This window comes from Nostoc sp. DSM 114159 (genome assembly GCF_053470285.1).
Genome location: NZ_JBPFEH010000001.1, coordinates 925,243 through 1,155,928, shown reverse-complemented (window position 1 = coordinate 1,155,928; position 230,686 = coordinate 925,243). Strand labels below are relative to the sequence as shown.

Genomic DNA, 230,686 nt, shown 5'->3' with positions numbered 1-230,686 from the left:
GCAGTTTTAGGTATTTGAAGCATGACTCATCAAACTTGTTTTTCCTTTAAAGTTGCTGCACTTGTTGTTTCTCCAGAAGTGAATGATCTGATGTTGCAGGTGCTTCTAAGCCAATAACGGTATCCACAGAAGCGTTCCGAAGTTCGTGCAGGGCGTCTTTTACAAAACCAGCCAAGGGAACTGAAACAATGAGTCCTAACCATCCAAATAGTTTTGTGCCAATGAATAGCGCAATTAAAATCCAAGCCGATCTTAGTCCTGTAAAGCGACCCAGTAGCCGGGGAGCGATCGCCTGATCAATGATTTGGTCAATTAAAAGCGCCAAAGCAAACGTCTTCAAACCCAGGACAGGATCTTGGATAGTAATAATCAGACCTGTTAAGCATATGCCCAAAAAACCGCCCAATGGAATCAAGGTTAAAACGCCAATACCCAATCCAAACAGGAGAGCAAATGGAATCTTCAACAGCAGAAATAACACCATCATGGAACTTCCCATCAGAGAAGCTAACGTGATTTGTCCAATGATGTAGTTCTGAAAATTTTGCTCAAGGGATTGTTCACACAACGTAGTGACGTAGTTAGGCATCCATTGAAAAATACCCTTCCAAATGCTTTCCCCATCCAGTAGAAAATAGAAGGTTAGAACGATCGTGAAAACAATATCGGTGGCGCTCCCAACCGTACTCATGGTTAAGGATAAAAGGGGATTGGCGATAGATTGTAAGCCATTCGAGGATAATTTTGTAATCGGAGTATCAAGCCGGCTCAAGCTCACGGGTAAATGTCGCTGTTCTGCCCAAGCTTGCAAATTCTCAAGCCGTTGGTTGCTGGCTTCAATCCAATCTGGAATTGTTACCACGATCTGGCTGAGTTCCTCAATTAAACGAGGTATTAATGTAATCCCCAACCCCATCAGGATCAATAAGGTAAGGAGAAAGACGACAACCACTGCAACACTGTGTCTATTACCATGTTGCTGAAGAAATTGAACGGGATAGTTCAGGATGAATGCTAGAAGTGCTGCCAGAATCACGATCGCCACCAGAGGTTGAAAGTACTGGAGCGTTTTGATCGCTAGCCAAGCATTTAGAATGAGGATTGGAAATATCATAACCATCAACCATTTTGGGTTGATGTGTTTTTGTAGGGTGTTAAACACAGGTTTGGAAATTAGTTTTGCTGCGATCATTCATTCACCCATCTACTTCCTTTAACCTGGAATTTTATTTGTGCATTGATTCCTTATGTGTTAGATGCAACAGTTGTTTGTTACATCTAAAAAAGAAATCTTGTCACCTGGCATCCACCAAGTCACTGGATGAGTTGCTGAAACAATTTCACACTGCTTGAATATGGATACTCTTACACCTTAGAAAAAGAACCTAAGAGCTTTCTGAAGAAATCATAGTGATTTGCCAATGAAATTATTCATAGAACTTTACATATTCTGAAGCTTTAGAGGGATGAGGAATTGATAGCAACCGGATAAAACGAAAGGTGCCTCAGTTACCTCTGAAATCTCTAAGAGTTTGTCAAGAAATAACTTTTACAATTTTTTATCTATAAAGCTCACTGAAAAAGTATTACTACCTTAAAAAAGGCAAGGTTGTTAGTTGACAAGCCCTAACCTGGCGTATTCCTTTAGCTTAGGGATTTGCAAGATACAATCTGCAAGGTTCTATAGCCATCTTAAATAGGAGATGAACAGTAGCCATACATAAACGCTTTAGCAAAAACAAAGGTTTGACAATGCGTGACTAATTGAAACAGAAACTTGACCGACCCGAATCTTCTACACAGTCGTGCATACTTACGAATAAACTGCTTCGCTTATAACCAAACATCCTCAACTGGATTCTGCTCAGGTGCATTGGGAGCTAACCGAATACAGGTAATCTTCCACGCCTGAGCCGATAAGCCACTATTGGTCTGCCCCAGAAATTCCTGCATGACCTTTGAGCGGTGGTAGCTCACCCCATCCCAAACAATGACCAAGCGCGTGTCCTCAGTGTACAAAGACTGGAGATACTGCAAGAAGGCAACCGTATTGTCTTCTGGGAGACTTTCCTTTAACTTGAGGTAGGAGCCAGCCAGAGGGCTAAGTTTCGCACATAGGCTTTAATATGTTCAAGGGCTTGTGGGTTTTGCTTCATCCCATTTCCAGGGGGTTCGGTTACAAAGTTAGGTGCGCCCATCTCAACATCCCAATTGTAGTCGGCGAAATGGTGGAAGCTTGATTCAGCGATCGCACGTCCTAAAATATTTCCTTGTTCATCCTGGGTACTTTCAAAAGCAACCACTAAGTTGAAGTTCCGACCGGAGACTGAGCTTGTACCCAAGGCAATTACTCGTGCATTCTTCTCGTTTGCAGGCACACCTACGGCTCCTTCATGGGGATGAGCCGGAAAGAATTCAATCTCCTCAGAAGGTGATGTAGGATTCTTGAGTAAGTCATGAATAGGTTCTATGAAAGTAATTTTCTCGTAGTCACCATTTAACCCAGAATGGAAGTTGGGCCAGGAAATGTACTTAGTGTAGATGTCGTCAGGGCAGTGGTGCGAGGGATCGGGATCGGGATTCTTACTGTGAAAGTAATGGGCTGCGCCGATACCGCCAAGATTACAAACTGAACAACCTACATCCTGATGGTCACGGCTGACCAATAAACCGCCGCCGCGCTGACGGAAGGCACTGATGCTCTGACACTCTTTTGGAGTTATGCCATCCCCTACATCCACAGCAAACAGCCACAGTTCATCAAAATCTGAATTATCCAGCGTACTTAAAACTGGATCGTTTTTTTCAGAAGTATTTTCTCGATCCCTTGCTGTTACCTGGTACAGGGGTTCCCCAGTGTCACTTTTCAACGAAGCTAAATAGTCCTTTAGCAAAGAAAATCGCCCAATATACCAATCATCTTCATTGGTGGGAATTGTTGTCTGTAACAGAATTTGAATCGGTTTAGTCATGATCTCACTCCCTAGGGTTCCTCTTGCAGCATGAGCTAATTACTAGATCAACGTGGCAATTGTAGCGAGATAATCTAAGCAAAAAATGAGGACGTTTAAAGAGCAATGCTTTTGTGAAAGCAGAGATAAGTGTTTTTAAACGCAATTTAGTATCAGTATCTGCTCAGATTTTCCTTAGATTTGCCAACTAACGTTAGGGCAGATTCGTTAAGAAGATAAGGAAATGGGAAAAATTGGACAAATCCTAGATTCAGGCTTGGTTAACTGATTCGTCTTTGTAGAGAGGTATAAGACCTATGGTTAACAAAATTGTAACTACATTTGAACAAGACCATAACCGACCAGAATCAAAAGAATTTTATTGGAAACATTTTCTCTATACTCTAGTTTGGCTGACGGTGCTAATGCTGGGATATGGAGGATTGGGATGGACTCTCTGGCTCGATCGCCATTTCTCGACGATTGCAATACCGATGTTCATTTTGGCAATTGCCGCAGTCCGTGCCTGCATACTCACTGGCTTTCCCGTCTGGGCGGGATTGTTATCTTTCACATTCGGTTCTGCATGGATTCTAACTGGAGCATCGATATCAAGCGGATTATTGGGCTGGGCAATAGCGATCGCTCTATCCTGGATTGGCATTTTTACCCTGGATATGGCATTAGACCAGTCCGTCGAACATTTGTTGCTAATAGAGTTTAGCCGAACTGAAGTTTTTTCAATTTTAACAGCCGTCTGCGCTACTGGCGCTATTGCGGGATGGATAATCCTAATTTTTCTCACTTGAATACAGGGCATGTTATGGAACTGGGAATGATAGGACTAGGACGAATGGGAGCTAACATGGCACACCGTCTAACCCAGGCTGGACATACCGTCATTGGCTACACTCGTCAGCCACAAAAAGCAGAGGTGCTGGTTCAGGAAGGAGCGATCGCTCGTGGCGTGACCTCATTTGTTGAGCTAGTCGATGCACTTACAAAACCCCGCATCATTTGGCTGATGCTGCCAGCAGCGACAGTGGATGCTACCTTGCATACCCTCGTGCCGTTTTTAGCTGCTGACGATATTATCATTGATGGCGGCAATTCTTACTACGTTGATGATATCCGTCGTGCCGATCAGTTAAAACTTAAAGAAATTGAATATATTGATTGTGGAACCAGCGGCGGTATTTGGGGGGCAGAACGTGGTTACTGTCTGATGATTGGCGGCAGAGCGGCAGCTGTGAAATATCTTGACCCGATCTTTGCAGACCTGGCTCCTGGTGTAGCAGCTGCACCCCGCACACCCGATCGTGAGTTAATGGGGGGAACGGCTGAACAGGGCTATTTGCATTGTGGCTCTCACGGTGCAGGGCACTTTGTCAAAATGGTTCACAACGGCATTGAATACGGCATCATGGCAGCCTATGCCGAAGGGCTGAACATTCTTCACCATGCTAATATTGGGAAACAATTGCATCAAATCGATGCTGAAACTGCTCCCTTACGAAATCCTGAATTTTACCAATACGACTTTAATCTTGCAGATATAGCAGAGGTATGGCGCAGGGGCAGCGTAATTAGCTCTTGGTTACTCGATTTAATAGCTATGGCACTCGTCAAAGACCCCGACTTAACCGACTTTGGGGGACGCGTATCCGACTCTGGAGAAGGTCGATGGACACTAATGGCAGCCATTGAAGAAGCAGTTCCAACTCCCGTCCTTAGTACAGCTCTTTACACACGATTTAGCTCTCGCGGTCAATCAGAATTTGCAAATAAACTCATCTCTGCGTTGCGCTACGAGTTTGGTGGGCATTTGGAAAAATGACACGGGGACACGGGGATTTTAATCAGCTTTCTTCCTCTGTGCCCCTCTACCCCCCTGCTCCCCTGCTTCCTCTGTCCGCGTCGATATGGAGGTTAATCATGGCAGCTTTACTCTCCGATGCCCTGGTATTTTTTGGGATCACAAGTGATTTAGGTTACAAAAAAATCTTTCCTGCCTTACAGGCGATGATTCAGCGCGGTCATTTTGACATCCCGATTATTGGAGTGGGTAGGCGAGATTGGAGCATCGAACAATTACGATCTTATGTGCGTAAGAGCCTGGAGGAACAGGTAGGCGTTGATGAGGCAGCTTTCCAGAAACTGTGTTCATTACTTTACTATATTTTTGGTGATTATAGCGATCGCGCCACCTATGATAAATTATGCCAGGTACTCCAAATAGCTGAAGCTCCTCTGTATTACTTAGCCATTCCTCCCAGTTTGTTTGCGACGGTTGTCGAAGGGTTAGGTCAATCAAGTTGTGTAAAGAATGGTCGCGTTATGGTCGAAAAACCCTTTGGACGCGATCTAGAATCGGCTAGAATACTGAACTGCATTCTGCACTCTATCTTTCCCGAAAGTCATATTTTTCGGATTGACCATTACTTGGGAAAAGAACCAGTCCAAAACCTTCTCTACACTCGCTTCGCCAATTCATTACTCGAACCGATTTGGCATCGCGTCAGTATTGCCAGCATCCAAATCACGATGGCTGAAAAATTTGGCATCGATGGACGGGGACAGTTTTATGAAGAGACAGGCGCTATTCGGGATGTGGTGCAAAATCATCTACTTCAGGTGACGGCGTGTTTAATGATGGATCCGCCCATCAACGAGCAGCATGAAGCCATCCGAGATGAAAGAGCGCGATTGCTCAAATCCATAGATCCGATCGAACCCTCAAATGTAGTGCGCGGGCAGTACAAGGGCTATCGCCAGGAACCTGGTGTAGCTCCTGATTCCAAGGTCGAAACCTTCGCGGCGGTTAAGCTCAACATTGATACTTGGCGCTGGGCTAGCGTTCCGATTTACATTCGTGCAGGCAAATGTTTACCGAGTACAACTACTGAAGTTGTGGTCAGGCTCAAGCGTCCGCCGCAGGATGTTTTTGGCGAGCGTGCCTTTGGATTAGCAAATTATTTCTACTTTCGTCTTAGTCCAAATGTGCTGACTGCGATCGGCATTCGCTCTAAAACCCCAGGCGACGGAATGGTGGGTAGCGAAGTCGGACTAGTCGCTCAAGTCGAGCATGGCAATGAGATAAATCCCTACGAGCGGCTTTTTGAAGATGCCATGAAAGGCGACTCCATGTTATTTGCTCGCCAAGATGAAGTAGAAGCACAGTGGCAAATTGTTGCTCCTATCCTAGATCGAGCAACCCCTGTTTACGAATACGTACCTCATACCTGGGGGCCTCCTTTAGCGGATCACATGATTCCCCCAGATGGCGGTTGGCATAATCCTAATGAGACGTGATATCTTCCTATACCTGATAAAATTTATCGGTTTTCATTTCTACTGACCTATCAGTAGTAAAAGATGCTCTGCTTCCTGATTGTGTACTTAATCATTAGGTGAGCGTCCGGTTCACTATCTGTTGTACATTTCTGAAAAAACGGTATCATAAACTACTATTTTTTAGCGATGGCTACGCCCGCCGCAGGCATCGCCAAACTTTTCGGTCTACTGACAATTGTCTATGTCATTTTTGAATCTTCTTTAGTTTTTATTAGGAAATAAGATGCGTTTCCCCTGCACTACCTCCTACCTTCTGCCTCCCAGCATCTCCTCAGATTTTCCTTAGATTTACCAACTAGCGTTAGTGTTCAAGTTCAGCAAACAATGTCTATGTTATGGAACTGGGTGGGAGCCAACATGCCACTCTAATGTAGGTTGGGTCATACATCGGCGCACCGCAAGGTTCTACCTATGTCCGTCCCGGTGATGTTTTAATCTTATATGATCGCTTTGCTGCGTTCAGTGAGCTTGATTCACGACAAGCGGGAATTTTGGGAGAATATGCTCACAAAGATGCGATGGGCTATGCCCCGCCGTAGGCGATCGCAAATCAGCAGAGACTCCTTTGAGAACACGATCGTCAAGATTCATAAATACCAGTTTCCACCTATCAGTCTGCCAAAAAAAGTTGAAAGTCAAACGTCAAGTGTGAGTTCATAAAGCACCGAAAAGTCAAATCATGACTACACAGAACATAACAACTTTGTCATCATCTCCAGCCCAGACCGAATTAAAAACCCCAGGTTATCAAGGCTGTCAATCAAGGAGTCTGCACGACTCGGAAATACCCGAAGTGGATTTGTTTACTCCACTAATAATTCGAGATATCACCTTGCCAAGTCGCGTGGCGATGTCACCAATGTGTCAATACTCAGCAGAGAATGGATTTGCTAACGATTGGCACTTCGTCCACTTAGGGAGTCGGGCTGTGGGAGGAACTGGTCTGATTATGGTTGAAGCGACAGCCGTAACACCCCAAGGACGGATTACACTTGGCGACCTTGGGCTTTGGGACGACAAGCAAATCGAGCCACTAACTCGCATTGTGCGCTTCCTTCGCCAACAGGGATCTGTTACAGGGATTCAATTAGCCCATGCTGGAAGGAAGGCAAGTTGCAATGTTCCTTGGTTGGGCGGTACGCCACTGACACCTGAACAAGGAGGTTGGCAGCCTGTCGCACCTAGCCCAATTCCTTTTCAAGAGAACGCTCCTGTACCGATATCCCTCGATGAGCGTGGTATTCAAGAAGCGATCTTCGCGTTCGTTGCAGCAGCGCAGCGTGCCCTGCAAGTAGGTTTTCAAATTATTGAAATCCACGCAGCACATGGATACTTATTGCATTCTTTTCTTTCACCACTCAGTAATCGCCGAACAGATCGTTACGGCGGTTCGTTGGAGAACCGAATGCATTTATTACTGGAGGTAGTAAGGCGAGTACGAAATGTTTTGCCCAACGGGATGCCACTTTTTGTACGCATCTCCGCTACCGACTGGGTAGAAGGAGGTTGGGATCTCCAGCAATCAATCATATTGTCCCGTGAACTAAAGACTCTAGGCGTTGAATTGATCGATGTTTCAACAGGAGGTTTAGTACCCCATGCCAGAATTCCTGTGGAGAAAGGCTATCAAGTACCTTTTGCTGCCAAAATCCGAGAAGAGGCTGGGATCATGACAGGAGCTGTGGGGCTGATAAATGAGGCTGAGTATGCCGACCAAATAATTACTCGTGGGTGTGCAGATTTGGTTCTCATCGGTCGAGAATTACTCCGCAATCCATACTGGTCGATTTATGCCCGTTGTAGCTTGGATGAAGAACCTAATTGGCCTGTGCCTTACGGTTATGCAGTTAAACGACAGAGAAGGTGAAAAATTTGGCGTTGCACAACAGTGGGATCAACTAGAGGCGTAAGTCCTAAAACAGCTTAACGCTTGCTTTCAATGGCGATCGCAGTTTCCAGGAAGGCATATTTAGGCGCTTAACCATTGTTAATCTTGGTATTTGACAAAAAAGCGGAAGTAGCCCCCGCCCATTTTTCGATGCCGTTCCATCTATTTACTGAGTCTACAGCAGCAAGTCAAAAATGCTAAAGGCGCGTTCCCACTGCATCGTCTGGGGGTTCTTGAGAGCATGATCGATGATCTTGAAGGTGTGGGCAAGTGCCACACTAAGTCCACCCACGATGTCTGGAAGCCGTGCCTCGGTCTCTTTACTGTAGTCCAGGTCGACTGAGCAGTACCAATCAATATTTTTGACAAAAAAGGTAGGAGACATACTGCGGGGTACAGAAGAAAGATGACAAAAACTTTAGTTGTGGGTTTAAAGCCCACTCACTAATGTACCTACTGCCTCCTGCCCTCTCAAATAGCCTATGGCAGCCGTATCGCTGAGTATTTCGACAGTAAAACCATTGGGCGATGTCTACGACGGGCTACGCCTACGCATCTTTATTAAGGTCGCGCAAGCGAAAGAAAAAACTGCTGGGGGAATTTTATTGCCCGACACCGCCAAAGAAAAGCCACAGATTGGAGAAGTGGTGCAAGTCGGCCCGGGGAAGCGTAATGAGGATGGATCTCGTCAGCCAATGGAAGTGAAAATTGGCGAGCGAGTTCTCTATTCCAGATATGCCGGAACCGACATTAAACTCGGTAGCGAAGAATACGTGTTGTTGTCTGAAAAAGATGTCCTGGCGATCGTGGAGGATGTGGCATCCAAGACTTGAACTTCCTCACCAAGTGGAGCAACTTCGGAGGGTTTCCCCGTTGAGCGAACTGGCGTAACTGAGAAAGGTTAAAGGGAAGTTATTTATTTTTCCCCTTACAATCTTGCCTTGTCCCAATCCCCAATCATCATAATTTCCTCAGAAAGCCCTTAGATTGCTTTTTTATAGTGTCAACAGAGTTCAGCACAGGCATATATAGCAACGCTGTTTCAGCGACTGACAAAACCCAGTCTAATGCAGAATTCTAAACACTCAAGTATAGATGATCAGGAGACTTAAAATTATGGCACTCGTTCGTTGGGAACCTTTCCGAGAAGTTGAAAGTTTGCAGCGGCAGTTCAACCGCTTGTTTGATGAAATAGCACCGACAGGTCGTAGAGGAGAGGAAGGCATTGCCTTTATTCCCTCTGCTGAGATAGAAGAAACCCGTGATGCAGTTCATCTCAAGGTAGAAGTTCCTGGTGTAGACGCTGAAGACCTAGATGTGCAGGTATCACCAGAGGCAGTATCTATTTCCGGTGAGCGCAAGTCAGAAATCAAAACAGAAGAAAGAGGCATCACCCGCACCGAATTCCGCTATGGCAGGTTTCAGCGCGTAATTCCGTTGCCTACCCGTGTCCAGCACGATCAGGTGCAAGCAGAATATAAAGATGGCATTCTCAAGCTGAGGCTGCCCAAGGCTGAAGAAGATAGGAACAAGGTTGTGAAAGTAAACTTAGGTGACGGGCACAGGGGCAACGGGCAAGGGCAGTGACGCAATGTTTTCCAAAGCAATCCCTTAAGAGCAGGAGGTGACAACATGATCACAACAGCAACGGGCGAACTTAGCCTCCCAGTTAGCGATCGCGACCATATCCGAGGGACAAAAAACGCACCCGTCACCCTCGTGGAATACGGCGACTATGAGTGCCCCTATTGCGGTCGTGCCCATTTCATGGTCAAAGAACTACAGCAGTTGACCGGGGATCTCATGCGCTTTGTCTACCGCCACTTCCCATTAATCAGTATGCATCCCCACGCCGAGCAGGCAGCAGAAGCAGCAGAGGCAGCTGGGGCGCAAGGTAAGTTCTGGGAGATGCACAACCATCTCTTTGAACATCAACAGGCGCTCGATCGCAAACATCTAATAGAATATGCCGCTAACCTCGGTCTTGATGTGCCTCGGTTTAGTCACGAACTCGCCGAGCACGCCCACATAGCCAGGATACGCGAAGACTTACTCAGCGGAATTCAGAGCGGGGTCAACGGCACGCCGACTTTTTTCATCAACGGTGTGCGCCACGATGGCTCTTACGACCTCCGCTCATTGTTAGCCGCGATTCAAAATGCAGCCGAATCCTGAGTGCTAAGGAGCCAGAGGGCAGAAGGTTCAAGGATAGATTCGTCCCTCTGCCTTCTTAATACCATTTATTCAACTTGTCCTGAATCCAAACTCTCAATTTTTTATCTCAATCTTTTCAATTTTTTATCCCAATCTTTGAAGGAGGTTGTTAACGATGGCAAAAATCGTTGGTATTGATTTAGGAACTACCAACTCCTGTATAGCTGTAATAGAGGGCGGACAACCCATCGTTATTCCGAACTCAGAAGGCGGTCGCACAACTCCGTCTGTAGTTGCCTACACCAAGAAGGGCGAAAAACTTGTCGGGCAAATTGCCAGGCGCCAGGGTGTAATGAACTCAGAAAACACTTTTTATTCCGTTAAGCGGTTCATCGGGCGCAGGTATGATGAAGTCACCCAAGAGGCAAAACAAGTTACTTACAAAGTGGTACGTGACAGTAATGGCAACGTCAAGCTATACTGTCCCGCTCTGAACAAGGAATTTTCACCGGAAGAAATCTCGGCTGAGGTAGTCCGCAAGCTGATAGATGATGCCAGTACATATCTGGGAGAACCGGTGAGGCAAGCGGTAATTACCACCCCTGCCTATTTCAATGACTCTCAGAGGCAGGCTACCAAAGATGCCGGTAGAATTGCCGGGATTGAAGTTCTGCGAATTATCAACGAGCCAACGGCGGCTGCCCTCGCTTACGGACTTGACAAGAAAACTAACGAAACCATCCTAGTCTTTGACTTAGGTGGTGGAACGTTTGATGTGTCTATCCTAGAAGTGGGTGATGGTGTGTTTGAAGTGAAAGCTACCAGTGGCGACACCCACTTAGGCGGTGATGACTTTGATAAGAGAATCGTAGACTGGCTAGCAACCGAATTCCAGCGCAACGAAGGCATCGACCTCCGTAAAGATAAACAAGCCCTGCAACGCCTCACCGAAGCAGCAGAAAAAGCCAAAATTGAACTCTCAAGCGCAACACAGACGAACATTAACTTACCTTTTATTACCGCAACCCCGGAAGGTCCGAAACATCTGGATATGACCTTAACGCGGGTACAGTTCGAGCAAATGTGCGCCGACTTGTTTGATCGCAGCCGCATTCCTGTCGAACAAGCTCTGCGCGATGCTAAACTGAGTCCCGCAGATATTGACGAAGTAATCCTAGTGGGTGGTGCAACTCGAATGCCGGCTGTCCAGCAACTTGTACGGCAGATAATAGGCAAAGACCCACACCAGGGTGTCAACCCGGATGAAGTCGTAGCAGTGGGTGCAGCGATTCAGGCGGGTGTGCTTGGGGGTGAGGTAAAAGACGTACTGCTCCTAGATGTCACGCCGTTGTCGCTGGGTGTTGAAACTCTAGGTGGTGTAACGACCAAGATTATTCCGCGCAATACCACTGTCCCAGTGAAGAAGTCTGAGGTGTTCTCAACGGCGGCTGACGCACAAACAAATGTAGAAATCCATGTTCTGCAAGGTGAACGCGAAATGGCATCCGACAACAAGAGCCTGGGAACCTTCCGACTAGATGGGATTCCTCCAGCTCCCAGAGGTATGCCACAGATCGAAGTTACCTTTGACATTGATGCTAACGGGATTCTGTCAGCAACTGCCAGAGAAAAAGCCACAGGTAAAGAACAGTCTATTAGCATCACAGGTGCGTCCACCCTCGATAAATCTGAAGTCGAGCGGATGGTGAAAGAAGCCGAGCGCAATGCGGAAGAAGACCGTAGGCGGCGTGAACAAATTGATACCAAAAATATGGCCGATTCTGTCGCCTATCAAGCCGAGAAACAGCTTCAAGATTTGGGCGACAAAGTGCCACCAGCAGACAAGTCTCGTGCGGAAGGCTTAATTCGAGACTTGCGTCAGGCAATTGAGCAGAACAACATCGATCGCATGAAGTCCCTCACCAACGAAATTCAACAAGCCCTGATGCAAATCGGCACTGCGGTCTACTCACAAGCAGGTGCATCTCCAAACGGTGGTACTTCTTATGACCGTCAAGGCGGCGGTGAAGATGTCATCGATGCAGACTTTGTGGAACAAAAGTAACAAGACGCAGCGAACAGTCCGTTGCTCTTCCAGAGTTAAAGGAACTGCTTTAGCGAGCCTGTGTGCGTCATCCTCTGGGTGACGCAGTGAAATTGTCAAATACTCTCTTCCTATCCCCGCTTCCTTAAATCTGCATCACATTTCGTGATGTTATCTAATTTTTTAATTTGGAGTAATTTTTATGACTTCTACATCTGAAAAAAACGCCCTCAAAAGTGTCTCTGCTATCTTCAAAGATGAGAAGAAGATGCAAGAAGTGGTTGAGCGTATAATCGATCACGGCGTTCCCAAAGATCACATTTCGATTATTGGTCGCGACTTCCACGCCGAAACTCGCATCTCCGGATTTGTGACTAAACAAGATGTGATCTTAGATGGACTCGCCACCGGAGCGATTTTTGGATCGCTGTTTGGTTCTCTGTTGGCTTTACTTACGGGCGTGGGCGTGTTGTTCATTCCCTTTTTAGGAACCGTAGTAGCAGCAGGCCCTTTGGGAGCAGCATTATTAGGAGCAGCAGGCGGTGCTTTATATGGTTCCTTGGGAGCAGGCATTGGATCTGCCTTAATCGCAATGGGAATGCCGGAGGACAAAGCTACTATTTACGAAACACGCCTGAAAGCGGGTGAGTTTTTACTGGTCGTGGAAGTGCCACAAGAACAAGCAGACGAAGTTGTCTCACTGTTAGAAAGTGCGGGTGCGGAAGAAGTCGCTATCACTGACATGAAGATTCCCCGTCAACCAAAAGGTGAACTGGCAGATAATGAGCAGATTTCACCAGAAATTAGAGCAAATCTGTCGGACGACGCGCAAAAAACTTTTGTTGATACCCACAATCGGTCGTTCAGAGAAGCCAATGGAAAAGATAATGCCTTGACGAAGGCTTGGGATCGGGTCAAACAGATGTTCGATCGCGACGAACAAGGCACTTATTCCAAGTCTAAAGTCATATCGTAAATTTCCAGAGTTGCGATCGCTTCCAGCGGGCGCTCTGCGCCATCGCCTACGGTGGGGCGTAGCCCATCGCGACGAAAAAGGATCAATCCAGCTTAATAAAGGCAGAAGCCAGGAGTTAGTTATTCTTACTCTTTCCCCGTCTCTAGTCTCCCTCATCTCCCTTGTCCCATACTTCAATCGAGGCGCAAAACAAGTTAACAAATCAGGAGAATAATTATGAACGCCCAAACATCGAATCCACAAGATAATCGCGATCGGCAAGAAGATGCTCGTAATCAGCAAGAGATTGACAACGAGAGACAAAAGGCAACAGATGAAGCTCAAAGATGCATAGATCAAGAAGCAGTTTCCGCGCTCAAAGAAACTCGAAATGCAATTAATGCCATTGACCAGGGAAATACTCAAGAAGCACTTCAAGCTTTAGAACGAGCAACAGGAAAACTTGAAATTCTAGTAGCACGATACCCTGAACTGGGTTTTGTTCCTGTGTCAGCTCAAGTAAATATAATCGATCTTGCCCCTGACAATTCTAATGAGATTGAGCGAATTCGTAATCGAATTAAGAGTACTGTGAATGGGGATGATTTTCGTACTGCTCGTCAACTGTTGAACAGCCTGGTGAGTGAGATTCGCACAACAATCTTTAATCTGCCACTAGAAACGTATCCTGATGCCATGAAGGAAGCAGCCCGGTTGTTGAACGAAGGTAAAACCGATGAAGCCAAAACAGTGCTGCAACTTGCCCTCTCAACCCTGGTGGTGACAGAAGTTGCTCGACCCCTACCGCTGCTTAGAGCCGATATTGACATAATGAGTGCAATTGCCATAGCAGACAGCGATCGCGAAAGAACGCTGAGGTTGCTGGAAGATGCTCGCAACCATCTCAGGTTGACTCAACAACTGGGCTATGCCAAAGGCGATCCTGAGTATGCAGAACTTGAGCAGGCAATCCAAGATATTGAGCGGCAAGTTAGGGCAAACGAGAGAACCGCAGACCCATTGAGTCGGCTCCTGGAAAAATTCTCTAGTTTCTTCAAACGTATATCCGGAACCGCCCCCGCCCAACCAGCTTGATGAAGGTAGAAGGTGAGAAGAGGATAGGGGGATAGGGGGCAGAGGAGATAGGGAGAATCAAGGGTAATTTTAGTCTTTTCTCCTCCGCCCCCTCTGCTCCCCTGCTCCTCCGCCCCCTACCTTCTTCAATCCAGGTGCAAAACAAGTTTATAAACCAGGAGAACGATCGTGAACCAATATCACAGATTCTTTAGAAGGCTGCAAGTGCTGTTCGTGGGTATTCTTTTTTCCTCGCTTTTATTCATCGCTCCCGTTCATGCAGTTAGCTCTGCTGCGGTATCTCCTGAAAGATTGAATCAGCTTGATACTAGTCTTCAGCAGGAGATTGAAAAGGAGAGACAACAGGCAACTGCTGAGGCTGAAAGTAAACTGGATCGAGAAGCGATCGCCGCAATCGAAGAAACTAAAAAAGCGATCGCTGCCATTGGGCGGGGAAAGACGACTGAAGCAATTGCTGCCCTAGAACGAGCAACTGGAAAAATTGACATTTTAGTAGCACAATACCCTAAACTAGCTCTAATTCCGGTGGCGGCTCAGGTAGAGATAATCGATTTTGCCCCTCAGGATTTTAATTTGGTTGACCGAATTAGCAAACAAGTGAAGGGTGTTGCAATTGCAGAAGATTTTCCGGCGGCTCGCGAACTGTTGAACAACCTGATAAGCGAGATTCGCACAGCAATCGTCAATCTGCCATTAGAGAGATATCCAGATGCTACCAAGCAGGCAGCTCGGTTGTTGAACGAAGGCAAAATTGATGAAGCCAAAGGCTTGCTGCAACTTGCGCTCTCAACTTTAGTGGTGACAGAACAAGCTCGACCCCTGCCGCTAGTCAAAGCCCATACCGATCTAGTGACTGCGGTTACTTTAGCACAGAAGGATCGTGACGCAGCACAGAGGTTGCTAGAAGATGCTCGTGCCCAACTCAAGTTAGCTCAAGAACTAGGATATGCCAGAGGCGATCGCGAGTATGCAGCATTTGACAAAGCAATTAAAAATCTAGAGCGGCAAGTTAAGGCACGTGAGAACACAGCAGGCGCATTTGCCAAGCTTCAAGAACAATTCTCTAGTTTCTTCAACCGCGTATCCGAAGTCGTTAAACCAGATGATTCCTCAAATAGGGCATAAGCCACCAGACGCGACGCCAGTCGCTACAACGGGGAGACAGCCGCGTGGGCGGGTTTCCCGACTTGAGCGGACTGTCGTGGGAACCCCCCGAAGTTCTGATCGGAGGAAGCCTCCGCTCAGACTTCTCTCCGCAACGCGCTGACTCATTAACCCAAGTCTTTCCAAGAATTAAAAGTAGAGACGCAATTCATCGCGTCTCTATAAGAGTGAGGAGTTTTATCTCCCCCTGCCCCTCTGCCCACCCGTCCCATCGCGTTAATCTCAAGAGGTGCTGATGGTTGCAGCAACCGATTTCAAAGATTATTACGAAATTCTGGGTGTCAGTAAGAACGCCACTCCGGAGGATATCAAAAAAGCCTACCGGAAATTGGCACGGAAACATCACCCAGACTTAAATCCTAACGATAAGCAAGCCGAAGCGCGGTTCAAAGAAATTAACGAAGCTAATGAAGTGCTGTCCGACCCGGAAAAACGCCAGAAGTATGACCAGTATGGTCAGTACTGGCAACAGGCAGCAACAGGTGCACCTCCACCTAGAGGGGCGGGTACACAAGGTTATGACTTTAGCCAGTATGGCAACTTTAATGATTTCATTGATGAGTTGCTGGGAGGGTTAGGTCGCAGTGGCGGTCGTACAAGGCAGCGCACAGCTAATTATCGCACTACAAGAAGACCAGAAGGATTCCGGGAATACGCCGACTTTGGCTATGGAGAAGACCCTTTCGGCCGCTTCACTGATGTTCCCGCACAGGATACAGAAGCAGCGATCGCTCTCACTTTTTCTGAAGCGTTTCACGGTACACAGAAGCGGCTACAAATTGATGGAGAAACTATCACTGTTCGCATTCCGCCGGGAGTAAAATCGGGAAGCCGCATTCGAGTCAAAGGCAAAGGACAGATGAGTCCTTTTAGTCAGCAACGCGGCGATTTGTATCTGACAATTGAATTATTACCCCATCCTTTCTTCAAATTTGAGGGCGACAATCTTGCTTGCGAAGTACCTGTCAGCCCAGAGGAAGCTGTACTTGGCGCACAAATAGATGTTCCTACGCCCGATGGCAAGGTAACGATGAAGATTCCGGCTGGTGTGGATTCCGGCCAAGCACTCCGACTACGTGGCAAGGGCTGGCGCGATCCAAAAGGCAATCGTACCGCTTTGATTGTGCGGTTAAAAATTGTGACACCCAAAGATTTGAGTCCCCAAGAAAGAGAGTGCTATGAAAAATTGCGACAAGTTAGCAGTTTTAATCCCCGTCAAGGCTTGGTGGAGGTGCGGTTGTAAGCATACCCCGGTCTAAAGACGCGGGGCTTTAGCCTCAGATTTGAATCATCGGGAACAGAGACACTTGCCCCTGTAATTGACAACTCATCCCCGGACTTTCAGGAAGGCTTACAGACTTCCCCAAAGCAGCAATATTAATAGCCGCATTTATATCAGCATCATGTTCAAAACCACAATGCCCACACTTGAAACTCTTGCCGTTGCGAAAAGATTTGCCCTTAATCGGGTGAATGTGTCTGCATCGGGAACAAGTTTGCGATGTGTAAGCGGGTGGAACAAAAACAACAGGTACACCAGCAATATTCGCCTTGTACCCAACAAACAAACGCAGCTGATAGAACGCCCAATTATTAGTTCTCCGGCGTTCAGTTTTACTTCTTGGCAAATGATTCAGGGATTCTCGAATATTGGTCAAATCCTCAAAAGCCAGTGCCGCATTCAGTTGTTTAGCATCCTGAACAAGTTGCTTGCTGATATTGTGATTCAACCATTCTTGAAAGCGGCGTTCTCTACCGGAGAGCCTTCTAAGAAGTCTTCTAGAGTTCCTAGTGCGTTTGCTTTGAACGTTCGCCCTCACCTTACTGTAACGGTCACGAACCGATTGAATCTGTTTGCCACTCCACGATTTACCTTTGGAAGTAGTAGCGATATCGCGCCTACCCAAATCAACCCCAATCACTTTGGGAGTTTTACCTGTGGGTTGAGTTGGGATGTCTACAACAAAGTTGATAAAGTAATCGCCGCGTTTGGTTTTATTCAATGTTGCACTAGTTGGAGTTTGACCTCTAAGCAAGGCAATTTGATAACCACCAATGGACAACTTAAATTCAACTCGTCCAGACATCAAAGTCACCCCTACAGATTGAGTTTCTTCCTTATAAGTAAAGGTGCGAATATCCAAACTGATAGAGGTGGGCTTGAATTTGTGGATTTGTTTAACAGCCTTAGCGTTACCGATAACTCGTCTAATAGCCTGACAAACATGGTTAGCTTTCAACTTGGTCGATTCACGCACAGGTTTGTAGACCTTGTGGTGAAGCTTGGTAGTATTCCAGCAATTCTCACGCTTGGCTACCTCCAATATCTGATTGCAAGCATCGGCAAACCCCTCCAGTGTGCGGTCAATTTCGCTGACCAAACTAGAGGGGACTATAAGCTTACATTTAATAGATATGGGTTGAGTCATACATATATCATAACTCATCCACAGAGATATTTGACAGCGACTAAAGTCGCCGTGTCCGTTTTCCTCTCAGGGCTAAAGCCACTGAGTTTCCAACGTCCCGCGAGGTACTTATGATTTCTAACCTGAGCTTGTCTTGCGTGGTGTGGTCACAAACAGGCGATCGCCTCTATAGTTTCGAACAAGTCGCCTACCTCACCCAAACCTCGGTTTTATTACTAGAACGATTTGCCCGCCTGGGACTAATTGAACCTGTAGGAATCATGCTGCGCCGACAGGATATCTTTCGCGTTGTGCAGATTCAAAGGTTGCACCGCGATCTGAACTTAAATTGGGTCGGAGCAGCAATGGTGCTAGATATGGTAACTGAAATTGACCAACTCAAGGCGCAACTGCGTGCCTACCGTGCTGAATTACAAATTCGTAATTAAGAGCGTTAAACAAAATAATTTATTTCTCAGCTAAGGGGCACGATTATGCAACCAACCAATCCTGAGCAATTTACCGAAAAAGCCTGGGAAGCCCTTGTTCGTACTCCCGAAATTGCCAAGCAGTTTCAGCATCAGCAGATTGAGAGCGAACATTTGATGCTAGCGCTACTGGAACAGGAAGGACTCGCCAGTTCTATTTTCAACAAAGCCGGGGTAAATGTTCAAAAACTACACGAGCGCACTATCGACTTCATCAACCGTCACCCCAAAGTATCGGGGGCTAGCAGTGGTTCGGTATACATCGGACACAGTTTAGAGACGCTGCTCGATCGCGCCGAACAATACCGCAAAGAGTTTGGTGATGAATATATTTCTATTGAACATTTAATACTTGCCTTTGCCAAAGACGATCGCTTTGGTAAAGGGTTGTTTCAAGAATTTGGACTGGATGAAAAAAAACTCCGCAACATCATTCAACAGATTCGAGGGAGTCAAAAAGTGACAGATCAAAACCCGGAAGTTAAATATGAAGCGCTAGAAAAATACGGACGCGATTTAACCCAATTGGCACATGAGGGCATACTCGACCCAGTGATTGGACGAGATGAAGAAATTCGTCGCACGATTCAAATCCTTTCTCGTCGGACTAAAAATAACCCCGTGCTGATTGGTGAACCCGGTGTCGGTAAAACGGCAATTGTAGAAGGATTAGCGCAGCGCATTGTCAGTGGTGATGTCCCGGAATCATTGCGCGATCGCAAACTAATAGCTTTAGACATGGGTGCGTTAATTGCCGGAGCCAAATACCGGGGAGAATTTGAAGAACGCCTGAAAGCTGTCTTAAAAGAAATCCAAGAAGCACAGGGACAAATCGTCTTGTTCATTGACGAAATTCACACTGTAGTTGGTGCGGGTGCAACGCAAGGATCGATGGATGCTAGCAACTTGCTCAAGCCGATGCTCGCTCGCGGCGAATTGCGCTGTATTGGTGCCACCACGCTAGATGAATACCGCAAGTACATTGAAAAAGATGCGGCTTTGGAACGTCGTTTTCAGCAGGTGTATGTCGATCAGCCCAGTGTGGAAGATACCATCTCAATTCTGCGCGGTTTGAAAGAGCGCTACGAGTTACACCACGGCGTGAAGATTTCTGATAGTGCGTTAGTTGCGGCAGCTACTCTGTCTGCGAGATATATTAGCGATCGCTTCCTACCCGACAAAGCTATTGATTTGGTGGATGAAGCTGCGGCTAAACTAAAAATGGAAATTACTTCCAAACCAGAAGAATTAGACGAAATTGATCGCAAAATTCTGCAACTGGAAATGGAGCGGCTGTCACTGCAAAAAGAAACAGACAGTGCTTCCAGAGAGCGTTTAGAACGGCTAGAGAGAGAACTTGCAGAGTTAAAAGAACGGCAAGTTGCTCTCAATGCTCAATGGCAGGCAGAGAAGCAAATTATCGATCGCATTCGCCAAATTAGACAAGAGATTGAGCGTGTCAATGTAGAAATTCAGCAAGCCGAACGCGATTACGACCTCAACCGGGCAGCAGAACTGAAATACAGCAAACTCACTGAGCTGCAACGACAACTAGAAGAAGCCGAAGCGCGACTAGCTCAAATCCAGACTAGCGGTAAATCTCTGTTGCGCGAAGAAGTCACCGAAGCTGACATTGCCGAAATTATCTCCAAGTGGACGGGTATTCCGTTGAGCAGACTGGTTGAATCGGAAATGCAAAAACTCTTGCATCTGGAAGAAGAGCTACATAAACGTGTGATTGGTCAGGAAGAAGCTGTAAGAGCTGTTGCTGATGCAATTCAACGTTCCCGTGCTGGGTTGGCAGACCCAAATCGTCCCATTGCTAGCTTTATTTTCTTAGGCCCGACCGGGGTGGGAAAAACAGAACTGGCAAAAGCTTTAGCGGTATATCTGTTTGATACCGAAGATGCACTGGTGCGGATCGATATGTCCGAATACATGGAGAAACACGCTGTTGCCCGTCTCATTGGTGCGCCTCCAGGTTACGTGGGCTATGAAGAAGGCGGACAACTCACCGAAGCGATTCGCCGCCGACCTTATTCTGTAATTCTGTTTGACGAAATTGAGAAAGCTCATCCTGATGTATTCAACGTCCTGCTGCAAATCCTGGATGATGGTCGCCTAACTGATTCTCAGGGACGCACAGTAGATTTTAGAAATACGATCGCGATTATGACCAGCAATATTGGTTCAATATACATTTTGGATGTGGCAGGAGACGATAGCAAGTACGAACAAATGCGCGATCGCGTCATGGAAGCAGTGCGAGAAAGTTTCCGCCCCGAATTCCTCAACCGCATTGATGAAATCATTATTTTCCACAGCTTGCGGAAGGACGAGTTGCGCGAAATTGTCAAACTACAAGTGCAGCGTTTAGAGGAGCGACTGCGCGAGCGTAAACTCTCGCTCAAAATCTCCGACCAGGCTTTCGATTGGATTGTTCAGGTCGGTTATGACCCAGTTTACGGTGCTCGTCCCCTGAAGCGGGCGATTCAGCGAGAACTAGAAACTCCGATTGCCAAAGCGATTCTACGCGGCGAGTTCCACGAAGGCGACACAATCTACGTCCATGTGGAACACGAACGACTGGTGTTGAAGCGCTTATCACCTGAACTGGTCAATGCTTAGAGGGGGCAGAGGAACACAAGGGAGAGACAACTCTTGGAAAGACTTGGGTTAATCGCGTCTCTCTTTCAAGATTTAACAACATATCAAAACATTTTTGGAAAAGCTATGACTTCTGAAGATTTTAGAGAAACCAGAACAAATTCAGCATTGGCAATTGTCTTAGGTGTTTTGATGGTTCTGCTGGGAATTGCAGCGATCGCAGAACCATTTATTGCCACTATTGCCATCACAATCGTATTTTCTTGGACTTTAATTATTGCTGGCATCGTCCGAATTGTTCATGCATTTCAATCACGTCACAAACGAGGCTTCTGGACAACACTAGTAGTTGGTATTCTATACGTAATTGGTGGAATTTTGTTGCTAAGCAACATCTTTGGTGCTGCACTCTCCCTAACCTTAGCTTTTGGAATTGTGATTTTGATTGAGGGTATATTGGAGGCGATCGCTGCATTTCAAATGCGTCGAGATCCAAACTGGGGTTGGGTACTATTTAGCGGTATCATGGCTATTATTCTAGGGATTTTGATTCTGTATCAATGGCCTGTCAGCGCAGTTTGGGTATTGGGAGTATTTGTAGGGATTAATTTTTTGTTTACGGGTGTTTGGATGATTATGCTTCCATTAGCTTCTCGTAGCCGTACTGACCATAGGGCAAGAGTTTAAAGCAGTTGTCAGTTATCAAAGTTTGAGTTGGGGTCTAAATCTCCAACTCAAACGTAGCACGCAAGGTGGCGCTCCCAACCGTACTCATGGTTAAGGATAAAAGGGGATTGGCGATAGATTGTAAGCCATTCGAGGATAATTTGGTAATCGGAGTATCAAGCCGGCTCAAGCTCACGGGTAAATGTCGCTGTTCTGCCCAAACTTGCAAATTCTCAAGCCGTTGGTTGCTGGCTTCAATCCAATCTGGAATTGTTACCACGATCTGGCTGAGTTCTTCAATCAAACGAGGTATTAATGTAATCCCCAACCCCATCAGGATCAATAAGGTAAGGAGAAAGACAACAACCACTGCAACACTGTGTCTGTTACCATGCTGCTGAAGAAATTGAACGGGATAGTTCAGGATGAATGCTAGAAGTGCTGCCAGAATCACGATCGCCACCAGAGGTTGAAAGTACTGGAGCGTTTTGATTGCTAGCCAAGCATTTAGAATGAGGATTGGAAATATCATAACCATCAACCATCTTGGGCTGATGTGTTTTTGTAGGGTGTTAAACACAGGTTTGGAAATTAGTTTTGCTGCGATCATTCATTCACCCATCTACTCCCTTTAGCCTGGAATTTTATTTATACGTTAATCCCTCATGTGTTAGATGCAACAGTTATTTGTTACATATAAAAAAGAAGGATCTTGTTACTTAGCATCCACCAAGTAGCTGGATGAGTTGCTGAAACAATTCCACACTGCTTGAATATGGATACTTCTACACCTTAGAAAGAGAACCTAAGGGCTTTCTGAGGAAATCATAGTCATTTGCCAATGAAATTATTCATAGCTGGAGCGTGAGTATCAATGGATACTGCTGGCGAAATATTGCTTAACCTACCAACTGAGCCATTGACAAGAACTTATAAGTTGTCAGACTTGATTACAAGGCGTAAGTTGTCAAAATCGGACAAATTACGGCTAAAGTCACACCAAAGGACCACGTGAATACGATTTCTAATGCTTTAGAAGGATGAGGAATTGATAGCAACCTGATAAAACGAAAGGTACCTCAGTTACCTCTGAAATCTCTAACCTGGCGTATTCCTTCATATTAGGGATTTGCAAGACACAATCTGCAAGGTTCTATGTATGAGACTTCTGATTATTGAAGATGATCGAGATACGGTAGCCGCCCTAGTCAACTTTTTGTCAGCCCAACTGTTTACGCTCGATGCAGCTCATAATGCCAAATCAGCAGTGGCATTAGTTGAGACGAGCCAGTATGACCTGATTGTGCTGGATGTAATGCTGCCAGGATTGGATGGCATTAGCCTCTGTCGGCAACTGAGAACGCAGAATCAGCGTGTCCCCATTTTGCTACTGACCGCGAAGAACGATCCGGCAGACCGTGTGGCAGGCTTTGAGGCAGGAGCCGATGATTATGTCACCAAACCCTACGAGCGATCGGAACTACTTGCCCGAATTCGCGCGTTGTTACGACGAGGCGACACTGAGTTAACGGAGGTACTCTGCTGGGGCGAGTTGCAGCTTGACCCAAATCATTGTCAGGTAACTTACCAGAGTAAACCTCTACACCTCACGCCTAAGGAATACAAACTGTTGGAGTTATTTTTACGACGCCCACGTCGAATTTTTGATCGACAAACGCTGCTCGATCGCATTTGGTCGCTTGATGAATGTCCGGGCGAAGAGGCAGTCACTACCCAGATTCGTGGATTGCGGCGAAAGCTCCAAATGGCAGGGCTAACGTCTAATCCGATCGAAACCTTATATGGTTTGGGATATCGATTGAGATCATTGCCTGAGGAGCGGCAGGACGATGAAGAGATGAGAAAAAAAGGGAATGGCACTCTTCATTCCCAGTCTGACCATTCCCAGTGTGATAGTACTAGTGGTTCGCCAAGTGAACTTGGCGGGGTAAAGGGGAAAGGGGAAAGGGGAAAGGTTTTAAATCCCTTACCCTTTACCCCTTCCCCTTTCCCCAGCCCTCACCCAGTATTTTTAGGTTGGCAGACTACTAGCGGTATGGATGCTGACTATACCGCAGCAATAGCAACAATTCAGCAGATGTGGCAAGAGTTTCAGGAGCGATTGCAGGAACAACTCGCAATGCTGGAGCAGGCGATCGCCCACCTCACAACAAACTCTCTCGACCCCAACCAGCGGCAGCACGCCCAAACCATTGCTCATCGGCTCATCGGCTCTTTGGGAGCATTTGGCATTCCACACGCAGCAGAGCTTGCCCGTCAGATCGAACGTGTTTTAAACTCCTCAACAGCTGTGTTGCAATCTGAGTCAGCGGCTCAACTCGAAACGCTGCTTCAGCAACTCCGATGCATTACCCAGCGATCGCCTGTGTTTGCTGTGCCAAGTAGCGAAGACGCAGGGACACCGGAACTAGCAGACATGGGAGAAAAGAATTTATCCATCTCTCCCTCCCTCTCCGCGTCTTCTATAGTCTTTATAATCGACGACGACCCAAACATGCTTGAGCTAATGCAGGCAGAGGCTCCTAACTGGGCTGTTTATCTGGAAACTGCTAGCGACCTGATCAGTGCCCGTGAGCGGCTGCAATCCTGTACGCCGAATGCGATCGTGCTGGATCTTACCTTTTCTAACACCACGGAAAGCGGGTTAACCCTACTGGCACAGCTTAAGCGTCAGTTCCCGACGATTCCAGTAGTGGTGCTGAGCGGGCAGGGTGATTTGAGCAAACGCGTGGAAGTGGCTCGTCTGGGAGCGAATGCCTTTTTGCAAAAACCCGCGATGCCCTCTGAAGTGTTCCAGGTCGTCACTCAGCTTCTCAACCCGATCGAGGCGATCGCTGCCAAACTGCTGATTGTGGATGACGATTCAGTCTTATTAACACGGCTGCAAGCCAACCTGGAACCGAGAGGGTTTCAAGTAACGGCTTTAGCAGACCCAACTCTGTTCTGGCAATTCCTGGAAGTGACCTGCCCGGATCTACTGCTGCTGGATGTCTCGATGCCAGGATTCAATGGTATTGAACTATGCCAGGTGGTCAAGAGCGATCCGCACTGGAGCCAGTTACCTGTGTTGTTCCTTTCCGCGCATTCCGATGCTAATACCCTACATCAGGCATTAGCCGTAGGAGCAGATGATTATGTCTTGAAGCCAATTGTAGAAGCCGATTTGATTCAAAGAATTTTGAAACGACTGGGACAACTATCTGATTCATTCACCGTTGTAAAGAGCAGACCCTAAGGAGAAAACAAGTGAACTGAGAACGGCTGTATTTAGAAGAGGAGCCATGCCATGACTAATGACCAGGCTGTGTTAGACCAACTGTTTGCAGGCGGCGGTGAAATGGGTGCGCTGATGCGATCGCGCTTCGCGTGTACCGAAGGTAATGCCGACTGGTCGCAAACCTCGTTAGGTTTACCAGAGCATTGGTCACAAAGCTTAAAGACTGCTCTTCGCATTGTGCTGACATCGCGCCAGCCTATGTTTATCTGGTGGGGCGAAGACTTGATTAACCTCTATAATGACGCCTACAGTTCTTTCCTCCAAAACAAACATCCGGCAGCCCTGGGGCTTCCCGCTTCCCGCGTCTGGCCTGAGCTTTGGGATCAACTTGAACCTCGGATAGAATCGGCGATCTGCAAAAATGAGGGAACGTTTGACGAAGCGCTGTTGTTCATCATGTTGCGGAAAGGCTATCTAGAGGAAACCTATGTGACGTTCTCCTACAGCCCCATCCCTGATGATGGCGGCACAGGCGGTATTTTTTGCGCCTGTACGGACGATACCCAGCGCATTGTCGGGGAGCGTCAGTTAGCACTGTTGCAGGAACTGGCAGCCAGAACGGCAGATGCCCGTACTTTCGATGAAGTCTGCACTCTCAGTGCAAGCTGCCTGGAAACCAATCCTTACGATCTTCCCTTTGCGATGATTTATCTCATCGAGCCGGAGCAACAACAGATTGTTCTGGCAGGGACATCTAGTATCGATCGAGACCACCCTGCCGTTCCTCAAGCCGTTGCGTTTGACAATGATTCGGTTTGGCAGCTTGCAGACGTTGTCAGAACCCAAAAAGCCTGCTTGATTACGGACTTGGAAGCATCGTTTGACAACTTACCCACGGGTGTCTGGCAGCAAATGCCGCATCAAGCAGTTTCCATACCCATTGCTGCATTAGGTCAGACCGGGAAAGCTGGCATTTTGGTGGTTGGTTTAAATCCGTTCAGGCTGTTTGACGGCAACTATCGAGGATTCATCGATTTGGTTGCAGGGCAAATCTCAGCCAGTATTGCTAATGCGGAGGCTTACGAAGCAGAACGGAAACGGGCAGAAGCATTGGCGGAGCTAGACCGCGCTAAAACCGTTTTCTTCAGTAATGTCAGTCATGAATTTCGCACACCCCTGACACTCATGCTCGGCCCTTTGGAAGATGCACTGGCGAGTTTAGAGGAGCAGAGGAGTAGGAGGATAGATGAAACTCCATCGCCCTACCTACCCGTCTACTCATCGACTCTAAAATACCAACTCCAGGTTGCCCATCGTAACGCTCAACGCTTGCTGAAACTGGTCAATACACTGCTAGATTTCGCGCGGATTGAGGCAGGGCGGATTGAAGCAGTATACGAACCAACAGACCTGGTGATGTTAACAACTGATTTGGCAGGGGTATTCCGCTCTGCGATCGAGCGTGCAGGTTTACGGTTACGGGTAGACTGCCCCCCCCTGCCTCAGCTTGTGTATGTCGATCGCCAAATGTGGGAAAAGATTGTCCTCAACTTGCTTTCCAACGCCTTCAAGTTCACCTTTGAGGGTGAAATTGTCGTCAGTCTACGATGGGAAGAGAGGAAAACGCTTCAAACGTCGAGTCATGTCATTCTAGAAGTGCGAGATACGGGTACGGGCATTCCCGCCGAAGAACTGCCTCATATCTTTCAGCGATTCCATCGGGTAAAGGGGGCAGCAGGACGGAGCTATGAAGGGTCAGGAATTGGATTGTCCTTAGTGCAGGAGTTGGTGAAACTGCATGGTGGCAGCATTCGGGTCAATAGCGTGGTGGGTCAAGGAACCTGTTTCACGGTGTCAATTCCGAGTGGATACAGTCATTTGCTAGGCGATCGTCTACAACTACAACACGGCGAAGCCCAACTCATTAATGCAGAGCGTTCATTTCCCTCAATAGAGACAAGAGCTACCCCTTATATCGCGGAAGCGTTGCGCTGGCTACCAGACGAAAGGAGTGAACGGGGCGATGAGTGGATGAGTGAAGCGGAACACCACCCATCTACCCGTCCATCCATCTACCCGTCCACCCACTCACCCGCCCTCCCTGCTCGCATCCTCCTCGCTGACGATAATGCCGATATGCGCCACTATATGAGGCGTTTATTGAATCAACAGTATGAGGTAGAAGTCGTGTCAGATGGAGTCACCGCATTAGCCGCCATTCGGCAGCAGATGCCCGATTTGGTTTTAACCGATGTGATGATGCCTCGCCTCGATGGCTTTGGATTGTTGCAATCGCTCCGGGCGAACCCAGACACTCAACAGATTCCAATCATTCTGCTGTCTGCCCGGGCTGGAGAAGAGGCGCGGATTGAAGGACTGGCAGCCGGAGCGGATGATTACCTGATCAAGCCCTTTTCGGCGCGGGAACTGTTGGCGCGAGTTGAGGCAACGCTCAAGATGGCTCGGATGCGTCAAGAAGCGGCGCAGAAAGAGCGGGAACTGCGGCTGATCGGTGAGGCGGCTCAACAGCAGGCTGAGGATGCCTACAACCGCATTAATCGGTTGCTGGAAAGCATGACGGATGCGTTTACTGCTCTCGATCGCGACTGGCGGATTATCCACCAAAACGCGGCAGCGCAACGAATCAACGGTAAACCACTTACAGAAGTGCTGGGAAAAACACATTGGGAGGAATGGCCCGCATCAGTTGGTAGCCAACTAGAGCATCAGTACCGACGGGCAATGGCGGAGCAGATTCCGGTTCACTTTGAGCATCACTACTACTTGCCGCCCAGCTTTGATATCTGGCTGGAGATTCACGCCTACCCTTCTGAGGAGGGGCTTGGCATTTTCTATCGAGATATCACGGCTCGCAAGCAGTCTGAAGAGGCACTGCGTGTCGCTCACCAACGCCTGACGTATCACGTCATGAACTCTCCACTCGCTGTGATGGAGTTTGATTCTGAATTGCGTGTGATGCAGTGGTCACCGCAGGCGGAAAACGTTTTTGGGTGGAAAAGTCAGGAGGTGCTTGGCAAACGCCTGATCGATATAGGATTTGTCCATGCTGAAGATGAAGCAACCGCTCGCCGAGAGGTCATTGCACCCCTGGTGAATGGGGATACACAATCCAAAACGATGTATAACCGCAACTATACCAAAGATGGCTCAATCGTTTACTGCGAGTGGTATAACTCTGTCTTGAGGAATGAGGCAGGTGAGTTGATATCTATCCTGTCACTTGCCTTAGATGTCACCGAACGCAAACAAGCAGAGGAGACACTGCACGAGAGCGAAGAGCGGTTCCGGGCGATCGTCAATCAGGCAACCGCAGGCATTGCCCAATGCAATATGTCGGGTCAATTCATCCTGGTCAACCAGAAATATTGCGAGATCGCAGGGTATTCCAGGGAAGAGCTATTACACAAGCGGATACAGAATATTACCCACCCTGATGATTTACCCCACAACCTTGATTTATACCAGCGTCTTGTCACCCAGAAAACTGACTTTGCCGTCGAAAAGCGTTACATCCGCAGTGATGGCTCTGAAGTTTGGGTCAACAACAGTGTGTCACCCGTTCGTGATGCCTTCGGACACATTCAATCCATAGTTGCGATTGTGCTGGATATCAGCGATCGCAAACGAGCAGAAATTGCCCTCCAGGAAAGCGAAGCCAAATTCCGAGCTGTTTTCGACCAAATGTACCAGTTTCTCGGCTTGCTCACCCCCGATGGAATGTTGCTGGAAACCAATCAAAATCCACTCACCTTCGCGAACGTTGAGCGTGAGGCTGTCATTGGCAAACCGTTTTGGGAATTCCCTTCCTGGAATGCCACCGCCGAACTTCAGGAAATTGCCAAAACGTTAGTTGCTCAGGCTGCCGCCGGACAGCTTTTCCATCAAGAAGTCAACCTTTTCGATGCCAGTAACAACCTCCACACCTTTGATGTATCCGCAAAACCCATCTATGCGATCGAGACCCATCAAATCCTCTGGGTGATCGTTGAGGGGCGTGACATTTCTGCCCAGGTGCGTTTGCAAAATGCCCTGCGCCAAGAACAGGAGCGATCGCTCCAGCTAATTACCAGCAGCCTAGACGGCATTGTTGCCTTTGATGCTGACGGCTGTTGCACCCTCTGGAACCCTGCAATGGAACAGATGACCGGACTGCGGCAGGAAGATGTCATGGGCAGACGTGGAGTAGACGTGTTTTCCGTTCTCCTGGACGCTAAAACATTGCAAGGCTTTCATCCCGGCATAGAAAAAACCGTCACGACCTTCGACTTTCACTTTACCCACCCCAAAACCAGACAGCACCAGTGGATTGAAGCCCGCTATTCGCCGCTCAACGGCGGCAGTGAGACGCATAACGGCGGGCTGCTGACGGTGCGGGATGTCACTCAACAGCGTGAGTTAGAACAGATGAAGCGTGAATTCATTTCCATCATCAGCCACGAAATTCGCACACCGCTTTCCTCAATCCGGGGGGCGCTGGGACTTGTGGCAACCGGAGTTTTGGATGACGATCCCGAAACAGCGAAAGAGATGCTGGGCATTGCCAACAACAACATCGAGCGATTGGTGCGACTGGTTAATGATGTTCTGGCACTGAACCGATTGGAGTCAGGACAGGTGGAACTGAAAAAGCAATGGTGTGAGGCGGCGACGCTTGTGCAACAGGCATTCTCCAGCGTGCAAAACTTGGCAGAAGCGAACCAGGTTGATTTGCGATCGTCCACTGGAAACATTCAGGTTTGGGCAGACCCGGATTGGCTAGTGCAAGTGCTGGTGAATTTAATTAACAATGCCGTCAAATTTTCTCCTGCCGGAACCACCGTCTCCGTTAATGTAGAACCACAACCTCAGCAGGTTTTATTTCGAGTGACCGACCAGGGACGGGGCATTCCAAGTGAGAAGCTAGAAACCATCTTTGGGCAGTTTCAACAGGTTAATATGTCTGATTCTCGCCAAAAGGGGGGGACAGGATTAGGGCTGTCAATCTGTCGTCTGATTGTACAACGGCATGGCGGACACATCTGGGCAGAGAGTGAATTAGGGAGGGGCAGCAAATTTTACTTCACGCTGCCAATACCAGACTAAATTTCCACGATCAAACTTGTTCCAACTAGATGGAGTAACCCTAAATGTAATGTCCTATTCTTATGGCGATCGATGCATTCTTGTCGTTGACGACGAACCTGAACTAAGCCGCATTGTTAAAGTTACGCTAGAACGACTAAAGGGTTGGACGGTCATAACATCTGAGTCTGTACAAGCGGGACTAGAGCAAGCAAAAGGGCAGCATCCTGATGTGATTTTGCTGGATCTCAATTTGGATGGGGAGGGTCTGGCTCTGCTGCAAACTTTAAAGACCAACCCAATCACGCAGTCGATCCCAGTGATTTTGTTCACTGCAACCGACCCGTCAGACGATCGGCTAGAATTGTCCCCTTTCGACCTTGCTGGAGTCATCTTCAAGCCGTTCAATGTTTTGCATCTTGCCGATGAAATCATTAAGCAGTTGGGGTGGTAATTCCCCGATTTGAAGGTGAATCTTACTAATTGACGGAAGAGGGATTACACGAAGGCTTTCTTGTATCAAAGTAAAAATTTTCTATTCAGAATTTCCTTATAAACCGCCTCAGAATTTCCTCATCAAATGCTTATCTTTCAGCGTTAGCGTGGCAATTAGAGTTCCTAAAGCAGATCCTGCTTGGGTGGCTTTAATAAACATTTCAGACTCAGTTTTTAGGAGAATCACGAATGCGAATTGCTCAAGTTGCTCCTTTAGGAGAGCGCGTTCCTCCCTTAACCTATGGTGGCACTGAACTTGTTGTTGGACTGTTGACGAATGAGTTAGTCCAGCGAGGACATGACGTTACACTGTTCGCCACAGCAGATTCAATGACTCTTGCCGAACTGGAACCCAGCATTTCAAAATCTTTCCGGCAGTTAGGAATATCGCCTCACGAGGCGCAGATCTACAACATGATGCAACTCAGCAAAGTCTACGATCGGGCAAACGAATTTGACATCATCCATTCTCACATCGATTTTCAAGCCCTGCCCTATGCCAATCTGGTAAAAACCCCGACAGTTCACACCCTTCATGGGATTTTTGCCCCACTGATAGAGCAAATGTATGTGAACCATAAACACCAAAATTTCATCAGTATCTCTAACTCTCAACGCCGCATGGATCTGGAACTAAATTATGTCGCTACGGTTTACAACGGAGTTGACCCAACCACCTTCATCTTTCATCCAAAACCCGACGATCCACCATACCTGGCTTTCCTGGGACGAATCTCACCTGAGAAAGGAACCCATTTGGCAATTGAGATTGCTAAACGAACAGGTTGGCACTTAAAGATCGCAGGTAAGATCGATCGCGTCGATACGGATTATTACGAGCAGGATATTAAACCTCATATTGACGGTAAGCAAATTGAATTTTTGGGGGAAGCAAACCATGTTCAAAAGAATGCCTTGATGGGGGGTGCCGTCGCAACTCTCTTTCCCATCGCTTGGCAAGAACCCTTTGGACTGGTGATGACCGAATCAATGGTCAGTGGAACGCCCGTGATTGCGATCGCGATGGGTTCTGCACCAGAAATCATTACTCATGGCAAGACTGGTTTCCTTTGTCATACCGTTGAGGAGTGCATCGAAGCGTTGGCGAAGGTTGCCGAAATCGATCGCCATGCATGTCGCCAACATGTAGAACAGTGCTTCAGCTTAAATTCTATGGTGGATGGCTATGAAGCAGTCTATCAGAACGTGTTGGCAGACCAATTCAGCCGCAACGGTTGGCTCCAATTCAGCTCTGTTGTACGAATGGCACTAAGTTAAGCGCGACCACTACTTTCATCCGCTAGAAGAAAAAAGCCTCTAAGGGAGGTAAAATAGGTTTTGATCCCTCAGAGGTTCATAACCCTGTTATGTCACTTCTGGAAAACAATAATCGAAGCGAAATTCTCAACCTTTGATTGAATCAAGCTTTGAGCTTTTATTTACTAACAGAAACTAGAATTTATAGCCAAAACCCAGAAATTAAAGCTCCAGAAGGCTTACAGCGATTGGCTTCTACTAAAGTGACACAAGAGGGATAATGTCTATCCTCAATATCCTTAATCGGGTGCAGATTCTCAAGCAGAAATTTACCAACAGCCTGGGACTGCCCTTTCAAGACTTATTGCCAGAGTCCACCCACTATCAGAGAAATTTTGCAGGAGTTGAAGATTAAATACCGCCGACGATTGCAGGGAAAACGCACCTTATTTCTTAACCAAAACCAAAAGCATCTCAAAATTATCTAGATAATTGTAAAAGTTGCTAATATATAAACAAAAAAAATTACCGAATTCTTGAAATTACAAATCAGCTTATATTAAATCAGATAAATCTTTGTAAACCAGAGATAATTTCCGGTTTTTTGGTAGATACAAATCTATTGCCACCCAGGGCAAACGCATCTAAATATAGTACATATATACTAAAAAGAGCGATCGCGTCTGACAAGGGGTTAAGCAATCAGGTTTTGATGGTAAAGTCATTGTAAAAGTAGCAATATTGCCCCAGAAAGGCATGAGACTCAAGCCTAAAATTACAATTGCTGACCACTTTGCTGTGATGTCAGATCCACGAATAGATCGCACAAAGCGACACAATTTAATTGATATTTTGACTATTGCCATTTGTGCAGTAATCTGTGGAGCAGATAGCTGGGTAGCAATTGAACTGTATGGCTGTGCAAAGTCTGAATGGTTGAAAACGTTTTTAGAGCTACCAAATGGCATTCCTTCACACGATACTTTTGCAAGAGTATTTGCTCTGCTTGATCCGCAGCAATTCCAAGAATGTTTTTTAAATTGGATGAAATCGATACAAAAAATAACTGTTGGAGAGGTAGTTGCAATTGATGGAAAAACTTTATGTGGTTCTTATGATAAGAGTAGCAATAAAAGTGCTATACAGATGGTGAGTGCATGGGCAACTTCAAATAAATTAGTTTTAGGACAAGTAAAGGTAGATTCTGAATCGAATGAGATCGCGGCAATTCCCGAATTATTAAAGGTATTAGAACTATCAGGATGTATCGTAACAATTGATGCAATCGGTTGCCAGAAAGAAATTGTGAAGTTGATTACAGAGCAATCAGCAGATTATGTAATTACCTTAAAAAAGAATCAAGGTAATCTTTATGAGTCAGTTGAAGAACTATTTAAAACAGGGATAAGTACGGGTTTTGAAGGGATTAAATATAGCACATATAAGACAGAAGAGACAGGGCATGGTCGTCATGAAATCCGCAATTACGTCATGTTATCTGGAATTGGGCCTCTGCTTAACCCAGATTCAGTTTGGTCAAACTTTAATAGTGTTGGCATGGTAGAATCTGTCCGCTTATTAGATGGTAAAACAACAGTTGAAACTCGTTATTTCATTAGCAGCCTTGAAGATAATGCTGAACAGTTTGGTAATTCTATTCGTAGTCATTGGAGAGTTGAGAATTCATTACATTGGCTATTGGATGTTGCCTTAAGAGAAGATGACTGTCGGATTAGAAAAGATAATGCTCCACAGAATTTTGCAATTCTCAGACATATTGCAGTCAATCTTTTAACTCAAGAGAAGCGTGTTAAACGTGGAATTAAAAATAAACAGTTCCTCGCGGTCATGGATAACAACTATTTACTAAGAATTTTAGCATTAGCTTAAAATAGTATATTAAAATTTGAGTTGAATATTTCAGATAAAAGATTTATTTTCTAGATAAATACATTCTTATGTACACCATAATTTAATTATTTTATTATTCATGAATAGTCATTTAGATGAAGATAACCTAATTCATATTTTGAGAATATATTTGATTTAGTTTACTTATCGTTCCATCAATTTTTGCAATTATCTATATTATTTTGCAATCTTTCTTCGTTTTTATTAGTAAATAAGATGCGTTCGCCCTGCCACTCTGCCACTTTATGATAATTTTAACATTCAGCTATCTGGCAAGGATTTGGCACAGTTAAAGCTGCTTTGGCAGGAGTACGGAGCCAAAAATTACCCGATTAGTTCCTACTTAGTTACTCCTGGTTTACTCAAAGCAGGAATGTTGAGAAAAAATGTCTACATTAAACCACCTGAATATGAATTTAGTGATTTGGGTAAAATTCCTGTTGGAGCGCTAGAGTTAATGCTATTCAACGATGCACAGGAGCCGCTATTACTTAAAAAGCTGCTGAAACTGGAGCTAGCTTTGAAACACGCCGAGTACAAAAACGCTCCAGATTTAGCATATCGGCTCACTGATTTAAAACTCTACCGCGCTCAACTTCAACGTATTCTATCCTGTACACTATATTTTTTAGAGATTGAAACGAATATTGAAATTATCTACAAAATAGGAGTAACCCAAAGACCCGTTCTCAAGCGAGTAGCAGAAGTAAAAATTGATTTACTTGCTCATTATTCGAGTGCTGCTATTAAAGTATTAGGAACTTGGGAGCATAGAGGTAATGTTGAACTGTATTTCAAACACCGCTATCAGGGCTTTAATTATCCCATCGGCAGTTTAACTGAGTACTATAAATTTAATACTGAGGAATTCAAAATGGTGCTACATGATTTACAACAAATGCTACCCAAAATACTTTCTCAAGTGGAAATAGATATTCTTGAGGAGAATACTAACTGGGAGCAAGTTGCTGTGTAGTATTTCACGCGATCGCGGAATGCAGAATAAAGGTTAAATGCCTCAAAGCATTGCTCTATCTTGGTTATGGAAAATAGCCAGATTTTCAAATCACCTGCAGAATGTGGGTTAGATACCAATGCTTGTATTATTTTTCTGAATCGTCCTATGTCTGCTGTGAGGCAGAGGTTAGAATCGCTATCACCAGCAGATATTGTTGTTTGTTTGATAGTGAAAGCCGAACTGTTTTATGGTGCAATGCGAAGTAACAATCCTGCACGCACCCTAGCATTACAAGAAGCATTCTTAAATAATTTTGTATCTTTGCCTTTTGATGATCGGGCGGCTCGGATTTTTGGCGCAATTCGGGCAGACTTAGGGAAGGTTGGTACACCAATTGGGCCAAATGAATTGCAAATTGCGGCAATTGCTCTAGTGAATAACTTAACATTAGTTACGCATAACACAAGAGAATTCAGTCGTGTTAATGGGCTGGTGATTGAAGATTGGGAACTTGAGTAATGACATGTTTTGTCTGTTTAAAGCCTTAGCAAATCCCGAACTTAGAGGAAAAGGCCGGGGAAGAGGTGATTGTCAGTGCAGTGAAAGTTTATCTATCCAATTGAGGTGGCTGCTCAAAAGGGAATAGAGTAGGAGGCTGTTTCACATCTGAATCACTATTAATATCTTCATCATCATCTTCTTTACTTGGTCGCTGAGGTTCTTGCTGAACAGTATCTGCCTTCTTCTGTGCGACACTTGCTGCTTTTTGGGCGTTTATCAGTGCCTGCCCCACAGCCGCAGCCACAGCTGGATCTTGGGCTTGCGGATCGTAGGTTTCTAGAATAAGCGATCGCAGATCAATTGTCTTCTCCAGTGCAAGTTTGACCTGCTTGTTCAATACTTTAGTTGCCTGCTGGGTCATCGTATTCCCCCACTGTTGAGAAGGGCGCTGTTCAACCGTGTTTTCCAAATCCTGAATGCGCTGTCTAAGCTGCTGATTCTCAGTTTCTAACTGCCGTAGCGATTCCATCTCGTCTAAGCGTTGCTGCAACTGAATATTCTGCTCCTTCTGTTGCTTGTACAGGTTTTGGAGGGATTGGATTTGCTCTTGTACCTGCGCTTCGGCTCTAGCTGATGCTTCTGTTAACAAGCCAACCTTCAACTCTTGCTCCAAGCGCTCTAACTCGTGCCTATGCTGTTCTTTAATTTGAGCGATCGCTTCCCAGCTTACAATGCCATGATTGCCACTCAACTCATCCCCAGCGATCGCAAGATTACCTCAACCCAAGTAATGGAGATTGCTGCACAATCACCAGTCGGTCGAGCAGTTTATTACGGCGGCATCAATGAATGGATACCAATAGCCTCTGTTAAAGAATTTCTCTGGCTATGACCGGGATACCAAAAACTTTATTGACTCTGCACCAAGTAATAAGCAAACCTCTCAAGCTGAAACTAAGGAGTCAGGCACACCAACAACCCAAGCTCAACTCTTATTGGCACTTTTGGAAAAAACGAAAGCCAATTCAATTGATGAGTTTATCCAAACCGAGTTGAAATTAGACGGAGTTCCACCAGATTTAATCCGCTTAGGAATCGAAATATTACTCCAAAATTCTCATATAAAGTACAAATTCGACAGTTGGAATAGTAATCAAAATTAAAATTTGGAGAAAATATGCAATCAGTTCTTAACTTTTCATCATCACTGCGGCATACCTTGCTTGCTTGTCGGTGCGCCCTGCTTGCTCTGGTAAAGATGTTTTTGCCAGCCACGCTATTCGTTCCAGAAGGAAATGGTGAAAACAAATGATTGGAAGCGATCGTTGACGTGTTTTGGGCTGAGTGGTTAGGGGCGATCGGAGGCGATATCAAGATAACCAGTCAATGCAGCAGATTGACCCATCTCCCTTGTGCTAAATTCAATATCATCTGCAACCACTGATTTTGGTTGCCCCAACTGTAATGCATCCTTAGTTCGAGCAGATGAATCGGAGGATGATTTTGATTTTGATGACCAAGTTAGCCGACCAATAGCTTGCATCGGTTGCACTAACTATCATGGAGTTGAGTATGGGGACAACGTGCTAGTCTGCGGAATACACCCGAATGGATGGGATAGCGAGAATTGCCCAGATTATCATTCATAAGATTGCTCCTGATCTAGGACTCATGTGATACTTAAGATTGTAAAAAATTGACCTGCTCTCTAGCCCTTCTCGAAAAGCCACTACTCAGATAGGCATTAGGCATTGTTATTGCCACCATTAACTAGTATGTCGAAATGCAACACGTCTTCGCGATCGCCTAGCTTTGTATAAAGTTTAATGGCTGGCTCGTCACCGATATCTGCCTGGACGAAAATGACATAAGCTCCACATGCTGCTGCTACTTCCTTCAGTTTGTGAATTAATGCCGTTGCGATCCCCTGCCGTCGGTGTGCAGCGGCAACAGCTAGATCGTAGATGTAAATCTCACTGCGCTCCTGCTCGAACTTTTTAAGCTCGTATGCAGTAAGACCGCCAACGACCTCACCTTCTTTCAATGCAGCGATCGCAATGAAGTAGTCACTATCGAGCAGTTGCCGCAGATAGTCTGCACTAGGTGGATTTGCATAGGTCTCTACCCGATCGAACGCCTCACCAAAGGTCGCTAATAGAGCTTCCATTAATGCAACGTCCTCTGGCACGATCTGTTGAATGCTTAAGCTCATTAGTATTTCCTAAGCTATATTCCTACTGAACGGCTAAATCCTGCTCGTTCATACAATAACTGAATTCTGGCTCCTGACTCCTGAATTCTGTTTTGATAAACCAATTATGACCCTTGGTGGAAAGCAGAAGTGGTAACGCTTTATCAACCAGGACTTTGAACGGATAGCTTAACGTGTATAAAAACAACAGGAACAGTAAATAATAATCATGCCTTAGAATCTAAAGCAATTATCCCAGTAATGCAAATCCAAAAGTCTACTTTTCTTATTTCAGTAAATTTACTGCAACAGTATTTCTCTAGAAAGGTACATAAAAGTAGAAGTTAACTTTCAGGAAAATTACGATGAATTTTACAGAATCTATCAAAAATGAGCTAATTTCTTCAGGTATAATTGACCAAACTTTAAAGGTAGGAGATATTATTCCTAATTTCATTCTACTTAATGCTTTCGGTCAAGCAGTAGAATTACAAAAATTACTAGTTAGTGGGCCTGTAGTTATTTCCTTTTATCGAGGTTCTTGGTGTCCTTTCTGTAACTTAGAACTAGCAGGACTCCAGCAAGCATTACCTGCAATTAAAACATTAGGAGCATCACTAATTGCTATTTCACCTCAAACTACTCGTCATACCATATCAACTGTAGAAAAACATGAACTAACCTATGAAGTATTGAGCGATCGCAGCAATATGATTGCTCGTCAATTTGGGATTGTGTTTCAAATCCCGGAGTATCTAAGACCTATATTAGAGTCAAAGGGTCATGTGTTACCTAGATACAATGGAGATGAGTCTTTTGAACTACCTATTCCAGCTACATTTGTAGTCGATCGAGACGGAAAAATCGTTTATGCTTTTGTTGATGCAGATTATACTAAACGGTTAGACCCAATTGAAATAGTGAGTATTCTAAGAAATATTCCTATAGTTAGCAAAAGCTAGTACCGCTTGGCGTAATTCGGAATTCGTAATACAACTCTTGGAGACGCTACGCTCAGTACAAGTTCGTAATTCGGATACTGCAAGCTTTTCATTGATTTGGAATGGGTGTTTTATTTACGCCGTACTGTAGTAGCATATTAATTTTAGATTTAACTATTTTTTCCAATTCTTAGATAATATTCAGCTTTATATCATACTCGTATCAGGATAATCTGTAATTCTAATAATTAAAATAAATCAGGCAGAATTTATAAAATATTTACTTATAAAGTATCTGTTTGATTTGATGAGTTTCATTTAAAATTATTACAAAAGAGTTGTCAAAGATATGCAAAATACTAATCTACAAAAAGCGACATTTGGAGCAGGCTGTTTCTGGGGAGTTGAAGCAGCATTTCGTCAAGTAAAGGGAGTAACTTCTACAGCAGTTGGTTACAGTGGCGGACACTTTGAGAATCCAACCTACGAAGATGTCTGTAGAGGCAAAACTGGACACGCTGAAGCAGTGGAAGTGGAATAAAATCCAGCAATAGTATCTTATGATGAACTGCTAAATGTGTTTTGGAATAAGCACAATCCCACAGCATCAAACCATCAGGAGCTAGATGTTGGTTATCAATATCGGTCAGTGATATTTTTCCACACTCCAGAGCAGAAATTATTAGCAAGAGCCTCCAAGGAGCAGCTTGAAAATAGTTCTCGTTATCACAAAAATCCAATTGTGACGGAGATTGTACCTGCATCACAATTCTATAGAGCAGAAGAGTATCATCAGCAATATCGAAAGAAGCATGGACGAGCATCTTACAGGATAGGCTAATCTTTCACCGGATTGAGGGGATGTTGAGAGTCGAATGCTGCAAATCCCCTTACTTGCTATACATATCAGGAAACTTTGCTTGAAGTTTAGCCCAACGCGGCAAGTCATTCACTATCATATAGCGCTCGTTTATACACGGATGTGCTATCAACTGAAGCGCTTTTAATTATCTAATTCGCTGCCATAAAACACTGATAAATAACACTGCAAATACTGAATGTACAATGATTACAAGTGTATTAATCATGCTGCTAAGAAAACTGTAAATTTGGGCGATCGCTACCAGACTATGAAAAATAGACAAAGCGATTAATCCCGGTTTTAGTTCTTTTTTATCAGTCAAATCGAGCATTAAAAAACTCAAAGTCCCCAAAGACAAAGCACCGCATCCAATTACCCGCAGTAAAGAAATAGACAGTTGGCTATCCAGGGTAAGCAAAGTTGGAAACAAGAAAAATACGCAACCAATTCCTATTTCAAAAATAGTATTGGCTATTAATAGCATTCGCATTTAGGAAAACGCACTTCAGACTCGCACACACATTAACATAACTTTATACGCGAAACTCATATACAGGCGATGCGGCTGCTGTCATTGTTAGAAAAGAGCGATCGCCCACAGCCGAATGTCCAGTACTTCACTAAAGTTTACGCCCGTAACCTGGGTGTTCACTTAGCACCTGTCAAGCTTTCAGAGCAAAAGTCAGTTTAGGGAACTTATGGAAAAGATAGAGTTGTCAGAGATACAGTTAATTTCCAGTAGTCGCGTTGAGTTCATCCCTTTTCCCTTTTCCCCTTGATGTTCCCACTTTCGGAACTTTATTCTTGAGGAAATGGCAAACTTGTAACTTAGCTTTCAAATTACATTTGTCAAATTTGAATAGTGATTAAATTATTGAATAATACACAGTTTTGATATTTATGTACAAAAATTTCTATTTTTCTAAGTATTTGTCCCTGAGCTTAATCCTAATGACTCTGACTGTTACCTCTAACTCACTTCAAGTAGAAGCAAAAAGTATACCTAGAGAAAAAATTTTGCGAGGCGAGAATTATGGAAAACTAAGAAACCAAGAAAAATTACGTACATACTATATGTATACGCCAAAATCTTACAATCCTAAGCATCCAATATCGTTAGTTTTAGTGTTTCATGGAGATAATGGTAGTGGCAAATCTATAGAGAAAGTTTCTCGCTTCAATAATTTAGCAGAGGCATTTGGATTTATTGCAGTTTATCCAAATGGACTTGACCATCAATGGAGCTTTACAGGTCATGTCAGACAAAAAGTGGATGATATTTCATTTGTTGCAGCTTTGATTGGGCATATAGAGCAAATTAGAAATATCAACCGAGGTAAAATCTATGCCACTGGTTTTTCTCAAGGTGGGATACTCACTCAAGCTTTGGCCTGTAAGCTGCCGAATAAAATTGCTGCTTTCGCATCAGTAGCCGGCTCTCTAACTACTCGATTTGCCCGTAGCTGCCATCCGACGGTTTCGATATCAATGATGATGATTAATGGTACGAAGGATTCGAGTGTACATTATCATGGCGATCCCATTACTCAAAAAGAGGCTCTTGTTTCTATCCCAGAAACCATAAATTTTTGGCGAAGGCATGACCGATGCACTTCATCATCTCAATTTCAACACTTAACTCCAATTAAATCTCTTAATCACTTGCAAGTCAAAGCTTTTGGTTATTCGGGTTGTAGAAACGGTTCAGAAGTATTGCAGTTCACTGTAGTCAATGGTGGGCATTTCTGGCCCGGTGGCACTTCAACCGATCCTAAATTAAATCAAGTCAATATTCAGCTTGGTTTTAATGCAAGTAAAGCAATTTGGAGCTTTTTTCAACGCCACATTTTGAGTAGTTTCAAAACGTCAACCATTAGAAAAGCTAAAAGATAATTTCCCAAAAATCTGACACTATACTCAAACCACGGTATTAGGGATAACATTATATAGAAATTGAAAACTCTTTTTAAATGCATTACATGAACCTATCCCACTAATACCAGCAATATGATAATCTACTGTTGATGACGGTAAGTTGTATCAGGGTATGGCTGGGCGATTTGAAGGCTTTTCTAATTCAATATATGCAGTGGGTAAGATACATGAAAAAAGCGTGGAGTAAAAAATGCTTAACGTTAGTCGCACCGTTCATGTGCATCTTAGGGGTCGCCACTCCTGCTGCTAGTGCTGTAATTCGGGTCGAGCCGGATGATTTCCGAACATTCACACCTCTAACCAACGCGGTTCCAGGCGTTACACTGTCTATAGATAGTAGACCCGAACTCTCTATCATCTCATACGATCTTTTCGGAATTCCCAGCACAGGAACCCGTTTGTTTGGGATTATTGGGCCTGGTGGGGATGGGGCACAATTCTTCTTAAATAGCCAGTTCCGCGCTGACTTCAATCAACTTGCGGACTCTGTATCGATTGATTTCATAGGTGATGACTTCGTATTTAACACACTTGGGCAACTACTTGCGTTCGACTCTAATGGAAAGCTTTTAGACAGCTTTTTCACCGATCCTCTTGCAAAAGGGCAAAGCCAGACAGGTGTCGTCACATCAACTGGATTTGAGATTGCATATGTGATAGCAAGCAGCACAGAATCCGGAGGTGCCACGGATCTAGACAACTTTGTCGCCAATGTAGCCTCTGTCCCCGAACCCTCCTCTACGCTAGGTATACTGTCTATCGGTACTTTGGGTGCAGGTTTAGCTTTGAAACCTCACCGTTCGCGCAATCGAGGATGAGTTTGGTGAAATAGATGAAATAAGGGAGAGTATTTAAGCAGGCGTTGGCACAGCCTCTCGTAGAGATGGCGTTCCGCCCACCGTAGGCGATCGTTTTCGGCATCCCTTGTGCCAGAAAGAAATTTGTGTAGGGTGTAACGGTTTAATGGTAAGTGTGAAAAATGGCACATTTACCCCAACAAATAATAAGCTAATCGGCATTTAAGCTGCAATATAACTGACATTACCTTTGTTTTTGATTTTCCGATGCCACTTAATGACTAACTCGCCTTGATTCAACAACTTATCTAGTAGTGATTTTAACTCATCTACTGATTTAAATAACCGATGAGCAATATATTCCTTACATGAGTGCCAGACTAACTCGATAATGTTGTAATCAGGGCTGTAAGATGGCAAGAACTCTAAAACAAAATTCGGAAACTGTTCAGATATTTTAGCTAGAACATCTTTGCGTTTATGAAAACTAGCATTATCTAAAATCAAAATAATTTTTGGCCCATACTTAGCAAAATTTTCAGAACAGTTACCTTGATTTACCCACTCCTGTTTGATTAATTCATTTAATTGTTCTAATTGCTCGTAAAAAATATCTGCATTACCTTTTTTGACGAAGAAGCATACCCGTTTTCGGTCTAATTCTCGGATTGCTCCCATCACATTGACACCTCCACAACGTCGTTGCCCTGGAACATTCTTGCGCTTTCCTTTTTTACCCCAATTCTTGCGTCGAATCACACGTAGACTAAAACCACTCTCGTCCCAAAACCATACCTGTAAACGCTCTGGCTGCTCTCGTGCGATTGATAGATATTGAGCAAGTTTCTCCTTGAACTTGGCTCTTTCGATTGGGTTTTGTTTATCTTCCAGGTCATATTTAGACCAGATATAACTATACTTTTTTCTCTTTAATATCCTCCTAACTTGAGAACTACTTAAATCAATTCCTGTTTTTTCGGTTAAATATGTAGCTAGTCGCTCTGCCGTCCATTTCCCAAATTCATACCCTAACGTCGATGGTTCTGTATCAACAGTTTTTAATAACAGTTCAACATATTCAGGGGTGGCTTTTCGATAATGTTCGTATTCTCTTTTATTATGTAAAGTTTCTAAATCATCGGGATCTCCATGCATACACCAATATGCTACTGTTCTGTGCGAACAACCTAAAAATTTAGCAATCTCGTGTTGTGGTTTTCCATCATTCTGTAGCAGTATAATTAAAATTCTTTCTCTAACGTGTGGTAAGTCACTTTCTTTTAGAGCTTCCTGTAGCTTGGTGATTTGTTCTGGCGTTAAAAAGTTTTTGGCTGCTGGTGGCATACTTGCTTTTGAACGGCTTCATCTTCTTATTATGCAACTTACGTGCCGATTAGCTTAGTTTAGATGAGTTACCACAAACTCATATTGCACGACGCAATTTTAAAAATATAGCAATCCGGAATCATTCGTGAGAAAATACGTAAAAAGATGTAAGTAGTTTTAATGACTAGGGTTAGGGTGCGGCAATGTGGATGCGATCGCGCTTAAGAGTTTATTGAAAATAGCCAAGATAAGCGTGAAGTTCAACGAGCGATAGCAGTGAAGATGTTGTTGTATGGATACAAGCATGAAGAGATAATACCGATCCTGGGGGTGTCGAGCGGTTTTATCAGCAAGTGGAAAAAAGCATTTTTCAAAAATGGAGTAGAAGGTTTAAAAGCTGTCCATCAAGGAAGTGTTGGGCTATTAAGCCCAGAGCAACGTTCGTCCATAATAGAGTGGCTGTTAACAAAAAATAGATGGACTTTGAACGAGCTAGAGTATGAGATCAGCCGCAAATACGGCGTTACTTTCTCTTCAAAACAAAGCTATTATGATTTATTTAATGAAGCACGTATCAGTTGGAAGAAAACTCAAGCTCACAACCCAAAATATGATCAGGAGTTAGTCGCGTCAAAAAAAAAGATATTTGTACACTGTTGGCAGGGCGACGTGAGGAAATAGAATCTGGAGAACTAGTCGTATTCATGGTCGATGAATGTCATTTGTTAGTTAACTTGGTGCTACTATTTTGTCGCAACTGATAATCGTCATACACTAACATTGACTAAATCAACATCAGCAAGCCATATTGTTCTGCTTTGGGCAGACACTTCTTCTAAAATTGGAGAGCACCACTCTACTCCATAAAGCCAATTATCTTTGAGGCTAAAAATTCCTTGAATAATACGGCGTGTCGGCTGTTCACCGAAATCAACCTCAACTATATCCCCCAATTTAAAGGCTGGAGTAGAAACAGTGGACTTTTCTAGTAGATTTGTTCTATGAAATTCTTGTTCAGCTAAGTAGAGAGTTTCACTCTGGCAAACAATTGCATAAATCCATTGCTGTCTTTCCCACTGAACACCACAGCAGTAGCCTGACAAATCTGAGATTGACAACAAAACTTTTTCTAACATTTTCACTGCTAAGGGAGGCATGGACTGACCCCATTCAGGAGAAATATGCCAACAGGATTCTAAGGCGGTAATTTGGTTAATCATCTGGGAATGTAGTTCTCTTTTTTATACATACACTCACTTGCATCAGTCCGATCCGGAATATAATTCAAAATAAATATAGAAGTGATTGGCTGGTATCTGATGTTTATTAGCATCTGTCCCTAATAGAGATGATCTATCCCTAACCTCTAACTATTGAAAAACAAAGAAAAAAATGACTGAATATTTAACTGGTAAAAAAACAAGTATAGAGCAACTCAATGAATGGATTGATTTTTTTCATACTCATGGTTTTATTGTAATTGACAATGTGTTGACACCTGAACAATGTGAGCTTCTCAAGAATGATTTAGATGAAACTCTCAAAAAAATTGAAGGTGAAAATTATCACGAATCAAAAAAAATGATGATGAAGCGAATGTTCGAGCATTCAAAGCAAAATCTAAATCTTTTTGCTTTAGAACCTATAGTTACATTTGCAGAACATTTAATTGGTGGAGCAAATGGAATAGGTTACTCAATACAGGATGGTGTTCCCAACGCTAATATAATTCATGTTATCCACAATAACTCATTTAAGATTCCTCCAAACACTGATGGGTTGGCTAAAAATGCTTGGCATCAAGACGATACACCGCACGTAATTTCCCTTGATGGGGAACCCTTAACCAACATTCGCCTGAATGTTCTAGCATTCACAGTAAATTATTACTTGACAGATGTACTATCTGAAAAAAATGGACCAACTCAGGTGATTCCAGGATCTCATCTATTTGGGAAATTCTGCAATGGTGATATTTCTGGATATGAAGACCGGGTTTATAACTGCTTGGGAGCAATGGGTTCTGCTGTTTGTTTTAACAATCAGGTATGGCATAGAGGGTCTAGAAATTCGTCCTCTATAACTCGCTACATTACGCAGATTACCTATGCAAAAAGACTGGTTGGGCATAAGTACGAACCCTTTATGAATTATCAAATGCCTAGTCACTGCTATGAAGAAGCAGACCAGAGATTGAAACAACTCTTAGGATTTCTTCCCAACGGTGCTTATGGTTAATCTGATGATTATGAGGCTACTTTTCAAAGTAAAGCTTACCTTAAATTTAGAGATAAAAGGGCAAAAGACGCTAGTTATTGGTTGTAGCTTAGGAGATAATGCCGAAGCTTTAGCTCCGAAGAGGGTTTGAAGTAACCGCCTTTGATTGTCTGACGACAAGCTGCTTCTCTTCTCTACGAGAGGCTGTAGCTATGCCGCAGGCTTTACGAGACGCTACGCGAACGCATATACGCCTGGTGTCAGCAGCGATTTCCCGATTCGACCGTTAACTATGTCGTTGCAGATTTGTTAGCAATTCCTCACAATGGGATCAAGCCTTTGACAAAGTTTTTGAATGTCGCAATATTCAAGCTTTGCCCTTGAATGTGCGACTTCTGCTGCTGTTATTAATAGATCAAGCAATTTGCAACTTCTTTTTGAACCCAAGTCATATATAGCTATCATCGATGAAATTATTCAAATACCCAATTAAGCTTGCTTCCTCTTGCTTTGCCATCTGTGTTATCGCTTCTACGGCTGCGGTAATTGCTCAATCCAAATCTCCACAAACCAATTCAGTAATAAAATTAACACCGACTCAACTAAAAGTTTTACGTTCACTAGGCTTAAAAATAGCATTACCAAGTTACGTACCTACAAATTTTCATGCCGACAAGGTAATAGTCTCGGCTGGGCGCGAAAATGTTGACAGTTTGCGTTACTTAATTGTTTACCAAAATTTAAGTGCAGAGAAATGCTTTGCGATTGAGTCAGTATCTGGGGGTATTGGAGACTTACCTGCTGGGTCGCGCAGTTACCCGATAAATTCTCCGATATTTGGAAAAAGCACTTTGGAGCAAGGATTATACGGTAATGCCAAACAACCAACATTGCTATCGCAGTGGTGGGGAGAGCAAAATGGCCCCTTTTACAGATTTGTTGGTACGGGAGTAATGCCAGAATTGTCTAATTGCAGTAACGTTACTCCTCAAGAAGCAGTCAAAGTTTCACAGTCGATTCGATACTCGAATTAATCGATTATGGCTTTGCAGTGATTGGAATGACAGTAGTAAAACGACTAACAATCAAGCAGCATACGAAAATTTACAATAGCTCTCTCGATATTTCTCAGTGCGATGAATTGAGTTATTGGCTGCGGGATTGGGGTAAATTACGATGCGCTCTAGGGTGTTGAAAGCGATCGCACTCTGGCGCAATGCCTCCTAAAGATTGCACTCAGAAATTATTGGGGGAAGCTCATGAACAACCAACCGAATCACGAAAACCTTAGCCCACAAGAAACGCCATGTCCTATCTGCGGCTCACAAAATTTTGTGAAGGGGTCGTACCGTTGGAGAATCAGTAAGTCAGTGGGTGTATTTCCGTGCTGATGGGGCTGGGTGGGGGGAAGGCGAAAAGCTACGTGCGCGTAAATGTAGAGATTGTAGCAATGTTCAACTGTTTTCGTATGATTAGCTCATCAGTAGCCACTAGTGAATAAATTGTAGGCAAATACTTGGCATTACCTACCCATCAGAGGAGAAATATTACGCTACATTTTACCTCCTTCCCCAGTCCGAACCCAGTAATCAATTTTGGCGGAGCAGACTAATAGTATAGTTAAGTAGCATTTTGGGCATACTCAAGTACAAAACTATACCTTTTGCAACTTTGATAACATCCTTTAAGTAATAGTTAATTAGATGGTTTATTTTTTGAGAAATTTACGGTAGTTAGTTCACAAACATACTGTCCATTATCGTCAGCCTGTACGTTAATTGTAATTGTTCCGTTGATTGAAGTCATGCTCAAGTTACATTAACACTGTATTATTTTAAACAAAACGAAAAAATTAGGGTTTCAAAGCCTCTCGAAGAGTGGGGGAGAGGAATGGAAGTGGGGTTTTTAGAGCCGTCGAACTCACGTTTATTTACAATTGGCTTGGCAGGAATAATAATCAATTGCAGCAATTTAATCCACTAGAATGGTTGTAGAAAATTAGTTTGGAGTGAATAGTAATGTTGACTAATTTTCTGCCATCACAAGTTAATCAGCTAACAGACCCAAAAGCGATCGCTTTTGTCCAAATGGGATAGGTTCCTCGTAGTTTACGCTAAAATAACCATTCTCCGCAGCCGCTCAGGAAAGCAGAATATAACAAATGGCTAACCTCAACCTGATTTCAGAATATAAAAGCTTTGGTGGCAAACTCGGTTTCTACAGTCATCACTCCTCCATCTGTAACGCCCAAATGCGCTTCAGCATCTATCAACCACCACAAGCAACTCAAAATCCTGTACCGATTCTCTATTTCCTCTCTGGATTAACTTGCACGGAAGAGAATTTTATGGCGAAGGCGGGAGGAGTGCAGCGCTTTGCTGCTGAGTACGGTTTGATATTGGTTGCACCAGATACCAGTCCGCGTAATACTGGCATTGCAGGTGAGGATGATGACTGGGACTTTGGCACTGGTGCAGGTTTTTATGTTGATGCTACAGAAGAACCGTGGCGTCAAAACTACCAGATGTATAGTTATATCGTCCAGGAATTACCTGCTTTAATTACTGCAAATTTCCCCACCCAACCTGATAAACAAGGCATTTTCGGTCATTCGATGGGGGGACATGGGGCACTTGTCTGTGCGATGAGAAACCCAGAACTCTACAAATCAGTATCAGCCTTTGCACCAATCACTGCACCTATGCGTTGTCCTTGGGGTCAAAAGGCTTTTGGTGGTTATCTTGGCAGCAATCAAGAAAATTGGCGTGCTTATGATGCTAGTGAATTAGTCAAGCAAGTAGGTTATCACAGTTCAATTCTTATCGATCAAGGGACTTGCGATCAATTTTTAGCTAAACAATTACTGCCAGAGGTGTTTAAGCAAGTTTGTACAGATGTTAACCAGCCGCTAAACTTGCCCTGCCAAGAAGGCTATGACCACAGTTATTATTTCATCGCCAGTTTTATTGAAGATCATATCCGTCACCATGCGATTGCTTTAAAAAACTAGACCGGAAGACAGGAATTCGGATTTGACACTTTTCTTAAGTTTTACATTGTAGTTAAACAATGGAGTTATTTAATTTGCCAAATATGTATAGTGCTATCCTCATTGCTACTAGCAAGGGTTTTACCATCTCGGCTCAGAGCAAGCCCTAAAACAGAACTGGAACCATCTTCAAAGGTATGCAACGGTTTTAAAGTCTCTAAGCTCCACAGTTTAATAGTGCCATCATAATTGCCGCAAATCAGAATTTTTCCATCGGGGCTGATGGCAAGAGATTCAACTGAACTAAAATTATCAGTAAAATCATGCAGCAGTTTTCCAGTTTGAAGATTCCATAATTTCAGGGTACTAATTGCACGATTTCGAGAAACTAGCTGACCAAAGCTACCAGTAACAAGCTTTTTGCTATCTGGAGTAATGGCAATAGCATCAACTCCGGTTTTGTGCCCTTTGAGAATATGGCGTGTTTTTTTAGTTTGCAAATCAATCAGCCTAATTGTATTATCATCGCCACCCCCAGCACTTACAAGGGTTTGCATATCAGGGCTAAATGCAACTTTACTCACAAATCCTGAGTGTGCAGCAATAGTATCAAGCAACTTAAGCGTGTGTAAATCCCAAAGCTTGATTGTACGATCGTCACTGCCACTAGCAATCAATTTACCATCTGAACTAATCGCAACGGTTTCTACCGCTTGGGTATGTCCACTATCACTGTTAAGCATAAGGAAAGTGCGTAAATCCCAAACCTTCATTGTTGGGGTGCTTATCCCACCAGTTACAATCCTATTGCCATCTGGACTAATAGCTATTGAAGTAATACCATCTGAGTGAGCGTCTAAACTACGCAACAATTTTCCAGTACGTAAATTCCAGACTTTAATTGTATCATCTCTACCTGCACTAATTAGGGTTTGCCCCGAAGAGCTAATCGCAACTGCTCGAACACCAAAAGTCACTTTTTTATGCCCAGTCAGTGTGTGAACAAGTTGAATCTGTGGTTGGAACTGAGTAATTGTACTCTTGTCCATAGGAAAATTTGAACTAGAAGAATGTACATCAATGACAGTGATGTTTACTGCAATTGCTAAAACTATTAATAAAATCTATCAATGTAGGTTGGGTTGAACGGCAGTGAAACCCAACATGAACAAGGATCAAATGTTGGGTTTCGTTCCTCAACCCAACCTACAGATATTATTATAAGTGTTTAACCGAACCTGATATAAGATAAATTTTCAGTGAATTTGTACTAGTATTTTTGAAAAAGAATTATAGTATTAAATAAGACAAAAAACTACTGAGTATAAAAGCTTATTTATGATGGCAGGCGCACCTTTTAATGGAAAAGGCGATTCAACTCATAGCCGAGAGAATCAGCAATACGCCTCCTTGGTAGAGCAACTCGATTTGATGATTCGGGCGCGGTATCCCTTAGTGTATGTGATTTCCGTGGAAGAAGAACCTGTGGAAGAAGTGCTGTTCCAAGTTGCATCGCGTTCTGTGCCACAACGACAAATTTTATTTTGGGATATTGTGCGGGGTTGGAGTGACAATGGTGCAGATAAAGGTTCGGTGATGGCTGCATTAGCACGTGTCGGCAAAGCTGACTCCCAAACAGCGGCGATGTTTGTACTGCGAGATTTGCATCCATTTGTGAAAAACCCTACCACGGAGAAGAATGCACCCATTGTTAGGGAGTTGCGAAACTTGACGCGGGAGTTAAAGCGATCGCGTAAAACCATCGTTACCACTAGCCATACTTTAGAACTGCCTGACGAGTTACTGCAAGAGGTAACAGTCGTTGATTTTCCCTTACCTAGCGTCAGTGAAATCGATTATTTAATTCAACAGTTAGTAGTACCAGAGAAATTAAATGTTTCCGGTTTGGCGCGGGAACAGTTAGTCAAAGCTTGCCAAGGTTTAAGCCGCACTCGGATTTCTAGAGTTTTGGCAAAAGCCTTAGCAGCTAAACAGCAGGTAAACGAATCTGACATCGATGGTGTATTGTCAGAAAAAAAGCAAGCAGTTCGCCAAACTGGGATTTTAGAGTTTTTCACACCGCAAGAATCACTCAAACGAATGGGGGGATTAGATCAACTCAAACAATGGGTATTGATGCGCCAAGATGCTTTTACTGAAGAAGCCAGACGCTACGGTATTCCTAATCCCAAAGGTATGCTTTTGGTAGGGATACAGGGAACGGGTAAATCTCTCTCTGCTAAAACCATCGCCCATGAATGGCGTTTACCCTTACTTCGATTAGATTCCGGCCGTTTATTTGGCGGAATCGTTGGTGAAAGCGAAAGCCGCGTCCGCCAAATGATACAGCTAACCGAAGCGATGGCACCTTGCGTTTTGTGGATTGATGAAATTGACAAAGCCTTCGGTAATATTACCAGTGGCATTGATGGGGATTCGGGAACATCGCGCCGGGTTTTTGGCAGTTTAATTACCTGGATGCAAGAGAAAACCAGCCCTGTATTTATTGTTGCCACTGCAAATAACGTGCAAATATTACCAGCCGAGTTGTTACGCAAAGGACGATTTGATGAGATTTTCTTTTTGAATTTACCTACGCAAGCCGAACGTCAAGAGATTTTTAAAGTGCATTTGCAACGGTTACGTCCCAACCGCCTGCAAGAATTTAATTTAGCTGTGTTAGCCAAACAAACTGCGAACTTCAGCGGTGCAGAAATTGAACAAGTAATTATTGATGCCATGCACCAAGCATTTTCCACAAGAGTTGAGGGACAGCGGCGAGACTTCAATACAGAAGATATTTTACAGGCTGTAGCGCAGACAGTTCCCTTAGCTGCGATCGCCCGCAATCAAATTGAAGCCTTAAAGCAATGGGCAGCAGAAGCAGGCGCAAGGCCAGCTTCCAATGATATTCAGTTAGTGGAGGAATTAAAGCACTACTCAACCCAACAAGGAATCGGGCCTTTAGAAGTTGATTAGAATAGAATAAATCTGCGTTTTGGCGGTTTATTTTTTCATCCAAAATCTCAAACACAAAATCAATTATGTCTCATTTCACAACTATTAAAGTTCAAATCAAACGCGGTGAAATTCTCCATGAAGTGTTGCAAGAATTAGGTTATCAAGTGGAGTCTAACACCAATGTACGCGGATATCGAGGCGATACAACTCAAGCCGAGTATGTAATTCGTCAAAAAAACGGTTATGACTTGGGTTTTCGCCGCAATGGAGAGAGTTACGAAATAGTTGCAGATTTTTGGGGAGCGAAAATTAATCAAAAGCAATTTGTTAATTCCATAAGTCAAAAATATGCTCATAAAACCTTGATGGCAACAGTCCAAGAACAAGGCTTTAATGTTGAGGACGAAGAAGTATTAGCAGATGGAACTGTGCGAGTAGTTGTAGGGCGTTGGGTGTAATTATATCGTGAGAAACGAGATCCCCGACTTCTTTAAGAAGTCGGGGATCTGAACTACTTCCGATTCTTACAAATCTGAACGATAAATTAGCGTAATGTCATAGTATATTCCACCTCTTATATCTTGACCAGTAATCCTTGGTAAAGAACCTATAGGCGCTGTCTTAACAGTAAATTGAGATTTATTTAATACTGATAAAACCCATCCTAATTGCTTGTAAGCATTAAAAAAATCATCTCTAATATAGCCAGCATTATCTTTATAAAAACAGGTAATATAATCCCCATCTTGATAAAAATGCCAACCTTTATTTAGTAATATGCTTTTTCGTACACTAAAACCAAAATGATTATTGCTAAACTTGACCCAGAGTTGATCGATGGTTCGCAGATCCGTTTGTGATAGATGATTCACATCAACAATATGGAAATACGGTTGAGATTTCTTTCCTACAGCTTCCTGAATTTTTTCATTAGTTTCTAAGTTAGCTTGCAGCCATTCTCCAGATGCCAATAAGTTACGTAAATTGCTGTAGTCTACTCCTGCTTGTGACTGTAAAGGAATATGTTGTAGTAAATTTTGTTTTTCATCTTCTGTAGAAGACTGAAACAGTAAATCGTAAGCCACCCACTGTAATAATCCCGTTTCAGTTAAAACAATCTCCTGCAAAAGCTCTTGACCTTCTTTACCGTATTTGAGAGCATCTGATAAAGCTGCAATTCTAGTTTCCTGCGAATTGCTATCAAGACGACGCTTCACACCTTCGATTCCGCCTAGAACTAACCCATCTACAGGAGGTCGTGCTTGTGCGCCAAGTACGGCATCATATTCTCTGGGTTGATTGGTATTATCTGGCATCGCTTTTTACCTGTGGCTAATACCAGTGTTCCCAAACTTAGGCTATTTTGCAGTTGGCTAATTTCTCTGCAAGCGCAGACAGGGTTCTGCAACCCGTCCAAAAGTCGCCTAACCCCCAACCAATAAATGCACCGCCACGGGGTAAGTTTCCCACTGGCGCACTCAAGTCGAATTTCAAATCATTCCAATAGCACCAAGTACCTTGAGAAAACCATCCCACACCTTTACCAAAGCGACACCATGCTTCCCAGTCGGGATTTGAGGTACCGCCAACGATTTGCCAGATATGGGTTTGGACAACAAAGCCAAAGCGTCCGTTGCTATATTTTTGCCAGAGAGTTTCAATCGTGTTTAAGTCTGGACAAGGGAATTTTTCGATGTCTGATGGATCTAAAAATCCTTGTGGTTGGCGATCGCATACCCGCAGCATTATACTAGCAGTCTCTTGGTCTGCATCTTTCCACTTTCCGGAAGCAAGTAAATTTTGCAAACGACTGTAGTTTAAATCAACCGCAGAGATTAATGGTATTTCACTGTCTAGATGGGACTGCACTTTTGCTAATGCTTGTTGTCCCAGCAGTGACGATACTGTAAATTGCAACTTTTCAGAGTCAGTATTTACAATCTCAAACACCAACTTGATACCAGCTTCGCCATACTTTAGGGCTTCTGCAACGGCGAGAATTTGTTGTTGTGGAGATGTGGCGCTGCTTAAACGTCGTTTAACACCTTCAATACCTCCTAAAACTACGCCATCAACAGGAGGTGGTAGTTGTCCGCCAAGCACAGCATCATATTCTCTTGGTTGATTGAGATTTTCTGACATTGCTGTTTTTATTTAGAAAATGCTTGCAATTTATCAATACAGCCTTGGTTTACTGCTTCTTTTAAAATCTTTTTTGCTCCGCGTCGTTTAAAATAAAGTGCTGCATAATTACGTTGTATCTGCGTACCATTGAACAGGTAATGTCGAATTCGGTCTTGACCTTGAGGGGTATCAACTAAGCCCAGTGTAAAGTCAACTAACTTGCAAGTGGCGCTAGTGCGGTCATTTTCTAGATTCTCCATTAGTGTATCGATATCGGACACTCCGCCAGCACGCGCCATCGCTACGAAAGCATCATATCTGTCAATTTTATGACTATAGTCCTGAAGTATTTCTTGTACTATAGGTTCTGGTCGAGAAGCTAGTAGTGAATAAGCTGCTTGGCGTACTTTCCATAATTTATCGTCTAACGCCCAGATTACCAATTCCAAACCTGCTTCGCCATACTTGAGTGCTTCTTCTAGTGCTGCGATTCTTTGTTCAATTACCGGATTTGCCAAGCGTCTTTTAACACCTTCTAGTCCTCCTAATACTACAGCACCAGGAGGCGCTTTTTCTTGACCGCCAAGAACAGCATCATAAACTCTTGGGCGATTGGTATTTTCTTTCATCAGGTTTTTAATGTTGAGCCTACTACTTAGTATTCCCAATCACTAAGGTGAGGCGATCGCATTTATTTTTGACTTTACAGTACTCCCCAAATCTTGATAGTTCCATCACTGCTGCCACTTGTCATAAATTGTCCATCAGGGCTAATGGCTATACAGTTAACACATTTTAAATGTCCGTGAAGCGTTTTCTTTAGAGTTCCAGTATTTAAATTCCATATTTTGATAGTCATATCACGACTGGTGCTAACTAAGTTTTTTCCATCAGAACTGATAGCTAAAGATGTAATGTAGTCTGAATGCCCTGTGAGCGTATATACAATATTGCCTGTATCTACATCCCATATTTTGATAGTTTTATCTATACAAGCACCAATAATATTTTTTGCATTAGGGCTAATAGCAATTTTGTCAACCTCCGAACGGGATTGTAAAGTCTTTTTTAGCCTTCTTGTCTCTACATCCCAAAGATTAATAATATGCATACCTGTCACAATAGTTTGTTTATCGTGGCTAATAGCATAAGCTCTTGCTGCCCATTTATCTCCTTCAAAACCTTGCCGTATTCCAGTCTTTAAATTCCATATCTTAGTGCTATGATATGGCGTTCCACTAAATAGAGTTTCTCCATCAGCGCTCAAAGCAACAAAAATTACGCTGACTCCACCTTCATGTTTAAGAAGTTGTTTGTGTCTAATTTTATCTGATTTGACATTCCACAGTTTTATTTTGACAAAGTTACTGCCATCTACCAAAGTTTTTCCATCAAGGCTAATATCTAGGGAAATAATAGAACCAGATTTAGCTAATTGAGTATATTTTAATGTCCCTAAATTTAAATCCCAAGCTTTTATTGTACTGTTACTTCCTCCAGTAAACAGAGTTTGGCAATCGGGGCTAATAACCATACTCTGAGCTAAATGTGATTCCCCTTCCAACGTACCGATATTATCAAACAGTTGCCAATAATCGTAGTTATGGAAAATATTTTTTACTTTTGTGTCTGGTCGATTACGCAATAATAAATAAACAGCTTTTTTTACTTCTGGTCATTTATCATTGTTAAAGAAATCTAGTAATAAATCTAAGCCTACATCTCCATATTTAATCACTTCTGTACAAGCAGCGATTTTGACTTTTACATCATTATTATTTAAATAAAGCTTGGCTCCTTCTAGTCCACCCAAAACTATACCATTTACTGGAGGTAAAGCTTGTCCGCCAAGGACAGCATCATATTCTCTAGGTTGATTCTGATTATCTGCCATTGCATTTTTACCACTCGACTATTAGTAGTATTCCCATCTTTTTTAAACGAACCGCCAAGATGCAGAGGGCGCAGAGAGGAGATTATTTGAGTTTGGCGATCGCACTTTTCATTCAACTTTTTTTCCTGGAAAAGCACTAATTTTATCAAACGCTACTACTTGATTCTAAAATTCCTACCAAAATCTTCATTAAATCTGGCAAATCATCGGGAATTCGATACAGCGAAATATCCTGAAAAATCTGCTGCCTGGTTTTTTCTAAGCGACCAAAACGCCAAGCATCACCAATTGTTACCGCACCATAAAAAATCTCACCTTCTTCTACTTCAGAAATAGCAATTAATTCTACTGCCATCTGCGTAAAGCCTCTTGTTAAGTCATCATTTTTCGCTTCAACTACCAATAAACTTAGATTGCTTTTCAAGAAATAATCTAAATTACCCTTTAACCAGTTGTTTACTGTCAATGGATACTCAATCCGGATTTGACATTGACAATAACGAGCAACTTCCAGCAATGTAGGTGCTACGAGTGTTTCACGTCGTGCTGTCTCGCTGCTCAAGCTAACTAGTGGTAAAGATTCATCAATTCGCTGTTGTAATTCCGGCAAACGTTCTAAATTGCGATCGCTACGTGGTAACTCCATTCGTGTTTTTAGCAAACCATAACCCAATTCCGCTAAAATTTCGTCTGCTTCATAAGGCATTTCAAAATAGGAGCGAAATGTGTAAGATTGCCCTTCTTGCAAAAGATGACGACGAGTCATGATTTTTTTGTTTGCAGCTACACATTTAAAAATTACTATTCAATTTTAGCGTTTTAAGTAGCTAGTACAAAAAGCCTGAAGTCTATAGACATTTTTCTCGACTCGCTTTTTCTAGGACTTAATACCCCAGATTTTGATAGTTTTATCTCTACTGCTGCTAACAAGAGTTTTTCCATCTGGACTGATAGCTACACAATAAACCCAATCAGTATGTTCTTTGATAATCCGTAGGCATTCCCCAGTTTGCAAGTCCCAAATTCTGATAGTTTTGTCTCTACCACAACTAACAAGAGTGCTTCCGTCTGGGCTGATAACTACACAATAAACCCACCCAGAATGTCCTTCAAGTGTGAACTGAAGCTGTTTTGTCTGTAAATTCCATACTTTAATTGTTTTGTCTTTACTACCACTAACAATTGTCTGTCCGTCTGGGCTAATAGCTACAGATTCAACACCATTTGAATGTTTTTTAAAAGTGTGTATAAGTTCTCCAGTTTCAAAATTCCACGCTTTAATAGTTGCGTCATTACTACCACTAACAAGAGTTTTTCCATCTCCACTAATAGCTAACGCTTGAACTAAGTAGTGTGAATGTCCATTCATGGTACGTATAATTTGTTCTGTCTGCAAATCCCAAACATTAATTCCGCTATTCTCACTACCGCAGGCAAACATCTTTCCATCTGGACTAATAACTAGAGAAAAAACTCTGTAAGTAAATTCTTCTAAAGTTTGTTTACGCTTTCCACTTGGGAAATCCCAGATTTTGATTTTATGGTCACCGTCATAAGTTCCTCCTCTACTAACTAAAGTTTTTCCATCTTGGCTAATAACTAAAGAATTAACATCAAAATTATTTATAGAAAAAGCTTGGAGTTGTCCGGTATGCAGATCCCAAGCAGTGATGCCTCTTCCAGAACTGAGAAGAGTTTTCCCATCTCGACTAATGGCAACATCTGTGACCAGTATCTTCTGCTGTAAAGTGCGGAGGCAAGTGATTTTTAACCAGGGATTATGTTCTTGTAACGACTGTTTGACTTTTGCTTCTTCTCGGTGGCGAAGTAACGAATAAGCAGCCCACTTTAACTTTCCTGATTCATATTGCCAAGCCTGAATTACTAAGTCTAAACCTGCTTCTCCATAATTTAATGCCTCTTTTAGGGCGGTAGTTTGCGCTTCTATATCTACACTTTTCAAGCGGCTTTTAACACCTTCCAGTCCCCCTAAAATCACACTACCAACTGGGGCAGAATTTTGAGATCCTAAAACGGCATCATATTGTTTAGGTTGATTCTGTTTCTTTGCCATTGTATTTTTACCATTTTACTATTATAAGAATCCTGTTTTTGAATACGGTTATTTTTAATAAACCGCCAAGATGCGAATAACGCGAAGATAAGATTATTTTAATTTGGCGATCGCCCCTCTCTCCACTAACATCTTCCCCGTCAATAAATCTTTTACCGTTACTACTAATACTCGTTGTTCGTTGACTTCAAATTGTGCTTGGATTCTGTCTACTCCTGTTTGTCCAGGCGGTTCGATATGAGCGACGCATACTTGTTGATGATGAGTTTCTAAAGAACGATAGCTATCTTGTTTTATTAAGTGGCTACTCGTCATTCTGCCTTGAGAATCGTAATAAACTTCTGCTTGGGAAACTTCTGCAACTTCGCCAATATCAAGGCGAATTTCTCGCTGTCCTTCGGTGGCTACTTGCAAAGTTAAAGGTTCAGAACGCGCCCCTGGATACTTTGCTCCTTTTTCAATTAAAGTAAAATAAGAATAAGTTTTGCTGTGGGGTTCCCAAAGCCGGATAGCATAACTGTGGCGCAGGTAATCATCAACTGCTGTCATTTCACTTAATGCTAATGCGCCATGTGCCACAGCTTCAAAGGGTTTATCTAATTTAACTTTTTGTCTGCCGAAATAGGAAATTACTAGTTGTTGAATCGCCGGAATTTGGCAAGTACCGCCGACTAATAAAACTTGTTCGATGGTAGATTTAGCGATACCTTTGGAAAGTGCGATCGCTAATACTTCATCTATTGCTTGTCTTAACTGTTCTAATAATTGTTGATTTTCTAAAATTTCGCCCAACTCGTCCCGATGTAACTGCAATTCATGGGACATAAAATTTTCATCATCAAACCAAGCTTCTTTGGCTTCATCTGTTGTTGAAAGTTGTATTTTTACCCTTTCTGCTACTTCCAATAAATTCATAAAACCGATTTCTCCTACTTCAGCGCGGGAGGAATTGATTTTTTGCAGATAATGTTCGACAATCCAAGTATCGATATCTACACCGCCAATAAAAGCATCAGATTTAGCAAGAACTTCAGCCCGTACTGCTTGCTGTTCGGAAGCGACGCTGACAGTCCGTACTAAACTTAAATCCAACGTTCCGCCACCAAAATCCACTACCAAAACCACAGTGCCAGGACGCTTGATAGCATAACCAAGGGCGGCTGCTGTTGATTCATCGACAATTTGCACTGCGGGAATATTCAGCTTGTCGCCCAAATTGCGAAACCAGTCAAGATATCGCTCAAACGCACCTACAGGAACCGTAAAGATAACACTATCAGGTTGTAATTGCTGTTCAACCTGTTGCCAAATTTCTAACAAAAACAGTTCTGAAATAATCTCAGCACTATAACTATTACCATCCAAAAGTCGGGGAGGTGGCACAAAATCCGCTGCTAAATCGCGTTTAAAAGCTCGAAAACAGCGTTCAGGCTGGGCAAACCCCAAGCGTTTGGCACGTACAGATTCACCAAACAAAATGCTATTTTGCCCTTCCACAAACACCAAACTCGGCACCACGCTAACTTGTTCGCCCCCAACCTCAAACCGCCGCGACATCGAATCAAATCGCAACGTCCGTGGTTTTTGCGTAATCAAATCCGTAGTACAAACAACAGTATTGCTAGTACCAAAATCAATTATTACTGTAGTCATTTGTCATTTGTCATTTGTCATTTGTCATTGGGCATGGGGCATTGGGCATTGTTACAGACTTAGCTTCCTTGTCTCCCTTGTCCACCTTGTCCCCCTTGTCCCCCTCATCCCCCTCATCTCCCTCATCTCCCTCCCGGTAAACTCCGGCTAACCTTGGCAGGGCAAAGAATTCTTCCTTGATGCTGATAACCAACAAATCGAATGTAAACTAATTCACCTTCAGTAATATCAGCATTGTCTGGTTGATGAAGTTGAGAATTATAAGGCACTTGTTTCCAAGGTTTGCCTATCTGTTCGTAACCCCATTTACTAAGAAGATTATCTAGAGGAGTAAACATCGAAAGCAGATTTTTGACGGGCAATTCTGGTTTAACACTCACCATTTGGTGGATGCTGGGGTAGTTCGTCAGTAATGTCTGCAATTGCTCAAATGTGGAAGTGCGAAATTCTTCTGTTAGTTGTAGACGTTGCTGTTGCAACTCTTCATGGAGTCGCACGCCTTCTTGATGCAGTGCGGCTTTTTCAGAAATAAGTTGCTGTATTTTTTGCTCTAATTCTAAGTATTCTTGACGGGATGCTTGGAGTTCATCTTCTAGTAATTTGATTTGAGATTGCGCTAACCCTAACTTATCAATTCGCTTGTTTGGTTGAGAAGCGATCGCCGCGTTAATTGCTGGAATAATCAAAAGTAACGCCAAAAATCCGATTGCGATCGCTAAAATACTTTCCAGAGAAAACATTCCGCTTCCCTCGATGTCTGAAATGATGTCTGCAAGCATCTGTATCTCTCCTATTGTTGTTTGAGAGACTGTTGTTCTGTTCCTGTGACGTTTTCTTCTCCCTCGTAATATTCAGTCAGCAGTTGTTGAGTTTCTACGTCTCCCAAAGCATCTTCAATTCCAGATGTTGTGCTGGTACAACTTGCGCCAGAAGCACCAATCACTGTTTCCGTAATTTTTCCATCTTTACCGATGCGATACTCAATTTTTTGATACTCAGCCATAAGTAAAATATCTATATTTTCAAGGTTTTCAAGCAATACGCAGTTATTCCGTTGTATCACTTTTGCCAGTTAACTGCAATTACCATCTGGCACTAGCACAAACAAATAAATGTGTCAGGGCTTTACTAATTTACTAAAACAAATGTACTATTTTTGATGAGATTACACAAGCCTCAAAGAAACTGAGTCAAAACTATGAGTGTGTCATTTGTTACAATTTGTGGGCGATCGCTGCAATTTAACCCATATTAAATATCAAGAATCCAATATCAATGTATGTAGCATTCATCCCCTGTTAAAAGCCTATCCTAATTTAGAATTACTTCACATACGCGGGCGTATGCTTGAGAGGATGTTTGGAAAGTATTAAAGGAATCTATTAAGCGAGTCTTCTCAGCATTAACCGAATCATTGCAATTTGTACAAATGTTTCATGCGTTTGCGGTAAAATTTCGTAGTCTTTACTTAAACGACGATACCAATTAAACCCTCCCATTGCTACGTTCAACAACCCAGCGTTTGGGTAGTAGGACAAAACCCTTCGCATCAGCTGGACGACGTACAACCTCTAAAATCCAACGGTAAGTGTCTATAACCCATTTCATAAATCCCTGACCCTGATACCCCGCATCAACCCAAATACAAACCAGGCGATTTAAGCGATCGCTAATTCTCTGCTTCGCTTGCGCGAATAATTTCTTTGCACCGGCTTGGTCAGATTCGTAAGTAAAAGTGACTACGACCATCAATACCAATCCGAGAGTGTCAACAAGCAAATGCCGTTTACGTCCTTTCACCAGTTTGCCGGAATCAAAACCAACTTCAAGTGATACCATCCCCGTGTGATTGGTGAACGCGACCCGAATAATCCCTTTCATTGGCGATGGGCATTCAATTGGAAAGAGAAGATAGACAGGGCATGGAAAAGCAAAAGTATAGGCTCAATTCCCCCTGGTGCTGTCCCTATGATTCGTCTAATGCAACAACAGGGGGCAATTAGGGAAGATATTATCGCCTTTATCAAAAAAGCGAAAACCAAAAAGCCATCACTAAAATTGGATGTCTGCAAAAATTTTGATAACACAAAAATAAAACCAGTTCTTCCAGATGATGCGGCGATCGCTGTAGTACTTTTCGCTGGTGGCGGCGGGATTGAAGCGGGGATGGTTCAAGCCGGGATTCGCCCAGCCATTGCAGTGGAGTTCGACCCCACAAAACCAGATTTGAGCAGGGCGATCGCTCTCAACCATCACCGTAACTTTCATGAATATGGCTGCAAAATCATTCAGCTAACAGTTCAAGAAGTAGCACGGTTAGGATTTCTAGGTTTTAAGAGCCGCCCCGATTACCTCCACGCATCCCCGGTGTGTGCCAACTTCAGTCAAGCTCACACTGCAAAAGCGGGTATTGCGCTTGAAACGGCTGACGATTTGAGTGCAGCGATCGCAGTTGCAGAAGCCATCCGACAGTTGCAGCCACGGGTGTTCACTCTCGAAAATGTTCCGCGTTATCAGAACAGTCAGAGTTTCAGTATCATCCTGTCAGCTTTGGAGCAAGAGGGGTACTCGGTCGATTACAGCGTGGTCAACATGGACAAATTTGGACTACCCCAGGCGCGGCGGCGGTTAGTCCTGGTTGCAAGCAAGGGTTTTCACGTTGCCCTACCTTTGGGGACTACACCTTGTGGTTGGTATGGGGCGATCGCTCATCTCATTCCCATGATGACCGATTCTCAACTACTCCCTAAAAAACGGCAAGCGGTAGAACAATTTCTGACGGCTAACGAACCAACACCACTGCTGATACAAAGAGTTGGGGGGCGTGCAGAGTCCAAGTATAAACCTGCACACTTGCCCTGTAACACTATCTTGCGATGCCTGCGGCGGGCTGCGCCTACGCACTTCACAGATCGCAAAGGCTGCAACCGTAGTAAGTTCGCTGATATCTGGTTGCCAAATGGTACTGTCAAGTCTTTGTCAATCCAAGGAGCGGCGAAGTTACAAGGTTTTCCCGATTGGTACGAATTTCCCAGCGAGGCAGCAACGGCGGGGTCAATCATTGACTACTCTGTACCACCCAGTTTTGCCGCGCAGTTATTTACTCACATACAGAAAAATGAGTTATCTCAAAAAGATTAAGGGTAAGTAATTCGGATTAACTACCAACAGTTTTGAAATCATTTTAGTTAAAATGCCCTAATTAAAGTGCCTAGAGTTGGCGTACCTAAAACTGAAGAAGCTAAATTCCCTGGGATATTCCCATCAATTATCCAGCAGTCAATCCCTAAACTAGAAATAGTCAAAAACTCCTCAACTTTCTTAGCCATCCCGCCAGTAACATCTACTGATTTGCTCTTGCCCAAGAAAGGTTTAATCCGAGAATAGTTAGCTTGAGTAATATTGGAAACTACTTGCCCATCTCGATCGTATACACCTGCATAATTTCCAACATTTATGAGTCGAATTTTAAACTTACCTTGAAGATAGAAGTATTTCGCTAGTTCTGCAAGCATTGCATCTGTCGAGAGGACAGTACCACCAATAGCTCGATCTAGAACGACATCACCAAAAACTAAAGGAATCAAACCTGTTTTTAGACTACTTTCTATTACATTAAAGTCACTCTTCAATAGTTTCTTATTATGAGTAATTATCATAGTAATAGGTGGCAAACTTATTACTGGTAAACCTGCTTGTAAAAAACTTTTAGCTAGGAGGGAATTTAAATCTAAAGCATCTTGGTGAACTAAGCAAAACCCTAATTTTTCTTCATCACATGAAAAACCATTAATTGTATTATATTTATTCGCTGATTGGTGGGCAAAAGAACCAGCACCGTTACCAATAATCAGTTTCAGATTAGGATTTTCATGTTTGATTAGGCTCACTTGCTCAACCAGTTGTGTTATAACTTCTCTTCGAGCAGTATAAGGTTTATCCTTATCAGTAATTAAGGAACCTCCTAGCTTCACTAATACTAATTCCATAATCAAATATTAAATGAGGAAAGACATAAAATTATATGAAACTAATTGTAAACAAAAAAATCAAAATTACTAGTAATTTCAACGCAATTTAACAAAACGCATGAAAGTCAACAGTAAATTTTGGTTACAAAATAATGCAGCAAATGTTGTTACATCTACGTTGCCAATGGATAGCTGGAAGTTGGGATAATTTTTGCGATTCTATCTTTAACTCTTTTATTAAACCTCAAACTGATAAATTTGATACTTTAATTTTCAGGTTCAGCTATTATTCGCTGTTTAACCTTTACTCTAAACCCAATGCCGAGTTAAAAATGCACAAAGCGAGTAGTATTGCGGTCAAGCCTGTCGTGAAGCACCGCAAACTACTACAATGGCGGCGATCGCCTTGTTAGTTGGAGCTAAAAGTTTTCAATGACTACAGGCTCAACTGGTTGGGCAATTTCAAAATTGAAAATTCGTGAATAAAAGTAAAGTTCTGCTGACAAAGAACGCTTGATGTTTGCGGCTTTGCGGAAACCATGTTGTTCACCCTCAAAAGCAACATAAGCCACAGGCACACCTTTTGTTCTTAGCGCTGTAACCATTGCTTCAGTTTGATTGGGCGGAACTACTCGATCTTCTAATCCCTGGAAAAAAATCATTGGGCAGTCTAGACGCTCACTAAAGTTAATTGGCGATCGCTGTTGATAAATCTGACGCTGTTGTGGATAAGGGCCAATCAGACCATCCAAGTACCGTGATTCAAACTTATGTGTATCCCGAACTAAAGCTTCCAAGTCACTGACACCAAAATAGCTGGCTCCTGCTTTAAAAGTATCTCGGAAAGTTAAGGCACAAAGCGTTGTGTAACCACCTGCACTCCCGCCGGAAATGCTTAGACGAGCGCCGTCTACATCTCCCCGTGACACTAAGTAACGCGCACCAAAAACACAATCATCCACATCTACAATTCCCCAGTTTCCAGAAAGCCGTTGCCGATACTCCCGCCCGTACCCTGTACTGCCACCATAATTTACATCCAAAACCGCTATTCCTCGGCTAGTCCAATACTGAATGTTAAAATTGAGACTACTAGAAGTTGCTGCGGTGGGGCCACCGTGACTTTTGACAATCAAGGGCGGTTTTTCAGTCTCAGGAGCCGTATAGTCACGGTTTCGAGGTGAGTAGAAAAGGGCGTATGCTGTTTTGCCATCAGATGTTTCGTACTCAATGGCTTCAGCTAAAGAAAGATAACCAGCATCAATAGTTACATCACTAGAATACCGTAGTACTTCTAGCTCTTTAGTTGTCAGATCCAAACGGACAATTGCTGTTGATTGAGTTGGCGAGCTGGCGCGAAAAACTACCTGTTTAGAGGTGGCGTGCAGAGAGCTAATATCTGTGTAGGGCGTATTTATTAGTTCTAAGTTACGTGTTAGTGTATCAAGGCTTGCTAAATACCAAATGCCTTGCTGGGTATAAGTACAAATAATCTGGTTGGCAGACCCAAAAGCATAAGTGGACATCCCAAAATTCCATTGCGGCTGACCAAATTCTGCTTCCATTTGAGTTAGCGCTTCTACATTTTCATCTTGCCAACGATATATATTCCACCAACCTGTACGGTCAGAAACAAAATACAACTGACCATCTGGCGACCACTGGGGCTGAAAAATAGACTCATCTAAATCCCCAGCAATTTTTTGAGTATTTCCCAAAGAACCATCTGCCTTTAATTCCCCAACCCATAGTTCAGTCCCATCCCAAGGCATATTAGGATGGTTCCAAGTCAGCCAAGCTAAACGTGAACCATCCGGGCTCAGGCGAGGCGAAGCATAAAAGTCATTTCCAGATACTAATAGTTGGATTTTACGATCTTTGTCTAGTTCCACGCCGACTAAACTATTACTCGCCTCCTTTGTCACATCTGTATGATCTTCATACACACAAATAATTCGGTTGTTTTGACGATCGAAAACACCGTCTGCATAGCGTGTGGCAGCTATTGGGGTGATGGCTTGCGGTTCTCGATCGCTCTGTTGATAATATAGGCGTTGATCGCTAAAGTTGGAAAAGTAAACAGTGCCATTCACCACAAGAAAGGAACTGCCACCATATTCATGCACACGAGTACGCACATTGAAGCCACTAGGCGTGAGGGACTGGATTTCACCATTTGCACCCCGCCGCACTATGACATTTCTACCTGACTCTGATGGTCGTAACTCACTCCAGTAAATCTCTTCGCCACAGAGGGCAATTTGTCCCAACCCAATTATACTTGCGGTAATTAAGTCTGTTGTGATCGGCGATCGCCAACATCCGTAAGACGCTACTTCTGCTTTCATCACGCTCTATTCTGCTCCCTGTTCCCAAGAATCATACATTGTCTGTAGAGGCAAAACTCTGGCACACCCACTTATACTAATCCGTAATTCGTAATCCTAGCCTCTAGCTAGCAGCAAGCTACGTAATTGAAAGTTCTTTGATATAAATATTTTAGGCAACCAGATCGTTGGCGTCAGCTCTCACTGCCGGCCAACGGGTGCAAGACTCAAAGGAGGCCACTTGTATAAGAAAAACTGCTCTGAGCAAGGAGTTCAGGGCAGCACTTGAAAAGCGAAATAAAATAGGGGACTTTTAAAGCGTTGTCTCTTGGTTTATACATAATTCCTTTGGTATGTAATATTCTTCTTCTTTTGTTTTGTGTTTTTATGCAAAACTAACCAAAAATCTTGAAACTGCCGTCACACAAGAGTTAAGTGCCAGCATCAACACCATCCCTTCGGTAAGCAAGTCAGATGCGTGTAGACCATTGGTTTAGATTTGCCACTGAAGCGGTATACAATCATCACCCCTTCAACTCCATACAGGGGCGATCTGCGCTCTCACCCAACCGCGACTGCAATTCATACAGCGATCGCATAAAGCACTGCATGAGGTTAATCACTCCAAAATCTACTCTCATCACTACCGCTATCTCCTAATAAGTCTTAATTAACCTGGCAGATAGTGCTGTTGACTGCTACTAACTTGACGATTAAGAGAGACAGAATCAGCCGCAGATATACCAGAGAAATATCCGTCTTTTGAACCACACGATGGTAACGCCATTTGTTTAACTTTCACATTCTTTAGATATGCTTCTAACTCAGATTCTAGTTTTTCATAGAGCGCTTGCACGATAATGGCGGGTACTGCAACTGATTCAGTAGTTCCAGCAATCCCTTGATTTTTCTGTCGATCGCGATTCTCAAGAATCCTACTTACAAGTCTATTAGCAGCACCTAACTTAAAAGCATTTCTAAAAGTGCGATTGCCTTGGGCTTGTTTTGCTAATCGTTCAATGGTTTGTTCAAGATACTCAAACTGAATCCGAGTAGAGACGATATTCACTTTTCGCCCTAAGATAATCATTTTAGACCCGCTATGGTAGTGTCTAGCGATCGCACAGCAGTAATTCCCCCAACAAACACCACTTAGTAAAATAAATTTCCATGAGGTCATGCGTTTGAACTGGCGAATGACTTCTTCTTCTAGTGGTTGAGGTGTCCAATCTTGAAGTGAGGCGATCGATAAATTGTGCCGGGTTAGGATTTCTTGGGCTTTAGCTGCGGCGGCGCTTGCCTCTGCCTCGTTGGGAGATTGACTAAGTGCGAGTAGTTTTCTAATTTTGTCAGCGATTTTTTCTAGTTCTAACATCTGTGTCTGCATTCGTATCACTCAAGCAAGTTTTGAAAGTAAACATCCTTTTTAATATACTTGTGTAAAATGAAAAATGTAGCTAATTTTTATTCATACATAGCAAGCTTTGTAGCAATTATTCCTGCTAAAAACGGATATTCGCGATCGAGCCATGATTACTGAAAATGATGATTCAGTCGATGCAGTGAATAAACTAGTGAGAAAAATCTCTATTAAAGAAACCCAGCTAAAAATAGCCCAAGAATCGAATCTTATTCAGACTGCTGAAGCGTTAGAAAACCACCTATCCCAATTACAACAAGAATTGGGAGATAGTTAAGACACACAATTGCAATCATTGATGAGCTTTTGAAATGCTTACGACGGTAATTGAAATTCGCGGGAGAACGGCTGCGGTCAGAGATTGCTACAAACTCGAACTCAGCACAAGCGGCTTTCTTCAATCTGCTGCACTACAATTGTTAGATATCAGAAATGAACAAACTAACACTTTTACTATCTTTAGATAGTTTAATCATTCGCTCAAAGCTTAGTCCTAATTTTTTAAGCAGCTTTGCTGAATCATAATTGTCCGGTGTAGTGATAGCGACAATACGAGTTAAGCCGAAGGTTCTTCTCCCATACATCATGACAGCAGAAGCAGATTCATAGGCGTATCCTTTTCCCCGGAACTTAGGAAGAAAGGCAAACCCAACATCCACATCCTCCAAGGAATCTCTTTTTATCAAACCGCAAATTCCAATCGAGACGCTCTTCCCCTTTAGCTCAACCAAATACAGCCCGAAGCCGAAACGTTCATACATAGCAACCGGATTATTCAAAATATATTCACGAGCATCATTAAGAGTTCTTACACCTTTATCACCAATAAAGCGCAACCACAAAGGGTCATTCAATATCTCAAGAATGAACTCGCTATCTTCAACTGTTAGCCGACGAAGAACTAAACGCTCTGTTTCAAGAATTTTCATAGTCGAACACCTTGTTATTGATGTCTAACTATTTATTATATGAGCACGGGATAGGACATAATTTACAGCACTTTGCAAGTAAATGAAGTACACATTTTAATATGATAAATCTTGTGGGGTGGGCATCCTGTCCGCCCTTCTGTACTTCATTCAGATGAAATGTGCTGTATAATTACAAGAAATAAAATATCAGTTTACCAAAGTATAAAATCCATTTATCCCAATACTGATGCCAAGCATAGCAATTCAAAACAGCGATCGGATTTACTGGTAGCTGACAAATGCTTAAAAAATCAAAACCTCATTTTGGCCCGACTCCTGCTCGAAACTCGATTTTTCGTCATGATTCTGATTATTGTTGAGTGGTTTTACTAAACTCCAATCGATTGTTTATAACCTTACTTCTCCAATTTTTAGATTCCTGCTCAACCTTGATTTTTATTTTTCCTCTGCCTAAAGTGACAAAAGCGGTTGATGGACGATATGTCCGCGATGGATGAAAGAAACGGAATAAAAAGTAGGGAAAAAGTTTATACTCGCATTGTGTCTTGACAGTTAAGACCGTTCCCTCAATGGTGCATCTTCGCCCGTACAAAAGCGTGGTTCTAGGTTGTGACGGCGATGGCATTGGTGAAGCGTTGAGACGCTATCCCGTTTAGAAGACTGTATAATTCCGTCAACCTGGGTCAAGGCACACTCTCAACTTTGATATTGCTTGAGACTAGGGGAACTAAAATGAAGAAAAAACAGAAGTCTTCAGTTCCGAATCGCCAATCTCTAGGTGGCGCATCCAAGCTTAATCCGATTCATCCTCATGCTGCTGGTATTGACATTGGTTCCCAGCATCATTGGGTTTGCGTACCGCCAGGGTGTGCTAACGAATGCGTCCGGCGTTTTGGTTGTTACACTGCTGATTTATACGCTATTGCTGATTGGTTGGCTCTTTGTGGAGTTGAGACAGTGGCAATGGAATCAACAGGTGTTTATTGGATTCCATTATTTCAAATTCTAGAGACTCGGGGCTTTGAAGTCAAACTTGTGAATGCTCACCATGTAAAAACGTTGCCTGGACGCAAAACAGACGTTTTAGACTGTCAATGGTTGCAACAGTTGCATAGTTATGGGTTATTATCAGGTTCTTTTCGCCCAGAAGACGAAATCTGTGTTTTACGTAGCTATATCCGTCAACGTGATAGTCTCATCAGAACTGCCAGTGTTCATATTCAACGGATGCAGAAAGCTTTAACTCAAATGAACATACAACTGCATCAAGCAGTCAGTGATATTACAGGCACTACAGGTATGGCAATCATACGAGCTATCGTTGCTGGGGAACATGATCCAAAAGTTCTTGCAGCCAAAAAACATCACCGTGTTAAACGTAGTGAAGCAGAAATTGCTGCTGCGCTTGAGGGTGATTACCGAAAAGAACATTTGTTCGTCTTGCAACAGGAGCTACATCTGTATGATGTCTACCAATCCCAAATTGCCGAATGTGACCGTCAGATTGAGGAATGCTTAAGTCAATTTAACGACAAAATTGATATTTCCCAGTCGCCCCTTTCTCCACCCAAGCATATTCGCCACAAACCTCAAGGTAATGAACCTAACTTTGATTTGCGTACTCACCTTTACCGCATGAGTGGAGTAGATTTTACTCGTGTTGATGGTCTTGGTGTACTCACTGTGCAAATTATTCTTTCTGAGGTTGGTTTAGACCCCAGCCGATTCCCCACAGTTAAGCACTTTACCTCCTGGCTTGGCCTTTGCCCTGGTAGTCGCATTACTGGTGGCAAGATTAAAAGTTCTCAAACTCGCCCAGTAGTCAACCGCGCTGCCAACGCTTTCCGTATGGCAGCACAAACTGCTGGAAAAAGTAATTCGGCTTTGGGTGCTTTTTACCGTCGTTTACGTTCTCGCCTTGGCTCTCCTAAAGCTATCACTGCTACTGCTCATAAGATTGCGCGGCTTTTTTACAAACTTTGGACATCTGGAGGAGATTACACCGATCCTGGTATGGATTATTATGAGCAGCGTTATCGTGAGCGTATGGTTAATAATCTCCACAAAAGAGCCCAGGCTTTTGGTTTTGAGCTTATTCCTCAGCCCTCAGAAAATCTGGTTTCTTAGAAGAGGGATAATTAGATAACTAGCCCACTTACTTAATTTCAAGGGTGATGGTTAAGTTTGAGGAGGTTTGCCCTGATGAGTTTGCTCAAGTTTACAAATAAAATCTAGTATGAATGATGTAAATTTCTCAGGATACCAGAGTCCCCATTCGTGAAATCCTTCTTTTACAATAACTAATTTAGAGCCGGGAATAATTGCCGCCATTTCTTGGGCGTTACTTAATGTCGTAGTTAAGTCTTTTTCTGACCATACTAGCAAACAAGGAGCTTGGATTTTTGGTAGTAGATGGCTGATATCTTCGTATAAAGAAATTAGCAATCCTTGAATGACATTTTTTGTATTAAATAACAAGTTATAGGAGAAAACCAAAGGAATATCAACTAATTTTAACCTGAGTCTTGGCAGAAACAGTTGAGCGGTCATTTCGATTGCCCTTCGCGGGATCATCTCCGGTATAGATGGTGTAGGAATTCCAGTACTATCTATCAGAATTACACTTCTGACTTTTTGTGGAACAAGTGTACATAAAGTAATAGCAATACCGCCACCGAATGAGTGTCCTACTAGATGAAATTCTTGTAAATCTAAAACTTCCAAAAATGAAAGGAGAAATTTGCTATAGCTAACGTAATCAGAAATTAGACCAGAGTAAGTCGATCTTGCAAAACTGGGCAAGTCAGGAGCAATTATAGTATAGTGCTGTGCTAGTAGTTCCAGCACTTCTTGATAAGGCTCAGTAGAGATTCCCCAGCCGTGTAGCAATAGGATGGGGGTTGAACTCGAATCCAACTTACTTTGCTGATAAAAAATAGTGCAATCTTGTAAATCGACCTGATGATTAGTTAATTGAGAGTTCAAAACCACAACCTCATTTACCATAACTCGGTAATTTATTTCTACTGTTATATAACAGTAGCAAGCCCACAGGGTTGACGAAACTTTCTCAAGGCTTATATAAAATCGAATTCGGAATTAATAAACTTAAATTAGTAGCACTTTCAAGAGAAAGATCTGTTGCCTAATGAAAGAAGAATTGGTATTACTGATCGCGGGGAAACCGCCGCATCATCTTCTGCAATGGCACAGCCTAGTCATCTGGCACATACACAACCTCGCCCGACATTGCCATCTGGCCATTGCACTGGAACCATCGGCAGTACCTTCGGATCTTCCGGGAAACGCTGGGTCAACGTTCCGTAATCATCGGAGAATTTTAACGACAGCGGCATTGTAAAAACCAAATGGCAGTTGAGCTTTGTCAAAAACTCCCCCTGAACCACAAACAAGTATACCTGTTGCGGACGACCCCACGGCTTAATCCGGTTATCTATGCGCTCTAGGAGTTCACGATTAATCGCCTCCAGTAGTCTGGTCTTCTGTGGCCCCAGGTATTGGTTGAGTTTCCCCCGCAGTTGAGGATCGCTTTTGGTTTTAGTTGTGATTTCACTAATTCCCAATGCTAAGGAGAATTTCTCTTTTTCTGCTGAGAAACAAACATCGCCTACTGGTGTTTTTACCCTTAGCCCTGTCATACCAATTCACTAAAAGTGTGATACAGATAAAATAGGAATAAATATGAACGGGTGAAAATGGCTGGAATCACCAAAGTTGAAATCAAAGAATCAGTCCAAGAGTTGCATGAACTGCTCTTAAACCAGAAAACAGCATCAAGCCGCGAACGAATTCAAGCTTTGTATTTGCTGAAAATGGGCCAGGTGAGAACGGTACAGGATGCAGCTGTAGTTGTGGGCAGAGAAAGGGTGACGGTGCAAAGATGGCTCTCAATTTATACAAAGTCAGGAATAAATGGTCTGTTGTCAGTAAACAAGAGTACAGGGCGACCGCCAATTATTAATGGTTTGGCTAAAGAACAACTTTTAAAAGAACTTGAACAGCCAGAAGGATTTAAAAGTTATGAGGAAATCCGAACATGGTTGAAAGCGGTGGAAGGAGTAGAAGCGTCATACAAAGTAGTACACGATACAGTACGTTATCGAATGAAAGCGAAGTTAAAAGTACCAAGAGCAGTAGGGATAAAACACAATGAAGAAGCAGAATTAGAATTTAAAAAAAACTGCCACAATACCTAGAAGTCATTAGAAAACACGCTATAGAGCCAAAAGATAAACACAAAAGAATTAGATATTGGTGTGGTGATGAAAGCCGTGTAGGATTAAAAACAGAATTGGGGAGGCTGATTACGCTTTGTGGCATAAAACCTATCGGCATCATGCAATGGAAGAGAGAAAACTTCTATTTATACGGGTTAGTAGAACCCTTAACTGGCGAGTATTATATTTGGGAATTCTCTCATCTCAACACAGCTTGTTTTAACATTTTTTTAGAACAGTTTGCTGCTACATATTCGCAAGATATACATATTATTCAATTAGATAACGGTGCTTTTCATTTAAGCCAGACTCTTAAAATTCCCGAAAATATTATTTTCTTATTTCAACCTCCACATACTCCCCAAGTCAATCCAATTGAACGTTTATGGGAAGAAGTCAAAAGAAATCTAAGTTGGGAATGCTTTGCTAGTTTGGACGAGTTAAGAACAGTTATCTGGCAACGTCTTGAGGAATTAAACACATCAATTGTTGCTTCTATTACAGGTTGGGGTTTTATTCTGGATGCTTTATTTGTATCAGGCTTTTCGTGAATTGGTATGACTTAATAAAAATTAATATATTCTGCTAAATTACCTTCAAAAAAGCCATACAACCCTTACTAGATAAGAGAAATAAACATTATTTACTAGTTATTTATGGGTTTAGAACTGATTCGGGCTTTTGAGTTTTATTTTCGAGCTTAGTTTTGATATCTAACTAATAATTTGGCATAACAGATACTGAAGAACCAAAACTATTAAACCTTAATGCTCCTAGAAAGTTTTCTAGAGGCATTAAGGTAAGGTTTCGTTAAATTATAGAGTTAAATATAGTGCTTGAATGAAAGTCTACATCCAGAGTAGTTAGTCAATTTCACCTTTGGGTAAAGAGCAAATGAATATTAGATGCAATTGTATGAAGACAAGGTTTAGTAAATTCAATTGGCAATACTTGCTGATTATACACCTCTTGCTTGGCTCACTTTGATTGCGCTTTGCTTAACAATATATACAAAAAATCCAAGCTCCTTTCAAATGTTCTAAACCATAAGTTTTCTCTCAAGACAGTTTTAGAATTACTTGTACCAACTATAGAGGTTTCCTCTAAAAAACTGGCAAAGGATTTGGGCAAACCCAACCTACAAAAATCGATAAACTTGTTGAATCTACGATACGAAAAAATTTTCTTATTTTGAGAAAATTCTAGAGGTAAATATGATTAAACGCTTAAAAGTATTGTTTTTGACTGCAATTGTGACTGTTTCCTTTATTGGAGTAACTGCTACTCATGCAAAAGCGAATACTTACCTTGCTGGAGAATTTACAGTTACTTTGGATGATGGAGAAAATGGCAAAACCTACAGAGGTTGTGATGCTCAGGGGAAATGTATAAATTTAGAAAATGGAACATCTTGGCGTGATAATGGTTATCGGGGTATTACTTGGGAAAATAGCGATTATACTTATTCAGTTTCCTGGCGTGAAAATGCCAATGAAGGAATGTATTTGAATATTTACAACAAAGATAAGCAGATATTACGCTGTCAACTAGTAGAGACAACTGAAAATGTGGGAACTCTCAAGGGTGTCACTTATTGTGATGTAGTGAATATTACATCTGGGCAACTGGCACTTCGTGATAGCCCGAATGGACAATCTAGGGCAGGTCTTGATAATGGCAATAATGTTTTGTTGAAGAAACAAGAGGGTATCTGGGCTTATGTAAGTGTCGTTCAAGGGCCCAATACTAGAGTTAATGGTTTGTCAAGATGGGTTAATTCAAATTATCTACATTTTAACCATTGTTCTTGAAACTGGTTTGGACAACTTTTATACCCAAAGGTTTGCTGCATAACCTTACTATTATACATCGTACAACCATTCCCCCAAACACCGTGAATAATTGTATTAATTCCTTGAGAGCGATAGTAACGAACTCTTTCACGAATCGTTTGTTCATCAGCATTATTGGTAACTTGATAGCGAGTTAAATAAATTCCTCTAATTACTTTCTTTTCCCAAGGCGTTTGAGGCAATTGGATTTTTTCTTTTCCTGAACTCTCTGAATATCCCGTCTTATGCCTGCATTCGTGCCAACTTCTGCAAGTCAAGTTTTGAGATGAATAATACTTATCCAGTCACCTCCTTCAGAACCATTTCCACTAAACCGCTCAGGAACACCAGGCCAAATATTGTTACCATCCAATGCTTGAATTTTGCTAACTATTAATTTATTGTTATCTAGTTTAAGAATGTAAATTTGATATGCATCGACTAAGCGCCATTTTAAATTTTCTTTTTCCGTAAACAAAATAATATTTGGGGAAAGGGAAATTCCTTTTTGTTGAAATTGCTGACGTAATCCATCAGGAATCATTCCTTTATTTAAATCTCCTTGTATAAAATTTTCGATCTCAAACAATGGTTCCTCATTCATAATCCAGTCGCCATGCAATGAGACAGTAAACTGATAGATATTATTTTGGTGAAAGACAGCTTTTTGCGACCAATCATCAGGTGTAATTAATCTAACAGCTTCTGTATAAGCATTATTTTCACTTGTCAAAGGTTCAACTTCTGTAATTAGATTCATATTACTATCCAATATATCATTGCCCATTGCCCAACGGATAGATTTTATTTCAGTTTTTGTAACTTGAACTGGCTCAATTTTCATTGGCAATATATAAAATACTTCACCTTTCAACACATTATCCGTATGAGCTAAAACAGATATACTACTCTTATGTAAACTATCAATTCTTACTGGCTTTTGAAATTGAATTACTAAACCTAGTTTAGTAAATAAATTTCTCAAATCCTGAGATTTTAAATTAAATAATTCATCCTCTGGGACATTGTTATAATTTTCCTGTGCTTCTGCAATAGTAGCTTCTAAAACTTGATCGTGATGCCAACTAGCATTGATTATGCGATTGAATTCTGTTATGGCTTCTGTAGTGGTTTCTTTCTGATTAATAGGTGTTGCAGGATTTTCTTGATAATTCGCTAGTACAGGATTATTATTTTTATTATTTATAGGTGATATAGTGCTTTCTTGACTACCAATCTTTCTTCGGCAATCATAAACTGTTACATTATTAGGATTACCTAAAAATACTGCCAGAGGTGCATAATAATGCGCTATACCATGCGGTAGTTGAGGTTGAGGCTCTAATTTTCCTTCTTTGTTTTTTTGTTTAGGCCATTCTACATTGCCAGTAGCTGTTCGGACAGGAATTAACCAATAATCACCTACCTGATAAAAGTTATTCTGAGTATCTGCTTGAAATTGAATCTCAATTCCATCTTCAAGGGGGAACCATTTATTACTCCCTTCAGATAAATTTACTTCGACTTCTTTAGAGTCCCAACGGCGTAATAGAGGGTGCTTTTCTGGAAGCAATGTGTTGCTCTTGCTATCTCCTGAGAGAATTACTTGATTCTCAATGCGATCCACTTGCTCAACTTTTAGTAGTTGGCGATCGCTATCTCCAAGTATATAATCATCATTGATGATTTCAACCCAATCACCTGCTGATAAACTAGAATTTTTGTCCTTTCCTAAATGTTCTAACTTGAATACAATTACTGAAGAATTTTTCTCAGGAGATGTCACAATAGGAAAAACAATTGAGCTATTTTCGCGTGACCAAACAAATGATAGTTGATTAGTAGTAGAAACTCTAAAAATTTCCGCACGATAAAGATGGTTTTCAGCACCACGAAATTTGGAATTAAACGGAATAACACATGGATCGTTTATTCCTGTAGAACTAGGCTTTGTAATTCTGGCAATAATTTCGCCTTTTCCCGGCTTCAATAATTCTTGACCTAGTACACTCTGAAAATAGTTACGATCCTTACTAACTTGCTTCGCAACCGTTTCAATATCTTGATTATCTTTTAATTGTTTGAGCTTAACTTGCCAAACTAACTTAGAGCGAATTGCTGTATCTGCTCCCCCTAAAGCAACTTCACGAATATTAATTTTGAAGTCGTCACGATCTTCAATCGGGGTTATCTGTCGTTCCCAAACATCAAGATAAGCAAGATATGTTGCTCCATTTAATTGAACTTTACAAGTATCTGTGGCTTCCGGCGTAAAATCTGGCTGCTGAAGATAAGATACAAATTCCTCATTTTCACAAAGTATACCATCTACATAATAGTTGCCTTTGCCAATTAAATACTTTTCAGATTGGAGTAATTGCTTTAGTTCTTGTTTTTCTTCCTCACTAAGATTGTTAATATTATTAATTTGCTCCTCCGTGGCGATAAATTCAAAGCCACAATTCTGCTCTGGGCCACCTTGTAGTCCAAATATATCTTTGGCCAAAGTTTGCAAGCGATTTAGTAAAATTGATGTCTGTTCGTTGAAGTCTGCATCTAATTGCACTCTACCTTGTTGCATCAATACTCGAAGAAAGTGCTTACTTTTGTCGTAGGTATCACGAGTAAAATCGCCTCTAAATTCTCCTTGCATAAAATCCTCTTTAGCTAGCGTAAATAATGCCAATTTCAGTATTAGCGGGTGTATATTCATCTAAACGGATGCGTAGGTTAGCCTCTTTTTGAGGCTGATATAGATTGTGAAAAGCACCCATTTCTGATTCATCATCAGCGCCACGTTTGATTTCTTCAGCACAGGTTGACGCTAACTGACAATAAGTAGGTGTGCCATAACGTATACTGTTGAATTGAGGTTGTAAGTGATGTCTGGTAACAAGCAGGTTTGCATCTAACTGTTCTGCCTCTAGTTCAGTTTCTTGTCTAATCTTTTGCTCCCCTAAATCGGGTTGACAATTATACCGACGTGGTGTGCGTGAGTTGGGCATCACGTAGCAGAAACGGATACAACCTTGTTGACGACGAGCAACAAATATAATGCCGTTAAAAATACTGTTTTCTGCTAAATCAATTGTATGTGCTTGAATCTGACCAATGACTGTGCAACGTGCAATAGTCAACCGTACATGGGCTATGGAGTAACCTGCTGCACCGATCGCTTCACCTTCTATACTGATAGCATCTATAATGCTATCGCTAATATTTATGGGTAAAGGGTCAGTCTCTACCTCATCTTGGTTAACCTGAATAGAGCCAATAATACTGTGTGCGATCGTTACGCACGCATTGATATTAAATAACTCCAAACTTGGCTCGCTAGAACGTCGGGGTTCGCAGTCACAATGTAATGACCAACCCGGCACTAATGTAGAATGACGGATAATAATCGCAGCTGGTTTTTGCATAATAGAGGTAGAATAATCTCCAAATTGAGTAGGATTACCTTCTATATGCACTCCCCGACCAGTAATCAATAAACCATCGAGAACAAAGCAACTTCCTGACTCTACTGTAACATTTAAAGCATCACCTAAAGAAGTTCTCCAATCGAGAATGCGTATCACCGGACGCTTGTGGTTAGCTGCACGTAATTGCAGACTTTGATTGTTTTCCAGTTCAATATTAATTCGTTCTACATAAACACCACTATCAATAATTTCAATCACAGCATTATGGGGTTTATCTCGCTGCCACTGTGAGATTGCTTCAGTAATAGTTTGATAATACCCTCGTGAAGTTTGACTGACGCTGTAATGAGCATAATGCTTTCTGATTTGAGATGGAAAAGCTTCTTCTAATAGCAAACGATTACAGCGAATCAGTTCTTTACCTTGGAGATTTTGCTGAACCAAACGTTTAGTTTTGGCACTCAAGGTGATAGATGCAAAACGTTGTTCATCATAAAGGCTTTTACCTAAAAGTAGTTGATTTAGCTCTGGAAGCAAAGCTGCAATTAAAGCTGGTTCGGGAGGAGGACTGGTGTAGGCATCCAAAAGCCTTTGGGTATCACTGGACAATTGCGATCGCAAAAACTCGGATAATGCAGAAGCATCTTGTTGTGAGCTAAAAATTGCTGGCTCTTGAATATCACCAACATCAAGTAAGAAATGTGCTGTAGAATCTAATAAAGTTCGGTCATATTCGCCACCACCAATATCAGCACTGAAACCATAATGATAAGAAACCCAAACACCATTTTTTGGTAACTGGCGGATCGGAAAAATCATTCGGCCTAATTCTGGATCAACTGCTATATAGTCTTGCTCTAGTTGATAATTCCAATCGCCCAGATCGGCAATAATAATTTGCTCTGGAGAGATTAGATGCAGTTTTGAGCCAACACCTTTCCAGACTTGCAAACTTTTGGTAAATTCTTCTGGATTTGGGTTTGAATCAAAATAATCGCTTTTGTGAGATTGCAAAACTTGCCGTTGAATGGGAACAGGTAAATTTAATTCGCAATCAATTTGGATTGCATCTTTTGCTAATTGGGGACGAGTGTAAAGCGGAGTATCGTTACCCGTTATACTAAATGTGTAGCAGTTAGAGCTAACTTCTTCCAAACAAAAAGCTGGTGTGAGAGTCATGGAATAAGCTTTTAATCGCCAAACAAAAATACCAATATTCGGAGTATTATACTTTCCAGGTTGCTCTTGTGAAGAAATATGGTGGATATCTACTGTATGAGCTAATTCATCGAATGGGCTATTTAACTTTGTGATTCCATCCACCTGACGCAGATTTAATGTTGTTGAGGTTGACGAACGCAGGTGATTGAGATGCTGTGTTTTGCTCACTAGCCGATCAAATTCTACAACTCGTATCGGCCAACCAGCTATTTTATCAGCCAGCAATTCCAACAAAGCTAGCGTCCCCTTGCGCCGTCGATAGCGAATAGTATTTGCTACTTCCCGACGAGGATTTAAAATCTTGTTATCTTGCTGTTTTGTACCAGAACTATGAACGCTTTGATAACCAATTAAATCACCAATGTATGGTACTACCCAATCTTGGCAAGTTTCAATAAACCAGTTCTCATAGAGTTGAGTAATATCTGCTTCAACAATATCTACTTGTTCAGCAATGACACGTAATAAATCCCGTAGAGGATAGCCAAGTTCTGCATCACGTATGCGGTAAACGGCTGGCAACAGTTCATAAAGACGGTCTGGGGAATTGCTCATGATTTCAACTCCTTCAGAATGAGTGTGTCTGGTACTTTCGGGCTAAGAATAGCTAATTGAGCCGGGAAAAGTTGGTTTGTTGTTGAATCAAAAACAGCCAAGTTTACAGGAATCCATTGTTTTGGTTGTCCATTTCCACGAGTGCTGCCTACTTTTGCCAGTTCTTGAAGTTTTTTATTTAAAATGTCTGGATTTTGAGCTTCAGTTTCGGAAACGCTATCTAAAATATCCACATCCACGTAGTCCACCCCAGGTACTTGTTGAATCGTGCTGATAACTCCACTGAGGACAATATCTTCTCCTAGTTCCTGATTTTCAAAGCTAAATTTATTAAACAAAGCAGTGCGAATTTTTAATGCTACAGATGACCATTGATAATTTGCTAAAATTCGCACATTGGCGCTGATAATTAACAGTATTAGTTCCCGCATATCTATTTGTAGTGACTGATAGGGGTCGCCAAACTGGTATAATGCTTGCACGAAACTACGATATAAATCTGAATTTCTATCAATATAAATATCATCAGCCCCAGCAATGGTAATATGCAGAATTTGATCCGAACCATTTGAAAGACGTTGAGCATTTGATTTGCCAATTCCAGTAAAAGTACGCGCAAAATTGGCATAGTCCTGCACGGAAACTGCACGGTTGAGAGATGTTATGCCAACGGGTGCATTGCGGCGTATTTCATAATCGCTTTCTGGGTCTGCGCCTCCTGTTGCTGCTATGGGGTTGAGTACGCCACTCAAACCTAGAGGTTGCATTGCCAGTTGCGTAATTTTTTCTGCTGCAACATTACCACTTTTGCCAGTGCCAGCGCGGTAGACTGCTTTGACATTTTCAATCCCACTAGGCAACCTAGCTCCATGTTTACCATTGCCAAAGATAATAGTTGTATTGCCATCACTATCAGTTTGGGTGACATAAGCGCGGTCTGTTGGACTTAACTCAATCAAATTTTCTACTTCTTGCCAACGGACATCATTAACATATACTTCTAAAGTGCTAGCAACACCACTAGGGATAGGTGCTGGTAGATAGCTAAGGGGCGGTAGTGATAGAGTAAATTGTTGATTTGCTTTAGTACCATCACCACTGCCCAGTATTTCAGTATGAGTCTCGCCATGAGTGGCTTTGACTACGTTGCCATAGATAGTAACAGTCTCTCGTTTGTAAGAATAAGCTAAAGGTCTAGCAAATTTCAGGAATGTATGGGGTTTGTCATTGGATAAATTCGCACATATATCTTGTCTCACCCCAGCTAACATAACAACTTCGCTAGCCCAGACACCGTTGACATCAGATATATCACTGCGTTCGCCGGAGATAATTAACCAACGTCCAGGTTGGAGATTTTCGTAAAGATTGTCTAGTTCAATTTCCATCCGATCGGATATATAATTTTGAGCGCTTGGTACATCTTTCAGGTCAATTGGTTTTTCCACCAAATTCAAATCTTCACTCTTGAGATACACTGTGGTTTTACGCATGACATCTAAAGATATATCCTGTTCTTTTAACCAAGGCTTATCTAAAGTGAGTTGGGTAATTCTTCCTACTATGTTATAGGCAATTTTAGAGATATTTTCAACTTTTATTACTTGATAAATCTCAATTTCATTAATATCTACACGTTCAATCGCTAGGTAACTTCCAGGTGTAATTCCATCATATTGAGCATCTAAAGCTAAGATATTTCGTAATTCTGATGGTAGTGTGCTAGAGGAGCTTGATATTGACTCATTTATATCTGCAATTTGCCATTCCTCATATTTTTCAATTCGCCCTTGCTGGTTAAAAATCGGCTTCAAAGCTACGTCATGTCCGAAAGGTGCAGCTTTGATTCCTAAAAACTCAATTCGGTTTAACTGATTAGCAGAATTAATTTTATTGTTGGTTAAAATTTGATATATTGCTGTGTTTGAAGCGGGATTTAAAGTATTATTAATTAACCGAAAATTAATATCAATGTTTTCGGGAGCGAAGATTTGTTGTTTTGTCCGCTCCAGTTCTAAAGCATTCGCAGGTTGTATGGATGGCAGTTTGATTAATTGTTTTATTCTTTGTTCTCTTGTATTTTCTGAATCTTCAAGAGCATTGGCAGTTTGTATGGATGGCAGTTTTATTCTTTGTTCTCTTGTATTTCCTGAATCTTCATTAGTTAACTTTTGTGTAACTTTTGGTGGTAATTGTAATGTAAGTTTTGTCCGGTTTTCCTCTGGTTGAGGCTCAATAATTTGAATTTTACGAATGAATTGTTTAGCATCACCAAAGATCAATAAAAGTGGATCGTTAGGTTTGAGATTCGCATTTATACCATCTAAATAAATCTTATCAATTTCGGTAACGGTTGTTGAATTAACTTGTTGTGGTTGACTTATCCGGGGCTTGAGTTGATTCAACTGGGCATAAGCTCGCAGTTTTTCGGATGTTTCAAAAAATTCCGGCGATTCGTCAGAATCAGGTATACTCTGGCTACTCAAACCAACAGGAATTTCCAAATTGTAACCATCTTCTAGGGTAAAAGCTAAATAAACGCTAGCGCTGACACCGGGACTATGTGCATAGTCTACTAATCGAGCTAATTCTACTAAGGAACGTCGCTCAATCGCAGTACGTAAGTAACCTTCATTGGCTATGCGTTCCTGATAAAATGTTAGAACGTCTGCGACAGTAGCCCAAGCATCTAGTAGAGCTAAAGACGTGTCTTGAGGATCGCGGGTTTTTAGATGTTTGAGTGAGGGAAACTTGCTCTCACCCAGACGCGCTTTCATTGTCTCGAAAAAGCTTGCATGGGTTCCAACTCGATAAGCTAGGGTAGAAAAACCAGGTTGATTTGCTACCGATGTGGGAGTGAGAATTTCAACACCTTCACAGCAACCACAACTAGAGCGATCGCTTGGTTTATAGTTATGACAGTTACAGCTACAACTCAATTTCATCTGCCACCTCGCAAATCGAGTGTAAATTTACCGTTTTCGGGAAAGTTGGGGTTGTTGTCGAGTCGGGCAATTTCCGAAGAACCAATGGGTAAAAAACCTGCTTCAATCTCGTGATTGTCACCTGCAAAAAGACGTTCTAATTTAGTTATAGAGACGCTTTCAACGCCTGGAACACTATAAGCTTGAGCTACAATCTGACTTAATGCAATTCCTTGCCCAAAAGTCAAGTTATCGGGATGGAAAAAACCACGCCGACCATCAGCTAAAATCCGGTTACTGAAAATATCCAGTAAAGCAGCTTTGACATGACCGCGCAAATAGTCAAATTTGACATCAACTCTCATCGCTATATCTAAACAGACGTATGCTGCTCGTTGAACGATGACATCATGACCAATGCGACGATATTTTTCTAGGTCTGTGGTAATATTTTGCAGTAATTTACGATCTACCGTTTCTTTGTTGAAGGGATCTACTGTCACCCAGACTTCATACCCACTGCCCGTCCAGCGTAAGGTGGCTGTTGCTTGTTGAACTTTTGTTGGGAAATGTTGCATTACTAATTGTGCGTAGTCATCAGCAGTAATGGCACGCTCTAATTTTTTGTGAGATAGGTGCGGTGCATATAATTTCACCTGAGATAGAGGTTCGGGTGCTGTCCCACCTTGAGCGGGGAAGGGCTGGTGTGGCTGCAATGTCGAACCACTAATTAGTTCATTGTGAAGTTCATTCTGAAGTTCATTGTGAAAAACAATATAAGAAATCGCTTCAGCACTAATATTACCTGCAAGTCCATTACCTACCCGGTAAGTTGCTTGAAAGTGAGTATTGGCTGCTGGTTTGATTCCTAATTCACCGTCTCCAAAACGCAAGTGAGCTTGTCCATCGTTGTCCATTTCCACAACAAAATGTCGATCTTCGTTGTTGCTGTCTATGAGGTCGTATTGGGGAGTCCAAGTAGAGTGATTTCCAGTATTCGTAAGTTGGATTTGGGGTAATGCTTGCTGGGGGTCTTGAATTAAGAGACTTTTAGCATCTTGGGTGAGGTTTTTTCTGGACAGAGGTTGGCTGAAAGTTAAAGGCGTTTTTTGTAAAGTAGGACGGAAGCGATCGCCAACTACTAAAATTTCTATAGGTTCGCCTTCTTCTTGGCATCCCTGGATTATCTCTTTTCCTGGTACAGTTCCTAAATCTTCCAGTTTAATAGTACGTCCATGATCGACTAGAATTACATTGCCTCTGGCAACACTAATATCAACTAACTGACAGTCTGGTGGTACTATTGCCGAAATGCAAAGGGGAAAAGGTAATGCGTCCTCTTCTGCCCATTCAATTTCTATAATTGGCTGATTGTAAAGTTCATCTACACTTGGCTTGACATTTGTCAGGCGGACTGCATGGCGATGCTTCATATCTGCATCTTCTGGGATACCTGTTTTCGGACTTCTAATTTCTTCAAAAATTAGGATGTCACCAATTTTTAGATGCAATTTTCGCTGCTGTTCGGGCGATTGAGTATTGGCGGAATTAGGCTTCTCTGGTTGTGTATGTTGTATAAATTCATCCAATAATGTAGCGGTTGTGGAACCAGGAGGAAGACAACAGGAGCGATCGCCCCAAGTATAAAATAGGATTTTGTTATGAGCCTTGTAGAGATGAATCAGTAAGGGCGTTAGCGGTTCAAATACTTCATAACTACTAGGAGAAATATGATTTAGGTGAAGACTATCTTTCAAGACAGTCCCAAGGGAAGGCGCATTATTATAACTAGTAATAAAGTAGAAATTTTTTGTTTCCAGGGGAATATCATCACTTGTTTCTAGCCACAACCAAGTACGTGAATTGCAGCCTTCATGCATCGGATAATCGATCAGACGGGCATGACGGCGAACAGAAATGCGTTGACGGGCAGTTTCTAGATAAGCTTCGGTGGCTACAGCATCCTGATAGTAGCTGAGATAATCGCCAACATAAGCGAGGATTTCCACTAAAGTAATACCTAAATCCGGGACGTGACGTTCTTCCCAATCCGGCATTATCAGGGAGAGGCGGTCTAAAATTAACTGGCGAAAACTAGCATAATCTTTGGCCAAATAGTTGATAGCTGGTTCAACTAATTGTGGTGGCGGACAAGTTTGCTCTTGCTTGCAATCCATGTCAGTGTTACAGATGCCATCTCGGAATTTAAATTCTACTTGGGAGTAGCGCGGGTCAAAATTGGGATATGGTTGATCTGTAGGTTTGCCCTGTTCATCTAATGACACCAAGCACAAAGTATACACAGAGAAATCACCTGGTTGGTCAAGATTAACTCTTAAGTAACTCTCACAATTTTGAGGACTTTCTATCTGTATATTAGTCACATGAAGATGGCGGATGCGCTGGCCGCCTTTAATCTGGAGATTCTCTTTTTTTAAGTCTTCTGGTACCGAACCTAAAAAATAGACATATAGCGATGCTCCGAAGGAGCCGCTACGCGATCGCAAATCATCGCTAACTTCTACATAATCTAGCCCGTTTTTTCTTTGCCTACGGATTTCTTGGCGGCGCTGTTCGTTTTGGTAAGTTAAGGTGTGGCTATTCATGGCACTGTTGTCCTAAAAGTAGCTGTTTGTGTCTCCCCAGAACTTTGCACCAAATACTCCACCACTATGTAAAGACTGGAATCAACGCTTGTTACTTCCAAAGTTTGCAAATCGATTAAATCACCCAACCATTGCTCAATAGATGCTTGAATAGTAATTTCCATAGCTTTTGCTAGTTCCGGGCTATTGGGTGCAAAAATTAAAGACAATACACCACTGCCGAAATCTGGGCGGTTGACTCGTTCGCCGGGAGTAGTAAACAGTAGTTGTTCAATTAAGTCGCGGATGTGTTGATTTTCATCGCTGGTGCTGGCGGTGTGATAGTTTATATCGAAATGGAAGGGAAAATCGATGTTGATGACATTCCTCTGTCTGGGTAGATTTACGAGATATTCTGGCATTAAGTTACCTCCAAATCAAAGTTGTTAATCGATACCTTATTACCATTTAGCTTCACGGTCGCACTCTTTCCGTTATTGATTTCAATTCCTGAATTATTCATCACTATTTTCATAGTTTGCTTCCCGATTTTGGCTTCGATAGTTATGCTTTGCTTACCTTGTTTATCATTAATTTCAATCTTGCCAATATCGGTTTTAAGTACCTTAGTTTCTGGGTCATAAGGATTAGCTGGTACTATGTTTGGAACCTTTTCATCTGCCCAAAAGCAGCCACTCCAAATGGGGTAGTCAGGATCTCCGTTTTCAAACTCAATCCACACTAAAGCACCTTTGGGTGGAATCAAGAATAACCCAACTCCTTGACCTGCATAGGGAACGCAAGGTAATGCCCAACCGCTAGGATCGTTGCCAAAAATTTCTTCCACTTTTGCCTGTACGCGACCAATCTTCCACGGGTCATCATTGTTAAATACTACGCCTCGGTATTTGCCGTAAAAAGAAGGTCTTTGTTGATTTATACTTCCATAAGTATCAAGTTTTGATTGGTTCATACTTTTAACATCTGAATTGTTGCACCTTGTCCCTCGCGTTTCAAGGTGAAACTTTGTTTATATTCGCCACGCTTGATGCGATGTGTTACTTGTTTGACGTAGTAATAACCGCCGTAAGTTTTTCCCACACCCCTCACTCCCACCAATTGACGCACTTCTAAGACATAACCATAGCGAACAGTATCTACTTCCCCACTAGCAGTTACGGCATTCTCCTGCGAACGGCTGGCCAATAATTCGGTTTCCTTTTGAGCGAGGATTTTTTCGAGTTTATTGGTGCTACGTAGCACTTCTGTTCGTAATGATTTAGCAGGCTTATTAGCTAAAGCTTGGCCGGGCGATTTAGGAACCTGAATCGAAATTGATGTTCCAGTTTTTTCATCACTAATTGATGCTTGAGGTTTAATAGATTCTAGAGCATTAAAATTGAAGTTTATAGATGAATCTACATTGGTAAACGCCCCCATATTCATTGACAATGCTGGTTGATAAGGAGTAACTTTCTTTTTTTCCTCACCCCAGTAAGCAATGTTTTTACCAGGAATTTTATCGGGCTTGATTTCAAAAATAAAACTATTACGTAGAGCTAGTTTCTGAATAAACTGTAAGTCTGAACTTTGCTGAGTTGTAATTTGTTCTTCTTTTTTGGGTGCAAAATCTTTAGTAGTATCTTGTACATCTAATGTCAGCCCATATTTAACTTTATATTTTTGTAAAATTTGCTTAACTATTCTAGAATCAGATAAGTTTAGGTAAGTTTCATTTTTATCTTCCAGATCGAGCATAAGACTAATATCTTCACCAGTAACTATTAGCCTTGATTCCCCTGGTTGATTACTGGGTGCAATTTGATGATCGGTAATAATGCCGTCAATTAATATAGGGCTTTGAAGACTACGGCTTACACCGACTTTTACATTAACTATGATTTGAATAACAACTCGATTGAGAGGATTCAAAATATCTTTTTGAAGTAACCAATAATCTGAAAAGTTTTTTAATTCTTTACTCAGACTAAAGGTCATTTGAAAGGCACTGCGATCGCGGTCTTGCTGAGTCACTTCTAAGTCTATCAGCGCATCTATTACTTCATAAGGTGCAGGTGTTGGTATGGTGCTACCAATCATAAGTTTTAGGCGAATATCTGAGTCAGGCATAAGTTAACCTTTTTAGATCGGGGGAATACGTAGTCGCCGACCAATTTGGGCAGTCAATTCATCAGGGTGCATAGCGTTGTTAGCATCGCATAGATGCCAGAAAACTTCCGGGTCATGTAGATAATTTGCAGTGATATTATCTAGGCGATCGCCTTCGCTGACTTGATGTTCTTGAAAAATTTCAAACCTCTGTGATGACGGTAAAAATCTCCGCCGGAGGTAAACGATAGTTTTATTTGATGTTGTTTGCCACTTGGCAATTTCTATATCGTAGTAACGACTGCTTTCAGTAAACATTTTACTCTTTTTATTTTACAACTAAAAATCTATATTTACCGAGATATTTTTGAGAAACTTACAGATGAAATAACTCATGGTTGAAACTAGCCAAATTTATAATAAAGAAGCAACAGTCTTGATAACAGTCGCAGCCGTGTTTACCTTAGCTAATTTCTCTTTTTGCTTGTGATAGACTCTGAACAAGCTGCTGCCTTTATGGTCAAATCTCAAATCATTTGTGCTTAATACTTGCATACCTAAACTGACTTTGGCACGAATGGGATTTAGTTTAGAATCGAATGCTTCTTCGGTAATGCTGAACTCAGAGAGGCGTACTGGCATTACACGATTTAAGCTCCATATAAATACACTTAAATCCGCCTCATTTGGTAAGATTTCTAAAACACCTGTACGGGCGAGTTGATTGTTTGTCTGAATTTGGCTACTTTTAGGATAGATCAGGGTTTCTAGGGCTGCTAATTGGGGGTATATGCCAAATAACACTGTATCTGGATTTTTTGCAGGAAACTCCAGTTGATCTGTAGCATCAATTTCTGCCTCTAGTTGAATTGTTTCCATAGGTGGTGCAACTAGACGCAAAGCTTCTAGGCGATCGCTTCCTTCAGAACCCGCACTCCGTACTTGTAAAGTGCGTCTGAGTGTTTCGGGATTGTATTGCAATACGATTATTCCTTTGGGCAAAAAGCTAACAGCATCAAGGATGGCGATCGTTGCTTTTAATGTCTTTGGCGTACCAGGAAAGTGAGACATAAAATTATTCCTAAATTATTTGTGATTTCTGGTACTAATTTGGGTAATTGCATAGATTAATGTAAACGAGAAAATTGGCGATCGCACCCTTAAAAGCCGTAACTCTTAATTGTGGTAATGGCTATCTAAGCTATAATTTGCGTTTCTTGTAAGAGCGATCGCATTCTTTTAAGACCGTCGCTACATGATTAGATATCCCACTGTCTAAAATTTTAAATTGTTTGATGACATCATCTTTGGTTCCATGCAACATTGGTAATCAATTACTGTCTGTATGCATCAACTTTTTTGATTTTCATCTTTACTCCAAGTAATTATACTATCTATTCCACCACCAAAGATGAGGCAAAGAAAACCGTAGGCTCCTATATAACTTAGAAGTTCTTTCTCGTTTCCTCCAAAAACATCTCTAATGTTGGTACACATTGCTATGAAAGTCAGAATGGTAAATAAAAGAATCACTCCAAACTTTGTCCATTTATTTGAATAAAACAAACTACAATATACCCCAACTCCAGCAGAACCAATAAATAACATAGGATAATACAATTTACCTGAAAAACTACTACTTACAAACCATGTTATTAGTCCTATTAAGCAGCCAATCAAAAAGCCTTTTATAGCTTTTAAGGGAAAGTTTTTAGCAATTGTAAATATATCTGCAAAATTCATTTCATTACCTCATATACTATTATTAATCAGCACTCTCTTTCTAGCTTATTTTTCCTTTGTTCAGATACTCTCTAGTTCTGATTTATAAATTTATAATGCGTGAAATCGCATTTGCTCAATTTCTTTTTACCTGTGCGATCGCATTTCTTTTACACAGTCCCTACAATAGCTTGGAAAATGAGGCGATCGCTTCCTTCAGCACCCGCACCTCGTACCTGTAAAGTGCGTCTGAGTGTTTCGGGATTGTATTGCAATACGATTATTCCTGTGGGCAAAAAGCTAACAGCATCAAGGATGGCAATGGTTGCTTTTAATAAGCATGGCGCACGGGGAAAGTGAGACATAAAAATATTCCTAATTTATTTGTGTTTTCTGGTAATAATTTGGGGAATTGCATAGATTAATGTAAACAATAAGATTGGCGATCGCAGTCTAAATAGGAGTACAATACGCTGCATATATACTAAGCTTTGTCAAGTTGCTTTGGCTCTAAAATTAGTAGTCATAAAGGTTCCCGTGCCGGAATATTGGAGAGTGGTGTCTGGTTCTGGTGGTATTGTTGGTTGGGTAGCTGGAACCATTACCTGAAATTTTGCTTTGAATGTATTACCTTTGAGTAATACTACTTTTCCCTTAGATTTAACTTTTTTGGATTTTTGATTAGCGGCTAAGGATTGAATAGAAAGTATTCCCATACCTGGGATGACAAAGGGCGGACTTGTATAAGGACAAGCAGGAACAATGACTTTTTTCTCGTCGCCATCGATACAAATAGTCTTTTTGTTAACTGTAGCTCTCCCAGTACCAGTTAAGAACCCAGGACGTACTACAACTATTGCTTTGCCAAAGATGGGGTTGAATATGGCGCGATCGCCAGTGATGAGAATAAAGTCTAACATCAGCTTTTTGGTGAGAAAATAAAAGATTAATTTGCTATGTGGCGATCGCACGTTCATCAACTTTCATATATGGGCGATCGCTTTGAGGTCAGGTTGAACCAGTAAATAATGGCGCGATCGCAAGCTCATCAACCTTCATACATGAGCGATCGCTTTGAAGTCAGGTTGAACCAGCAAATAATGGTGCGAGCGCACGCTGATCAACCTTCATACATGGGCAATCGCATTACCTTTTTACAGTCTCCCTATAAGAGTTTGGAAGATGGGGCGATCGCACTCTTCAATTGCCGTAACTGTTAATTATGAAAGTGGGGGTTAAGATATCATTTGCGTTCCTTACAAGAGCGATCGCCGTAATTTGCCAGCTTTGTTCATCACTCATCTCTCGGTATCAATTAGTAGCGATCGCCCCCTCGTCTCCCGTACCACTAACACACTTTACAATATCAGCGATCACAACGTTTGCGGTTGGTGCGTTACTTGCCTACGGCACGCTACGCGAACGTTAACGCACCCTACAAGATCAGGCGATCGCACTTGAATACTTTTTATATGAAAGCTTTATTTAGAAGCTATCCCAGATAAATTTTGTACAACTTATTTTTACATGATTCCTTTCACCGCATTTTTCAGATCATTGTTTCCCTCTTTTCTGCCCTGTTTTTGGTATGCTTTTGACGTATCGGTGTATGTCCATCCATGCTTCATGCTGATGAGCGCGTTTACCCCGAACTGATCAGGGTCTTGGTCAAAGTGCTTAAACTTCGAGGTCTCCGTGCTAGGGTAGTCGAACGAGTAGTATACAGCCGCGTCGCTAGGCAGAATATTGTGTAAAAACGGCGCACACGCCCCACATGGCTTCCTTTCCGTGTAGACTGGATTGATAGCCACACCCATATTATTTCTCACTGTGTCTGCGTTTTGCTGTCCACCGAAGGAACCTTGTTCCCAGCCGGTTTTGATATTTTGTAACGCTGGATTTTGTGACGCGACAGCCAGCCAGCACTGTTTTTCCGAATGATATTGGTTACTGTGTTGCGTGTTATTGTTGCCATTGACCCAGAAGGTCGCGTAGTTAACACCAGTGAAGTCATTGTTGCCTTGTCTCGCCGTGCGGGATGGCAAGGAAAAAGGAGATGTCTCGTATGGCACTTGGGTCAAGTTATAGGCTTGCACGACCGTAGGATTTTGACCCTGCACCGCCCCCCCATTCTGCTGCACGACATGAGTCAACTCATGGGCAATCAACTCCTGTCCGCCGCGACTCCCAGGGTTATATTCCCCCTGCCGAAAGAACACATCCTGCCCTGTCGTAAACGCCTTCGCTTGTATCGATTGATTCAACTGGTCTGCCTGAGAATCTGTATGTACCTTCACGCCACTAAAATCCGCCCCCATCGCCCGCGCCATTGACCGTTGCAGACCTGCATCTAAAGCCTGTCCACTTCCCCTGGCACTATTGATGGCAGATTCGACATCCGTTGAAGCTTCCCCAGCTCCTCTGGCATCTCGACCCTGTAGGATTGACTTAGCTTGTAGTTTTTCATCTTCCGGCACGGCTTCTGGCTGTATCTGGGTTAGTAAGGGCGACCTCTGGAGGACAGAAATACTCGGTTTTGTCTGGATTTCCTCTTCTGCTGCATCCTGACGCTGTACCGACTTTCCTTGAGTTGACTGTGCCGCAGATGGTGTATTTATCTGTTGTACCACCTGGGATGCTACCCGATCTGCCTCCTGTTCATACTTGTCCCCTGGCTCCCGAATTGTCAACTTTGCCTGTATTGGCTGTGGTTGAGTCGTGCTTATAGGCACTCGGCTAAAGTCTTTGGAAAAAGCCGAATTACTTAATGCCAGTGCTTCTTGTTCTTCAAATTGTACCCCTGCGTCCGCAAGCGAACGAACGGCAGCACGCTGTAAAATGCCACTCGCCTGGGGTGTCTCACTCTTTTGCTGCTGATTAGTTTGGGCAATTCTTTGACTAGTCATGGTTTCATTCCTCGGTATTCAATATGCCATTCATTGTGCTGCTCAGTCGCTTAAGAAATGTCTCGTCAAGTTTCAGGCTATTGTCTCTTTAAACTTTTCAAACGATGCTTCATCAGGCCAAATCCATTTAGGACAATCAGTTCCGCCAGCCATTGTATCTACTGTACGGTGCGTATGCATGTGAGATTTCTGAATTTTGTATTTATCCACCAAATATCCAATCAGGTTTAACGAACACTGTTGTTGCTCTTGTGTCATACCTAAATTATTTTTGTCAGCAACGTGTTCGATTCCGATAGAACGATGATTCATAGCTCTGTCACCTGCGTGCCAAGCGGTATGATCTTCTAACACCATTTGGATGCACGTACCGTCACGAGCAACAATGTAGTGTGCAGAAACTTGCTCTTCAGGGTTTTGGAATCGGGCTATAGCAGCTTGCAATGAACTCTCGGTGTTGTGACACACAATAGAATCAATTGTCGATTCCCGGTAATCAGTCTGATTTTTAGAGCTTGCAGGAATCCATTTTACGTCTGGTCTACTCATCATTTTTCTCCTAACATTTTGATAACTATTTCTTGTGCAATTTGTTGCCCCATTTGGGTAGAGTTAATTCCAGGCTTTACTTGAATTGCACCACCAGGCACTACCCCACCTGAGAGCAAGTTGTTTGGTATACCTTTATTAGCCAACAACTTCGCCAATTCAATCTCTACCTCAGCTTGCAACAACCGCGCCTGACTAGGAGAAATCGGCATTCCCTCTAAAATCAGCTTCTCTATATCAATATTGATATTCATACCGTTACACCCGTAAGTACTGAAACCCGAAAATCTGTCTCATTCACTGGTCGATCCAATTTGCGAAACTCAGCCCGCGCCGCGGTTAACACCAACTGCATCGTCACCGACGTACCAGCCCCAGCAGCCAGAAACGCCGCATTCAAAGCAATATTATGAATACTGCCCCCCGTCATATTCAAACGTGCCAAACGGTTAAAATCTAAATCCTGTATTGGTGTCTCTGGTGGAAACACCTTTTGCCACATCACCTGACGTTCAGCCACACCCGGAAAAGGAAAATTCACAATAAACCGCAAGCGACGCATAAAGGCATGATCTAACGAACTCTTGAGATTCGTTGCTAGAATTGCCAAACCGCGATAAGCCTCCAATCGCTGCAACAGGTAATTCACCTCAATATTGGCGTAGCGGTCATGGCTATCTTTCACTTCAGAACGTTTGCCAAACAATGCATCCGCTTCATCAAAAAACAGAATCGCCCCGCCATCTTCCGCTGCATCAAACAAACGCCGCAGATTTTTCTCCGTTTCTCCAATATATTTGTTGACCACAGATGAAAGGTCAATCCGGTAAAGATTTAGCTGCAAATCATTGGCTATTACCTCCGCCGCCATCGTCTTCCCTGTGCCGCTTTCCCCTGCAAACAAGGCACTAATCCCCATACCCCGATTCATCCGGTTGTGAAAACCCCACTCTTGATAAACTAAGCTGCGCTGCCTGATTTGGTCAGCTATTTGATGCAGCAAGTTTGTCTCTTCTGCTGGTAGGACGATATTATCCCAAGTTGCTTTCGGGTCGAGGCGTTGAGCTAAAGTATCCAACTGCGGACGAGTACTAGCAAGACAAGCCGACCAAAGCTTACCACGCAAGGTTTTTCTCCAAGCCGATTCGTTGAACCTCTCCCCCAACCCCTCTCCTTGTAGGAGAGGGGAGTCCTCTTCCTCCCCCCTTCCCTTGTAGGGAAGGGGGGCTGGGGGGGTTAGGTCTTCTTCCTGCGATGGCATTTCCCCCAACACTTGCTGGGCTATCTGCTCAATCTTGACTAAATTGAGGTTAAACTGAGTCGCCAGAACCTGCGGACTACTATCTGCCACTCCTCCTAATACCTCAGTCCAAGTAGCTTTTTGTTCCGTGAGTGTTGGCTTTTCAACATCTACGACAATTGTCGGCAGACCCAATTGCCTAACTTCACGAGTGCTAAGGAAAAGTAGACCACCACTGCGGGTAAGAAACCGATGCAAGGGAAGTGCTTGTCCTTCTGTAGTCGGTTTAGTGTCAATTTCTTGGGCATCTAAATACAGCGCCAGCGGCAAAAGCAAGCTTTCCCGATGCCACAAACGAGCAATCGTCTCCAATTCTCCCGCCTGAGTGGGCAATAATTCCACTGACAAACGATAGACATATTTATCTAGTTGGGCTGCTATATGTTGGGCTATTAGTTGCTTGCTGAGGGAATCTGCCCCCACTAGCTGAATAATAGGTAAACGCTGCTCTCTGTGCGTTTGGTGCAGTTGCTGAATAATTGTTTCGACAACAGCGTTTTGAGATGGGGGTAATTTTACACTCCATTCTGCTGTTTCCATCGGCATCAGTAATGATACCAAGCGATCGTCTAGAGAATTTAATCCTTTGATATAACTTAATATACGTTCATCTAGCCGTAAACCACTCGTAGTCAGAGGTTGAACTCCTGACTGATGAATTTCAATTAATCGCCAGTAACGTAAAGGGCGTTCCCAACAAAGGGCATCCCAAGCAGGTTGCTCGAATAGTGATAAAGCCAACGCAAAGGTAGGGTAAGGCTGGTGAGCATTATCCTGTGCTTTGGCACAAAGACGAGCCATACCCGGATCTAATTCCATTGCCACACATAACAATAAAACCTGTTGTTCAAAGTCAGATAAATCTAATTTTTGACTTAAGAGAAGCAGGGCTGGGGGTGGATTCATCCCTTCCGCCATTGCCATTTCTATTACTTTAGGCTTCTCAATATCAGGTAACTGTGCAAGCTCACATAAACGCCAGCGTAACCAAGCCAGTGCATTTGCTAGGTATTCTTCATTGTTTGCTATCCACAAATCGAGGTTGTTCATAAAATCACCACCTTCTGATTCTGGTCGAAAACAGGCGGTGTCACTGTACGATCCACCAGCAAACTATCTACACCATCAATCCGCACCCGCACAAAATACTCACCCGGTGTAACATCTGCAATCCGAAACTCCAGCCTATCTGTTTGATTTGGATGTGGTTGAGCTAGTATTTCGCGATCGCCTAACAATAACGCCACCCTTTGTCTTGGTCGCACTTGGGGGCTTAAAATCAGAGTGAGCGTTACTTCGCCATTAGCATCTGCTGTTGCCTCTCGTGGTATAATATCCAAGATTTTTGGTGCTAAGGCAAAAGATAATTCATTAGTAGTCCGACTTGGTTCGCCAGTTCGCGTTACTTTGGTTACCACGGTATATAAACCTGCTGCCCAGTTTTCAGGCTCATCAGGTAATTGAACTCTAATATCCGTTGCCGTCCTCTCTACTAAAGGTGATAAGTCCAGAGAAATTTCTAAACGAATATTTGTCAAAGATATAACTACATTTTCAGCATCTAAGTGAAAACCATTAAGAGTTAGAATATCGCCCAATCTGGCGCTAGCTTGCTGATTAGGCAATTGCAGAGAAACCAGTGTGGGCAAGGGAGACAATAGGTTTGATTGCAGAATTGGCCCGCGATCGCTAGACTGACGTTTAATAATTGGTAGCGGAGTTTTTGCAGACAAGCTACTCTCAATCAGCACTACTGACACCTCATAAGCAGCAGAAACTCGATAAGGTACTTGAAAAGTTGACCAGAGATTAAACACCTCTTCCACAGATAGCGGTTGATAATCAATTCGCAACTGTTCTTCTTGTAAGTCAAGGTCGTACTCGGTCGGATCATTAGTAGGCAAGGCTGCCCTAATATCCGCAGAAGTAATCATAGGATGGTCATTAAAAACACTCATAGCCACACCTAATAACCGATGACTCGTAGGTTCTGGAAAGTCATCATTTTGGGCGTAAGCAGTCAGTAGGTAGTAGAGGTTCAACGGCAAAAGCTGGTGTCCTGTCTCACCAGGCTTCACTTGAGAAGGAATATCCATATTCCGCCAAGCTGGGTTTATTTGAGTATCGTAGAGAAATAAATTAACTTGATCGCCACTACTAACAGTATTATCTCGTACTTTATCCAATGGTCGTGTCGTCACAGTGATTCCCCCCGAACTCTCAACATCAAACCTTTGCTGGAGCAAGTGACGCAATGTAATTGTGACAGCCGCAATAGCTAAAGCGTTGCTCATCGCTTACCTCCTTCTGGCACGTCGCTGCAAGTATTCATTCAAACTCATCACAGATGGTGCTGGACGGGGCTTTGGTCGAGGCGGAGGTGGTGCTGGGGCTGCGGCGCTGCGAATTTCTAGCCGACCAATTGTGACTTGAATAGGAGGTGGTGTGTCCAAATCTACCGAGGATCGCTTTTGGACTTTTTTGTTACTAGCTGCGATAACTGACAAATTTTTCACAGTTAGGTCATTGATAGTCCCAGATAGCGGTCTGAAATCAGATTCCTCTAGTTGCCTAAAGTACGAAGACCCTACCCCATCTTTGCCTCTATCCGCAGACATAGATACGTTGGGGGATGCGTTCTGGGGTAATATTAAGTTTTCAACTGGGCTGGTCAATATATCTTGATTACGATTAATTTGCTGGCGTTGTATATTTACGGGATGATGGGTGTGATTAACGTTTATCTCTCCCCCAACTTGCCCTAATTCATCCCACTGTTCGACAACGCCAATTTTCTGGATATCAATATGTTGGCGCTTTTTAAATCTATCCGCAGACATAGATAAATTAGGGGATGGGTTCTGAGGTAATATTAAGTTTTCAACTGGGCTGGTCAATATATCTTGATTACGATTAATTTGCTGGCGTTGCATATTTGCGGGATGATCCACGTAATTAACGTTCATGTCTTCCCCAACTTGCCCTAATTCATCCCACTGTTCGACAACGCCAATTTTCTGGATAGCAATATGTTTGCGATCGCTCTTATTATAGTTTTGTAAGCCGACTTCCTGAGCAGAAGCTTTTTCTCTACGGAAATCAGACAAGTGAGAGTCAGAAAAGTTGACTTGTGATTGTATGTCAATCCCTGGGGTTGAAGGATGTAAAGCAGGAGTTGGTATTATATTTGAATTAATAGCAGTTAGCTGAGTTATCAGTTGTGAAGCGACAGATGATGATAAATTATTTACGAATGGTGCAGTAGAACTGTTTGCCTCAAGCGAACATAGTTTAGCAGAAGCATCTGCGACAAATGGGTGTATTGATGAAACATTTTTGTGGACAAACCTCTGCTGATTTTCTGGCACATTAGACGTAAGTTTTTCCTGGGGTTCGGCAATTGTTTCTATAGCAATTGTATGTGTTAAGCTCTGTTTGTGTGAATTCGCTAACGTACTATCAATAGTAGATGCGTTAGCGGAGCTTACCTTACCCCTACGGGGAAGCAAGCTAGGCGTAGTGTCTCGTAGAGAAGGTATCGCTTCATGTTCTACTTGTGGTTGAATTACAGGACTTAAGGCGGAAATGCTAGTGTCCATAGTTGGCACAGGTGTTAAAGATAGTACCCGCTCACTTGCAGATGTGTAGGCGTTGGCGTAGTCTCTCCAAGAGTTACCCGTTGTAGACATCGCCACAGGTTCTTCTAAAAACTGGTTGGAATGTAGTTGTGGATTAATGAGCTTTTTTACTTGCAAAGATAAAACATTTTCATTCCCAATTATTTGCGGTAATTGCTGTTGTACTAATTCACTTGCAGACTGTTTTTGGTGTTGAATTACATGACTGAAGTTGGGAGTACTAGTTTCTAGCGTCAACCCAGGTGTTAATGATTTTTGATTTGTGGGCAATATTTGATTAGCAACAGGTGCGCTGTCTACAGATTTTTCTGGAATAGATGACTGTAAACTTATCAGCTTTTGCACTTGAGTAGATGAAACATTTCCACTTCTTTGTAGCGATTGCGTTGATAACAATTCAGTTACAGCTTTTTTCTGGTGTTGAATTACAGAACTTGAGGCGGGAGTGCTAGTTTCCGCTGCTAGCATAGGTGTTAAAGGCAAAACTTGAGAAATAGCAGGTGCATAAGCGTTGGTGTCGCCTCTCCAAGAGTTTCCCGTTGTAGACATCGCTGTTGATTTTGATTGAAGTTGAGGAGGAAAGTCCTCAGAACTTTCGACCTGTGGTAACTGAGAATGGGTAAAGACTGGATTAATTTCTGTAGGTTGCTTATGTAAGTTTTCAGTTGCAGATTTTCCCTGTTGTAGAACGCTAGGAATTGATAGAATAGTGCTGGCTTCTGCTTGTATTTGCGGGAGAGATCGCTTCAAAGACAATAGCTTTGGTAAGAAATTAGGAGAAACTTCTTGATTAATTTCAATTGATTGGTTATTTAATGATTGAGTTGTAAGCGCACCTGATTTTTTACCAAATAACTTTGAGACAGGAGTATTATTTTCCTTTGCGATCGCAGTCCTTGAAATTGCGGGATTTAGATTTTGTAAAGAAAATATTTTTTCTTGAGCAGTAAAGGAAAACATTACTGTCTTTGTTGGGTTTTCGGAGAAATATGTTTGCAAATCTGACTTTAAAGGTGATTGCAAAGATAAACCCAGACGATTGATTGTAATTAGTTGCTGGGGGAAAGATTTAAGTGGAATCTGCCTCTGTTCAAAGATGGGGTTAGAGAGAGAAGTATTTGATTCTGTGTTGTGTACAGAAACGAGATGATTCGATAGGGAAGTCTTTGTTTGTGGCACAAGTGCAGACTTCAATAGCTCTGTGTTAGAATTAGGTACTATTTGATTTGTAGTCGATGAAAATCTTTCTAATTCTACAAAACGTTGAGTTATCAATCGTTCCCAGTTTACTATATTTGAAGTTTGGACAGAAGAAACAACAGGATTAATTTTACTTACTTGTTTCTGTGATAATTGAGCAGTAGCAAAAGTTGGTGGAGTACTACTTTTTTTTTGCTCTGGGTTTGAAGTCAATTGCTGATTATCAGTACTGATTTGAGTCAGAACTGAATTTGAAAAATTCCAATTGGAGGATAATTCTAAGTCAGGCTTTTGTGTCAAATTAGGAATTGACTTTAGTATTGGTTGGGAAAATTGAACAGGTATTGAAGTTAAATTAGTTAACAGGGGGTTAGTTATCTCTTCAGATATTTGCCCTATTGTTGCAGGCGTTAGCGTTCGCGGAGCGTCTCGTAGAGAAGCTCGCCGCAGGCATCGCTTCTCCAACAACTGCACAATGTTAAAATTGGGAAATTTTTCCGCTTCTGATGTTGTTTCTAACTCAGTTGAGTCTGTGGTAATCGATGACTCCCAGTCAAGGGTAGGCTCTGGTAACGGTTCAAAGACTGATAAGACAAGAGGCTGAACTGTATCGATTAAGTTAAAGCTTTTAGCTACCAAATGAAAGAGATAATTGCTCATCAGTCCGTCACCATCTCTAAGTACAATTGTCGCCGTCTGGGACTCATCGCCAAAATATCAGCTTCACGCCAACTGTAAGCGGCAGCCAAAGTATGTACCTCTCGCAACACTCGAAATCCCCAAGCGTTAATCTCAGCCCAGAAGAACGACACAATGTCAAATAACGATCGCCATTGGTGGTTGCAAGCGGAACAGGAAATATCAATTGGCACATTTGCTTGAGGATCGGCTTCAGCCATTTGGGTAATAATTGCATCTCTGGCATGAGATGGTAATTGCTGGAACGGCAGATATTCACCGTCACACACTGCTTGCAAAATACAGCGTTCTAATAAAATCTCTTGAGCAATCTCTGGCTGTTTGTGTTCAGCGATCGCTATCATATCTAAACTGTTTGGTAGACGAAAACTCACCTGATAATCACCAAGCTCAAGACAATATTTCTCAACTGGGTCAAGTGACAGTGACGCTATACGCATATCTGCAATATCAAAATTGAGTTCCAAGACTTCACCACAGCTTGGACAGGTGACTTGACTAACCAGTTGTGAACCAAATGTCCACTCCCGCAATGTCAGCAGCATAGCATCACGCTGACCGAGGCTGAGTTGAGTCAGCATATCTATGGAGGTTTCAGGACAAGCACTAGCTAGTAGCTTGATTGCTTTAGACCAAGATGGCTGATTAAGTCCCCACTCCCAGATATTTAACAGTTCCGAGGCTGATAGCGATCGCATATAGGAGTCCCGTAGTTAATTTCCTACTGGTTGAACAATTAAATCTTGATTAACTAAGCCGAGTTAATCATCAAGCACGTTCCCAACCTTCGTTCTCTATTTTTATGTACTCGATAGCGACAGCATTAGCACTAGCATCCAAGTCTGGTAAAGCTTGATATTCCGAAACCCAGCAACCAAAAACGTTATATGAAGTCGCTTTCTGACCAGCTTCATCACGAACCTCAATAGTGATATCTTTACGAAAATCTGCCAGAGACACTTCTGGACTACCACCAAGCGCCCAGACTTTGTTTGCCCATTGTTCAAAATCAGGATCTTTGCTAACACCTCGTTCTAAGGTGATGGCATCGTACTTGCTTTGTCCCGGAGACTTATAGACAGTGCTAGGGTCGCCACCTGTACGGTGTTCTATGACCTCAGTGGTTCGCTTCAGACCACTGACTTTACTTACCCCAGCCACATCCTTACCAGCGAATTTCACAACAAACTTAAAGTTTTTGTAGAGGTCTAAACGTTTACCTGAAATAGAAGGCATATATTTCTCCTTAAACTGCTATTTGTCCGGCTATTTGCTGAATCTTGAGAACGACAAATTCAGCAGGTTTGAGAGGAGCAAAACCAACAATGATATTGACAATTCCTAAGTTAATATCATTTTGGATTGTTGTTTCTTTATCACACTTCACAAAGTAAGCATCTTCCGGCTTACGACCTTGAAAGGCTCCTTGAAGGAAGAGAGTGTGCATAAAAGCTCCAAGATTCAAGCGAATTTGCGCCCACAACGGCTCGTCATTTGGCTCAAAGACAACCCATTGCGTACCGCGATAAAGACTTTCTTCCAAGAAAAGTGCGAAACGGCGAACCGGAATATACTTCCATTCATCCGTCAGACGGTCATCTCCGTTGCGCGTCCGCGATCCCCAAATCACACGACCATAAGCTGGTAGAGTTCGTAAACAATTAATTCCCAAAGGATTCAATTCCCCATTGTCTGGATCTGTTAGAGGTACACTCAATTGTGGTACACCTGTCAATGTTGCTTCTGTACCTGCTGGAGCCTTCCACACACCGCGTTGAACATCAGTTCGAGCAAATACACCCGCGATCGCACCACAAGGAACAAATTCTTCTATTTGATTTTCCCGTAAAGGATTTGGTTGCTTGATTCGAGGAAAGAAAACAGCAGCATAACTAGTTGGTTCACCAAGATCGTTCTGAATACCAGCTTTGGCCTTATCCTTATTAGTCCAAGTACTGGGCGGATCGATGATGAAAAACGCGCGACGCTCTTTACAAAATTCTGCTGCTCGATCGACTAAAGAGTCATAATCTATATTGCCATCATTTTTATAAGGCGGAATACAAAGCATATTAAACAGGTCGGCTTTATTTAAAGCGTAAAGACCCTGTTTATTTGCTTCCTTATTTGACCCTGTGAAGTCGTTCACATCTAGATAGTCACCATCCGCACCGCTGTTTGGTTCCGCTTTGGTATTTGTATCGTTATCACCCCACAATTTTTTATCAGGTGTTGGATCGGCATGAGCAGATGGTCTTTCTGTTGGCAGAGATTCATCTCTAAATCGAACTAAATAAGACTCATTCAATAAGACTTTATCTACTTGTCTGGGATGATTTGGTAGCACCGACACATTGCGAAATATTTCTAGTTGTCCTGTCTTTTGATCCAGAACTGTAATGTTGAATAGTTTTTCTGACTCTGCGTCACCTCTTACTTTAATATCTATATCTATCCGCACTTTTAAAGCATTTCCCCAACTGCCTTCATTTGCTGCTTCTAAGTTGAGACCATTAACATTTAGTTGTGCCTTCTTAGCAGTGGCTTCAGTTTCCCCTGGAGTTTGACCTTCCGGTGGAGCTTGCCCTTCTGCTTGTTTCAGCTTAGAGTGAGTGAGTCGGACAATAATTGCTTGGCTACCACCGTTGAGGTAAAAATCTCGTACAGCATAGCCAAGGGTACTATTCAGCCACAATTCGCCAAAAATGCGTTCAAAGTCGCCATAACTGTTAATAGTAATCGGCTCGTCTACAGGGCCTCGTAAGGCGCGACCAATAAAGGCAGTAATAGAGGTAGATACGCCTGTAATCGTGCGTACTCCACTCGGAATTTCTTCTACGTAAACGCCTGGATAAGTTGGTTGTATGGGCATTGTTCGTTCTCTGATTAAGAATTAAAACCTACAAATTGACAAAATAGTCAACTTTTAAATAAAAAAATTAAGATAGATTGTAAATTTTAATATCAGTAATAAGTTATTTGAGCAAGTAAGCCAAATTCGTATTTAGATATAACATTGCAGCGAATTACTTTTAATATTAGTTGTCTCATCGGCTCTGAAACTCATAAAACTCATCCCCTAACTCATAGTAAAACTCATGAAAAATAACATTTTTAAATAGGAATGTTACTAAAATAACTTGTAACTAAGTACCTTGACTCTCAACAATTGCATAGGGTCAGAAATAGAAGTGAGTTCTAAACCAAAAGCTTGAGCTTTTTTCTTCAGGTTATTAAGTAGGCGCTCTCAATACTGTTACTCATAAAAATTTGTTTACTTTCTAAAAACTTCTTGTCACTCTTTAGGAACAGACCAGAGTTTGATGGTTTTGTCGGCACCGCTGCTGGCTATCATGTTTCCATACGGTCTGAAAACTACTGACCGCACGCCTCGCTGATGCCCGATCAAATTCTCTAAGAGTTTGCCTTCAGGCAACCCCCATAACTTGATAGTGCTGTCATTGCTACTACTAGCTAATCTCTTGCCATCGGGACTGAAAGCCACTGACCACACAACTCCTTCATGTCCAATTAGGGAGTGCAACAATTTACCAGTGGGCATTTGCCAGAGTTTGACTGTCCTATCAGCACTGCCACTCGCGATCTGCCGTCCATCAGGGCTAAAAGCCACTGAGCGCACGGCTTGTGAATGAGCATTCAAGCTTTTTAGAACAGCACCATCCATGAGCCGCCAAATTTTGACTGTACCACCCTCATTGCCACTAGCTAAGGTCTGCCCATCTGGACTAAAAGCAACAGTTCTTACCCACAATCCATCCGATAACTGATGAACTTGTACGCCAGTCTGCACGTTCCAAATGCGGATGGTTGTGTCAGCACTAGCACTAGCTAACCACTTTCCGTTGGGGCTGATGGCAACGGCTTCTACATCATCTGTATGGCCATCTAAGGTACGAAGCAGTTGCCCCGTCTCTAAATTCCAGAGTTTAATCCGGTTATCCCAACTACCACTAGCGAGCAGCTTACTGTCTGGACTGATGGCAAGGCTTACCACTGCATCGCCGTGTCCTTCTAAAGTATGGAGTAAGGTGTTAGTAGGCAGATCCCAAATTTTAATTTTTTTATCGTAACTGCCACTGGCGAGGAAGCGTCCATCAGGGCTAATTGCAAGAGCGTAAACCCAAGTTGAATTTCCTTGGATAGAACGTAAGGGTTGAGTGGCTGCAACAGAGCTAGTAGCAACACTAGCGTTTCGGAAGTGGAAGAATAGGCTAGCACAACTGCTACTACCAACCAAAATCGTTAGGGTACTGATTGCCAATGCTGCTGAAGATTTCCAGGTAATTTTTTTCGATCTCATAACAGGACATTCCTTGTGCGAGTGGGAGAATAATCTAACTTGCACCCACTGCGTAACGGTGTCGGAGACTAGCGGTACTATAGAGTAATTTTGTCTGGAATTTGAGATGAGAACGCTTTTCCTTTCGCTTTTTGTTGTTTATTCCGATGTTCAATCCAACGTCGCATCAGAAATAAAAAGGTTGTCATGACAATCCCTACTAGCGCAATCGGGGTTAAATAGCTCCAATGCTCTGACATTTTGTCCCAAATGTGCCAAGTGAGCAGGAACATAGCTAAGTAAGTCAGGGTATGTAATCGCTTCCAATTTTTTTTCAGTCTTTTGACACTTCAGTCATTAGAAGTAATTGCCAATAGGGTAAAAATTATGAAGGTAGATATACCTTGGATATAAATCAAATAGGTATTGGGATCTAAAAAATCAAGGTCTCTCTTTTTCATTAAGAGGAAAGCGTGAAGCAAAGCCAAGCAGAAAGCCAGAATACCGATAAGTCGTCGATATTTTAACAGCCATTTGGGAAGCTTCGCTTGTTTAGTTTGAGGAAAAATTATTCTGAGATTCGTGGGCATTAAGGTAAGAATATAAGCTCCTAAAGCTAGAAATCCCAGGCTGTTTTCTAAGGGTGCTGTATCGATTGCTGCCATGACTAATCCTCGTTAATTTTTCAAGAAAAGCCACTTTTTTAGAAGTGAAATATTTCCTACACCCAAAGGAGCGAACCAGGTCAAAGCTTGCAGCGTCAGACTGGTATATTTATCTAACTCCACTTCTTAAACCTTTCAGTGATAAAGTTTCTAAATTTTACATAGCCTCTTCAGTAAATTCTTGCTTGATTTTATCTATAGCTTTATTCATTTCTTTTGTATGAATCCAACCTACGTAGCCTCCAAATATTATCTTGTTATTGTCATCTGCTAAGAATATGTGTTTTACCTGTACTGGATTTATAAAAATTTTAACTACCGTTTTATCTTTCAGTATAAAAAAAGGTGTTGCTCTTTGAAAATTTCTACTATGAGCCATAGTCATACCAGCTACATTCACCAACATTTCAACAACCTTTTGGGCTGTTTGAGAAATACTTTAAGCAATTTCCGCTTCAGTATTCCATTCTTTTAAATAATCAATTGCTTTTTGAGATAAGCGGAAACCTTCTTCAAATACACCAAGTGAATTAAACATTTAAGATTCTCCTGTTTTACTTATTTAAAAAAGCTAAATTCGTATTAGATATAACATTGCAGTGAATTACTTTTAATATTAGTTATCTTATAGACTCTGAAACTCATAAAACTCATTCCATAACTCATAGTAAAACTCATGAGAAATAACATCCCAAAGAGGAATGGTACTAAAATAACTTGTAACTAAGCACCTGTATTCTCAACAATTGCGTAGGGTCAGAAATAGGAGTGAGTTCTAAACCAAAGGCTTGAGCTTTTTTCTTTAGGTTATTAAGTAGAGGCTCTCAATACTGTTACTCATAAATCAATACTTCAATTAAGCCTAAAAGTCAGGTAAAGTAAAGTATTATTCCCAAGCATGAAAATTAACTGTGGTACATCTCAAGGATTTATCACTATTATGTCCAACGATACAAAATAGCGATTTTGTTTACTATTTTTGCAAATGCGGGTTAATGCACATCTTGGACATTCCATAGCGATCGCACTAGTTCATATTTTTATTCTGCAACACCAAATGCTGCTCTTTTTTCGTAAAAAATCGCCGATACAATTCACAACTTGCGATCGCTTCAGATCCAGAAAGTTTAATCAACCCCATACTGCTTAACTTGTGAGTAAAGATGGGATCTAAGAGAATAGCTTCATTGGCATTCAGAACGTTATCAAAAGCTTGTGCTAACTCAGGCTGTTTTTGCAAGGTTGCCCAATGACGCTGCAAGTGATAAGAATAAATGTTGCTAGCAGTGGGAGCAGTTTCTAGTAGTTGCGGCAGAGTTACCTCGTTTCGACTCAGATGATAGAGAGCTAAATTTACTAGTGCCGGATGTCCCCCGATCATTGCCATTAATTGTCTAGCTTCTTCTCCATCTGTCCAATTGAGTCCATAGCGTTGGGCTAACTGCTGTACCTCTTCTTGGCTAAAGCTGTCTAACTGAATCGGTAACCCTATATTGAAAGGAGACTGATTAAGTTCAAGAGGAACATAAATATCTGTTGAGTGAACCACGAGTAGACGAAGCTTTTGCCAAATGGGCAGTCTTTTCGCTTCTTCGTACCAAGAACGCAACAGAGGTAGAAAATCCTTCGCTACTTGGGGATGCTCGAAAATATGGTTTACTTCATCCAACGCCAAGATCACAGGAGTATTAATTGACTCTAGTAGATATTCTTGAAAGTAGACGGTGCAGCTAACTTTACTTCCCAAATCTTCATCCCAATACTTGTCTAACATTGGTTGAAGCTGAAGCTGGCGGGCGATATTGGCACACAACCAGCGCAAAAGTTGATTCAAGTCGCTTAGAATTGTCTGCTCGACTTGTTCTAGATTCAAGCTGATAGTGCAGTAACCCTGGTACTTTGCATAGTCAAGAATCCTCAGCAGCAGTGAAGTTTTGCCCATTTCTCTGGGAGCTTTGATCCTGATTAACGCTCCTGGTTTCTTAATTTCTTGATAGATTTGCTCCTCAAGGTAAGAACGTTTGAGGTAAAAGGGAGAGGCGAGAGGAACTGAGCCGCTGGGGTAGCAAGGTAACGTATCCTGATTAACTGTGGGGGGAAATAGCGTCAGGTCTTGTTTCAAAAGTTTTGTATTTGGAGCTGCTTCAACGATGGCATAAGACTCCAGCAGCACCTGACAGTTTTTCTTGGTCACGCGCTGGCCAATGGCCTCGGAGAGTCGCCCAAACAATTCTGGGGCAACAACATTGGTAAAGTAACCAGGACTATAACCTGCCTCTATAGCTATTTGGTTATAAGTTTTATACTGCCAAATCCCACGCAAAACCAGATTTTCTGTGGAATTAAGGGGGCGATTGTGGCTCTCAATTAGCAGGCGATCGACAATCTCAAACAGACTATCAAGGTTCATAGAGATTACAGACAAATGCTACTAATAAAGATAACAGTAAAGACAACAGGAGTTACGCAAGTAACACAATATCTGCCATTTATTAGTACAATAGTATTATTTAGACAAATTAAATTATCCAGAAGGATAGACCTCTTCTTTCACTTTCCAGATTAAACAAAAGTTTCGTAAATCAAACAAAAATAGATTCATAAATACGGTTCTGAACTCTCAATTTTCCCTGTTGCTTGACTACTAGCCCTGACAAAAGCAATTCTCTTTCCTCTGAACTATCAACTGCAATAATCTCTCCTTGATGCAAAATTTGACGGTAGAGTTCTAGTAGCCGAACGGATTGTTTACTTTTGAGAAGGCGATCGCGGATGGTTCTAAAATGCTCTGGTTCATCCTGTGATTCCCAATTCTCTATTACCTGAGTTTGCACCAAATTTTCAATCCATTCGGTTTCTCTATTGATAGGGATAGGAGATAAAGAATTGCGGATAAATTTACAGAGCTTTTGAGTCAAAAATGGCTGGCCATTAGTCCAGGCTAACACTTCTTTTAAAACTGTTTGAGGATTGCTCACTTTCTCGGTCAATCCTTGAAGTAGAGGTTGCGCTTCATGCTCTTTAAACCCTGACAATTGAATGGTCTGACCGATGTTAAACGGCGTTCTTTGGTGGTCAGTAATTAAGTCACCAGGGGTAGCTACTCCAAAAAGAGCAAAGGTTAAACGTCGATACTCTGGATTAATGCTACGCTGATTATAGCAAGATCGAATTAGCGCAAAAAAGTCATTAACTGGGAATTTTAAACTTAGGAAAGTATCAATTTCATCAATAAAAATTATCAGGTTTTTAGAGATAGTGTCATCATTTTGAGCAACTTCAACTAGCAGAACTTCTTCAATAAATTGACTCAACCTCTGAACCGGAGAAATATCTCCTTGCTCTTGCCACCAAGTTTTTAGATTAACCTTTCTTAACAAACCAAAACTTCGCCATAGCTCTACTGTTAAGCCTTTGTACCATTGGTCAGGCGTGACGTTTTCGCTACCAATCCGGGTCAAATCGATCGCCCCGCAGCTAAATCCCTCATGCTGGAGATGGTGTATCATACGTACCATCAGGCTTGACTTCCCCATCTGGCGAGGATTGAGAATGTAACAAAACTCCCCGCGCTTCAACGCCTTGTAGAGATAACGGTCTGCTGAACGTACAACATAAGTAGGAGCATCCATCGGCAAACTTCCTCCCACTTGATAGTCAAAAGTGGAGGGTTGTTCAGCACTCTTGAGTAACTCGTTTTCAAACAGCAGTTCGGCTTGGGTGGCTTTGAGAATTTCTAGGGTTTGTGAGAGTTCTTGAGTGCGTTCTGCTACTCTCAGCTCTAGATTTCGGTTATAATCTTCTAACTGTCCGTAGAGACGGGCATTTTCAATGGAGATAGCAGCTTGAGCCGAAAGAATTTTTAAAACCTCAATGCGATCGCTAGTAAATGCATCTGTGGTTAAATTGTTTTCTAGATATAAAATACCGCTTAGTTTGCCTTGATTTAACAAAGGAGTACAGAGAATCGATTTTGGTTGAGTGGCAACGATATAGGGATCGCGGATAAACTGTTCTTCTTCGGCAGCGTTATTAAGAACTACATTTTTCTGAGTACGCGCAACATAGTTAACGATCGCAACTGGTAGGATAGGTGTCTGGCGATCGCCATCTACAGAGTCAATGGGAAGCGATCGGAGTAAAGTAACGTCATCAGAATCTACTGTACTTTCAGCTGCGATCGCCCATTTACGATCTTTTTTCAGTATCAGAAAGCCTTTTTGGGCACCGCCATTTTCAATTACAGTTTTCATTAACTTAGCCAGCAGTTGGTCTAGTTTTATTTCGCTAGCTAATACTTGAGAGGCTTTGGTAACTGTCATCAGATCGAGTACTTGGGGATTTGTACCACCAGTAGATTCAGTTGTATTAATGCTTTGGTTTTCTTTTCGGTTGTTTATATCCATTAGAAACTGTGGGTACTCCGATTCTAAAGCTTGAACTTTGGCTTTTGCACCCCAGCGAGCATAACAGTGATAGGCATTTCTGAGATATAACTGACCAATTTCTTCCCGTCCCAGGTATAAATAAAATTCTGCTGCTCGTTCATAAGCTAATGCTTCTTCTTGGATAAATTCATATTTTTTAGCACCTTGAATAGCTCGTTCATAAAGGTCTTCTGCTTGCCAATGTTGTCTCAGAACTCGCGCTTTTTCAGCAGCCACTAAATCATATTTATGTTGAAAATTTGCTATACAGTGGTTAGCCCATATTTTCATATTCTCCTGATTTTTTTCTACTTGCTCAATTAATTCTTTTTGTTCCTTTAGATCACAATTGTTATAATGAGCAAGATAAGAAAGAGACGAATAAAAATTATACTGTGGAGCGGTTAAAAATGAGCTAGAACTTTTTAGATATTTTTCTGCCTTAATCCCGTTAATATAAGCATGAATATAATCTTTAAAAAAATAAAATCTAACTGTTTTAGCAAAATATACAAGAAATATTAACCATTCATTATTAATTTTTTTCCAACTTTTTAAATATTCTTCTTCTTCCTCTATAGAATTACCAATAATCAAGACATTGTCGTTATTTCTTTTTAATAAATTTATTACTATTTTATGAAGTATTTCTATGCAATATATAGAAAATTGTTGTCTTAAGTTTTTGATAAATCGAGAATATTTTTGGTAATCTCCATCAACCTCTTCCAAACTGTGACCACAGCAAAACTTTATCAAGCAATAATCTATAGCTGCATAAGTAGCAAACTCATTTTGTCCTGTATTTATACCTATTGTAAACGCATGTATTAATTTGTTTAGTGCTACTAGATTCATAATATGCTCTTTCCAGTGCCAGATAAATCCATGATATATCTGTACAACAAAAGCTTCTAATCTAGGAATATTAAATTTATTTAGTAGGTTAAGAGCTAATTTACCAAACTCATATCCATGATTAACATCTCCTTTTATGCTACACAGATGCATTCCATAATTACCATATATATAAGCTGCATGAGGTGGATTACCATATTTCATACAAAGATTAAGTTGGGTTAATGTTACCTCAACAGATAAGGGAACATTTGTTATATTTGTAGCTGTAATCATCTGCTGTAGTATTAGCATCACTGCTATTTGAGTCTGGTCGGTCATCACAGGTAAGTTAGCTAGATCCTCAATTTTTTTATCTTTTAAAAAGGATTGGATCAAGTTTTGTTGTTGAGCTATTTTCTTTTCTATATCTATAGATTCCCGAGAGATATTTATCCCAAATCCTAGTAAAGCTTTCAAAGCAGTATCTATTGCCTTGTTGGGTTTAAATGTCGTGAAGTAGTATAAGATTTTTAACTGATTAACATTAGCTTGCTCTAGGAGTTCTTTCGATTGTTTGATAATCGTTTCAGATAGCTCTTCAAATTGCTCAAATTTATTATTTAAGTAAAGCAGTTCTAAGGTTTCTATATACAATTCCCATGTCAATTGATAATGATAATCCCAGCTATTTGAACCTAAAAGTCCTAATCCAATTTCTAAATATTTAAGAGAAGCTTCATAAGCAGTGGATGCTTTAGATTTTTTACCAGCTTTAAGATTCAATTTTGCTAACTCATCTCTTTCTAATTGTTCAGTGAGTAATTCTGCTCCTTCGTTCATTTGATTCACAATACTAAAAATGTTTTCTTCTAACTGATATTCTTGAGTATTATTCAGTAGTAGACGACCAATTTGCAGATGAACTGCTTTTTTATCTTCTTCTGGAATTAGAATATAAGCGGCTTGCTGAACTCGGTCATGTAAAAATTTATAAGGAATAGATTTGGGATATTTGGGAATGAAAACAGAGGATATTTCAGATGTATCACTTGACATTTCCTCTTGACTCCATAGCAAAGGGAGTTTATAGTCATTACTTAAGGGAAAAATCAATCCTTCTTTAAGTGCTTGCTGTAGTTCTTGAGAAGTAACTGTTTGGGATTTTCTATTAACAACAGAAAGAATTTCTAGATTAAATTGGTTTCCTATACACGCAGCTAATTTTAAAACATTCTGGGTGGCTTCATCTAGTTTTTCAATCTTCTTAGTCATTAACTCAACTACATTATCAGTTATCTCTACTCTTTGAATTTGTTCAATATCCCACTGCCAAATACCCCTTTTACTTTCTTCTTTGGTACGGAAAATGTGAGAATTATTAAATACCAGTAGCTTTTCTTTGTACAATGTTTCTAGTAATTGAGTTAGGAAAAAAGAATTACCACCAGTTTTTTTATTCATTAACTCTGCTAAAAGTTTTACATCTTCTATTGAGGAATTTAGGGTATCAGCAATTAACTGGTTAATATCGTTGATTCCTAAAGATGGAAGCATGATTTGATGAACTGTTGCTTCTGCTTTTTTAATTTGCTCTAACGTTTGTGTTAAAGGATGAGTAAGACTAACTTCATTACTTCGATATGCCCCTATTATTAATAAATATTTGCTGTCAACATTGGTTATTAATCGCTCAATTAAATTTAAAGATGATAAATCTGCCCATTGTAAATCGTCAAGAAAGATAACTAAGGGATGTTCTTTTTGGCTAAAAATGCTAATAAATATTTCAAAGAAGAAGTTAAAACGATTTTGAGCTTCACTTGCTGCTAGTTGTTCAATAGGTGGCTGTTTACCGATAATTTTTTCCAAATCAGGAATTACATCAATAATAATTTGACCATTATTTACCAAAGCTGCTAAAATCTTTTGTTTCCATGTTTGTAGTTTTCTTTCATGTTCACTTAGGAGTTGACGTATTAAGTCACTAAAAGCCTGCGTAATTGCTGCGTAGGGAATATCTCGCTTCAACTGGTCAAATTTGCCATGAATGAAATATCCTCGTTGGTGTGTAATGGGTTTGTGAATTTCATTGATTAAAGCAGATTTGCCAATGCCTGAGTAACCAGAAACTAGTATTATTTCATTAGTACCTTGACTGACTCGCTCAAAGGTGGTTAAGAGTTGAGTGATTTCCTGTTCACGACCATAGAGTTTTTGGGGAATATGAAACTTCTCAGAAATATCTTGGCTTCCTAAAGAAAACTGAGAAATTTGCCCCAGAGTCTTTAATTGCTGAAGACAGGTTTCTAAATCTGCTTTGATTCCCCAAGCACTTTTGTATCGTTCTTCTGGGGTTTTAGCTAATAACTTGATGACGATATTAGATATTGCTAAGGGAATAGAGGAGATTAGTTCATGAGGTGGTTTAGGATGTTGTGCAATATGACAATGGACTAATTCCATCGGGTCAGTAGTTACAAAGGGGAGTTTATGCGTCAAGACTTCATAGAAAGTAACACCAAGAGAATAAAAATCACTGCGGTAATCTATTCCTCGGTTCATTCTACCAGTTTGCTCTGGAGCAATATAAGCTAAGGTTCCTTCTAATTGATTGATGTTGTAAATCGTCTGATTTTCTTGGGATAAACGGCTAGAAATTCCAAAGTCAATAATTTTGAGTTTTCTAGTTTCTCGGTTATAGACAATGTTGGCAGGGTTAATGTCTTTGTGTATGATACTAGCCGTGTGAATGGCTGCTAAACTTTTAGTAATCTTGATGGCAATGGTGAGAAACTCTTCTAAGCTAAATTGATACTTGGATATTAACAGGTTTAAAGATTGACCTCCAAAGTCTTCTAATAGCATTACTAAACTATTTTTATATCGCTGTAAATCGTAAGCCTTGATAATCCCATCTTCGTTTAAGGAACGAGTAATTTCATATTCTTGTTTATATCGGGTTAGTTCGGAATTAACAGGGTAATCTTCTTTGAGGATTTTCAAAATAATAGGTTTGTTATTGGGTTTAATAATGCCTCGATAAACTAAAGAATTAGCACTTTCATATATTTTTTCAATTGGGTGGTAGTTTATTGTAGTAACCATAATCTCTATCAAAAATATTTGTGATTTAATTAAGTGGGAGTATCATATCTTTGTAAATATAGTAGTTCAATGTCAACTACAGCGGATTTCGCTGTTAGGAGGTACAATAACAACAATAGGTAAACCAGTTTTGAAAGTGTTGAGGAAAGCTGATCTTGCACCTTTGCCTATAAGTCTGGGTTTACTCAAGAGCAATGGAATAAAGCTACAGTCTTTTTCTTTGCTTTTATAGGTAAAACAAGGGTTTTAGGATTGTTATTGTGTGTCAAAACAAGATCAATTTTTCTTGGTGCAAGATGTGAGCGCCCAAGGGGCGCGACTACACGCCCCCAACGAATGAAAGAAACACCATTTCCCTGTTCCCTGTGTTTCTTAGGAGTTATATCGTTTTACAGTGAGGCTGCATAAAATAGGAAATCACTCACATCATGAATACACTCAATTTATTCGGGTATTAAAGTTTTAACATTCTTTGCAAGCTCAATGTAATTTGATATTACGATTTTTCTAACAACAGCTTAGTGGTATATAAGGATAAGGAGGTGAAAAATATTTTACATTTACTAAATACTCTTCTTCGTTCTTTTTTACATAAAAGGGAAATTCTTCATTCTTATCAGGATCGGGATTTTCCTGACTTTCATATGAAACATCATCTATAGCATTAGCCCATTTTTTAATGTTTTCGGGATCTAAATTTTCTTTAGAAGGTATTGGAGGATAGGGAGCAATAACTTTTATGGAACTAGAATTATTGTTTGGATTTACGACCAACTCATTTTGAATACCTTTAAACTCATTCCAAGATACCTCTACTGCATACTTAATAACTATTTCACCCGTACTTAAAATGGGTTGAGAAATTTGGTGGTAGTGTGTTTCTCCGTTTTCTGTTACTTCATAATATGCATGACCTGTCAATAATAAGCTTAAAGCAATTCCTTGCCAAGCATTACTATCAGGATAAATCAAAAACTTTTTTTTCCCATTTTGTGTATCTGTTGGCGTTGTTGATATACTGTGTAGTGGGTAGTAAATATTGAAATTCTCCGACGGTTTGAGATAGTCAGGAGCAGATCCAGAATTAAGAAGAAAAATTTCTCTGGCTATAAGACCATCTAAGATATTAATGTTGGATAACTTCTTGAGATTTTCATTCCATCTACCTTCAGTGAATTGCTTCCACAGTGTATCTTCACCCATTACTGAGTTCTTTGCATCTAAATAAGTCCACCAAGTTTTGGCAATGAGCTGTGATATTTTACGGCTACACAGTAAAATTCGGATTGGGTCATAAAAATTATTTAGCCCAATGATAGCAGGATCGGGACAATCTTTATTAGATGAACTTGAAAATTCATCTTTAACTAAGGAGTCTACAAATCCCTTTGGAAAAATCACTCCAGATGAAGGTAAATAAGAGCCTATATAATCTTCATGCCCTTTTCGCGGATAGTTTTCTAGATTTTTTTTGGTCTCCTCGTCAATTTTATACTTAGAATCAGAAAAGGTCTCCTGATCAAGAGAATTTGTTGCAGCTATAGGTGATGGTCCTCTTTTTAGAGTTAGTATTGTTGTTTCTATATATTTTCCTGGAGTTTTATTAGAAGGTTTAACTAATAGTACCTGATAATAAGTATCTGGTTCATACCACTCTTCTTGTTCGAAGCTTATATTCACGAATTGGAAGAAGGGGCGGATTGAAAAGGGAGTGATTGTCATATTTCATCCTGTTTAGTGTTAACAAACTGTGTAACTTTTCAAACCAAGCTGTAAAAATTGTTAGGATTATCCCAAACAATCTTTTGCACTATTTCTTGAGATAATTGTGCCTCAAGCTCTAGAACTGTTTTCACAATATTCGGCTGATGATCCATGTGAGGGTAATCAGAGCCGAAGATTAAGTTATCAGCACCGATGTATTCGATAATTTGAGGTAAGTAAGGTTCAGTAGGTGCGATCGCAATAAAGCACTGACGGCGAAAATACTCTGAGGGCTTCATTTTGACATTATCTTTAACCTCCCAATATAAATTTTCGTACTCTTCATCTAGTCGCCATAGCCAGTAAGGAAGCCAACCACAACCAGACTCTAAAAAACCTACTTTCAAGCGAGGATGACGCTCTAAGACACCCCCTTCAATCAGGGCTAAAAGTGCCATCATCTGTTCCATCGGATGAGAACAGGCGTGCAGGGCAAAACGAGTATTAAAACGTTTTGCTCCTGTGGTTGCTAACCGACTATGAGTTCCTTCATGAATTCCCACCGCTATACCCATCTCTTCGCATTCTGTCCAAAAAGGCTCGTAAGCAGAGTCGCTCAATAGTCTTCCTTTGATAGGGTTAGGGCGTAAAAACACCGCTTTCCAGCCAAAATCGACAATTCTATGCAATTCATCCACCATTGACTCTGGTGCGTGCAGATTAATTGCTCCTACCCCCTTCAATTTATCTGGAGCGTAACTGCAAAAGTCTTTTAACCAATTGTTATAGGCACGGGTAAAAGCGCCAGCAACTTCCGGTTGCATAGTATCGATCGCCCAAAGCCACAATCCATAAGTTGGATAAAGGAATGCCAGATCGATCCCCATCTGCACCATCTCTTGAACGTGAGACTCGACATTATAGTTTTGAAAATAAGCATTAGGATGAGCTGACATCATCTGCTTATTCCCCTTATCTCGAACTTGTCTAGAGACTTTTTTTACAATGTCTTCCCCTTGAATTTTCATGTCTGCTGAGGGAGCAAACTGTTTAAATTCTGGTTCGAGATATTCAGCCCACATACTGGGAGGTTCAATTACATGGCAATCAGCATCAATAATCGAATATCCGTTTAACATCATCTGCGATCAATCTGGCTCGGAATTGGGAGTTGGTGCGTAACGCTACAAGTCTGATTACTACGCTGAAATTTTTTCGTAACTTCACACAGCTTACAGCTTTTCGTGTCCGTTGCGTAAGCCCTATTTTTATCAAACAATCGGTAAAATAGCCTTCATGGTACTGCTAACAATTTTTAAAGCGCTATTTATCTCTGAGAAAAAATTATTAAGATCCTCAATTTTCCCAGCAGACTTATTCAGACGATTTGTAGCTTGCTCAATCTGGGAACGAAGACTATTAGGATCATTTTTGAGAATCTTATTAAGTTGTTCATCAGAAATCATCCCACTTATATAACTTTCTATTGTTTCCCATTTTCCCCATTCATCTTTTGCTTTTTGTAATTTTGAATCATCAATTATTCCAGATTCAAAAGCATTGTTAGCCTTTTTTTTAGCAGTATTAATTGCTTCAGTTAGAGTTTGACGAATTTTTTCTAAGTTTTGATTATTAGCCATAATTTATCTTTTCTTATTTTTCAAACAGTTAGATTGTTGATTAATATTGAATGTCTTGAAGTAGAGGGGAAACTTTGTCAATATATTTCTTGGTTGCTTTCTTAGCTTGCTTTAACTCTGAGATAGTAATTTCTTGATTCCAGGAATCATTCTGTCTATCAGTGTTTTGAACATTTTGGCTTTCAGAATTGGAGCGATACTTCTGACATACTTGAATTTTTTGGGGTGAAATTTCCTTCTGATTTCCATTGAAAATATATTTCAATTCGCTGTGAAAATCTGCGGTAGAACGAATAGTTGCTATATATGCTGCACCATCTTTTTTACGTTCAATAACTTTGTTAATTTCTGCTCGCTCTTGTTCTTCTAATAAAGTCTGTCGTTCTTGAAGTGTGTTGAAATCTTGTGGATTATCTTTTGAGCCAGATAATCCCGTTAATCGTCGATTCACCTGACCTATATAGAAACCAAAATGTTCATTAATCTGCTCGATTTCTTTATTAAGTAAATAGTTGGTATAGGATGAATTAATAAAATTGGACAGGTTTGCAGAATATTCCTGAATAGCTGGATCTGTGCAGACAATAGCGAGTTTTAAATTACGCCGCCGAAAATCATTAACTAGAAGATTAGTAATAAAGTCAACAATCTGAAACCCTGCTTGACGAGCATTTTCATTAATTTTCTGCCCATTGATGTCAATATTGCCTAAAGTTTCTGAAATCTGCTCGATCTTAGGAGTAAAGCCATTTTCATTGTTTGTCGCTAAATTTCCAACTGCTGCAACATAATTAACTAAAACGTTCCCAGCAATTTCGGTATTTTGTGAATTTTGGCGGTACAATTTATCGCACACATCCAATTGTTTTTGCATATTTTCTCGACTCTCGCTTGTTCCGAGAGCTTCCCAACTTGCAGATCGAGCGCAGGAAGCATAAATATCAGCCGATATTTGCTTGTTGGCATTTGCTAGGTCTTCGGATAAAGTAGCAAATGACTTAGCTGCCTCTAAATCGTCATTTTTGCAACTACTAAGAAGAAAGTAAATAGGAATTAAAGCCAGTATTACTTTAGGTCGCATAATTTTTCAATTGATAAACTACCCCATGATGAATTGGGAATGCATCTTTAAAATGCCGAACCGTATATCAGCAGTGAATTACCTTTGATATTAGTTTTTCTCTTAGCTATGAAACTCATAAAACTCATCCCAAAACTCATAGAAAAACTCATTAAAAATAACATCATTCAGTAGACATATCCAAAAATGAATGTAGAGACGTAGCAATGCTATGTCTCTACAAGGTCGGGTAACGCAGAATTAATTTCACCAGATGTCTAGCAAGGAAAACCTCACATCCACATGGGAAAAGAGTTGAGTCGCTCTTCTGTCAGAGGTTCTGACAACCAACCCATTTTCACCGGAACTTCATAAAGCCGTCCGGGTGCTAACCTTTTCCACATATGGCGCATTCCCGGAACGATGACTTTGGCAACTCTCAGTCCAATATCGGGACGAGTCTGATCTAAAACCAGCATTTCTAAACCATTGTTCTCAACGATTTGTTGACAGAGCTTGACATCTTCAAGTAAATCGTCACTTGCTATTTCGCGATAATCGCCACTGACTTTAGCAGCAATGCTCTTGCTTGGAACTAAATAAGGTTGATTGCTTAAAGTTGCGCTTTTCCACCAATCTACCGCCAAGCCATCTGCTGACGGGGGATATTCAGTACTTCCATCAGCTTTGGCAAATAAAACATTAGGTAAAATTTGGTTAACTTCAGTCAAGGCTCGACTAATAGCAATCTTGGCATCGAAATGAGCGCCATAACCCAAAACAATATCTTCTACAGAGCGATCGCTTCTTCGAGTCACAGCAGCAAAAACTGGAATATTCAGATCGCTGGTAATATCTAAAACCCAAATTTCTCGATTAATAGTTTGATAATATTGCTTCAGGTTTTGAAAATAAGGCTCGTCGAAACTATCTAAATCCACTTGCGGCTTTTGTAGAGAGTTATACCACCATAACGCGACAGCATCCCGCTCTACTAACTCCATAAACCCTTGCAGAATAGCTTCTTCAAGAGTATTACCCGCCGCACATCCATTAGAATCAGCCCAACAGTCGGGTTTATAGGATGGTTGATAGCCATAATAACAGTAAGCCGTTGGCAGATACTTAAATTCCTGATGGGTTAAAGACCAAACAGGAGTCCAGTCAATTTCTCTTTGTTCATCAAAAGGTTCGGGGACTTTTTGAAACCAGCCTTGACACTCAACATTCCATTGCTCTCTATTCTGATATTGCTGTTGGCTGAAGTTCATACAAACATTGGGATGGATCGCTTTGTCCCCCATTTGTTGGTAACTGCCTTTTTCTCGAATTTCATACCCTTGAAACACCCCAGAATATCGCTCGATCGCTTCGCAAAAACCACTAGCCATCGCTTGAGAGTCAGTCCTACCTTTCCCCGCACTTCTACCCCCCAAATTTTGGCGCAAACTAGCTACATCGTCGAAAACACTAAGAAAATGATGTTTAGCGATGTAATTATGAGTTAATCCATTCCCAGGAATTTTATTTAGTTCTCGCACAACACCAGTAATGGGGCTAATATGATGTTGATATTTCCTGAGAGTTTCTTGTGGCGAACAAATACGGTGTCCTCCATCGACAGTAAAGGTTTTCTGGCGGTGTTCTAAAACAACAGGTAGGGGATTGTTGGTTAACCCATTTACCATCTCTCCACAACTAGAACATTGAGGACGCTTCACCCAGCAATGATTTTGAGTTTGCAGTGCGATCGCATCGTAAGCAATCAAATTGCTTTCTAATTGTTGATTTTCTCCTTGGACAATCCACTTAAACACCTCTGTGGCTATCATTCCTAAAGCGGTTTGTACTGTAGATGGCAAAAATCCCAAAGGAGGAGTTAAAGGGGAATAAATTTGCTTCTGTCTCTCAATAAACCCTTCAATCGGTCTATTATCTCGCAAACGCTGGGCTAAACAGTTCCAACAACCTGTTTTCTGAGGATTAAATAAAGGGCCTATCCAGACTATTGTCCCTGATGGCTTAACCAGTATCCAGGGAGTTTGGGATTTTAAGGCTTGTTGATTGAACTTTTCTAGCTCAACATTGAGATAATCATCGGTTAAAACTACTGTCAAATTACCTTCATCTGCTACTTGAATTTGGAGAGACTCAAGCACAGCAATCAAGTCAGATGCAGCAACTGAACCTAATGCTTTTACTGCTACTTTAGTCGAGCGCAATCTTTGATGAGCTACTGCGGGAGCAATATTAAGATGATGGCAGAAGATTTCTAAGTGCGATGGGAGAGAATTATCTTCTTGAATAAGATAGCCCTTTTGTTGCATTTGTAATAAAGCATATTGGGCTTTAATACTCACATTGAGAACTTCTTGGAAAAAAGTGGTAGCTGACTGTAAAGATTTTGGATCTTGCAGTAGCGACTGTTGAATGGTATCAATAATTTCGTCAATATTGCGATTACCATCGATGAAAGCAACTAAAGTATGAGAAAGATGATCGTTTAACCAGACTTTTCCTCTTTCTGACAAAAAAAAGATATTGTCTGCTTCTATAGTTTGAACAGAATAACAAGGATTAAATTGGATTTTAAGTTCCATTGAGCTTTATTAATTGTTTATTTACTAATTAAAGTGTCATTTTAGTAGAGTTAACTTGTAGTTAATTGTTTTTGATTTTATTCTTTGTTGAAAACATGTTTAGATGTATTTAGTAAATTTAGAAATCAAATTTTGGTACAATCAATGATAGTTGAGAAGCAAAATAGATTTCCGCCCATTGTATTTTAACGGAATTTATAATGAATCTCAGGTAGCTTTTAAATTATTGTTACACAATTTTTCTTAAATCATTTCAAAAGGTAATATAAAAGCTCATATAAAAACTCATAACTTTTTATAAAAAGCAATGGAATAACTCAGAGGTTATTTATAAAGTAAATCTAAAAGCGAGGAGAAAAGAGTTCTGATAACGATAAGATACCTTAAACATAGTGTATTTACATAGTTAACCTGAGTTCGGGTTAAAGATAAGGAGGTAAAAGCCACTCCAGTTGAAGGCTAGGTTTCTTAGGTTGATGACAATAAGCGATTAATCCGCAAAGAACGTTAACGCAAAAATTAACGGGGCTTCGGTGTCGAGAATGTTCAATCTGAGAAATGTTTTTGAGTTGATCATTAATCGTTTCAATAATTGAGCGTTTACGGGACAAAAGTTTGTCATGAAGACGCATCAGCCTATTCTTCATATTGCGACGGGGTAAGCGCGAAAAATTGGATTCCGAACTCTTCCAAAAGCTGAGAAGCAAGTTTTTCAGAAACATAGCCGCGATCGCCCGTCGTGTGAGCCAAAGCCTGGAGAAAATCATGCTCTCGGAACCGAACAAATTCTATGAATTGCTGCAAGGCGTGTTGAGAGTGCTAGATTCGGAAGTGATACCAATTCACGAAAAGCCTGATACAAATAAAGCATCCAGAATAAAACCCCAACCTGTAATAGAAGCAACAATTGATGTGTTTAATTCCTCAAGACGTTGCCAGATAACTGTTCTTAACTCGTCCAAACTAGCAAAGCATTCCCAACTTAGATTTCTTTTGACTTCTTCCCATAAACGTTCAATTGGATTGACTTGGGGAGTATGTGGAGGTTGAAATAAGAAAATAATATTTTCGGGAATTTTAAGAGTCTGGCTTAAATGAAAAGCACCGTTATCTAATTGAATAATATGTATATCTTGCGAATATGTAGCAGCAAACTGTTCTAAAAAAATGTTAAAACAAGCTGTGTTGAGATGAGAGAATTCCCAAATATAATACTCGCCAGTTAAGGGTTCTACTAACCCGTATAAATAGAAGTTTTCTCTCTTCCATTGCATGATGCCGATAGGTTTTATGCCACAAAGCGTAATCAGCCTCCCCAATTCTGTTTTTAATCCTACACGGCTTTCATCACCACACCAATATCTAATTCTTTTGTGTTTATCTTTTGGCTCTATAGCGTGTTTTCTAATGACTTCTAGGTATTGTGGCAGTTTTTTTTAAATTCTAATTCTGCTTCTTCATTGTGTTTTATCCCTACTGCTCTTGGTACTTTTAACTTCGCTTTCATTCGATAACGTACTGTATCGTGTACTACTTTGTATGACGCTTCTACTCCTTCCACCGCTTTCAACCATGTTCGGATTTCCTCATAACTTTTAAATCCTTCTGGCTGTTCAAGTTCTTTTAAAAGTTGTTCTTTAGCCAAACCATTAATAATTGGCGGTCGCCCTGTACTCTTGTTTACTGACAACAGACCATTTATTCCTGACTTTGTATAAATTGAGAGCCATCTTTGCACCGTCACCCTTTCTCTGCCCACAACTACAGCTGCATCCTGTACCGTTCTCACCTGGCCCATTTTCAGCAAATACAAAGCTTGAATTCGTTCGCGGCTTGATGCTGTTTTCTGGTTTAAGAGCAGTTCATGCAACTCTTGGACTGATTCTTTGATTTCAACTTTGGTGATTCCAGCCATTTTCACCCGTTCATATTTATTCCTATTTTATCTGTATCACACTTTTAGTGAATTGGTATGACCTTTTAGCGATCATAGAAACCCTCCAAGTAAAGATTCGCGATCGCGCCGTATTTCGACGTTGATTATACTGTTTTGTAATTGCGTAGTTATTTATGCTTTTTGACTTAGTAAAGGAATTTCAATACAAAATTCTGTGCCTTGCCTCGGCTCAGAGACAAAAGAGAGAGTCCCACCATGTTTCTCCTCAATAATTTGCCGACTTATAGATAAACCCAACCCTGTGCCCTTCCCTACAGGTTTGGTAGTAAACATTGGTTCAGATAACCGTTGTTTGACTTCTTCTGTCATACCGATGCCATTATCGGCAATTTTAATTACTACAACTGAGCTTTGTTGATGTAGAGCAGTACGAATCGTGATTTGTCCTTTGTTTTCTACCGATAACAAATGAATGTTACTTGCTGCAATTTCGGGAAAATTTGCAATAGAATTGCTCCTAGTCACAAATGACTCCTCTATAGCATCTATTGCATTAGCAAAGAGATTCATGAAAACTTGATTCAGTGGACCTGGAAAACATTCTACAGGTGGCAAAGTTCCATAATCTTTAATAATCTGAATTTCGGAACGTTCTGAGTTAGCTTTTAAGCGATATTGTAAAATCAATAGTGTGCTATCAATACCTTCATGAATATCTATAAGTTGTACTGCTGAATCATCCCGACGTGAAAAATGTCTAAGAGAATGAATCATCTGTGCTAGACGCTTTGTTCCTTTGTACATAGACGACATAATTTGCGGAGAATCTTGCATTAAAAAATCAATATCAATCTCATCTATTTTTTGCTGAATTTTTACTTCAGGATTGGGATAATATTTTTGATAAAGTTGAAGCAGATCAATAAAATTTTGGGTGTATTCAGAGGCATGATTAAGATTTCCTAAAATGAAGTTGACTGGATTGTTAATTTCATGGGCAATTCCAGCGACCAACTCACCAAGGGTAGACATCTTTTCTTGTTGTACCAGCCGAACTTGAGCTTGCTGAAAATTATCAAGTGCTTGAGATAGTTGCAAAGTACGTTCTTCTACCCTTTGCTCTAACTCCTGAGTCAGCTTTTGTAACTTGGTTTCGACTGCAAGACGGTCGGCTATTTCCTGTTTAAGTTGCTGATTATGACTTTGGAGTTGCTTAGTTAGATTACGAATTTGTAGATGTGTCTTGATACGAGCCAGTACTTCTTCATGCTCAAAGGGTTTAGTAATGTAATCTACTGCTCCCAAGCTCAAACCCTTTACTTTATCGACAGTTTCAGAGAGAGCTGTCATAAAAATTATGGGGATATCACAGGTTATAGGATTTAACTTTAAACGCTGGCAGGCTGTAAATCCGTCAATTCCAGGCATCATTACATCTAAAAGTATGATATCAGGACAAGCGTATTCAGCTTGAGCGATCGCTCCTTCACCATTCACAGCAATCAATATCTCCCAACCTGTATCCATTAATGTTTCAGATAGTACTTCCAAATTATTGGGATTATCATCCACAATCAAAATTACCCCTGTCTCCATAACAGGTATATTCATTGTTGTTCTCCTCGATATGGTTGGATAAATTCCCTAATTTTTTCAATTTGAAAGCTTTTAGCAAGTTGCTCTAATTGTTCGGCAAATAGTATAAACTTCTCATCCAAAAGTTTCAATTTTTGGGCTTGTTCTCGAATGCCTTTGATATTACCTCTCATCGCCAACTCAAATAGTTTCTCGATTTCTTCAGATGGTGGAGAAATTAGGCCAGTGTCTGATAGCGAGGAATCAGCAGAGGTACCTTTTAGATTTTGGGTTTCGTTGACTTCTTGACTCTGGGGCAAATCATAAATCCACTCAAATTTTAAGTGCTTCTGTAACTTCTGAAACAATTCATCGGCTTGCACTGGTTTAGGCAGAAAATCGTTGCCACCAACCTCTAAACTCTCATGCTGGTCAGATTCAAATACACTCGCAGATGAAACAATTATTGGTAAATCATCAAATGGCAACATACGCAAGTGACGGATCATTTCTAAGCCATTTATGACTGGCATTGACAAGTCAGTGATAATTAAATCAGGTTTTAACTTGACTGCTTTATCTAAGCCGTCTTGACCATTAATTGCCTCCGTTATTTGAAAACCAATATCACTTAATAAATTGACAATAATAGAACGGTTTTCCCCATTATCATCTACGAGCAAAATTTTTCGTTTATTGCCAGTAATCCCAACAATTATGCTTTCAGGAGTTACGACAGAACTATTTTGGTTATGGATAGTGCTTAGTGTTCCATTTCCAGATTTTTCTGGTACAGTTTCATAAACCCATTCAATTTGTAAATATTTTTCTAACTTTTGAAGTAAATCATCAGCGTGTACAGGTTTCGGTAGAAAATCGTCTGCACCAACTCCTAAACTTTTGTGTTGATCAGATTCAAACACGCTAGCAGATGAAACTATGATGGTCAACTCCTGAAACTCCTTTTGCTGGCGGAGGCGACGTGTTAATTCAAAGCCATCCATGACGGGCATTGTCAGGTCTGTAATAATTAAGTCTGGCAGAAATTGCATAGCTTTATCTAAACCTTCCTGACCGTCACTTGCCTCTATAATTTCAAATTCAATCTCTTCTAATAGATTTATAACAACAGAACGGTTTTCCCACTTATCATCTACAATTAGGATTCTCCTCTTTCCAGTGGCGATTCCGACAATTTTACCAGCAGACACCACTCTACCTGATTGCATCCAATCCACTGATTCTTGTAAATCTAAGTCAATCCAAAAAGTGCTGCCCTGACCTATTTCACTTTTTACTTGGATTGTACTATTCATTAATTGCACAATTCGCTGACTAATGTTGGTACGACATATCCAGATGTCGATAACTTGGTGACAAAAGCAAATCGCTTACCCTTTAAATCCTTGAGGGTTTTAATCCCACTTGCCTTGTTGGCAATAATCACAGCTGTGTACCAAGGTCGCTTTGTTTCTTTATTAATCTGAGCAACCAATGGCTCAACTTTCGGATCGCGGCGATGAGCTTCGATATAACTGGTAGGTGCAAGGTAGGCAATGTCCACCTTTTTTTTAACCAATAAATCAATTGCTGTTTCGTAGTCCTTAGTAATTTCAAATTTAAAGGGTCGTTTTAGTGCTTTAGACAAATAGTCAGCCAAAGGTTGGAGTCTCTTTTCTTGTTCGGCTGAAACCTGCCAGGGAATCACCGCCATTGTAATGGTTCCTTGTTCTTCTCCGGCTTGATTGGTCGTGCTAGTAGGCGACTGATCTGTGTTTGGCTGAGTTGCAGATGAACTTTCACGAGTTGGAGTACAGGCCATGCCAAATATGGCAATCGCTAATACTGAGGTAAAAAAAGCAGTCTTTCTACCAAGAATATTGGTTACAACTTTACAAAAAAGTTGCTGGTGCATGGTTTTTATCCTTTTGGAGCCTGTTCTCTTCAGAGAGGTTTCATATTTATTAATCCCAAAATGGTGTACATTCTCCCACTTGAAAAATAAATAGCCATCATGAACTACATACACCAGAACACATCAAAAAGGGATTGAGGATTATAGACTAGTATTTTTTACTTAGCACCTAAATTAAATTAGCGATCGCTCAGTGTTTTTCACACTACTGGTAAATGGGGAAGCATTATATGATTCGGTTGGAAAATCATCTTAATTCCTTTCCTCTGAAAGCGTTAATTATTCTTGCCATCTCAAAACAAACGTAAAGTCAAGATTGCTAAATTTTGGCTTCTGAATTCTTCTTCAGTAAAATTGAGATTGCCTAATAGGAATTACTTCTGTTAAGCTAATACAATGTATATTACAATACAATTTTTAAAAAAGATAAGCCAACTTGAAACCCTTATTAAAGAAACCAGCATGATTGAAACTACAGTTCGCAAACAGTACAACCAATTAGCTGCCGTTTACGATCTACGCTGGAGAGATTATATAGTTAACACACTGTCTTTCCTTAAAACCTGGGTAGAAATATCACCAACAGATACTATACTTGATATTGCGTGTGGTACTGGTGAGTTTGAACGTTTACTATTAACTGAGTATTCATGTCAACAAATTATCGGTATAGACATTTCAGAGGAAATGCTGGCGATTGCTAAACTCAAATGTAGTGCTTATCCTCAAGTATCATTTCAGACGGCAAGTGCATCAAGATTGCCATTTGACAGTAATAGTTTTGATGTGATTGTGTCTGCTAATTCATTTCATTATTTTGATGAGCCACTTGCTGCATTAAAAGAGATAAGACGTGTCTTAAAGCCTGATGGAAAAGTCATTATTCTAGATTGGTGTAAAGATTATTTAGTTTGTAAAATATGGGATTTAGTACTTAAGATGTTTGATCCGGCTTATAAGCAGTGTTATACCCAAAATGAGTTTCATAGCTTGCTTAATAATGAAAAGTTTGTGGTTTGTCGTGCAGCCAAAAATCGCTTTGGTGTTGTATGGGGATTGATGGTAGCTACAGCTAAAATCAAAACTTAAACCAATTGTCTATGACAATCTAAGACTAATAATTGATTTCTGAAAAAGACCGATACAGATCGAAAAGCTTAATTCTTTATTCTTTACTTCCTACTCTCCGCCCAGGTAGATAATTTAAAAAATCAAATACGATTCCTATCGTTGACTATAAAGTTTAGGTTTTGTTCCTAAAATGGCTAGAAAATATGATTCAGCTTGACCACTTAAGTGTGACTTATAAAGGTGGAGTAGTAGGGATTAAACCTATTTCTCTTAGCTTTACTAAAGGGCAATTCACTGTTATTTTGGGAGCATCTGGTTCTGGTAAATCAACTTTACTGCGTTGCCTGAACTATCTTAATCGCCCCACAACTGGTACTGTGATAGTTGAAGGATTGGGAAATCTACATAGTCGTAAGGTGTTGTATGAACATCGCAAGCGCACAGGGATGATTTTTCAGCAGCATCAACTTATTGGTCGGCAAACGGCTCTTGGGAATGTATTGGTGGGTCGTTTAGCGTACCATTCAACACTACGAAGTTTCTTTCCTTTGCCCAAAGCAGATCAGTATATTGCTTTAGAATGTTTAGACCGGGTTGGACTTTTGCATAAAGCTCTAACACGAGTAGATATTCTTAGCGGAGGTCAACAGCAACGGGTTGGTATTGCACGCGCCTTAGCACAAAAACCACAATTAATTTTGGCGGATGAGCCTGTTGCTAGTCTCGATCCGAACAGCGCTCATAAAGTCCTCTCATTTCTGCGTCAGACTTGTCAAGAAGATGGAATTTCCGCAATCCTCAGTCTGCACCAGATCGATCTCGCAAGAATTTACGCGGATCGAATTATTGGGTTATCTCAGGGAAAAGTTGTCTTAGATGGTAAGCCAGCAGATATCAGTAGCTATGAATTAAAGCAACTTTATAGTGACAAAGATAGTCCTCACGATCAAGGCTTTCAGGAAACCATTAATTCCTAATAGCTAAATTTCCTGTACTGTTTTTATATTAATTTAGGATAACCTCAATGACTGTTTTACTAAACAAGCGATCGCTTGTCTCAATGACACTAATCATGGCTACCTTAATTGGTTGTCAAAGTCCCAGCAACCAATCTGCAAATAAGCAATCAGGTTCTGGTAATAGTCCAGTAATAGCATCAGATTCGGCTGACCCTCAAACCCTAAAAGTAGCTTTATTACCTGATGAATCTCCTTCAAGTTTGATTAAAAAAAATGAAGGATTTAAAAAGTATCTTGAGACAAAGCTACAAAAACATATTGAACTTGTCGTTACAACTGACTACTCCTCGATGATTGAGGCAACAAGCAACAAGCGTATTGATTTAGCTTATTTTGGGCCACTCTCTTACGTTTTGGCAAAAACAAAGAGTGATATTGAGCCATTTGCAGCTTTGAAGAAAAACGGTAAAACTACTTATCAGTCTGTGATCATTGCTAACACAGCTAGCGGTGTCAAGTCACTGGCAGAAGTCAAAGGTAAAACGGTAGCTTTTGGAGATCAAGCATCAACTTCCAGCCATTTGATTCCTAAATCAATGCTGGCAAATAGCGGATTGCAACCCGGCAAAAAAGACTACCAAGAGGCGTTTACAGGTTCACATGATGCTGTAGCATTGGCAGTTCAAAATGGTAATGCTCAAGTTGGTGGCTTAAGTAAACCCATCTTTGAATCCTTAATTGAACGCAAAGTAATTGATTCTAGTAAAGTCAAGGTAATTGCAGAGTCCAAAGAGTATCCTGAATATCCCTGGACAATGCGTTCTGATTTAGCACCGCCACTAAAAGAAAAAATTCGTGCAGCCTTTCTTGCATTGAATGATAAAGAGGTTCTTAAACCCTTCAAAGCTGATGGTTTTGGAGCCGCGAAAGATAAAGATTATGATAGCATCAGAGACTTAGCAAAAATTCTTAATCTTGATATCGCCAAGTTGCAGAAGTAATTTATAAGAAGAATTCAGGAATCAGAATTCAGTATGAATTCTGTTTTTACTCAGTACTTTGCTATAAATAGTTTTCTTGATTGAAACTCTATCCTTTTATGAGTAGAGTATTCTGAATTATGAATTCTGACTCCTGATATTTTGAATTTGGAGCGAAGCGACGTGACACTTCCTAATCCTCAACCAGCTTTCGATCGACTACTGAAACAACAACGGTGGCAATGGTATCGAACGATAGTAACCTGGGCGATCGCACTTTTGGCTGTAGCTATATGTTGCTTTTTAGTTGGACTTGGGAACGAGAAACGCCTTTTTGATGGGATTCCCAGTATCTTAAACTTGCTGCATCAAATGCTGCCTCCAGATTTTAGTGATGCTCGAAACTGGGTCAAACCTTTATTTGATACGCTGGCGATGAGTATTGCAGGCACTGCGATCGCTATTGTTTTCTCGATGCCTTTATCTTTATTAGCGGCTCGGAATACAACTCCCCACCCGTTGCTATTTCAAATTTCACGGCTGATTCTCAACGGCTTGCGCTCTGTGCCAGAGCTAATTATGGGCATCATCTTTGTGGCAGCTGTTGGCTTTGGGGCATTACCCGGAACCTTGGCGGTGGGATTTCACTCGATTGGCATGGTCGGCAAATTCTTTGCAGAATATATCGAACTGGTCAACGAAGCACCGCTAGAAGCAGCAAGAGCTGCTGGAGCCAACAAGGTGCAAGTGATCTATCACGGAATTTTGCCGCAGGTATTACCACAAATGATGGATCTGACCCTTTATCGATGGGAATATAACTTTCGTGCCTCCACGGTTATGGGAGCGGTCGGGGCTGGTGGCATTGGATTTGAGCTAATTGGCGCACTTCGCCTGATCAATTATCGGGAAGTTTTAGCAGTGTTGCTAGTAATTTTGCTTATGGTAATTCTGGTTGATGGTTTTAGTAGTTATCTTAGAAAACGTTTAGTTTAGTACAGCACAGCATAAATAAACCACCCATTCCCAATCAACAAAACGCTTAAGCTGTATTCATTTTTAATTTTTAATTTTTAATTCCGCCTTGCGGTACTAGGAGGTTGCTGATGAAACCCAAAGTTGTAATTACCCACTGGGTTCACCTGGAAATTATTACAAACTTAAGTGAGCATTGTGAGGTAGTTGCAAATCCAACTAGAGAGACTTTACCGCGTGAAGAAATTCTCAAGTTGGCGCAGGATGCTGAAGCTTTGATGGTTTTTATGCCAGATCGAATCGATGAGGCGTTTCTAAAAGCTTGTCCAAAATTAAAGATTATTGCAGGAGCATTGAAGGGTTACGATAATTTTGATGTTGATGCCTGTACCCGTCAAGGTATTTGGTTCACAATCGTACCTAGCTTATTAGCTGTGCCAACAGCTGAGTTGACCATTGGATTGATTATCGGGTTAGCCCGCCAGATGTTGCCAGGCGATCGCTTGATTCGTCAAGGCACGTTTGCAGGTTGGCGACCGCATCTATACGGTATGGGATTAGCAAACCGAACACTGGGAATTGTTGGTATGGGGAGTCTGGGGCAAGCTCTGGCTCAACGGCTTTCCAGTTTTGAAATGAACTTGATTTACACCGATGCGATGCCTTTAGCCAAGGAAAAAGCAGCAACTTGGTGCTTGTCACAGGTTTCCCTAGATACGCTATTGGCAACCAGTGATTTTGTTGTGCTAATGGTTCCTCTGCAACCAGAAACATTTCATTTGATGAATGAGACATCTTTAGCACGTATGAAACCAGGGAGTTTCTTAATCAATCCGTGTCGCGGCTCAGTAGTTGATGAACAAGCGGTCAGTGATGCTTTAGCCTCTGGACATTTAGCAGGTTATGCAGCTGATGTGTTTGAACTAGAAGATTGGGCCCGTAGCGATCGCCCATCGAAAATTCCTCCATCTCTGTTAGAGAAACAAGACCAAACCTTTTTTACTCCCCATTTAGGATCTGCGGTGGATGATTTACGATATGACATCGCTATAGAAGCATCTCAAAATATTTTACAAGCCTTACAAGGTCATTCTCCTCAAGGAGCAATCAATTGTCCAAGTTAAAAGTAAATTGGAGAATCCTTAAGCAATAAAGACTACCAATCCTCTTTCCAGAGAAACCAAATCCAAAAGATTCACCGCAATGTTATAGACATCTTGCAAAAGTAACAAATGCCAAGATGTTGGGGTGCATGTTTGCATGTTAAAGGGGAAGGGAAAATTCCATACCTTTCCCCATTCCCCTTTTCCCCACTTCTGCAAGAAGTCTTATGGAGTGCGATAGCGTAACCGCCGACTTGATAGCGATCGCCGTTACAATCCAACTTCTTACCCCATCCACTCAGTCCATTTCGGCGCATCTGTCACCAGTTGAGCAAATTTGTCAGGTCTTGCATCCTCAAACTCCAGCATCACGCCGCGACCTCATCAATCGTTACCCAAAGGAATAATTGTATTGTCCATCTCTTCTTTTGAGGATGGCGCTGTTTCGCCCGCCTTCTTGCGATCGCCAGTCGCAAGCAGAGGCTAAAAATGCTTTTAAAAACCTCAGAGATTGCAAGACACATCAAAACTGCAATTTTCCAGTCAACTCAGTTGACAGCGACTGCGGGTGTGTCAATTAACAAGTTTCTTGCAAAAATGGCATCAGGGCAGAATAAGCCCAATGGATTAACGGTGATTTTACCCCAGGATGCGATGTCTACGACAAGCCGCAAGCGTCTACGCCTTTGTAGAACAGCTAGCGATTGAAAAATTCCACGGCATTGGAGAAGTTACGGCGGCGAAGATGCACTCACTCGGCATTCATAGTGGTGCAGATTTGAAAAGGCGATCGCTCTTGGAGCTAACACACCACTTTGGTAAAGCTGGTCATTATTACTACAAGATTGCCAGAGCAGAAGATGACCGACCAGTTGAGGCGAATCGGGTTCGTAAGTCGATTGGTGCAGAAACCTCGTTTGCTAGAGATTTAAGTGACCATAGTGAAATGTTGCAAGAACTCAAACAGATTGCCCAAATTGTCGAGCAACGATTAGAACAGCATGAAACGCGAGGTCGTACATTAACAATGAAAGTCAAGTTTTCTGACTATCATCAGATAACCCGTAGTAAGACAATGTTTGTTTCAATTGGTGAGCTAGATACGATTTTTGAATTAGCCAAAGCACTGTTTGAATCGATTGACTTGGAGAATCGTAGTATTAGATTGCTGGGGATTTTCTTGTCTAATCTGAATAATGCCAAACAGACCCAAGTGATTCAATTGCCACTATTCCAAAATGCAGATATCACTTGGGAGTGATTGACCTAATCTACTACTCATGGAATCGACTATTTAATATTTTTATTTGGCGTTGCTGAATAAAGGGATGAATCGATTTATGTAGGTATAGTTTGATACTTTAAGTAATGGAGTAATAATTTAACTGAGCATCTCAGCATTTCTTCTGTCTTGGAATAGCATAAAGTTTTTCGGCGAAGACGTGCCAGATAATGTCTAAGCCTTGTGTTTTCATTTTCAACTCGTGTCATGTATGTTTTACTAACAATTTGGTCTCCATTTGGAATAAAACTTGGGTATACTTTCCAGCCGTCTGTCACATAAAAATAGCTTTTCCACTGTTTAGCAATTTCCCACAATGGCTCAAAAGTTTCGGCACTATGATCTCCCAAAACCCAGGCTAAAATACCTTGAGTAAAGTGATTTACTGCTGTCCATAACCAAATTTTGTTTTTTTTGAGCCAACAAATGTCTCTAATTCATCAAGTTCTCCAACTTCTGGAATTACATCTTCTTTGGGTGCATCTGGAAGTTTATCACCCAATTGTTTGACCCAATAAATAATAGTAGTATGATGCACTCCTTTAACTCGTTCAATACCACGAAAACCCATACCATTAAGGTACATTTTTAAGCATTCTTGCTTCAATTCCTCAGAATATCCTTTCGGCGGCTCGTACAAATCAATAAATTGGCGAAAGCGTTGCGGGGCGGAACGCACGTCGCACGATACACAAATGTGATGCAAGTTTACCTCTCCGCTTTCCGTTCTTACGAATTTCCGTAGAGCCGCAGTATGGACATTGCACAGTAGATGACCTCAATTCATCCCTCTATTATGCAACGCCTTTTATTTTAATTGCGGCACGTAACTTTGGCGACTAACTACCTCTAAAAATAATACTAAAAAAGTTAAAATTCCAGCTATATATAAAGGATAGTCATAGGTTATGGGATGCGATTGATGAATGAATGAGTGTTCCAGCAATTATAGGTTCAATACCATTAGAGATACTTAAGTAAGATGCGTTCAAACCTAAAGCAGTTCCCTGCTCTTGTGCTTTAGCGACCGTACAGGTTGGTGGAATATACAGCACTTTCGAGGTAAATGAGGTACACATAATATTGGTGTATCAAGACTTAAAATGAAAGCATACTCAATCGATTTACGAGAAAAAATAGTAAATACTTACGAAAAGGGTGGTACTTCAATAAGAAAGGTTGCTGTGCAATTTGGTGTAGCAAAAAGCTATGTGCAAAAGCTAATCCAACTTCATAGAGTGCAAGGACATCTAGAACCTAAAAAGCAAGGTAGAGCCATGAAGGGTAGGTTAGATGATTTCGTGAGCGAATTAGCCGAAATGGTTCAAATTTACCCAGACGCAACTTTATTGGAATATTGCGAATATTTTGGAGAAAAATACAACGTTTGGGTGTGTGCAAGTGTGATGTGTTGTGCATTACAAAAACAAAAATTAACGCGAAAAAAAAGTGAAAGTGCAGCCAAGGAAAAACAGAAAGAGTCCAAAAACTGAGAATAGAGTATTGGGAGAAAGTAAAGCAAGTAGACCCAGAAGACCTTGTATTTATAGATGAAATGGGTGTTTTACTTGGCTTAACTAGAACTCATCAAAGAAGCGAGCGCGGTACTAGAACGTATAATTTTAAACCATATTACCGGGGAGCAAAAATAAGTGTAATCGGAGGAATTAGCTTAAAGAAGGTTTTAGCCGTGATGACTTTAAACGGCTCAATGGATGGAGATGCATATAAAGTTTTTGTAGAACATTTTTTACTTCCGCAATTATGGGTTGGTGCAGTCGTTGTAATGGATAATCTACCTGCTCATAAAGTCGAAGAGATTAAGCTTTTGATTGAAGGAGTGGGAGCAAGTGTTCTTTATCTATCTCCTTATTCTCCTGAATTCAATCCAATTGAACATTGGTGGTCACAATTAAAAGCTTTTCTGAAACAATTTTCTCCCAAGAGTGCATCCGTCGTTGATGGTTTAATTAAAATTGCGCTGAAACTAGTTGATCCAAAGCATCTAAAAAATTGGTTTACTAATTGCTGCTACTGTACCTCATGAACCTCAAATTTGCTGTAATTATTGAAGTTATTCCCGAATTAGAAAAAATCATTGGTCAACAAACACCTGCTACAGAATTATCAGGAACTGCGGCACAAAATCGATTTAATTTATTATTCCAGAAATTTACCCAAGTCTTTACCAGTGACAAACATCCATTAGTGATGTTTTTAGATGATTTGCAGTGGGCTGATTCGGCATCTCTGATGTTAATACAGTTATTAATGGCTGATACAAAGCATTTTTTATTAATTGGTGCTTACCGTGATAACGAAGTCAAACCAGCACACCCGTTAATGTTGACTTTAAATGATATCCAAAAAACAGCAGCCACGATTAATACGATTACTTTAGCACCACTGAGCCAAGAGCAGGTAAATCAATTAGTTGCTGACACACTGAAATGCTCAGAAAGTTTGGCATGGACTCTTTCTCGCTTGGTATTTCAGAAAACTCAGGGTAATCCGTTTTTTGCTACACAGTTCCTCAAAGCATTACATCAAGATGGATTAATTGAATTTTACTTCGAGTCGGGGTGTTGGCAAGGTGATATCACCCACATAAATCAGCGATCGCTCACAAATGATATCGTTGAATTTATGGCATTGCAATTACAAAAGTTGCCAGAATCAACTCAAGTGATTTTAAAATTAGCTGCATGTATTGGGAATCAGTTTGATTTAGAAACATTAGCAATTGTTTCTAAACAATCAAAAATAGAAACGGCTGTTTCTTTGTGGAATGCTTTACAGGAGGGTTTGATTTTACCTCAAAGTGAAGTTTATAAGTTTTTTGTAGGATCAGAAAATCAAGCTGTTACTCTAAAAAATTCCGAAATTATTGTCTATAAATTTCTTCACGATCGCATCCAACAAGCAGCTTATTCCTTAATTCCGTTAGAGCAAAAACAAAAAACGCATTTCATGATTGGTCAATTGTTATTGCAAGGATTATCCGAGCAGGAACAACAAGAACGGATTTTTGATCTAGTAAACCAACTGAATTTAGGACAAGGTGCGATCGCTGAAGATGTTTCCCTTTCTAGCATCGCCACCGATGAGCAGAAAAAAGAACAAGCTCGCTTAAACCTACAAGCAGGACAAAAGGCAAAACTATCGGCAGCTTATCAAGCATCCCTGATTTATTGTACTACTGGGATTGATTTATTACCTACAACCGCTTGGCAAACTGACTATAAACTAATGTACAGTTTGCACCGCAAGGGTTCAGAAGCAGCTTATCTGTGTGGTGATTTTGACCGAGCCGAAGTCCTTTATGGGGAAGCACTTAGCCATGCTCAAACACCCCTGGACAAAGCGGTGATTTATCGCGTGCAGATGACTCAATATCAGCTTCAAGGACGCAATGCGGAAGCGATCGCCATGCAACGCCAAAGTTTACAATTACTTGACTGGGAACTACCAAAAGAACAAGAACTGATTCAAGCGAGTCTGGACAAAGAAATTGCCATAGTTAATAGATTTTTAGAGCAGCAGACTGTTGAATCTATTCTCAATCTTCCCAAAATGTCAGATGCCAATATTGCAGAAATGTTGCGAATTTTACAAATTCTCTTCTATGCTGCATGGCTTAATGGTCAACCGACTTTAGGATTGCTGGTACTCGCCAAGATGACGACTTTATCTTTGCAGTATGGTAATAGCGATATGTCCCCCTTTAGCTATGCTGGCTATGCCTTAATTGCCAATGCCATCCTTAAGGACTTGGGAACAGCTTATCAGTTCAAGGGGCGACAATCGCCTCTAAACCCTGCAAGCTAAAGGTTTGGGAGGCACAGACCCCTGGAAACATTTGTGTGCTTATTGAGAATGAACTGTACAGTTATTAAGCTACTATCTGTAGGGTACAGTTTAATGGTAAAAAAGAACGGTCTCGTAATTTGATTAAGACCGTCATAATAATGCTGGCATCATTCTACCAAAATTTTTTAGAAAAATACCTAAATAAAGCACAGTTAATCACCCTAAAGATGTTGGTGTGGTTACTACAAAATCAAAAACAAGTGAAGATAGAAAGACTGGCAGCGACACTACCATTACCAATACAACAAAATAGTCGTAGACGGCATATACAAAGGTTTTTAACGCTAAATGCCTTAAGTGTAGTATTGTTGTGGTTTCCGATTATTGAAGCCCTAATTAACCAACATTTTCAACTGGGGTCACAATTAACCATTGCAATGGATAGAACACAGTGGAAGGAAAATAATGTGTTGATGGTGAGTGTGATTTACCAAAAAAGAGCTTGGCCAATATATTGGTGTCTGCTAGGAAAAGATGGTAGTAGCAACCTAGAAGAACAACAAAAAGTATTACGTCCAGTAATTCGACTATTAAAAAAGTACAAACTAGTAATTATTGGGGACAGAGAATTCCATAGTGTCGAACTAGCACAGTGGCTCCACAAGCAGAACCTCAGTTTTATATTTCGTCAAAAAAAGGATACTACTTTTCGTCAAAAAAGACAGAAATTTCAACCTTTAAGTAGCATTGAGATTTATCCTGGTATTCGCTCCTTTTATCCTGATGTTAAAGTTACTCAAAAAAAAGGTTTTGGTTGCTTCAATTTAGCTGTTTATTGGAAAAGGAAGTATAGGGGGAAGCAAGATAAGGAAGCTTGGTATTTATTAACTAATTTACCTGATTTAAACACTGCCCTCAAAATATATGCTCAACGTTTTGGCATTGAAGCGATGTTCAAAGATTGTAAAACTGGTGGGTACAATCTAGAAGCTTCTCAAGCCAATCCTGATAGACTTGTACGTTTAATTTTTTTAATAGCTTTAGCAATGACTAGTGCTTGGATACAAGGTCAAAAAATTAAATTACAACGACAATAATCTTATGTCTGCCGTTCCCAAGAGCAAGGTAAAACTGAAAAAAGGCATAGTAATTTTTGGATAGGTTTATATGGTTTCAATTGGATAGAAGCTTTGCATGAGTGTCAAGCATGGGTCGAAGAAATGGTCGGTTATATTCGCAATAAGCAAGCATATTATCAGCGAGGTTTAAAGGCTATGGAGCTTATACAGCAAGCACTTTAACTCGCTTGTCGCCCCTTGAACAAATATACGCTACTTGGATTTTCTACGCCGTCCTCAACGACTTGTGTGCTGATGTAGCAATCGCTTTACAACAACCTTTGGAACGCATTTCTGTGGAAATGGTGTTTCGCAGTTTATATTTTTTTCACCGCGCACTTTTGCTTAACCCTGAGTTAAAACTTATTCCTTGGCTTGTCGAACATTATCGTTCGATGGGCTTGGTTAAAGCCGTCCGTCAACGCCACCGACGAACGGCTGCTCGCTCTCTTGACATCTGGGCTGATGCCTTAACTTGACACCAATGGCTACTTGCAGTGCCTGCGGCAGCAGTGATAATTACGCTAATTGATGAGTTTACTCCGTCAGAAAACCTGATAGAGTCAGTTGGAGTTGAAGCTGGAATAGATGTTCAATCGAACGATTGAATATCTATTCAGTTTCGGCTCGGCACTACTATCATACTTTTGACAAAAGTTGCTTGGTAAGCGGCAAAAGGAATCCGTTCATCCCTATAAATATCATTAATCACAACAGGCTGACCATTTTGCATCGTATACCCACCAATGCAAATACTCATTAACACACCTTGAAAGGGCTAGACTTAGATAGTCCGAGATAGTGCGATAAGTACTACTTGCAAGCCAATCAAAGGGGGAATCTTCAAAGAAAAATTCGTAACCCTCAAGGGTGACATGAACGGATGTCGAAATGTCAAGATTCGGCGAATTTTTGTGCCCGAAAACAGCACTAACAGCAACTTGAGAACTGAATTTACTCCAAAAATCAATTCAGGTAGGAAAAAATAATGGCAAATATCATTGGAACTAATGGTAACGATACGCTACTGGGTACTAACAGCGCGGATACGATTAAGGGTCTTGCAGGTAACGATACTATCACAGCTAATCAGGGCAACGACACCCTGACTGGTGGCGGTGGCAAGGATAAATTTGTTTACAAAAGTGAAATATACGATTTCGATTTCGGCTTCACCGATGGTACTGATACTATCACCGATTTCGGTGGGGTAGGTAAAGGAATAAGCCCAACAGCAGCAGTAATTGCCGAAGTGGATACCATTAAATTCCAAGGGTATGGATTGACTGCTCGAAATCTGCTGCTGACCCAGAATGGCAAGAATTTAGAAATCACCTTTGAAGAGGCGCCTGCTGCTTCTTTTGCAAGCGTGCCCGATCTCAAAGTTATCCTCCAAAACTTCAAATTAGAAAACTTCCAGAATCTGAAAGCAACTGGTGCAAAACCAGCTGTTGGTAATATCCTATTTGATGGGCAAACTAGCATCACCGACAGCTTTAATGTCCTGGATGCCAACTCCGCTGAAACGAGCATCAGCATCAAGAACACGGTGACTTTCCTCAATGACCTTGACAATAACATTACAGGTTTAAACAACTCAGATGATGTGGTGAATGGTCAGGGGGGTAATGACAAAATCAACGGCTTAAGTGGCAACGACTTTTTGAGAGGTGGTGAGGGGAATGATACCCTCGTTGGTGGTGCGGGGAATGATACCCTCGTTGGTGGTGCGGGGAATAACACCCTCGTTGGTGACGCTGGTGATGATATTCTCAATGTTGACTTTTCAACAGGCAATAACTTACTCTCTGGAGGCGTTGGTGACGATCGCTTGGATGCTATAGCTTCAACAGGCGATAACCTACTTAATGGTGGCGATGGCAATGATTATCTTTCGACCTCTGGCAACGATACGTTCTACATCCCAAACCCTCTTCTATCTGGCCGCACCGATCCCTCTTTAGGCAATAATACCCTCAACGGTGGTGCTGGTGACGATAACTTGGATGCTAGGTATTCATCAGGCGATAACCTACTCTTAGGGGGCGATGGCAATGATACTCTTTTGGCCATTGGCTTTGACGGCAGATACGATACACCCACTTCTGGCAATAATACCCTCAACGGTTGTGCTGGTGATGATCGCTTGGATGTTAACTCCTCAACAGGCAATAATCTGCTCTCTGGAGGCGATGGCAACGATACGATCAATGCAAGCACTACTGGCAATGATACAATAGATGGGGGAACAGGTAACGATTTATTGTCCTATTTTGGCGATTCTCGCAATTATACCAAGGGAATCACTTCAACATTCAATGCTACTACTAACTCTGGCTTAATTACGGATGGCACGCATCGGGTTAGCTACAAAAATATCGAACAATTAAATATCTTAGGTACAGAATACGATGACAACATTGTGGGGAGCAATGGCAACGATACGATAGGTGGGAGCCTTGGCAATGATACGATCGATGGAGGTAAAGGTGACGATTTATTATCCATCAATTATGCCTATTATGATTTTGCCAATTATTATACCAAGGGAATCACTTCGACATTTAATGCTACCACTAATACTGGCTCAATTACAGATGGCACGGATCGGGTTAGCTACAAAAATATTGAGCGATTAGATATCTTAGGTACAAAATACGATGACTTGATTGTGGGGAGCAATGGCAACGATACGCTCTCCGGGGGCTATGGTGGCAATGATACAATGGATGGGGGAATAGGTGACGATTTATTGTCGTTCGGCAACTTTTATAAGTCTACCAAGAGAATCACTTCGACATTCAATGCTACTACTAACTCTGGCTCAATTACGGATGGCACGAATGGGATTAGCTACAAAAATATCGAACAATTAGATATCTCAGGTACAAATTTCGATGACTTAATTGTGGGCAGCAATGGGGATGATACTCTCGACGGTAGTAATGGCAATGATATCCTCATAGGCGGCAAGGGTAATGATAGCCTAATTGGAGGATCTGGTACTGATACCTTTGCTTTCAATAGTTTCAATCAAGGCATTGATAGACTTGATGACTTCAAGGCGACTAATGAACTCATTCAAGTAACGGCTGAAGGTTTTGGTGGCGGGTTATCAATCGGTTCACTTAAAACAAGTCAGTTTACCCTCGGAGCATCTGCAACCACTAGCCAAGAGCGATTTATTTACAACAATATTACAGGTGCATTGTTCTTTGACCAAGATGGCAGTGCGAATGCCTTTACTCAAGTACAATTTGCACAATTATCGGCTGGGTTGTCACTAACCAAAAACAATTTTGCGGTTGTTTAATCGGAGTTAGCGTGATTCAAGTCGCCAAGGACTCAAAGACAGCCCCCATAGTTAATAATCCTTGGATGCTGGATAAGAGTTAGTTCTTTTTACTTGGGAGGAACCGCTCTTAAGGCATTAATGCCTGTAATCATTATGGAGTATAGGTTATATTAGAGCTTTTCTTAGTGCCATTCCATCCTAGACCATTTTGTCCCTCCGCAAGATTGCAGACAATTGAAGAAGAAGTCAGAAGTCAAAAGTCAGAAGACAGAAGTCAGAATCACTTTTGTTGGGGATTCAAACCCCTTTACTCATCTGCTGTTTTGTTCAGGAGTCATTCTGGCTCCTGACTCCTGACTCCTGAGTTTTTTAAATTAAAATACATTATCACACCCACAACAGCAGTAAATGTCCCAAGTGAAAGTTTACACGGTACTCTGTGTCAACAGCAGTATCCTAATGGTTTTTTACACGCCAGGGCATTGCTGGGAATTCCGTATCATTAGCCGCATGGGTAGGATATTCGGGGAACAAAAGATTTATTACACGGCAGAGGCGGCATTGGGAACTGGGTTGAGTTGGCTCAGAGATGAGTTATGATGACGAATGTTATTGCTCGTCAGTAGCAACAACCCTTGAACTTAAACGCTTTTAACTATAAGTCGCTAATGGGAGCATACGCAAAAACCTGAAGCCAACTTATCGGAAGCGATCGCACATATACTTGTGGCTGCCAAAGAAAACTGTAGATAAACAGTGGCATTTTCGTAAAGCTCTTTTTTAAATGCTGTTCTGGACTTCATGCCCAGGGCAGTTTTTTCTTGCACTCTTAACTATCCTGGCATGGTGTGTATTAGAGTGAACATCAATGTGGAACTTGATTTCAAAAGCGTTCAGCTACGCTGGGTCATTGCTTTTCGCCACCATCAATTACAGAAATCATCCACCCGAATATCCCGCCAGACATCAGAAACCTGCCAGCCGGAATTGCCCACCGATTGTACAGGAGGATTGTCAAGGAATGGAACATAGTCAGGAACTCTAGGTTCAGGAGTGATTACTAGTTTCTCCTCAACCTCAACTACAGGGGTTGATGAATTGACAGTATCGGTTTGAAGAAGTTGGTCTTCTGCCTCCTCGATTAATTTCATCTCTCTCAGCGTGAGCTTGTCAGATTTTTTGATGATTTTCTTTGTCTGTATCTCATTAGAAGTATTCATTGGCTGTTCCCTCGAAGGCATTGGCTTAAAATTTGTCTGAGTAAACTTGGGAGAAAATGAGTATTAATAATTGCACGGAATAAACACTCTACTGCAAAAGTATGGAAAATACCAGTCTTTTACTGAAGAATTTATTAATTGGATATAAATCTCTTTTTCGGGCAGATGCCTTAAAGCGATCGCAGTAGGATCATTGTCTAGAAGTCAAAATTCTTTTGGGTTTTTGACATTGAAGCCAACGAATCAGTGACTGGTTTTTGGGTGTTGGGAAGGAAGAAGATGTTGTTCTATTGATTCACTAAAATTCAAAATTCCGAAACACACGAAGCTGCAACCCTACCCCCAACAACAGAGCCCTGACGCTTGTTTGACATGAATCTTCGTGCCATTCGGATATAAAGAAGATTGGTCTTGTCACGGAATTTATAGTCGTAAAGCGATGGCGCAGAGATTGAGACTCTTCATTAGGTATATTTAAACAGACGAAATATCTGCAATTTGAATGAGGAAAGCTGTGGTGGCTTGAGACAAAGTTTGTAAATACGCTAAAAATAGCTTCTTGGAGATTAATCAAGATGAAAACAACAGTGAAACGAGAAATACAAATGAAATACAGACAATTAGGAAACAGCGAGTTGAGCGTTTCCGAAATTAGTCTCGGTTCCTGGCTGACTTATGGGGGTGGTGTAGAGCAGCAAAATGCAGAGGCTTGTATACATAAAGCTTTAGAAGTTGGAATTAACTTTCTTGACACTGCAAATGTTTACGCTCAGGGAGGGGCTGAATCATTTTTGGGAGAAGTATTGCAAGGTACTGAGCGCGAAAGTTATGTCTTAGCGACCAAAGTTTTCTTTCCCATGTCAGCCACTGAGCGAGGACTCTCAGCAGCCCAAATCAGAAAACAAATTGATGCTTCCTTAAAGCGACTGCGTACCGATTACGTTGACCTGTACCAATGCCATCGCTACGATCCAAATACGCCTTTAGAAGAAACGATGACGGCACTCACTGAGGTCGTGCGTCAGGGAAAAGCTCGTTACATCGGCTTTAGCGAATGGAGTCCGCAGCAGATCCAAGCAGCACTGAATTTGGCTGATGTTGAACGCTTTGTTTCCAGCCAGCCCCAGTATTCCATGCTGTGGCGCAAACCGGAAGCACAGGTGTTTCCATTATGTGCAGCTAATGGCATCAGTCAAATTGTTTGGTCGCCGTTAGCTCAAGGTGTACTCACAGGTAAATACCAGCCAGGACAAGCTGCACCTCCAGATTCTCGTGCCGCTAACGAAAAGATGAATTCGTTTTTGATGGAGGAGTTGTTTAACGATCGCACACTAACAGCAGTACAAAAGCTCAAACCGATTGCCCAAGATTTGGGGTTGAGTATGCCACAATTAGCTCTGGCTTGGGTACTACGAGATGAGCGTGTGTCTTCAGCAATTATTGGTGCTAGCCGTCCAGAACAAATTGTTGATAACGCTGCTGCATCAGGAGTACAGCTAGATACGGATGTACTGGCAGTGATTGACCAAATACTGGCATCGGTTGTTCAAAGGTAAGGAAAGAACTAGTTCTCGGAGCGAACCCAAAAGTTTTGTTGTCTTGCTGTCAAGGATATACCTTGAGATGAGCAGCATTGTGCATAGCTCGTTTCCACACTAACAATAGACTACATTATGGCGATCGCTTATTTGAGGGATCTGAATCTGGGGATAGCTAAAAAATCAAATACCCAAGATCGAGGTGAAAGTACTTTTCTTTTGAGTAAGTGCCTGACATTAGTAGCCTAGCAAGCAAACTCATCGATAAACAGAAGAAATTAGTTTTAGCTCTCTAAAAGCATTTTGAGCTATTTATCTATTGGTGAGAATTTTGCGTGTAACACAGTTAAGGTGATTTAAGCAGCATACTCTTCCTTACCCGTATTTTAGTGAGTAGCCCTGCTCAGACCAAAATAATTTTACTCATTTATTAGTGATTTGTATATCTCAATAATGACTGTAATTATTGAGATATACTTCACCCTGACTATGAAAGATAATTTTGTTAAGCCGAATCATCCTCTAGACATTTAATAGAGTAGTCTTTTAGTAGATGTTTACACTTAGTATTAGCTATAAATTTAAAGTAAGTAAATATTATTTACTTTTTGGCTAAAAAAGGAGTTTTTTATGATATCAACTGTGATTTTTTTTGTTGGCTATACTGTAATATCTGCGTTTTTCATTTCTCATGTTGAGTAATCAGCTCCACTAACTATAGGACTAGTATTTGATTTCTGAAAAAACTCCGTACATCTGGAGAGACAGAAAATCAAAGGTAGTATTTCTAATGAACCACTCAAACATCCACTTTAAATGAGAGAATGTTGGAATTAAAGCACAAAAACGGCGAACCCAAGTTTTTGCTTGCAACCAAATATCTTCAATAGGATTTTGTGATGGGCAATTGGCAGCAAAGCGGATGCAATGAATTTTCCACTGCTCTTGAGGTAAACCTTGATTTACCTCGCCTAAAAAGTTCTGAACCAGATGTGAACGATGATAAGAAGCACCATCCCAAAGAAGAAGTAATCGCTGGTTGGGAGATTGTTCTAATAAATAACGTAAATAATCAATTGTATTATTAGAATTACCAGCATTGTAAGCTTTAAGGAATAAGTTTCCGTCGAGATAATCAACCGCACCATAATATGTCTGTTTATCTCGTTCGTTAACAACTTTAATTGCTATTTCTTGGTCAGTTCTTCCCCAAACGTAACCATTTACGTCTCCCCATAATAAATGACACTCATCTATTAATAATACTCTCAGCCTTCGGGCTTCTATCTCCTCTCTGTTACTTGCCAGCAATGTTTCAATTTGTTTTTTTTGCAGCCACCACCTCCTTATCAGCCTTTGGATTCAAGCCAGTAGTCTTTTTCCAACTAATTCCTGCTGCCTCAAATAAATCATAATAGCTTCGTTTTGATTCGTAGATTACATCATATTCAAAGGCTAATTTATACTCAAGTTCACCAAGCTCCCAAATCTCTTTTGTTTGCAACCAACTTAATACTTCTTCTCTTTGTTTATCATTCAGATAACCTTTTTTCCCTTTATGATTTAAGCGCAGTCCCACAATTGCATGTTCTTGGTAAGCTTGTTTCCAGCTTGTTATTGAACCAACTGAGACATCTAAAATTGTTTGAATTTCTTCATACTTGTAACCTTGATAAACCAGTTTTACGGCTAAGGCTTTTCTTAGTTCACGGGCATCAGGGCGACTATCGATAAATTCCTGTAATTCTGCGATCGCCATTTCTAGATGCTGGTTCATCATTGTTTGTTATTAGACAGATAGCACTATCCGTATTATCTCGCACTCTTTTTCATAAATCAAATATGATTCCTATATGTGGAGGCGAATTAATGGAAAAGAAAAGTTGGCAATCGCTACAATCAATATTTCCAGTACTTATACAGAGGTATAGATACCTAGTATTGTATAAACTAAATTTTAATGAAAGGAAATAAATGTAATTTTATATACTCTTTGAGATGAATAACTCAGTAGAGTATTTTCGTGAGAGTCACTGCCCTTGAGAAATCGTCTTGTCTTGTTGCAATCCAACAAAACCTCTTTTAACAACCATAAATTCAAAACTGCGGCTGCCGTCTCAAGAAATGTAATCGTACTTTTTGAAACATCTATAAGTTGTGCTTCTCTCAATTGCGGTCATTGCCATTAGGAGCCGACAGTTGAATCATCTCAGTAAAACGTGAATACTTAACCGCATAAAAAGTTATCAATAGTCAACTCTCTACGATTTTTGAGTTGAGATAGCCAAAGCACAGTTTGAGTCCACGCTTGCTGGAGAACCGCAGCATCAAGCTACTGGGCATTTCCTTGTCCAACGGTTGCTGCTTGTGTGGTGTGCCAATTAGAAGCCAGAGAGCGGATTTTTTGAAGTTCCGATGGAGAGAGGCGCTCCAAGTTACGCAGTATTTGAGTCATACGTGGCTGGTCTTTTAACAAGTCGTAATGACGAGCCAGGAAGTCCCAATAAAAAAAGTTGAAAGGACAAGCATTATCCGTACTGCGCTGGCGATGATTATAAGCACAATTTTTACAATAGTCGCTCATGTTGTTGATGTAGTTAGCAGAAGCAGCATAGGGCTTAGACGCAATCATTCCACCATCAGCTTCAAGGGGCGACAAGCGAGTTAAAGTGCTTGCTGTATAAGCTCCATAGCCTTTAAACCTCGCTGATAATATGCTTGCTTATTGCGAATATAACCGACCATTTCTTCGACCCATGCTTGACACTCATGCAAAGCTTCTATCCAATTGAAACCATATAAACCTATCCAAAAATTACTATGCCTTTTTTCAGTTTTACCTTGCTCTTGGGAACGGCAGACATAAGATTGTTGTCGTTGTAATTTAATTTTTTGACCTTGTATCCAAGCACTAGTCATTGCTAAAGCTATTAAAAAAATTAAACGTACAAGTCTATCAGGATTGGCTTGAGAAGCTTCTAGATTGTACCCACCAGTTTTACAATCTTTGAACATCGCTTCAATGCCAAAACGTTGAGCATATATTTTGAGGGCAGTGTTTAAATCAGGTAAATTAGTTAATAAATACCAAGCTTCCTTATCTTGCTTCCCCCTATACTTCCTTTTCCAATAAACAGCTAAATTGAAGCAACCAAAACCTTTTTTTTGAGTAACTTTAACATCAGGATAAAAGGAGCGAATACCAGGATAAATCTCAATGCTACTTAAAGGTTGAAATTTCTGTCTTTTTTGACGAAAAGTAGTATCCTTTTTTTGACGAAATATAAAACTGAGGTTCTGCTTGTGGAGCCACTGTGCTAGTTCGACACTATGGAATTCTCTGTCCCCAATAATTACTAGTTTGTACTTTTTTAATAGTCGAATTACTGGACGTAATACTTTTTGTTGTTCTTCTAGGTTGCTACTACCATCTTTTCCTAGCAGACACCAATATATTGGCCAAGCTCTTTTTTGGTAAATCACACTCACCATCAACACATTATTTTCCTTCCACTGTGTTCTATCCATTGCAATGGTTAATTGTGACCCCAGTTGAAAATGTTGGTTAATTAGGGCTTCAATAATCGGAAACCACAACAATACTACACTTAAGGCATTTAGCGTTAAAAACCTTTGTATATGCCGTCTACGACTATTTTGTTGTATTGATAATGGTAGTGTCGCTGCCAGTCTTTCTATCTTCACTTGTTTTTGATTTTGTAGTAACCACACCAACATCTTTAGGGTGATTAACTGTGCTTTATTTAGGTATTTTTCTAAAAAATTTTGGTAGAATGATGCCAGCATTATTATGACGGTCTTAATCAAATTACGAGACCGTTCTTTTTTACCATTAAACTGTACCCTACAGATAGTAGCTTAATAACTGTACAGTTCATTCTCAATAAGCACACAAATGTTTCCAGGGGTCTGTGCCTCCCAAACCTTTAGCTTGCAGGGTTTAGAGGCGATTGTCGCCCCTTGAAGTTTTGTACCTGCTACTTGATGATATAACTGGGAGACTCTATCCCTAAATTATCTCCGCGATTTTAAAGTAGCTACATATTCCCTTTGCCGGATCACACCTCTTTTTTTACCAACTTTTTGATGGTCTTTACTCCAGAAAATTACACCAACTTTTGCTTCTTTATATCCTTGTTTTTGATTCAAGGGAGTCATGACTCCATCAACTCCCACATATAATAAATCTGGTGGCTCATCCTCTAAATTAGGGACTTCAAACTCTGAAGAAGCGTCTGGCAAACATTCTCCATCGAACTCTTGTGTTTGTAGTTCATTTCCGATCTTTTCTACTTGATTAGCTAAAGTTTTTTCTGCTAACTCTAACGTTGTCCATTTTTGAAACAAGGAGTGAGAGTTAGGAAACTCACTACTGATTCCCAAAGCGCAGGCTAATTCTAATACCATTGGTAGCCATTTATCTTTTGGTAGCCCTAACTCTTCATCAACCTTGACCTTAATACCATCTCTTGTAACGTAAGCTCTACGTACAAGAACCATTTCACCTAATGGAGTGTAATATCTTTTTTCTCGTTTAGTTCTCGGATGTGAGTATTGGGCTTCTTTTTCTTCTATTTTGGCTTGAAATAAGCTTTGTTGCACCTCGTTCCCTAATTTTAGCCACATACTGTAGAATTCGCGCACAAATTCTTCTAAATGGCTCCACTCCGGTAAGGAATTGAGTGTGTCATGAATGTGAGACAGAATTGATTGGAGGTTGTTCATGGGTAGTTTGGTTGCATCGCATCAAGAGCTATGTTAGCGTACCAAATCCGCTAACTACTCTCCCACACCTTTTTTCGTTCACCCGCCCGATAGTGTCCGATAGCTGCCACAATACCTCTGTAGTCGGCAATCAGTTCGTCGAGTAAATTATTCCGCATGGAGCCAAATAAGCGGTGTGTGAAGTAGTGAGTACATTCATGTTCCAGCCGAATTTTTAGGGAAAGACGCCGCCATTCTACTTTTGAAAGTCCGATGTCCTTGTCTGAAACATTGCTATAGAAACCGTCACTCAAAATAATCAACCGATCTTGATAAAGCTGCTTTTGCGGGATTAGTCGCCCAAATTCTTCTAACCAACTACTTTCGGAGCAGTTACCAAAATTTTTCACTGACCATTGTTGGCGATATTGGCGAACCCGATCCCAGTTGTTGAAACCAGTAACCATGCAAGCTCCCATAGAAGCAGGGACTGGTAGTGGTTCATTCCGCATCGTTAACGCCTGTACCAAAGAAACAAAATCTTCTCGGTTCTTGGTGAGCAAAACCGGGATGACTCCAGCCAAGCTTTGATGTAGGATCAACTGGAGTTGTTCGGGTTGCTGCAAAATCAAACCAGTCGCCTCGACCATACCATCCACTGGAACACCCTTACGAGTAGCAAAGCGGTATGCCTCTGTTTGGCTGATGCCTTCAAGTATGGGGAACTGTAACTGTACCAACTTGCTTGATAAAGCTTGAAAAACTCCCACCTCTTGAGCAAAAGTGGCGTATTCTTCCCAAGCGGCTACATGGGGTTCGGGTGGAAGCGGAAACTTGGCGCTTAGTGTTGAAAAACTGCGATTGAAGATGTTTTGATTGTAGGCAAGCAATTCTTCTGTCTGTTGGGCAGTAGCACCATAGTCAGCAAGTACATTAGTACGAAGTTGGTGTTGATTGCTCAAAAGCGATCGCCTCCCACTAACACCTTTCTATCCTAACTCTCGCTCGGCAGCATAGTGACCTCCGTATCCGCCACAACTGTTTGTGCAATGAATCTGCGTTTGACTGTCCCTTTTAATTGCTGTGCGGTTTCCTTCAGCAACGTTATGAGCCAAGGAGTTAATTGTATGGACACCTTTTTCTATCCAAAATCGAATCATTAAAGAATTTACTACAAAAAGGGGGAAGGGAGAGCCTGCCTGCGGCAGGCTCTCCCTTCCCCCTCGGAATGATTATCGAAACAATCAGGTCTAAAACCTCGCCTTTTAAGGCGAAAAATTTTTTGAGCGGGGTATAAATCCCTGTTACAAAAACGGCCTCCTGCCTCCTGCCTTCGTTAACATTCTTATACATTGTATATTTTATTTTCTGGAAGTCCCTTAATTAGAGAAAAAGATAGTACCACTGTTGAAAGCAAGTTTAATATGATTTAGGTAAAATTTTGATTACGTTCAGTCTATATGGCATTTCAGACCGATATTTTTTCCCCTACAATGCTCTGCACTTCGCGCAGAGTGTGTTTCGGCGGGCTTGTTACCCGGTCAGGTATAAAATAAACAATAAAGTTGGGAAATTTCTGCGAATTGGCGTTGAGATAAATAGTTATAAGCGTAGAAATAGAAAATACTAAGATGAGGGAATGACTAATAATTTGAATTATAGTAATTCTGAAACTATTGTTAAAGGCAATAATCCTCTAAAGTTGGCTCGTTCTGATACTGCATGGTTGGTATTATCAGGGACAATGGCTTTGTTTGCTGTCGGAACAGCAAACGGTATAGAGCAAGGATCGCGTCGTTACTTATTCGATATCAATCCAGGGGATGTTATATTCGGAATTCCTATAAATCTAGAAGGGAATTCTTACTCGCTGATTGCTATTGGTTACGAAGAAACTCTCTTGCAAGCAGTAGATATAACAAACTGGGAACAATACAGCCTAGAGGGGAATGAAAGGTTATCTCCAATTCCCGATCGCCTGCGTCAATGGAGCGATCGCTTAGTTGCAGTTTTTGACGATACTGATATTGTTTTAGATGGAATTAAGCCAGAAGAAATTAGTAGCACAACTGCAACCTTAGAACGCTTGCAGCAATTTCACAGCGATTTTTGGCGCTGTTTGCACGAACTAGAACAGCAGGAAGAAAAAACCCGTTTTCAGCAGTTTAACGCCCGTCTGCAACTTAATCAACAAGCTAGCGAACGGGCGTTAGGGGAATTGACGAGTATTTTTCGCCCTCAAGAAGCAGAATTTCTGCAAGAAGGAACAGAATTACTAATTGCTGTGGGTGCGGTTGGTCGGACGTTGGGAATTGAAATTCGTCCGCCCGCTAGATCGGAAGATCCCAAGCGAGTAAAAGATCCCTTAGAAGCGATCGCTCGCGCTTCGCGGATTCGCACAAGGCGGGTTATTTTAAGCGGTAAGTGGTGGGAGTCTGATAGCGGCCCGTTGTTAGCATACACCGCAGAAGGCGATCGCCCAGTGGCTTTATTACCTGTAGGTAGCGATCGCTATGAAGTTTTCAGTCCTCACGAACGCCGTCGCATCCGCGTTAATATTGACACAGCCAGGTTAATTTCTCCAATTGCTTATATGCTTTATCGCCCGTTTCCCGAACGGGTACTAAAAACAGTAGATATTATCAAGTTTGCGTTGCGCGGACGCGATCGAGAAATTTTGACCGTGCTAGTGTTAGGGGTTATTTCTGCTTTGCTAGGAATGCTTACCCCCCAAGCAACAGGGATTTTGATTGATAAAGCAATTCCAGATGCCAATCGGGGAATTTTATTACAAATTGGTTTGGGTTTATTAGCAGTTAGTTTTGGGAATGCAGTTTTTAATTTAGTTCAAAATATTGCGATCGCTCGAATTGAAACTGTATTAGAGGTGCAAAACCAAGCCGCAGTTTGGGATCGGTTATTAAAATTACGAGTATCTTTCTTTCGTAAATATTCGACTGGCGACTTGCAATCTCGCGTTTCGGCGATCGCCCAAATTCACAAACTTCTCAGCAGTAACATTATCGGCACAATATTTTCTAGCTTTTTTGCGCTGCTGAATTTGGGATTGTTATTTGTTTATAGCAGTCAATTAGCATTGGTAGCTTTAGCGATCGCCTTTATTAACTTGTTAGCCACAGCAATTTCTAGCATTTTTTCCCGCAGAATTATTAAGCCGATGCAAGAGTTAGAAGGCGAGATTTTCGGGCTAACAGTAGAACTTCTCAACGGCGTATCTAAATTGCGGGTAGCGGCGGCAGAAGAAAGGGCATTTGCTTACTGGTCAAAAGGATTTAGCCAGCAACTAAAATTCATGCTCAAAAGTACAGCGATCGCCGATACAGTAACAGTTATCAATCAGATTTTGCCAACTATTAGTTCGATGCTAATTTTTTCCTTGACTGTCGGGATTATCATGCATCAGTTAGGAGGAGGCGCAAAATTTTCGACTGGAACTTTTTTGGCATTTAATAGTGCTTTTGGGCTATTTATTGGCGGTGCAACTAAATTGAGCAATGCGATTGTTAGCGTCTTAGAAGTCGCCGTACTTTGGGAACGCGCTCAACCGATTTTAACAGAATTGCCAGAAGTGGATTTAAATAAAAGCGATCCTGGTCGATTAGAAGGCGGTGTCAAATTCGATCGCGTTAATTTTCGCTACCGAGAAGACGGCCCTTTAACTTTAGATAAAGTATCAATTGAAGCCAAACCAGGAGAGTTTATTGCTTTAGTCGGGCCTTCTGGTAGCGGTAAATCTACAATCGTGCGTTTGCTATTGGGCTTTGAACAACCAGAAGACGGCACGATTTATTATGATGGTCAGGATCTATCGGGGTTGGATATTTCAGCGATCAGGCGGCAATTAGGAGTAGTGCTGCAAAACGGTCGTATTAATAGCGCCTCTATTTTTGAGAATATTTCTAGCGGTGCGTTAGTAACAATAGATGAAGCTTGGGAAGCAGCAAGAATGGCGGGTTTTGCTGCTGATATCGAACAAATGCCGATGGGAATGCACACAGTAATTTCTGAAGGTGGATCGAATTTATCGGGAGGACAGCGCCAGCGTTTATTAATTGCTCGTTCTTTGGTATTAAAGCCGAGAATTTTGATTTTTGATGAGGCGACTAGTGCTTTGGATAATCGCACGCAAGCAATTGTCGGTCAAAGTTTAGAACAGTTAAAAGTAACTCGGATTGCGATCGCTCATCGCCTTAGTACAATTCGCAATGCCGATCGCATTTATGTAATTGCAGCAGGACAAGTGATACAGCAAGGCACGTTTGATGAGTTAATGGCTCAACCTGGAATTTTTGCCGATTTGATGGCTAGGCAAGTTGCTTAAGAGCTGATTCGTAAAGAAATTCTTAAGGATACTCAACTCATTACTAGGTCTAAGTTTCAGCGAATAAGTGCTGTATTGACTTAAATTACTGAAACCCCTATTAGACAAGTACTTTACTTGAGTTTACAAATTAGCTCTAATACTATTGTCAATTGTTGATTATGAAACTATCATTGCAGCTTAGACCGGGTATCTATAATTCAACAATTGGATTTAAAAGGTATAAATATGGCTGCCATTCCCGTTTTTATCATGGAAGAACATCACGAAGCATTTTGGATTTGGCATTATGCTATTAGCCAAAATATCATACCAAAATCAAAAAATATCTTGCTCCATATTGACGAACATTCAGATTTGGCAACACCTAGATTTACTCGTTCTCTCAGTTCTCTAAATGGTAATTTTCCAGAAATTTATGATTTTACTTATCGTCAGTTAAATATTGCCAGTTTTATTATTCCCGCAGTTTATCAGAGAGTATTTAATCAAGTTTTTTGGCTGCGGCCAAGGCTAAAAGAGCCATCCTCTGAGTTTATGTGTGTTTATGCTTGCGATCCAGAAGAAACGATATTTCTAATCAAAAATGTCAAGAATATCGGGGCAATTTTACTCGATCCTAAATATAAAACTGCTAACTATACTTGTTTAACAGTTAAAGATGAGTTTCCTGAAAATCAAACTGTAGTTTTAGATATCGATCTAGATTACTTTTCTTGTAACAACAGATATTATAATGATCAAGGGAAAATAGAAATTACTAAAGACCAATATCAAAGTTTTCAGAGAGATAATTATCAATTTTTGCGAATAACTTATGGTAGCTCAATCAGAGCCGAGATTGAAGACGGCAAATATTATCTATTGTTTAACGAATTTACCGAAACAGAATTGTTTCCCAATATCCTTAAACTTTCTGAAGACAAAATTCTGGAGAGAATTGACCAATTAATAGAGTTTTTAGTTGAGAAAAAAGTGCAGGTGAGTATGATTGATATTTGTCGCTCCCGCATTAGTGGTTATACTCCTGCCGATCAATGCCAGTTTATCGAAGATAATTTATTAAAAAGATTGGGGGAATTGTACGAACTCAGTTTTGTCAGTTTAGAGCAAATTAAACCTCAGCCTTTAAATGTCGGCGCAGCATTAAGCCAAATTTGATTAAAATATGCCATCAGAATTTTTAGTTTCATTGAGAAAAGACATTACTGCGATCGCGCCACCAGAAGACAGTTCTATAATTCTTCAGTTTGAGGATCGGCGGCTAACATTTAAAAATCCCAAACCTGGACTGAGAACAGCTTTAAAAACTCTAACGACTGTTCCAACTTTACCTTCGCAACTCAACAAGATTATTTGGGAAAGTGACGGTTTTGAGGGATGGCAAAAATTTAATTTATATCTCAAAAAGCTGGCCAATCTGGGATGGCTTTGCTACTCAATTGTAGTGGATGATGTGGCGATCGCTACTGCCGTACCCATCAGCCCAGATTTGCAAATTTCCCCCGAACCAATATCAACTACAAGCAAGTATGTTCTCTCGCGCTTCGCTTATACTCACCAAATAGCAGGGGAAACTATATTAGAATCGCCTTTATCTTTTTGCCAAATTCGGCTCGATTGGCGAGGCGCAGCTTTAATTGCACTCCTTAGCATCCCTCAGAATATTTCTGAACTTTCCTCGCAAATTCCAGGTATTTCTGTAGACATAGCCGAGCAATTTATCAGTTTGCTTTTCACCAGTCAAATGCTCTCAACAGTAGATGAAAACGGCGTAATTGCTGAGAATGAAAACTTAACCCTGGCTCAATGGGAGTTTCACGATTTGTTGTTTCATACCCGCAGCCGTGTAGGAAGACACGCGAATCCCTTGGGTGGAACCTATCGTTTTGTCGGCAAAATTGAGCCGCTACCAGCCCTAAAACCTCTAATATCTAATAATTTAATCGACCTTTATAAACCTGACTTAACCGCTTTAGCAGAAACAGATATTCCCTTAACACAAGTTTTAGAAGCAAGAAAATCAATTCGTCAGTGGGGACAACCAATTAATGTAGAACAATTAGGAGAATTTCTTTATCGAGCCGCCAGAGTTAAAAATATTATTAAACATGACTTACTAGAACTTAGCCAACGTGTCTATCCTGGTGGTGGAGCAATTTATGAATTAGAAATTTATCCAGTTATTAATCGTTGTCAAAATTTAGCATCTGGTTTATATCATTATCAACCGCTATCGCATCAACTAAGCCATCTTACTGATAAAAACGAACTGGTAGAAGCCTTACTACAAAGTGCTGCTAGTTCAATGGGAGTTGAAGAAATGCCGCAAATTTTACTGGTGATTTCGGCTCGCTTTCAACGCTTAACTTGGAAGTATCAATCTATGGCTTATGCACTTATTCTCAAGCACGTAGGCGTTTTGTACCAAAATTTGTACTTAGTAGCAACAGCAATGAATTTAGCACCCTGCGCGATCGGGGCTGGAAATGCTGATTTATTTGCTAAAGCAGTGGGATGTGATTATTATGCTGAAAGTTCTGTAGGTGAATTTGTTCTCGGTAGCCGTCCCGTTAATTCTTAAACTTAGAATCCTTAATAAGTAAGGATTCAGTGGACTTTGTAACTCTAATTCACCTTTAGATAATACTTTCGTAACTTTGAAACTAACCTGATTGGTGAAGACAGTACCTCAAGAACTCTCCGACCTAAAGGTAGAGGAAGTGTAAAATTAATTCTATAGCAATCCTAGATGAGTTACAAACATCTCTCCCTTGTCTCCCTAGTCTTCCTTGTCTTCCTTGTCCCCTTTGTTCGGATATCAAATAGGATTGCTATAGTTAGATAAACATTGGTATCGGGTTAAGTTCTTCTTCTTTTAAAGGTGCTGATAACCAACCTAACTTAACTGGAACATCGTAAAGGCGACCTGGAGCAAACCTAGTCCAAAAGTGGCGCAATCCAGGGATAATAACTTTGACTACGTTCAAGCCGATATCGGGGCGAGTTTGGTCTAGAACTAGCATTTCTAGACCTAATTTTTTGACAATTTCTCCGCAGATTTCTATATCTTCGCGCAAATCGCACTTGCTACCCAAATAATTATAGTCTGCATAAACTTTAGCAGGAGTGCGATCGCAAGGTACTAGATAAGGCTGATTTTCGACAGTAGCATTAGCATACCAGTAGGCCATATCAAGATTTTTAGAATCGAACTCAATTTCATTATCCGAATCGTAAGTCAAACTTTGATTTACTTCTGTTACTGCCCGTAAAATAGCAATAGTCGGATCGAAATGCGTTCCAAATCCGATTAAAATATTTTCTTTCTCTCCCTGAGTGTGGCGAGAAATTGCAGCAAAGCTGGGAATATTTAAATCGCTGGTGATATCCAGCACCCACAATTGGCGGTTGAATTTTGTTTGGTAATAATCTTGCAAGTTGAGCAAATAAGGTTCGTTGAAACTCGCTAAATCAACTTGCGGTCTTTTTACGCGGTTATACCACCACAGTGCCACGCTATCCCGTTCAACTAATTCCATAAACCCTTGCAGAATAGCTTCTTCGAGAGTATTACCTGCTGCATTCCCGTTGGAATCTCCAAGGCAGAATTTATGTCCTTCGGGTAGCGAATAATCAAAATAGCAGAAAGCGGTAGGTAAATATTTTTGCGTTTGGTTAGTCAGCGACCAAACTTGTGTCCACTCAATCTCTTGAGTTAAATCGTAAGGGTCAGGAACCTGTGCAAAACTTCCGTGCTGAGGGTTCCATTCGTGACGATTTTGATATTGTTTATCGCTATATAAAAGACATTTATGAGGGTGAATGGCTGCATCTCCAAGTTGAGCAAAAGTAGCTTTGATGCGATATTCCTCACCTGTAAAAATTCCCGAATAGCGTTCTAGAGCTTCACAAAGTGCGCTAGCTTTAGATTGGCTATCTGTCTTGCCTTTACCCGCACTCATAGAATAATCTAAACTCTTTCGCAGGCGATCGTAATTATCGAGATTCTCAGCACTTTTGTAAGTTGCAACGTAAGTATGAATTACATTTTCTGCTGTATTTAGTTTCACCAATTCTTTAACAATACCTGTTACCAAACTAACTTGATTGCTGTATTTCTCTACAGTTTGTTCTGGTCTAACTGTACGGTGTCCCCCATCATCAGTAAAATTTTTCGGACGACTTTGCAACTCAATTGGCTGTAATTGTTGCTTTTGCCAAAACTCTGGATTGCCGCAAACAGAACATTGAGGACGTTTAATTAAAGTGTGGTTTTGAGTTGATAAAGTTTCTGCATCAAAAGTGATTATTTTACCTTCTAGCTGTGGGCTTTTTTGCAGTACGATCCATTTAGCAACTTCTTGAGCAGCAAGATTTAAACTTATTTGCCAGCTAGAAGGGAGTAAAGCAGTTGAAGTAATTAGAGAAGTATCAATACTTTTTTGCTGTTTAATAGAAGTTTCTACGGAGAAATTTCTCTGCAATCTATGAGCGAGACATTGCCAACAAGCTGTTTGTCCTGGAATCAAAATTGGCCCAATCCACGAAAACATTCCTATAGGCTTAATTAGCAACCAAGGTTTTTGGCTTTGGCGATTAAATTCTACTAATTCTGGTTGCAAATAATCGTCAGTTAAAACAACAGTAAAGTCTGCTTCATTACTGATATTAATATGCAGACTTTTTAAAGCTTCGATAAATGGTGCTGATTGAATATTGCCGAAAGTTTGCACGGCAACGCGAGTAGTTTGCAATCTGCTGAGAGCAGTTTCACTATCAACCCCTAAGTAACTCCAAAAAGCTTGAACAGCATCAGGAAGGCGATCGCTTGCTTCAGTAATGTAACCTTTATCCGCTAATTTAGTTAAGATGCGATCGATCTGTGCGCGGTTGGTTGTCCATTTCAGTCTATTAGTAATTTGCTCTACAGTGTAGTTGCCATCAAGCAAAGGTGCTAAGAGTACATAAAGATTACCTGTTAAAGCAAAGCTTTGGCGCTCGCTTAATAGGTAAACTTTTTTAGGCTGGACAATTTCAACTCGAAATTCTGGTTTAAATCTAGGTTTATTAAGCATCGGGTTTTAATTAGGTATTTTAGAGGATGTTTGTCAAGTAGCTTCATTAGACTTCTTACAGAAGTCGGTAAAAGGGAAAGGGGGAAAGGGGGAAAGGTATGTTATTTTCGCTTTCCCCTTTAACATGCATCCCTTTTCCCACCTCTTGCAAAAGTGTTTTTTGCAAGAGGTCTATTAGATCGATATCCACTCTATCCCCACTTCAAGAAGGGGTAATATTCTTCTTAAATTCCGCCTTGATAAGGGGATGCAAGGGAAGCGAGAAACTTTTGATATATACAAAACTAGCTTTTAAAACATCCTCAACAGTTTATTGAGCCGCCACAGAAAAACAGGAATTTCGTCCTATTTTTATCCCTCCCGCCACTCGTTCCAATGTGACGATGCTTCGCCTATCTATATCCACTACAACATACAACACAACCAGATGACCTTCTCCCTCCCGCCACCTGTTCCAATACCTCATCATCAAGTTCCCCTTCTGCTTGGGCCGTAACTTCTTGATACTTTTGGATAGCTTCGGCGGCGGTAAATTCATATCCATGCTTTGCCCCAAGCAATACAAAGGCATTAGCTGCTTCTTCAATCTGCTCTTTGCCTTCTAAAACGCTAGTTGTTTCTTGTTGCAAAGCCGTATCGCTATTGATTTTGCCTAAAAATTCTGTACAAGCTGCTAGACTCATTGGTTCTCTCCCTCTAGAAAGATGATTTTTATTGCCACTTATTGTATGCGATTAATGATGTTTCGGCTATGTACTATAAACAGAACCAGATACCCTTCTCCCTCCCGCCACCTGTTCTAATACCTCGTCATCAAGTTCCCCTTCTGCTTGGGCCATAACTTCTTGATACTTTTGGATAGCTTCTGCGGTTGTAAATTCATATCCATACTTTGCCCCAAGCAAGACAAAGGCATTAGCTGCTTCTTCAATCTCCTCTTTGCCTTCTAAGACGCTAGTTGTTTCTTGTTGCAAAGTAGTATCGCTATTGATTTTGTCTAAAAATTCTGTACAAGCTGCTAGACTCATTGGTTCTTTGCCTACTAGTAAATACTAAAAAAAGTGTTGCACAGGGTTTCTGGAGAAGTTTATCAGACCGCCGCCGGAAAATAAGAATTTCGTCCTATTCTTCTCCTGCCGCCACCTGTGCCAATGTGGCGATGCTTCAGCTATGCAGAGTTATAACAACCACGAACCCTCAATCTCCCTCCTGCCACCTGTTCTAATACCTCGTCATCAAGTTCCCCTTCTGCTTGGGTTATAACTTCTTGATACTTTTGGATAGCTTCTGGAGCAGTAAATTCATATCCATGCTTTGCTCCCAGCAAGACAAAGGCATTAGCTGCTTCTTCAATGTCCTTTTTGCCTTCTAAGACGGTAGTTGTTTCTTGTTGCAAAGCGGCATCGCTATTGATTTTGTCTAAAAATTCTGTACAAGCTGCTAGACTCATTGGATCTCTCCCTCTAGAAGGATGATTTTTTTCGCTCCTCATTATATTAAGTTTTTTATTTTGCAGCTATTTTTAGGTTCGCGGTACAAGAATATTTAAATAAGAACAAGTGAGATAAGCTTTGGCTTCAAAGGGTAGTCTGGGCTGATAGACCATTTTAATTTGACCGAAATTTCTCTCCATGACGTTGAGCAGTCGATTTTCTTGGAGCGCCGCAGCATTCTCTATTATCTGGTGGAAACTTGGCGAACTTCCTTTGATTTGTGTATAACCAGGCCACTTTCGTAATGCTTCCCGTTTTTCTGGGCTACATAACTGATGTTTGACGAGGATTTCTAAAAATTCCTGCCAAGGCGGAGCGTCTTTGGTAGCGCAGGAATAAAAATACTTTAATCCAATTCTCTGATATACTTGTTCGTCTACATCAAAAGTTAGTGTGAAAGGGCTAAAATTAACAGGAGCGATCGCCATCATTTGAGCTAAACGGTCTGATTCTCCTTGCCAACCAATCTTTTCTAAATATGGAATGGTTTGTTCTTTTGTAAATCCTGATAACTGAAGTCTGGTAGTTTGCACGGGACGAGCAAACATCATGCCAACCATATTAATGTCAGTATTGGCAGGCATCAAATCGAAGCATTGTTCGAGTTTTCGCTCGACAGCAGGGGGTATATTTTCTTGTTTCACTAATCCCCAAACTTGAGTCAGAATTTCTTTAGCATTATCCAGCGTTTTCAGCGTTACCTGTTCAGTGATGTTGCCGCTTGTATCCTGAAATTCTTGAGTCAATTCTTTGTATAAGCCAAAAAAAAACTAGGAATAGGCGGATCTGTTAAAACGTCCTCAAGATCGAACTCTAGACCAGCTATTGAAATATCGTGTAATGGAGAAGCCGGATCTAACCACTGTTGGTAGAAGTTTTGAATGCGTTGCCAAAGCGGGTGTTTAAAAATGTCTGTGCGAACAGGTAATTTCTGTTGCATATATGTAGAAAAATCTACTTGAGGATTATCATCCACTAAACGGCACTCTAAAATAAATTTAGAAAATTGCGGTAACTTGGAAACTAACTGTTCAATTTTTTGCCAAGCTTCTGAAGAAATTAGTTCTTCAGAGGTGTATTGTTTAACTAAATCTAGTTCGCTTTGTTGGCATAAATTCATATTAACAATTTCCTTCACTAGCTTTTTTGGGTAAAAATTATTGGCAAGTAATACCAATAAAACTTATGCAAGACTTACACCATAATTCCTTCTCCCTCCTGCCACCTGTTCCAATACCTCATCATCAAGTTCCCCTTCTCCTTGGGCTATAACTTCTTGATACTTTTGGATAGCTTCGGCGGCTGTAAATTCATATCCATGCTTTGCCCCAAGCAATACAAAGGCATTAGCTGCTTCTTCAATCTGCTCTTTGTCTTCTAAGGCGGTAGTTGCTTCTTGTTGCAAAGCGGCATCGCTATTGATTTTGCCTAAAAATTCTGTACAAACTGCTAGACTCACTGCATCTCTCCCTCTGGATAGGTGATTTTTATCGCTTCTTATTATATGTAGCTTTTCCTTTTGACGCTACTTCTAGGTTCGAGATGCAAAAATATTTAAACAGGAACAAGCATATTTTCAGGTTTTGCGAGTGTTATTAGGCTTTAGGAACACTTATAAGTAAGTGGACACAATTATTTAGAAGACGCATTTCGACTGCGCTCAATGCTCGATCCTTGAGAAGACGAGGGTTGAGTTTCGACTTCGCTCAACTTCCGCGAAGTCGAAACCCGGCAACCTCAAGTTAGGTTTAATTTAGTCCTTCTACTTATTTAGTTAATAAAAAATCTGAAATCCTGACTTTATAACAGTTTGGCAACAGTTCCAACAGATGCGTTCAAAAGTGCAAGAGAAAAAGAAACCAACAAGTAAAAAGTTTCATTGGAGAAACAAGTTAATCGTTGGTTTTTCTGCTGCTTCGCTGCCTAAGTAGCAAATACTAAAAGAAGACTATTTATAGTCCCTCATTCCATCTTCGCAAGCGTACCCCGCCTGCCACCTGTTCCAATGCGCGATCGTCAAGTTCCCCTTCTCCTTGGGCAGTAATTTCTTGATACTTTTGGGTAGCTTCGGCGGCTGTAAATTCATATCCATGCTTTGCTCCTAGCGAGACAAAAGCGTTAGCTGCTTCTTCAACTCCCGCTTTATCTTCTAAGGCTGTAATTGCTTCTTGTTGCAAAGCAGCATCGCTATTGATTTTGTCTAAAAATTCTGTACAAGCTGTTAGACTCATTTTACCTTTCCCTCAAGAAAGTGATTTTTATCGCTCCCATTATAGTTACCTTTCTCATTTTTCAGATATTTCTAGGTTCGAGGTACAAAAATATTTAAACAAGAACAACGGAGATAAGCTTTGGCTTCAAAGGGTAGCCCAGGCTGATAGACCATTTTAATTTGACCGAAATTTCTCTCCATGACGTTCAGCAGCCGATTTTCTCGAAATGCCGCAGCATTCTCTATTATGTCAACCCAAGTTGGCGAACTTCCTTTGATTTGTGTATAACCAGGCCACTTTTGCAATGCTTCCCGTTTTTCTGGACTGCATAACTGATTTCTCATTAAGATTTCTAAAAATTCTTGCCAAGGCGGAGCGTCTTTGGCAGTGCAGGAAGAAACATACTTTAACCCAATTCTCGGATATACTTGCTCGTCTACATCAAAAGTCAGTATGAAAGGGCTAAAATTAGCAGGAGCGATCGCCATCATTTGAGCTAAACGGTCTGATTCCCCTTGCCAACCAATCTTTTCTAAATATGGAATGGTTTGTTCTTTGGTAAATCCTGCTAACTGGAGTCTGGTAGTTTGCACGGGACGAGCAAACATCATACCAACTATATTAATGTCAGTATTGGCAGGCATCAAATCGAAGCATTGTTCGAGTTTTCGCTCGACAGCAGGGGATATATTTTCTTGTTTCATTAATCCCCAAACTTGAGTCAGAATTTCTTTAGCATTATCCAGCGTTTTCAGCTTTACCTGTTCAGTTATGTTGCCGCTTGTATCCTGAAATTCTTGGGTTAATTCTTTGTATAAGGTAAAAAAAAACTAGGAATAGGTGGATCTGGTAAAACGCCCTCAAGGTCAAACTCTGGGCCAGCTATTAGAATATCGTGTAATGGAGAAGTTGGATTTAACCACTGTTCGTAGAAGTTTTGAATGCGTTGCCAAAGTGGGTGGTTAAAAATGTCTGTGCGATCGGGTAATTTCTGTTGCATACACATAGAAAAATCTACTTGAGGATTATCATCCACTAAACGGCACTCTAAAATAAAGGTAGAAAATGGTGGTAACTTGGGAACTAACTGTTGAATTTTTTGCCAAGCTTCTAAAGAAATTAATTCTTCGGAGGTGCATCGTTTAACTAAATCTATATCGCTCTGTTGCCATGAATTCATATTAACAATTGCCTTCAGTAACTTTTTTGGTTTTGGTAATTTTTATTCAGCTTTAATTAATCGAGCATAAGCACCATCAACATCTTTCATTTCTTCGTGAGTACCTCTTTGCACTACTTTCCCTCGTTCTAAAACAATAATCTCATCGCAATCCCGAATTGTACTCAAGCGGTGAGCGATAATAATGCAAGTACAACCTCGCCGTCGAATGTGGCGATCGATAATTTTTTCTGTCTCTGCATCTAAAGCACTGGTTGCTTCATCCATCACTAAAATTGCCGGATTATTAACTAAAGAACGGGCAATTTCTAAGCGTTGACGCTGACCTCCGCTTAAATTAACACCCCCTTGCAATAATTTGCCATCTAAACCCCCAGGAATTGCCATTACTACATCTAAAATTGCGGCATCTTGACAGGCTTTTAGTAATTGGGAATTAGGAATTGTTTCATCCCACAGCGTCAAATTATCTCGTACTGTACCGCCAAATAGAAAAATATCTTGTTCAACCATTGAAAGGGAATTAGCTAACACTGCGCGGGGAATTTGTTGTCGAGTAATGCCATCAAATATAACTTCTCCTTCCCAAGGTTCGTACAGTCCCGTAACAATTTTAGAAAGAGTAGATTTACCAGAACCGCTAGTACCTACAAATGCTACTCTTTGTCCTGGTTTGAGTTGACAGCTAAAGTTTTGAATTAATGGTTCTTCTATCCGACTGTAACCAAAGGTAATGTTTTGCAGTTCGACATATCCTTGCAAACGACAAGGCTCTGAAAATTTAGCATATTCAATTGGAGTTTTATTGCTCTGTGATTCTGAGTTTAAATTTGGATCGATCGCGTTATCTAAAGCATCATCTAACCGCTTCAAATCGCCATCAAGTGCTTGAATTGTACTGCCCAAACCAACTAAACTATTAACTGGTTGCTGTAATCTGGTCATTAAAGTTTGAAAAGCCACTAACATCCCAATACTGATATAGCCATCTATCACTCGCAAACCACCAACAACTAGCAACAGCATGGAAGTTAAAGCTGTTAGTAAAGGTGGTAAAGCTTCCAAAATTAAATCGGTTTGTAGCAATTCTTGTTGTGAGTTAGTAGCTTTAGCATAATATCCTGCCCAGCGACTAAAAAAATCTGATTCTAATGCTGCTGATTTAATGGTTTCAATACTTTCTAAAGCCCCAATTTCTACGCCAGCAATTTTGCCATAATCTACACTTAGGCGCGTATTTGTATCAATTCGTTTTCGCGCTACCCATTGCAAAAACCCAATATTAATTGCTACTGCTACTAAACCGATCGCTGTTAGCATCCAATCGTAAGCTAACATCACCGCCGCATAAAAAACTAACATTACTGCATCTATAGTCGTTCGCGCTAACTGACCGGAAAGTATTTTCGCTACCTTATAATTAAGAGCGGCGCGATTGCTAATTTCTCCCGCAAATCTCTGAGCATAAAAACCAATTGGCAAACGGAGAACGTGCCATAAAAAATTTCCTGTCATACCGATTGACAATCTAATTTGTAAATACCGCAGCTTTCGGGTTTGCAGAATTGTTAATATTGCTTGCAACAATACTGCAAATCCCATTCCTAACACTAAAGGCTTTAACCAATCAAAGCGATTTTCAATCAAGATATTATCAACAAAAACTTGGCTGAGGGAAGCAATAGCTAATTCGGGAATAACTAAAAAAAATCCAGCCAGAATGCAGAAAAAAAGCTCGTAAAACGAGCCTCGCAAGCGATTGTAAAGCGCACTAATAATACTGGGTTTTCTGCCGCCTTTTTTAAATTCTTCCCCTGGCTCCATGAGTAAAACTACGCCTGTATAAGCTTCGTCAAACTCTTGTAGAGTTACGCTACGAGGCCCCGTAGCTGGATCGTTCAACCAAACCCGTTGTTGTCCGAAACCTTCTACTACTAAAAAATGATTGAAGTTCCAGAAAACAATAAAAGGTGGTTTTATTTGTTGCAGCTGATTAAGTCCTTTTTTAAAGCCTTTTGCTTGTAACCCGTAGTTTCTAGCTGCTTTTAAAACGTTTGATGCTTTAGAACCATCGCGGGAAACGCCACAACTAACCCGCAGTTCTGCTAAAGGAACGATGCGACCATAGTAACCTAATACTATTCCCAAAGCTGCCGCACCACATTCTACTGCTTCCATTTGTAATAAAGTTGGCGTTTTAAAGCGAATATTTTGAAATTTGGAAACTTGAGAATTTGTGTTTTCTGAATCTGATTTTTTAAATCTTTTAAAGAAATTCATCGTTAATATATTTGATTAGCAAAATATAAACTATTTGATTCCAGTAAGTTCTCGCAAAATTGGCAGTACAAAAGTAATTGGCGCTCTTTCTTCAACGGTGACTCGAACTGAAGCTGTAGTTCCCGAAGTAATTTTTGAATTTGGCCCTTGAGAAGATGACCATTTATAACCAGTAACAGTGCTACTATCGTTAGTAAGATTAGCAGTTGCTTCGATCGCGCCAGTTTCACCAATCAAACTTCTGACAACTTCTGGATTGCCAATTACCGAAACAGTTCCTTCTTGAGTTACTGGTAGTGGCGAAACGCGAGCAATCTTTCCCACAATTCCCCCAAATCGCTCTCTTTGGACTGTATCGGGAGTAATCAAAATCGACATTCCTGGCTGAATTTGTTTGCCGTCTTTAATCGCAAAATAAGCGATCGCCTTAGCTGACTCCTGAGTGCTACCTATACGCAATATTCCCAATCGAGTTCCAGCTTGAACCACTTGCCCCAATGTTGTATTCAACTCCAAAATACATCCAGCTTGGGGACTTAAGATTTGACTATTATCTTTTATTTGCTGTTCTAATCTAGCAATATCTCGATTAACTGCGGCAATTTCTTTATTCCTTTGATTTGTAGTTTCTAAATTTTCTCGATCTAAGCGTTTACTTTTAGCATTCAGTTCTCCTAACTGAATCTGAACGTCGCTCACAGAACGAATTTGTTCTAAATAAGTGCGCTCAACTTCGCTATTGCGAGCTTCTAGTTGTTTGAGTTGAACTTGAATATCAGCAAGGTTCTGACGTGTTTGCACATACTCTTGTTCGGCTTGCAGCAACGAATCTTTTGATAATCCCCCCGCATCTGCTAAAGTTTGTCGTTGCTTGAGTCTTGTCTGCATCACTGGTACTAAAATTTGAGCATCTCGAAGACGCTGTTCTAAACTTTGACGCTGTTGAGCGATCGCCGTTAGTTCTTTATCTCTGAGTAGCGGTGCAACCGCACTAATATCTTGGAGACGTTGTTGCAAGCTGGTGCGATTGGCAGTAATGATATTTCTTTCTGTTTCTAGCCATTGTTTGGATAAAACCAAGGTATCTTGAGCTTGTCTTTGCAATTGAGCTAACTGTTGACGCGCTAGCTGTAACTGTTTTTGCAAGTCAGCCGGATAAATTGTGGCGAGGAGTTGGTTTTTCTTAACACATTGTCCGCTAGCAACATTTAAAGCTTGAATTTGTCCGGCGATAGATGATTGAAACTCAACTACCTGACGAGGTTGAATAAATATACCTCGACCGTCAACGGTAATGGGAATGCGACCAACTATGCTCCAGATTACGCCGCTAATTGCCAAACCATTCAACGCGATCAACGCCAGCCAATCTTTCGGGCTAACTACTTGCATTAACCGATCTAAGCGTTCCGGTGAGGATAGGCGTTCTAAAGATTCTTGGCGGAAAATGCTCTCTTTTTGATTATTTCGATTAAAAAGCATCTGTTTTGATCTAGTTAGCGGCGGAGTTGATTAATCATCCAGTCGAAACGAGTACCTGCGATCGCTGTTCCTGCCAACATATCTAAATCGAGTTCGTCTTCAACTTCAATATCGGCAGACAACATTTCTACTGTCTCGGATGAGAGCATAGCAGTGCTGCTCCTTGCTAATAAATCTAAACAGCGATTGGCTAAAGTCAAGGCAATAGAACGATAAAAACGACTGGCAAATGCCCGATCTGCTTTTAACTTAGCAGTTAGGGTTTGTCTTGATATCGCTAGAATCCAGGCATTTTCTAGGGCTTTGACAGTTACCGAAGCTGTACCGCCATCAACAAACGACATATCGCCTAAAATCTCGCCTTTAACCCGTTTGGCAATCTCCTTTTCTTGCACTCCATCGTTGTTGTTTATTTGTAAGTAAATGCCGACTAACCCTTCTAATAAAAGATAAACGGCTGGTACTTCTCGATTTTGTTGAATTAGAACAGTATTCAATGCTGCTTTTTCGGCTCTGCCATTAGCTACCATCCAAGAGATATCGCTGTCGTTAAGAACCGCAAATACAACCAGAACTTTCCGTAATGGTTCTCCTTCTCTGATGTTTTGTTTGCCCATCAAATTAGTTAATTTCCGCAACCGTTCTGACAGGTTAATCGATAATAAATGGTAGAAACTAGCTGCAAAATCACGATCGCTTTGCAAACGGTGTTCGATATTGTGTTTGGGTATGGTTAGTAATTGGGCAGTTTCGGTAACTGTGACTGAGTATAAATCTGGGCGATCGTCTAGTAAGGAAGTTTCGCCAATCAGTTCGCCAGCCGATATCTCCATTAATTGCTGCTTGCTGTCATCTGCTTGAGTAGAAGTGGCTGTAAGATTGCCACTTAAACAGAGATAAATGAAAGGAGAAAATTTACCTGCTTTTACTAAAACTGTCCCCGGTTGATAGGTTTCGGCTTGAGCCATTGACTCTATCCACTCGAAATCGCTTGCTTGTAAATTCCGAAAATTATCAAAGCTAGAGAATGTCTGAGTCATATTGATTTGGGCTGTTAGTTAAGAACTCGTTTAGAAACATAATTAATAAAGTTGTACGCTCGGATAAGGCTTAAACGTTGTTAGTTTGAAAAATCATCTATAGCAACAAGTAATTATTTGTCAACAGCAGGGTGTAGGGGGTAGGGTGTGGGGTGTAGTGAAGACGGCATTGGACGGGGCTTGTACCCTTGTACCCCGACCAATGCAATCGTCATAAAAGACGGGGCTTGTATCCCTTCGGTTGTTGGGGCTGCTTTTCCCCTACACCCCACACCCTACACCCCACACCCCGCCCCAACGGGGCTTGGTCAGCAAATAGTATTTGTGTACTATTCATTCAACTCATGTATGCGTTGCCACTTTTGTAGTGTAATTTGTGTCGTTTGGTTGACGAATTACAATTAAAGTCTTCAAAACAGAGTCTAACTTTAAGCTTTCCCTAAGCAATAGCTTTTCTAACACAAAAGCTCCCAAAACGAATCTTCGCGTCAGATTTCTCACCAACATCCCAGCCAATGACAGCGACGCAGACAGCAGCATTGACCCCGCAATCCTAACCATTAAAATCAACCCTAGCAAGGGTGCGATCGCACTCAACCTTGATGGTACAGTTACTTATACCCCCAACCCCACCTTTGTCGGCACAGACACCTTCACCGACACAGACGGCTTAACATCTAACACCGCTACTGTCAACATCACAGTCAACAATATTGCCCCTTGAAGTTCTCTTCCATGAAACTTTATTCTATGCATCTTCATAGAGAATTGGTATCACCGGGGCTGAAACTTTTGAAGCGATCGCTCCCTCACCAGTTCGGAATTAATTTTCCCCCAAAGGGGATGAAATCGCTTAAAATATTGGACATTCTTCAACCTAAATCAAGCGATGCCAAGAGCAGCCACAGTCCCCAAGCGCAAGCCAAAAGCCAAATCAGCGCCCACTTCCTCAGTTGGGACATGGGCAGATGAGACTGAATTGGTAGGCTTGGTGTTCGATTTTGAGGCAACGGCAACGGCTTCTCTGTACTCGCAGTACACAATTGGACTTCATGCGTGGTTTCTCGACCAAGTGCGGCAAGTTGACCCACAGCTATCAGCTTATCTCCATGATGGAGAGTCGGAAAAACCCTTCAATATTTCGGCGCTAGAAGGACAACTGTTACCTAGTGGCAAGCAACTGCAATTAGTGGCCAACCAAATTTACCGTTGGCATATCAACGCTTTGTCTCAAAGAGTGGTATCCTTTCTCAAACAATGGTTAACCAATTTACCAAAGACTATCGACTTAAGAGGAGCATCCTTACAAATAAAGCAGGTGAGCATCGCTCATACTCCGATTACTTACGCACAATTGCTGCGATCGCCAAGCGAACAATCTGTAGTAGATCTCAGTTTTGTTTCACCAACGAGTTTTCGCCGCAAAGGTCATCATTTCCCGCTGCCAGTCCCAGAGAATTTGTTCCACAGTTATCTGCGGCGGTGGAATGACTTTTCCCAGCAGCCAGTAGAACAAGAGATTTTTATCAAATGGATTGATGAAAGCGTTATCATCCACCAGCACCGTTTGGAATCGATGAAGGTGGCTGCTGGCAAGCAAGGGTCAGTCACAGGTTTTACGGGGGCGATTTCCTTGGGTTTGAGCAAACAAGCTTTCACAAATACTGAATTCACCCAGCTATTCTACGCTTTGGTCAGGCTTGCACCATACTGCGGAACAGGTCATAAGACTACCTTTGGCTTGGGACAAACGCGCTCTGGCTGGTTGGCACAACAAAAGTCAGCTATAGCCGAACAGTTGATCGCGGATACGTTAGCTCAAAGGATTGAAGAACTCACAGAAATATTTACTGCACAACGCAAACGCAAGGGCGGCGATCGCACCGATAAGATTGCCGTTACTTGGGCGACTATCCTGGCTCGTCGTGAACATGGGGAGTCATTGCAGGCGATCGCCCAAGACTTGCAAATGAAATCTGAGACGGTCAAAACTTACGTCAAGTTAGCTCGAAAAGCTCTCAAGCAGGGTACAGTTGAGGAAGCTATCGACAATCGTCAGTAATTGTCGTATTATGTCTGTATCAACTTGATGTTTGGCAAGTCGAAGCGGGGTCAATTTCCCTGGGTATCTGCCAAAATCGCCAGAACCTTGACAAGATAATAATTACAGCGTTTCAAGAGTTGAAAAAGTTGCAAATTACTTGCAATAATGACGGCTGAAATCGACTTGATTTTGAGACTCGTCAAAATCCTCTCCAGGATGCTTGCTCTGGTTCAGTTTCAGCACCGAGCAGTTTCCACAGACCATTACCCCGCGAGGGGACTGAAACTGATAAAAAACTTGGAATGCCAAGAATGTATATGAGTTTCCACAGACCATTACCCCGCGAGGGGACTGAAACGCTAAATTGATTGCAGTCATAATTAGATCCTAAAGTTTCCACAGACCATTACCCCGCGAGGGGACTGAAACTATATTGTCTGTTGTTTGTATTGCTGGATTAACTGTGTTTCCACAGACCATTACCCCGCGAGGGGACTGAAACTGTATGTTACCCAATTTAGTTAGTTTGATTGGTAAGGTTTCCACAGACCATTACCCCGCGAGGGGACTGAAACATGAAAGGTTTAGTTGTAAGCCGCAAGTGTGGGTGGGGTTTCCACAGACCATTACCCCGCGAGGGGACTGAAACATCACTTTTCCGCTACTATCAATTGATTGCTCTGCGGGAAGTTTCCACAGACCATTACCCCGCGAGGGGACTGAAACAATCATGGTGGTCGGTAATGATAACCCTCATGCCCAGTTTCCACAGACCATTACCCCGCGAGGGGACTGAAACGTTCTACTGAAATCATCAATATTGTTACTATATGTATGTTTCCACAGACCATTACCCCGCGAGGGGACTGAAACGTTCAACATGGAAAGTTTTTAATTCGGGATCGTGGTTTCCACAGACCATTACCCCGCGAGGGGACTGAAACATATTACGGCAGCAGATACCGGATCAGCATCTACGGTTTCCACAGACCATTACCCCGCGAGGGGACTGAAACTGATAACGTCGTCAGTAGAAATCAGTCCTTAACAAAGTTTCCACAGACCATTACCCCGCGAGGGGACTGAAACTTTTGTTGACGACGTTACGATACGACGTTAAGTACGGTTTCCACAGACCATTACCCCGCGAGGGGACTGAAACTTCGACTATTAATTTAGCTAACCTTGCTATGTCAGAGGTTTCCACAGACCATTACCCCGCGAGGGGACTGAAACTCCCCATGCCTCTTCGAGATACAGTTCTCTTATTGTTTCCACAGACCATTACCCCGCGAGGGGACTGAAACCAACTTACGCAGGCACTACTACTATGGCATCGGGGTTTCCACAGACCATTACCCCGCGAGGGGACTGAAACCCAGAAAAAGCGCATAACCACCTCTGAGATGCCAGGTTTCCACAGACCATTACCCCGCGAGGGGACTGAAACATTGCGATCGCCAATTACAATAGCCAATCCGAATATAGTTTCCACAGACCATTACCCCGCGAGGGGACTGAAACCCTAATTGTTTACAATCACCCGCGCAATGACCCTGGAGTTTCCACAGACCATTACCCCGCGAGGGGACTGAAACCAAGCTTGTGCCTTCTAAGCCAAACTCTATGTTCAAGTTTCCACAGACCATTACCCCGCGAGGGGACTGAAACTCAAAGGCGAAGTTGAAGGCGTTGGTAGTAGTGTAAGTTTCCACAGACCATTACCCCGCGAGGGGACTGAAACACACTTGAACTGCGCTAAACTTCAATCTCATATTGGTTTCCACAGACCATTACCCCGCGAGGGGACTGAAACTCTATTTTTTTATCGTTGATTAAGCTCATTTTTATTCTCGTTTCCACAGACCATTACCCCGCGAGGGGACTGAAACGCCCTATGATTTTAGCGTTACTTGATAATAGAAGTTTCCACAGACCATTCATTACCCCGCGAGGGGACTGAAACGCAATACATCGTGTTCTGCCACCGTTTGGACCGTCATTTGACAGTGCGGCTCAATCACCCTGGAAAATTCCACTTTTGGGTTAGCAAAAACTCACGGATCTCTCTTGAGTACGGTTCCACTATTGAAAACTTCCGACATTGCTTTGCCTCTGTATCTTCAACTTTCTCAAAAGTTCCATCGGCACGTCGCTGCCAACCATCCACAATTACATCATCTTCAGAATTACGAGGTTTTGAGGGATCGCGCCAGTCGTGTTAGATTTGTCCTTCGAGCAGTTAACCGCACAAGACTGGCAACCTTTGCCATTAGTTTTATGAAGTAATTTTACAAAAACTAATGCCTTGCGTAAAACACAGACATAACTCTCTGAGTAATAGCTAGCAACTCAAAATAATAAATTTTGTGGAAGTATGGTTTCTAGCAACGGGATTTTAGAACAAGGCAATTTTCTTCAAGTCACACTGCCGCATATCTGGGATCGTGATATGAGTGATGTCTGCGACGAGCAACTCTTGGAGACGCTACGCGTAGCTTGCTTCCCCGTAGGGGTACGCTTACACCAGCAGCGTTTCTTAGCCTTACAGAGAACCAACAGAGCGTTAGAGTCAAAAGTGCAAGAGCTTTTAGCTGAATTAACAACTGCTAAAGAGCAATTTTGTCGCGATCAAGCTTCCGATCGGCAGACACAAACAGAATTAGAAAAGTCTCTTTCTTTGCTTGAGGCAACTTTAGATTCCACAGAACAATTATTGGAAGCGATCGCTCCTCGACTGGAAAAACACGTCACCTCAAAGCAGTGGATATCAGAACCACAACGGCTCTTTCCTACTTGCCCTCAACTAAAAAAAGTTTTCGATCATATCGAAGCTAATTATCATCAATCGATTGGTTTAAGTGACGTAGCTGTTGCAGTTGGTTATTCCGCAGCTTATTTAACCAATCTAGTGCGACGCAAAACGGGAAAAACAGTAAATGATTGGATCTTTGAACGCCGGATGCTAGCAGCGCGTACTTTGCTTCTGGAAACCAACCAGCCAGTTAATCAGATTGCTTGTGCAATCGGCTATCAGTATGAAGGATATTTCTTTCGTCAATTTCGCCAGTTTCATGGGACTACACCTCAAGTTTGGCGTAATACTCAGCGTTCTCATGTTAGTGTCAATCAATTGCAACATAATTAATAGTTTTAACAACAAAATGTGCATTGTCCCTAAAATTTTTATTTCCTACACTCCTAAATATAGGAATGCAACTTGATTCTTGAAAGCAGACTAAGACTAAAAGCTTTATCCGACAATGCTCATATCTTGGAAACCTTTCAGTAATCAAACCAGATTCCTCTTAATAGAAGGTTACTTTTATAAAAGGTAACTTGTAAAAGGTTGATATGAAGATGCTTTAGCCATCTGATCAGCAATATACAACAGAACAAATGACACTCTATTAAGAGTGAAAAGATGAAAGACGCTCAACAGCATAACAATTGTAACTTGCAAGGATAAAGAAGATGAAAGAAGTTCAGAATGAACAACTGTTTCAGGAACTCGACAATGAGGTTGCTGCTACCTGTAGGGGAGGTAGTGTATATTTATACGAGAATGATTTCCTTAATGGAGGAAACGGAAAGCGAGGAGGGCGAGTGCTAAAGTTTTCTAAAGGTACTGACGACCTACGCATTTACAATTTCAACGACCAAACCTCATCTATTTATATTGATAAGAATGAATCATGGGTGTTTTATCAAGATATAAACAAAGGAGGTCATGCTGTAACACTTGTCGGACCGATAAGTAGTTATTTAGACGACTTACAACGAATAGGGATTCAAAACGACTGGATTAGTTCTCTCAAACGAATCAAATAGTTCTCTCAGACGCAGGAATATAGCCGCGTCCAGACGCAGCAGTCCTAAATCATTTGTGAAATTTTTTTGGAGTTGGCTGTCATTAGTCATTTGTCCTTTGTAATTGCAAATAACAAAGGACAAGTGACCAAGGACGACTATAACAGAAATTTTCACAACTCAAATAGGATTGCTATAATTCCCCATCAACATCAATCTGAAATAAAGGAAAGTGGCAATGTTAAACACCAAAGAACATTTCAATCAACTTGATGCAATTGCGGTAACAGAACTTGATAATGAGACTGCTGCTGCAATTGGGGGCGGTGCGGGATTGGAAGTCTTCAGAGACATTGATGGTAAAGATCGCATAGGCAGTTTCAACGTTGGCACTCCTCAGGTGAAAGCAAACGACCAGATTAGCTCGGCTAAAATTAATGATGGAGGTACATGGAGATTTTACGAGGACGCTAATTACAAGGGTCGTTACACAGATCGGTCTGCGCCTAGGGGGGTAGTCATCAACTTTACTGGCCTAGAAATGATTGGCCCAAATAACTTTTGGAATGACAGAATCTCCTCTCTCAAGAAAATCTCTAACGAACCTATAGGGTAATCTCACAAAGTAACTGGAAGTTGGAGCTCTTAGTTTCCAGTCCCTCTAGAGGATAACTCTGGGCTAAGCACTTACTTTTGCTGAACATATAAGCTCTGAACTGGTAGGGGCGAGACATGTTTCGTCCCTATTTTTTGCTTGCTTGTAATAGAAAAATTTACACTCTGTCCGAATAGCGAACCATTTATAGGTACAAGTCTTGAAGATGCGATACCAAATTGTACTTCAACACAGTGAAGAAGACTGTGGTGCTGCAAGTCTAGCTACTATTGCCAAACACTACGGACGCACTTTTGCCATTAGTCGAATGCGGGAAGTAGTTGGTACAGGATCGCGGGGAACCAGCCTGCTGGGTTTGAGGCGGGGTGCAGAAACTCTAGGATTTAATACCCGCCAAGTTAAAGCCTCAGAGCAACTGCTTGACCAATTGCATAAAGCCCCTTTACCCGCCATCATTCATTGGAAAGGCTACCACTGGGTCGTTTTATACGGGCAAAAAGGTAAAAAATACGTAATCGCTGACCCTGGTGTAGGCATCCGCTATCTCACCCGCGAGGAGTTGCTCCAAGGGTGGGGCAATGGCATTATGCTGCTGCTAACGCCAGACGACAGCCGCTTTTATCAGCAATCAGATGATAAAATTGGCGGCTTTGGGCGTTATCTGATGCGGGTTTTACCCTATCGCGCTATTCTCATCCAAGCGATCGCAATTAACATCGTCATTGGACTACTTTCGCTTGTCTCTCCTTTGATGATGCAATTGCTTACTGATGACGTACTTGTGCGGGGAGATACCCAACTGCTAACCGTCGTGGCAATTGGAGCGATCGCTATGAGTCTATTTAGCAGCGCGATCGGTTTGGTACAATCTCACCTAATCGGTCACTTTGGTCAACGACTGCAATTAGGACTGATTCTAGAATACGGACGACAACTGTTGCGTTTACCCCTGTCGTACTTTGAAGGACGGCGCAGTGGGGAAGTAGTCAGCCGAATTGCTGATGTGAATCACATCAATGAGCTAGTTTCCCAAATTGTCCTCGGTTTACCCAGCCAATTTTTTATCGCCTTGGTTTCTTTGGGATTCATGCTCTTTTACAGTTGGGGACTGACTTTGGCAACCCTTGCTGCCTTTATGATTGTCACTCTCGTCAACCTGCTTTTTCTCCCAGCTTTGCGCCAGAAAACCCGCAACGCGATCGTCTTAGGTACAGAAAACCAAGGCTTTCTCGTTGAAACTTTTCGCGGTGTCCAAGTGTTAAAAACTACCCAAGCCACTCCCCAAGCTTGGCAAGAGTATCAAGCAAATTATGGTCGGCTTGCTAACTTGGGCTGGAGTACGATGAAACTGGGGCTTTACAGTGGTACAATCACTAATATTTTTTCTACTTGCACGAATATTGCCTTACTGTGGTTAGGCTCATATTTGGTGATTAATCGCACTTTAAGCATTGGTCAGTTGCTAGCGTTTACTGGGATGAGTGGCAACTTTCTCGGCTTTTTGGCTTCAGTTATCGGCTTAGTTGATGAGTTTATCACTGCCCAGATTGTCATCCAACGCTTGACGGAGGTGATTGATGCTACCCCAGAAGACGACAAAGACGAGAAAAAGCCTTGGGCAGAACTGAAGGGCGATATAGGTATTACTTGCACTAACCTTAATTTTCACCATGCAGGTAGAGTTGACTTGCTGCAAAATTTCTCGCTAATTATCCCTGGCGGTCAAGTCATTGGGCTGATTGGTAAATCCGGTTGTGGTAAAAGCACCCTCGCCAAACTGCTTGCTGGTTTATATGTACTCCAATCTGGCAATATCCGCTATGGCATCTACAATCAGCAAGACCTCTCAATGGAATGTCTGCGGCAACAAGTGGTGCTAGTACCTCAAGAACCTCACTTCTGGAGTCGCTCAATTATTGAAAATTTCCGCTTCAGCTATCCTCAAATCGGCTTTGAACAAATTGTGCAAGCTTGCGAGATTGCTGGTGCAGACGAGTTTATTAGTAAACTGCCCGATAAATATCAAACTGTTTTAGGCGAATTTGGCGCGAATCTTTCTGGTGGACAACGACAGAGATTAGCGATCGCTAGAGCTATAGTTACTGATCCGCCGATATTAATTTTAGATGAATCCACTGGCGCTCTCGACCCAGTGAGTGAAGCCAAACTGCTAGATAGACTGCTGTCTCATCGACAGGGCAAAACCACGATTATGATTAGCCATCGCCCCAAAGTCATCGGGCGGGCTGATTGGATTGTACTTCTTGAAGAAGGACGTTTGAAAATCCAAGGCACTCCAGAATCTCTACGCCATCAGCCTGGCGAACACTTAGACTTTTTAGACGGCATTGATCCATTTACAAATGGTTTAGTTCCATTCTCTTCTAACTCTAACGGTAAATTCAACGCAATCAGTAAATAAAATCATTTATGTACTTATGCATTGACAAAAAACATCATCCATGAGTTATAAATAACAACTCATTAGACTTCTTGCAGAAGTCGGTAAAAGGGGAATGGGAAAGGGGGAAAGGTTTTGTATTTTCCCCTTCCCCTTTAACCTTTTCCCTTTTCCCACCTCTTGCAAAAAGCACTTTTGCAAGAGAAGGACAATGGTGCAACCTGGACTACTGTGGTTAGTAAGACCTCTGGCAAGGGCAATGAAAACAAACCCTTACGCTTACGCCGAAATAGAAGTACGCAAAATTACCCTACGCTAATTTTTTGCAGAGGCTTTCATTTTACCAGTATGTAAATTTCCCTAAAAAGAGGCAAAGGGCAGTCAGATAAACTATTAAACCCAATGCCGGAATGTCTATAATTTTGGACTATAAATCTTCTACACATTGTCTGTTTAAGTCAATACGTAAGTTCAATCATCATGGTTAGCTATTCCAACTCAAATTACCTCCCCCCCATTCAAGACAACGAGTTTCTCCCGCCACTTGGTCGTTGGACTACTTGGGGCGGACTAGTTTTTGTCTGTGCTGTGGGGCTAGCTGTTCCGCTCACCTCTGTTATCAAATATAAAGTGACAGTTAAAGGACAAGCTGTTGTCCGCCCTGCTGGTGAATTGCGGCTCGTGCAAGCTGCTACCGAAGGTCAGGTGACGCGGGTCTTTGTTACAGAAAATCAAGTTGTCAAAAAAGGGGATGTGATTGCTACTATTGACAACTCAAAGCTGCAAACCAAAAAGAGCCAACTGCAAAGTAACATTGGGCAAAGTCGTTTACAACTGTTTCAAATTAATGCCCAGATTAACGCCCTTAATAGCCAAGTTTTAGCTGAAACTGAGCGTGTCAACCGGGTTATAGCTGGTGCTGAATCTGAATTAAGCGATCGCAGCCGCAACTATCAAGATAAACTGATTACTACCGCTACTGATGTCCAAGAAGCGGATGCCAATGTCAAAGCTGCCGATGCTGGTCTAAAAGCTGCCCAGTCAAAGCGAAATCGTTATGAGACTGTAGCCAAAGCCGGAGCCTTGTCTCAAGATCAATTTGAGGAAGCACAACTAGCTGTTCGCCAGCAATCACAAGCACTCTTAGCAGCTAAAGCCAAATTGCAAAATGTCCAAACTGCCCTCAATCCCAGTAATGCACAAGTTGCGATCGCTTTTCAACGCATTGCCCAAGAAAAAGCTACGGGTCAAGCCAACATTGCTACTTTAGATAAAGAACGCCTTGCTTTAATCCAGCAACGAATTGAAATCCAAAAACAGCTAGAGAGCGACAAGAGCGAACTCCAACAGGTAAATATCGACCTCAGTCAGACTAAAATTACTGCCACAGCAGACGGAATTATTTCTAAATTAAACCTACGAAACTCTGGTCAAACTGTGCCTGCTGGACAGGAAATTGCCCAAATTGTCCCTGGTGATGTTCCCTTGGAGATTAAGGCAGCAGTAGCACTTCAGGATAAAAATAAGTTGAAACAAGGTCAAAAAATACAAATGCGGGTTTCTGCTTGTCCTTATCCAGATTATGGTACTCTCAAAGGCCAGGTTAAAACGATTTCCCCGGATGCAATCGCACCTCAAGGGAATGCTGCTAATGCCACTGATACTACATCTGCCAGCCAGAAGATGGCTGCTGTTGGTGGGTTCTATGGGGTAACAATTGAGCCAGAAAGCCTTTCTCTAGGTAGGGACAAACACCTGTGTGCGCTGCAATTGGGAATGGAAGGTACAGTTGATATTATTTCTAGAGAAGAGACTGTGATGCAATTCTTTTTGAGGAAAGCGAGGTTGATTGCAGACTTGTGAGCGATCGCATCAGACATCTCCATAAATTAATTATGCGTTACCTGAAACCCTTGTAGAGACGTTGCATTGCAACGTCTCTAAATTCATTTTCGGAAAAGTCTATTGTAACTATTCGTAATTATTTCTCGTAATCCTACTGTGGATTTTCTATCTATCCTGATAAGAGGGTGTAGTTTACTTGCTAGTTATTTAAGGGTTGCAATGTCTAGAATAACGCGATGCAAACCGCTTTGGCGCTGGAAATTCGCGCTGGGAAGTTGGTTGGTGATGGGTAGTGCGATCGGCGAAGCTGTATTGCCGTCAAAAAATTTTATTCCTAAAGGTCTACGTGTTGGGGATGGTAAAAGTTTGCTGCTTGTAGGTGACAACATTAGCATGAATGGTGGCGGATTGTTTGCTTTTGGTGGTCGAGTTGAGTTGGGAGGATTGGCAAAAACATGGCAAGAAAAAAATCTAGATTACGGAAAATCAAACGTTTTGTAAGTGTACTGCTGCTTTTGTCTATCTTCTTAGGCGCTCTTTTATTGTCCCCCACTTTCGCACATATAACTGCGGAAAACTCAATTGTTCAAAGCTTGCCCGATACCCAAAACTTACTTGAACAGGGCAGTAAATTTTATGAAACCGAATGGTTTGCTCAAGCTGTTACTTCTTGGCAACAGGCTATCTCTGCATTACAAGCTAATGGGGACGATCAAAGGCTTGCGATCGCACTGGGTAATCTCTCATTAGCTTATCAGCAATTGGGACAGTGGTCAGAGGCAGAAACTGCGATCGCTCAAAGTCTCAACTTATTACAAACTGCTAAAAATATAGATACCAAAAACTCCTCGCAAATTCTAGCTCAAGTCCTAGATATCAAAGGTCGCCTGCAATTGGCTCAAAGCAAAGCTGAAGATGCTCTGGATACTTGGCGAATATCACTTGACATTTATACCAAAATCGGCGATAAAAGGGCGGTTCTTCAAAATCGGATTAACCAAGCGCAAGCTTTGCAAGCTTTAGGATTTTATCGGCAAGCCGAGAAGACATTAAGGGAAAGTACCCAGATTCTCCAAAGTCAACCCAACTCACCTGTTAAAGTTGCAGCTTTGCATAGTCTTGGCAATGTCGTGCAAGTCACAGGTGATTTAGAAACATCTCGGCAGATATTGCAGCAAAGTTTAGAAATAGCTTCATCGTTGCCAGATCGAGAAGCGATCGCTGATATTCTCCTCAGTCTGGGTAATACAGCCCGTGTTCAGCAAGACACGCAAACAGCTTTAAAATATTATCAACAAACTATCAAAACTACAACCTCACCCACTACACGCATCCAAGCTCAAGCTAATCAACTAAGACTATTGCTGAAAACTGAGCAATTGTCAGCTTTCCAAACATTATCCTCGCAAATTAAAACTCAGCTTCACGACTTACCCCTTAGTCGAACAGCGATTTCTGCCCGCATTAACTTTGGCCAAAGTCTAATGCAATTCCGAAAAAAAACCATCGCAGACACTCCCTCATGGTTGGACATTGCCCAATTACTAGCAACTGCGATTGAGCAAGCAAAAAGTTTGCAAGATAGACGCACCCAATCCTATGCCATTGGTGTTTTAGGGCAAGTGTACGAACAAACTCAACAGTTGTCTGATGCCCAAAACCTCACCCAACAAGCTTTACTCATTGCTCAAGATATCGATGCTAAAGACATTGGCTATCAATGGCAATGGCAACTAGGACGTTTGCTTAAAACTAAGGGAGATATAAAAGGAGCAGTAGCAGCTTACACAGAAGCAGTTGATAATCTCCAAGCCCTCCGCAGTGATTTAGTTGCTGTCAATTCTGCGGTGAAATTTTCCTTTCGAGAAGAAGTTGAACCAGTTTATCGACAATTAGTTGATTTACTTTTGCAATCTCAGGGTAACTCCCAAGTTAGCTCAGAAAATCTTGCCAAAGCCAGCAATACAATCGAATCACTCCAAATAGCAGAACTAGAAAACTTCTTTCGCAACAACTGTTTGAATGCTCAAATCCGTAATCCAAAAAAAGATCCAACAGCAGCAATTATTTATCCATTTATTTTGCCAGACCGACTAGAGGCGATCGTTAAGTTGCCTCAACAGCGTTGGTTGCACTACACTACCCCTGTAGTTGAAAAAGAAGTGGAAACTACTTTAGCGCAACTACAGGAAAATCTACCCAAACCACACACGCTCCGACAAGTTCAATCTTTATCTCAGAAAATTTACAAATGGCTGATTCAACCTGCTGAAGCTGCCTTAGCTGAAACTAAGACTCCTACTTTGGTATTTGTGCTGGATGGTTGGTTGCGAAATATTCCGATGGCAGCTCTCTACGATGGCAAACAGTATCTAGTTGAGAAGTATAACATTGCGCTTACCCCCAGTCTGCAACTGATTGAACCCAAACCATTGGAGAAAAGATTAAAAGCAATAGCCGCAGGATTGAGTGAAGCAAGTTCGGGATTTTCTGCATTACCGAACGTCAAACTTGAATTAGAAGAAATCCGCTCTCAAGTCCCTAGCACTATTCTTCTGAATCAAGAATTTACCAGCAAAACTTTGCAAAATCGGATTAATTCTTTATCTTTCCCTATCGTTCATCTTGCAACTCATGGTCAATTTAGCTCTAAGGCTGAGGAGACATTTATTGTCGCTTGGAATGAGCGTATTTATGTGAAAAAGTTAAATGAGTTAGTGCGAACGCTAGAGCAAAATAGACCCGAAGCGATTGAGTTGCTTATTCTTAGTGCCTGTCAAACAGCAGCCGGGGACGAACAAGCTGCACTAGGAATTGCTGGTGTGGCTTTTCAGGCAGGAGCGCGCAGTACGATCGCTTCTTTATGGAACTTAGATGATGAATCTACTGCTGTGTTGATGAATCAATTTTACCAAGATTTAGGCAACAAAAACCTAACTAAAGCTGAAGTACTCCGTCGCGCCCAGCTCGCTCTTTTGCAAAATCCCAAGTACAAGCGTCCCAGGTTTTGGGCCCCCTATGTTCTTTTAGGTAATTGGCTTTGAGTTACTCTCGCCACTTCAAGCGGTGGGATTCAGGCTAGGAGTTAGAGTTAAGTTTTTGTCTATTTACCTACGCAGATGCCATTGTATTGGCTGACAATGCGATTGCATCGGCTGACAATTCGATTGTTTCCACTAACAATGCCATTGTATTGGATAACAATGCCATCGCATCGACTGGCAATTCGATTGTATTGGCTAACAATGCCATTGTATCGACTGACAATGCCATTGCATCGGCTGACAATTCGATTGTATAAACTTATGTAAATAAATTAGCAAGTTTTGCGTAAAATTGAGGCGATCGTAACTGAGAATTATCCAGAGGTGACTGTAACTACTGTAAACCGACATTAGTGGTCTAACATAACCAAAAGTTCCGCAACTGCTGTTTGCTTAGAGGGGTACAATGTCCAAGATAAGTATTCGTTGGGGCTACTTTTTAGGAATTGCAATATGTGGTGCAAGCGTTTGGAGTACAAATTCCGCTTTTGCCCAAATTATCCCGGATGGCACTTTACCTAATAACTCTACCGTTACAAGGGATGGGAACATCTTCAATATTACTGGAGGAACACGAGCAGGAAGTAATTTGTTTCACAGCTTTGGGGAGTTTTCTGTTCCTAAAAACGGCACTGCTTTCTTTAATAATTCTGTAAATATTCAGAATATTATCAGTCGAGTAACGGGTGGATCAGTCTCTCAGATTGATGGGTTAATTGGCACAAAGGGCACAGCTAATTTGTTTTTGATAAATCCTAACGGAATTATTTTTGGCAAGGGTGCGAGGCTGGATATTCGCGGTTCTTTTGTAGCGACTACAGCGTCGGCGATCGCATTTAGTAATCAAGGTTTTTTTAGTGCTACAAATCCCGAAAGTTCTTCATCCTTGCTGACAGTCAATCCAACGGCATTACTATTTAATCAAATCAAAACCGCATCTATCGAAAATAACTCAGTTGATTTGAGCGTATTAAATGGCAATAGTTTGCTGTTGGTAGGCGGTGATATCAAAATGGATGGTGGAAGATTGTTTGCTGATGGTGGGCGAGTTGAGTTAGGTGGGTTAGCAAGTGCAGGAACAGTTGAATTGAATGGCAATGGTAATAATCTGAGCTTGAATTTTCCCGATAATGTAGAAAGAAGTAATGTTTTCCTGAGCAATAAAGCTAGAGTCCAGGTAATAGCTAGTGATGGTGGAAGTATCGCGGTTAATGCCCGGAATTTAGAGATGACAGGAGAGAGTAGACTGTTGGCAGGGATAGAAAGTGGGCCGGGTTCTAGTAATAGTAAGGCGGGAAATATTGAGGTTAATGCAACTGGAGCAATTAGTCTTGATAATGAGAGTCGAATTGCCAATCAGGTGCGACCAGAAGCAAACGGGCAAGGTGGCGATGTCAATATCAATGCTAATACCTTGCGAGTTTCGGGTGGGGCAGTTGTGAGTGCTGATACAAGCGGTGCAGGCAAGGGGGGAAATTTAACCGTTAATGCCCAAGATGTGCAAGTTATTGGTAGAAGCGCTGATAATAAGGGCAGTACCTTGTCTACTTCAGCAGAGCGAAACTCAACAGGGAATGGGGGTGATTTGAGCATTACAACTAATACCTTGCGAGTTTCGGGTGGGGCAGTTGTAAGTGCTGATACAAGGAGTGCAGGCAAGGGGGGAAATTTAACCGTTAATGCCCAAGATGTGCAAGTTATTGGTAGAAGCGCTGATAATAAGGGCAGTACCTTGTCTACTTCAGCAGGGTCAAATTCAACAGGGAATGGGGGTGATTTGAGCATTACAACTAATACCTTGCGAGTTTCGGGTGGGGCAGTTGTGAGTGCTGGTACAAGGAGTGCAGGCAAGGGGGGAAATTTAACCGTTAATGCCCAAGATGTGCAAATTATTGGTAAAAGCGCTGATGCTGATAATAAGGGCAGTACCTTGTCTACTTCAGCAGGGTCAAATTCAACAGGGAATGGGGGTGATTTGAGCATTACAACTAATACCTTGCGAGTTTCGGGTGGGGCAGTTGTGAGTGCTGATACAAGGAGTGCAGGCAAGGGGGGAAATTTAACCGTTAATGCCCAAGATGTGCAAATTATTGGTAAAAGCGCTAATGCTGATAATAATCAGGGCAGTACCTTGTCTACTTCAGCAGAGCGAAACTCAACAGGGAATGGGGGTGATTTGAGCATTACAACTAATACCTTGCGAGTTTCGGGTGGGGCACAGGTGAGTGCTGGTACAAGGAGTGCAGGCAAGGGAGGAAATTTAACCGTCAATGCCCAAGATGTGCAAATTATTGGTAAAAGCGCTGATGCTGATAATAATCAGGGCAGTACCTTGTCTACTTCAGCAGAGCGAAACTCAACAGGGAATGGGGGTGATTTGAGAATTACAACTAATACCTTGCAAGTTTCGGGTGGGGCACAGGTGAGTGCTGGTACAAACAGTGCAGGCAAGGGGGGAAATTTAACCGTTAATGCCCAAGATGTGCAAGTTATTGGTAGAAGCGCTGATGCTGATAATAAGGGCAGTACCTTGTCTACTTCAGCAGGGTCAAATTCAACAGGGAATGCGGGTGATTTGAGGATTACAACTAATACCTTGCGAGTTTCGGGTGGGGCAGTTGTGAGTGCTGAGGAGGGAAATTTAACCGTTAATGCCCAAGATGTGCAAATTATTGGTAGAAGCGTTGATAATAAGGCCAGTACCTTGTCTGCTTCAGCAGGGTCAAATTCAACAGGGAATGCGGGTGATTTGAGTATTACAACTAATACCTTGCTAGTGCGAGATGGAGTGCAATAACCGTGCAGAGTTTGGGAACAGGAACCGCAGGTATCATGACATTAAATTCTCGCTCTATCCGTTTAGATAACAATGCCTTACTTAGCGGTAACACACAAAGCGCTATTGACTCCAATAGAGAGCAGGCGACAATTAACATTAACTCACGAGATTTAATAATGAGTCGCAATAGCAATATCAGAACCAATGCCAAGGGCGAAAACGTCATGGGCGGCAACATCAACATTGACACCGATTTTCTGATTGCTTTTGAAAATAGTGATATCAGAGCCGATTCTACTAACTTCCGTGGCGGAAATGTGCGAATCAATGCCCAAGGTATCTTTGGTATACAGTTCCGAGACGTAGGATCTGATACAACAAGTGACATCACTGCAAAAGGAGCAAATTCTGAGTTAAGTGGTAATGTAGAACTGAACACGCCGGATATTGACCCTAACAGTGGCAACATCAACTTGCCAACGATACCAGTTGATACCCAAATAGCACAGACCTGTCAAGCTAGTGAAAATTTAGCTCAAAGCAGTTTTACAATCACTGGACGCGGCGGCTTGCCTCCTAATCCAGGTGAAGCTCTTAACACTGATGCAGTGAAAGTAGATTTGGTGAGTCTCAATCCAAAAGGCGATAACCGCGATCGCTCCTTTGTTCCCAGCAAAATAACTACCCCCGCACCAGAACCGATCGTAGAAGCTACTGGTTTGGCGCTAAACGAAAAAGGGGAAGTCGTGCTGACAGCAAATCTTCCCAGCACTACGCCTCATAGTCCTTGGTTGAAGCCTGCATCTTGTAAAGCAATTCGTAATACTTCGGCTACGCTCAGTACAAGTTCGTAATTCGTAATTTAAGAAAGTCAGATTGCAATCTGATTTTTTTTCATCCAATACAGTTCAGTTAAGCATTTCTCCCTTCTTTTTCTTCTCTTCCTTTGCGTACTTTGCGTACTTTGCGGTTCGTTAAAAAAAATTGAGTTTGACAAAAAGTTAAGCCTTAACTGAACCATATTGTTTTTTCATCGACTTACAATGCGATTGTTTCGGCTGACAATTCGATTGTATCGACTGACAATGTGATTGTATTGGGTGACAATGCGATTGTTTCGGCTAACAATGCGATCGCATCGACTGACAATGGCATTGCATCGACTAACAATTCGATTGTATTGGGTGACAACACCATTGCATCGACTGATGAATGATGTTGTATAAATTTGTGTAAAGAAATGAGCTAGTTTTGCGTAAAACTAAGGCGATCGCAACTGAGAATTATCCAGAGGTGACTGTAACCCCTGTAAACCGACATTAGTGGTGTGACATAACCAAAAGTTTAGCAACTGCTGTTTGCTTAGAGAGGTAAAATGTCCAAGATAAGTATTATTTGGGGCTACTTTTTAGGAATTGCAATATGTGGTTCAAGCGTTTGGAGTCCAAATAGCGCTTTTGCCCAAATTATCCCCGATGGCACTTTGCCTAATAACTCTAGTGTCAAATTAGAAGGGAACAACAGCATTATTTTAGGAGGAACCCAAGCAGGTGACAACTTGTTCCACAGCTTTCGGGAGTTTTCTGTTCCTGTTAACGGCGCTGCTTTGTTTAATAATGCTGCGAATATTCAGAATATTATCAGTCGGGTAACGGGTGGATCAGTTTCTCAGATTGATGGGTTAATTCGCGCTCAGGGTTCGGCTAATTTGTTTTTGATAAATCCCAATGGGATTATTTTTGGCAAGGGTGCGAGGCTGGATATTCGCGGTTCTTTTGTAGCGACTACAGCGTCGGCGATCGCATTTAGTAATCAAGGTTTTTTTAGTGCTACAAATCCCGAAAGTTCTTCATCCTTGCTGACAGTCAATCCAACGGCATTACTATTTAATCAAATCAAAACCGCATCTATCGAAAATAACTCAGTTGATTTGAGCGTATTAAATGGCAATAGTTTGCTGTTGGTAGGCGGTGATATCAAAATGGATGGTGGAAGATTGTTTGCTGATGGTGGGCGAGTTGAGTTAGGTGGGTTAGCAAGTGCAGGAACAGTTGAATTGAATGGCAATGGTAATAATCTGAGTTTGAGTTTTCCCGATAGTGTAGAAAGAAGTAATGTTTCCCTTAGCAATAACGCTCTTGTATATGTGGCTGCTGGTGATGGTGGAAGTATCGCGGTTAATGCCCGGAATTTAGAGATGACAGGAGAGAGTAGACTGTTGGCAGGGATAGAAAGTGGGCTAGGTTCTAATAATAGCAAGGCGGGAAATATTGAGGTTAATGCAACTGGAGCAATTAGTCTTGATAATGAGAGTCGAATTGCCAATCAGGTGCGACCAGAAGCAAACGGGCAAGGTGGCGATGTCAATATTAATGCTAATACCTTGCGAGTTTCGGGTGGGGCAGTTGTGAGTGCTGATACAAGCGGTGCAGGCAAAGGGGGAAATTTAATCGTTAATGCCCAAGATGTGCAAGTTATTGGTAGAAGCGCTGATAATAAGGGCAGTGCCTTGTCTACTTCAGCACAGTCAAATTCAACAGGGGATGCGGGTGATTTGACGATTACAACTAATAACTTGCGAGTTTCGGGTGGGGCAGTTGTGAGTGCTGGTACATTTGGTGCAGGCAAGGGGGGAAATTTAACCGTTAATGCCCAAGATGTGCAAATTATTGGTAGAAGCGCTGATGCTGATAATAATAAGGGCAGTACCTTGTCTACTTCAGCAGAGCGAAACTCAACAGGGAATGCGGGTGATTTGAGCATTACAACTAATACCTTGCGAGTTTCGGGTGGGGCAGTTGTGAGTGCTGGTACAAGCGGTGCAGGCAAGGGGGGAAATTTAACTGTTAATGCCCAAGATGTGCAACTTGTTGGTACAAGCGCTGATAATCAGGTTGCCAGTGGCTTGTTTGCTTCAGCACGGCCAAATTCAACAGGGGATGCGGGTGATTTGACGATTACAACTAATACCTTGCGAGTTTCGGGTGGGGCACAGGTGAGTGCTGGTACAAGCGGTGCAGGCAAGGGGGGAAATTTAACCGTTAATGCCCAAGATGTGCAAATTATTGGTAGAAGCGCTGATAATCAGGTTGCCAGTGGCTTGTTTGCTTCAGCAGGGTCAAATTCAACAGGGAATGCGGGTGATTTGAGCATTACAACTAATACCTTGCAAGTTTCGGGTGGGGCAGTTGTGAGTGCTGGTACAAGCGGTGCAGGCAAGGGGGGAAATTTAACCGTTAATGCCCAAGATGTGCAAATTATTGGTAGAAGCGCTGATGCTGATAATGAAGTTGCCAGTACCTTGTCTGCTTCAGCACAGTCAAACTCAACAGGGAATGCGGGTGATTTGAGAATTATAACTAATACATTGCGAGTTTCGGGTGGGGCACAATTAACTGTAAGTAATCAAGGAACAGGAAATGCTGGTCGGATAAGCTCTGATGCTTTTGACATCCGTTTAGACAATCAAGGAAAAATCACGGCTGCATCGGTATCAGGTAGAGGTGGAGATATTGAACTAAAAACGGTGAACCTAATGCTGTTGCGTCATAATAGTTTAATCTCTGCCACTAGTGGTGTTGCTGGCAGTGCTGGGCTTGATGGCAATATAAACATTGGCACTAAATTTTTAGTTGCTGTCCCTTCAGAGAATAGTGATATTGTTGCAACTGGGTTTGGGCGAACTCCTGGTAGTAATATTCAAGTCAATGCACAAGGAATTTTTGGCATTCAATTTCGCCAACAGTTATCCCCTGAAAGTGACATTGTTGCAACTGGACAGGTGACATTAGACACGCCCGATGTTAACCCTAGCAGTGGTTTAGTCAACCTGCCAACCGTACCAGTTGATACTCAAGTAGCACAGACTTGTCAAGCTGGTGGAAATTTAGCTAAGAGCAGTTTTACAATCACTGGACGCGGCGGCTTGCCTCCTAATCCAGGTGAAGCTCTTAACACTGATGCAGTGCATGTAGATTTGGTGAGTCTCAATCCAAAAAGCGATCGCTCCAATCGCTCCTTTGTTCCCAGCAAAATAACTACCCCCGCACCAGAACCGATCGTAGAAGCTACTGGTTTGGCGCTAAACGAAAAAGGGGAAGTCGTACTGACAGCAAATCTTCCCAGCACTACGCCTCATAGTCCTTGGTTAAAGCCTGCATCTTGTAAAGCAATTCGTAATACTTCGGCTACGCTCAGTACAAGTTCGTAATTCGTAATTTAAGAAAGTCAGATTGCAATCTGGTTTTTTTTCATCGACTTACAATGCGATTGTTTCGGCTGACAATTCGATTGTATCGACTGACAATGTGATTGTATTGGGTGACAATGCTATTGCATCAATTTACAATGCGATCGCATCAACTTACAACTCGATCGCATCCACTAACAATGCCATTGTATCAACTTACAATGCCATTGCATCGGCTTACAAGGTTATTGCATCGATTTACAATGCCATTGCATCGCCTAATAATGCTATTGCATAGGCTTAGATAATTTACAGCATTTCATGTTTTTAGACCACACTGTTGATTCCTCTATGCCCTTAGAGTGGCTTTACATGAGATAAAAAAGATGTGGTACATAGCCTCCTGTTAGCTTTAGAGGTGTAATGGGCATATTAAATGTATACTTTATTACGGTATACATATATGCCTACCCAAAATACAACACGCCGTTTGCCTCCTCAATCAATTAGTCAAGATATTACTTCATTGCACGGTTTTCAAACCATCAGCACATACAATACAACCCGTGCTGATGCCTCTGCTGCAAACTTACAGCAAAGTTATCAAACTATGTTGAGTTTTCAACAAGCCGAAATCGAAAAACTAACTTTATACCGTGCTGCGGCTGATGCTGCGCGATTAGCAGAATGGGAATTTCATAATGCTGTATTAGCTATGAAAGAAGTTGTGCGCGGGCAATATGGGTCAGACAGCGATCAAGCTCAAGCAGTTGGATTAAAGAAAAAATCAGAACGCAAGCGTTCTAACCGTAAAAACTCAGTTGCGGCTGCAAGTTAATCAAATTAACCATTGAGTAAGTCTAGAGCATCGCTGACTTCTCTCCAAAAGCGATCGCTCTTCATATCAGGTTCGGTTAAACACTTATAATATCTGTAGGTTGGGTTGAGGAACGAAACCCAACCTACGGCTCCATGTTCATGTTGGGTTTCACTGCCGTTCAACCCAACCTACGATTGATAGATTTTATTATAAGTAATCACCCGAACTTGATATCACTGCTAATTCTGGCGTTGCATAGTTGTGGGACAACTGCCATGCAAAGGAAACTCTATATCATCCCACATTTATGCAACGCCCTAATTCTCAAGATTGCAGCACTCTACTTTTGGTTCAGTTGCAAAATCATTCAAACCCACAGCTTTCAACAGCGCCCTCCAAGAAGTATCTTGCGAATTGGTGCGATGCAATTCACTAGCAGCACTCAGCGCTTCATACCAAATACCATTAGCCGCATAAAGATTTACTTGCTGGCTTGGTGTTGCTTTTTCTAATTGAGTTTTCAAAGCAGGTTTTAGTTGCTCCCGTTTTACATAGCCTTCAACATTAGCAATAATTTGGTTATCCTTCTGACAGTAGATGTTAAAATACCATCGGTATTGCTTGCCAATCTCTAAAGGTGCTGCTTTTGATGGCAAGCGAAGGTTTACTATTCCTGGTGTCCCCGTGAAAGAAGTTTTGTAAGTAGTCTGATGTTCTGCTTCATCTTCTAGGACAAATTCTCCAGATGCAAACTCCGATGGATAAGGAACATAGAATACAAAACTAGGATGGTCTGCGATCGTGGTGCCAAACACTAATTCTGAGTTTGAATAAACAGGCACTAACGCTGTGAGCCGTTTTTGAGAAGATGTCAAGAGTTTATTTATATCCTGACCACAGCCACGACTACCTGCTTCTGTTCGCTTACCTGGTTCTCCGATGTCTGGCGGTGGAGGTGGTGCTGTGAAAATCAATGATTGGTTTAATTGTTCGTTGGGATTTGTAGGCTGTGCTTGCACACTTATAGAGCTAAGAAACGTTAAACTAACGGCGAGGAAAATTTGAATCTTTTGCATAGATAACTTCATTTTTATTTCTGCCTCAAATAGTAAAAATCAGTTGTCACTGCTTTGTTGTAAAAATAGGTAAATTGCCACTGTGCCGCCAGTAGCCACTAAAACCAAAGCTGATGGAACTAGAGGAACCCAAATCCCTTGGTAAAAGAGAATTAAGCAAAAAACGTATAAGACTCCAAGTACACCTCCTCCTGCTAGTACTAAATATAGTCTTGAGCGATCGCTTGCTGCGATCGCTACTGCTCCAACTACGGCAAACGCACCTCCAACCACTGACCAACTCCAAACCCACAAAACTTCCCCCCAAACGGGCAAAACTGATATCAAAGGTCGCTTATCCATCACCGCACTCACTAACTGACTCACCATTTGTGCTTGCAGAACCACCCCTGGTATTTCTTCAGAAAAACCCTGCCCAGTCATGTAAGGGGTAGGACTATAATCACGAAAGCTTTGAGCAGTAGTCCCAATCAGAACAATTCGGTCTTTGACTTGTTCAGGGTTGACTTTACCGCTAAAAACATCTGTGAGTGTGACTTTAGGAGCAATTTCTCCAGGAGAACCTTGGACAGACCGATAATTGAGCAATATTTGGTAGCCGCCTGTATCTGCTTGTTGATAGCCACCCTTATGAGGCTGCAATCGCTTAAAAACAATCTTGCCTAACTGCAAATCTCCAGAATTATTGTATTTGGCAGAGATACCTTCTGCCTCCAAGTAGTGGAATGCCAATTGAGCATTAAGGGCATAGCGTGCAGTACAAGGGGAGGTTACATCTGCTGGTTGCATTGCCAATAAATGACGACGTAGAACGCGGTCTGAGTCTGGGATAATATCACTAAATCCTTGGCGTTCTAGCGGAACCCCTAAAGGAGGCGAAATTCCGGGACGTTCTTTTGTGAGTTCTTGAACTTTACAAATTGCAAAAAGTCTGTCATCTATTTTCAACCTAGTCGCCAAAGCCGCTTGGTTGCCTTGTGATGACCGATCGTGATAAATATCCAAACCAATGGCTTTGGGTTGGAACTGTGCAAGTTTTTCCAAAAGTCGGGTTAGTGCTAGATCCGATAGCGACCCTCCTCTTTCCTTTTGTTCTGGTAATTGAAAATCTTCTTCGGTAACAGTGACAATCAACAGGCGCGGATCTTGCTTTTCTTGGGGACGCGATCGCATTAATCGATCGTAAGCTTGTAACTCCCATGTTTGCAATCCTCCCATTTGCCGAACTCCTAGCACGCTGATGGTGAGCATCACACTTACTAGTAATCCCCTTGTGAGTAGGCCAATATTAGATTTAATTCGGGGCTTTGGCCAAGTCATCGGGATCGCAGCAGGATTTTCACAAATTATCGGTAACCAAGTTGCCCCAGGAAATTTGTCCTCTAATCCTTGCAGTTTTTCTCTGGCAGTGCGAACTGCAATATATAAAGATGCGCCGGAAGAAAAAGCTTCCAGAAAATGCCTTAAAAATGCTTGCGCCACAAGATCCGGCACGGGTTCCCGCATGACAATCATTTGGGGAATATGTAAATCTTGTAGTTCTCGCGCTAATCCCAATCCATCACAGGAATTGAAAATCGCCAACTGTAACCCATTGGTGACGGCATTTCTCAGGGCATATTTCAGGTCTGCAATTGTTAAACTATCTTCGTCATTAATATAAATACGACCAGTCTCACCTTCGCTTTTACTATGACCAGCGAAAAATAAAATGTTCCAAGGTTGGTTCCACAGTCGATCGTTAATTCGATCGCGTTGGGGCTGTGTCAAAAAAGTTGTGGTAGCATTGGGCAATTTTTTTAGTAATTCGCAGTCTTTGTCCACATCAATACCAGTTTTATCGCCCAAAATCGCCAATATGTTAATTTTGTGTCTGTAGGTGGATGTCTGCAATCTAGTTCCTTGTTCTAACTCTGGAACGCTCAAAGCTACTTCGGCTTTGGTGTAGTCCCGATCGAGTAAATCCCATAGATGCCAAGGAAGTTTCTCTAGCTGCATAGAGGCAGTGCGAATCAGCACTCGCACTTCCTCATCGGGCATTAAGTGTTTCAGGCATTTTTCCCGAATCCGCCAAAAAGACTCTGACTCTAGCCAGTGATTTAAGTGCGATCGCAACTCACAAGCTTTGTTTTGACAGTCATCACGCCGTTGGCTAATAGAACCATCGTAAATAATTTTTTTGGCTTTGATGCGGCCATTTCCTAAATTACAATAAGTTGACCGCCACTCGTCAATTGCTTTAGCTATTTTTATATTCGGAGGTAAGTGACCAGAGGTTTCTATACTGGGACGCTTACCATCTTCTCCAATCTCCAGCGTCACCCGCACCCCTAACTCCAAATCGCCATCTAGCTTCAGAACAACTAACTTTCCCATTTGCAGCACCCCTATTGTTTTTCGCTTCAGATGAGAAAACTTTCTATAACGCTAATATTCCCTAAGACCAATTTAATACTAAAACGTTCTCCCACCTCGCCACTAAACTGCAATTGAATATTTTTGTTAGTGCTTCTAGTTTGCGCTTCCATAATAGATTCTCCCTCTACTCCTTCAAAGTCAAGCACCATCAGTTGGAGATTTGCTGGCAGATAAATTTCTCCCCATTTAGGATGCACTTCTACGATAATGTCTATTTCCTGCTCGTTCTCTTGAATGAAGCCAACGACTAGAATTACAGATTGAATGGTTGCTGTTTTTCCTAAATCAATCAGCTTACCCCTACTAACAAAAGAATCATTAGCACCTCTTAGACTCCAACCTGGATTAGCTCTTTGATTATCAAAAAGGGTTTCGATTTCTTGCCAACCACCTTCAAAAATATTCTCCAACCATTGCTTTAATTGAACTAAATTCTGATTTAATTTCAGCGATTTATTGGCTACTTCCGCAAGCTTGATTTGAGAAAGTTCTTCTAAATACTCCAATAGATTGTCTAAAGGTTGCAATTTGTTAATAGGTAATAAATCAGTTTCTACCTGTTTGATAAATCCTAGTAGCTTTGCCTCTCTAAATGAGTTGCCGATCTGCACAGCTACATAGCCAATTCGATTTGACTGTACTTCTGGTGGCACATAAACAAATTCTGCATCTGACAATACTGGACGACATTCTAATAAGCCCAAGTTTTTTAGCGACAAATCAGCGACATCCATCAGTGTCTGTTGTATGATATTCCAACTATCACATTGATTCAAGTCTGTCTCAAATCCCATGCAACGTAAATAATAATTTACAAAAGACACAGATAAAGTATTGAGAAAAACTTGTTCGCTTTTTGCTTGCGTGGCTTGTTGTCTGCATAACTCTTCTGCTCGATGTCTTCCATCCACAGGTATCGGTGCGGAAAATGTTAAAGTGTTGATGATTTTGCTCATATTTTTACCTAGTTGATTAGATGATATTAAACATTAAATATATAAATATTCATGGAACTTAGTAGCAAATTTTATCAAACAACGTTGGTAAAAACTATGGAGAGAAGTGATTCCAATACCCCATTCTGCCGAAATCTCTTTCCAGGAAATGCCAGAACATCTTCTTTGAGCTATAGCTTGAAAATTTGCCTCTGGATGACCTTTGATATGTTCCTTGCAAAAAATTAATTCTGGATCTGATTCTATAAATTCTCTTACTTCTTCAAATAAAGATATAGGTTGAGATGAGGGTATATTTTCCCAGTGAGAGCTTTCTAGATTTATTTCATTTTCTTTCCCAATAACTTTGGGGATAGCCTCTGGGAAAAAGCGTTTAGTTAATAGCATGTTTACCCAAGTCATCACTTCGCCGCGTTCTGGATCGTACTTATTAATATTGTTGTCTTGACAAAGATAGAAAAATAAATTTTGTACTGCTTCATCATAGATATCTTCATAAACTAGTTGAAATTGACCTTTGTAAGGATGAACAAGCTTATCTGACTCCCAAATAACATTAATCAGGCGTGTTAGAGCTATCCGTTTTTCCTTGGTTAGGTGTGTGTATTGTTGGGCTGCGATCGCTAATTCTTTAAGTTGTGCATCTAGTTGTTTTCTCCAGTCATTAGTCATAAAAGACCTCGAATCAAAACGCACCAAGTTGCGAATTCATATATATCTCATGGATCGATCGCAACTTTTACACAAACCAGCTACAATTGTTACAAAACTTTGTACTCATGCATTGAACTGGGGACTGGGAAGATTTGCCTCGGCGCAACACCAGATTCTTTCTTTGGTGTTCACGCTGACTTCCTTAGTAAGTTAAATTCTTCTTTGTGCCTGGACTTGGGGTGGAAGTGACTAGGTTCAAAAAGTTCACATCACCGAGTCAAAAAATCGCATCATTACTTCAGGCGTGGCCTATTCATAACGTTTCTGCAAGTGCTGAACCCTCGTAAATTGGCAAAGGTATTGCAAGAGGTCTAGTATTTATATAAATATTTACCTTACTAGGACAATACAGATGAAAGTTACTTAATTATGTACCAATACAGTTCAGTTAAGAAAAATTGTAGGTTGGGTGAAGCAAAGCGCAACCCAACAAAGCTATGAAAATGTTGGGTTTCGTTCCTCAACCCAACCTACACAACTTAAGGTTTTTGGCGCTAACTGAACTGTATTGTATTATGTACTTTTATTAAGTTCTAGCAAGAAGTTGCGTAAAATTATTAACTCGATCTGAATAACTTATCAGGCTCGTTTAAGCATCAGATGACAAGTTTAAACAGCATTTAATAAGAATATTGTTTGCGAAAAATGCACTTCCTGGCAGGAATGTACTGTATGGAGATTAGTAACGACGAGCTAGTAGCTTTACCTATAGAAGTCAAAGTAATAGCTACGCAACCAGAGCAAATTGTTGACCAGCCTTTAGTATCAAAGAGTAAGTCTGACTTTAAGACTAATGAGGAAAAACAACAACGGTTAACTACTTTAGCAGAAGACACACGACGTAGGCTAAAACGAAGTGCTACAGACATTTATTGTATTGGTCTAAATTTGCTAGAAGCTCAAAATCTGATAGAGCATGGTCAATTTATACCTTGGTTACGGCAAGAGTTTGGAATGGGTAAAACTTCAGCTTATGAGTTTATTAACGTTGCTAAAGCATTTGAATCCAAATTTCCGATAATCGGAAATTTGATTAACAATATTACTCCTACTGCTCTATGTAAACTGTCAGCCCCTAGTACTTCCCAAGCAGCTAGAGATGAAGCAATAGATATTGTCAAGGCAGGGGAAGTAGTAGATCCAGATGTTGCTAAAAAACTCATCAACAAATACAAAACTTCTAAAATAGGCAAAAAACAGCAACAAAACGTATGTTCAACTAGGCAACAGAGTGATATAAATAAAGTAGAAACATTAACCTTACCTAAAGTTGAGGTTAGTCAAAGAGAAAAAATGGCTAACACTTCTATGCCACTTTCTGTTACACCTCAAAAAGACGAAATACAGAAATTGATAACTGAGCGTGACATCTATAAAGCGCAATTAGAAGTACTAAAAAGTGCGAACAATCAACTTCAGTTAGATATTGTAAAACTTCGTTCTAAATTAAACCTGTTATAAGTAGATTAATCAAATATTATTAAATAATCCAAATCCAAAATTCCGAACTAATTAGGTAATTTAGAGGCTGTTTGTCAAAAAAAATCTAAACGAAATCGAAGCCAGGGTGGCGCATCATGTTAATAAGACTATCTCATTATCAATAAAGGCGATAATTTTCTCATTAATTTACTTGAATAAAAGCTTTTCCAAAAAAACCGATCAAATTGTTGGAGATACCTAAATGCCTAACGCTCAAAGTTCAATATTTAATAGTTCTTATCAAGCTACTAGTGTTGCTACTTTTATAGATATTCTGCATGACAGAGCGTTACACCAGCCGGATCAAAAGGCTTTTACTTTTCTGCAAGATGGAGAAACAGAGTCAGACAACTTAACCTATAAACAGTTGGAGCAGAAGGCACAAGCGATTGCTATCGAGTTGCAAAGCCAAATTCCTGCCGGCTCTCGTGCCTTACTGGTCTACCCACCTGGGCTAGAATTCATTACTGCTTTTTTTGGGTGTTTGTATGCACAAGTAGTAGCTGTTCCTGTTTATCCGCCAAAGCGCAATCAAAAAATATCTAAGTTACAAGTAATTTTAAATGATGCTCAAGCCAAGGTAATTCTCACAACTAAAGAACTATTAATCAACATAAAAAATCACTTTGCCGATCGCAATCAAGCATTGGCAGGATTCAACTGTATAGCCACAGATAATATTGTTAGTAATCAAATTGAAACTTGGCACAGACCAGTAATTAATAGTGAGACAATTGCTTTCCTTCAATATACTTCTGGTTCTACAGGAATGCCAAAAGGAGTGATGGTAAGTCATGGAAATTTGTTACATAATTCAGAATACATTAAGCAAGCTTTTGAACTAACACAAGATAGTGTTTCTGTTACTTGGCTGCCTAGTTTTCATGATATGGGGCTGATTGACGGAATTCTTCAACCCTTGTATACCGGTTTTTTAGGTGTCTTAATGCCACCAACAGCTTTTGTACAACAACCTATTAGATGGCTAAGGGCGATTTCACACTACAAAGCAAACCATTCTGGTGGCCCGAATTTTGGCTACGAATTATGCGTAAAACATACTACTCCAGAACAACGACAAAATCTTGACTTAAGCAGATGGTGTAGCGCTTACAGTGGTGCAGAACCAGTTCGCAAAGAAACGTTAGAACAGTTTGCAGACACATTCCAGCCTTGCAGTTTCCGTCCTAACTTCTTCTATCCTTGTTATGGTATGGCTGAATCTACTCTGATGATTTCGGGTGGTAAAGTCAAAGACGAGCCAATTTACTGTGCAGTTCAAGCAGATGCACTCGAACAAAATCGGGTAGTGAAGACCTCTTTTGACAACCACAATGCTAGACATCTAGTCAGTTGTGGACATCCGTGGTTAGATACAAAAATAGCGATCGCTCATCCAGAATCACTAACGCGGTGCGCTGCCAATCAAGTCGGGGAGATTTGGGTGTCAGGTTCGAGTGTCAGTCAGGGTTACTGGCAGCAACCAGAACAAACACAGCAAACATTTCAGGCTTATTTGGCAGACACCGGCGAAGGGCCTTTTCTGCGTACAGGAGATTTAGGATTTTTACTAGATGGTGAACTATTTATCACAGGTCGATTAAAGGATCTAATCATCATCTTAGGTCGCAATCATTATCCCCAGGATATTGAGCAAACTGTAGAACAGTCTCACCCAGCGTTAAGAGCCAATTGTGGAGCAGCATTTGCAGTAGATATTGAGGGACAAGAAAAGCTAGTAATTGTCCAAGAAGTAGAACGAAGTCATCTGCGAAAGCTCAACGCTAGTGAGGTAATTGAGGCAATTTGTCAAGCAGTAGCACAACAACACGATATAGAAGTTTATGCGGTACTGCTGCTTAAGACTGCTAGCCTGCCCAAAACTTCCAGTGGTAAACTTCAGCGTAGCGCTTGTAGGAAAGGCTTTTTATCTGGCAGCTTAGATGTAGTTGCAGATTGGTGTGCTAATCCTCAAAACAAAACCACATTCCGGCATTTAGAGACAGAAGTCAAATCATTGTTGCAACAAGTGCAAACAACAACACAGTCAGCAAAGTTTATCAAAAGTAAAAATTCTCATCAACCAGCTACTTCAGATAAATCTCATAGTCAAAAAGAGATTGCAGCTTGGTTAATCTCAAAGGTTTCTCAGCAACTACAAGTAGTTCCAGAGCAGATAGACATTCACCAACCATTAGCTAACTATGGTTTAGGTTCTTTGACAGCAATCAGGCTTTCTGGTGAGTTAGAGCAATTTTTGGGACGCCAACTTGCTCCTAGTATATTTTACGATTACCCCACTATTACAGACATAGCCCAGCATTTAGGAGTAGAAGCTACTTCCAAGTTAGACAATCATAATCTGTTAACCTCTTCCCCACTCCTGTGTACAGATGCGATTAATCGGGTCTCTACGGAGGCGATCGCCATTATTGGTCTTGGCTGCCGTTTCCCAGGTGCTAAAGATCCAGAGGCTTTCTGGCAGCTTTTGCGCGATGGGGTTGATGCTATTCAAGAAGTGCCTTCATCACGTTGGGATAATAGTACTTTTTACGATCCAACACCAGCACATCCTGGTAAAACGAACACCCGTTGGGGTGGCTTTTTGGAACAAGTGGATCGGTTCGACCCTCAGTTTTTTGGAATTTCTCCACGGGAAGCTGAGATTATGGACCCTCAACAAAGACTTTTACTAGAGGTGAGTTGGGAAGCTCTGGAGAATGCCGGACAGATAGCACACTTAGCAGAAAGTCAAACTGGAGTATTTATTGGTATTAGCAATTATGATTACTCCCGCTTACTGGTTAATCATGCTGCTGGTACTGATGCTTACTACGGTACTGGCAACGCTTTAAGTATTGCTGCTAACCGTTTATCCTACTTGCTGGACTTACAAGGTCCTAGCTGGGTAGTAGACACGGCCTGTTCCTCATCGTTGGTAGCGATTCACCAGGCTTGCCAAAGTTTACGCCAAGGAGAGTGTCAATTAGCTTTAGCTGGTGGAGTAAATTTAATTCTGACTCCCCAATTAACTATTACTTTCTCTCAAACGCGAATGATGGCAGCAGATGGACGCTGCAAAGCCTTCGATTCTAGCGCCGATGGGTATGTACGGGGAGAGGGTTGTGGAATAGTTGTGCTCAAACGCTTCTCTGATGCCATAAAAGATGGAGATAACATACTTGCCTTGATTAGAGGCTCGGCGGTTAACCAAGATGGTCGCAGCAATGGATTAACAGCACCGAATGGCATTTCTCAACAGCAAGTCATCCGCCAGGCTCTCCAAAACGCCAAGGTGCAACCAGCACAAATTAACTATGTAGAAACTCACGGCACAGGCACATCTTTAGGCGACCCCATTGAGGTAAATTCTTTAAAAGAAGTGTTGATGGAGGGTCGAGCACCAGAGCAGCTTTGTTACATTGGTTCAGTTAAGACCAATATTGGTCATTTAGAAGCGGCGGCTGGTATTGCTGGTTTAATTAAAGTGGTGCTATCTCTGCAACATGGAGAAATTCCTCCGCACTTGCATCTCAAGCAGTTAAATCCTTATATTTCTCTAGCAAACACACCATTATCAATTCCGACTCAACGCCAAAAATGGCCTCAACAGCATCAACAACGGTTAGCGAGTATATCTTCATTTGGTTTCGGAGGTACTAACGCTCATGTAATTTTGGAAGAAGCACCCTTAGAAATTCCAAAGACAGATGCAATCGAGCGTCCTGTGCAACTTCTGACTTTATCGGCTAAGAGTAAGCCAGCTTTGCAAGAATTGGTACAGCGTTATCAAACATTCTTAGAACGTAATTCGGCAGCATCTCTTGCAGATATTTGTTTTACAGCTAATACCGGGCGATCGCATTTCGATTATCGACTAGCGATCGCTGCTAAATCTACAATACAGTTACAAGAAACATTAGATGCTTTTGCTACTGGTAAGCAGACTAGCCAACTAGTAAGTAATCAACTCGATAGTAAACAACGTCCGAAGATAGCCTTTCTATTCACAGGTCAAGGCTCCCAGTATATTGAGATGGGACGGCAACTCTACGACACTCAACCCACTTTCCGGCAAACTCTCGACCATTGCGATCGAATTCTACGCCCATATCTAGAAAAGCCCTTACTCTCCGTCCTCTACCCTACATCACAAGAGAGTTCTTTGCTAGATCGGACAGCTTATACTCAACCTGCTTTATTCGCTTTAGAATATGCCCTCTTCCAGTTATGGAAGTCTTGGGGCATAGTTCCAGACGTAGTTTTAGGTCATAGTTTGGGTGAATATGTTGCAGCTTGTGTTGCTGGGGTCTTTAGTTTAGAAGATGGTTTAAAGTTGATTGCCGAGCGGGCGCGCCTCATACAAACACTACCCCAAGATGGGGAAATGATAGCTGTATTTGCCGATGAGGGAAGAATTGCAGCGATTATTCAATCATATTCTCAAGAAGTGTCCATCGCTGCTATTAATGCGCCGAAAAATATTGTAATTTCCGGTGTGCGTCAGTCAGTGGAGAAAATCATTGCAGTCTTAGAAACAGAAGGAATTGAAACTAGACGGTTAAAAGTCTCCCATGCCTTTCACTCGCCCTTGATGCAGCCAATACTAGATCAATTTCAACATATAGCTAGTCGCATCCAATTTCAAGCTCCTTGTATTCCCATTATTTCCAACCTCACAGGTCAGATGCTACCGCCAGGTTATATCCCAGATGCTAGTTATTGGCGACGCCATACTTGTGAGGCAGTGAGATTTATGGTAGGAATAAATATTTTATTTGAACAAGGTTACAAACTATTCTTAGAAATCGGTCCAAAACCTATTCTCTCAACTTTGGGCAAACGTCAGCAGCAAGGAACTGCAACTTGGCTACCTTCTTTAGTAAAAGGACAAGATGATTGGCAGGTGTTGTTAGCAAGTTTATCTACTATCTATGTGCAGGGAACAGATGTTAACTGGACTGGATTCGATCGAGACTACTCACGACATTTGCTCTCACTCCCCACATATCCCTTCCAACGACAACGTTATTGGATTGTAGAAGACTCGACCATCAAACAGCACAATCTCAAAGACTTGTTACATCTGGACCCATCTGCGAATTTTAACTCGATTGGATTTAATAAAGACTACTCACAAAATCAACCCTCACTTACTAACCATTCCTTACCAAAAGCAGAAGACTTATCGATCGCAGAGAAGAAAATTAGTGTGAATGGAGTCCAACCATCTCAAAAACGTCAGGATGCTATCGTCTCTAAATTACGTTGCATAGTTGGAGATTTGTTGCGGGTAGCCCCGTCTGAAGTCAAGATTCATACTCATTTTTTAGATATGGGAGCTGATTCAATTGTTCTCATTGATGCTATAAGAAGCATTGAAAACACTTACGCAATTAAAATTACCATTCGCCAGTTATTTGAAGAGTTAACAACCATTGAGGCATTAGCACTTTACCTAGACAAGAATCTTTCATCAGAATGGGCTGTGACAGATTCCTCACCTGAGCCGGAGGTGCAGGATACACAAAATGGAAGGCAGGAGCAAAATATACCTGAAACTGCACTAGAAAAAATTATGATGCAGCAACTTCAGGTGATGTCTCAGCAATTAGATGTCTTGCGTAGCAATGGATTGTCATCAAGCAACAAACTATCTGCGTTAGCTCATCCCACAAACGCACCGCTGGTTCATCCTGATACTGCTAGACAAAAATCTCAGGCATTGTTTAAAGTAGAAGCGCCTAAAGTTAGGGAACTGAGTGTACAGCAACAGCAGCATCTAGAAGCACTTATCTTACGATATACAAACCGTACTCAACAATCAAAGCAAAGAGCACAAACTTATCGTCCAGTGATTGCCGACAGGAGATCGTCAACCGGGTTCCGTTTGGAAACAAAAGAAATGCTCTATCCGATTGTTGGCGATCGCTCTTTAGGTTCTAGAATTTGGGATATCGATGGCAATGAGTATATAGATATCTCTATGGGGTTTGGTGTACATTTATTTGGTCACTGTACTCCCTTCATCACAGAAGCCTTAGAAAAGCAGTTTCAGCAAGGTATCCAAATCGGCCCTCAATCAAAACTTGCAGGTGAAGTAGCAGCATTAATCTGTAAACTGACGGGTATGGAGCGAGTCACCTTCTGTAACTCAGGTACAGAAGCCGTGATGACAGCTCTACGTTTGGCTCGTGCCGTCACAGGTCGAGACAAGATTGTAATGTTCCAAGATGCCTATCATGGCCACTCTGACGGCACTTTAGCTATAGCCAGAACTATCGATGGTAAGCGCCAGTCTGTTCCGATGGCTTTAGGAGTAACGCAAAATGTAGTTGATGATGTTCTGATTCTCCCCTATGGTGAGCCGGAATCTCTCGAAATCATCAAAGCTTGTGCTGATGAATTAGCTGCTGTTTTAGTCGAGCCTGTACCCAGTCGCAGACCAGATTTACAACCAAAAACCTTTCTTCATGAACTTAGACAGTTGACGCAAGCAACAGGTACAGCATTAATTTTCGATGAAGTTATTACTGGCTTCCGCATTCATCCTGGTGGCGCACAAGCATGGTTTGGCATTAATGCAGATATAGTCACCTATGGCAAACTCATCGGTGGTGGAATGCCGATTGGCGTTGTTGCTGGCAAGGCTGCATACATGAATAGTATTGACGGTGGCATGTGGAACTATGGAGATGAGTCATATCCCCAAACCGCAACAACGTTTTTTGCGGGTACATTTTCCAAACATCCTCTAACGATGGCAGCCGCCCAAGCTGTACTCAACCATCTGATAACGGAAGGAGCGACACTACAACAAAAGTTAAATCAGCACACATCACAGTTAACCACAACACTCAATGCATATTTTGCACAAGAGGATGTGCCAATCAAGGTAGTACACTTTAGCTCATTCTTCCGTTTTGTATTATCAGGTAATTCCAGCTATTTGTACCAGCCTTTAGAACTGGATTTGTTGTTTTATCACCTGATTGAAAAAGGAGTCTACATTTGGGAAGGACGCACATGTTTCCTTTCCACAGCCCACACAGATGCAGATATTGATTATGTGATTCAAGCAATTCAAGATAGCGTTGAGGAGTTACGAAAAGGAGGATTTTTACTTAGGAGGCAGGATAGCGCAGCGTTAGCGAGTCCGCGAGCGTCAGCAGAAGGCAGAAGGCAGCATTCATGTGAAGCAGCAAAAGACACACAAATAGTTCCTCTCACAGAAGCTCAAAAGCAACTCTGGATTTTGACGCAGATTGGGGATGATGGTTCTCTAGCATATAACGTTTCCTTGAGTCTGCAATTGCGGGGGATGTTTAGTCTAGCGGCAATGGATCGAGCAGTACAAAAAGTTGTAGACCGCCATGAAGCCATACGGACAGTTATTGATAATCAAGGTGAGTTTCAGCACATTCTGCCGTTCTTGAAGATAGACGTTCCTTTGATTGATTTTTCAGATGTAGATAGTTATGAACGCGAGTCTAGAGTAGCTGAGTGGTTAAAAAAAGATAGCCAAGTACCTTTAAACTTGAGCCAAGGGCCACTGTTCCGTATTCATATCCTCAAACTAGAAGAACAACTGCATTTACTAGTTTTAACGGCTCATCATATTGTCGTTGATGGCTGGTCAATGAGTGTGATTTTGCAAGAAATGGGCGAGTTCTATTCAGCAGCATCTCAGGGGGTCGTTTGTCAACTCCAGCCACCAATGCAATTTAGAGAATATATTGAGTGGCAGGAGCAGCAAAGCCAGACTGAAGCAATGGCAGTCCATGAGTCTTACTGGTTGGAAAAGTTTGGTCAGTCAATTCCTGTTTTAAACTTGCCGAGCGATCGCTCTCGTCCGGCAATTAAAACTTATCAAGGTAGTAGGCAAACTATACGACTGGACGCTGACCTGTGTCGCGATCTGAAAAAATTAAATAAACAGCAGGGTTGTACTCTATTTATGACGCTGCTGGCAGTATATACAATTTTACTGCACCGCATCACAAGCCAAGATGACCTTGTAATCGGTATTCCTTCTGCTGGACGTTCTCTGGAGGGTAGCGATCGCTTAGTTGGCTATTGTGCCCACATATTGCCCATTAGAAGTTGCGTTGTTGGAGAAGCAAAATTTTCTGAGTTTCTGGATAATTTGAAGGGTTTGTTATTGGAAGCCTACGAACACCATGATTATCCCTTTGCCAAACTGCTTAATCAACTCAGAGCAGGTTGGGACTTCAGCCGTTCACCTTTAGTAACAGTCACATTTAACCTAGAACGACCTGTGGCTGTCAATATGTTGGGAATCGAGACAGATTGGTTTTGGCAACCCATTAGTTCTGTTGATTTCGACCTGAATTTAAACGCCACCGAAATTAATGGTGAGATTGTCTTAGACTGCGATTACAGCACCGACTTATTCGACGCTGCCACAATTAAACGCTTGTTAGGACATTTTCAAACCTTGCTCGAGGTAATTGTTGCTCATCCACAGCAGCGAATTTCAGAATTGCCGTTGTTGAGCGCATCCGAGCAACATCAGTTGTTAGTCGAGTGGAATCATACTCAAGTAGATTATCCCAATAACCAGTGCATCCATCAAATTATTGCAGAACAGGCAAAGCAAACACCAGAAGGCGTAGCAATAGTATTTGACAATCAACAACTTACCTACCGAGAGTTAAACGATCGAGCTAACCAGTTAGCCCATTATCTACAAACTCTAGGTGTCAAACCAGAAGTTCCTGTAGGCATTTGTGTTGAGCGCTCCCTAGAGATGATTGTGGGATTACTAGGAATCCTTAAGGCAGGCGGGGCTTACGTACCCTTAGACCCAGACTATCCCCAAGAACGCCTAGCCTATATGTTAAATGACGCACAAGTATCGGTGTTATTGACTCAAAAGAAATTGGTAAAAGAATTACCCGAACACAGAGCTAATGTCATCTGCTTAGATACAGACTGGCAAACAATCTCTCAACAAAGTCAGCAAAATCCGGTAAGTGAAGTAGCAGCAGAGAACCTGGCATATATCATCTACACCTCTGGTTCTACTGGAAACCCTAAGGGAGTGATGATAACTCATCGCAACTTGGTTAATGCCTATATGGCTTGGGAAGATGCTTATCATCTGCGCTCCTCGTGTACCAGTCATTTACAAATGGCCAGTTTCTCCTTTGATGTTTTTTCTGGGGACATGGTGCGTGCGCTTTGCTCTGGGGCAAAACTAGTCATCTGTCCGCGAGAGTGGCTTTTAGAACCGGAAAAGCTATATAACTTGTTGCAACAACAGCAAGTTGATTGTGCCGAGTTTGTGCCACCTGTGCTTAGGAACTTAATTCAGTACCTAGAGAAAACAGAGCAAAACCTGAGCTTCATGAAATTATCGATCGCAGGTTCAGATAGTTGGTATGTACAGGAGTATCAGCAATTTCAAAAGTTTTTAGGTGCTAAGACTCGCTTGATTAATTCTTATGGAGTGAGCGAAGCCACCATCGACAGTTCATATTTTGAAAGTGCTGCAATTAATTTCTCTGCTGATGGATTGGTTCCGATTGGGCGTCCGTTTGCCAATACAAAAATTTACATCTTAGACCAGAACTTACAACCCGTTCCGATTGGCGTTCCTGGTGAACTGTACATTAGTGGTGCGGGGCTGGCTCGTGGCTATCTCAATCAACCAGAATTGACCGACCAGAAATTCATCCATCATTGTACTTTAGACACCCGTCTTTATAAAAGTGGCGATCGCGCCCGCTACCTGAGTGATGGCAACATTGAGTTTTTAGGACGTCTCGATCGTCAAGTCAAGATTCGTGGTTTCCGCATTGAACTAGGAGAAATTGAATCTATATTGACTCAGCACCCTGCAATTTTCCAAGCTGCGATCTTAGTTCGAGAAGATCGACCAGGAAACAAGCGTCTTGTAGCCTATGTTGTTTTCCAGCAATCAGCACTCACCTCTAATGAACTGCGCCAGCTGCTCAAAGAAAAGTTGCCCGATTACATGATTCCTTATGCTTTCGTGCAACTGGATGTTCTACCACTGACACCGAACGGCAAAATCAACCGCCAGGGCCTACCAGCCCCAGATCCATCTCAAATCTGCCTTGAAAATAACTTTGTTGCACCTCGCACTCCCACAGAAGAGATTTTGGCTGACATTTGGGCTGAGGTTTTAGAACTAGAAAAAGTTGGCATTCACGATGACTTTTTTGAAATGGGAGGACATTCCTTATTAGCCACTCAACTTATTTCTCGGCTGCGCGAAGCCTTCTCTATTGAGTTACCTCTGCGTTACTTATTTGAAAGTCCTACCATTGCTGAGTTAGCTGAGTTGTTGACTGCTCAACAGATTGAACAAGCAGAAACTAACATACTAGAGCAACTTTTGACTGAAATTGACGAGTTATCGGATGAAGAAGTGAGGCAATTATTGGCTGAGTGATGACTGTTACTGATGGACTATATCTGTTATTTTGTTGCGTCTACCCTGCGGGAACGCCTAAAGGCGAAGGCGTGAGACAAAAAAAGAATTCTTGCATAAGCCCTAGACTATTTACTGTTGAATAAATAGTCTTCCCCCCATCCATTTTTCTGAAATCATTTTAGGAAAAATCTGATTATGACTGATTTGCATAAACGTTTGGAAAATCTTTCTATAGAAAAGCGCGAACTTTTACTTCAGAAGCTAAAAACACAGAAGAAACTAACTTTTTCTCCAGGCAAGATAGACCAATTTTCACCGATCGCCACAATCTCTAGAGATGAGACAATTCCTTTATCCTTTGCTCAACAACGTTTGTGGTTTTTGGATGAGTTAGAAAATGGGAGCGCTAATTACAACATGGCTGCGGCAGTGCGGTTGATTGGTTGTTTGCAAGTGGCTGCACTCGAAGGAGCGATCGCGGCAATTGTCCAACGTCATGAGGTTTTACGCACCAATTTTCAGACGGTGAATGGCACTGCTGTACAAGTCATAGCTCCAACTTTAACTGTGACTTTACCTGTAGTGGATTTGCAGACGTTAACCGTAGCAGAAAAGTCGGCTGAGGTGAAACGGTTGGCGAAAGCAGAAGCAGATAAACCGTTTGATTTGGCTCATGACTCTTTATTACGAATCACCTTACTCAAGTTGAGTCAAGAGGAACATATACTGCTGGTAACGATACACCACATTATTTCTGATGGCTGGTCGATAGAAATATTTTTCCGGGAGATGACTAGTCTCTACGAAGCCTTGGTGATGGGAACACCTTCTCTGCGAGACGCTACGCGAACACCTTTAGCGGCATTACCCATTCAGTATGCTGACTTTGCTCACTGGCAACGACAGTGGTTACAAGGTGAACTATTAGAAAAAGGACTCAATTACTGGAAGCAACAATTAGCTGGGATACCTGCTTTATTATCTCTGCCTAGCGATCGCCCCCGCCCGAATACTCAGTCGTTCCGAGGTGATGTCGAACGTTTTCAAATTAACCCCGATTTGACGAAGAAACTTAAGGATCTAAGCAGACAGTCAGGGGCAACTCTGTTTATGACTTTGTTAACAGCCTTTGCAATTTTACTCTCACGTTACAGCAATCAGTCAGATATTGTCGTTGGTTCTCCAATTGCTAACCGTAACCGTAAGGAAATCGAGCCATTAATTGGCTTTTTTGTCAATACTTTGTTGCTGCGTGTTGACTTGCAAGGCGAACCAAGTTTCTCTGAGTTACTGCATCGAGTCCGGCAGATTGCTTTAGATGCGTATACTCACCAAGATATTCCTTTTGAAAAACTAGTAGAGGAATTACATCCAGAGAGAAGTTTGAGTTATAACCCACTCTTTCAAGTGATGTTTGTCTTGCAGAATACACCACAACCGCAACTAGAACTAGCTGGATTGAGCCTCAGTTTAGAAATGGAGAATGTCACAGCCAATTTTGATTTGAGTCTATCAATTGAAGAAACAGAACAAGAGTTAATCGGAGCCTGGGAATACAACACAGACTTATTCGATGCTGCCACTATTAAACGCATGGTTGGACATTTTTGCACCTTGTTAAAAGGGATTGTAGCTAATCCCCAGCAGCAAATTTCTGCATTACCCATACTGACAGCATCGGAGCGCCAACAATTACTAGTAGAGTGGAATAATACTCATAAAGAGTATCCCCAAGACAAATGCATTCATCAATTGATTGAAGCTCAGGTGGAGAAAACTCCAGAGCGCACTGCTGCTGTCTTTGAAAACAAAACACTCACATACTCAGAAGTTAATCATAAAGCCAACCAGTTAGCATCTTTACTGCAAGCAAAGGGAATTAACCGAGGCCAATTTGTGCCCGTGTTAATGGAAAAAAGTCTAGAGTTGCTGCTTTCTCATCTAGCCATTATGAAAGCTGGTGCTGCTTTTGTGCCAATGGACCCCAAATGGCCGATAGAAAGAATTAAAGAAATTCTGCATGAATTAAACACTAAAGTTGTGCTTGTCAGTCAAGACAAGCCGCATTGGGAAGCATTAGCAGAGTGGTCTTGTATTGTTGTTGATGAACAGCAGCTAACAGAGGCAACACCTAATTTAAATGTTGCGATCGATTTAGACGATCCGATATACGCTATCTTTACCTCTGGTTCAACAGGAAAACCGAAAGGAGCCATCAACCAACATCGTGGTATTGTCAACCGATTTTTCAATATGAACGATCGCTATGGCTCTCAAGAAGATGATGTCATTTTATTTACCAGTAACTTTATTTTTGATTCTTGTGTTTGGCAATTATACTGGCCATTAATCAATGGTGCGCGTACAGTTATACCTGCTCCGAGTTTTGGTTTAGATTTGCCGCAGATAATTGCGATCGTTGAAAAGCAAAAGGTAACGATTACAGATTTTGTTCCTTCAGTCTTTAATATCCTCCTCGATTATTTAGTAGAGAATCCCCAATTGCGTTGTCACCTCAAATCATTGCGACAACTAGTCGTTGGTGGCGAAGCGATGAGCGCAAAAGCAATTTATCAGTTTAAGTCGTATTTTCCATCTGTCAGCATTAGTAATGCCTATGGTCCTACAGAAACTTCAATTGGTGTGATTTTTAATGAAGTTTCCCCGACATTTACGGAACCTATACCCATCGGTAAACCACTGCATAACGTTTATGCATTAATACTCGATCGACACTTAAATCCTGTCCCTATTGGCGTACCTGGCGAGCTGTATCTTGGTGGGCAATGTGTAGGACTTGGTTATTTAAATAACGAAACTGCAACTCGCAAAGTTTTTATTCCTAACCCCTTTGCAGAAATTAATAGCAAATTACTTTATAAAACTGGGGATTTAGTGCGCTACCTTCCCGACGGCACTATTGATTTTCTCGGCCGAATTGATAACCAAGTCAAAATTCGGGGAATCCGCATCGAATTAGGAGAAATCGAAGCGATATTGGCGCAACATCCAAAAGTACGACGTACTGTAGTAATTGCACGAGAAGATCGCCCCACAGAAAAGCACTTAGTAGCCTATGTTATCCCCAACCATGAGCAAGCCACCACTCAGGAACTACGGCGTTTTCTCAGAGAAAGACTGCCTGAGTATACGATCCCGTCAACCTTTGTGGTACTAGACTCCTTCCCATTAACACCTAATGGCAAGATAGATTGGCGTGCTTTACCTGTACCAGATTCATCAAGAACTGGTTTAGAAGCGAACTTTGTTGCACCCCGCACTACTACAGAAGCAACCCTAGCCAAAATCTGGGCTGACGTTTTAGGACAAGAACAGGTTGGGATTCACGATAACTTCTTTGAATTAGGGGGAGATTCGATTCTGAGCATTCAGGTAGTTGCTAGAGCTAACCAAGCAGGTTTTTCAGTTACTCCTAAATTACTATTTCAACACCAGACGATCGCAGAATTAGCTACTGTAGCCAGTACAACGCTGAAAGTGCAAGCTGAACAGGGAGTAGTTACAGGCCAAGTACCGCTAACCCCGATTCAGCAATGGTTCTTCGCCCAAAATCAGCCAGAATTACACCACTACAACCAATCTGTACTGGTGGAAGTATTACCACTCAATCCAGAACTACTCAAGCAAACCGTGCAGCAATTATTAATGCATCATGATGCTTTGCGGCTGCGGTTTACAGCCGCGAATGGTTGGCAGCAAGTTAACGCCGGCGTAGATGAGACAGTGCCGTTTACAGTCGCAGATTTATCAGGACTGACTGACGAAAAACAGCGATCGCTCCTCGAAGCCACTGCTAACGAACTGCAAGCTAGCCTCAACTTAGCAGACGGCCCAATTATCCGCGTGGCTTTATTCCAACTTGGTAACGACAAACCAAGTCGATTGTTAATTGTTATCCATCACCTAGCAGTTGATGGCGTTTCTTGGAGAATTTTACTAGAAGATTTAGCAACAGCATATCAACAACTAAGCCTTGGTGAACCTATTCAACTACCCGCCAAGACAACCGCCTTTAAAGATTGGGCTTCTCGGTTAATTGAGTATGGGCGATCGCAAACAGTAGCTAGCGAGTGGGATTATTGGTTAGCTCAATCTAGTACTATTGCTCCCCTACCAATAGATTATCCATTAACCAAAACAGCTAACACAGTTGCATTTGCCGCTCAAGTGTCAGTCTCTCTGAGTATGGAACAAACCCAAGCCCTCCTACATGATGTACCTGCTGTCTATAACACTCAAATTAACGATGTACTACTTACCGCCTTACTGCAAACTTTCTGCCAGTGGACAGGAGAACCTTCCTTACTAATTGACTTAGAAGGACATGGACGAGAAGAACTATTTGAAGACGTAGATTTATCGCGTACAGTCGGCTGGTTTACGACTGTATTCCCCATCCGCTTGCAGCTAGGAGAAACTGAACATCTAGGAGAATTACTCAAATCAGTTAAAGAACAGTTGCGTTATCTACCAAATCGAGGCATCGGCTACGGCATCCTGCGATATCTCAGCCAAGACACAGTAAAACAGTCACAACTAGCAGCCTTACCCCAAGCAGAAGTATGCTTTAACTACTTAGGCCAATTTGATCGAGCAATTTCCAAATCACCACTATTAAGAATTGCACAAGAATCTTCAGGAGAAAATTACACTCCTTGGAGAAATCGCAACTATCAGTTAGAAATTGATGGATTAGTGGAATTAGGTAAACTACAACTGAATTTAACTTATAGCAAAAACCTTTATCAACAATCCACAATCGAGCATCTAGCTCAGACTTTCATCAAGAAATTGACAGATTTAATTACTCATTGTCAATCCCCCCAAGCAGGAGGTTTTACACCCTCAGACTTTCCAGAAGCGCAGTTAAATCAACAAGAACTCGATGATTTAGTCGCCCAACTCAATTTAGATTAATTGTGTTGACTGTTGACTGTTGACTGTTGACTGTAATTAAAAATATTAGGTACAAACTCTTGGCGTTTTGACGGTTCGGACTAAAATCTTTTTGATCTCACACCAAGCGTGAAAAATGATTGCGACAGATGGAAAACTGAAACATTTATCCAATGGATGTTTCACAATCTAAAATCTAAAATCCAAAATGGTATCACGCAGAGGTGCAGAGAAAGAAAAGAGAAGTAAACTCCAAAACTGACACAAGAACTCTCATTTCTCCGTGTTCTCTGCGTCGCGCCAGTTGCTACCTTTTGGGAACGCTAAGAGCAAACAAGTCGGGGAACCCGCCCAACGCACTGGCTTCTCTGTGGTTCGTTTTTTCGTAGGCAAATGAATCAACACAACAAAAACATTGAATCCATCTACCCCCTATCCCCCATGCAACAAGGTATGCTCTTTCATACCCTGTTCGCGCCAGATTCGGGTATATATTTCGAGCAGTCAAGCTACAACCTCTACGGCAAATTAGATGTTTCAGCTTTCGAGCAAGCTTGGCGAACAGTAGTACAGAGACATTCAGTATTACGCACTCTCTTTGTTTGGGAAAACACTCAAAAACCTTTACAAGTTGTACGCAAATCAGTAAACTTACCCTGGATTAACCATGATTGGCGGACATTATCCTCAGTTACACAACAAGAACGTGTCGAGGCTTTTTTAGAGGCAGATCGAGCACAAGGCTTTCAACTAAACCAGGCTCCACTAATGCGTTGCGCCCTCATCAGGCTAGCTGAAGATATCCACCAATTTGTTTGGAGTCATCATCATCTACTGCTTGATGGTTGGTCTTCATCTTTGATCGTTAAAGAAGTCTTAGCTTACTACGAAGCAGGCAAAAAAGCTCACAACTTCTACTTACCATCGCCACGCCCTTACAAAGACTACATTACTTGGTTACAACAACAAGACCAAGGATTTGCTAAAACTTTTTGGCAACAAGTACTCAAAGGCTTTACTGCTCCTACTCGTCTCGGTAACAAAGATGTCAGTAATCCACTTGGTCAAAAAGAGAGTTATGGTGTTCAAGAAGTCCACTTGTCAATGGCGCTGACAGAAAACTTACAAGCTCTAATCCGCAAGCATCATTTGACTCTGAACATTCTGCTTCAAGGTGTGTGGGCACTTTTGTTAAGCCACAACAGTGGACAGTCAGATGTAGTCTTTGGCACTACCGTATCTGGTCGTCCGCCAGAGCTAGCAGGTGTAGAATCGATGGTGGGATTATTTATCAATACTCTACCAGTGCGATCGCAAATATCAAAAGCAGCTTCGCTCATTCCCTGGTTACAGCAACTTCAGGCGCAGCAGGTAGAACGGGAACAATACTCATACAGTTCGCTGATTGATATTCAGGAATGGAGTGAACTACCTAGAGGAATGTCTCTATTTGAGAGCCTTTTGGTGTTTGAGAACTATCCTGACATTTTGCATCAAAAACAGTATGGCAGCTTAGAAATTGGCAATCTACGTTTTTTTGAACGCAACAATTATCCACTGACAATGCTAGCTGAAACTAGCCCAGAATTGTCTCTAGGGATTGGTTACGATCGATGCCGTTTTGATGATGCTGCGATCGCCAAAATGTTGCAGCATTTACAAAGTTTACTAGAAAATATTGTAGTTCAATCAGAGCAATCTCTCTCACAGCTTTTGCTAGCTAGTGGACTTACGGCCAAAACAGAAGATATTAATAATGTGAGTCAGCAATCTAACCTCACAGAGCATCAACTCTTAATTTGGTTAGGACATAAATTTAATCCAAATGCATTAATCTACAATAATCCCTTAAAATTTACTATCCCTACCGCCATTGATTTAATCCGCTTCCAAGCTGCGTTTCAAGTTTTAGTTAATTCTAGTGATGCTTTACGAACGGTATTTCTAGAAGTAGATGGTGTACCACAACAGAAAGTACTTCCCTACTTTGACTATGTAGTAAATTTTGTAGATTTCTCGCAAGTTGCTGACTCTGCTACAGCCGTTTCTGATTTATTATCCAAACGCTCTCAAATAATCTTCGATTTAGAAAGATGCTTGTTTGATACAGTCTTAATCAAACTTTCTCCAGAAAAGTTTGTTTGGTATTTCAATATTCATCAAATTATTGGAGATGGTTTATCTCTATCTTTAATCTTTCACTATCTCTCAGAATTATATGTTATTGCCATCAATAATTCCCTACCAAAGGTAATACAAATACCTCAGTTTCAAGATTATATAGAGTATGAGAAAAAATATCGAGATTCTGAACGTTACCACAAGGTCAAAAACTATTGGCAACAAAAGCTAGCTGAACCTATAGAGCCACTTAGTTTCTATGGTAAAACACCCATCAAGACAACAACTTTCGCTCACAGGGTTTCTTATGAATTAGGTTTTGAACGCACTCAAAAAATCAAAACCCTGGCTATTCAAGAAGATAGTGCCACAGTTACAGAAAATACTGCTGTGTTTAATATTTTTTTAGCAGTATTGGCAATCTACCTCTATCACATCAGTGGTAATCAACAACTAACTATTGGCATTCCCTTACACAATCGACGTTCGCCAACTTTTAAAAAGACTATCGGCTCTTTTGTGCAAGTTTTACCATTGCACATTGAAATTGAAAAAACCGATAATTTTCAATCGTTAATTAAAAAAATTGGCACCATAATTTTGAATAGCTTACGTTATAGTCAATATGTAGTGAGAAATCCTCGCCAAAATCCGGTTTACGATGCAGTATTAAACTATCATACATCGACATTTATCAACTTCGCTGAAACTAAAATTGCTTTTGACTGGATTCATAGCGGACATACTAATGAAAGTCTCAATGTTCAAATACGCGATGTGAGTTTATCTAATAATCTGACTATTGATTTTGATTTTCACTGTGATACTTTTGTTCAGGCATCACTTGACTTATCAATTCAACATTTTATTCAGGTTTTAGATGCATTATTAGAGGATAATCACCAATCTATCTTGCAGGTTAGTTTGCTTACCAAACCGGAAAAGCAGAAGATTTTAGCTGATTTTAATCAAACTCAAACAGCATTTCCAGAGCAAATATTTACCCAACTTTTTACAGTCCAAGCTCAAAAAACACCTGAGCAAGTAGCCGTTGTTTTTGCAGAACATAAGATTACTTATGCTCAGTTGAATGCTCAAGTTAATCAACTAGCTCATTATTTACAGTCTTTGGGGGTAAAAACAGAAGTATTAGTAGGTGTTTATACTGAACGCTCTTTAGAGATGCTGGTGGCATTTCTGGCGATTCTCAAAGCAGGCGGGGTTTATGTGCCATTAGATCCTGCTTATCCCCAAGAACGTTTAGCCTACATTCTTGCAAATTCGCTCTTGTCAGTGCTGTTGACTCACAAGAGCATCAAAACTAAATTGCCTGAGCATAAAGCAGATGTAGTTTACTTAGATGCAGACTGGCCAGTTATTTCTCAACATAGTCAGCAGAATCCTGAAACTGTGGTGACAGGTGAAAACTTGGCTTATGTCATCTACACTTCTGGTTCTACAGGGATGCCCAAAGGAGTGATGATTACCCATCGCGGGATGCTGAATCATTTATATGCTAAGGTGTTGGATCTCAAGCTTACAGAAAGTGATGCGATCGCTCAAACTGCACCCCAAAGTTTCGATATCTCGGTTTGGCAATTGCTGGTAGGATTACTTGTAGGTGGACGGGTACACATTTTCAACAATGAGGTTGTGCGTAACCCGGCAAAATTGTTAGAGCAGATTCAGCAACACGAAATTTCTATTCTAGAGGTTGTGCCTTCGCTGTTGCAGATGATGCTTCAGGAAATAGACCTACATAACCAAAAGCGTCCTGATTTATCTCAGTTACGCTGGTTGATTTTAACAGGTGAAGCATTGCCGCCCAAATTGTGCGATCGCTGGTTAGAATACTACCCCACCATCCCCATGTTAAATGCCTATGGCCCAACAGAATGTTCTGATGATGTCACGCATTACCCTATATACCAGCCATTAGGGATAGAAACTCTCAATACGCCCATTGGTAAGGCTGTAGCCAATACACAACTGTATATCCTAAACCCCCAACTACAACCCGTACCGATTGGAGTAGCAGGTGAATTATATGTTGGAGGGACAGGAGTTAGTCGTGGCTATCTCAACAATTCCGAACTCACAACTAAAGTTTTTATTCCTAATCCCTTTGGGCTACCGGGAACTCGCCTTTACAAAACTGGCGACAAAGCCCGCTACCTCAATGACGGTAACATTGAATTTCTGGGTCGCATTGACTATCAGGTGAAGATTCGCGGCTTCCGCATTGAACTTTTAGAAATTGAAGCCGTGCTAGCACAACACCCCAAAGTGCAAGAGTGCGTGGTCATTGTTTGGGAACAGACAAAAGATAAGCGTTTAGTAGGTTATGTAGTTCCACATAAACAAGTGGAAACTCTAGATTTAGAAGTGCAACTGCGTCACTTTCTCAAAGAGAAACTACCTGAGTATATGATGCCCTCGGCTTTTGTGATGCTGGAGTCTCTACCATTAACACCCAACGGTAAGGTAGACCGCCGCGCCCTACCTGCACCAGATAAATCCAACTTTACTAGAAAGACTAAATTTGTCCCGCCTCGTGGTTCTCTAGAACTACAACTGACATCAATTTGGGAAGGAGTTCTTAATCTTCACCCTATCGGCGTCCAAGACAACTTCTTTGAACTCGGTGGTCATTCTCTGTTAGCTGTGCACCTAATGGCTCAAATTCAGCAGCAGTTAGAAAAAAATCTCCCCTTAGCAACACTTTTACAAAACCCCACAATCGAACAAATGGCTAGTACTATCAGCCAGCATCAAGATTCTCAGTCTTGGTCGCCTTTGGTAGCAATTCAGCCAGACGGTTCTAAGCCACCTTTCTTCTGTGTGCCTGGGGGCGCGATGGATGTGATTGAATTTTATCATCTAGCTCGTTCTTTAGGTTCAGAGCAACCATTCTACGGTTTGCAACCACGGGGTTTAGATGCAGAACTTGAACCCCATACCCGCATTGAAGAGATGGCTAGCTGCTATATCGCAGCTATACAGACAGTTCAGCCACAAGGGCCGTACTTTCTAGGCGGTCATTCTTTCGGAGGTTACGTGGCTTTTGAGATGGCTCAACAATTGCAACAGCAAGGGCATGAAGTAGCTTTACTTGCCATTTTAGATGTAATGGCCATAGTTCCTAATCTCAATAAGCCTGTAACTATTGACGGGGATGATGCTAAGGATCTAATCTACTTGATTCGGTTAATGGAGCGCTTCTTTGAAAAGAAAGTCGAGTTTTGTTATGAAACTTTGCTGACTCTAGATGCAGAAGCAAAATTGAATTACCTTGCACAGAGGTTGAAAGTAGCTAACCTATTACCACCCCAAGTGGGAACAAAACAACTACGAGGTTTTTTAAAGGTTAGTAAAGCCACAGGCGAAGCTTTTGATTTTTATGTGCCACAGCATATTTATCCGAGTCAAATTACCTGTTTTCGGGCAAGTGAGGTAAATTCTGATGATGTTTCTAGCCTGTCTGAATATTCAGAGATACTACAAGACCCAGCTTTAGGCTGGAACGAGTTTTCTAGCAAAACAATAGAGGTTCATATTGTCCCTGGGGACCATGTAACAATGATGACTCAACCCCATGTTCTGACTCTAGCTGCTCGCTTGCAAACATGCATTGAGAAAGCACAGGTAAATAGTGGAGTGAAATAACATGAGCCGACACTCTAAAACTGGAATGCGAATCTTTATCTTCATCTGGTTGGGTCAGATGGGTTCTTTAATCGGCTCGTCTCTTACGAGTTTTGCCTTAGGAATTCGGGTATATCAGAATACACAGTCTGTAACCCTGCTGGCTTTAATTCTCCTGTCTGCTAGCTTACCATCAAGCTTAATCGCCCCGGTGGCTGGTGTCTTGGTAGACCGTTGGCCGCGCCGTTGGGTAATGATTTTCAGTGATTTTGGTGCTGGTTTGAGTACATTGGCGATCGCTTTACTACTTTTCGCTGGTAAGCTGGAAGTCTGGCACATCTGCATCGCTTCCGCCGTCAGTTCTGGATTCAGCGCTTTTCAGTTGCCAGCTTATAGTGCTGCTACTACTTTATTGGTTCCTAAACAATACCTTGACCGCGCCAGTGGCATGATCCAGTTAGGACGGGGAGTCGCTCAACTCCTATCACCAATACTGGGGGGCTTACTTTTAGTCACCATTCAGCTACAGGGAATTATCCTAATTGATTTCCTCACCTTCCTCTTTGGCATCATCCCTTTATTACTGGTGAAGTTCCCTGAACCGAAAATCACTAGTATCAGTCATCCTCACACAGTTCAAAAAAGTTCCTTACTGCAAGAAGTAACCTCTGGCTGGGATTATATCACTGTCAGACCAGGGCTTTTAGGGCTGTTAATGTTCTTTACCATCAGTAATCTGCTTGTGGGAGCCGTTGAAGTGCTAATTAGACCATTGGTGCTGTCCTTTGCCTCACCTGCTGTCTTGGGTACGATGACATCCTTTGCTGGTATTGGTTTGCTAGCAGGCAGTTTGATTATTAGTACTCGTGGCGGGCCAAAACGATTAATTCATAGCGTGATTGGGTTTCAGTTACTTGGTGGGCTTTGTATTGTAGTTGCTGGGTTACGCGCTTCCGTCCCACTGATTACTCTTGCTGCTTTTCTATTCTTTTTCGGCTGGCCGATTTTAAACACTTGTGTTCAAGTTATCTTTCAAAAAAAAGTTGCCATTGATGTGCAAGGAAGAGTTTTTGCAATACGGCAAATGGTTGCTGATGCATCGTTTCCGTTGGCTTATGCGATCGCCGGGCCACTAGCTGACAAAGTATTTGAGCCTTTAATGATTTCTAACGGCCCCTTAGCCGGAAGTATTGGACAAATTATCGGTGTTGGTCCAGGTCGCGGCATTGGTTTAATGTTAATCCTCATGGGCGCACTAACTGTACTAGTGGCTATAGCAGCTTATCAGTACCCTCGTTTACGGCTAGTAGAAGATGAACTACCGGATGTTATATGAATAACAATGTTGAGTGTTGACTAAAAAAGATTTATGCAAGAGATGTCATGAACGTAATTCATAACAAACTATGAAAATCTCTTAACAGTCATCGGCGATCGGTCAACTATTGGAAACTGAATTGATCGTAGACTTTTTGCATAAATAACTTTTGTATTGCTGACAATATTAATTAAAAGCTCACACCAAGTTGTCAAGGTGCAAGGAGACTAAAAAGCTAATTATTACAAGCTAAAAAAGCATCTCAAGCTTTTATCCTTCGTGTTCTCTGCGGTTCGTTGTTTCACAATCCGCGTGTAATTCATAAAGCTATGTCTTCAGGTTATTCAATATTTGTGTAATCAGTTTGATATTGCTAACTTAGATTAAATTTTTAGGAGGAGAAAATGATATTAGCTACAGAAAAGGATATATCACATCTGGATTTATTTTCAATTAATCAAGGGATTTTAGGGACAATTGGTAATACACCCTTGATTAAGTTAAACCGGGTTATGCAATGCGATCGCTTTCAACTTTTTGGCAAGCTAGAAATGTTTAATCCTGGAGGTAGTATCAAAGACCGTCCAGCTTTCAATATGCTCAAAAGAGCCTTGGAATTAGGAAAGATTGATTCTGAAACTACAATCATCGAATCTAGTTCCGGGAATTTAGGCATCGGTCTGGCGCAAGCATGTACTTTTCTCGGCTTACGTTTTATCTGTGTAGTTGACTTGAGAACAACACAACAAAATATCAATATTCTTAAAGCATATGGAGCAGAGATTGTTCTAGTAGCAAAGCCAGATCCAATCACAGGAGATTATTTGCCAGCTCGAATTAATCAAGTGAGGTCATTGATTGCTTCTATTCCTAATAGCTTTTGGTGCAATCAGTATGCCAATTTAAATAATTCTTATGCTCATTATCAGACTGTACATGAAATTGTTACAGCACTACATGGACAGCTTGATTACTTGTTTTGTGCTACTAGTACTTGTGGCACACTTCGTGGTTGCTCTGAATATGTTAAGGGTAAAAAGCTTAAGACAAAAATTATTGCTGTTGATGTTGAAGGAAGTGTGATTTTCGGAGGTAAACGAGGTAAACGACTCATTCCTGGGCCTGGTGCAGCAAGAATTCCAGAGTTATTTAAACCTGGATTAGAGGATGAACATTTGTATGTATCTGATTTAGATTGTATTGTGGGTTGTCGTAGTTTACTCAAACGAGAGGCAATACTAGCTGGAGGTTCATCAGGAGGAATTATCTCTGCAATTGCCAAGAAAGCACGAGAGATACCTAATGGTGCAAACTGTGTTGCTATTTTATGCGATCGCGGTGAACGCTACCTTGACACAATTTATTCAGATAATTGGGTTGAAAAATATTTTGGTAATGTTTCTTCTGCTTGGCAAGATTAAGTTATCTGCTAAATATTCGCTTTTTAGATATTTTCTATTTACTACACAACAGAGGTTTTTTGTATGAACGACGATCGAATACTTATTTTGAAAGGCGATGAAATTGTCTCGTTATTTCACAACCGTGATTTGGAAATAATGCAAATCATTCAATCTGCTTATCAAACTTATGAACAAGGTAATAGTTTCTTGCCTCATTCTAGCTTTTTGCGTTTTCCACAAAATACTAAAAATAGAATTATTGCTTTACCAGCTTATTTAGATGGTGAGTTTGAGGTAGCAGGCATCAAATGGATTGCTTCTTTTCCAGACAATTTAGCTATGGATATGGAGCGAGCCTCAGCTGTATTAATCTTAAATTCAACACAGAATGGCCGTCCCCAAGCTATGATAGAAAGCTCTGTGATTAGTGCAAAACGTACTGCTGCTAGTGCTGCGATCGCGGCCGATCGTTTGCAGGGTGAGCAATCATTAACTAAAGTAGGTATGATTGGCTGTGGTTTAATTAATTTTGAAACCTTGCGTTTTCTCTTAGCTAGTCGCCCTGAAATAGAAACCTTATTTATTCATGATTTAAGTTTAGCTAGAGCAAAGCAATTCAAACTTAAATGTCAGCAGTTATGTGAGCACTTAAATATTTTTATTCTGGAAGATCCCACCAGTGTTTTAGAAGCTGCATCTTTAATATCTTTTGGCACAACAGCAAGTAAACCATATATATTCGATACTTTTGATAGTAATGCTAATAAAATAATCTTGCATATATCTCTACGAGATTTATCACCAGAATTCATTTTATCAGCCGACAATATTGTTGATGATATAGACCATGTATGCCGCGCTCAAACATCTATTCATCTTGCTGAACAACTCACAAATAACCGAGATTTTATTAGATGTAGTATAGGCAGTATTCTTAATGGTGTTGCTCAACCACGACAAGATAACAAAATTGCTGTATTCAGTCCTTTTGGATTAGGCATCCTTGACTTAGCTTTAGGAAAGTTAGCCTACGATTTAGCTACTAAAGAAAATCAAGGAACAATTATTCAATCATTTTTTCCTATTTCCTGGCTACAACGCAATTAAATATTAGTTTCAAAGTAAATCACTTTGGAATTTTTGTGTATTGATGATTCAAACAAGTACAAAAATATCAAGAAGTATCTCATACAAACTCGGTAAAGGATATATTCTTGAAAAACGAAAAAGCAGATTGAAAACCGTTTTACTTATACATTTTACAGGATGTTTAATTACGAGCTACGAATTAGTATCGGTTATTAGGAGTAATTGAAATATATGGCTATGCCCAAGAATTTAGAAAAGCTGCAATCTTTTTATGAAAGTCAGAACATGAAGCTCAAAAAACATATAAACTTTAATTTGACAGTGCCCTTAGTTTTGGCTGTAATTGGAGCTGCGATCGCTTTACCACTCTATAGTTTTCTAAGTTCTCAATCTCCTAAGCAAAGTCAGAAAGCTACTACAGTAATTCCTACCTCTAAACCTGTTGTTAATGAAAGTGTTACTGCTTTAGGACGCATACAACCTAAGGATAAAATTATTAACCTCTCCGGTTCTTCGTCTTTTCAATATGCGCGGGTATCTAAGATTTTTATCAAAGAAGGAGATCGAGTTAAGCGTGGACAGGTAATTGCTATTTTAGACAGCTTAATTAAACTACAAGCTGCTCTACAACAAGCTAAGTTAAAAGCCAAAGTCGCTCAAGCAGAGCTTGATAAAATAAAAAGTGGTGATGCCAAACAAGGAGAAATTTCTGCTCAGAAGGCACAAATTGCTAATATAGAAGCTCAATTTCAGGGAGATATAGCTACTCAAAAAGCAAAAATTGCCCGTTTAGATGCAGAATTGAAGAACGCTCAAACAGAATATTCACGTTTTGAGCAGCTATATAAAGCAGGTGCGATCGCGGCTTCCGAAATTGATAGTAAACGTTTAAATGTTGCTACTCTTCAAGAACAAATCAATGAAGAAAAAGCTAATCTCAACAGAATTTTATCAACTTCTCCCAAGCAGATTTTAGAGAGTAAAGCCAACTTAGAAAAGCTCAAAGAAGTTCGTCCAGAAGATATACAAGTTGCTCAAATTCAATACGAACAAACAAAAGCAGCCATAGTTGAAGCAGAGGCCGATTTAGATTTAGCTTATGTCTATGCTCCCGTAGATGGCACAATTTTAAAAATTCACACTTTTGCTGGAGAAAGCATTAGTGATAAGGGAATAGTTGATTTAGCTCAAACCAAAGATATGTATGTAATCGCTGAAGTTTATGAAACTGAAGTTGGTAAATTAAAAATAGGAGATAAAGCTACCATATCTAGTAGTTCATTGGCTAAAAAGCTAAATGGCAAAGTTGAGAAAATCGGTTTACAAGTTGGTAAAAAAGAAGTATTTAACGGAGATAAAACTCTAGACATAGATGCTAGGGTAGTCGAAGTTAAAATTCGTCTTAATCCATTGGATACTTACGAAGCAGCCAAACTAATTAACTTGCAAGTTGAAGCAAGAATTAATATTAATCCATAAACTTTGATTTAATTATGATTCCCAAAATACCTATAGCTTGGCTACAACTAACATACCAAAAGTCTCGTTTATTAGTAACTTTAATGGGTGTAAGTTTTGCAGTATTTCTTATGTTTATCCAATTAGCTTTTCGTGATGGTCTATATGAAGATGCAATCACTATACATAAAACCATTCAAGCAGATTTAGTTTTACTTCATGCTGACACTAACTACTTTTTTGGTATCAAAGAATTTCCTCGTAATTATTTATATATGATTTCAGGAATTAATGGTGTAGCATCAGCTAGCCCATTATATTTTGCTGATGGTAAATTTAAAAATCCTGAAACTTCAGTGACAGAGACTATAGGAGTTTGCGCGTTTAGACCCGATCGACCAGTTTTAAATCTACCAGATGTGAATCAGTTATTAGATACTTTACAAAAACCAGATACGGTTTTATTCGATAAATTATCACGAGGTGAATATGGCCCTATTGCTTCAGATTTTCAAAATAAAGGTTTGATTACTACTGAATTATCAAATCACAAAATCAATGTTGTTGGTTTATTTTCACTGGGAGGAGGAGTCATGTCTCAAGATGGGCTGGTCATTACTAGTGATTTAAATTACTCTCAATTACTGAATGTGCCGCTAGAAAAAGTTGCTGTTGGAGTTATTAAACTCGATCCAGGTATTCAACCAGAAAAGGTAATTGAAGAATTCTCCAAAAGATTCCCTGGCAACAATGATGCTGTTCCTGTCAAGTTAATTACATTAAATAAATTCATGGAACTGGAAAAAGAACATTGGAAGAATTCTACTCCAATTGGATTTATTTTTAATTTAGGTACACTTATAGGTTTAGTTTTTGGTGGAGTGATTGTTTATCAAATTTTATATGCACAAATTGCTGACAATTTATATATATATGCAACATTCAAAGCTATTGGATATTCTAATTTATATTTAGTAAGTATTGTTATTCAACAAGCTCTTTTAATGTCATTGATGGGGTACATTCCTGGATTTGCTCTATGTCTTTATCTATACAAATTTGTTCAAGACGCAACTCGTCTCCCCATGTTTATGACTTTGAGTCGAGCCATAATTGTCTTTTTACTCACAACTACAATGTGTTCGATCGCTGGCTTACTAGCTATGAATAAACTACGTTCAGCCGATCCTGCCGATCTCTTTCGCTAATTGAAGAATAAATCATGACAAATGCAAATAACAAATAACAAACATGCAACCAGTTATTCAAATTCAAAATCTTAATCACTATTTTGGGAAACGTTTATTACGTAAGCAAGTTTTATTTGATATTAATTTAACAGTGCAACCGGGCGAAATTGTAATTTTGACTGGGCCTTCTGGTTCGGGGAAAACAACTTTATTAACTTTAGTTGCTGGTTTAAGGTCAATTCAAGAGGGAAGTGCTAAAGTTTTAGACTGTGAACTTTATAGAGCTAGCGATAAACAACTTCTGCGATTACGTCGCCAAATTGGTTATATTTTTCAAAGACATAATTTAGTACCATTTTTAACAGCTTCTCAAAATGTGCAGATGTCTTTGAATTTGCATCATAATCTTTCTAAGCGCGAACTAGATAAAAGAGCAGAGTTAATACTAGATGTAGTTCACTTAATGCACAGGATAAATTACTATCCCGAACAACTTTCTGAAGGACAAAAGCAAAGAGTTGCGATCGCTAGGGCTTTGATTAGTCAACCGAGAGTAGTTCTTGCTGATGAACCAACTGCTTCTTTAGATAAAAATAGTGGACGTGATGTTGTTGAATTGATGCAACAACTTGCAAAAAACCAAGGTTGTGCAATTTTGCTAGTCACTCATGATAACCGCATCCTTGATATTGCCGATCGCATTATTCATATGGAAGATGGGTGTTTGTATTAATTGATGACGGTTAACGGTTGACCTTCGCCTTGCTCATGCCATTACTCTGCTGTCTAGCTTTAAAAGGTATAAGCCTTATCTCGCATACCTTATAGCTTTTCTTAGTGCCATTTTGTTATATAATACTATTCACCTCAATTTTCGTGCTTTAGGCAAAAAACGAATCATCTTGAAGTTGACATTACAAAGTTTAGAAGTCAGCATCAGTCAACGTATCACAGACGGCATCTGCGGTTTTGAGCTTCTTCCTTGGCTTGCAACTCCTGATGCCAAAAATATGGTTGCAGGTGATGGGGTGTTGAGTGAGTTGTAAAGATGGAGATCGGGCAGAAATATATTGCGATCGCGTGAGAGCTTCAAATGAGAATTTTTGTTCCAGGGCGTCTTTGTTTGTTCGGAGAACACAGCGATTGGGCAGGAGAATATCGCAGTGTTAATCCTCTGCTCGAAAAGGGCTACACCTTAATTGTTGGTACTAATCAAGGAATTTATGCCGATGTCTTGCCTAATCCTAATGAGTTAATTATTCGTACTTCTCTCAATGATGGTAGGGGTTATGAACCTCTGAGATTACCTATGGAATCTAATACCCTGAAGTGCATAGCGGCAGAGGGCGGTTTTTTTAGTTATGCTGCTGGTACAGCATATCAAATTCTGACTCACTATGATGTTGGCGGACTTGAGGTTGATAATTATCTAACCGACTTACCCATCCAAAAGGGATTATCTTCGAGTGCTGCCTTTTGCGTTTTGATTGCAAGGGCTTTTAATCGTCTGTATGATTTGAAGATGACAATTCGTTCAGAAATGGAGTTTGCTTACCTGGGAGAAAGAACCACTCCTAGCCTTTGTGGTCGTATGGATCAGGCTTGTGCTTATGGAAATCGCCCAATATTGATGATATTTGATGGTGAAGAAATCGATCTGCTCTCCCTTCAAGTTAGTGAGGATTTGTTTTTTGTGATTGTCGATCTTGGCGGCAGCAAAAACACACAAGAAATACTACAAAAATTGAATCAGTGTTATCCTTTTGCTATTAATCCAATACAGCAAAATGTCCAAAAATATTTTGGTTATATTAGCTCTGAAATTACCCAGGCAGCAGTTGAAGCAATACAAAGAGCAGATGCCCAACTTCTTGGAGCTTTAATGACAAAAGCCCAAACAGAATTTGATCGGCACGTAGTTCCGGCTTGTCCTGAGCAATTAACTGCAAAAAAGCTGCATCTGCTTCTCGAACACGAGCCTCTTCAGCCTTATATCTTCGGAGGAAAAGGTGTGGGTTCTCAGGGCGATGGCACTGCACAACTGATCGCTAAAAATCAAGAGAGTCAAAGAAAAGCTATCGAAATTATTGAGCGTGATTTTCCTCAAATGCAAGCGTTACAGTTAACTATTTCAAGATTACCAGCTCCTATGATTGACTTAGCTGAGGACAAAAAGCAGTATAGGGATGTTTGTTAAAATACTACCAGTCCGCTAAATTAAAATTGTTGACTATGGGATTCTCATACCATTTTGGATTTTAGATTTTAGACTTCGGCTGCGCTCAGTCGAACGATTTTGGATTGTGAAACATCCAGACGAATTAGTTAAGAGCTTCTTAAAGCCAACTAAGCGATCGCCCATTCCATCCAATCTTGATGACCGAGAAGTAATTGACAAATGCCGATATTTACCGATTAGCTATGAATGATTCTTCACGAATAGTTGATGACACCAATGGCGGGCGCAGGCAAAGATAAGCAAGAGAACCAAGTAAGGGAACAAACACCACTGCTAAAAATACCTCGGTATTAGGGAAACGGCGACGAGCCATATCATCACCAACAACAGTAGGAAATAAAAGATAAAATAGGCAAAATGCCAAGCTCATGCCATTGATAAAGCGATCGCTCTGGAACTGCTGCACATAATCTCCCCAATCACCCAAGGCAAAACCATAGACAAGCAAGACAACTGTGCTGAAAGTTAAGACGATACCATAAATGCGAGAATCCAACAGATTCAAAAAAGTATCCTTTTGTCCAGAAAATTGTTGATTAGGTTCGCGCAAAGCCAAATACGGCAAAAGACCAAGTACACCCGAAGCCACTGATGCGATCGCAAAAGGCCAAAACCGAATCGATTGCATCCTGCCATCAATGAACAATAAACTACTGTAAATTAATAGCCAAATACCCACTAGAGAAAATAAAGACAGGATAATTGGATTAATAGTAGTCCATTGAAGAGTAAATATATTTTTCAACAGCGTTAGCGTTTCATCTAAGTGCAGAGGCGGTGCCAATAATAAAATATAGGCAATAAATCCAGCCCACAGTAACCAGAATGCAAGTTTAAGAGTCATAATCTTCATTTAGTTGCATAAAATTATTTCCAAGACACAATTAATTGAGTTTTATAGTGTCTTTATGTCGATCCTAGAAGTTTTTTGACATCCTCACCGAGCTAAAGGCGCGGTGATTCTGGAGTAATAAGTAATGAGTATATACCTATTTTTCATCCACTCATTACTCCAAAATCATTACTTTAAAGCATTGCGTGAAGCACAGGGTTTTAAACCTATTTTTCTGATAAAGCAGCTAGGATTTAACTAATTGATAGTTAAATCCTGACTGCATTGTAAATTATGAATCCTCTGCTCGTTGTCGCTCAATGGGTAGAGCTTCTACAGTTGAAAAAGGTAACATAGTTGCTCAAGTCCAATTTATTACCAATCACGTTTGAAAATAGATCGCTCTCCACACTCCACGAGCAACATCCACAACCTCGGCATAATAGACTTCTTGGCATTTGTCGGGAAAAGGGGAAAGGGGAAAAAGGTACTGCAAAAGTCCCTTTCCCCTTTAACCTTTACCCTTTTCCCCCTCTTGCAAAAAGCACTTTTGCAAGAGGTCTAATTGCTTCATCTCACCGTACCCGTACACCCAATTTTGTATCCCAATGCAGGGGTTTATCTGCTTTTTGCAGGGGAGACTCCGGCATTTGACCTACTGAAACGCCGTATTTCCAATTTGGCGGACAGATAGCAATGTAACGTGCATAACCTCCTAAACCACCTTTGAATTTGGGATACCCAATAGAGATTAACGCGCCTGTTTCTGGCACCCGATCTAGATTTGTAACACCCTCTGCTTGGGTATATCCATTTTTCAACAGCCAAGCTTCCCCTTCGAGTGTTGGGGTGCTGTCTGTATCAAGGGGTTCGTGTCCGTGGAAAAGAATTTTGCGCTCAAGGTGCAGAAACTTTAAAGCTTCTAGCTTCACCCCAGGAAACTTAGTTCTTGTAGCTAGTTCGGGGTTTGGCCATGATGAAGACCAGTCAGAGCGAACAAACACAACTGAGCCTTGAGGAATTTTGCCATATTTGCGTTCCCAATCCTGAATATCTTTGACACTCAAATGGTAATTGGGGTCTTTGGCAACTTTATCCTGGATCGGAATTATTACTAGAGGACGAACAGCAAAGGTCGCTGGCAACTCATCGATAGCTGGATAATCAGGGTTCCAGTGAGCAGGTGGATCTAATTGGGTTCCTAGCTGATCGGTGGATAAATCGTAATGAGTTGCTTCAAACCCATCCTTTTGGTAAGTGTATGGCTCACTCGTTTTTGGGTTGATGGCAGGCGCAAACTTTGATGAACCAAAACCTGACCATACAGGAATTGAAGGAGCGATTGTATGAGTCAAGTCAACATATTTGGCGTTTTTGAGCGACTGCTGATAAACTTGCCACAGATGAGGCTCACGTCTGGGTTGTACCGCGTTTACAGACACCAAACCAACACCAAACAGAACTATTAAACAAACAATTCCCCAGAAAGTTTTTTGAAATGGTTGACGCAAAAATCTATCTAGTTTTTGCAAGGTATGTGTTTGGTTACATTGCGGCAGTATTGTCATTTGTGAAAGCTTATTACTTTTGAAAGCTCTAATTGTTTTACCACAAATTGCTACATTGTTTATTCTGTAACTCTTTTGCAATACAAAAAAGCCCAGTCATCTCATAACTGGGCTTTTAGCATCTCAATCAATTATTGTCGGTAGAGTAGTTGCATTACAACCAATTAGGTAGTAGGAAGTTCAAGATTAACTTTGACAACTTTGTTCTTTTCTTGCTCGGACTTGGGTAGTGTCAAATTCAAAATACCGTCTTTATAATCTGCGGTGACATTGGTATTTTGAATCCGAGCAGATAGAGGAATTACACGTTGGAATTTACCATAGTAGAATTCGCTCTTGGTAGTGCCATTGTTTTCGGTTTGAGTTTGGGACTTGCGCTCACCGCTAATGCGAACAGCATCTTGGGTCACTTGAATATCTAAGTCTTTAGCTTCCAGTCCTGGCAGTTCTAACTTGAGATGAATAGCATCATCAGTTTCTTGTAGTTCAGCAGCAGGAACTTTGATAAAGCCTTTTTCAAACCGTGCAGATGGGACTCTGGTATCTCCAAGTAAGCCATTGATGTGACTTAAGTGAGCGTTCAATTCTTGCCAGGGGTTGTAACGAATTAGTGCCATAACTCTTTCTCGCAAAAATCCATCTCTTGTTTAACTTTTTTTGCACTTGCCTTTGTGCTTATGTATTTATAATAAGTATGGTTATAAGTCCTGTAAATTCGGTTAGTATCATCCAGTAATTGATGATTACCGCACCAAATTAAGCAGTAAAAAAAATTACGAGAACTAGCTATTGCTTCGGCATCGTCTCCCAAGCCAAATTTTTATTTAAGTACCGCTAACACTTCATCTGGGCAAAATTATTCTAGTTCCTGGACTGCTGTCTGCAAACTAAGATAGGGTTAAATGCCATCTCTAGAAAACTCAAGTTATGAAGTACAAAATTTTAGCTACACTCGTAGTACTAGCGACTACTAGCTTTGTTACTCCTGCTAAATCTCAAGAACCTGTAACTGAAGTTCCAGCAACATCAAATCAAGTTGTGAATGCTTGTGTTCAAAATCAAGCCCAAACTTTACCAAATCCTTTTACTGATGTTCCATCAGACCATTGGGCTTTCAAAGCAGTTATGACCATGCACTATTGTGGTGCATTTCGCCAAGCTACACCACCAACAATTTTAAAAAAACTCCAACCCACTCAACGTCAACAACAACCACAGCAAGAACAACGGTTTGAAAAATAATTACCTATCAACTGTTGCCCGTTTCTGTTGCTCGATCGGGAATGAGTAATTTGTGCGTCCATCGTGGTTATGTTCCGCAAAGAGTTTAATCAAGCGATCGCTAGAAATATTTATTGCGTAGCTTTCGCTCAAGGCTCTGCTTAGAATCAGACAGTCTCTTTTGAGGCTAAATTTACCAAAATTTAGAACTCAGTACAAACCAACCGATCGCAGACGGTATCCGCTTCTCTACTGTTTACCTCTGATTTAGTTATAAAACTTCCTCAACGGGTTAGAACAAGCAGATAGAGAGCGATCGCACCAAGCTCACTGCCTTGATGCGATCGCAACTGGGAATTTTATTGTGGAATGCGTTCAGCTCCGAACTTGCGCTGATGCCAGTAAGGATAAATTGGCGCGATCGCGCTAACCTGATTGAGCCGATTTACTTCCTCTGATGTTAGCTCCCACTGAGCAGCACCAAGGTTGTCTCGAAGTTGTTGTTCATTCCGCGCTCCGATAATAACCGATGTAATACCAGACTGACGTAACAGCCAGTTGAGTGCGACTTGAGCAACACTGACACCACGGTTATTAGCCACTTCGTGCAGAACTTCCACAATGTCGTATCCCTTTTCCAGGTCACTGACAGTGCCAATATCACCGATTTTTGCTCGTCGCGTTCCTTCTGGTTCCGACTGACCACGACGATACTTACCTGAGAGGAAACCAAAAGCAAGCGGACTCCACACCAAGATACCCACACCTCGATCTAAACTTAGAGGAATTAGTTCAAATTCCAACTCTCGCGCCACAAGCGAGTAATAAACTTGTTGTGACACATAGTGCTCCAAGTTCAAACGCTCTGATACAGACAGCGCCTTCATTAAATGCCAAGCTGAATAATTAGAGCAGCCAATGTAGCGAACTTTGCCACTACGTATAAGTGAATCTAAGGCGCGAAGCGTTTCTTCTAGTGGAGTCAAAGCATCGAAACCATGAACTTGATAGAGGTCGATGTAATCTGTGTTTAATCGTCGTAGGCTGTCCTCACAGGCTCGAATCAGATGATAACGTGACAATCCAGTATCATTTGCTCCTTTTCCCATACGACCATAAGCCTTAGTTGCAATAATTACATCAGAACGACGTTTTCCGAGAGCTTTACCAAGAATCTCCTCAGAAAGTCCATTCGAGTAAACATCTGCTGTGTCAAAGATGTTGACACCTGCATCAAGGCAAATATCAATCATATGTCGCGCCTCGTCTACCTGAGTCGCTCCAATTTCTTGGAAGAAGTCGCTACCACCGAATGTCATTGTACCGAAACTGAGAACCGAAATCTTAAGACCGGACTTTCCTAAAAATCGCGTTTCCATCACTCTAATTCCCCGATTTAGGTGTAAATCCAAGCTAAGACTGCGGATTTTGCCTAAGCCCTAACAAATTTCCGTCAAGATCCTTGAAAGTGGATAATTGCACTCCATGACCGACATCTGTAATTGGCCCAACTGAGACTCCTTTTTCAGTCAGGCTTTGACGAGCAGTAACTATATCATTGACAACAAAGGTACTGACAGTATTACCTGGTTCAACTGAGTCACTCAAGTTCAATCCGATTGCAAAGCGTGGAATATCAGGAAAACTAAACTGTCTCCAGCTAGGTGTGTCATATTTTTCTTCAGGAACTAACCCAAGCTTGGATTTGTACCACTCGGCACTAGCTTCGAGATTAGTAACGTCTAGTTTAGTAACAAAACTATATTCACCAAAAGTGTTTTTCAATGTCATATTCTACTGTGCTAATCCAGAACTTTTGTAGTAGAGCTATTATAAGCTTTTTAGCAAAATATACTGCAAGCTTACCAATTAATAGTAGTTTGGTTTTGCTCGTGTACTTTTACTCTAAAAGCCGCGCTTTTACGTCTAGGCACTCCAACAAAAGTTCAACCACAGTGAGCTTTTGTCCACTATTGGAATTATAAAGCGCATAACTTCATACAGCTTCAAGGGGGAAAGAGTTTAAATTCCTTACCATGAATTCCCTTTCCCCTTTCCCCAGCCCTCACAAGCGCATTTTTGGGTTGGCAGACTACTAGTATATTAACTGAGGATTTCTATATAGCCATCCGTTCCATTCACCCGGATTCTCTGTCCGTCTTCAATCAGCTTGGTAGCATTCTCCACTCCGACAACTGCACTTATGCCATATTCACGTGCGATAACTGCTCCATGTGTCATCAGTCCACCAACTTCGGTGACTAGGCCTTTTATGGATACAAACAATGGTGTCCAGCTAGGGTCAGTAAAGGAGGTGACTAATATATCTCCATCTTCTAGATCGGCATCTTCCATGTTTAAAATGACACGCGCTCGTCCCTCTATAACTCCAGAGGAAACAGGTAGACCTATAATAGCTTCAGCAGGGAGATTTTCTCGTTTGTACCGACCTGCAATAATTTCACCATCAGACGTGATAACACGTGGGGGAGTTAGCTTTTCATATAATTTGTACTCGTCTTTTCGTTTGCTGATAAGCTGGTAATCCAGTTTATTTGTGAGTACGACTTCGCGAAGTTCTTCAAAAGTGAGATAATATATATCTTCTTTTTTATGAATAACGTTGGCTTGTACGAGTTGTTCGGCTTCTTTCAGTAAAGCCTGCTTATAAACGAAGTAGCGATTAACTATGCTGTATTTTGGATATTCTCGATAACCGATGAAATTCCGAATTAGGCGGATCATTCGTTTTGTTTCTTCGGCTTTTTTTTCACCATCCGGTAATTGCTTCAATCGATTTAATAACTCTTGTTCTTTTTTCAAAGCTGACTGTCGCCCTTGCTCAAATTTGCGATCGCTTTCACCAGGCTCAAAATTTTTGATGTTACTGAGAATCATCGGAACAAGTGTGGTTGGGTTTTCGCTCCAACGAGTTCTCGTAAGATCGATTTCTCCAACACATCGCATTCCGTATTTGTGAAGAAAAGTAGCGATCGCGTTCTGGGCTTCCTGTCCACCCTCAAGCTTCACCAATTCACCTAGAAAGTTATCCTCTTTTACCTGTTGCAAATACTCAATGACTTCCGGGTAAGGACGAATCGCATCCGCAACATCCAATAGTGCCAGACCCATTTCCGACGTAATATTGTTGGGTGCTGATTGAGAAAGTGTATCCGCTGCGTTTTTTTCGCCTAACCACTCGTTCATTTTTTCATTGATCCAGGAGGAAGCATTCATCCCAGTCATAAGCACACCAAAACTCTGTGAATCAGCGTTGGTCTTTTTTAATTGCTGGATATCTTCCAGGATAAAATCAAACAGATCCGCTCCTGATTTTGTTTGGATGGTTTGTTTTAACGCGTCGATCGAGGTTTGACTCTGTTGAATCAAATCAGCAACAATCGCCGGATCGTAGTCGTTTAG

General features: G+C 41.4%; 191 protein-coding genes, 10 pseudogenes and 1 CRISPR repeat array (2 of these 202 running past the window's edge). Of the genes and pseudogenes, 92 read left to right on the top strand and 109 right to left on the bottom strand.

What is annotated here, in order from left to right; genetic code table 11:
* From ACR5KR_RS04615 to ACR5KR_RS04600, 4 genes are all read right to left on the bottom strand, one after another.
* A protein-coding gene (locus tag ACR5KR_RS04615) for a potassium channel family protein (RefSeq protein ID WP_448265644.1) crosses the window boundary here: on the bottom strand, nucleotides 1–23 show its start. It extends 853 nt beyond the left edge of the window; 23 of the gene's 876 nt are visible here — the first part of the coding sequence; its start codon is at nucleotides 21–23; its stop codon lies off the left edge, out of view.
* Nucleotides 24–46: 23 nt separating this feature from the next.
* The gene (locus tag ACR5KR_RS04610; protein ID WP_448265643.1) at nucleotides 47–1,192 is read right to left on the bottom strand and encodes an AI-2E family transporter; all 1,146 of its coding nucleotides are present in this window, start codon (nucleotides 1,190–1,192) and stop codon (nucleotides 47–49) included.
* A 641-nt stretch (nucleotides 1,193–1,833) separates the two neighbouring features.
* Nucleotides 1,834–2,097, bottom strand: coding sequence for a transposase (locus tag ACR5KR_RS04605; protein WP_448270092.1), 264 nt, complete (start codon nucleotides 2,095–2,097; stop codon nucleotides 1,834–1,836).
* Nucleotides 2,073–2,972: a hypothetical protein gene (locus tag ACR5KR_RS04600; protein WP_448265642.1), complete on the bottom strand. Its 900-nt coding sequence runs from the start codon at nucleotides 2,970–2,972 to the stop codon at nucleotides 2,073–2,075. The genes ACR5KR_RS04605 and ACR5KR_RS04600 overlap by 25 nt, the downstream gene beginning before the upstream one ends.
* Nucleotides 2,973–3,268: 296 nt before the next feature.
* Between ACR5KR_RS04600 and ACR5KR_RS04595 the strand changes: the two genes are divergently transcribed.
* The 3 genes from ACR5KR_RS04595 (at nucleotide 3,269) to zwf (ending at nucleotide 6,263) form a co-directional block, all read left to right on the top strand.
* Nucleotides 3,269–3,760: a hypothetical protein gene (locus ACR5KR_RS04595; protein ID WP_448265641.1), complete on the top strand. Its 492-nt coding sequence runs from the start codon at nucleotides 3,269–3,271 to the stop codon at nucleotides 3,758–3,760.
* Nucleotides 3,733–4,788: a phosphogluconate dehydrogenase (NAD(+)-dependent, decarboxylating) gene (gnd, locus tag ACR5KR_RS04590; protein WP_448265640.1), complete on the top strand. Its 1,056-nt coding sequence runs from the start codon at nucleotides 3,733–3,735 to the stop codon at nucleotides 4,786–4,788. Before ACR5KR_RS04595 ends, gnd begins: the two co-directional genes overlap by 28 nt.
* Nucleotides 4,789–4,886: 98 nt before the next feature.
* On the top strand, nucleotides 4,887–6,263 hold the full coding sequence (zwf, locus tag ACR5KR_RS04585; RefSeq protein WP_448265639.1) for a glucose-6-phosphate dehydrogenase: 1,377 nt from the start codon (nucleotides 4,887–4,889) through the stop codon (nucleotides 6,261–6,263).
* A gap of 501 nt (nucleotides 6,264–6,764) precedes the next feature.
* On the opposite strand, the gene ACR5KR_RS04580 is transcribed toward zwf, so the two are convergent.
* Nucleotides 6,765–6,896, bottom strand: a complete 132-nt coding sequence (locus ACR5KR_RS04580; RefSeq protein ID WP_268743815.1) for a hypothetical protein — start codon at nucleotides 6,894–6,896, stop codon at nucleotides 6,765–6,767.
* An 88-nt stretch (nucleotides 6,897–6,984) separates the two neighbouring features.
* Here ACR5KR_RS04580 and ACR5KR_RS04575 point away from each other — a divergent pair, with 88 nt between their 5' ends.
* Nucleotides 6,985–8,172, top strand: coding sequence for an NADH:flavin oxidoreductase/NADH oxidase (locus ACR5KR_RS04575; protein WP_448265638.1), 1,188 nt, complete (start codon nucleotides 6,985–6,987; stop codon nucleotides 8,170–8,172).
* A 196-nt stretch (nucleotides 8,173–8,368) separates the two neighbouring features.
* Here the strand turns inward: ACR5KR_RS04575 and ACR5KR_RS04570 are convergent, their stop codons facing one another.
* Nucleotides 8,369–8,578: a DUF1931 family protein gene (locus ACR5KR_RS04570; protein WP_448265637.1), complete on the bottom strand. Its 210-nt coding sequence runs from the start codon at nucleotides 8,576–8,578 to the stop codon at nucleotides 8,369–8,371.
* Nucleotides 8,579–8,675: 97 nt separating this feature from the next.
* On the opposite strand from ACR5KR_RS04570, the gene groES reads away from it, so the two are divergent.
* The 8 genes from groES to ACR5KR_RS04530 all read left to right on the top strand — a co-directional run bounded on the left by groES (nucleotide 8,676) and on the right by ACR5KR_RS04530 (nucleotide 16,848).
* A complete protein-coding gene (gene groES / locus ACR5KR_RS04565; RefSeq protein WP_448265636.1) occupies nucleotides 8,676–9,026 on the top strand; it encodes a co-chaperone GroES in 351 nt (116 codons plus the stop codon).
* Nucleotides 9,027–9,309: 283 nt separating this feature from the next.
* The gene (locus ACR5KR_RS04560) at nucleotides 9,310–9,780 is read left to right on the top strand and encodes an Hsp20/alpha crystallin family protein (protein WP_448265635.1); all 471 of its coding nucleotides are present in this window, start codon (nucleotides 9,310–9,312) and stop codon (nucleotides 9,778–9,780) included.
* A gap of 45 nt (nucleotides 9,781–9,825) precedes the next feature.
* Nucleotides 9,826–10,368, top strand: a complete 543-nt coding sequence (locus ACR5KR_RS04555) for a DsbA family protein (protein ID WP_448265634.1) — start codon at nucleotides 9,826–9,828, stop codon at nucleotides 10,366–10,368.
* A 154-nt stretch (nucleotides 10,369–10,522) separates the two neighbouring features.
* Complete coding sequence (gene dnaK, locus ACR5KR_RS04550) at nucleotides 10,523–12,412, top strand: molecular chaperone DnaK (RefSeq protein ID WP_448265633.1); 1,890 nt, start codon at nucleotides 10,523–10,525, stop codon at nucleotides 12,410–12,412.
* Nucleotides 12,413–12,593: 181 nt separating this feature from the next.
* On the top strand, nucleotides 12,594–13,367 hold the full coding sequence (locus tag ACR5KR_RS04545) for a ChaB family protein (protein ID WP_448265632.1): 774 nt from the start codon (nucleotides 12,594–12,596) through the stop codon (nucleotides 13,365–13,367).
* Nucleotides 13,368–13,583: 216 nt separating this feature from the next.
* A complete protein-coding gene (locus ACR5KR_RS04540; RefSeq protein ID WP_448265631.1) occupies nucleotides 13,584–14,441 on the top strand; it encodes a YfdX family protein in 858 nt (285 codons plus the stop codon).
* Nucleotides 14,442–14,609: 168 nt separating this feature from the next.
* The gene (locus ACR5KR_RS04535; RefSeq protein ID WP_448265630.1) at nucleotides 14,610–15,566 is read left to right on the top strand and encodes a YfdX family protein; all 957 of its coding nucleotides are present in this window, start codon (nucleotides 14,610–14,612) and stop codon (nucleotides 15,564–15,566) included.
* Between the two features lie 274 nt (nucleotides 15,567–15,840).
* Entirely contained in the window at nucleotides 15,841–16,848 is a 1,008-nt protein-coding gene (locus ACR5KR_RS04530) for a DnaJ C-terminal domain-containing protein (RefSeq protein WP_448265629.1), read from the top strand.
* A gap of 34 nt (nucleotides 16,849–16,882) precedes the next feature.
* Here ACR5KR_RS04530 and ACR5KR_RS04525 read toward each other — a convergent pair whose 3' ends face one another.
* Nucleotides 16,883–18,034 (bottom strand): RNA-guided endonuclease InsQ/TnpB family protein, encoded by a 1,152-nt coding sequence (locus ACR5KR_RS04525; RefSeq protein WP_448265628.1) that lies wholly within the window; start codon nucleotides 18,032–18,034, stop codon nucleotides 16,883–16,885.
* A 110-nt stretch (nucleotides 18,035–18,144) separates the two neighbouring features.
* On the opposite strand from ACR5KR_RS04525, the gene ACR5KR_RS04520 reads away from it, so the two are divergent.
* The 3 genes from ACR5KR_RS04520 (at nucleotide 18,145) to ACR5KR_RS04510 (ending at nucleotide 21,795) form a co-directional block, all read left to right on the top strand.
* Nucleotides 18,145–18,462 (top strand): chaperone modulator CbpM, encoded by a 318-nt coding sequence (locus tag ACR5KR_RS04520; RefSeq protein ID WP_448265627.1) that lies wholly within the window; start codon nucleotides 18,145–18,147, stop codon nucleotides 18,460–18,462.
* Between the two features lie 45 nt (nucleotides 18,463–18,507).
* Nucleotides 18,508–21,129 (top strand): ATP-dependent chaperone ClpB, encoded by a 2,622-nt coding sequence (gene clpB, locus ACR5KR_RS04515; RefSeq protein WP_448265626.1) that lies wholly within the window; start codon nucleotides 18,508–18,510, stop codon nucleotides 21,127–21,129.
* 105 nt (nucleotides 21,130–21,234) lie between these two features.
* A complete protein-coding gene (locus ACR5KR_RS04510; RefSeq protein WP_448265625.1) occupies nucleotides 21,235–21,795 on the top strand; it encodes an HdeD family acid-resistance protein in 561 nt (186 codons plus the stop codon).
* 34 nt (nucleotides 21,796–21,829) lie between these two features.
* Here ACR5KR_RS04510 and ACR5KR_RS04505 read toward each other — a convergent pair whose 3' ends face one another.
* Nucleotides 21,830–22,384: an AI-2E family transporter gene (locus ACR5KR_RS04505; RefSeq protein ID WP_448265624.1), complete on the bottom strand. Its 555-nt coding sequence runs from the start codon at nucleotides 22,382–22,384 to the stop codon at nucleotides 21,830–21,832.
* Between the two features lie 549 nt (nucleotides 22,385–22,933).
* On the opposite strand from ACR5KR_RS04505, the gene ACR5KR_RS04500 reads away from it, so the two are divergent.
* From ACR5KR_RS04500 to ACR5KR_RS04465, 8 genes are all read left to right on the top strand, one after another.
* A complete protein-coding gene (locus tag ACR5KR_RS04500; protein ID WP_448265623.1) occupies nucleotides 22,934–25,030 on the top strand; it encodes a response regulator in 2,097 nt (698 codons plus the stop codon).
* A 51-nt stretch (nucleotides 25,031–25,081) separates the two neighbouring features.
* Nucleotides 25,082–30,115: a PAS domain S-box protein gene (locus ACR5KR_RS04495; protein WP_448265622.1), complete on the top strand. Its 5,034-nt coding sequence runs from the start codon at nucleotides 25,082–25,084 to the stop codon at nucleotides 30,113–30,115.
* A 49-nt stretch (nucleotides 30,116–30,164) separates the two neighbouring features.
* Nucleotides 30,165–30,548 (top strand): response regulator, encoded by a 384-nt coding sequence (locus tag ACR5KR_RS04490; protein ID WP_448265621.1) that lies wholly within the window; start codon nucleotides 30,165–30,167, stop codon nucleotides 30,546–30,548.
* Between the two features lie 230 nt (nucleotides 30,549–30,778).
* Entirely contained in the window at nucleotides 30,779–31,867 is a 1,089-nt protein-coding gene (locus tag ACR5KR_RS04485; protein WP_448265620.1) for a glycosyltransferase family 4 protein, read from the top strand.
* A gap of 259 nt (nucleotides 31,868–32,126) precedes the next feature.
* Nucleotides 32,127–32,261, top strand: a complete 135-nt coding sequence (locus tag ACR5KR_RS04480; RefSeq protein ID WP_448265619.1) for a hypothetical protein — start codon at nucleotides 32,127–32,129, stop codon at nucleotides 32,259–32,261.
* Between the two features lie 341 nt (nucleotides 32,262–32,602).
* Complete coding sequence (locus ACR5KR_RS04475; RefSeq protein WP_448265618.1) at nucleotides 32,603–33,736, top strand: ISAs1 family transposase; 1,134 nt, start codon at nucleotides 32,603–32,605, stop codon at nucleotides 33,734–33,736.
* 301 nt (nucleotides 33,737–34,037) lie between these two features.
* Nucleotides 34,038–34,733, top strand: a complete 696-nt coding sequence (locus ACR5KR_RS04470) for a GIY-YIG nuclease family protein (RefSeq protein ID WP_448265617.1) — start codon at nucleotides 34,038–34,040, stop codon at nucleotides 34,731–34,733.
* A 66-nt stretch (nucleotides 34,734–34,799) separates the two neighbouring features.
* On the top strand, nucleotides 34,800–35,234 hold the full coding sequence (locus ACR5KR_RS04465) for a PIN domain-containing protein (protein ID WP_448265616.1): 435 nt from the start codon (nucleotides 34,800–34,802) through the stop codon (nucleotides 35,232–35,234).
* Nucleotides 35,235–35,322: 88 nt separating this feature from the next.
* Here the strand turns inward: ACR5KR_RS04465 and ACR5KR_RS04460 are convergent, their stop codons facing one another.
* Nucleotides 35,323–35,967, bottom strand: coding sequence for a hypothetical protein (locus ACR5KR_RS04460; protein ID WP_448265615.1), 645 nt, complete (start codon nucleotides 35,965–35,967; stop codon nucleotides 35,323–35,325).
* Between ACR5KR_RS04460 and ACR5KR_RS04455 the strand changes: the two genes are divergently transcribed.
* Nucleotides 35,953–36,108 carry a hypothetical protein gene (locus tag ACR5KR_RS04455; protein WP_445627568.1) on the top strand — a complete coding sequence of 52 codons (156 nt, stop codon included), beginning with the start codon at nucleotides 35,953–35,955 and terminating at the stop codon, nucleotides 36,106–36,108. The two genes, ACR5KR_RS04460 and ACR5KR_RS04455, sit on opposite strands and share 15 nt — an antisense overlap.
* A 456-nt stretch (nucleotides 36,109–36,564) precedes the next feature.
* Here the strand turns inward: ACR5KR_RS04455 and ACR5KR_RS04450 are convergent, their stop codons facing one another.
* Together ACR5KR_RS04450 and ACR5KR_RS04445 are read right to left on the bottom strand one after the other, a co-directional pair.
* Nucleotides 36,565–36,759, bottom strand: a complete 195-nt coding sequence (locus tag ACR5KR_RS04450) for a hypothetical protein (RefSeq protein WP_445627569.1) — start codon at nucleotides 36,757–36,759, stop codon at nucleotides 36,565–36,567.
* Nucleotides 36,760–36,960: 201 nt separating this feature from the next.
* Nucleotides 36,961–37,404 (bottom strand): AAC(3)-I family aminoglycoside N-acetyltransferase, encoded by a 444-nt coding sequence (locus ACR5KR_RS04445; protein ID WP_445627570.1) that lies wholly within the window; start codon nucleotides 37,402–37,404, stop codon nucleotides 36,961–36,963.
* A gap of 368 nt (nucleotides 37,405–37,772) precedes the next feature.
* Between ACR5KR_RS04445 and ACR5KR_RS04440 the strand changes: the two genes are divergently transcribed.
* Both ACR5KR_RS04440 and msrA read left to right on the top strand, forming a co-directional pair.
* Complete coding sequence (locus ACR5KR_RS04440) at nucleotides 37,773–38,369, top strand: peroxiredoxin-like family protein (RefSeq protein ID WP_448265614.1); 597 nt, start codon at nucleotides 37,773–37,775, stop codon at nucleotides 38,367–38,369.
* A 328-nt stretch (nucleotides 38,370–38,697) separates the two neighbouring features.
* Nucleotides 38,698–39,189, top strand: a pseudogene (gene msrA / locus ACR5KR_RS04435) (peptide-methionine (S)-S-oxide reductase MsrA).
* Between the two features lie 166 nt (nucleotides 39,190–39,355).
* Here the strand turns inward: msrA and ACR5KR_RS04430 are convergent.
* A complete protein-coding gene (locus ACR5KR_RS04430; protein WP_448265613.1) occupies nucleotides 39,356–39,700 on the bottom strand; it encodes a hypothetical protein in 345 nt (114 codons plus the stop codon).
* A gap of 69 nt (nucleotides 39,701–39,769) precedes the next feature.
* Between ACR5KR_RS04430 and ACR5KR_RS04425 the strand changes: the two genes are divergently transcribed.
* The 3 genes from ACR5KR_RS04425 to ACR5KR_RS04415 all read left to right on the top strand — a co-directional run bounded on the left by ACR5KR_RS04425 (nucleotide 39,770) and on the right by ACR5KR_RS04415 (nucleotide 41,963).
* On the top strand, nucleotides 39,770–39,901 hold the full coding sequence (locus tag ACR5KR_RS04425; RefSeq protein WP_334938807.1) for a hypothetical protein: 132 nt from the start codon (nucleotides 39,770–39,772) through the stop codon (nucleotides 39,899–39,901).
* A gap of 260 nt (nucleotides 39,902–40,161) precedes the next feature.
* The gene (locus ACR5KR_RS04420; RefSeq protein ID WP_448265612.1) at nucleotides 40,162–41,103 is read left to right on the top strand and encodes an alpha/beta hydrolase family esterase; all 942 of its coding nucleotides are present in this window, start codon (nucleotides 40,162–40,164) and stop codon (nucleotides 41,101–41,103) included.
* A 257-nt stretch (nucleotides 41,104–41,360) separates the two neighbouring features.
* Entirely contained in the window at nucleotides 41,361–41,963 is a 603-nt protein-coding gene (locus ACR5KR_RS04415) for a hypothetical protein (protein ID WP_445627575.1), read from the top strand.
* Between the two features lie 33 nt (nucleotides 41,964–41,996).
* Here the strand turns inward: ACR5KR_RS04415 and ACR5KR_RS04410 are convergent, their stop codons facing one another.
* Both ACR5KR_RS04410 and ACR5KR_RS04405 read right to left on the bottom strand, forming a co-directional pair.
* Nucleotides 41,997–42,164: a hypothetical protein gene (locus ACR5KR_RS04410; RefSeq protein WP_448265611.1), complete on the bottom strand. Its 168-nt coding sequence runs from the start codon at nucleotides 42,162–42,164 to the stop codon at nucleotides 41,997–41,999.
* The gene (locus ACR5KR_RS04405) at nucleotides 42,165–43,286 is read right to left on the bottom strand and encodes an IS630 family transposase (RefSeq protein ID WP_448265610.1); all 1,122 of its coding nucleotides are present in this window, start codon (nucleotides 43,284–43,286) and stop codon (nucleotides 42,165–42,167) included. It abuts the gene before it with no gap.
* 213 nt (nucleotides 43,287–43,499) lie between these two features.
* On the opposite strand from ACR5KR_RS04405, the pseudogene ACR5KR_RS04400 reads away from it, so the two are divergent.
* Nucleotides 43,500–43,996 (top strand): annotated as a pseudogene (locus ACR5KR_RS04400) (helix-turn-helix domain-containing protein); the annotation flags it as partial.
* Between the two features lie 39 nt (nucleotides 43,997–44,035).
* Here the strand turns inward: ACR5KR_RS04400 and ACR5KR_RS04395 are convergent.
* Complete coding sequence (locus ACR5KR_RS04395) at nucleotides 44,036–44,488, bottom strand: DUF1392 family protein (RefSeq protein WP_445627579.1); 453 nt, start codon at nucleotides 44,486–44,488, stop codon at nucleotides 44,036–44,038.
* A gap of 172 nt (nucleotides 44,489–44,660) precedes the next feature.
* Here ACR5KR_RS04395 and ACR5KR_RS04390 point away from each other — a divergent pair, with 172 nt between their 5' ends.
* The 4 genes and pseudogenes from ACR5KR_RS04390 to fghA all read left to right on the top strand — a co-directional run bounded on the left by ACR5KR_RS04390 (nucleotide 44,661) and on the right by fghA (nucleotide 48,495).
* Nucleotides 44,661–45,506 carry a phytanoyl-CoA dioxygenase family protein gene (locus tag ACR5KR_RS04390; RefSeq protein ID WP_448265609.1) on the top strand — a complete coding sequence of 282 codons (846 nt, stop codon included), beginning with the start codon at nucleotides 44,661–44,663 and terminating at the stop codon, nucleotides 45,504–45,506.
* A gap of 55 nt (nucleotides 45,507–45,561) precedes the next feature.
* A pseudogene (locus ACR5KR_RS04385) lies at nucleotides 45,562–45,877 on the top strand (class I SAM-dependent methyltransferase); the annotation flags it as partial.
* Nucleotides 45,878–45,952: 75 nt separating this feature from the next.
* The gene (locus tag ACR5KR_RS04380; RefSeq protein ID WP_445627581.1) at nucleotides 45,953–46,519 is read left to right on the top strand and encodes a hypothetical protein; all 567 of its coding nucleotides are present in this window, start codon (nucleotides 45,953–45,955) and stop codon (nucleotides 46,517–46,519) included.
* Nucleotides 46,520–47,646: 1,127 nt separating this feature from the next.
* Nucleotides 47,647–48,495 (top strand): S-formylglutathione hydrolase, encoded by an 849-nt coding sequence (fghA, locus tag ACR5KR_RS04375; protein ID WP_448265608.1) that lies wholly within the window; start codon nucleotides 47,647–47,649, stop codon nucleotides 48,493–48,495.
* Between the two features lie 65 nt (nucleotides 48,496–48,560).
* On the opposite strand, the gene ACR5KR_RS04370 is transcribed toward fghA, so the two are convergent.
* Nucleotides 48,561–49,523 (bottom strand): WD40 repeat domain-containing protein, encoded by a 963-nt coding sequence (locus tag ACR5KR_RS04370; protein ID WP_448265607.1) that lies wholly within the window; start codon nucleotides 49,521–49,523, stop codon nucleotides 48,561–48,563.
* Between the two features lie 382 nt (nucleotides 49,524–49,905).
* On the opposite strand from ACR5KR_RS04370, the gene ACR5KR_RS04365 reads away from it, so the two are divergent.
* Nucleotides 49,906–51,453: an AAA family ATPase gene (locus tag ACR5KR_RS04365; RefSeq protein WP_448270090.1), complete on the top strand. Its 1,548-nt coding sequence runs from the start codon at nucleotides 49,906–49,908 to the stop codon at nucleotides 51,451–51,453.
* A 65-nt stretch (nucleotides 51,454–51,518) separates the two neighbouring features.
* A complete protein-coding gene (locus tag ACR5KR_RS04360; RefSeq protein WP_448265606.1) occupies nucleotides 51,519–51,893 on the top strand; it encodes a DUF1257 domain-containing protein in 375 nt (124 codons plus the stop codon).
* A 66-nt stretch (nucleotides 51,894–51,959) separates the two neighbouring features.
* On the opposite strand, the gene ACR5KR_RS04355 is transcribed toward ACR5KR_RS04360, so the two are convergent.
* The 11 genes and pseudogenes from ACR5KR_RS04355 to ACR5KR_RS04305 all read right to left on the bottom strand — a co-directional run.
* Nucleotides 51,960–52,751 (bottom strand): GUN4 domain-containing protein, encoded by a 792-nt coding sequence (locus tag ACR5KR_RS04355; protein WP_448265605.1) that lies wholly within the window; start codon nucleotides 52,749–52,751, stop codon nucleotides 51,960–51,962.
* A 37-nt stretch (nucleotides 52,752–52,788) separates the two neighbouring features.
* On the bottom strand, nucleotides 52,789–53,577 hold the full coding sequence (locus ACR5KR_RS04350; RefSeq protein WP_448265604.1) for a GUN4 domain-containing protein: 789 nt from the start codon (nucleotides 53,575–53,577) through the stop codon (nucleotides 52,789–52,791).
* An 8-nt stretch (nucleotides 53,578–53,585) separates the two neighbouring features.
* Nucleotides 53,586–54,188, bottom strand: coding sequence for a hypothetical protein (locus ACR5KR_RS04345; protein WP_448265603.1), 603 nt, complete (start codon nucleotides 54,186–54,188; stop codon nucleotides 53,586–53,588).
* Between the two features lie 74 nt (nucleotides 54,189–54,262).
* Nucleotides 54,263–55,204, bottom strand: coding sequence for a WD40 repeat domain-containing protein (locus ACR5KR_RS04340; protein ID WP_448265602.1), 942 nt, complete (start codon nucleotides 55,202–55,204; stop codon nucleotides 54,263–54,265).
* Nucleotides 55,205–55,234: 30 nt separating this feature from the next.
* Nucleotides 55,235–55,453, bottom strand: a complete 219-nt coding sequence (locus ACR5KR_RS04335) for a hypothetical protein (RefSeq protein WP_448265601.1) — start codon at nucleotides 55,451–55,453, stop codon at nucleotides 55,235–55,237.
* Nucleotides 55,454–55,598: 145 nt separating this feature from the next.
* Nucleotides 55,599–56,219: a hypothetical protein gene (locus tag ACR5KR_RS04330; protein WP_448265600.1), complete on the bottom strand. Its 621-nt coding sequence runs from the start codon at nucleotides 56,217–56,219 to the stop codon at nucleotides 55,599–55,601.
* A 111-nt stretch (nucleotides 56,220–56,330) separates the two neighbouring features.
* Nucleotides 56,331–57,527, bottom strand: coding sequence for a WD40 repeat domain-containing protein (locus ACR5KR_RS04325; RefSeq protein ID WP_448265599.1), 1,197 nt, complete (start codon nucleotides 57,525–57,527; stop codon nucleotides 56,331–56,333).
* 93 nt (nucleotides 57,528–57,620) lie between these two features.
* Nucleotides 57,621–59,180, bottom strand: a complete 1,560-nt coding sequence (locus ACR5KR_RS04320) for an Hsp70 family protein (protein ID WP_448265598.1) — start codon at nucleotides 59,178–59,180, stop codon at nucleotides 57,621–57,623.
* 122 nt (nucleotides 59,181–59,302) lie between these two features.
* Nucleotides 59,303–59,959, bottom strand: a complete 657-nt coding sequence (locus tag ACR5KR_RS04315) for a hypothetical protein (protein ID WP_445627596.1) — start codon at nucleotides 59,957–59,959, stop codon at nucleotides 59,303–59,305.
* A gap of 11 nt (nucleotides 59,960–59,970) precedes the next feature.
* Nucleotides 59,971–60,219 (bottom strand): DUF2997 domain-containing protein, encoded by a 249-nt coding sequence (locus ACR5KR_RS04310; protein ID WP_448265597.1) that lies wholly within the window; start codon nucleotides 60,217–60,219, stop codon nucleotides 59,971–59,973.
* 343 nt (nucleotides 60,220–60,562) lie between these two features.
* Nucleotides 60,563–61,004, bottom strand: a pseudogene (locus ACR5KR_RS04305) (transposase); the annotation flags it as partial.
* Between the two features lie 144 nt (nucleotides 61,005–61,148).
* On the opposite strand from ACR5KR_RS04305, the gene ACR5KR_RS04300 reads away from it, so the two are divergent.
* Complete coding sequence (locus ACR5KR_RS04300; RefSeq protein WP_448265596.1) at nucleotides 61,149–62,321, top strand: DNA cytosine methyltransferase; 1,173 nt, start codon at nucleotides 61,149–61,151, stop codon at nucleotides 62,319–62,321.
* A 47-nt stretch (nucleotides 62,322–62,368) separates the two neighbouring features.
* Here the strand turns inward: ACR5KR_RS04300 and ACR5KR_RS04295 are convergent, their stop codons facing one another.
* A complete protein-coding gene (locus tag ACR5KR_RS04295; RefSeq protein WP_448265595.1) occupies nucleotides 62,369–63,169 on the bottom strand; it encodes an isopentenyl phosphate kinase in 801 nt (266 codons plus the stop codon).
* A gap of 134 nt (nucleotides 63,170–63,303) precedes the next feature.
* Between ACR5KR_RS04295 and ACR5KR_RS04290 the strand changes: the two genes are divergently transcribed.
* Nucleotides 63,304–63,564 carry a hypothetical protein gene (locus ACR5KR_RS04290; protein ID WP_448270433.1) on the top strand — a complete coding sequence of 87 codons (261 nt, stop codon included), beginning with the start codon at nucleotides 63,304–63,306 and terminating at the stop codon, nucleotides 63,562–63,564.
* 6 nt (nucleotides 63,565–63,570) lie between these two features.
* Here ACR5KR_RS04290 and ACR5KR_RS04285 read toward each other — a convergent pair whose 3' ends face one another.
* Nucleotides 63,571–65,499, bottom strand: a complete 1,929-nt coding sequence (locus ACR5KR_RS04285; RefSeq protein ID WP_448270088.1) for a S9 family peptidase — start codon at nucleotides 65,497–65,499, stop codon at nucleotides 63,571–63,573.
* Between the two features lie 649 nt (nucleotides 65,500–66,148).
* Nucleotides 66,149–66,865, bottom strand: coding sequence for a DUF2786 domain-containing protein (locus ACR5KR_RS04280; RefSeq protein ID WP_448265594.1), 717 nt, complete (start codon nucleotides 66,863–66,865; stop codon nucleotides 66,149–66,151).
* Between the two features lie 142 nt (nucleotides 66,866–67,007).
* Between ACR5KR_RS04280 and ACR5KR_RS04275 the strand changes: the two genes are divergently transcribed.
* Entirely contained in the window at nucleotides 67,008–67,175 is a 168-nt protein-coding gene (locus tag ACR5KR_RS04275; RefSeq protein WP_448265593.1) for a hypothetical protein, read from the top strand.
* A gap of 142 nt (nucleotides 67,176–67,317) precedes the next feature.
* Here ACR5KR_RS04275 and ACR5KR_RS04270 read toward each other — a convergent pair whose 3' ends face one another.
* The gene (locus ACR5KR_RS04270) at nucleotides 67,318–67,827 is read right to left on the bottom strand and encodes a GNAT family N-acetyltransferase (protein WP_448265592.1); all 510 of its coding nucleotides are present in this window, start codon (nucleotides 67,825–67,827) and stop codon (nucleotides 67,318–67,320) included.
* 735 nt (nucleotides 67,828–68,562) lie between these two features.
* On the opposite strand from ACR5KR_RS04270, the gene ACR5KR_RS04265 reads away from it, so the two are divergent.
* The gene (locus ACR5KR_RS04265; protein WP_448265591.1) at nucleotides 68,563–69,957 is read left to right on the top strand and encodes an IS110 family transposase; all 1,395 of its coding nucleotides are present in this window, start codon (nucleotides 68,563–68,565) and stop codon (nucleotides 69,955–69,957) included.
* 51 nt (nucleotides 69,958–70,008) lie between these two features.
* Here the strand turns inward: ACR5KR_RS04265 and ACR5KR_RS04260 are convergent, their stop codons facing one another.
* Together ACR5KR_RS04260 and ACR5KR_RS04255 are read right to left on the bottom strand one after the other, a co-directional pair.
* Nucleotides 70,009–70,836, bottom strand: coding sequence for an alpha/beta fold hydrolase (locus tag ACR5KR_RS04260; RefSeq protein WP_445627603.1), 828 nt, complete (start codon nucleotides 70,834–70,836; stop codon nucleotides 70,009–70,011).
* A 239-nt stretch (nucleotides 70,837–71,075) separates the two neighbouring features.
* A pseudogene (locus tag ACR5KR_RS04255) lies at nucleotides 71,076–71,489 on the bottom strand (ATP-binding protein); the annotation flags it as partial.
* Between the two features lie 57 nt (nucleotides 71,490–71,546).
* Between ACR5KR_RS04255 and ACR5KR_RS04250 the strand changes: the two are divergent.
* From ACR5KR_RS04250 to ACR5KR_RS04240, 3 genes are all read left to right on the top strand, one after another.
* Nucleotides 71,547–72,047, top strand: coding sequence for a helix-turn-helix domain-containing protein (locus ACR5KR_RS04250; RefSeq protein WP_448265554.1), 501 nt, complete (start codon nucleotides 71,547–71,549; stop codon nucleotides 72,045–72,047).
* Nucleotides 72,032–72,619, top strand: coding sequence for an IS630 family transposase (locus ACR5KR_RS04245; RefSeq protein WP_448270054.1), 588 nt, complete (start codon nucleotides 72,032–72,034; stop codon nucleotides 72,617–72,619). Before ACR5KR_RS04250 ends, ACR5KR_RS04245 begins: the two co-directional genes overlap by 16 nt.
* A gap of 663 nt (nucleotides 72,620–73,282) precedes the next feature.
* Nucleotides 73,283–73,879, top strand: a complete 597-nt coding sequence (locus tag ACR5KR_RS04240) for a hypothetical protein (RefSeq protein WP_448265590.1) — start codon at nucleotides 73,283–73,285, stop codon at nucleotides 73,877–73,879.
* Here the strand turns inward: ACR5KR_RS04240 and ACR5KR_RS04235 are convergent.
* The 14 genes and pseudogenes from ACR5KR_RS04235 to ACR5KR_RS04170 all read right to left on the bottom strand — a co-directional run.
* A pseudogene (locus ACR5KR_RS04235) lies at nucleotides 73,864–74,112 on the bottom strand (family 10 glycosylhydrolase); the annotation flags it as partial. The gene ACR5KR_RS04240 and the pseudogene ACR5KR_RS04235 sit on opposite strands and share 16 nt — an antisense overlap.
* 62 nt (nucleotides 74,113–74,174) lie before the next feature.
* On the bottom strand, nucleotides 74,175–76,553 hold the full coding sequence (locus tag ACR5KR_RS04230; RefSeq protein WP_448265589.1) for a DUF6519 domain-containing protein: 2,379 nt from the start codon (nucleotides 76,551–76,553) through the stop codon (nucleotides 74,175–74,177).
* Nucleotides 76,554–76,563: 10 nt separating this feature from the next.
* A complete protein-coding gene (locus ACR5KR_RS04225) occupies nucleotides 76,564–79,101 on the bottom strand; it encodes a hypothetical protein (protein WP_448265588.1) in 2,538 nt (845 codons plus the stop codon).
* Nucleotides 79,098–82,046 carry a putative baseplate assembly protein gene (locus ACR5KR_RS04220; RefSeq protein WP_448265587.1) on the bottom strand — a complete coding sequence of 983 codons (2,949 nt, stop codon included), beginning with the start codon at nucleotides 82,044–82,046 and terminating at the stop codon, nucleotides 79,098–79,100. The genes ACR5KR_RS04225 and ACR5KR_RS04220 overlap by 4 nt, the downstream gene beginning before the upstream one ends.
* Entirely contained in the window at nucleotides 82,043–84,631 is a 2,589-nt protein-coding gene (locus ACR5KR_RS04215; RefSeq protein WP_448265586.1) for a putative baseplate assembly protein, read from the bottom strand. Before ACR5KR_RS04215 ends, ACR5KR_RS04220 begins: the two co-directional genes overlap by 4 nt.
* A complete protein-coding gene (locus tag ACR5KR_RS04210; protein ID WP_448265585.1) occupies nucleotides 84,628–85,032 on the bottom strand; it encodes a GPW/gp25 family protein in 405 nt (134 codons plus the stop codon). The genes ACR5KR_RS04215 and ACR5KR_RS04210 overlap by 4 nt, the downstream gene beginning before the upstream one ends.
* Nucleotides 85,032–85,583 carry a phage baseplate assembly protein V gene (locus ACR5KR_RS04205; protein WP_448265584.1) on the bottom strand — a complete coding sequence of 184 codons (552 nt, stop codon included), beginning with the start codon at nucleotides 85,581–85,583 and terminating at the stop codon, nucleotides 85,032–85,034. Before ACR5KR_RS04205 ends, ACR5KR_RS04210 begins: the two co-directional genes overlap by 1 nt.
* Nucleotides 85,580–86,740: a hypothetical protein gene (locus ACR5KR_RS04200; RefSeq protein ID WP_448265583.1), complete on the bottom strand. Its 1,161-nt coding sequence runs from the start codon at nucleotides 86,738–86,740 to the stop codon at nucleotides 85,580–85,582. Before ACR5KR_RS04200 ends, ACR5KR_RS04205 begins: the two co-directional genes overlap by 4 nt.
* 12 nt (nucleotides 86,741–86,752) lie before the next feature.
* Nucleotides 86,753–87,037, bottom strand: coding sequence for a LysM domain-containing protein (locus ACR5KR_RS04195; RefSeq protein ID WP_448265582.1), 285 nt, complete (start codon nucleotides 87,035–87,037; stop codon nucleotides 86,753–86,755).
* A gap of 96 nt (nucleotides 87,038–87,133) precedes the next feature.
* The gene (locus tag ACR5KR_RS04190) at nucleotides 87,134–87,790 is read right to left on the bottom strand and encodes a hypothetical protein (RefSeq protein WP_448265581.1); all 657 of its coding nucleotides are present in this window, start codon (nucleotides 87,788–87,790) and stop codon (nucleotides 87,134–87,136) included.
* A 130-nt stretch (nucleotides 87,791–87,920) separates the two neighbouring features.
* On the bottom strand, nucleotides 87,921–88,043 hold the full coding sequence (locus ACR5KR_RS04185; RefSeq protein WP_448265580.1) for a hypothetical protein: 123 nt from the start codon (nucleotides 88,041–88,043) through the stop codon (nucleotides 87,921–87,923).
* Nucleotides 88,044–88,069: 26 nt separating this feature from the next.
* Nucleotides 88,070–88,462 (bottom strand): hypothetical protein, encoded by a 393-nt coding sequence (locus ACR5KR_RS04180; RefSeq protein WP_448265579.1) that lies wholly within the window; start codon nucleotides 88,460–88,462, stop codon nucleotides 88,070–88,072.
* Between the two features lie 149 nt (nucleotides 88,463–88,611).
* Nucleotides 88,612–88,806 carry a hypothetical protein gene (locus tag ACR5KR_RS04175; protein ID WP_448265578.1) on the bottom strand — a complete coding sequence of 65 codons (195 nt, stop codon included), beginning with the start codon at nucleotides 88,804–88,806 and terminating at the stop codon, nucleotides 88,612–88,614.
* 129 nt (nucleotides 88,807–88,935) lie between these two features.
* A complete protein-coding gene (locus ACR5KR_RS04170) occupies nucleotides 88,936–89,418 on the bottom strand; it encodes a hypothetical protein (RefSeq protein WP_448265577.1) in 483 nt (160 codons plus the stop codon).
* A gap of 51 nt (nucleotides 89,419–89,469) precedes the next feature.
* Between ACR5KR_RS04170 and ACR5KR_RS04165 the strand changes: the two genes are divergently transcribed.
* On the top strand, nucleotides 89,470–89,661 hold the full coding sequence (locus tag ACR5KR_RS04165; protein ID WP_448265576.1) for a hypothetical protein: 192 nt from the start codon (nucleotides 89,470–89,472) through the stop codon (nucleotides 89,659–89,661).
* Between the two features lie 2 nt (nucleotides 89,662–89,663).
* Nucleotides 89,664–89,870, top strand: coding sequence for a hypothetical protein (locus tag ACR5KR_RS04160; RefSeq protein WP_448265575.1), 207 nt, complete (start codon nucleotides 89,664–89,666; stop codon nucleotides 89,868–89,870).
* 94 nt (nucleotides 89,871–89,964) lie between these two features.
* On the opposite strand, the gene ACR5KR_RS04155 is transcribed toward ACR5KR_RS04160, so the two are convergent.
* The 25 genes and pseudogenes from ACR5KR_RS04155 to phnD (ACR5KR_RS04035) all read right to left on the bottom strand — a co-directional run bounded on the left by ACR5KR_RS04155 (nucleotide 89,965) and on the right by phnD (ACR5KR_RS04035) (nucleotide 124,461).
* On the bottom strand, nucleotides 89,965–91,347 hold the full coding sequence (locus ACR5KR_RS04155; protein WP_448265574.1) for an eCIS core domain-containing protein: 1,383 nt from the start codon (nucleotides 91,345–91,347) through the stop codon (nucleotides 89,965–89,967).
* Nucleotides 91,348–91,419: 72 nt separating this feature from the next.
* Complete coding sequence (locus ACR5KR_RS04150) at nucleotides 91,420–91,896, bottom strand: N-acetylmuramoyl-L-alanine amidase (RefSeq protein WP_448265573.1); 477 nt, start codon at nucleotides 91,894–91,896, stop codon at nucleotides 91,420–91,422.
* Nucleotides 91,896–92,150, bottom strand: a complete 255-nt coding sequence (locus tag ACR5KR_RS04145; protein WP_448265572.1) for a hypothetical protein — start codon at nucleotides 92,148–92,150, stop codon at nucleotides 91,896–91,898. Before ACR5KR_RS04145 ends, ACR5KR_RS04150 begins: the two co-directional genes overlap by 1 nt.
* Complete coding sequence (locus ACR5KR_RS04140) at nucleotides 92,147–94,246, bottom strand: ATP-binding protein (RefSeq protein WP_448265571.1); 2,100 nt, start codon at nucleotides 94,244–94,246, stop codon at nucleotides 92,147–92,149. The genes ACR5KR_RS04145 and ACR5KR_RS04140 overlap by 4 nt, the downstream gene beginning before the upstream one ends.
* On the bottom strand, nucleotides 94,243–95,490 hold the full coding sequence (locus ACR5KR_RS04135) for a DUF4255 domain-containing protein (RefSeq protein ID WP_448265570.1): 1,248 nt from the start codon (nucleotides 95,488–95,490) through the stop codon (nucleotides 94,243–94,245). Before ACR5KR_RS04135 ends, ACR5KR_RS04140 begins: the two co-directional genes overlap by 4 nt.
* A gap of 3 nt (nucleotides 95,491–95,493) precedes the next feature.
* Entirely contained in the window at nucleotides 95,494–98,694 is a 3,201-nt protein-coding gene (locus ACR5KR_RS04130) for a hypothetical protein (RefSeq protein ID WP_448265569.1), read from the bottom strand.
* Nucleotides 98,694–99,431, bottom strand: a complete 738-nt coding sequence (locus ACR5KR_RS04125; protein WP_448265568.1) for a T4 family baseplate hub assembly chaperone — start codon at nucleotides 99,429–99,431, stop codon at nucleotides 98,694–98,696. Before ACR5KR_RS04125 ends, ACR5KR_RS04130 begins: the two co-directional genes overlap by 1 nt.
* 70 nt (nucleotides 99,432–99,501) lie before the next feature.
* The gene (locus ACR5KR_RS04120) at nucleotides 99,502–99,969 is read right to left on the bottom strand and encodes a phage tail protein (RefSeq protein ID WP_334841267.1); all 468 of its coding nucleotides are present in this window, start codon (nucleotides 99,967–99,969) and stop codon (nucleotides 99,502–99,504) included.
* A gap of 10 nt (nucleotides 99,970–99,979) precedes the next feature.
* A complete protein-coding gene (locus ACR5KR_RS04115) occupies nucleotides 99,980–101,605 on the bottom strand; it encodes a phage tail sheath family protein (protein WP_448265567.1) in 1,626 nt (541 codons plus the stop codon).
* A 423-nt stretch (nucleotides 101,606–102,028) separates the two neighbouring features.
* A complete protein-coding gene (locus ACR5KR_RS04110; RefSeq protein WP_448265566.1) occupies nucleotides 102,029–103,054 on the bottom strand; it encodes a WD40 repeat domain-containing protein in 1,026 nt (341 codons plus the stop codon).
* 329 nt (nucleotides 103,055–103,383) lie between these two features.
* Entirely contained in the window at nucleotides 103,384–103,698 is a 315-nt protein-coding gene (locus ACR5KR_RS04105) for a ferric reductase-like transmembrane domain-containing protein (RefSeq protein ID WP_448265565.1), read from the bottom strand.
* A gap of 157 nt (nucleotides 103,699–103,855) precedes the next feature.
* Entirely contained in the window at nucleotides 103,856–104,104 is a 249-nt protein-coding gene (locus ACR5KR_RS04100; protein ID WP_448265564.1) for a hypothetical protein, read from the bottom strand.
* 621 nt (nucleotides 104,105–104,725) lie between these two features.
* Entirely contained in the window at nucleotides 104,726–106,108 is a 1,383-nt protein-coding gene (locus tag ACR5KR_RS04095) for an AAA-like domain-containing protein (RefSeq protein ID WP_448265563.1), read from the bottom strand.
* Between the two features lie 172 nt (nucleotides 106,109–106,280).
* Complete coding sequence (locus ACR5KR_RS04090) at nucleotides 106,281–112,070, bottom strand: AAA family ATPase (protein WP_448265562.1); 5,790 nt, start codon at nucleotides 112,068–112,070, stop codon at nucleotides 106,281–106,283.
* A gap of 507 nt (nucleotides 112,071–112,577) precedes the next feature.
* Nucleotides 112,578–113,792, bottom strand: a complete 1,215-nt coding sequence (locus tag ACR5KR_RS04085; RefSeq protein WP_448265560.1) for a hypothetical protein — start codon at nucleotides 113,790–113,792, stop codon at nucleotides 112,578–112,580.
* 38 nt (nucleotides 113,793–113,830) lie between these two features.
* On the bottom strand, nucleotides 113,831–114,916 hold the full coding sequence (locus tag ACR5KR_RS04080; RefSeq protein ID WP_448265559.1) for an amidohydrolase family protein: 1,086 nt from the start codon (nucleotides 114,914–114,916) through the stop codon (nucleotides 113,831–113,833).
* Nucleotides 114,917–115,045: 129 nt separating this feature from the next.
* Nucleotides 115,046–115,414 carry a hypothetical protein gene (locus ACR5KR_RS04075; protein ID WP_448265558.1) on the bottom strand — a complete coding sequence of 123 codons (369 nt, stop codon included), beginning with the start codon at nucleotides 115,412–115,414 and terminating at the stop codon, nucleotides 115,046–115,048.
* Between the two features lie 40 nt (nucleotides 115,415–115,454).
* The gene (locus ACR5KR_RS04070) at nucleotides 115,455–116,495 is read right to left on the bottom strand and encodes a hypothetical protein (RefSeq protein ID WP_448265556.1); all 1,041 of its coding nucleotides are present in this window, start codon (nucleotides 116,493–116,495) and stop codon (nucleotides 115,455–115,457) included.
* 272 nt (nucleotides 116,496–116,767) lie between these two features.
* Nucleotides 116,768–119,074, bottom strand: a complete 2,307-nt coding sequence (locus ACR5KR_RS04065; RefSeq protein WP_448265555.1) for a TOMM precursor leader peptide-binding protein — start codon at nucleotides 119,072–119,074, stop codon at nucleotides 116,768–116,770.
* Between the two features lie 422 nt (nucleotides 119,075–119,496).
* Nucleotides 119,497–119,809 (bottom strand): annotated as a pseudogene (locus ACR5KR_RS04060) (transposase); the annotation flags it as partial.
* A gap of 107 nt (nucleotides 119,810–119,916) precedes the next feature.
* Nucleotides 119,917–120,441, bottom strand: coding sequence for an IS630 family transposase (locus ACR5KR_RS04055; RefSeq protein ID WP_448270086.1), 525 nt, complete (start codon nucleotides 120,439–120,441; stop codon nucleotides 119,917–119,919).
* A 47-nt stretch (nucleotides 120,442–120,488) separates the two neighbouring features.
* A complete protein-coding gene (locus ACR5KR_RS04050; protein ID WP_448265554.1) occupies nucleotides 120,489–120,989 on the bottom strand; it encodes a helix-turn-helix domain-containing protein in 501 nt (166 codons plus the stop codon).
* 153 nt (nucleotides 120,990–121,142) lie between these two features.
* Nucleotides 121,143–122,582, bottom strand: coding sequence for a hybrid sensor histidine kinase/response regulator (locus ACR5KR_RS04045; RefSeq protein ID WP_448265553.1), 1,440 nt, complete (start codon nucleotides 122,580–122,582; stop codon nucleotides 121,143–121,145).
* Entirely contained in the window at nucleotides 122,579–123,862 is a 1,284-nt protein-coding gene (locus ACR5KR_RS04040; RefSeq protein ID WP_448265552.1) for an ATP-binding response regulator, read from the bottom strand. Before ACR5KR_RS04040 ends, ACR5KR_RS04045 begins: the two co-directional genes overlap by 4 nt.
* Nucleotides 123,862–124,461 carry a phosphate/phosphite/phosphonate ABC transporter substrate-binding protein gene (gene phnD, locus ACR5KR_RS04035; protein WP_448265551.1) on the bottom strand — a complete coding sequence of 200 codons (600 nt, stop codon included), beginning with the start codon at nucleotides 124,459–124,461 and terminating at the stop codon, nucleotides 123,862–123,864. The genes ACR5KR_RS04040 and phnD (ACR5KR_RS04035) overlap by 1 nt, the downstream gene beginning before the upstream one ends.
* A gap of 462 nt (nucleotides 124,462–124,923) precedes the next feature.
* Between phnD (ACR5KR_RS04035) and ACR5KR_RS04030 the strand changes: the two genes are divergently transcribed.
* From ACR5KR_RS04030 to ACR5KR_RS03995, 8 genes are all read left to right on the top strand, one after another.
* Nucleotides 124,924–125,550, top strand: a complete 627-nt coding sequence (locus tag ACR5KR_RS04030; RefSeq protein WP_448270084.1) for a class I SAM-dependent methyltransferase — start codon at nucleotides 124,924–124,926, stop codon at nucleotides 125,548–125,550.
* 185 nt (nucleotides 125,551–125,735) lie between these two features.
* On the top strand, nucleotides 125,736–126,509 hold the full coding sequence (phnC, locus tag ACR5KR_RS04025; RefSeq protein WP_448265549.1) for a phosphonate ABC transporter ATP-binding protein: 774 nt from the start codon (nucleotides 125,736–125,738) through the stop codon (nucleotides 126,507–126,509).
* Nucleotides 126,510–126,556: 47 nt separating this feature from the next.
* On the top strand, nucleotides 126,557–127,492 hold the full coding sequence (gene phnD / locus ACR5KR_RS04020) for a phosphate/phosphite/phosphonate ABC transporter substrate-binding protein (RefSeq protein WP_448265548.1): 936 nt from the start codon (nucleotides 126,557–126,559) through the stop codon (nucleotides 127,490–127,492).
* A 162-nt stretch (nucleotides 127,493–127,654) separates the two neighbouring features.
* Nucleotides 127,655–128,467 (top strand): phosphonate ABC transporter, permease protein PhnE, encoded by an 813-nt coding sequence (gene phnE, locus ACR5KR_RS04015; protein ID WP_448265547.1) that lies wholly within the window; start codon nucleotides 127,655–127,657, stop codon nucleotides 128,465–128,467.
* 110 nt (nucleotides 128,468–128,577) lie between these two features.
* Nucleotides 128,578–129,570: a phosphonate dehydrogenase gene (locus tag ACR5KR_RS04010; RefSeq protein WP_448265546.1), complete on the top strand. Its 993-nt coding sequence runs from the start codon at nucleotides 128,578–128,580 to the stop codon at nucleotides 129,568–129,570.
* A 206-nt stretch (nucleotides 129,571–129,776) separates the two neighbouring features.
* Nucleotides 129,777–129,956, top strand: coding sequence for a hypothetical protein (locus tag ACR5KR_RS04005; RefSeq protein ID WP_448265545.1), 180 nt, complete (start codon nucleotides 129,777–129,779; stop codon nucleotides 129,954–129,956).
* A gap of 82 nt (nucleotides 129,957–130,038) precedes the next feature.
* On the top strand, nucleotides 130,039–130,257 hold the full coding sequence (locus ACR5KR_RS04000; RefSeq protein WP_448265544.1) for a Y-family DNA polymerase: 219 nt from the start codon (nucleotides 130,039–130,041) through the stop codon (nucleotides 130,255–130,257).
* Nucleotides 130,199–130,810 (top strand): DinB/UmuC family translesion DNA polymerase, encoded by a 612-nt coding sequence (locus ACR5KR_RS03995; RefSeq protein ID WP_448265542.1) that lies wholly within the window; start codon nucleotides 130,199–130,201, stop codon nucleotides 130,808–130,810. The genes ACR5KR_RS04000 and ACR5KR_RS03995 overlap by 59 nt, the downstream gene beginning before the upstream one ends.
* A 77-nt stretch (nucleotides 130,811–130,887) precedes the next feature.
* On the opposite strand, the pseudogene ACR5KR_RS03990 reads toward ACR5KR_RS03995, so the two are convergent.
* Together ACR5KR_RS03990 and ACR5KR_RS03985 are read right to left on the bottom strand one after the other, a co-directional pair.
* Nucleotides 130,888–131,598, bottom strand: a pseudogene (locus ACR5KR_RS03990) (IS1 family transposase).
* Between the two features lie 132 nt (nucleotides 131,599–131,730).
* Nucleotides 131,731–131,910: a hypothetical protein gene (locus ACR5KR_RS03985; RefSeq protein WP_448265540.1), complete on the bottom strand. Its 180-nt coding sequence runs from the start codon at nucleotides 131,908–131,910 to the stop codon at nucleotides 131,731–131,733.
* A gap of 24 nt (nucleotides 131,911–131,934) precedes the next feature.
* Between ACR5KR_RS03985 and ACR5KR_RS03980 the strand changes: the two genes are divergently transcribed.
* The 5 genes from ACR5KR_RS03980 to ACR5KR_RS03960 all read left to right on the top strand — a co-directional run bounded on the left by ACR5KR_RS03980 (nucleotide 131,935) and on the right by ACR5KR_RS03960 (nucleotide 136,238).
* Complete coding sequence (locus ACR5KR_RS03980; protein WP_448265539.1) at nucleotides 131,935–132,324, top strand: helix-turn-helix domain-containing protein; 390 nt, start codon at nucleotides 131,935–131,937, stop codon at nucleotides 132,322–132,324.
* Nucleotides 132,321–132,878: a transposase gene (locus tag ACR5KR_RS03975; RefSeq protein WP_445632213.1), complete on the top strand. Its 558-nt coding sequence runs from the start codon at nucleotides 132,321–132,323 to the stop codon at nucleotides 132,876–132,878. The genes ACR5KR_RS03980 and ACR5KR_RS03975 overlap by 4 nt, the downstream gene beginning before the upstream one ends.
* Nucleotides 132,875–134,659, top strand: coding sequence for an ATP-binding protein (locus tag ACR5KR_RS03970; protein ID WP_448265537.1), 1,785 nt, complete (start codon nucleotides 132,875–132,877; stop codon nucleotides 134,657–134,659). The genes ACR5KR_RS03975 and ACR5KR_RS03970 overlap by 4 nt, the downstream gene beginning before the upstream one ends.
* A 140-nt stretch (nucleotides 134,660–134,799) precedes the next feature.
* Nucleotides 134,800–135,738 (top strand): IS4 family transposase, encoded by a 939-nt coding sequence (locus ACR5KR_RS03965; protein ID WP_448265536.1) that lies wholly within the window; start codon nucleotides 134,800–134,802, stop codon nucleotides 135,736–135,738.
* Nucleotides 135,739–135,947: 209 nt separating this feature from the next.
* Nucleotides 135,948–136,238 carry a hypothetical protein gene (locus tag ACR5KR_RS03960; protein ID WP_448265535.1) on the top strand — a complete coding sequence of 97 codons (291 nt, stop codon included), beginning with the start codon at nucleotides 135,948–135,950 and terminating at the stop codon, nucleotides 136,236–136,238.
* 137 nt (nucleotides 136,239–136,375) lie between these two features.
* On the opposite strand, the gene ACR5KR_RS03955 is transcribed toward ACR5KR_RS03960, so the two are convergent.
* Nucleotides 136,376–136,519 (bottom strand): hypothetical protein, encoded by a 144-nt coding sequence (locus ACR5KR_RS03955; protein WP_448265534.1) that lies wholly within the window; start codon nucleotides 136,517–136,519, stop codon nucleotides 136,376–136,378.
* A gap of 228 nt (nucleotides 136,520–136,747) precedes the next feature.
* Between ACR5KR_RS03955 and ACR5KR_RS03950 the strand changes: the two genes are divergently transcribed.
* Entirely contained in the window at nucleotides 136,748–139,072 is a 2,325-nt protein-coding gene (locus tag ACR5KR_RS03950) for a beta strand repeat-containing protein (RefSeq protein ID WP_448265532.1), read from the top strand.
* A 908-nt stretch (nucleotides 139,073–139,980) separates the two neighbouring features.
* On the opposite strand, the gene ACR5KR_RS03945 is transcribed toward ACR5KR_RS03950, so the two are convergent.
* Nucleotides 139,981–140,274, bottom strand: coding sequence for a hypothetical protein (locus ACR5KR_RS03945; protein WP_448265531.1), 294 nt, complete (start codon nucleotides 140,272–140,274; stop codon nucleotides 139,981–139,983).
* 605 nt (nucleotides 140,275–140,879) lie between these two features.
* Here ACR5KR_RS03945 and ACR5KR_RS03940 point away from each other — a divergent pair.
* A complete protein-coding gene (locus tag ACR5KR_RS03940; RefSeq protein ID WP_448265530.1) occupies nucleotides 140,880–141,830 on the top strand; it encodes an aldo/keto reductase family protein in 951 nt (316 codons plus the stop codon).
* Nucleotides 141,831–142,535: 705 nt separating this feature from the next.
* Here ACR5KR_RS03940 and ACR5KR_RS03935 read toward each other — a convergent pair.
* From ACR5KR_RS03935 to ACR5KR_RS03910, 6 genes and pseudogenes are all read right to left on the bottom strand, one after another.
* A pseudogene (locus ACR5KR_RS03935) lies at nucleotides 142,536–143,568 on the bottom strand (IS630 family transposase); the annotation flags it as partial.
* Between the two features lie 576 nt (nucleotides 143,569–144,144).
* Nucleotides 144,145–144,471 carry a hypothetical protein gene (locus ACR5KR_RS03930; RefSeq protein WP_448265529.1) on the bottom strand — a complete coding sequence of 109 codons (327 nt, stop codon included), beginning with the start codon at nucleotides 144,469–144,471 and terminating at the stop codon, nucleotides 144,145–144,147.
* Between the two features lie 5 nt (nucleotides 144,472–144,476).
* Nucleotides 144,477–145,619: an IS4 family transposase gene (locus ACR5KR_RS03925; RefSeq protein ID WP_448265528.1), complete on the bottom strand. Its 1,143-nt coding sequence runs from the start codon at nucleotides 145,617–145,619 to the stop codon at nucleotides 144,477–144,479.
* Between the two features lie 99 nt (nucleotides 145,620–145,718).
* A pseudogene (locus ACR5KR_RS03920) lies at nucleotides 145,719–146,558 on the bottom strand (ISKra4-like element ISPle2 family transposase); the annotation flags it as partial.
* 50 nt (nucleotides 146,559–146,608) lie between these two features.
* Entirely contained in the window at nucleotides 146,609–147,499 is an 891-nt protein-coding gene (locus ACR5KR_RS03915) for a DUF7005 family protein (protein WP_448265527.1), read from the bottom strand.
* A gap of 27 nt (nucleotides 147,500–147,526) precedes the next feature.
* Nucleotides 147,527–147,697: a hypothetical protein gene (locus ACR5KR_RS03910; RefSeq protein ID WP_448265526.1), complete on the bottom strand. Its 171-nt coding sequence runs from the start codon at nucleotides 147,695–147,697 to the stop codon at nucleotides 147,527–147,529.
* Between the two features lie 479 nt (nucleotides 147,698–148,176).
* On the opposite strand from ACR5KR_RS03910, the gene ACR5KR_RS03905 reads away from it, so the two are divergent.
* The 3 genes from ACR5KR_RS03905 to ACR5KR_RS03895 all read left to right on the top strand — a co-directional run bounded on the left by ACR5KR_RS03905 (nucleotide 148,177) and on the right by ACR5KR_RS03895 (nucleotide 153,463).
* On the top strand, nucleotides 148,177–150,879 hold the full coding sequence (locus ACR5KR_RS03905) for an NHLP bacteriocin export ABC transporter permease/ATPase subunit (RefSeq protein ID WP_448265525.1): 2,703 nt from the start codon (nucleotides 148,177–148,179) through the stop codon (nucleotides 150,877–150,879).
* A gap of 228 nt (nucleotides 150,880–151,107) precedes the next feature.
* Nucleotides 151,108–152,040 (top strand): UPF0489 family protein, encoded by a 933-nt coding sequence (locus ACR5KR_RS03900; RefSeq protein WP_448265524.1) that lies wholly within the window; start codon nucleotides 151,108–151,110, stop codon nucleotides 152,038–152,040.
* A 7-nt stretch (nucleotides 152,041–152,047) separates the two neighbouring features.
* Nucleotides 152,048–153,463, top strand: coding sequence for a SagB family peptide dehydrogenase (locus ACR5KR_RS03895; protein ID WP_448265523.1), 1,416 nt, complete (start codon nucleotides 152,048–152,050; stop codon nucleotides 153,461–153,463).
* A 256-nt stretch (nucleotides 153,464–153,719) separates the two neighbouring features.
* Here the strand turns inward: ACR5KR_RS03895 and ACR5KR_RS03890 are convergent, their stop codons facing one another.
* The 13 genes from ACR5KR_RS03890 to ACR5KR_RS03830 all read right to left on the bottom strand — a co-directional run bounded on the left by ACR5KR_RS03890 (nucleotide 153,720) and on the right by ACR5KR_RS03830 (nucleotide 165,645).
* A complete protein-coding gene (locus tag ACR5KR_RS03890; protein ID WP_448265522.1) occupies nucleotides 153,720–155,957 on the bottom strand; it encodes a TOMM precursor leader peptide-binding protein in 2,238 nt (745 codons plus the stop codon).
* Between the two features lie 392 nt (nucleotides 155,958–156,349).
* Entirely contained in the window at nucleotides 156,350–156,640 is a 291-nt protein-coding gene (locus ACR5KR_RS03885) for a Nif11 family protein (RefSeq protein WP_445627685.1), read from the bottom strand.
* 66 nt (nucleotides 156,641–156,706) lie between these two features.
* On the bottom strand, nucleotides 156,707–156,985 hold the full coding sequence (locus ACR5KR_RS03880; protein ID WP_445627686.1) for a Nif11 family protein: 279 nt from the start codon (nucleotides 156,983–156,985) through the stop codon (nucleotides 156,707–156,709).
* Nucleotides 156,986–157,125: 140 nt separating this feature from the next.
* A complete protein-coding gene (locus ACR5KR_RS03875) occupies nucleotides 157,126–157,407 on the bottom strand; it encodes a Nif11 family protein (RefSeq protein ID WP_445627687.1) in 282 nt (93 codons plus the stop codon).
* Nucleotides 157,408–157,479: 72 nt separating this feature from the next.
* Nucleotides 157,480–158,196 (bottom strand): hypothetical protein, encoded by a 717-nt coding sequence (locus tag ACR5KR_RS03870; protein ID WP_448265521.1) that lies wholly within the window; start codon nucleotides 158,194–158,196, stop codon nucleotides 157,480–157,482.
* Entirely contained in the window at nucleotides 158,193–158,570 is a 378-nt protein-coding gene (locus ACR5KR_RS03865) for a hypothetical protein (RefSeq protein WP_448265520.1), read from the bottom strand. The genes ACR5KR_RS03870 and ACR5KR_RS03865 overlap by 4 nt, the downstream gene beginning before the upstream one ends.
* Before the next feature lie 63 nt (nucleotides 158,571–158,633).
* Nucleotides 158,634–158,909 (bottom strand): Nif11 family protein, encoded by a 276-nt coding sequence (locus ACR5KR_RS03860; protein ID WP_448265519.1) that lies wholly within the window; start codon nucleotides 158,907–158,909, stop codon nucleotides 158,634–158,636.
* A gap of 493 nt (nucleotides 158,910–159,402) precedes the next feature.
* On the bottom strand, nucleotides 159,403–159,681 hold the full coding sequence (locus tag ACR5KR_RS03855; protein ID WP_448265518.1) for a Nif11 family protein: 279 nt from the start codon (nucleotides 159,679–159,681) through the stop codon (nucleotides 159,403–159,405).
* 71 nt (nucleotides 159,682–159,752) lie between these two features.
* Nucleotides 159,753–160,367 carry a hypothetical protein gene (locus tag ACR5KR_RS03850; protein ID WP_448265517.1) on the bottom strand — a complete coding sequence of 205 codons (615 nt, stop codon included), beginning with the start codon at nucleotides 160,365–160,367 and terminating at the stop codon, nucleotides 159,753–159,755.
* Nucleotides 160,368–160,465: 98 nt separating this feature from the next.
* The gene (locus tag ACR5KR_RS03845; RefSeq protein WP_448265516.1) at nucleotides 160,466–160,843 is read right to left on the bottom strand and encodes a hypothetical protein; all 378 of its coding nucleotides are present in this window, start codon (nucleotides 160,841–160,843) and stop codon (nucleotides 160,466–160,468) included.
* Between the two features lie 42 nt (nucleotides 160,844–160,885).
* Nucleotides 160,886–163,123 carry an NHLP family bacteriocin export ABC transporter peptidase/permease/ATPase subunit gene (locus ACR5KR_RS03840; RefSeq protein ID WP_448265515.1) on the bottom strand — a complete coding sequence of 746 codons (2,238 nt, stop codon included), beginning with the start codon at nucleotides 163,121–163,123 and terminating at the stop codon, nucleotides 160,886–160,888.
* 30 nt (nucleotides 163,124–163,153) lie between these two features.
* Nucleotides 163,154–164,605 (bottom strand): NHLP bacteriocin system secretion protein, encoded by a 1,452-nt coding sequence (locus ACR5KR_RS03835; RefSeq protein ID WP_448265514.1) that lies wholly within the window; start codon nucleotides 164,603–164,605, stop codon nucleotides 163,154–163,156.
* 14 nt (nucleotides 164,606–164,619) lie between these two features.
* Nucleotides 164,620–165,645 (bottom strand): cyclic nucleotide-binding domain-containing protein, encoded by a 1,026-nt coding sequence (locus tag ACR5KR_RS03830; RefSeq protein WP_448265513.1) that lies wholly within the window; start codon nucleotides 165,643–165,645, stop codon nucleotides 164,620–164,622.
* A 394-nt stretch (nucleotides 165,646–166,039) separates the two neighbouring features.
* Here ACR5KR_RS03830 and ACR5KR_RS03825 point away from each other — a divergent pair, with 394 nt between their 5' ends.
* From ACR5KR_RS03825 to ACR5KR_RS03780, 10 genes are all read left to right on the top strand, one after another.
* Entirely contained in the window at nucleotides 166,040–166,369 is a 330-nt protein-coding gene (locus ACR5KR_RS03825; RefSeq protein ID WP_448270082.1) for an Ig-like domain-containing protein, read from the top strand.
* A 165-nt stretch (nucleotides 166,370–166,534) separates the two neighbouring features.
* Complete coding sequence (gene cas6 / locus ACR5KR_RS03820; RefSeq protein WP_448265512.1) at nucleotides 166,535–167,707, top strand: CRISPR-associated endoribonuclease Cas6; 1,173 nt, start codon at nucleotides 166,535–166,537, stop codon at nucleotides 167,705–167,707.
* 231 nt (nucleotides 167,708–167,938) lie between these two features.
* Nucleotides 167,939–169,581: a CRISPR direct-repeat array (repeat unit 37 nt; unit sequence GTTTCCACAGACCATTACCCCGCGAGGGGACTGAAAC).
* A 178-nt stretch (nucleotides 169,582–169,759) separates the two neighbouring features.
* A complete protein-coding gene (locus ACR5KR_RS03815) occupies nucleotides 169,760–169,978 on the top strand; it encodes a hypothetical protein (RefSeq protein WP_448265511.1) in 219 nt (72 codons plus the stop codon).
* A gap of 88 nt (nucleotides 169,979–170,066) precedes the next feature.
* Nucleotides 170,067–170,837, top strand: coding sequence for a helix-turn-helix domain-containing protein (locus ACR5KR_RS03810; RefSeq protein WP_448265510.1), 771 nt, complete (start codon nucleotides 170,067–170,069; stop codon nucleotides 170,835–170,837).
* Between the two features lie 326 nt (nucleotides 170,838–171,163).
* Nucleotides 171,164–171,520, top strand: a complete 357-nt coding sequence (locus ACR5KR_RS03805) for a beta/gamma crystallin-related protein (protein ID WP_448265509.1) — start codon at nucleotides 171,164–171,166, stop codon at nucleotides 171,518–171,520.
* A 217-nt stretch (nucleotides 171,521–171,737) separates the two neighbouring features.
* Nucleotides 171,738–172,115 (top strand): hypothetical protein, encoded by a 378-nt coding sequence (locus ACR5KR_RS03800; RefSeq protein WP_448265508.1) that lies wholly within the window; start codon nucleotides 171,738–171,740, stop codon nucleotides 172,113–172,115.
* Between the two features lie 205 nt (nucleotides 172,116–172,320).
* The gene (locus tag ACR5KR_RS03795; RefSeq protein WP_448265507.1) at nucleotides 172,321–174,537 is read left to right on the top strand and encodes a peptidase domain-containing ABC transporter; all 2,217 of its coding nucleotides are present in this window, start codon (nucleotides 172,321–172,323) and stop codon (nucleotides 174,535–174,537) included.
* A 459-nt stretch (nucleotides 174,538–174,996) separates the two neighbouring features.
* Nucleotides 174,997–176,379 (top strand): HlyD family secretion protein, encoded by a 1,383-nt coding sequence (locus tag ACR5KR_RS03790; RefSeq protein WP_448265506.1) that lies wholly within the window; start codon nucleotides 174,997–174,999, stop codon nucleotides 176,377–176,379.
* 201 nt (nucleotides 176,380–176,580) lie between these two features.
* Complete coding sequence (locus ACR5KR_RS03785; RefSeq protein ID WP_448270431.1) at nucleotides 176,581–176,862, top strand: hypothetical protein; 282 nt, start codon at nucleotides 176,581–176,583, stop codon at nucleotides 176,860–176,862.
* On the top strand, nucleotides 176,817–179,405 hold the full coding sequence (locus ACR5KR_RS03780; protein ID WP_448265505.1) for a CHAT domain-containing protein: 2,589 nt from the start codon (nucleotides 176,817–176,819) through the stop codon (nucleotides 179,403–179,405). The genes ACR5KR_RS03785 and ACR5KR_RS03780 overlap by 46 nt, the downstream gene beginning before the upstream one ends.
* Before the next feature lie 67 nt (nucleotides 179,406–179,472).
* Here ACR5KR_RS03780 and ACR5KR_RS03775 read toward each other — a convergent pair whose 3' ends face one another.
* Nucleotides 179,473–179,649, bottom strand: coding sequence for a hypothetical protein (locus ACR5KR_RS03775; RefSeq protein WP_448265504.1), 177 nt, complete (start codon nucleotides 179,647–179,649; stop codon nucleotides 179,473–179,475).
* Between the two features lie 162 nt (nucleotides 179,650–179,811).
* On the opposite strand from ACR5KR_RS03775, the gene ACR5KR_RS03770 reads away from it, so the two are divergent.
* Complete coding sequence (locus ACR5KR_RS03770; RefSeq protein ID WP_448265503.1) at nucleotides 179,812–182,202, top strand: two-partner secretion domain-containing protein; 2,391 nt, start codon at nucleotides 179,812–179,814, stop codon at nucleotides 182,200–182,202.
* A gap of 35 nt (nucleotides 182,203–182,237) precedes the next feature.
* A complete protein-coding gene (locus ACR5KR_RS03765) occupies nucleotides 182,238–183,038 on the top strand; it encodes a hypothetical protein (protein ID WP_448265502.1) in 801 nt (266 codons plus the stop codon).
* Nucleotides 183,039–183,222: 184 nt separating this feature from the next.
* Here the strand turns inward: ACR5KR_RS03765 and ACR5KR_RS03760 are convergent, their stop codons facing one another.
* The gene (locus ACR5KR_RS03760) at nucleotides 183,223–183,381 is read right to left on the bottom strand and encodes a hypothetical protein (RefSeq protein WP_448265501.1); all 159 of its coding nucleotides are present in this window, start codon (nucleotides 183,379–183,381) and stop codon (nucleotides 183,223–183,225) included.
* A gap of 178 nt (nucleotides 183,382–183,559) precedes the next feature.
* Here ACR5KR_RS03760 and ACR5KR_RS03755 point away from each other — a divergent pair, with 178 nt between their 5' ends.
* The 3 genes from ACR5KR_RS03755 to ACR5KR_RS03745 all read left to right on the top strand — a co-directional run bounded on the left by ACR5KR_RS03755 (nucleotide 183,560) and on the right by ACR5KR_RS03745 (nucleotide 187,211).
* Nucleotides 183,560–186,394 carry a two-partner secretion domain-containing protein gene (locus tag ACR5KR_RS03755; RefSeq protein ID WP_448265500.1) on the top strand — a complete coding sequence of 945 codons (2,835 nt, stop codon included), beginning with the start codon at nucleotides 183,560–183,562 and terminating at the stop codon, nucleotides 186,392–186,394.
* Between the two features lie 22 nt (nucleotides 186,395–186,416).
* On the top strand, nucleotides 186,417–186,671 hold the full coding sequence (locus ACR5KR_RS03750; RefSeq protein ID WP_448265499.1) for a hypothetical protein: 255 nt from the start codon (nucleotides 186,417–186,419) through the stop codon (nucleotides 186,669–186,671).
* A gap of 165 nt (nucleotides 186,672–186,836) precedes the next feature.
* A complete protein-coding gene (locus ACR5KR_RS03745; protein ID WP_448265498.1) occupies nucleotides 186,837–187,211 on the top strand; it encodes a hypothetical protein in 375 nt (124 codons plus the stop codon).
* 5 nt (nucleotides 187,212–187,216) lie between these two features.
* Here ACR5KR_RS03745 and ACR5KR_RS03740 read toward each other — a convergent pair whose 3' ends face one another.
* From ACR5KR_RS03740 to ACR5KR_RS03720, 5 genes are all read right to left on the bottom strand, one after another.
* Nucleotides 187,217–187,375: a hypothetical protein gene (locus tag ACR5KR_RS03740; RefSeq protein ID WP_448265497.1), complete on the bottom strand. Its 159-nt coding sequence runs from the start codon at nucleotides 187,373–187,375 to the stop codon at nucleotides 187,217–187,219.
* Nucleotides 187,376–187,510: 135 nt separating this feature from the next.
* Complete coding sequence (locus ACR5KR_RS03735; protein WP_448265496.1) at nucleotides 187,511–188,281, bottom strand: DUF928 domain-containing protein; 771 nt, start codon at nucleotides 188,279–188,281, stop codon at nucleotides 187,511–187,513.
* A gap of 27 nt (nucleotides 188,282–188,308) precedes the next feature.
* Entirely contained in the window at nucleotides 188,309–190,645 is a 2,337-nt protein-coding gene (locus tag ACR5KR_RS03730) for a CHASE2 domain-containing protein (protein WP_448265495.1), read from the bottom strand.
* Between the two features lie 26 nt (nucleotides 190,646–190,671).
* Nucleotides 190,672–191,643, bottom strand: a complete 972-nt coding sequence (locus tag ACR5KR_RS03725; RefSeq protein WP_448265494.1) for a DUF1822 family protein — start codon at nucleotides 191,641–191,643, stop codon at nucleotides 190,672–190,674.
* A 33-nt stretch (nucleotides 191,644–191,676) separates the two neighbouring features.
* Complete coding sequence (locus ACR5KR_RS03720; RefSeq protein WP_448265492.1) at nucleotides 191,677–192,315, bottom strand: sigma-70 family RNA polymerase sigma factor; 639 nt, start codon at nucleotides 192,313–192,315, stop codon at nucleotides 191,677–191,679.
* 714 nt (nucleotides 192,316–193,029) lie between these two features.
* Between ACR5KR_RS03720 and ACR5KR_RS03715 the strand changes: the two genes are divergently transcribed.
* From ACR5KR_RS03715 to ACR5KR_RS03655, 13 genes are all read left to right on the top strand, one after another.
* Nucleotides 193,030–193,818, top strand: a complete 789-nt coding sequence (locus tag ACR5KR_RS03715) for a DUF3102 domain-containing protein (RefSeq protein WP_445627713.1) — start codon at nucleotides 193,030–193,032, stop codon at nucleotides 193,816–193,818.
* Between the two features lie 223 nt (nucleotides 193,819–194,041).
* On the top strand, nucleotides 194,042–204,280 hold the full coding sequence (locus ACR5KR_RS03710) for an amino acid adenylation domain-containing protein (protein WP_448265491.1): 10,239 nt from the start codon (nucleotides 194,042–194,044) through the stop codon (nucleotides 204,278–204,280).
* Between the two features lie 177 nt (nucleotides 204,281–204,457).
* Nucleotides 204,458–209,200, top strand: coding sequence for an amino acid adenylation domain-containing protein (locus ACR5KR_RS03705; RefSeq protein WP_448265490.1), 4,743 nt, complete (start codon nucleotides 204,458–204,460; stop codon nucleotides 209,198–209,200).
* Nucleotides 209,201–209,572: 372 nt separating this feature from the next.
* A complete protein-coding gene (locus ACR5KR_RS03700) occupies nucleotides 209,573–214,966 on the top strand; it encodes an amino acid adenylation domain-containing protein (protein WP_448265489.1) in 5,394 nt (1,797 codons plus the stop codon).
* A gap of 1 nt (nucleotide 214,967) precedes the next feature.
* Nucleotides 214,968–216,281: an MFS transporter gene (locus ACR5KR_RS03695; RefSeq protein ID WP_448265488.1), complete on the top strand. Its 1,314-nt coding sequence runs from the start codon at nucleotides 214,968–214,970 to the stop codon at nucleotides 216,279–216,281.
* Between the two features lie 386 nt (nucleotides 216,282–216,667).
* Nucleotides 216,668–217,684, top strand: a complete 1,017-nt coding sequence (gene sbnA / locus ACR5KR_RS03690; protein ID WP_448265487.1) for a 2,3-diaminopropionate biosynthesis protein SbnA — start codon at nucleotides 216,668–216,670, stop codon at nucleotides 217,682–217,684.
* A gap of 63 nt (nucleotides 217,685–217,747) precedes the next feature.
* Entirely contained in the window at nucleotides 217,748–218,773 is a 1,026-nt protein-coding gene (gene sbnB, locus ACR5KR_RS03685) for a 2,3-diaminopropionate biosynthesis protein SbnB (RefSeq protein ID WP_448265486.1), read from the top strand.
* A 213-nt stretch (nucleotides 218,774–218,986) separates the two neighbouring features.
* Nucleotides 218,987–220,234, top strand: a complete 1,248-nt coding sequence (locus ACR5KR_RS03680) for an ABC exporter membrane fusion protein (protein ID WP_448265485.1) — start codon at nucleotides 218,987–218,989, stop codon at nucleotides 220,232–220,234.
* A gap of 14 nt (nucleotides 220,235–220,248) precedes the next feature.
* Entirely contained in the window at nucleotides 220,249–221,421 is a 1,173-nt protein-coding gene (gene devC / locus ACR5KR_RS03675; protein WP_448265484.1) for an ABC transporter permease DevC, read from the top strand.
* Between the two features lie 43 nt (nucleotides 221,422–221,464).
* Nucleotides 221,465–222,136 (top strand): DevA family ABC transporter ATP-binding protein, encoded by a 672-nt coding sequence (locus tag ACR5KR_RS03670; RefSeq protein WP_445627722.1) that lies wholly within the window; start codon nucleotides 221,465–221,467, stop codon nucleotides 222,134–222,136.
* Between the two features lie 112 nt (nucleotides 222,137–222,248).
* Entirely contained in the window at nucleotides 222,249–222,449 is a 201-nt protein-coding gene (locus ACR5KR_RS03665) for a hypothetical protein (RefSeq protein WP_445627723.1), read from the top strand.
* Between the two features lie 47 nt (nucleotides 222,450–222,496).
* Nucleotides 222,497–223,600 carry a mevalonate kinase family protein gene (locus ACR5KR_RS03660; protein ID WP_448265482.1) on the top strand — a complete coding sequence of 368 codons (1,104 nt, stop codon included), beginning with the start codon at nucleotides 222,497–222,499 and terminating at the stop codon, nucleotides 223,598–223,600.
* Nucleotides 223,601–223,706: 106 nt separating this feature from the next.
* On the top strand, nucleotides 223,707–223,832 hold the full coding sequence (locus ACR5KR_RS03655; RefSeq protein ID WP_448265481.1) for a hypothetical protein: 126 nt from the start codon (nucleotides 223,707–223,709) through the stop codon (nucleotides 223,830–223,832).
* Here ACR5KR_RS03655 and ACR5KR_RS03650 read toward each other — a convergent pair.
* The 3 genes from ACR5KR_RS03650 to ACR5KR_RS03640 form a co-directional block, all read right to left on the bottom strand.
* A complete protein-coding gene (locus ACR5KR_RS03650; RefSeq protein WP_448265480.1) occupies nucleotides 223,812–224,486 on the bottom strand; it encodes a hypothetical protein in 675 nt (224 codons plus the stop codon). The two genes, ACR5KR_RS03655 and ACR5KR_RS03650, sit on opposite strands and share 21 nt — an antisense overlap.
* A gap of 563 nt (nucleotides 224,487–225,049) precedes the next feature.
* Nucleotides 225,050–226,042 (bottom strand): cyclase family protein, encoded by a 993-nt coding sequence (locus ACR5KR_RS03645; protein ID WP_448265479.1) that lies wholly within the window; start codon nucleotides 226,040–226,042, stop codon nucleotides 225,050–225,052.
* Between the two features lie 164 nt (nucleotides 226,043–226,206).
* A complete protein-coding gene (locus tag ACR5KR_RS03640) occupies nucleotides 226,207–226,659 on the bottom strand; it encodes an Hsp20/alpha crystallin family protein (protein ID WP_448265478.1) in 453 nt (150 codons plus the stop codon).
* 310 nt (nucleotides 226,660–226,969) lie between these two features.
* Here ACR5KR_RS03640 and ACR5KR_RS03635 point away from each other — a divergent pair, with 310 nt between their 5' ends.
* Complete coding sequence (locus ACR5KR_RS03635) at nucleotides 226,970–227,284, top strand: S-layer protein (RefSeq protein ID WP_445627729.1); 315 nt, start codon at nucleotides 226,970–226,972, stop codon at nucleotides 227,282–227,284.
* Here the strand turns inward: ACR5KR_RS03635 and ACR5KR_RS03630 are convergent, their stop codons facing one another.
* The 4 genes from ACR5KR_RS03630 to ppsA form a co-directional block, all read right to left on the bottom strand.
* A complete protein-coding gene (locus tag ACR5KR_RS03630; protein ID WP_445627730.1) occupies nucleotides 227,285–227,416 on the bottom strand; it encodes a hypothetical protein in 132 nt (43 codons plus the stop codon).
* A gap of 206 nt (nucleotides 227,417–227,622) precedes the next feature.
* Nucleotides 227,623–228,642: an aldo/keto reductase gene (locus ACR5KR_RS03625; RefSeq protein ID WP_448265477.1), complete on the bottom strand. Its 1,020-nt coding sequence runs from the start codon at nucleotides 228,640–228,642 to the stop codon at nucleotides 227,623–227,625.
* 34 nt (nucleotides 228,643–228,676) lie between these two features.
* Nucleotides 228,677–229,054 (bottom strand): VOC family protein, encoded by a 378-nt coding sequence (locus tag ACR5KR_RS03620; RefSeq protein WP_448265476.1) that lies wholly within the window; start codon nucleotides 229,052–229,054, stop codon nucleotides 228,677–228,679.
* A gap of 312 nt (nucleotides 229,055–229,366) precedes the next feature.
* A protein-coding gene (gene ppsA, locus ACR5KR_RS03615; protein WP_448265475.1) for a phosphoenolpyruvate synthase crosses the window boundary here: on the bottom strand, nucleotides 229,367–230,686 show its 3' portion. The gene runs 1,293 nt beyond the window's last position; 1,320 of the gene's 2,613 nt are visible here — the last part of the coding sequence; the start codon falls outside the window, past its right edge — the gene reads right to left on this strand; the stop codon is at nucleotides 229,367–229,369.

What these genes read in the sequence shown, in the direction of transcription:
- ACR5KR_RS04610 (WP_448265643.1), bottom strand. Translation starts at nt 1,192, where the DNA reads ATGATCGCAGCAAAACTAATTTCCAAACCTGTGTTTAACACCCTACAA.
- ACR5KR_RS04600 (WP_448265642.1), bottom strand. Translation starts at nt 2,972, where the DNA reads ATGACTAAACCGATTCAAATTCTGTTACAGACAACAATTCCCACCAAT.
- ACR5KR_RS04595 (WP_448265641.1), top strand. Translation starts at nt 3,269, where the DNA reads ATGGTTAACAAAATTGTAACTACATTTGAACAAGACCATAACCGACCA.
- gnd (WP_448265640.1), top strand. Translation starts at nt 3,733, where the DNA reads ATGGATAATCCTAATTTTTCTCACTTGAATACAGGGCATGTTATGGAA.
- zwf (WP_448265639.1), top strand. Translation starts at nt 4,887, where the DNA reads ATGGCAGCTTTACTCTCCGATGCCCTGGTATTTTTTGGGATCACAAGT.
- ACR5KR_RS04580 (WP_268743815.1), bottom strand. Translation starts at nt 6,896, where the DNA reads ATGAATCTTGACGATCGTGTTCTCAAAGGAGTCTCTGCTGATTTGCGA.
- ACR5KR_RS04575 (WP_448265638.1), top strand. Translation starts at nt 6,985, where the DNA reads ATGACTACACAGAACATAACAACTTTGTCATCATCTCCAGCCCAGACC.
- ACR5KR_RS04570 (WP_448265637.1), bottom strand. Translation starts at nt 8,578, where the DNA reads ATGTCTCCTACCTTTTTTGTCAAAAATATTGATTGGTACTGCTCAGTC.
- groES (WP_448265636.1), top strand. Translation starts at nt 8,676, where the DNA reads ATGGCAGCCGTATCGCTGAGTATTTCGACAGTAAAACCATTGGGCGAT.
- ACR5KR_RS04560 (WP_448265635.1), top strand. Translation starts at nt 9,310, where the DNA reads ATGGCACTCGTTCGTTGGGAACCTTTCCGAGAAGTTGAAAGTTTGCAG.
- ACR5KR_RS04555 (WP_448265634.1), top strand. Translation starts at nt 9,826, where the DNA reads ATGATCACAACAGCAACGGGCGAACTTAGCCTCCCAGTTAGCGATCGC.
- dnaK (WP_448265633.1), top strand. Translation starts at nt 10,523, where the DNA reads ATGGCAAAAATCGTTGGTATTGATTTAGGAACTACCAACTCCTGTATA.
- ACR5KR_RS04545 (WP_448265632.1), top strand. Translation starts at nt 12,594, where the DNA reads ATGACTTCTACATCTGAAAAAAACGCCCTCAAAAGTGTCTCTGCTATC.
- ACR5KR_RS04540 (WP_448265631.1), top strand. Translation starts at nt 13,584, where the DNA reads ATGAACGCCCAAACATCGAATCCACAAGATAATCGCGATCGGCAAGAA.
- ACR5KR_RS04530 (WP_448265629.1), top strand. Translation starts at nt 15,841, where the DNA reads ATGGTTGCAGCAACCGATTTCAAAGATTATTACGAAATTCTGGGTGTC.
- ACR5KR_RS04525 (WP_448265628.1), bottom strand. Translation starts at nt 18,034, where the DNA reads ATGACTCAACCCATATCTATTAAATGTAAGCTTATAGTCCCCTCTAGT.
- ACR5KR_RS04520 (WP_448265627.1), top strand. Translation starts at nt 18,145, where the DNA reads ATGATTTCTAACCTGAGCTTGTCTTGCGTGGTGTGGTCACAAACAGGC.
- clpB (WP_448265626.1), top strand. Translation starts at nt 18,508, where the DNA reads ATGCAACCAACCAATCCTGAGCAATTTACCGAAAAAGCCTGGGAAGCC.
- ACR5KR_RS04510 (WP_448265625.1), top strand. Translation starts at nt 21,235, where the DNA reads ATGACTTCTGAAGATTTTAGAGAAACCAGAACAAATTCAGCATTGGCA.
- ACR5KR_RS04505 (WP_448265624.1), bottom strand. Translation starts at nt 22,384, where the DNA reads ATGATCGCAGCAAAACTAATTTCCAAACCTGTGTTTAACACCCTACAA.
- ACR5KR_RS04500 (WP_448265623.1), top strand. Translation starts at nt 22,934, where the DNA reads ATGAGACTTCTGATTATTGAAGATGATCGAGATACGGTAGCCGCCCTA.
- ACR5KR_RS04495 (WP_448265622.1), top strand. Translation starts at nt 25,082, where the DNA reads ATGACTAATGACCAGGCTGTGTTAGACCAACTGTTTGCAGGCGGCGGT.
- ACR5KR_RS04490 (WP_448265621.1), top strand. Translation starts at nt 30,165, where the DNA reads ATGTCCTATTCTTATGGCGATCGATGCATTCTTGTCGTTGACGACGAA.
- ACR5KR_RS04485 (WP_448265620.1), top strand. Translation starts at nt 30,779, where the DNA reads ATGCGAATTGCTCAAGTTGCTCCTTTAGGAGAGCGCGTTCCTCCCTTA.
- ACR5KR_RS04480 (WP_448265619.1), top strand. Translation starts at nt 32,127, where the DNA reads ATGTCTATCCTCAATATCCTTAATCGGGTGCAGATTCTCAAGCAGAAA.
- ACR5KR_RS04475 (WP_448265618.1), top strand. Translation starts at nt 32,603, where the DNA reads ATGAGACTCAAGCCTAAAATTACAATTGCTGACCACTTTGCTGTGATG.
- ACR5KR_RS04465 (WP_448265616.1), top strand. Translation starts at nt 34,800, where the DNA reads ATGGAAAATAGCCAGATTTTCAAATCACCTGCAGAATGTGGGTTAGAT.
- ACR5KR_RS04455 (WP_445627568.1), top strand. Translation starts at nt 35,953, where the DNA reads ATGATTGCCACTCAACTCATCCCCAGCGATCGCAAGATTACCTCAACC.
- ACR5KR_RS04450 (WP_445627569.1), bottom strand. Translation starts at nt 36,759, where the DNA reads ATGCAAGCTATTGGTCGGCTAACTTGGTCATCAAAATCAAAATCATCC.
- ACR5KR_RS04440 (WP_448265614.1), top strand. Translation starts at nt 37,773, where the DNA reads ATGAATTTTACAGAATCTATCAAAAATGAGCTAATTTCTTCAGGTATA.
- ACR5KR_RS04430 (WP_448265613.1), bottom strand. Translation starts at nt 39,700, where the DNA reads ATGCGAATGCTATTAATAGCCAATACTATTTTTGAAATAGGAATTGGT.
- ACR5KR_RS04425 (WP_334938807.1), top strand. Translation starts at nt 39,770, where the DNA reads ATGCGGCTGCTGTCATTGTTAGAAAAGAGCGATCGCCCACAGCCGAAT.
- ACR5KR_RS04420 (WP_448265612.1), top strand. Translation starts at nt 40,162, where the DNA reads ATGACTCTGACTGTTACCTCTAACTCACTTCAAGTAGAAGCAAAAAGT.
- ACR5KR_RS04415 (WP_445627575.1), top strand. Translation starts at nt 41,361, where the DNA reads ATGTGCATCTTAGGGGTCGCCACTCCTGCTGCTAGTGCTGTAATTCGG.
- ACR5KR_RS04410 (WP_448265611.1), bottom strand. Translation starts at nt 42,164, where the DNA reads ATGCCGATTAGCTTATTATTTGTTGGGGTAAATGTGCCATTTTTCACA.
- ACR5KR_RS04405 (WP_448265610.1), bottom strand. Translation starts at nt 43,286, where the DNA reads ATGCCACCAGCAGCCAAAAACTTTTTAACGCCAGAACAAATCACCAAG.
- ACR5KR_RS04395 (WP_445627579.1), bottom strand. Translation starts at nt 44,488, where the DNA reads ATGATTAACCAAATTACCGCCTTAGAATCCTGTTGGCATATTTCTCCT.
- ACR5KR_RS04390 (WP_448265609.1), top strand. Translation starts at nt 44,661, where the DNA reads ATGACTGAATATTTAACTGGTAAAAAAACAAGTATAGAGCAACTCAAT.
- ACR5KR_RS04380 (WP_445627581.1), top strand. Translation starts at nt 45,953, where the DNA reads ATGAAATTATTCAAATACCCAATTAAGCTTGCTTCCTCTTGCTTTGCC.
- fghA (WP_448265608.1), top strand. Translation starts at nt 47,647, where the DNA reads ATGGCTAACCTCAACCTGATTTCAGAATATAAAAGCTTTGGTGGCAAA.
- ACR5KR_RS04370 (WP_448265607.1), bottom strand. Translation starts at nt 49,523, where the DNA reads ATGGACAAGAGTACAATTACTCAGTTCCAACCACAGATTCAACTTGTT.
- ACR5KR_RS04365 (WP_448270090.1), top strand. Translation starts at nt 49,906, where the DNA reads ATGATTCGGGCGCGGTATCCCTTAGTGTATGTGATTTCCGTGGAAGAA.
- ACR5KR_RS04360 (WP_448265606.1), top strand. Translation starts at nt 51,519, where the DNA reads ATGTCTCATTTCACAACTATTAAAGTTCAAATCAAACGCGGTGAAATT.
- ACR5KR_RS04355 (WP_448265605.1), bottom strand. Translation starts at nt 52,751, where the DNA reads ATGCCAGATAATACCAATCAACCCAGAGAATATGATGCCGTACTTGGC.
- ACR5KR_RS04350 (WP_448265604.1), bottom strand. Translation starts at nt 53,577, where the DNA reads ATGTCAGAAAATCTCAATCAACCAAGAGAATATGATGCTGTGCTTGGC.
- ACR5KR_RS04345 (WP_448265603.1), bottom strand. Translation starts at nt 54,188, where the DNA reads ATGAAAGAAAATACCAATCGCCCAAGAGTTTATGATGCTGTTCTTGGC.
- ACR5KR_RS04335 (WP_448265601.1), bottom strand. Translation starts at nt 55,453, where the DNA reads ATGGCAGATAATCAGAATCAACCTAGAGAATATGATGCTGTCCTTGGC.
- ACR5KR_RS04330 (WP_448265600.1), bottom strand. Translation starts at nt 56,219, where the DNA reads ATGACTCGTCGTCATCTTTTGCAAGAAGGGCAATCTTACACATTTCGC.
- ACR5KR_RS04325 (WP_448265599.1), bottom strand. Translation starts at nt 57,527, where the DNA reads ATGGCAAAGAAACAGAATCAACCTAAACAATATGATGCCGTTTTAGGA.
- ACR5KR_RS04320 (WP_448265598.1), bottom strand. Translation starts at nt 59,180, where the DNA reads ATGACTACAGTAATAATTGATTTTGGTACTAGCAATACTGTTGTTTGT.
- ACR5KR_RS04315 (WP_445627596.1), bottom strand. Translation starts at nt 59,959, where the DNA reads ATGCTTGCAGACATCATTTCAGACATCGAGGGAAGCGGAATGTTTTCT.
- ACR5KR_RS04300 (WP_448265596.1), top strand. Translation starts at nt 61,149, where the DNA reads ATGATTCGTCTAATGCAACAACAGGGGGCAATTAGGGAAGATATTATC.
- ACR5KR_RS04295 (WP_448265595.1), bottom strand. Translation starts at nt 63,169, where the DNA reads ATGGAATTAGTATTAGTGAAGCTAGGAGGTTCCTTAATTACTGATAAG.
- ACR5KR_RS04290 (WP_448270433.1), top strand. Translation starts at nt 63,304, where the DNA reads ATGCAGCAAATGTTGTTACATCTACGTTGCCAATGGATAGCTGGAAGT.
- ACR5KR_RS04285 (WP_448270088.1), bottom strand. Translation starts at nt 65,499, where the DNA reads ATGAAAGCAGAAGTAGCGTCTTACGGATGTTGGCGATCGCCGATCACA.
- ACR5KR_RS04280 (WP_448265594.1), bottom strand. Translation starts at nt 66,865, where the DNA reads ATGCAGACACAGATGTTAGAACTAGAAAAAATCGCTGACAAAATTAGA.
- ACR5KR_RS04275 (WP_448265593.1), top strand. Translation starts at nt 67,008, where the DNA reads ATGATTACTGAAAATGATGATTCAGTCGATGCAGTGAATAAACTAGTG.
- ACR5KR_RS04270 (WP_448265592.1), bottom strand. Translation starts at nt 67,827, where the DNA reads ATGAAAATTCTTGAAACAGAGCGTTTAGTTCTTCGTCGGCTAACAGTT.
- ACR5KR_RS04265 (WP_448265591.1), top strand. Translation starts at nt 68,563, where the DNA reads ATGAAGAAAAAACAGAAGTCTTCAGTTCCGAATCGCCAATCTCTAGGT.
- ACR5KR_RS04260 (WP_445627603.1), bottom strand. Translation starts at nt 70,836, where the DNA reads ATGGTAAATGAGGTTGTGGTTTTGAACTCTCAATTAACTAATCATCAG.
- ACR5KR_RS04250 (WP_448265554.1), top strand. Translation starts at nt 71,547, where the DNA reads ATGGCTGGAATCACCAAAGTTGAAATCAAAGAATCAGTCCAAGAGTTG.
- ACR5KR_RS04240 (WP_448265590.1), top strand. Translation starts at nt 73,283, where the DNA reads ATGATTAAACGCTTAAAAGTATTGTTTTTGACTGCAATTGTGACTGTT.
- ACR5KR_RS04230 (WP_448265589.1), bottom strand. Translation starts at nt 76,553, where the DNA reads ATGCAAGGAGAATTTAGAGGCGATTTTACTCGTGATACCTACGACAAA.
- ACR5KR_RS04225 (WP_448265588.1), bottom strand. Translation starts at nt 79,101, where the DNA reads ATGAGCAATTCCCCAGACCGTCTTTATGAACTGTTGCCAGCCGTTTAC.
- ACR5KR_RS04220 (WP_448265587.1), bottom strand. Translation starts at nt 82,046, where the DNA reads ATGAAATTGAGTTGTAGCTGTAACTGTCATAACTATAAACCAAGCGAT.
- ACR5KR_RS04215 (WP_448265586.1), bottom strand. Translation starts at nt 84,631, where the DNA reads ATGAATAGCCACACCTTAACTTACCAAAACGAACAGCGCCGCCAAGAA.
- ACR5KR_RS04210 (WP_448265585.1), bottom strand. Translation starts at nt 85,032, where the DNA reads ATGCCAGAATATCTCGTAAATCTACCCAGACAGAGGAATGTCATCAAC.
- ACR5KR_RS04205 (WP_448265584.1), bottom strand. Translation starts at nt 85,583, where the DNA reads ATGAACCAATCAAAACTTGATACTTATGGAAGTATAAATCAACAAAGA.
- ACR5KR_RS04200 (WP_448265583.1), bottom strand. Translation starts at nt 86,740, where the DNA reads ATGCCTGACTCAGATATTCGCCTAAAACTTATGATTGGTAGCACCATA.
- ACR5KR_RS04195 (WP_448265582.1), bottom strand. Translation starts at nt 87,037, where the DNA reads ATGTTTACTGAAAGCAGTCGTTACTACGATATAGAAATTGCCAAGTGG.
- ACR5KR_RS04190 (WP_448265581.1), bottom strand. Translation starts at nt 87,790, where the DNA reads ATGTCTCACTTTCCTGGTACGCCAAAGACATTAAAAGCAACGATCGCC.
- ACR5KR_RS04185 (WP_448265580.1), bottom strand. Translation starts at nt 88,043, where the DNA reads ATGTTGCATGGAACCAAAGATGATGTCATCAAACAATTTAAAATTTTA.
- ACR5KR_RS04180 (WP_448265579.1), bottom strand. Translation starts at nt 88,462, where the DNA reads ATGAATTTTGCAGATATATTTACAATTGCTAAAAACTTTCCCTTAAAA.
- ACR5KR_RS04175 (WP_448265578.1), bottom strand. Translation starts at nt 88,806, where the DNA reads ATGTCTCACTTTCCCCGTGCGCCATGCTTATTAAAAGCAACCATTGCC.
- ACR5KR_RS04170 (WP_448265577.1), bottom strand. Translation starts at nt 89,418, where the DNA reads ATGAACGTGCGATCGCCACATAGCAAATTAATCTTTTATTTTCTCACC.
- ACR5KR_RS04165 (WP_448265576.1), top strand. Translation starts at nt 89,470, where the DNA reads ATGGCGCGATCGCAAGCTCATCAACCTTCATACATGAGCGATCGCTTT.
- ACR5KR_RS04160 (WP_448265575.1), top strand. Translation starts at nt 89,664, where the DNA reads ATGAAAGTGGGGGTTAAGATATCATTTGCGTTCCTTACAAGAGCGATC.
- ACR5KR_RS04155 (WP_448265574.1), bottom strand. Translation starts at nt 91,347, where the DNA reads ATGACTAGTCAAAGAATTGCCCAAACTAATCAGCAGCAAAAGAGTGAG.
- ACR5KR_RS04150 (WP_448265573.1), bottom strand. Translation starts at nt 91,896, where the DNA reads ATGAGTAGACCAGACGTAAAATGGATTCCTGCAAGCTCTAAAAATCAG.
- ACR5KR_RS04145 (WP_448265572.1), bottom strand. Translation starts at nt 92,150, where the DNA reads ATGAATATCAATATTGATATAGAGAAGCTGATTTTAGAGGGAATGCCG.
- ACR5KR_RS04140 (WP_448265571.1), bottom strand. Translation starts at nt 94,246, where the DNA reads ATGAACAACCTCGATTTGTGGATAGCAAACAATGAAGAATACCTAGCA.
- ACR5KR_RS04135 (WP_448265570.1), bottom strand. Translation starts at nt 95,490, where the DNA reads ATGAGCAACGCTTTAGCTATTGCGGCTGTCACAATTACATTGCGTCAC.
- ACR5KR_RS04130 (WP_448265569.1), bottom strand. Translation starts at nt 98,694, where the DNA reads ATGAGCAATTATCTCTTTCATTTGGTAGCTAAAAGCTTTAACTTAATC.
- ACR5KR_RS04125 (WP_448265568.1), bottom strand. Translation starts at nt 99,431, where the DNA reads ATGCGATCGCTATCAGCCTCGGAACTGTTAAATATCTGGGAGTGGGGA.
- ACR5KR_RS04120 (WP_334841267.1), bottom strand. Translation starts at nt 99,969, where the DNA reads ATGCCTTCTATTTCAGGTAAACGTTTAGACCTCTACAAAAACTTTAAG.
- ACR5KR_RS04115 (WP_448265567.1), bottom strand. Translation starts at nt 101,605, where the DNA reads ATGCCCATACAACCAACTTATCCAGGCGTTTACGTAGAAGAAATTCCG.
- ACR5KR_RS04110 (WP_448265566.1), bottom strand. Translation starts at nt 103,054, where the DNA reads ATGAGATCGAAAAAAATTACCTGGAAATCTTCAGCAGCATTGGCAATC.
- ACR5KR_RS04105 (WP_448265565.1), bottom strand. Translation starts at nt 103,698, where the DNA reads ATGGCAGCAATCGATACAGCACCCTTAGAAAACAGCCTGGGATTTCTA.
- ACR5KR_RS04100 (WP_448265564.1), bottom strand. Translation starts at nt 104,104, where the DNA reads ATGTTGGTGAATGTAGCTGGTATGACTATGGCTCATAGTAGAAATTTT.
- ACR5KR_RS04095 (WP_448265563.1), bottom strand. Translation starts at nt 106,108, where the DNA reads ATGAACCTTGATAGTCTGTTTGAGATTGTCGATCGCCTGCTAATTGAG.
- ACR5KR_RS04090 (WP_448265562.1), bottom strand. Translation starts at nt 112,070, where the DNA reads ATGGTTACTACAATAAACTACCACCCAATTGAAAAAATATATGAAAGT.
- ACR5KR_RS04085 (WP_448265560.1), bottom strand. Translation starts at nt 113,792, where the DNA reads ATGACAATCACTCCCTTTTCAATCCGCCCCTTCTTCCAATTCGTGAAT.
- ACR5KR_RS04080 (WP_448265559.1), bottom strand. Translation starts at nt 114,916, where the DNA reads ATGATGTTAAACGGATATTCGATTATTGATGCTGATTGCCATGTAATT.
- ACR5KR_RS04075 (WP_448265558.1), bottom strand. Translation starts at nt 115,414, where the DNA reads ATGGCTAATAATCAAAACTTAGAAAAAATTCGTCAAACTCTAACTGAA.
- ACR5KR_RS04070 (WP_448265556.1), bottom strand. Translation starts at nt 116,495, where the DNA reads ATGCGACCTAAAGTAATACTGGCTTTAATTCCTATTTACTTTCTTCTT.
- ACR5KR_RS04065 (WP_448265555.1), bottom strand. Translation starts at nt 119,074, where the DNA reads ATGGAACTTAAAATCCAATTTAATCCTTGTTATTCTGTTCAAACTATA.
- ACR5KR_RS04050 (WP_448265554.1), bottom strand. Translation starts at nt 120,989, where the DNA reads ATGGCTGGAATCACCAAAGTTGAAATCAAAGAATCAGTCCAAGAGTTG.
- ACR5KR_RS04045 (WP_448265553.1), bottom strand. Translation starts at nt 122,582, where the DNA reads ATGAATATACCTGTTATGGAGACAGGGGTAATTTTGATTGTGGATGAT.
- ACR5KR_RS04040 (WP_448265552.1), bottom strand. Translation starts at nt 123,862, where the DNA reads ATGAATAGTACAATCCAAGTAAAAAGTGAAATAGGTCAGGGCAGCACT.
- phnD (WP_448265551.1), bottom strand. Translation starts at nt 124,461, where the DNA reads ATGCACCAGCAACTTTTTTGTAAAGTTGTAACCAATATTCTTGGTAGA.
- ACR5KR_RS04030 (WP_448270084.1), top strand. Translation starts at nt 124,924, where the DNA reads ATGATTGAAACTACAGTTCGCAAACAGTACAACCAATTAGCTGCCGTT.
- phnC (WP_448265549.1), top strand. Translation starts at nt 125,736, where the DNA reads ATGATTCAGCTTGACCACTTAAGTGTGACTTATAAAGGTGGAGTAGTA.
- phnD (WP_448265548.1), top strand. Translation starts at nt 126,557, where the DNA reads ATGACTGTTTTACTAAACAAGCGATCGCTTGTCTCAATGACACTAATC.
- ACR5KR_RS04010 (WP_448265546.1), top strand. Translation starts at nt 128,578, where the DNA reads ATGAAACCCAAAGTTGTAATTACCCACTGGGTTCACCTGGAAATTATT.
- ACR5KR_RS04005 (WP_448265545.1), top strand. Translation starts at nt 129,777, where the DNA reads ATGGAGTGCGATAGCGTAACCGCCGACTTGATAGCGATCGCCGTTACA.
- ACR5KR_RS04000 (WP_448265544.1), top strand. Translation starts at nt 130,039, where the DNA reads ATGCTTTTAAAAACCTCAGAGATTGCAAGACACATCAAAACTGCAATT.
- ACR5KR_RS03995 (WP_448265542.1), top strand. Translation starts at nt 130,199, where the DNA reads ATGCGATGTCTACGACAAGCCGCAAGCGTCTACGCCTTTGTAGAACAG.
- ACR5KR_RS03985 (WP_448265540.1), bottom strand. Translation starts at nt 131,910, where the DNA reads ATGTGTACCTCATTTACCTCGAAAGTGCTGTATATTCCACCAACCTGT.
- ACR5KR_RS03980 (WP_448265539.1), top strand. Translation starts at nt 131,935, where the DNA reads ATGAAAGCATACTCAATCGATTTACGAGAAAAAATAGTAAATACTTAC.
- ACR5KR_RS03970 (WP_448265537.1), top strand. Translation starts at nt 132,875, where the DNA reads ATGAACCTCAAATTTGCTGTAATTATTGAAGTTATTCCCGAATTAGAA.
- ACR5KR_RS03965 (WP_448265536.1), top strand. Translation starts at nt 134,800, where the DNA reads ATGCTGGCATCATTCTACCAAAATTTTTTAGAAAAATACCTAAATAAA.
- ACR5KR_RS03955 (WP_448265534.1), bottom strand. Translation starts at nt 136,519, where the DNA reads ATGAGTATTTGCATTGGTGGGTATACGATGCAAAATGGTCAGCCTGTT.
- ACR5KR_RS03950 (WP_448265532.1), top strand. Translation starts at nt 136,748, where the DNA reads ATGGCAAATATCATTGGAACTAATGGTAACGATACGCTACTGGGTACT.
- ACR5KR_RS03945 (WP_448265531.1), bottom strand. Translation starts at nt 140,274, where the DNA reads ATGAATACTTCTAATGAGATACAGACAAAGAAAATCATCAAAAAATCT.
- ACR5KR_RS03940 (WP_448265530.1), top strand. Translation starts at nt 140,880, where the DNA reads ATGAAATACAGACAATTAGGAAACAGCGAGTTGAGCGTTTCCGAAATT.
- ACR5KR_RS03925 (WP_448265528.1), bottom strand. Translation starts at nt 145,619, where the DNA reads ATGCTGGCATCATTCTACCAAAATTTTTTAGAAAAATACCTAAATAAA.
- ACR5KR_RS03910 (WP_448265526.1), bottom strand. Translation starts at nt 147,697, where the DNA reads ATGATTCGATTTTGGATAGAAAAAGGTGTCCATACAATTAACTCCTTG.
- ACR5KR_RS03905 (WP_448265525.1), top strand. Translation starts at nt 148,177, where the DNA reads ATGACTAATAATTTGAATTATAGTAATTCTGAAACTATTGTTAAAGGC.
- ACR5KR_RS03900 (WP_448265524.1), top strand. Translation starts at nt 151,108, where the DNA reads ATGGCTGCCATTCCCGTTTTTATCATGGAAGAACATCACGAAGCATTT.
- ACR5KR_RS03895 (WP_448265523.1), top strand. Translation starts at nt 152,048, where the DNA reads ATGCCATCAGAATTTTTAGTTTCATTGAGAAAAGACATTACTGCGATC.
- ACR5KR_RS03890 (WP_448265522.1), bottom strand. Translation starts at nt 155,957, where the DNA reads ATGCTTAATAAACCTAGATTTAAACCAGAATTTCGAGTTGAAATTGTC.
- ACR5KR_RS03885 (WP_445627685.1), bottom strand. Translation starts at nt 156,640, where the DNA reads ATGAGTCTAGCAGCTTGTACAGAATTTTTAGGCAAAATCAATAGCGAT.
- ACR5KR_RS03880 (WP_445627686.1), bottom strand. Translation starts at nt 156,985, where the DNA reads ATGAGTCTAGCAGCTTGTACAGAATTTTTAGACAAAATCAATAGCGAT.
- ACR5KR_RS03875 (WP_445627687.1), bottom strand. Translation starts at nt 157,407, where the DNA reads ATGAGTCTAGCAGCTTGTACAGAATTTTTAGACAAAATCAATAGCGAT.
- ACR5KR_RS03865 (WP_448265520.1), bottom strand. Translation starts at nt 158,570, where the DNA reads ATGAATTTATGCCAACAAAGCGAACTAGATTTAGTTAAACAATACACC.
- ACR5KR_RS03855 (WP_448265518.1), bottom strand. Translation starts at nt 159,681, where the DNA reads ATGAGTCTAACAGCTTGTACAGAATTTTTAGACAAAATCAATAGCGAT.
- ACR5KR_RS03850 (WP_448265517.1), bottom strand. Translation starts at nt 160,367, where the DNA reads ATGAAACAAGAAAATATATCCCCTGCTGTCGAGCGAAAACTCGAACAA.
- ACR5KR_RS03845 (WP_448265516.1), bottom strand. Translation starts at nt 160,843, where the DNA reads ATGAATTCATGGCAACAGAGCGATATAGATTTAGTTAAACGATGCACC.
- ACR5KR_RS03840 (WP_448265515.1), bottom strand. Translation starts at nt 163,123, where the DNA reads ATGAATTTCTTTAAAAGATTTAAAAAATCAGATTCAGAAAACACAAAT.
- ACR5KR_RS03835 (WP_448265514.1), bottom strand. Translation starts at nt 164,605, where the DNA reads ATGCTTTTTAATCGAAATAATCAAAAAGAGAGCATTTTCCGCCAAGAA.
- ACR5KR_RS03830 (WP_448265513.1), bottom strand. Translation starts at nt 165,645, where the DNA reads ATGACTCAGACATTCTCTAGCTTTGATAATTTTCGGAATTTACAAGCA.
- cas6 (WP_448265512.1), top strand. Translation starts at nt 166,535, where the DNA reads ATGCCAAGAGCAGCCACAGTCCCCAAGCGCAAGCCAAAAGCCAAATCA.
- ACR5KR_RS03810 (WP_448265510.1), top strand. Translation starts at nt 170,067, where the DNA reads ATGGTTTCTAGCAACGGGATTTTAGAACAAGGCAATTTTCTTCAAGTC.
- ACR5KR_RS03805 (WP_448265509.1), top strand. Translation starts at nt 171,164, where the DNA reads ATGAAAGAAGTTCAGAATGAACAACTGTTTCAGGAACTCGACAATGAG.
- ACR5KR_RS03800 (WP_448265508.1), top strand. Translation starts at nt 171,738, where the DNA reads ATGTTAAACACCAAAGAACATTTCAATCAACTTGATGCAATTGCGGTA.
- ACR5KR_RS03795 (WP_448265507.1), top strand. Translation starts at nt 172,321, where the DNA reads ATGCGATACCAAATTGTACTTCAACACAGTGAAGAAGACTGTGGTGCT.
- ACR5KR_RS03790 (WP_448265506.1), top strand. Translation starts at nt 174,997, where the DNA reads ATGGTTAGCTATTCCAACTCAAATTACCTCCCCCCCATTCAAGACAAC.
- ACR5KR_RS03785 (WP_448270431.1), top strand. Translation starts at nt 176,581, where the DNA reads ATGTCTAGAATAACGCGATGCAAACCGCTTTGGCGCTGGAAATTCGCG.
- ACR5KR_RS03780 (WP_448265505.1), top strand. Translation starts at nt 176,817, where the DNA reads ATGGCAAGAAAAAAATCTAGATTACGGAAAATCAAACGTTTTGTAAGT.
- ACR5KR_RS03770 (WP_448265503.1), top strand. Translation starts at nt 179,812, where the DNA reads ATGTCCAAGATAAGTATTCGTTGGGGCTACTTTTTAGGAATTGCAATA.
- ACR5KR_RS03765 (WP_448265502.1), top strand. Translation starts at nt 182,238, where the DNA reads ATGACATTAAATTCTCGCTCTATCCGTTTAGATAACAATGCCTTACTT.
- ACR5KR_RS03760 (WP_448265501.1), bottom strand. Translation starts at nt 183,381, where the DNA reads ATGGTGTTGTCACCCAATACAATCGAATTGTTAGTCGATGCAATGCCA.
- ACR5KR_RS03755 (WP_448265500.1), top strand. Translation starts at nt 183,560, where the DNA reads ATGTCCAAGATAAGTATTATTTGGGGCTACTTTTTAGGAATTGCAATA.
- ACR5KR_RS03745 (WP_448265498.1), top strand. Translation starts at nt 186,837, where the DNA reads ATGCCTACCCAAAATACAACACGCCGTTTGCCTCCTCAATCAATTAGT.
- ACR5KR_RS03735 (WP_448265496.1), bottom strand. Translation starts at nt 188,281, where the DNA reads ATGAAGTTATCTATGCAAAAGATTCAAATTTTCCTCGCCGTTAGTTTA.
- ACR5KR_RS03730 (WP_448265495.1), bottom strand. Translation starts at nt 190,645, where the DNA reads ATGGGAAAGTTAGTTGTTCTGAAGCTAGATGGCGATTTGGAGTTAGGG.
- ACR5KR_RS03725 (WP_448265494.1), bottom strand. Translation starts at nt 191,643, where the DNA reads ATGAGCAAAATCATCAACACTTTAACATTTTCCGCACCGATACCTGTG.
- ACR5KR_RS03720 (WP_448265492.1), bottom strand. Translation starts at nt 192,315, where the DNA reads ATGACTAATGACTGGAGAAAACAACTAGATGCACAACTTAAAGAATTA.
- ACR5KR_RS03715 (WP_445627713.1), top strand. Translation starts at nt 193,030, where the DNA reads ATGGAGATTAGTAACGACGAGCTAGTAGCTTTACCTATAGAAGTCAAA.
- ACR5KR_RS03710 (WP_448265491.1), top strand. Translation starts at nt 194,042, where the DNA reads ATGCCTAACGCTCAAAGTTCAATATTTAATAGTTCTTATCAAGCTACT.
- ACR5KR_RS03705 (WP_448265490.1), top strand. Translation starts at nt 204,458, where the DNA reads ATGACTGATTTGCATAAACGTTTGGAAAATCTTTCTATAGAAAAGCGC.
- ACR5KR_RS03700 (WP_448265489.1), top strand. Translation starts at nt 209,573, where the DNA reads ATGAATCAACACAACAAAAACATTGAATCCATCTACCCCCTATCCCCC.
- ACR5KR_RS03695 (WP_448265488.1), top strand. Translation starts at nt 214,968, where the DNA reads ATGAGCCGACACTCTAAAACTGGAATGCGAATCTTTATCTTCATCTGG.
- sbnA (WP_448265487.1), top strand. Translation starts at nt 216,668, where the DNA reads ATGATATTAGCTACAGAAAAGGATATATCACATCTGGATTTATTTTCA.
- sbnB (WP_448265486.1), top strand. Translation starts at nt 217,748, where the DNA reads ATGAACGACGATCGAATACTTATTTTGAAAGGCGATGAAATTGTCTCG.
- ACR5KR_RS03680 (WP_448265485.1), top strand. Translation starts at nt 218,987, where the DNA reads ATGGCTATGCCCAAGAATTTAGAAAAGCTGCAATCTTTTTATGAAAGT.
- devC (WP_448265484.1), top strand. Translation starts at nt 220,249, where the DNA reads ATGATTCCCAAAATACCTATAGCTTGGCTACAACTAACATACCAAAAG.
- ACR5KR_RS03670 (WP_445627722.1), top strand. Translation starts at nt 221,465, where the DNA reads ATGCAACCAGTTATTCAAATTCAAAATCTTAATCACTATTTTGGGAAA.
- ACR5KR_RS03660 (WP_448265482.1), top strand. Translation starts at nt 222,497, where the DNA reads ATGAGAATTTTTGTTCCAGGGCGTCTTTGTTTGTTCGGAGAACACAGC.
- ACR5KR_RS03650 (WP_448265480.1), bottom strand. Translation starts at nt 224,486, where the DNA reads ATGACTCTTAAACTTGCATTCTGGTTACTGTGGGCTGGATTTATTGCC.
- ACR5KR_RS03645 (WP_448265479.1), bottom strand. Translation starts at nt 226,042, where the DNA reads ATGACAATACTGCCGCAATGTAACCAAACACATACCTTGCAAAAACTA.
- ACR5KR_RS03640 (WP_448265478.1), bottom strand. Translation starts at nt 226,659, where the DNA reads ATGGCACTAATTCGTTACAACCCCTGGCAAGAATTGAACGCTCACTTA.
- ACR5KR_RS03635 (WP_445627729.1), top strand. Translation starts at nt 226,970, where the DNA reads ATGAAGTACAAAATTTTAGCTACACTCGTAGTACTAGCGACTACTAGC.
- ACR5KR_RS03625 (WP_448265477.1), bottom strand. Translation starts at nt 228,642, where the DNA reads ATGGAAACGCGATTTTTAGGAAAGTCCGGTCTTAAGATTTCGGTTCTC.
- ACR5KR_RS03620 (WP_448265476.1), bottom strand. Translation starts at nt 229,054, where the DNA reads ATGACATTGAAAAACACTTTTGGTGAATATAGTTTTGTTACTAAACTA.